The sequence below is a fragment of the Streptomyces marokkonensis genome (assembly GCF_008312835.1).
Taxonomy (GTDB): Bacteria; Actinomycetota; Actinomycetes; order Streptomycetales; family Streptomycetaceae; genus Streptomyces; species Streptomyces marokkonensis_A.
Genome location: NZ_VSKS01000011.1, coordinates 1 through 223,466, shown reverse-complemented (window position 1 = coordinate 223,466; position 223,466 = coordinate 1). Strand labels below are relative to the sequence as shown.

Sequence of the window (223,466 nt, the reverse complement as noted above, 5' to 3'; positions counted from 1 at the left end):
ACTCGAGGAGGAGCCATGACGCGGGTGGAGCGGGCGATCGTGATCGGCGGCGGAATCGGCGGCCTGACGGCGGCGGTCGCCCTGCACCGGCGCGGTGTCCGCGTCACGGTGCTGGAGCGCGCCGACTCCCTGGAACCGGTCGGCGCGGCCATCTCCCTGTCCCCGAACGCGCTGCGCGGGCTGGACGTCATCGGACTCGGCGACGACATCCGTGCCCTGTCCGCCTGGCAGGGCGACGGAGGGCTGCGCGCGCCCGGCGGACGGTGGCTGTCCCGGACCAGTGCCGCCGCCGCGGCCGAGCGCTTCGGCGGACCCCTCGTCCTGCTCCACCGCGCCACCCTCGTCGGCCACCTCGCCGCGCGGCTGCCGTCCGATGCCGTCCGCACGGCCGCCGATGCCCGTCTCCTGGATTCAGGGGCCGCGGGTGACGCGGGCCGGCCGGCCCGCGTCACCACCCCCGGCGGCGAACTGGAGGCCGACCTGGTGGTGGCGGCCGACGGCATCCGCTCCGCCGTGCGCGGCACGCTCTTCCCCGGCCACCCCGGGCCGGTGTACTCCGGGTTCACCACCTGGCGGGTGGTGATCCCGCTGCCCGGCGTGGAGTTCGCCTCGCACGAGACCTGGGGCCGGGGCCGCATCTGGGGCACGCACCCGCTCAAGGACGGCAGGATCTACGCCTACGCCGCCGCCGTCGCCCCCGCGGGAGAGCACGCCCCGGACGACGAGCGCTCCGAACTGCTGCGGCTCTACGGCGACTGGCACACCCCGGTCCCCGAGGTGCTGGCCGCCGCCCGCCCCGAGGACGTGCTGCGCCACGACGTCCACCACATCGCCGAGCCGCTGCCCGCCCTCCACCACGGCCGGGTGGCGCTGCTCGGCGACGCCGCGCACGCCATGCCGCCGACCCTCGGACAGGGCGGCAACCAGGCCGTCGAGGACGCGATCACCCTCGCCCACCACCTGGACGACCTGCCCGGTTACACCGCGGCCCGGCTGCCCCGCACCACCGCGATCGCCCGCCGGGCCGTGCGGGTGGCCCGCGTCAACCTGATGACCGGCCGGGTGGGCACCGCCGTACGCGACAACGCCCTGGTCGCGCTGTCGAAGGCCGCTCCGGCGCTGTTCCTGCGGGGATTCGACGGCATCGCCGACTGGCGGCCGCCCGGGGGCACCACCCGCTCGGGTGAGGGCGGGAGCGGGGGAGGCCGTATGCTCGCAGACCACGGCAGGCAAGGGCTAGAGGAGAACACCCCGTGAAGGTCGGCTGCATCGGACTCGGTGACATCGCGCGGAAGGCCTATCTCCCGGTGCTCGCCGCGCAGCCCGGGGTGGAACTGCACCTGCAGACCCGCACCCCCGCCACCTTGGAGCGGGTCGCCGACAGCCTGCACCTCCCGGCCGGCCGGCGCCACGCTGACCTCGCCTCCCTGCTTGCCCAGGACCTCGACGCGGCCTTCGTGCACGCGCCGACCCAGGTCCACCCCGAGATCGTGACGCGGCTCCTCGATGCGGGCGTACCGACGTACGTCGACAAGCCGCTCGCCTACGAACTCGCCGACTCCGAGCGGCTGGTGGCGCTCGCCGAGGAGCGGGGCACGAGCCTCGCCGTCGGCTTCAACCGCCGCTTCGCCCCGGGATACACGCAGTGCGCGGACCATCCGCGCGAGCTGATCCTCATGCAGAAGAACCGGATCGGGCTGCCGGAGGAACCGCGCACGATGGTCCTCGACGACTTCATCCACGTCGTGGACACCCTGCGCTTCCTGGTCCCCGGCCAGGTGGACGACGTGACCGTGCGCGCCCGCACCGTGGACGGGCTGCTGCACCACGTCGTGCTCCAGCTCTCCGGGGACGGCTTCACCGCGCTCGGCGTGATGAACCGGCTCAGCGGTTCGGCCGAGGAGATCCTGGAGGTCTCCGGGCAGGACACCAAGCGTCAGGTGGTCAACCTCGCCGAGGTGATCGACCACAAGGGCCAGCCGACCGTGCGGCGGAGGGGCGACTGGGTGCCGGTGGCGCGGCAGCGCGGCATCGAGCAGGCGGTGCTCGCCTTCCTCGACGCGGTGCGGGCGGGCAAGGTGCTCAGTGCCCGGGACGCGCTGGCGACCCATGAGCTGTGCGAACGGGTGGTACGCGCGATCCACGAGCGCCCCGCCTGACGCGCACCACCTCGGTGACGCCCCAGATCCCGAGGACCAGCAGCGCCGCGTGCAGCGGCCAGTCGCCGAAGCGGACGTAGGGCGTGGTGCCGTGCGCCAGCGGCACCTCGTAGACCTGTGCGGCGACGGTGTCCGTGCCGAGCCGCGGGCCGACGCGCGCGCCGTCCGGCCCGTACACGGCGGAGACGCCGGTCAGGGTCGCGTGGACCATCGGGCGGCCGGTCTCCGCGGCGCGCAGCGCGGCCAGCGAGGCATGCTGCCCGGGCGCCCAGCTCTGCTGGAACGTCGACGTGGAGGACTGGGCGAGCAGCACGTCGGCGCCGTCCTCGGCGAGATGCCGGCTCATGTCGGGGAAGGCGGACTCGAAGCACACCATGGGGCCGATCCGCAGCCCGTCCCCCGCGTCCATCACCACCTGCCGGGAGCCCTGGCGGCGGTCCTCGCCGGCCGCCTTGCCGACGGACGTCGCCCAGCCCAGCAGGGAACGGGCCGGGATGTACTCGCCGAACGGGACCAGCCGCATCTTGTCGTACCGGTCCCCGGTGGGGCCGTCCGGGCCGACCAGGACCGAGCTCTTGTAGATGCCCCGCTTGTCGGAGCGCCGGGCGTCCACGTTGACCAGGATGCTCGCGCCCGTCTCGCGGGACAGCGCGGCCAGCCGCCGCGCGAGGTCGGGGCGGTCCCCGAGGTCGAAGCCGACGCTGCTCTCGCCCCAGACGATCAGACCGACGTCCTGACCGGCCAGCTCGCGCGTGAGCCGTTCCTCGCGGTCGAAGCGGCGGTCGGCGCTGTCCGGCCCGGAGACGACCCCCGGCTGTACGAGCGCGATCCGGACCCGGTCCCCGGTGTCCGGGCGCGGCGACCACACCCAGGCGGCGGAGGTGGCCGCGGCCGTGGCGACCAGCCCGGCCACGGCCGGGACCCGGGCCCGGCGGACCGCGACGAGCACGGCCACGGCGACGTTCAGGGCCACCACCAGGAAGCTCGGCAGCCACACCCCGCCCACCGACGCCAGGCGCAGCGCCGCCTCGACCTCCCACTGGCTCGCGCCGAGCACGCCCCAGGGACCGCCGAGCCCCTGCCAGGAGCGGACCAGCTCGATCGCCAGCCACCCCGACGGCACCACGACGAGCGCGGCCGCGACCCGCCCGCGCGACGGCACCCCGCCCAGCAGCCGCCGCACCAGCCAGCCCCACGGCGCCCACAGCGCGCCGAGCAGGGCGGCGATGACGAACGTGAACACGTGCAGGTTCGGCAGCAGCCAGTGGTGCATGGCCAGCATGAAGCCGAACCCGCCCCACCAGCCGTCGAAGGCCGCCCGTTTCCCCGTCGGAGCGGTACGGGCCAGCAGGATCCAGGGGACCAGGGCGACGTAGGCGAACCACCACAGGGACGGGGCGGGAAACGCCAGGACGGGCAGGGCACCCACGACCGCGGCGGCGGTCGAGCGGCGCCACGGGGAGGCGAGCCAGTGGCCGAGCGTCTTCATAGGCGCCTCCCTACCCCGTGGTGCCTCCAGTGTGCGTCCCGGACGTGATCCGGAACAGTGCACGCCGGTTCAGTTGATCACAGGAGCGGCCCGCCGGTCGGGGGCGCGCCGCCACTTCTCCCGCACGACCACCCCGCTCAGCCGCCAGCCGTCGTCCGTACGCAGCACCGCGAAGGCGCACCGGCCGCCGGACACGAGGTCCGGCTCGGCGGACGCGCCGTCCTGCCCGGCACGGCCCAGCGGGCTCACGTAGTCGGCCTGCACCTCCGCCGTGTCGCCGGTGTCCTGTTCCCATACGCCGAACCGCACCCGCCGGTTGACGATCAGGTGCTGCCGCACGGGGAAGCCCCGGAGGCTCTCCGCGAGCCATCCGGCCACCGCCCCGGCGTCCCCCTCGATGCCGCCGGCCGAGCGGTAGTCCGCCCGCCCGTCCGGGGTGAACAGCCCCCGCCAGGCCTGCCAGTCACCGTCGTCCACGGCCACCGCGTACTCGGTGACGAGCCCGTCCACGGCCAGATGGTCCCTCACGGTCGCGAGCTCCACACGCTGCGTCATCGGCTCAGTGTTGACCATGGGACGGGCCGAGCCAAGGGGGCGTGCGCGGATAATCACCGGCCTGCGGCCCGGGCGGGGCCGAGGCCGTGCACCGTGATCTGACCCGAATGCCGGGCCCCTGCGCGCGTCGGCCCGGGGAAGCCCTGCGGGACGCGTCGACCGGGCTAGCGTCGACCGGCATGCGACCTGGGAGCACGGGAGGTGTCGCGATGCCGGCCGTTGGATCACGCACCGACGCGACACCCCTGCCGGTCATCATCGGACTCGCCCTCGCCTTCACGGTGACGGTCGTCGATCCGCTGGTGCTCAGCCTGAACATGCCCCAGGTGACCCGCGCCCTGAGCGTCCCGCCGCAGGTTGTCGGGCTACTGGGCGGAGCGGCGACGCTGGTGATGGCCGCCTCCGTCCTCGCCGCGGGCAGGATCGGGGATGCCGTCGGGCTCAAGCGGCTGCTGATGCTGGGGCTGGCCCTCGTCACGGTCGTCGACCTGCTTTCCGTACTGTCTCCCGCCTACGGCTTTCTGCTGGGAATGCGCTTCCTGGTCGGGCTGGGGATGACCGCGCTGCTGGGAGTGCCGCTGGCCCTGCTGAAAGTGTCCGTGGCGCCGGAGAGGCGGCCGGTGGCCATCGGTGTGCTGATGGCCGTCTACGTGGTGCTGTGCGGGGTGATCCCCCCCATCGCCGGCTGGGCGGTGGCAGCCGCCGGCTGGCGGGTCGTCTTCCTGATCGCCCCGATGCTGTGCCTGGTCTCGCTCTGGTTGGTCGCCCGGTACGTCCCTGAGCCACCCGTTCAGCGGGGCCGTCGCCTCGACGCGGTCGGTGTCACCCTGATCGGGGTGACCCTGCTGGCCCTCGTCGTGGGCCTCGCCGCGGCACAAAACGGCGTCACCCGACCCGGGACCTGGGTACCCCTGGTGACCGGCGCGGTCCTCGCCGTGCTCTTCGTGCTCCACGCACGCCGCGCTCCCGATCCCGCGCTGGACCTGGAGCTGTTCCGCAGCGCACCGTTCACCGTCGCCCTGGCGGCGACCCTCACGCTGAACTTCCTGATCGCCGGGCTCGGCATCGTCCTGGGGCAGTTCGGCACCGCGGTGCTGTCGTTGTCCCCCGAGGCCATCGGCCTGCTGTACCTGCCGGGCACCGTGCTGATCGCAGGTGCCGTGATCCTCGCCGGGCGCCTGGTCGGTACGTACACCCCGCGGCCGGTGATGGTCACCGGTCTGCTGGTGATGGCGGCCGGCGGACTGCTGATGGCGGCCACCGCCGGCCCCACGATGGCGGTATGGCTGCTCGTGCCGGCCGTCTGGCTGTGCAACCTGGGGGCGGTGGTCACGTCCGCGGCGGTGTCCGAGACGGTCCTCTCCCAGGCGCCGCCCGGGCGTTCGGGCACGGTGGCGTCCGTCCAGATGGCCTTCGCGGTGACCGGCGCCGCAATGGGGCCCACCGTCTTTCTCCTGTTGCTGGGCCTCTTCTTCCGGCGGCGGTGGCTGGCGGACGCGGAGTCACGTGGGCTGTCGGCGACCCGGGCCGAGCGGGCCGTGGACGCCGTGCGCAGCGGGATGGCGCAGAGCCCGGGCAGCTCCGTGTACGACCCGAACCTGCTCCGTCAGGCATCAGGGCTGGACCTCGGGCTGGACTTCGCCGACGGACTGCGGCTCACCATGCTGGCCGTCAGCATCCTGCCACTCGTCGTGGCGGTGGCGGCCTTCCTGCTGATGCCTCGTCGCAAGGAACCCCGGGCAGCATAGGGTTCCGCCCCCCGGAATCGTCCCTTTCCCGCACAGGCCGACCCGCAAGTGGTGAGCCGGCCACGGCACTCCTACAGTGAAAACTGAGCCCTTTGCCGGGGAAATCGAGCTTCCGGACCGAATCCAGATGCCCCGAGGAAGCCGCCGCGCGTCGAAAAGCACTTTCATGGTCATGAAACCACCTCCGTCACCTTCCGCCCCGAGCCGTACTCTGACCGCCCGGCCGGAACACGACGCGGTCGTGCGTGAATACACACTCACGGACACACCCGCCGCCCTGCACTATCGCTTGCATGTGGGCAGTCTCGCCTTTTCGTCCAGCATCTCCTACACGTCCATCCCGGGGTGGTCCGACGTCTTCGCCGCCATGCCCGCACGGCAGAACGTTCTGCGGCTGGTCAGCGCGTTGATCGCCTGGGACGCCATGCGGTTCCTCGCGCTGGGCGGTGAGCGTCTTGTTCTGCCACCCGGCCTGCCCTGCGACGCCGTCATCAGTGCGATGTGGCGCCGGTGTTTTCTGAACCAGTTCGGTGAGTGGCGTTACCGCAACGGCATCCGTTACCGCGGCAGCGCGCCGGAATTGGTGTCGCCACCGGGTTCCCCCGCGGACGAGGTGCGCGGGGGAGGCGGCACGTCGCACACCGCCGGCCGCGCCCTGTTGACCAACGGCGGCGGCAAGGACACCTTGGCCGGAATGATGATCCTCGGCAGGAGCGGCATCGATCATGACGTGTACGAGGCCTACCTGCCCGTCGGCGGTGACCACGCACTGCAGCGTCACCTGCTGGAGAACCTGCGGGTCGGTGCGGAGGCGCAGCGCACCGAGGTGGTCCGCGTGTACGTCCACGACGACTTCTACAGCAGGTCCGCAGCCGAGTTCACCGACGCCGGTGTGACGGTAGATCATTACCGGACCGACTTCGCGGTCGGGCACACGGCCAATTACATCGGTTACATTCCGGTCCTCCTGCACGGCGGCTATGACCGCGTATGGTTCAACATCGAGCGATCCGCGGATGACCCTCATGTGGTGTGGGGCGGTGAGGAGATCAGCCATCAGTGGTGCAAGAGCAGGGAATACCAGTCGATATCTTCGCTCCTCTTCTCGGAACTCACCGGCTGCGACTGGTTCATGGGCTTCGAATCCACGTTGCGCGGTCTCTACGACCACGCGATCTACCGCATAGTCGCTACCCGGCCGGATCTCCTCCTCCGTACGCATTCGTGCAACTACGGGAAACCCTGGTGCGGCCGATGCCCCAAGTGCTGCTTCTGCTACCTCATGACGACCGCTTTTCTGGGGGAGAATTACGCGCGGAGGCTGCTTGGTGCGGAAGAGAGTCCACTTGCGGATCCGCGGAACCTTCCGGTGTGGGAATCTCTCATGGATTCATCCCGGGTTGCCTGGGAATGTGTACCGTCCCATCAGGAGATCGTGACCGCGGCGGACCAGTGCCTCGCGCGAGGTGTCGATTACCCGGTACTGCGCCGTTACGCGCCCGAACGCGCGGCGGCGGACCGGCTCCGTCGACGCTTCCTCGACATCGACTGGCCGAACGTTTCCGCCCCGGTAGCGGCGGCCGTACGTGATCTGGCGGCACATCCGGTCCTCCCGCCACAGGTGCGGTGACGGCCGTCGAGTGTCTCCGCCGGCGTCCGCCCCGGGCACCTTCGGCAGCCGGTCATCGGTCCGCGGCGCGCACCCGGCCGGGCGCGGGCCCAACGCTGGACCGCGTCAACTCCGCTGGACGGGCCCGCCGAAGCGTGGATCATGGAGCGGTGGTGAAGTGGACGCAGAAGGCGGCCCCGGTCGGGCGGCCGAAGCGGGAGCCGGAGCTGCTGGCCTGTCAGCGGGCGATGAGGGACCGGCTCCTTGAGGCCCCCGCGGTGCCCGCGCCGGAACCCCTGGCGGTCCGTTGCCTTCGTCCCGGTCGGTGGGCTCCTCGGGGTCGGCTTCGCCACGCATCCCGACAGCGGCCACGATCTGGTGATGGCCGTCTCCCGCGACGGTCACGGACTCTTCGACGGCGTCACCGTGGAGAAGATCGCCAGGGACCGTGACCCCGATCCCGAGGACGGCGCCGAGGCGGCTGCCGACCTCTCCTGCCCCGGCTTGGGGCCGGTCATTGAAAGCCGCGTACACATCGCGGGGCTCTACGGCGGAGGGCTGCACACCACCACCGCGGACGGCTGGACGCTGGAGATCGTCACCCCGGACTGGCCGAACGACCGTGTCCTGCTGTCCCGCGACGGCGGGCTGCCCCACGCCGGTCCGCACGGAGAGCGGTGGTGACACATCTTCCGCTCCTACTGGTCCGAACTCCGGGCAGTCGGTTTCCAGCGACGAGCAGCGACATTTCCCTGTGGGCCCGCCGCCCGGCCCGCCGCCCGGCCGCCCGGGAGGAACTGGCGATGTCCGAGTGGTATCGGTCGTCGATCGACTGAGAGGGCCCCCGCACCCCTCACCGAGGTCGGACGAGGAGAGGCAGGCCCTCGGGCAGCGGGCGCGAGTGGCCTCGGCGACTGTGCGCCGGGAGCTGGACACGGGCTGGACCGCACGCGGCGAGAGCCTGCTCCGGGGGCAGCGGCGTTTCCGCCCGAGCAGTCCCGAGCAGTGACGGACCCGTGGCGAACGGTGTTCGTGAAGGAACGGCCGTGCCCCTCGACGGCAAAGAGGCTCGCGTATCTGGGAGCCTGAGGATCTTCGTCTCGTGCTCTTTGCCAGGAGGTATTCATGAAGCGTCTGGTCACGGTGGTCACCGGTGGGAGCCGGGGGATCGGGGCCGCGACCTGTCTGCGGCTCGCGGCTCAGGGGCACGACGTGGTGGTGGACTACGTCCGCGACCGCGCTGCCGCCGAGGCGGTGGCGGAGGGTGTGCGGGCGGCCGGGGCGCGGGCCGCGACCGTGCGCGCGGACACGTCCGTCGAGGCGGAGGTCGAGCGGCTCTTCGAAGTGGCGGAGCGGGAGCTCGGACCGGTGACGGGGCTGGTGAACAACGCGGCGGTGACGGGGCCGCTCGGGCGGTTCACCGAGGCCGACACCGGCACCCTGCGGCGGGTCGTCGACGTCAACCTCATGGGGACGCTGCTGTGTGCGCGGCGGGCCGCGCAGCTCATGGTCCCGCGGGGCGAGGGCGTGATCGTGAACATCTCGTCGGGCGCCGCCACGCTGGGCAGTCCGAACGAGTACGTGCACTACGCGGCGACCAAGGCCGCCGTCGACACGCTGACCCTGGGACTGGCCAAGGAGCTCGGTCCGGACGGCATCCGCGTCAACGCGGTCGCTCCCGGTGTGATCGACACGGAGATGCACGCCGCCATGGGCGCCCCGGACCGCGCCCGGCAGGTCGCAGGCGCCGTTCCGCTGCGGCGGGCGGGGCAGGCCGAGGAGATCGCGGCGGCCGTGGCGTGGCTGATGTCGCCGGACGCCTCGTACACCACGGGGGCGGTGCTGCGGGTCGCGGGCGGGCGCTGAGGCGTCGCGGGAGGGGCGGGGATGATCAGGCCGCTTCGACGACCCGGCCGCGGATCGCCGCCGCCCACTCGACCACCAGCAGTTCGTACTCCGCGCGTTCCTGGGCGGACAGGGAGCCGTTCGCGCGCAGCCACAGCGCGCGGATCTGCTCGTTGACCTCGGCGGCGGACCGCACGGAACCAGGGGTCGTTAAATCGGGGGACATGCCGACCAGCCTAGGGCCATGGACTGACGGTGCGCTACCGGACGGCTACGCATCCCCTATGTCCTCGGTCACGTGCCCCGGTCACGTCCCGAACGGAACTCAGCCGGCCGACTCCGCCGCGTGCGGGCTGAGCGCCCCCGTGGCGACCAGGACGATGATCACGACGCCGAGGGCGACGCGGTACCAGACGAACGGCATGAAGCTCTTGGTCGAGATGAACTTCATGAACCAGGCGATCACCGCGTACCCGGTCACGAAGGCGATGACCGTGGCGAAGAGCGTCGGGCCCCAGGAGACGTGCCCGCCCTCCGCCGCGTCCTTCAGCTCGAACAGGCCGGAGGCCAGGACCGCGGGGATGGCGAGCAGGAACGAGTAGCGGGCCGCGGCCTCGCGCCGGTAGCCCATGAACAGGCCGCCGCTGATGGTGGCGCCGGAGCGGGAGACGCCCGGGATGAGCGCCATGGCCTGGCAGACGCCGTAGATCAGACCGTCCCTGACGGTCAGGTCGCCGAGCTCCTTGCGCTGCTTGGCCACCCGGTGCCGGCCGCCGCTCTCGTCCCGCGCCGCGAGGCGGTCGGCGACGCCGAGCACGATGCCCATGCCGATCAGCATCGCCGCCGTGAGCCGCAGATCACGGAACGGCCCCTCGATCTGGTCCTTGAGGGTCACCCCGAGCACACCGATCGGGATCGAGCCGACGATGACCAGCCAGCCCATGCGCGCGTCCTGGTCCCGGCGCATCTCCTTGTCCGTCAGGGAGCGGCTCCAGGCCGACAGGATCCGCCCGATGTCCTTGCGGAAGTAGATCAGCACCGCGGCCTCCGTGCCGATCTGGGTGATCGCGGTGAAGGCCGCGCCCGGATCCTCCCAGCCGGAGAAGGCCGCGGTCAGCCGCAGATGCGCGCTGGAGGAGACGGGCAGGAACTCGGTCAGCCCCTGGACGAGTCCGAGGATGAGGGATTCAAACCAAGACATGAGGTAGCGGAGTCCAAGTGCCGATCGTGGGACGGACGAAGGGCACACCACACCGCCGTGTGCGGTGATCGATGATCAGGCGCGCCGAGGGGGAAGCGTAGCGCCCCAAGATGAACCCCCCGCACGGGGGCGTTGCGGCTCGCCGCCGAGGAGGGCTCAGGCCGCCGTCGGGCCGCCCACCGTCCACCCCGGGGCCTGCGGGTGCGGCGTCAGCTCCGCGTGCCGCGCCTCGTCGCCGCAGGCCCGGCAGGTGACGACCGGGACGAACTCGTTGCCGCAGCTGTGCTCGAGCACCATCGGCAGGCCGCCGTCCCGGCGCAGATGGCGGTCGCCCCACTCCTTGAGGGTCAGCAGCACGGGCTCCAGTTCCAGGCCCGCCCGGGTGGGCCGGTACTCGAAGCGCTGCGGGCGTTCGCTGTAGGGGACCTTGGTCAGGATCCCGGCGTCGACGAGCCGCCGCAGCCGCGTGGCCAGGATGTCGCGCGGCGCGCCGATGTTGCGCACGAGCTGGTCGAAACGGCCGTTGCCGAGGCACACCTCGCGCACGACGAGCAGCGAGTACTTCTCGCCGACGAGCGCGAGCGTGTCGGCGATCGAGCAGGGGCGCGGTTCTCCGGTGGCGGCCATACGGCCGAGTCTAGGTGAGGGTTTGCTTTTCCAACTCGCAGGGCTATGGTGAGTTCGGATTTCCTACTCACCGGTACGTCGTTCCTGAATCGCCCCCGGTACCGCCCGGGCGGCCAAGGAGGCCCGCACCATGCGTGACGCAGTCGTCGTCGAAGCCGTACGCACCCCCATCGGCAAGGGCAAGCCGCACGGCGCCCTCGCCCACGTCCATCCCGTCGAACTCCTCGCCCACACCCTGCGCACCCTCGTCGAGCGCTCCGGGGTGGACCCCGCGCTGATCGACGACGTCATCGGCGGCACCGTCGACCAGGTCGGCGAGCAGGCCATGAACACCACCCGCTACGCCGCCCTCTCCGCCGGTCTGCCGGAGTCCGTCCCGGCCACCACGGTCGACCGCCAGTGCGGCTCCTCGCAGCAGGCCGTGCACTTCGCGGCCCAGGGGGTCGTCGCGGGTGCGTACGACCTCGTCGTCGCCTGCGGGGTGGAGTCCATGAGCCGCGTACCGATGTGGTCCAACGTGCCCGAGGGCAAGGACCCCTTCGGCCCCGGAGTCGCCGGGCGCTACCCGGAGGGGCTCGTCCCGCAGGGCATCAGCGCCGAGCTCATCGCAGCCAAGTGGTCGATCACCCGCGAGCAGATGGACGCCTTCGCCGTGTCCTCGCACCGCAAGGCCGCCGCGGCCTGGGACGCCGGACTGTTCGACGCGGAGGTCGCGCCCCTGGACGGCGTCACCCGCGACGAGTGCGTGCGGCCGGACAGCACCGCCGACGTCCTGGCCGGCCTCCGCCCCGCCTACCACGACCCGGCCTTCGCCGAACGCTTCCCGCAGATCGAGTGGAACGTCACCGCCGGCAACGCCAGCCCCGTCAACGACGGCGCCTCCGCCGTCCTCATCGCCTCGGGCGAGACCGCCGCGCGGCTCGGCCTGCGTCCGCTGGCGCGGCTGCACAGCTTCGCCGTCACCGGCTCGGACCCGCTGCTGATGCTCACCGGTGTCGTCCCGGCCACCGAGAAGGTGCTGCGCCGGGCCGGTCTCGGACTCGACGACATCGACCTGTTCGAGGTCAACGAGGCGTTCTCCAGTGTGGTCCTGGCCTGGCAGCAGGAGACCGGCGCCGACCTCGGCAAGGTCAACGTGCACGGCGGCGCCGTCGCCCTCGGCCATCCGCTCGGTGCCAGCGGCACCCGGCTCACGACGACCCTGGTCCACGCGATGCGCGAACGCGGCGCCCGTTACGCCCTGCAGACCATGTGCGAGGCGGGCGGACTGGCCAACGCCATGGTGCTCGAGAGCGTCTGACACCCCGCCGGTCGCCCCGGCGGCCGGCTCACCGTCCGCGCAGCCCGTGCCGCTTGCGCCACGCCACCGCGGCGCCCGCCAGGCCCGGCACGGCGATACAGGCCAGCGCGATCAGGAAGGCCGGGGACGTCGGCGTCGAGGCGCGGGCGCCGGCCACCACGTAGGCGGCGGTGTTCGGGACCGAACCGAGCGCCGTCGCCAGCAGGAACGGCAGCAGGCCCATACGGGAGACGGCGGCGCAGTAGTTCGACGCGGCGAAGGGGATGCCGGGGAACAGCCGGGCCGCCAGCATCGAGCGGAAACCGTGCCGGCTGAGCTGGTCGTCCGCCGCCCTCAGCCAGCGCCCGCGCAGCAGCGGACGCAGCGCCTCCTGGCCGAGCGCCCGCCCCAGACAGAAGGCCAGCCCGGCGCCCAGCACCGTACCGCCCAGCGCGGCGGCCAGGCCCAGCTGGGAGCCGAATAGCGCCCCCGCGGCGAGATTCAGCAGCGGGCGCGGCACGAACGCGACCGTGCAGACCCCGTAGGCCACCGCGTACGCCAGGACCGCCGCGGCCCCGCCCAGCCGGTCCGGCCAGCCGTCCGTCAGCAGCCGCTGCGGCTCGAGGACCAGCATCGCCGCCGCCGCCGAGGCGAGCAGCACGACGAGCAGGGACAGCCGCGACCACGGTGACAGCAGGACTCTCGCGCACCGGGCGGCGAGGCCCGTGGCGGGCGCGAGAGCGGGCGCGGCCGTGGGGACGGCGACCGCGAGGTCGGCCGCCGCGGCCCGGGGAGAGGCCGCGGCGGTGCCCCCGGAGCGGGTGGTGGCATCGAGCATCCGGTGACACTAACCGACAAATATGTGTGATCGCCGTAGTGTTCGTCTCATGCGCGTCACAGGAGCCGCCGCAGCGGCCGGGACACCGCCTGCACCGGGCAGCCCGCTGGCCGACACGGTGCTCGAGCGGCTCACCGCCGCCTACGGGGCGGCGGCCGATCCGGAGCGGGCCGCGGCCATGCGGGCGTACATGAAGGACGTCGCCCCCTTCCTGGGCCTGGCCACGCCCGTCCGCCGTGCCCTGTCCCGCACCGTCGTGGCGGGGCTGCCCCGGCCCGGCGAGGCCGACTGCACCGCCGTCGCCCTGCGCTGCTGGGACCTGCCCGAGCGCGAGTACCAGTACTTCGCCGTCGACTACCTGCGCCGCCACGTACGGCACTGCTCGTCCGGCTTCCTGCCCGTCGTACGGCACCTCGTCACCACCGTCCCGTGGTGGGACACCGTCGACCTGCTCGCCGCGCACGTGGCCGGCGCCCTGGTCGCCGCCGACCCGGGGCTCACCGCCGACATGGACGAGTGGATCCGCGACGACGACATGTGGCTCGTGCGCACCGCCCTGCTCCACCAGCTGCGCTTCAAGGAACGCACCGACACCGAACGCCTCTTCGGCTACTGCCTGCGCCAGTCCGGCCACCCGGACTTCTTCGTCCGCAAGGCCATCGGCTGGTGCCTGCGCGAGTACGCCAAGACCGACCCGGACGCCGTACGGGCCCTCCTGGCGCGCGAGCAGGGACGGTTCGCGCCGCTGTCGGTGCGGGAGGCGCTGAGGAACATCGGCGCGTAGCGGCCGCCCGGCCCGCTCCCGAAACCACCCGCTCCCAAAACCGTTCGACGCGGCGCGGTCCTTCGGCGATGATCGACGCCATGTTCCGGTACGCCTTCCACCTCGCAGCATCCGCGGTCGCGGATGCCCCGAAGGCTGCCGTTCCCGCTCTCCTCGCCGCAGCCGACGGCGCCCGAAGCTGACCCTCCCCGGATCGTCCGGCGGACCCCCCAGGGGGAGGGTCGGCCGGGTTGCCGGGGTCCCCGTCCCGGACGCGCGCCCGATCCGCCGCGCCCGGGGCCGTCACGCGTCACCACCGAGAGACTTCGAGGTACCGCCATGTCCAAGACGGCGTACGTCCGCACCAAACCGCATCTGAACATCGGCACGATGGGCCACGTCGACCACGGCAAGACCACCCTGACCGCCGCCATCACCAAGGTCCTCGCCGAGCGCGGCTCCGCCGGCTACGTGCCGTTCGACCGCATCGACCGGGCCCCGGAGGAGGCCGCCCGCGGCATCACCATCAACATCGCGCACGTCGAGTACGAGACCGGCACCCGGCACTACGCGCACGTCGACATGCCCGGTCACGCCGACTACGTCAAGAACATGGTCACCGGCGCGGCGCAGCTCGACGGGGCGATCCTCGTCGTCTCCGCGCTGGACGGGATCATGCCGCAGACCGCCGAGCACGTCCTGCTCGCCCGCCAGGTGGGCGTCGACCACATCGTCGTCGCCCTCAACAAGGCCGACGCGGGGGACGAGGAGCTGACCGACCTGGTCGAGCTGGAGGTCCGCGACCTGCTCTCGTCGCACGGCTACGGCGGTGAGTCGGCGCCCGTCGTACGGGTGTCCGGGCTGAAGGCGCTGGAGGGCGACCCGCGCTGGTCGGCGTCGATCGACGCGCTGCTCGACGCGGTGGACACGTACGTGCCCATGCCCGAGCGGTATCTGGACGCGCCGTTCCTGCTGCCGGTGGAGAACGTGCTCACGATCACCGGCCGGGGAACCGTCGTGACCGGCGCGGTGGAGCGCGGCACGGTCCGCGTCGGCGACCGGGTCGAGGTGCTCGGCGCCGGGGTGGAGACCGTGGTGACCGGCCTGGAGACCTTCGGCAAGCCCATGGAGGAGGCGCAGGCGGGGGACAACGTGGCGCTGCTGCTGCGCGGTGTGCCGCGCGACGCGGTGCGGCGCGGGCACGTGGTGGCCGCGCCGGGCAGCGTGGTGCCGAGTCGCCGGTTCACGGCGCGGGTGTACGTGCTGTCCGCCCGTGAAGGCGGCCGGTCGACACCGGTGTCGACCGGCTACCGGCCGCAGTTCTACATCCGCACGGCGGATGTGGTGGGTGACGTCGACCTCGGCGAGGCGGGGATCGTCCGGCCCGGGGACACGGTCACCATGACCGTTGAACTGGGGCGCGAGGTGCCGCTGGAGCCCGGGCTCGGCTTCGCCGTCCGCGAGGGCGGCCGCACCGTGGGGGCGGGGACCGTGACCGCCGTCGGATGAGGACGGTGTCCGCGTGCGCGGGGGACCGCCGGCCGGCTCGGGCCGGCCGCGCGGTTCCCCGCGCCCACCGGAGGCCTTGGCCACCCGCACAATGAGGGGGTGAACGAAGCCATACCCGTCAGCCGCGTCACCGACCACGGCACGGCCAGGCTCATGCCGGACGTGGACCGGAAGCGGGCCTGGCTGCTGACCGTCGACGGGGCGCCGCAGTCGTACGTCGACCTGGACGAGCCGACGCACCTGGAGTTCGAGTACGCCCGGCGGCTCGGCCACGTCCTGGACGCCCTCGCCGAGCCGGGCACCCCGCTGGACGCCCTGCACCTCGGCGGCGGCGCGCTGACCCTGCCCCGGTATCTGGCCGCCACCCGGCCCGGCTCCCGGCAGCACGTCGTGGAGTTCGACGGGGGACTGCTGGAACTGGTCGCCGAGCACCTGCCGCTCCCCGCGGAAGCCGATGTCACCCTCCACGCGGCGGACGCCCGCGCGTGGCTGGAGGCGGCCCCCGACGACAGCGCGGACGTCCTGGTCGCCGACGTCTTCGGCGGCTCGCGGGTGCCGGCGCAGCTGACCTCCGTCGCCTACGTCCGTGAGGCCGCGCGCGTCCTGCGGCCCCACGGGGTCTACCTGGCCAACCTCGCGGACTCGGCCCCGTTCGACTTCCTGCGGTGCCAGCTCGCCACCCTCGCGACGCGGTTCCGGGAACTGGCGCTGATCGCCGAGCCGGGGGTGCTGCGCGGCCGCCGGTTCGGCAACGCGGTCCTTGCGGCCGCCCACCGCCCCCTGGACATCACGCGGCTGTCCCGCGCCACCGCCGCCGACGCCTTCCCGGCCCGGGTGGAACACGGAGAGGCACTGCGGGACTTCACGGACGGCGCGCGCCCGGTGCGGGACGAGGACGCCGTGCCGTCACCGGAGCCGCCCGCGGGGGCGTTCGGCATCGGCTGACGCGCGGTCCGCGCCGGCACGGCGGTTGCGGCGCAACGGCCCGCGGCTCAGTCCCGCGGCACCTTCCTGGGGTCCCCGACGGTGCTCCCGGCACCGGCCGGCGCGGGAGCCGTGCCGGTGACGTGGCGGGTACGGCGGCGCAGGTCGCGCACGTCCGGGACGCACAGGACCGCCGCCGTGACGACCACGACCAGCGCGGCGCAGCCCCACAGTGCCTCCGGGCGGCCGAACGCGGTCTCCGCCGGGCCCGCCAGCGCCATCGCCGCCGGCACCAGCGCGACCGAGCCGAACCAGTCGTACGCGGAGACCCGGGACAGCTTCTCCTCCGGGATCTCCTGGTGCAGAGCGGTCATCCAGGAGACACCGAACACCTCCACGGACACGCCGGTGACGAACATCACCGCGCAGAGCACCCAGACCGGCGCGGGAACGGCCAGTGCCGCGGACGGCAGCGCCAGCGGGAACACGCACAGGGTGCCGACGAACAGCAGCCGGCGCGGCTGCCAGCGGGTCATCAGCAGCGCGCCCACCACCGTGCCCCCGCCGAAGAAGGCCAGCGCCACGCCCCACGGCGCGGCACCGCCCAGGTGGTCGCGGGCGACGAGCGGCCCGTAGACCGCGTCGGCCGCGCCGACGACCGCGTTGGCGACGGAGAACTGCACGACGACGCCCCACAGCCACGGCCGGCCGGCGAACTCCCGCCAGCCGTCCTTCAGATCGGAGAGCAGGCCGCCCCCCGAGGCGCGCGGCGGTATGTGCTTCACGTCGAGGAACGCCCGCAGTGCCGCGGCGACCGCGAAGGCCGCCGCGTCCGCCGCCAGCACCCAGCCCGGTCCGATCACGGCGACCATCGCACCGCCGAGCGCGGCACCGCCGAGGGTCGCCCCGTGCATCGCCATCCGGAACACCGCGAACGCCCGGCCGGCCTGTTCGCCGTCGACCGAGGACAGCAGCATGCCCTCGGCGGCCGGATTGAAGAACGCCTGACCGGTACCCCCGAGCGCGCTGAGGAGCATCATCTGCCACAGCCGCGCCTCGCCCGCCAGCACGAGCGCCGCGAACGCGGCCTGCGAGACACAGTTCAGGACGTTGGCCGCGACCATCACCCGGTGCCGCGGCAGCCGGTCCGCGACGGCACCGCCGATCAGCAGGAACAACACCAGCGGCAGGGTGCGGGCGGCGGCCACCAGACCCACGTCGCCGCCGTCGCCGCCCGCGCCCAGCACGGCGAACGCGGCGGCGATCAGCGCGCCGTGGCTGCCCAGGTTGGTCACCACGGCGGCGGCGGTCAGCAGGGAGTAGTTGCGGCCGGCCCAGACGGGACGGCGACGGAGGACGGAGGTCGGCACCCCGTGACTATCCACGGGCGGGGGCCGACTTGCCAAATGGATTGCCGGCCCCCCGGCCTGCTACGACTCCGTGGGCGCTTCCTCGGTCAGGCGCACCGTGCTGAGGATCTTCTGCACGGTCGCCTCGGGGATCTCCTCGTCGACCTTCGCGGCGCCGTACAGGTTCCAGGTGACGAAGTCACCGGCGCCGTTCTTGAACGCGAAGGTGATCGCCTTGCCCTCGCTGTCGCACTTGCCCTTCTGCGGCGTGTTCTCCGAATGCGCCGTCGCCACGTGGCCCTTGATGCCCGACTTCGTGGTGTACGCCTTCGGCGCCTCGAACTTCACGCTCTTCTTGTCGGGCTGCGTGTAGCCGCCGAAGATCCACCACGGCACCCGGGTCTCGGCCGCCTCCTTGGTGGTCTTGGCGCCGTTCTCACCGCGCGTCCCGGCGGTGGCGAGGGCGGTGTCCTCCTCACGGCCGTCCTTGTTGTCGTCGCTGGTGCACCACTTGGACTTCAGATACGCCGGGGCGGTGACGGTGGTCCTGCCCATCTCACCGTCCTTCTCCTCCCACTCGAAGCCCACGCTGGTGCCGGGAGTCTCGATCTCCCAGTCGCCGGGGACGTCGAACTTGGTGCCGAAGCGCGTGTTGACGACGACCTGCCAGCCCGGAACGGTCGCCTTCTCCCCGTCGCCGCCGCGCGGGTTGCTCCCCGAGGCGGAGGCGCTCGGCTCCGCTGAGGTGTCCTTGGAGGCGGTCGCGCTCGGCTTGGCGTCCTTCTTGCCGTCGGCCTCGTCGTCCTTGTCACCGCCGAGCACCAGGAACCCGGTGACACCCGCCGCCACCACCACGGCCGTCGCCGCCACGATGGCCACCAGCTTGGTCCGGTTCCCGCCGCCCCCTCCCTGCGGCGGCTGGGGCATGCCGACCGTGGACGGATCGCCCCACTGCGGTTGCTGCTGATACGGGTTCGGCTGCTGGTAGCCGGGCTGCTGGTACGGATTCGGCTGTTGGTACCCCGGCTGCTGGTACGGATTGTTCGACTGCGGGTTCTGCTCGCCCCCGGGCGGCTGCTGTCCTGGCCACATGGGCAGCAACCCTAGCCGCGCCCGGGACACGATTGGGTCACCGCCCTTTGACGGGGACGTAGCAACTCCGGTGCCGCCCGCATGGGCGCCCGGAACTACTCGTGGGTAACATGCGGGCATGAGCGCAGATCGGATGTCCGTCGGCGAGATGCTCGCCGCCACGGTGCCCATGGCCCGTACCCTCAACCTCCGGTTCCTGGAGACCACGCCCGAGCGTGCCGTGGTGGCCCTGCCGGACCAGGGCGACTACCACAACCACGTGGGCGGTCCGCACGCCGGCGCCATGTTCACCCTCGGCGAGTCCGCGAGCGGCGCGATCGTGCTCTCCGCGTTCGGGGACCAGCTCGCCCGCGCCGTGCCGCTGGCGGTCCGGGCCGAAATCGCCTACAGGAAGCTGGCGATGGGCCCGGTCACGGCCACCGCGACCCTCGGCCGCCCGGCCGCCGAGGTCGTGGCCGAACTGGACGGGGGCCGCCGCCCCGAGTTCCCCGTCTCGGTCGCCATCCGCCGCGAGGACGGCGCGGTGACCGGCGAGATGACCGTGGTGTGGACCCTGCGCCCGGGCGGCTGACCGCCACCACCCCGTACCGGGTGGAAGCGGCATCCCCTCGTCACGGGGTGGCGCCCGCGCCGTACGGGCCGTAGAGGTCCAGCAGCCGGACCCGGGCGGCGTGCAGCCGGTGGGCCACCACCTCGCCGGCCCACCGGGTGAGGTCCCGGCCGATCCCGGGGTCGTCGCCGCACAGGGCGAGGACGGCCGAGGCGTCGAACTCGTACGCCCGCACCGGAGTGGCCGCCTCGGCGCCCAGGTGCCACACGTGCGGCGAGAACAGCCAGGACCAGCCGACGAGTTCGTTGTGGCCCAGGCGTTCGATGACGGCCGCCCGGCGTCCGGGCACCCGCATGTCGAGTTCGACGGTTCCGGTGCGGATCACCCAGAACCGCTCCGCGTGACCGCCCTCGTCGAACAGCCGGGCGCCTTGCGGGAAGGACACCTCACGGGCGGTCCGCAGGAGCCGTGCCCGGTGTTCGGCGGGCAGGGCGCGCGGCATGCCGGGGGACGGGAGAGCGGACACGGCGAGCCTCCCGGACGGCACGTTGGGGACCGATGTCGTCCGTCGAGCGTCGCCCGGCCCGTCGCCCCGCGCCATGGGCCGTACGGCCCGGGGCACGGGGCCTTCGGCCCGCGTCGGCCCCGGCGCCTCCCTCCGGCCGTCTCCCGTCCACGTCCGTGCCCGCGCGGGCCCTTCGGCGTCGGGCCGGGACCTGCGGCCCCTGTTGCCGGGACCGGTCGTGGGCGACACTCGTGGTGATCACCAGACACCAGGAGGTCTCCACCATGACCCGCACCATCACAGTCGGACTCGACGGTTCCGCCGAGAGCAGGGCCGCCGCCGAGTGGGCGGCCCGTGAGGCGGTGCTGCGCGAACTGCCGCTGAGGCTGCTCCACGTCCGGCGGCCCGACCCGGGGCCCGCGGGCGAGCCCTCGCCGCACGGCGCCGGTTCGCGGGTGGACTGGAGCGAACAGATGCTGCGCAAGACCGCCGAGGGTCTGCGCCAGCGCCACCCCGGTGTCGAGGTCACCCACGAGCGGATCGACGGCATGCCGTACGAGGTGCTGATCAAGGCGGCGGAGGACGCCGAGCTGCTGGTGCTCGGTTCCCGGGGCCTCGGCGGCCTCGGCGGGTTCCTGGTCGGCTCGGTCGGATTCGTCGTCGTCGCCCACGCCGAGCAGCCCGTCGTCCTCGTCCGGGCCGGCGCGCAGGCCGCCGACGAGCACGAACCGGACCCCGCGGGCATCCCGTCCGCCGCCACGCACTACCGGCCCGTGCTCCTCGGCCTGGACGCGGACCGGCCGCACGCGTCGGTCATCGAGTTCGCCTTCGCGGAGGCGGCGCGGCGGGACACCACCCTGCGCGTCGTCCACGGCTGGGCCCTGCCCCCGTACTACGTCTACGGTCTCGCGGCCGCCCCGGAGGCGTACCACGGCGTCGCCCAGGAGGAAGCCGGGAAGCTGACCCAGGTGCTCGCCCCCTGGCGCGAGAAGTTCCCGCAGGTGGAGGTCGTCGAGGAGTCCTTCGGCGGCAGCCCGTCCATCCGCCTGGTCGAGGCGTCCGCGGAGTCCTCGCTCGTGGTCGTGGGACGGCGGGCCCGCCGCAACCCGCTCGGCGCGCACATCGGTTCCATCGCGCACGCGGTGATGCACCACGGCACCGCACCGGTCGCCGTCGTCGCACACGACTGAGGGAGACGAAAGCGGGCCGGCCCCTCGGGCCGGCCCGCCCGCCCGCGACGGACCCCGAGCCCCGCCGCACCACGGACCGGCGCGCGCATTGCGCCACATGGCGTCGTCCGGCCGCGCGAGGGGCATCGAAGCCCGGGAAACTGGTACCCCGCTCCTGGTGCCCGCACGGAGCGCCGCCCTCGGCCCCTCCGCCCGCCGACACCGCCCGACCACCCGGGCCGACCACTCGACGGAGTCATCCATGCCTGAGGACCAGGACACCCGGACCGTACTGAGCGACGAGGAACTGCGCACCCTGGACGCCCACTGGCGGGCGGCCAACTACCTCGCGGCGGGCCAGATCTACCTGCTGGCGAACCCGCTGCTCACCGAGCCCCTCCGGCCCGAGCACATCAAGCCCCGGCTGCTCGGGCACTGGGGCACCTCACCCGGGCTGAACCTGGTGTACACCCACCTCAACCGGGTGATCACGGCCCGTGGGCTGGACGCGCTGTGCATCTGGGGGCCGGGCCACGGCGGCCCCTCCGTGCTGGCCAACTCCTGGCTGGAGGGCAGCTACAGCGCGACCTACCCGGACGTCGGCCGGGACGCGACGGGCATGGAACGGCTGTTCCGGCAGTTCTCGTTCCCCGGCGGTGTGCCCAGCCATGTCGCGCCCGAGGTGCCCGGCTCCATCCACGAGGGGGGCGAGCTCGGCTACTCCCTCGCCCACGCCTACGGTGCCGCCCTCGACAACCCCGGACTGCTGGTCGCCTGCGTGATCGGTGACGGAGAGGCGGAGACCGGGCCGCTGGCCGCGTCCTGGCACTCCAACAAGCTCCTCGACCCGGTCCACGACGGTGCCGTCCTGCCGATCCTGCACCTCAACGGCTACAAGATCGCCAACCCGGCCGTCCTGGCCCGCCTGCCGGAACCCGAACTCGACGCGCTGCTGCGCGGCTACGGCCACGAACCCCTCCATGTGAGCGGCGACGACCCGGCCGTCGTCCACCGCGCGCTGGCGCGGGCCATGGACACCGCCCTGGACCGCATCGCCGAGGCCCAGCGCGCCGCCCGCGACGACGGCGCGAGCGAGCGGGTGCGCTGGCCCGTGATCGTGCTGCGCACCCCGAAGGGCTGGACCGGCCCCGCCGAGGTGGACGGAAAGCCCGTCGAGGGCACCTGGCGCGCCCACCAGGTGCCGCTCTCCGGTGTCCGCGACAACCCCGAGCACCTGCGGCAGCTGGAGGCGTGGCTCAAGTCGTACCGGCCCGAGGAACTGTTCGACGGCTCCGGCCGGCCCGTCGCCGACGTCCTCGCCTGTGTCCCCGAGGGCGCCCGGCGCCTCGGCTCCACCCCGCGCGCCAACGGCGGGCTGCTGCTGCGTGGACTCCCCATGCCCTCGCTGGACGACTTCGCCGTGCCCGTCGACAAGCCCGGCACCACCCTCCACGAGCCCACCCGGATCCTCGGCGACCTCCTCGAACGGATCATGCGGGACACCGCGGACCGGCGGGACTTCCGGCTCGTGGGCCCCGACGAGACCGCCTCCAACCGGCTGCAGGCCGTCTACGACGCCAGCGGCAAGGCCTGGCAGGCCACCGTCCTCGATTCCGACGAACATCTCGACCGGCACGGCAGGGTGATGGAGATCCTCTCCGAACACCTCTGCCAGGGCTGGCTGGAGGGTTACCTCCTCACCGGCCGGCACGGACTGTTCTCCTGCTACGAGGCGTTCGTGCACATCGTCGACTCGATGGTCAACCAGCACATCAAGTGGCTCAGGACCTCGCGCGAACTGTCCTGGCGGGCGCCCATCGCCTCGTTCAACTACCTGCTCACCTCGCACGTCTGGCGCCAGGACCACAACGGCTTCTCCCACCAGGATCCCGGCTTCGTCGACCACGTGCTCAACAAGAGCACCGACGTCGTACGCGTCTACCTCCCGCCGGACGCCAACACCCTGCTGTCCGTGGCGGACCACGCCCTGCGCAGCCGCGACTACGTCAACGTGATCGTGGCCGGCAAGCAGCCCTGCTACGACTGGCTGTCGATCGACGAGGCGCGCGTGCACTGCGCACGGGGCGCCGGGATCTGGGAGTGGGCGGGCACCGAGAACGGCGGCGAACCCGACGTGGTGCTCGGCTGCGCCGGTGACGTGCCGACCCAGGAGGTGCTGGCCGCGGCGCAGCTGCTGCGCCGCCACCTGCCCGAGCTGGCGGTCCGCGTGGTGAACGTCGTCGACATCGCCCGGCTGCTGCCCCACGGGGAGCACCCGCACGGCATGACCGACTTCGAGTACGACGGCCTGTTCACCACCGACAAACCGGTGATCTTCGCCTACCACGGCTATCCGTGGCTGATCCACCGCCTCGCCTACCGCCGCAACGGCCACCCGCACCTGCACGTGCGCGGCTACAAGGAGTCCGGCACCACGACGACGCCGTTCGACATGGTCGTCCGCAACGATCTCGACCGCTACCGGCTGGTCATGGACGTCATCGACCGTGTCCCGGGCCTGGCCGTGCGGGCCGCCGCCGTACGGCAGCGGATGGCCGACGCGCGCAGCCGCCACCACGCCTGGATCCGCGAGTACGGCACCGACCTGCCCGAGGTGGCGGAGTGGAGCTGGAACGCGTGAGCACCGGTCACCGCCTCCCCGGCCTGTGGGCGTCTTCCCCTCCGTGCGCCGGGTCCGCGCGCACGGAGGGGAACGCGGGACCGGTGGACCGGGAGGAAGTGGCGTTGCACGTCCGGGCTAAAACGTCCGGGTGTCCCGCCGCCGGGCGAGATCATCCTGGGCCGTCGTCTTCGGCCGGTTCGTCGCCCAGCTGCGCATCTTCGCCGGGCCGCTCGCGGGTGTGCTGCGGATGCCGTACCGGAAGTTCCCGGTCCTGGCCGTGCTGATCGGCGTGACGTCGATGCCGGTCCTGAAGCGCAAGACGAACGAGGCGGCACCCGCGCCCGTGACCGCGGGCGACTGAGCGCCCCACCGACGCGGAGAGCGGCGCGAGCGGCCACGCACGCCCCGCGGACCGCCCGCGACCTCAACCCCCGTGCTGTTCCCGGTGCGCCCTCGCCAGTTCGGCGTACATCGTGCCGTTGAGCGTGAGCCCTTCCCTCTCCTCGGGGCCGAGCTCCCGCCGTACCTTCGCGGGCACCCCCGCGACGAGCGACCCGGGCGGCACCCGCATGCCCTGCGGCACCAGCGCCTGAGCGGCGACCAGCGACCCCGCGCCGATCACGGCGCCGTTCAGCACCGTCGCCCCCATGCCGATCAGACAGTCGTCCTCGACGGTCGCCCCGTGCACCACGGCGTTGTGCCCGATCGAGACCCGCTCGCCCACGCCGACCGGGAACCCGGGGTCGGCGTGCAGCGTGCAGTTGTCCTGCACGTTGCTGTGCGCGCCGACGGAGATCCGCTCCACGTCGCCGCGCAGCACCGCCCCGTACCAGACGCTCGCGCCGGCGTGCAGCGTCACGTCCCCGATCACGGTGGCCGTGGGCGCCACGAACGCGTCCGGGTCCACCTGCGGCTCCTTGCCGCCGATGCCGCTGATCAGCGCCTGGTGGGTCATCGTCGCCTCCTGGTCGGGTGATGGGGGAACGGTACGCCAACCCGGTGGGGTGAAGATCACAGGGGCACCGGCCCGTCGGCACGGCACCCGCCGACTACGGTGAGCGGGTGCCGAAGCGCAAGAACACGTTCTCGTCCTGGCAGCGCCGCCTCGCTCAGCGCGCGGTCCACGCGGGCTGGGCCTGGGTGCAGCGCACGGGCTCGGTGACCGCCGAGCACCCCGGCCGCTTCCGCTTCGCGGCGATGGGAACGGGTACCAGGCTCGCCTTCCCGCTCGGCACGGTGTTCGGCGAGCCGTGGATCCGGATCGGGGCGCACTGCATCGTCGGCGAACAGGTCACCCTCACCGCCGGTCTGATGCCCGGCCTCGACCTCGGTCCCGAGCCGATCCTGCGCATCGGCGACGGGGTCGTCCTGGGCCGCGGCAGCCATGTCATCGCCGACACGACGATCACCATCGGCAGCGACTGCTACTTCGGGCCGTACGTCTACGTCACCTCCACCAATCACTCCTACGACGATCCGCACGAGCCCATCGGCAAGCAGTGGCCGCGGATGGAACCGGTGGAGATCGGTCCCGGCTGCTGGATCGGCACCGGCGCGGTGATCCTGCCGGGGGCGCGCATCGGACGGAACGTGGTGGTGGCCGCGGGCGCCGTGGTCCGGGGCACGGTGCCCGACCACGCCGTGGTCGCGGGGGCCCCGGCCCGGGTGGTGCGCCGCTGGACCTCCGCCGACGGCTGGCAGCCGCCGCTGCGCACCCCGGCGCCCGTACCCATCCCGGAGGGCGTCACCCCGGAGCAGCTGCGGGCGCTGTCGTTGCTCGACGAGGAGAGCGTGGCCCGGCTCGCGGAACTGGACGAGGGAAACGGGCACCGGCTCGCGGACGGCACCGCCCGGCTCGCGGAACTGGAACCCGGGAGCTGACCGGGCCTCACCCCGCGGCCGACAGCACCGGACCCACCGTGGCGAGTCCCGCCCCGGCCGTCTGCACCACCGGGCCAAGGACGGCGTTCCCGCGCCGCACGGCAACGCGGAGCACGAGGCCGCCCGCCGCGACGTCGGTGACCCGCTGCGCAGCCCGGCGGCCGTCGCGGACCACAGCCTGCCGTCCGCCTCGTTCCACGCACCCGTGGCTACCACGATGACGCCGAGCACGGCCGCCGCGACGGACTGCGCCAGACCCCACAACAGGCTGGTGGCCAGGGCGAAGAGTGCTGTCACGGCGGACCTCGCAGTACAGTGCGGTGAACGATCGGGTGCACCACGCCGTAGTCGAATAAGCTGAACTGCGTCATCCAATATGTTGGACTCGACGCCACGGAACGGACGGAATGTGTCGGACCTCGACCTGCTGACCCAGTCCCTGGCGCGCAACGTCAAGCGCTGGCGCGCCGAGCGCGGCTTCACCCTGGACGCGCTCGCGGCACGGGCGGGCGTCAGCCGCGGCATGCTCATCCAGATCGAGCAGGCCCGCACCAACCCGAGCATCGGCACGGTCGTCAAGATCGGCGACGCGCTCGGCGTCAGCGTCACCACCCTGCTCGACTACGAGCGGGGCCCCCAGGTCCGGATCGTCCCCGCCGACCAGGCCGTGCGGCTGTGGCACACCGAGGGCGGCAGCTTCAACCGGCTGCTCGCCGGCGCCGAGGCCCCCGGCCCGCTGGAGATGTGGGACTGGCGGCTCATGCCGGGTGAGGGCAGCGACTCCGACCCGCACCCCGCCGGCACGGTCGAACTCGTCCACGTCACCACCGGAGAGCTGACGCTCACCGTCGACGGGGCCGAGCACCGGGTGCCGGCCGGCGCCAGCGCCTCCTTCGAGGCCAACGTGCCCCACACGTACGGCAATCAGGGAGACGTCCCGATGGAGATGATCATGACCGTCTCGGTGCCGCCCGTGCACTGAGACACCCCGCCTGCGGCCCTCGGACGGCTGTTACGGTGCGGCCATGCGCGCACCCGTCGGAGACTTCGACCACGCCACGCCCGCTCCGGACTGCCTCGACGAGCTCACCGCCCCGGTCGCCGCCGCCGTCCGCGCCTGGGGCGGCGGCGTCCCCGCCGAACAGATCCTCTACGTCGACACCGACCCGCGCCGGGCCGACACGGCAGTCTTCGTCGAGCACTACGGCCGGGACCTGCTGGAGCGGTCGGCGAACTGCGTGGTGGTCGCGGGCAAGCGCGGTGGCGGGACCACGCTCGCCGCCTGCGTCGTGCTGTCCACCACCCGGCTCGACGTCAACGGCGTGGTCCGCCGCCGTCTCGGTGCTCGCAAGGCCTCCTTCGCCCCGATGGACACGGCCACGGGGGAGACCGGCATGGAGTACGGCGGCATCACCCCGATCGGGCTGCCCGGCGACTGGCCGGTGCTGGTCGACGCGGCCGTCGTGGACCTGCCGTACGTGCTCGTGGGCAGCGGTCGGCGGCGCGGCAAACTGCTGGTCCCCGGCAAGGCGTTCGCGGTGCTTCCCGGAGCGGTCGTGCTCGAGGGCCTGGGCGTGGCCTGAGGTCACCCGGGACCGCCCGGCCGGGTCAGGCCGGGCCCGCCGCGTGGTGGGCCAGCGGCAGATGCGGGTCCGCCGCACCCGGCACCGGTTCCGGATCCGCGTGGACCAGGGCCGCGGTCAGCCGGGGGACGGCGTGCAGCAGTGCGTGCTCGGCGTCCACGGCGATGCGGTGGGCCTCGCGCACCGTGGCGTCGCCGTCCACCACGACCGCCACCTCCGCGCGCAGCCGGTGGCCGATCCAGCGCAGCCGCAGCTCGCCCACCCCGCGCACGCCGGGAACCCGCGTCAGCGCCCGCTCGGCCCGGTCCACCAGCGCCGGGTCCACGGCGTCCATCACCCGCCGGAACACCTCGCGTGCGGCGTCCCGCAGGACCAGGACGATCGCCGCCGTGATCGCCAGTCCGACCACCGGGTCCGCGTACCGCCACCCCAGGGCCGCGCCGCCCGCGCTCAGCAGCACCGCCAGTGAGGTGAACCCGTCCGTCCGGGCGTGCAGCCCGTCGGCGACCAGCGCCGCCGAGCCGATGGCACGCCCGACACGGATGCGGTAGCGGGCCACCCACTCGTTCCCCGCGAACCCGACGACGGCCGCGACGGCGACCACCGGGACGTGTTCCACGGGGCGGGGGTCCAGCAGCCGGCCGACCGCGGTCCAGCCCGCGAAGGCCGCGGACGCGGCGATCGTCAGCACGATCGCGATGCCGGCCAGATCCTCGGCCCGCCCGTAGCCGTAGGTGAACCGGCGGGTGGCGGCACGCCGCCCCAGGACGAAGGCGATGCCCAGCGGCACGGCGGTCAGCGCGTCCGCCGCGTTGTGCACCGTGTCGCCGAGCAGCGCCACCGAGCCCGAGAGGAGCACCACGACCGCCTGCGCCAGCGCGGTCGCCCCGAGCACCGCCAGGGAGATCCACAGGGCGCGCATGCCCGGGGCCGAGGACTCCAGGGCGGGGTCGACCTTGTCGGCGGTCTCGTGGGAGTGGGAGGCGAGGAGATGGGTGAGGCGGTGGAGCAGGGAGGTCCGACGGCGGTGCTCGTGGTGGGCGTGGTGGTGCCGGTCGGTCACGATCGTCCCCTTCCGGTGCGTGCGGCCGTCGAGGTGGACGCGGCGGCGTCCACGGAGCCATTATGTGCGTATGAGCGCACGCATGCACCTGTCATCTGCGCACGATGCGCACCCGCACACTCCGGGCGAGGAGCAGTTCGCGCTCGCGGCGGAGCTTCTCGCGCTGCTCGGCGACCGCACGAGGCTGACCCTGCTGCACGCCCTGAGCGGCGGCGAGGCCGATGTCACCACGCTCACCGAGGCGTGCGGGGCGGCGCGCCCGGCGGTCGGCCGGCACCTGGCACGGCTGCGTCTCGCGGGGCTGGTGGACACCCGCAAGGAGGGCCGCCGGGTGATCTGCTCCCCGCGCGACGGCCACCTGCGGCGGCTGGTGGACGAGGCACTGAACGTGGCCGACCACCGGATCGGCGACCGGCCACCGCACGACTGACGGGCCCGGCTAGTGCCGCGCGGCCGTGCCCAGGTACTGCTCCGCGAAGGCGGCTGCCGCGGCGGGGGAGGTGAACAGACGGCGCAGCCGGGCCTGCGTGGTGCCCGCGCGGAACGGGTCTCCCGCCGCGGTGCCGTGGTACAGCTCGGAGAGCCACTGGGAGAACTCCTGGTAGTCCCACACGCGCCGCAGACAGTCCCGGGAGTAGCCGGCCAGTCCGCTCTCGTCGTCCCGGGTGAGCCGGGCGACCAGGGAGTCGCCGAGCAGGAACGCGTCGTGCAGGGCGAGGTTCATGCCCTTCGCGGCGATCGGCGCGACCAGGTGCGCCGCGTCCCCGGCCAGGAAGAGCCGGCCGAACGACATCGGCTCGGTGACGTAGTCGTGCATGTCCAGCACGCGCTTCTCGATCAGCCGTCCCTCGGCCGGCGGAGCGGCCCCGGCCGCCCCGAGCCGGCGCCGCAGCTCCGTCCAGACGCGCTCGTGCGGCCAGTTGCCCGGGTCGTCGCCGGGCGTGCACTGGAGGTAGTAGCGGGTCACCTCGGGGCTGCGGGGCATCTGACCGGCGAATCCGTCCGGGTGGCAGCCGAACAGGACGCAGTCGGCGGACGGCGGCGCCTCGGCGAGCAGGGCCAGCCAGCCGATGCCGTAGTCGTGCCGTGCGACCCGGGCCCGGTCCGGCGCGACGGACGCGCGGGTCACCCCGCGGGCTCCGTCACAGCCCGCGACGAAGTCGCAGACCACGACCTCCCGCCGCCCGCTCTCCGGGCAGAGGTACGACACCGAGGGGCGGTCGCCGTCCAGGTCGCACAGCCGTACGTCGCGCACGCCGAACCGAATCGCCCCGCCGCGCACGTCGGCGTACTCGCGCACCAGGTCCGTCACCAGCAACGGCTGGGGATAGACCCAGTGGTGGCTGCCCGTCAGCTCCCGGTACGGGAACCGGTACCGCTCCCCGCCGAAACGGAACTCGCACGCGGTGTGCCGTTCGGCCCGCTCCAGCAGGTTTCCCGCGAGGCCCCGCCGCTCCAGCCCGCGTACCGCCCACTCCTCGATCACCCCGGCCCGGGGCCGGCGTTCGATGAATTCCCGGGTCCCGGTCTCCAGGACCAGGCAGTCCACACCGGCCGCCCGCAGGATGCCGCCGACGGTCAGCCCGGCCGGCCCGGCGCCCACGACGACGACCGGAAAGCGTTGCGGCGCACCGGAGTCGGCGTGGGGTGAGCTCGGTGTCATCGCGTCATTATGGGGGCACGGGACCCTCCCGGCGCCGTGCCGTCGCGGACCGCTGGGGAGCGGTCAGCCCAGCCGGGGGATCTCGATCGCCGGACAGCGGTCCATCACCATGTCCAGGCCCGCCGCGCGGGTCCGCCCGTAGGCCGCCTCGTCGATGACGTCGAGCTGGAACCACACCGCCTTGGCGCCCTTGGCCACCGCCTCGTCCGCGACGGCCCCGGCGAGATCACTGTTGACGAACACGTCCACCACGTCCACCTCGAAGGGGATGTCGGCGAGTGAGGCGTAACCCCGCTCGCCGTGCACCGTCTCGGCCTTCGGGTGCACCGGCACCACGCGCTTGCCGAACCGCTGGAGCACCTGGGCGACGCCGTACGCCGCGCGCTGCCGGTTCGACGACAGGCCCACCACGGCCCAGGTGTCACCGACCCCGGTGAGGATCTTGCGGACCGTTGCCTCGTCGCCGTACACCGTGGGCCTCCCGGAGGTCGTCACCAAGCTGTTGCTCCGGACAACGAAGCACGGCACACGGTGATTCCCGGCAGCCGCCGCGGCCCGGGCGCGGCCGACTCTAGCGGCCGCCGCGCCGCGCGGTGCCGGAACGGCGAACGGCGACCCGAAATGCGTGCGAGATACCTGCGTACGCCCGCTCGCGCGCCTACGCTCGCCTCGTGCTGCGCATCACCGACGCCCGAACCGGCGAGCCCGTGGACGCCGCCCCCGCCCGGCGGGGCCTGACCCGGGTCGAGGCCCACTCGCGGGGGCTCGACCCGACGAACCTGCGGGTGCTGCTCGTCGCCGACCTGCTCGTCCGCGCCCTGGAACTCGGCGGCACGCCCGTGTGGGCGCTGCTCACCGGCGAGCGGCAGCAGGCGGAGCTCCGCGCCGCGGGCGCTGCCCTCGGTGTCCGGCCCTTCGAGGACGGCCGGGACGCCGGTGCCGGTCTCGGTGAGGCGCAGGTGCTGCACGTGGTGGGCGAGGGCGGCGAGACCCCCGACGGGGTGCGCCTCGCCGTGGCACCCGTGCACTGGGAGGCGCCCGGCCCGCCGGGCGACACCGACCCCGCCGTCCTGCGCCTGACCCTCCTCGCGCATCCCCGGAGCGAACCCGTGACGGTCGGCCCGGCCGCCCTGGGCGACGCCGGCGACACCCTCGGCCGCTGGCGCCGCGCGGTCGCCGCCTGGGCGCACCGGCCCTCGCGCCCCGTCCCCGACCCGGTGCGCGCGGACCTGCGCGCCGCGTGGGAGGACGACCTGGACACGGCCGGTGTGCTGGGCGTGCTCCGCGCGGTGGAGACGGATCCGGACCTGGCGGACGGCGCCCGCTTCGAGACCTACGCCTACGCCGACCGCCTGCTCGGTCTCCACCTCACCCGCGACCTGGGGTCACCGGCATGATCGAACGCGCCGGCGCGGGGCCCCTGCGCCGCCTGGTCGTCCTGCGCCACGCCAAGTCCGCCCGGCCGGCGGGCGTGACCGACCACGAACGCCCCCTCGCCGCACGCGGCCGCCGGGACGCGGCCGCCGCCGGGCGGGCGCTCGCCGGGGCCGACCGCCTGCCCGGCCTCGCGCTGTGCTCCACCGCCGTGCGCGCCCGGCGCACCTGGGAGCTGGCCGCCGCGCAGTGGGGCACGCCCCCGCCCGTGCGCCACGACCCGCGCCTGTACGACGCCGACGTCCCCGAGCTGCTGGCCGTGATCCACGAGGTGCCGGCGGAGGTCGAGACACTGCTGCTGATCGGCCACAACCCGGGACTCGAGGACCTCGTCCTGACCCTGGCCGACGACGGCCTGGACGACACCCTGGACCGCGTCCGCGCCAAGTTCCCGACGTCCGCGATCGCCGAGCTGTCCTGGCGCGGCGCCCGGTGGCGGGACCTCGCTCCCGGCGGCGCCCTGCTCACGTCACTGACCGTGCCCCGGGGCGGGAAGCGGTAGCCGCGACGTCCCGCCCGCCCGGCGGCGCATAGGCTGGCCGGATGCAGGACGAGTACCGCACCGTCGCGCGCGCGGGTGTGCACGAGACCGAGATCAACCGCTCCCGCTTCCTGTGCGCCCTCGCCCCGGCGGCCACCGAGCAGGAGGCGCAGGACTTCATCGCCGCCGTCCGCAAGGAGCACGCCGGCGCCACCCACAACTGCTGGGCCTACGTCATCGGCGCCGACGCCTCGACCCAGAAGGCCAGTGACGACGGCGAGCCCGGCGGTACCGCCGGCGTCCCCATGCTCCAGATGCTCCTGCGCCGTGACATGCGGTACGTCGTCGCCGTCGTCACCCGCTACTACGGCGGCGTCAAGCTCGGCGCGGGCGGCCTCATCCGCGCCTACGGCGGCGTCGTCGGCGAGGCGCTGGACACGGTCGGCACCCGCACCCGGCGCCGCTTCCGGCTGGCCACGGTGACCGTCGACCACCAGCGGGCCGGCAAGGTGCAGAACGACCTGCGCGCCACCGGGCGCGAGGTGCGCGAGGTGCACTACGGCGAGGAGGTCACGATCGGGATCGGCCTCCCGGACGCCGACGTGCCCGCCTTCCGCGCCTGGCTCGCCGACGCGACCGCGGGAACGGCCGGTCTCGAACTCGGCGGGGAGGCGTACGGGGACGTGTGACCGGCCCCCCAATAGATCTCTTCCGGTCGATAACGGGCGAATACGGACCGGGTCATGACGGAGCGATACGGGAGTAACCGCCCGTGCTGTCGGACCCGCCGGTTACGCTGCGGCCATCATGAGACTGCTGCACACTTCCGACTGGCACCTCGGCCGGTCCTTCCACCGGGTCGGCATGCTCGATGCCCAGGCCGGGTTCATCGGCCACCTCGTCACCACCGTGCGCGAGCGCGACGTGGACGCGGTGGTCGTGTCGGGAGACGTGTACGACCGCGCGGTGCCGCCGCTCGCCGCGGTCGAACTGTTCGACGAGGCTCTGCACCGCCTCGCCGCCCTCGGCGTGCCCACGGTCATGATCTCCGGGAACCACGACTCGGCCCGCCGCCTGGGCGTCGGCGCCGGGCTCATCGAGCGGGCCGGCATCCATCTGCGGACCGAACCGTCCGCGTGCGGCACCCCCGTGGTGCTGTCCGACGCGCACGGGAACGTCGCCTTCTACGGGCTGCCCTATCTCGAACCCGCCCTCGTGAGGGACGAGTTCGCGGTGGAGAAGGCCGGCCACGAGGAGGTGCTCGCCGCAGCCATGGAACGCGTCCGCGCCGATCTCGCCGGCCGCGCGCCCGGCACCCGCTCCGTGGTCCTCGCCCACGCCTTCGTCACCGGCGGTGAACCCAGCGACAGCGAGCGGGACATCACCGTCGGCGGGGTGGCCGCCGTGCCCGCCGGGGTGTTCGACGGCGTCGACTACGCGGCGCTCGGCCATCTGCACGGCTGCCAGACCATCACCGACCGCGTCCGCTACTCCGGCTCCCCGCTGCCGTACTCCTTCTCGGAGGCCGCCCACCGCAAGACCATGTGGCTCGTCGACCTGGCCGCCGACGGAGCCGTCACCGCGGAGCGCGTCGACTGCCCGGTGCCGCGCGCGCTGGCCCGGATCCGGGGCACCCTGGAGGACCTGCTCGCCGACCCCGCGCTGGCGCGCCACGAGGAGGCGTGGGTGGAGGCGACGCTCACCGACCCGGTCCGCCCCGCCGACCCCATGGCCCGGCTCACCGAGCGCTTCCCGCACACCCTCAGCCTCGTCTTCGACCCGGCCCGCACCACGGACGACCCCGACGTCTCCTACGCCCGCCGCCTCGCCGGCCGCGACGACCGGCAGATCGCCGAGGACTTCGTGACCCACGTGCGCGGCACCGGCCCCGACGCGCGCGAACGGGCCGTCCTGCGCGACGCCTTCGACGCCGTCCGGGCGGACGACGCGGTGCGGGAGGTGGCGCGATGAGGCTGCACCGGCTGGACATCACCGCCTTCGGGCCCTTCGGGAGCACCCAGAGCGTCGACTTCGACGACCTGTCCGCCGCGGGGCTCTTCCTGCTGCACGGTCCCACCGGCGCCGGCAAGACCTCCGTCCTGGACGCCGTCTGCTACGCGCTGTACGGCTCCGTCCCCGGGGCCCGGCAGAGCGGCCAGGGCACGGCGCTGCGCAGCGACCACGCCGCCCCGGCCACCCGGACCTCGGTCACGCTCGAGCTCACCGTCGCCGGACGCCGCCTGGAGATCACCCGTCAGCCGCCCTGGGAACGCCCCAAGAAGCGCGGCACGGGCACCACCCTGGACAAGGCCCAGACCTGGCTGCGGGAACGCGACGCCGTCTCGGGCGCCTGGAAGGACCTCAGCCGTTCCCACCAGGAGATCGGCGAGGAGATCACCCAGCTTCTCGGGATGAGCCGGGAGCAGTTCTGCCAGGTCGTGCTGCTGCCCCAGGGCGACTTCGCCCGCTTCCTGCGCGCCGACGCCGAGGCCCGCGGCAAGCTGCTGGGCCGCCTCTTCGACACGCGCCGCTTCGCCGACGTGGAGAAGCGCCTCGCCGAACGCCGGCGGGCCACCGAGTCCCGGGTGCGCGACGGCGACGCCGACCTGCTGGCCGACGCCCACCGGATGCAGCAGGCCGCGGGCGGGACCATGGAACTGCCCGGGCTGACGCCCGGCGAACCGGGACTGGCCGAGGCCGTGCTGGCCGCGGCCGCCGTCGCCCGCAGCACCGCGCGGGAACAGCTCGCCGCCGCCCACTGCCGCCTCGCCGCCGCCGAGTCCGCCCTGGCCGACGCCGGCCGGGCCCTGGACGGGGAACGCGAACGGGACCGGCTGCAACGGCGGTTCGCCGAGGCGCGGGAGCGGGCGGCGCGGCTCGAGGAGGAGGCCGGCGCCCACCAGCGGGCGCAGACCCGCATGGAGCGGGCGCGCAAGGCCGAGACCGTCGCCCCCGCGCTGGAACTGCGGGACTCGGCCGAGACCGAGCACCGGCGGGCGGCCGCGGCCGAGCTGCGCGCGCGAGCCCTGCTCCCGGCGTCCCTGGCGGACGCGGGAGCGGCCGGACTCGCGGTCGCCGCCCGCAGGGCCGCCGAGGAACTGGGCGGGCTGGAGTCGGCCCGCCGCGCCGAGCGGCGCCTGACGGATCTCCTCGGCGAGCGCGCCGGCCTGGACCGCCAGGAACGCGCCGACGAGGAGGTCCTCCAGGACGCGGAGTCCTGGCTCGCGGACTGGGAGGAGACCAGGGCCGGTCTGCAGAGCCGCATCGAAGCCGCGCGGCAGGCCGCGACCCGGGCCGGTGAACTGGCCGTGCAGCGCGACCCCGCGCGGCAGCGGCTGAACGCCGCGCGGCTGCGGGACCGGCTCGCCGAGGACATGGAAACGGCCGCCGAGCAGGCCCGAGCCGCCCGGGAGCGCGCGCTCACGGCCAGGCAGCAGTGGCTCGATCTCAAGGAACAGCGGCTGAACGGCATCGCCGCCGAGCTGGCCGCCGGTCTCACCGACGGCGCACCCTGCGCGGTCTGCGGCGCGACCGAGCACCCCGCCCCCGCCCGCAAGGTCGACGGGCACGTCGACCGCGAGACGGAGGAACGCGCCCTCGCCGACTACCAGGGCGCGGACGACCGCCACGCGGAGGCCGAGCAGCGGCTCGGCGTCGTACGGGAGGCACTGGCCGCCGCGAGCGCCGAGGCCGGGGACGGCGCCACCGAACAACTCTCCCGCGCGGTCGACGAGCTGGAACAGGAACACGCACGGGCGCGGGAGGCCGCCTCCGTGCTGCACTCCGCGCAGGAACAGCTGCGCCGCGCGGAGCACGAGCACGAGCTGCGGGTCGCCGCCCAGCGCGAGGCGGCCGTCCGGGCCGCCTCCCGCGTGGGCCACCGTGAGCGGCTGGACCGGGAACGCGCGAGCCTGGAGGCGGAGTTGGCCCAGGCGCGGGGGGACGCCGCCAGCGTGACCGCGCGCGCCGCGCAGCTGGAACAGAGCGTCGCGCGGCTCACCGACGCCGCCGACACCGCCCGCGCCGCCGAGAACGCGGCCCAGCGGCTCAAGGAGGCCGACGCCCGGCTGGCCGACGCCGCCTTCCGTGCGGGCTTCGACACCCCGCAGGCCGCCGCCGACGCCCTCCTCGACGACGCCGCCCATCGTGCGCTGCAACGGCGCCTGGACGCCCGGCAGCAGGAGGAGGCGGCCGTACGGGCCGTCCTCGCCGAGCCGGAGACCGCGGCCGCCGCACAGCGGCCGCCCGCCGACCTCGCCTCCGCGCGGCGGACCGCCGAGGAAGCCGGCCGCAGGGCGCGCGAGGCGGCCTCCGCCCATGACGCCGCCGTCCGGCGCTGCGCCGAGCTCGACCGGCTCTCCGCGCGGGCCGCCGCCTCGGTACGCCGGCTGGGACCGCTGCGCGAGGAGTACGACCGAGTGGCCCGCATGGCCGGTCTCGCGGCCGGCACCTCGGCGGACAACGAGCGACGGATGCGCCTGGAGTCGTACGTCCTCGCCGCCCGGCTGGAGCAGGTCGCCGCCGCCGCGACCGTGCGACTGCACCGCATGTCGTCCGGGCGCTACACCCTCGTCCACTCCGACGACCGCACCGGCCGCGGCCGCAGCGGCCTCGGGCTGCACGTCGTCGACGCCTGGACCGGGCGGGAGCGCGACACCGCGACCCTCTCGGGCGGCGAGACCTTCTTCGCCTCGCTCGCCCTCGCGCTGGGCCTCGCCGACGTCGTCACGGACGAGGCCGGCGGGGTCCGGCTGGACACCCTCTTCATCGACGAGGGCTTCGGCAGCCTCGACGACCAGACCCTCGACGAGGTCCTGGACGTCCTGGACTCCCTGCGCGAACGCGACCGCAGCGTGGGCATCGTCAGCCACGTGGCCGATCTTCGCCGGCGGATACACGCCCAACTGGAGGTCGTGAAGGGCCGCTCGGGTTCGCAGCTGCGGCAGCGCGGGACGCGATAGGGGTGGTTCACCGCCCCAGCGGGCGGCGCGGCAGGGGCGAGGAGTACACGACGCTGGTGGTCACCGAGCCGAGCGTGCCGATCCGGCCCGACACCTCCTCCAGGTGCCGCATCGAACGGGCGGCGACCTTGATGACGAAGCAGTCGTCGCCCGTCACATGGTGTGCCTCCAGGATCTCGGGCGTCGCGGCGACGAGGTCGTGGAACGGCTTGTAGTTGCCGGTCGGATAGCGCAGCCGTACGAAGGCCAGGATCGGCAGCCCGATCCGCTCCGGGTCCACCACCGCCGCATAGCCCCGGATGACGCCGGCCTCCTCCATCCGGCGCACCCGCTCGGTGACCGCACTGGCGGACATCGAGACGGCACGGGCGAGTTCGGCGAAACTGGCCCGTCCCTCGCGCTGGAGGACGTCGAGAATGCGCCAGTCCGTGGCGTCCGGTGAATACGTGGTCATTCCCGAGAAGTAGCAGGCGATCCCCCGGCCGATCAAGACGAAGGCCGGGGATCTCCCCTTCAGGGCCGGACGTCGCGCCCGTAGTTTCTCTCCCATGACCACCACCGTGAACCCCGTCCTGCGTGTCGCCCCCGCCTCCCCGGCCGAGGCCGCCGCCCACTTCCGCGCGAGCCTCGCCCTCCACGCCGACGTCTCCGACGTGGCCGCCGCGCTCGCGGCGGACGCCGACCCCGGCTTCGTCCTGCTGGACTCCCGCTCCACCGAGGCCTGGGACCAGGGCCACGTCCCGGGCGCGGTGCACCTTCCCACCGCGCTCGTTCCCGAGCGGGCCGCGCGGCTCCTGGATCCTTCGGTGCCGGTCGTGACGTACTGCTGGGGCCCCGGCTGCGACGGCGCCGCCCGCGCCGCGCTCGCCCTCGCCGAACTCGGCTACCGGGTCAAGGAGATGCTCGGCGGCTTCGAGTACTGGGTGCGTGAGGGGCTGGAGTTCGAGACCCGGTGGGGCCGCGAGCGCCGAGCCCCCGACCCGCTGACCGCACCCGTGGGCGCCGACCACTGCGGATGCTGAACCCCCGGGCCAGGCAAGGGAGTCGACCCGGTAGGTTCTGCGTCATGGTGCGATACGCGGAGCCTGGCACGGCCGAGTGGGTGGAGTCGGGCGGCGGGCCGCTCATCGCGGTGCCGGAGACGGTGCTGCCGTTCTGGACGGGTGCCGACGGCGAGGAGACGGCGTCGGACTACGACCGGGCCTGCGAGGTGGACGGGCTCGTCGGGCTCCTCCCGGTCGGCGACGCGGCGGCCCTCGTCCTGGGCGGCGAACCCGCCGCCACCGCCTTCCTCCCCGAGCACGGCACCTTCGTCCGCTGGGTCGCCGGACACGCGGAGGCGGAGCTGCCGGCGAGCGTCCCGGCGGCGCTGCACACCGCCCGGTGGCGGACCGAGGTGCACTGGAAGGTGCCGGGTACGGTCGTGCTGTTCGACGCGGCCTGGCCCGGCGCCCGCTCCACGGGCACCGACCACGTGCGTCTGACCCTCACCCCCGGCCGCTACGCGGTCCGCGCCGCGCGGGTGCGGCCGGGCCCCGAGACCTGGCTGGTCCTCGTACAGCTCGGACCGCTGCCCTGAACCGTGCCGGACCGTTCCCCGGCGTGGTGACCGGCCGACCCGCGTCGCGCGACCGGAGCGCTCCCTCCGCCTCACGGGCGGTGCGGGCCGTGAGGCGGCGCGGCCCGGACGGACAGGGGCCGTCCCCGCGATGACGCGCGGCGTGCCGGCAGGGCCGACCCACCATATCCGTGTGCGCCGGACCGGCACCTGCCCCATGATGGGTGATCATGCCCAGGCTTCCGCACCCCGCCCCCGAAGCGCTTCGCCGTGACCCCCTGCCGCTGCGCGGCCGCACCGCGCTGGTCACCGGGGCCAGCAGACGCGGCGGCATCGGACACGCCGTGGCACGGCGGCTCGCCGCCTACGGAGCCAGTGTCTACCTGCACCACCATGTGCCGCACGACGCCGCCATGCCCTGGGGCGCCGACCGGATCGAGGACGTGACCGCCTCCGTGCGCGAGGCCCTCGGCGACCCGGACGCGACGGTGCTCGCCGGCCCGGGCGACCTCGCCGACCCCGCGGCACCCGCGGAGCTGCACGCCCGCGCGGCCGAGGCGCTCGGCGGACGGCTCGACGTCCTCGTCGCCAACCACGCCCTCAGCGGCTCCGACGGCGACCTCGACACGATCGACGCCGCCATGCTCGACGCGCACTGGGCCGTCGATGCACGCTCGGTGCTGCTGCTGATCCAGGCCCACGCCCGGCACCGCGCCGCCCTGCCGCCCCGCACCCCGGGCGGGCGCGTGGTGATGATGACCTCGGGGCAGGACATCGCCGGCGGCATGCCCGGCGAGATCGCCTACGCCCTCCAGAAGGGCGCGCTCGCCTCCGTCACCCGCTCCCTGTCGACCGCGCTGGCCGGGCACGCGGTCACCGTGAACACCGTCAATCCCGGCCCGGTGGACACCGATTACCTGAGCGGTGAGACCTACGACGCGATCGCCGCCCTCTTCCCCGCCGGCCGCTGGGGTATGCCCGACGACCCCGCCCGCCTCATCGCGTGGCTGGCCACGGACGAGGCGGACTGGATCACCGGTCAGGTCATCGACTCGGAGGGCGGCTTCCGGCGCTGACCGCGGCTCACAGGGCCGACAGTTCGTCCACCAGGTCGTCCAGCCCCAGCGACCCCTGGGACAGCGCGGCCATGTGCCAGGCCTTGAGGTCGAAGGCGTCGCCGTGCCGCTTGCGCGCGTTCTCCCGGCCCAGCAGCCACGCCCGCTCACCGAGCTTGTAGCCGATCGCCTGGCCCGGGATCGTCAGATAGCGGGTCAGCTCGCTCTCCACGAAGTCCGCCGGGCGGCTGCTGTGCGCCCCGAAGAACTCCTCGGCCAGCTCCGGCGTCCACCGCTCACCCGGGTGGAACGGCGAGTCCGCCGGGATCCGAAGCTCCAGGTGCATGCCGATGTCGACGACGACCCGGGCCGCCCGCATCATCTGCGCGTCCAGGTAGCCCAGCCGCTCCTCGGCGTCCGTGAGGAACCCGAGTTCGTCCATCAGCCGTTCCGCGTACAGCGCCCAGCCCTCGGCGTTGGCGCTCACCATGCCCACCGAGGCCTGGTAGCGGGAGAGGTCCTCGGCCACGTGCACCCACTGCGCCAGCTGGAGGTGATGCCCGGGGACGCCCTCGTGGTACCAGGTCGAGACCAGGTCGTAGACGGGGAAGCGGGTCAGCCCCATCGTGGGCAGCCAGGTGCAGCCCGGCCGGGAGAAGTCCTCCGACGGGGGCGTGTAGTACGGTGCCGCCGCGCTGCCGGCGGGCGCGATCCGCGACTCCACCCGGCGTACCCGCTCGGCGAGGTCGAAGTGCGTGCCGTCCAGGGCCTCGACGGCCCGGTCCATCACGCCCTGCAGCCACGCGCGGACCTCGTCGACGCCCTCGATGTGCCGGCCGTGCTCGTCGAGGTGCGCCAGCGCCACCCACGGCGTCGCGGCGCCGGGGAGGATCTTCTCGGCCTCCTTCCTCATCTCGCCGAGCAGCAGGTGGTACTCGGACCAGCCGTACGCGTACGCCTCGTCCAGATCCAGGTCCGTGCCGTTGTAGTAGCGGGACCAGCGGGCGTAGCGCTCGCGGCCCACCGTGTTCGGCGCGCCCTCGATCGCCGGCGCGTACACGTCGCGCATCCAGTCCCGCAGGTCCACGACGGCCGCGGTGGCCGCGCGGGCGCCCTCGTCCAGCTCGGTGCGCAGCGCGTCCGGTCCCGAGGCCGCGAAGTCCTCGAACCAGCCGCGGCCCCCGCCCGTGTCCGCCCATTCGGTGAGCTGTCCGATGAACGTCTCCGTCGGGCGGGGCGCCGCGTGCAGCCTGCGCTCGAGGCCCAGCGCGAGGGATTCCCGGTAGCCCGCCAGCGCGGCCGGGAACGCGCGCAACCGCTCGGCGATCGCCGCCCAGTCCTCCTCCGTCACGGCCGGCGTCACGGTGAACACCTCGCGCACCGAGTGGGCGACCGTGCCCAGGTTGCCGACCTCGCGCAGCCCCTCGCCGGCCTCGTGCACGGCCAGGTGCGCGGTGAGCCGTTCGCGGAGCAGGCGCGCACAGCGGCGCTCGACGTCGCTGTCCGCGCCGGGCAGCCGCTCGGCCTCGTCGAGCCGTGCGAGGGTCGCCCGCTGGAGCTCGGCGACGGCTTCCTGACCGGCGGGCGAGAGGTCGGGCAGCCGGGAGGAGCTCTCCTTCACGCCGAGGAACGTCCCGGTGACCGGATCGAGGGCGATGAGCTCGTCGACGTAGGCGTCGGCGACCTGACGGGGGAGCGCGTTGTTGGTCTGTGACATGCGGACCATCCTGGTACGCGGCCCGCCGCGCGTCACCCGGATTGAGCCGAGGGCGAAGACGGCAGCAGCGGCCCGCAGTCCCACTGCTGGAAGATCAGCCGCGTCTCCACCCGCGCCACCTCGCGCCGGGACGTGAACTCGTCGAGCACCAGCCGCTGGAGGTCCGTCATGTCGGCGACCGCGACATGCACCAGATAGTCGTCGGGACCGGTCAGATGGAACACGGTCAGTGACTCCGGCAGGGCCCTGATCCGCTCCACGAACGGCCCCACGAGCTCCCGCCGGTGCGGTCTGACCTGCACCGACAGCAGTGCCTGCAGGCCCCGGCCCAGTTTGGCCGGGTCCAGTTTCAGCCGGTGCCCGAGGATCACGCCGGAGCGGCGCAGCCGGGTCACCCGGTCCAGGCAGGTCGACGGTGCGACCCCGACCTGTGCGGCGAGGTCCCGGTACGTCGTCCGGGCGTCGTTCTGCAGCAGCCGCAGCAGATGGAGGTCCACCGGATCCAGTACGACAGATTCGGCCACCGGCCGAACGTAGCACGGGAAGCGACCCATAGTCCCCGGTCGGTGTTCAACCTTCCGTACATGGACCTGGGCATGGACACGCGACGCACCACCCGAGCACTCGCCACCGAGGCCGTGCACGCCGGCCGGGACGACCTCGCCGGACTCGGACTGCACGCCCCGCCGATCGACCTGTCCACCACCTACCCCTCGTACGACAGCCGCGCGGAGGCCGCCCGCATCGACGCCTTCGCCACCACCGGAGCCGAACCGGACGGCCCGCCCGTCTACGGGCGGCTCGGCAACCCCACCGTCGCCCGCTTCGAGACCGCCCTCGCGCGGCTGGAGGGCACCGAGTCGGCGGTCGCGTTCGCCAGCGGCATGGCCGCGCTCAGCGCCGTGCTCCTGGTCCGCGGCTCGATGGGACTGCGGCACGTCGTCGCGGTGCGCCCGCTGTACGGGTGCAGTGACCATCTGCTGACCGCCGGGCTGCTCGGCTCCGAGGTGACCTGGACCGACCCGGCCGGGGTCGCCGACGCGCTGCGCCCCGACACGGGTCTGGTGCTGGTGGAGTCCCCGGCCAACCCCACGCTCGCCGAGATCGACCTGCGGGCCGTCGCCCACGCCTGCGGCTCCGTGCCGCTGCTCGTCGACAACACCTTCGCCACGCCGGTCCTGCAGCGTCCGGCCGAGCAGGGGGCCCGGCTGGTGCTGCACAGCGCCACCAAGTACCTCGGCGGTCACGGGGACGTACTGGCGGGCGTGGTGGCCTGCGACGAGGAGTTCGCCGGGCGGCTGCGCCAGGTGCGGTTCGCCACCGGCGGGGTGCTGCATCCGCTGGCCGGCTACCTGCTGCTGCGGGGACTGTCGACCCTGCCGGTACGGGTGCGGGCCGCGTCCGCGAACGCCGCGGAACTCGTCGCCCGGCTCGCCGCCGACCCCCGCGTGGCCCGGGTGCACTACCCCGCCATCGGCGGGGCCATGGTCTCCTTCGAGGTGCACGGCGACCCGCACGAGGTGATCGCCGGCGTGCGGCTGATCACCCCGGCGGTGAGCCTCGGCAGCGTGGACTCGCTCATCCAGCACCCGGCGTCCATCAGCCACCGCATCGTCGACGCCGACGACCGCAGGGACGCCGGGGTCAGCGACCGGCTGCTGCGGCTCTCGGTCGGCCTGGAGGACGTCGAGGACCTGTGGGCCGACCTGGACTCGGCCCTGGGGGAGCGGGCCGGGACGCCCGCCCGCCGGGAGGAACTGGCCCGGGGCTGAGGCCCACCGGCCACACGGGGAAGGGCCCGGCGACTCCCGCCGGGCCCTTCCCCGTCGCCGGACACGGTGACCTAGGCCCGGCCGATGTGCTCGCCGAACTGCCGTACGCGGTGGGCCGGTACGGCGTCCAGACGGGCCGTGACGACCAGGGTGCCCTCCTCCACCTGGTAGTCGAGCGGCAGGCCCAGACCGCGCATGGCGGCGACCATGCCGGTGTTGGACGCCTGGGTCACGGCGTACACCTGGGCGCAGCCCGCCTCGGCCGCCATCGCCACCAGCCGGGTGAGCAGCCGGGCGCCGACCCCCCGGCGCTGCCACGCGTCCTCCACGATCAGCGCGAGCTCGGTCTCGTCCCCGTCCCACAGCAGGTGGCCGAGGGCGACGACGCGGCCCGAGGCGGTCTGCGCGGCGAGCGTCCGCCCGAAGCGCGGGCTCAGCAGATGGTTCAGGTAGCGGTCCGCGTCGCCGACCGGCCCGTGATAGCGCATGCGCAGGGTCTCGGCGGAGCACCGTTCGTGCATCGCCCGCGCGGCGGCCAGGTCACCGGTGTCCGCCCGGCGCACGGAGATGTCGCTGCCCTCCGGCAACGTGAGCACGTCACGGCCGCGCGGGATCCGCGGGCCCAGCCGGGCGTCCAGTTCCACCAGTGCCCGGGCCCGGGCGAACTCGGTGGGCGTGAACGGCAGATGCGGCCGCTCGACGGTGAGGACCCCGCCCTCCGGGTCGCGCAGCCGGATCACGGTCTCCTCCAGGGAGCCCTCCGCCGGCACGGTCACGGCCCCGGCCCGTCCGAAGAGCGGCGCGGCGGGCTGGGAGCGGATCGTGCACCGGCCCAGCAACTGGCGCAGGGCCAGCGGAAGTTCCGCGGCGTCCGTGGCGGTGCGGGCGGCCAGCCCCAGGACCCGGGTGGGTGCGTCCACCAGGTCGTGGGCGTCGGCCCGCTCGGTCCAGGTGTCCGAGCCCCCGGCGAGCGACACCGCGCCGGTGAGATCCGTTCCCGCCGGCGCCCGCAGCAGGAACTCGTCGACGGTGTCCTCGCCCAGCGGGTGCGTCTGCAGGCTCAGGATGTCGACCCGCCGCTCGGCCAGCGCCGTGCACACCGCGGCCAGCGCGCCCGGTTCGTCCTTCACCGTCGTCCGCATCCGCCACAGCACGCTCTCCCCGGCCGCGGCGGAGGGCGGCGGGGCGTCGCCGGTATCGTGTGCCGGCGGTGCGTGGCCGTGGCGGCGTACCCGCCATGCGCGGTACGCCGCCGTGCACCGCGCGGCGAGTCCCGCCGGGTTCCACCGGCGGTGTGCGGGACCTCCGTGCCGGGTGCTCATCGCGTCAGACATGTCTCGACTCATACAGCCACTGTGAAGGAATCGTGTTTCGTGATCACGAACGCACTGTGACTGATGGGTAAAGGCGTACTTCTGTCCTGTTTGCTGCGTTACTGACCGACGAGGCCCGGCTGGAGCGTCTTCGTGAACAGCACGGTGCCGTCCTGCTCCCGCATCCGCACCGTCAACTCGCCGCTGTCCCCGTCGATGTCGACCTCGCCGAAGAACTGGTGGCCGCCGGCGGGCGAGACGTTCGAAGCGGTCGGTGCCTTCACCCACACCCGCTCCGGGCCGAAGGTGGCGTCGAGCGCGACGGCCGGGAAGGCGCCCGCGTTGAGCGGGCCGGAGACGAACTCCCAGAACGGCTCGAAGTCGCCGAACGCGGCACGCGCGGGCTGGTAGTGCTGGGCCGAGGTGTGGTGCACATCCGCCGTCAGCCACACCGTGCCGGTGATCCGCCGGTGCTTGACGAACCGCAGCAGCTCCGCGATCTGCAGCTCCCGCCCCAGTGGCGCCCCCGGGTCGCCCTGGGCGACCGCCTCGACGTTCTTCCGCCCCTCGGTGGTGTCCGGCACGACCAGGCCGATCGGCATGTCGGCCGCGATCACCTTCCACACGGCCCGCGACCGCGCCAGTTCCCGCTTGAGCCAGTCCAGTTGCTCCCGCCCGAGGATGCCCTGGGGGTCCACGGTCTGGTCACCGGAGGAGTTGGCGCCCCGGTACGTCCGCATGTCCAGCACGAACACGTCCAGCAGCGGGCCCTGCCGCAGAACGCGGTACACCCGGCCCTCCCGGGCACCCGGCCGCAGCGTCGACATCGGGAAGTACTCACCGAACGCGCGCCGCGCCCTGGCCGCCAGGACGTCGACGCTCTTCTCCGTGTAGCGGGTGTCGGTGTCCGCGATCCGCTGGCCGGGATACCAGTTGTTGCGCACCTCGTGGTCGTCCCACTGCACGATGGACGGCACCCGGGCGTTGAACCGACGCAGGTTCTCGTCGAGCAGGTTGTAGCGGAAGTTGCCCCGGAACTCGGCGAGGGTCTCGGCGACCTTGGACTTCTCCTCGGTCGTGATGTTCCGCCAGGTGCCGCCGTCCGGGAGGGCGGCGGTCGCGGCGATGGGCCCGTCGGCGTAGACGGTGTCGCCGCTGAACAGGAAGAAGTCCGGGTCGAGCCGCGCCATGGCGTCGAAGATGCGGTAGCCGCCGAGGTCGGGGTTGATGCCCCAGCCCTGCCCGGCCAGATCGCCGGACCACAGGAAGCGCACTCCGTCCCGCCGCCGGGCCGGCACCGTGCGGAAGGTGCCGGTCACCGGTTCACCGGTGCGGCGCGGGTCGTCGGGGTCGGTGAGCAGCACCCGGTAGTGGATCTGCTCGCCCGGAGGCAGCCCGCGCAACCGGGTGGTGCCGGTGAAGTCGGTGCCCGGGCCGAGCAGCGGACCACGCCATCTGCGCGGGTGCCGGAACGACTCGGTCGCGGACGTCTCGACGATCATCCGGGCCGGACGGTCGGACCGCACCCACACCAGTCCGGAGTCACGGGTCACGTCACCGGTCTGCACGCCCCAGCCGGCCTCAGGCCGTCCGGAGCGGGCGAAGGCGGGCGCCGTGCCGAGCGCGGCGGGCAGGGTCAGGGCCGCCGAGGCCGCGAGCGAGCCGCGCAGAACGGCGCGACGGCCGGGGAACGGGCGGTGTGACATGGAGGCGCCTCCAGGGACGGGATCCGGCCGGTGTGCGCTGCCACAACTACTCGGGCGGCGCGGCTCGCACGCGAACCCCAAGTGAACAACTGATCGCGCCCGCGCGGGGGGAGGGGACGGACGGCGCGCCGCATCCGACCCCGGCGGCGGCCTCCGGCCGTCGGCCGCCCCTTCGAAGGATCCGCGCGTACGTGCCGCGAGCGGAGACGACGGGCAGTGTCACCGGGCGCAGGAGGCGCGCCCACGCCCTTCCACCGGCACCGGGCGGTCGAGCGCGCCGTCGCGGGCGAGGTGCGCCGCCCCGGCCCGTGCCGTTCAGCGGCTGCCGTCCAGGATGACGCGGGCGACCAGCGCGGGGTCGTCGTTCATCGGGACGTGGCCGCAGCCGGGCAGCCGGACCAGCCGCGCTCCGGGGATGGTCCGCTTGGCGCGCACTCCCTGGCGGGGGACGAGCAGCCGGTCCCGCGCGCCCCAGGCGACGGTCACGGGGATGCCGGGCACGTCGTCGGTGAACCGTACGGCGGCGCCCGCGCGGAGGGTCTCGGTGAAGCCGGTGGCCCGGGCGAGCGCGAGCGTCTCGGCGACGACGGCCTCCGGGGAACGGCGCCCGGGGCGGGCGTAGATGGCGCTCGTCAGCGCCGCCCGGCCGGCCGCGGAACGGGAGAGGCGCTCGACGAGCGGCAGCGGCATCCGCTCGGCGGTCCGCCGCATGCCGAGCAGCACGGCGAAGGCGTACCGCCGCTCCGCCTGCGTCCAGAAGCCCGCGGGGGAGAGGGCGGTGACGGACCGGACGCGCCGCTCGCGGCCGAGCTCCAGGGCCAGCAGACCGCCGAGCGAGTTGCCCGCGACGTGCGGCCGGTCCAGTTCCAGCGCCTCGCACAGGGCGCCGAGGGCGGCGTTCATGGTGGGCAGGTCGTGGACGAGGCCGTCGGGCAGCGAGGGGGAGGCGCCGAATCCGGGCAGGTCCACGGCGATCACCTCGCGCTCGGTCGCCAGGATGTCCACCACCGGGTCCCAGGCCTGGCGGTGATGACCGATGCCGTGCAGCAGGACCAGCGGTTCGCCGCGTCCCACGCGCGCGTGGGACAGGGTCACGGTCTGCGGGCCGAGGGGAGAGGGGACCTCGAAGGAGACGGTCGCGGGCATGGGGGTGCTCCTCGTCTGGGACTCGCGGAAACGGACGCCGCCCGGCGTCGTAGACAGCTTGTCAGCAATTGCTACCGACGGGTAGCCCCTTGTTCCCGGGCCGGGGCCCCGCGGCCCGGGACGCGGCGGTGCCTGGACACGACCGCGCGGGTCGGCTGGGATGGTGGCGTGACCACCGACACCCCGACCGACGTCTTCGAAGAGCACCGCCCCGTTCTCCTCGGCGTCGCCTACCGGATGCTGGGCCGGGTGGCCGACGCGGAGGACGTGGTTCAGGACGCGTGGCTGCGCTGGTCGGGCGGCGACCGGTCCGCGGTGCGCGAGCCGCGCGGCTACCTGGTGCGCGTCACCACCCGTCTCGCCATCGACCGGCTGCGCCAGATCAAGGCGCGCGGCGAGACCTACGTGGGCCCCTGGCTGCCCGAGCCGTACGCCACGGACTTCGGCGACACCGCCCCGGACACCGTCGAGCAGGCCGTGCTCGCCGACTCCGTCTCCCTCGCCGTCCTCGTCGTCATGGAGTCCCTGTCACCGCTGGAGCGCGCGGTCTTCGTGCTGCGGGAGGCGTTCGGCTACCCGTACGCCGACATCGCGGCCATGCTCGACCGCGGCGAACCGGCCGTACGCCAGCTCGCCGGACGCGCCCGCAAGCACGTCGAGGAGCGGCGCCCGCGCTACGACGTCGACCCCGCCCGGCGGCGCGACCTCACGGAGCGATTCCTCGCCGCGGCGGCCGGCGGGGACATGGCGGGGCTGATCGAACTGCTCGCACCGGACGTGCGTCTCGTCGGGGACAGCGGCGGCAAGTCGCGCGCCCCGCTGCGGGTCCTGGAGAGCGCCGACCACGTGGCGCGTTTCCTCGTCGGGGTGGTCGGCAAGGGGGTGCCGGACGCGGCCGTGCGCTTCCTGGAGCTCAACGGGGGCCCCGCGGTGCTCGTCCTGTCCGGCGGCAAGCCCGATTCCGTCTTCCAGCTCGACGTCGCCGACGGGCGCGTCCAGGCGGTGTACGTCATCCGCAACCCCGACAAGCTCCGCTCGCTCCCCGTGGTGCGGTAGCGACCCCCCCGCTCCGCTCCGAGGCCCCCGCCCCTCCGCCCCGAGGCCCCCGTCGCGCCGTGACGGGGGCCTCCTCGTCGTGCCGATTGGTATTGACCAAGGGTGAGGGCCGCCTTATCGTCGCAGACAAGTGAAACAACCTTTAATAAACAAGGGCGCTAAAACGCGACCGGACTCGGCGATCGTGGAGGACAGGGTGGGGACCACGCAGCTGGAAACGGTGCCGGAACCGAAGTACTGGCATCTCAGGACCGTGCTCAGCGAGGCGCTGGACTCGGAGTTCTCGGTGGGCGAGATCCTGCCCAACGAGCGCGATCTCGCCGCCCGCTTCGGTGTCGCCCGTGCCACGCTCCGGCAGGCCCTGGAACAGCTCGAACTGGAAGGCAGACTGCAGCGCCGCCGCGGGGTGGGCACCACCGTCGCCCCGCCGCGCATGGGCGTCGCCGTCGGCACCGCGCGGCACGCCTGGCCGGGCGGGCCGCTCGACGCCTGGCAGACGCTCGACTGCGCCCTCGAGGTGCCGCCCGCCGCCGTCGCCGAGGCCCTGGTCACCGGCCGCGACGAGCCCGTGCACATCGTGCGCCGCTCCCGCGTCTCCCACGGCCAGCCCGTCGCCGCGGAGTTGCTGTACGTCCCGGCCGACTCGGTGCCCGACCTGTCCGGCATCGACGCCCCCTCCGGCGCGGCACGCGCGCGTGCCGTGCTGCGGGAACTGCAGCGCCTGGAGCTGGAGCGCCAGGAGAACGCCGTGGAGCTCGGTTCCGCCCGCGCGGACGACGCCCGGGAACTGGACCGTCTGCCGGGCGCGCCCGTCCTCGTCGTCACCACGCGTTTCATCGCCCGCGGACGCACCGCGGCGCTCTCCGTGGCCACGTACCGGGCGGACACCTGCCGGCTGACGTTCGGCGACTCCGGCGGCGTGGAGATCCACCACGGGCCGGAGCGCCAGGCCTCCTGACAACGCGTCGCGCGCCCCGGCTGTGCCGCCCGGGTCCCTTTCACGGACCGTCGGCGCGGCGCCGGCGCGCGTACGGCGGGCCCACGGACCGGGACGGCGGGCGGCGGTCGACGCGCGGAGCGCCTGCCCCGGACGGCGCGGCGCCGCTAGCGGCGTGCCGTCACCGTGCCCTCCACCGCGAACAGTTGCTCCTCCACATGGTCGAGAGCGAGCCGTACGGCGCCGGTGGCGACCGCCGCCTCGCCCAGCAGGGACAGGGCGACCCTCGGCGGGCGCAGGCAGTAGCGGGCCAGCTCCCCGCGCAGCGGTTCCAGCACGCCGTCCAGGCCGGCCGCCCAGCCGCCGATCACGACCAGCTCCGGGTCGAGGGCCAGCACCAGCGCCGCCACGTCGTGGACCAGCCGGTGGATGAAACGGTCCATGGCCGCGAGCGCCCGCTGGTCGCCCTGCCGGGCCTGGGCGAAGACCTCCGCGACCGCCTGCTCGTCGAGCGGGTGCAACGGCTCGTCCGTGGTGGACAGCAGCGCCTCCGGGGTCGCCTCCCGGCCCAGCAGGTGCAGCGCCCCGATCTCCCCGGCCGCCCCGCCGTACCCCCGGTGCAGCCGTCCGCCGATCAGTGATCCGGCGCCCGGGCTCAGCCCGGCCAGCACGAACACCACGTCGTCGGTCTCCTTGGCGACACCCTTCCAGTGCTCGGCGACGACAGCCGCGTTGGCGTCGTTCTCCACCAGTACCGGACACCTGAAGGACCGGCTCAGCCGCTCGCCGAGCCCCAGTCCGGTCCAGCCGGGCAGCGCCGTGCCCAGCCGCACCGTGCCGTCCGCCTCGACGATCCCGGGGGTGCCCACGCCGACGGCCCGCAGGGAGCCGCGCGGGACACCGGCCCGGCGCAGCAGCTCCGCGACGGCCGCGCGGATCCGCTCCAGGCGCTCGTCGGCGTCGACCGTCTCGTCGACGTCCCTCACCTGGGCGCCGATCACCCGGCCGTCCAGGTCGGCCAGCAGCGCGGCCACCCGGTGCACGCCGATCTCCAGGCCGAGCAGATGCCCGGCCTCCGCCCGGAACCGGAACCGCCGCGCCGGCCGTCCCTGCCGCCGCGCCGCGCCCTCCTCGGCCGCCGTCTCCACGACGAGGCCCGCCTCGATGAGCCCCTCCACGACGCCTTCGACGGTCGGCCGGGACAGCCCCGTGACCCGGGTGACCTCGGTCAGCGTCGCGCAGTCCGTGGCCCGCAACGCGTGCAGCACCACCGCGGAGTTGATCCTTCGCAGCAGCGAGGGGTCCCCGCCGGTCAGCCGACCCACCGTCCGTCCTCCCAGCTCGTGCGCGTGTTGGGCGGATCGTACTCGGCGCCGTGGACCCGGGCGACCTCAGGGCGGGGGCCCCGGGCGCACCGTGCCGGCGCGGATCAGCCCGGCGCCACGAAGCCCGACTCGTAGGCCGCGATCACCGCCTGGGTCCGGTCGCGCGCCCCGAGCTTCGCCAGGACGGCGCTCACATGGGTCTTCACGGTCTCCGTCCCCACCACGAGCCGGGCGGCGATCTCCGCGTTGGTCAGGCCCCGCGCCATCAGCCGCAGCACCTCCCCCTCCCGCTCGGTCAGCCGCGCCCGCTCCAGCACGGCCCGCGCGGCACGGTTGCCTCCGTCGTCTCCGTACTCGGCCGCGAGCCGGCGCACCGAGGCGGGGAACAGCAGCGACTCGCCCTCGGCCACCAGCCGTACCGCGTGCACGATCTCCGCGGGCCGCGCACGCTTCAGCAGGAACCCGTCGGCCCCCGCGCGCAGCGCCCCGTACACGTACTCGTCGTTCTCGAACGTCGTCACCACGAGGATCTTCGGCGGCGCCCCGACCGTCCGCAGCAGCGCGCGCGTCGCCTCGATCCCGTCCAGCAGCGGCATGCGCACGTCCATGGCGACCACGTCGGGCCGCAACCGCCGCACCAGCGGGATCACCGCCGCGCCGTCGGCGGCCTCGCCGACGACCTCGATGTCCGGCTGCGCCTCCAACACGGCCCGCAGACCCGCGCGTACGAGAGGCTCGTCGTCGACGAGCAGGACGGTCACCGGCATCCGGCCAGCGTAGATCAGCCCAGCGGCAGTTCGGCGCGCACCCGCCAGTCGCCCTCGTCGGGACCCGTCCACGCCCGGCCGCCCAGCAGCGCGGCACGCTCGCGTATGCCGCGCAGTCCGCTTCCGCGCCCCGGGCCGGGCAGGCCGTCCGTGAGCGGGTTGCGGATCTCCAGCAGCAGCGTCGCGCCGGCCACGCCGACCCGGACCCGCACGGGGACACCCCCCGCGTGCCGCAGCGCGTTGGTCAGCGACTCCTGCAGGATGCGGTAGCCCTCGCGGGACACCGGGCCCGGCACGGTGTCCAGGGCGCCGCTCACCTCGGCGTCCACCGTCGCCCCGGAGGCCCGCGCGGACTCCAGCAGACGGCCGGCGTCCACGAGCGTCGGACGGCCGCCGACGGGCTTGTCGGGCTCGCGCAGGATGCCCAGGACCCGCTCCAGGTCCTCCAGCGCCGCCCGGCCGGTCTCCTCGATGGCGTCGAGCGCCCGGTCGGTGAAGGCGGGATCGCCCGCGGCGCGCGCGGCACCCGCCTGAACCACGGCCACGGTGAGGGCGTGGCCGATCGAGTCGTGCAACTCACGTGCGATGCGGTTGCGTTCGAGGAGCCGGTCGGTGCGCGCCTCGAGCGCGGCCAGGCGCTCGGCCGGGGAGGGACCGAGCAGCCGCCGGGCGAGGGCGGTGACCAGTTCCCCCGCCAGGACGACCACCGCGCCGAGGACGAGCAACGGGACCGGCACCAGCAGCGCATGCCACCAGTGCTGTCCGGGCACCCGCACGAACGTCGCGGGGTCCGCCCCGCCCCCGCGCGCCGTGTTCGCCAGGTCCACGGCGAGCATGGGGAGATGAACGGTCAGGAACGCGACGGCGCCGCCGAGGAACAGCCGGCACTCCAGCCAGACCACGGTCCGCCCGCGATCGGCCCACGTGGACGACGGCGCCGGCACGATCTCCGCGTCCCGCGCGTCGTACCGCCGCCCCAGCAGCAGCGCGGTGGCCTGCACCCCCTCCACCGTGCGCATCGCCGGCACGAGTCCGGCGAGCGCGAGCAGCACCGCGGCCAGGTACATCCGGGTGTGGTCGATGAGGTACCACATGACCGGCCACGCGACGGCGATGAACAGATGCAGCCACCGCGTGTACGTCACCGCCCGCCGGAACGGGCGCAGCAGGCGAACCATTCCGTCATCGTGCCAGCGCCCACCGGCAGCCCGCCTCCCCCGCACGGGGGAGGAGATCTCCCCGGCCGGGGGAGGACCGGGGCCCCGCCCGGCGGCCAGGCTGTGCCGCATGACCAGCATCGACGTGCAGGACCTCACCAAGGAGTACGGCACCCGGCGAGCCGTGGACCACCTCACCTTCCGCGTCCTCCCCGGCCGCGTCACGGGCTTCCTCGGCCCCAACGGCGCCGGCAAGTCCACCACCATGCGCCTGGTGCTCGGCCTCGACCACCCCACGTCCGGCTCCGCCACCGTCGCGGGCCGGGACTACGCCACCCTCCCCGAACCCCTGCGCGAGGTGGGCGCCCTGCTCGACGCGCACGCCGCGCACGGCTCCCGCACCGGCCGCGACCATCTGCGCGTCCTCGCCGCGAGCCACCGGATCCCGGACCGCCGGGTCGACAAGGTGCTGGAGGAGACAGGACTGGGGCCGGCCGGGCGCCGCCGGGTGCGGACCTACTCGCTGGGCATGCGCCAGCGGCTGGGCATCGCCGCCGCGCTGCTCGGCGACCCGCGGGTGATCATGCTCGACGAGCCCTCCAACGGCCTCGACCCGGAAGGCATCGTGTGGATCCGCACCCTGCTGCGCCGGCTCGCGGACGAGGGACGGACCGTCCTGGTCTCCAGCCATCTCATGAACGAGACCGCCTCCTTCGCCGACCACCTCGTGGTCCTCGGACGCGGCCGGCTGCTGGCCGACACCCCGATGCGGGAGTTCATCGACGCCCGCGTGCGCCCCGCGGTCCGCATCCGCACCTCCGACCCCGCCGTCCTCGTCAGCGCCCTCGCCGCGCACGGTCACGACGCCGTGGAACACCCGGACGGCCACTGGACCGTGGCGGACGCGCGCGTGGACGACATCGGACGCCTCGCCTCCGCCGCCGGGGTGCCGATCCTCGAACTCGCGGCGGACGAGGGCACGCTGGAACAGGCCTATCTGGACCTGACCGCCACCGAGACCGAGTTCGCCGCGCAGCCCCAGGAGGCCTGACCATGCCGTTCGCACCCGTGCTCAGCGCCGAGTGGCTGAAGATCCGCACCGTCCTGTCGCTCCCGGCGACTTTGCTCGCCCTGTTCGCCGTGACCACGGCGTTCTCCGCGATCGCCGGGGTCTCGAGCACGTCGGACCCGGAGTTCGACCCCCTCTTCATGGCCCTCTCCGGTGTCGGTCCCGGTCAGATCGCCGCCATCACCTTCGGCGCCATGGCCGTATCGGCGGAGTACCACAACGGCGCCCTGCGGCTCTCCCTGGCCGCGGTCCCGCGACGCGGAGTCTGGTACGCCGCGAAGCTCACGGCGATCGCCCTTCCGGTGCTGGTCACCGGCCTGTTGACCTCCCTGGCCGCCCTCCTCGTGGCGCGGGCCGGGCTCGGCCCGGCGGCGGCCGGCCTCACCCCGGCCGAGCAGACGCGCGGTGTCGTCGGCTGCGGCCTCTACCTCACGCTGATGGCCCTGTTCGCCGCGGGCCTGGCGACCCTGCTGCGCAGCGGAGTGGCCACCCTGTCCGGGCTGGTCCCGTTCATCCTCGTGGTGTCCTTCGTGATCGGCGACGCGGCCGGCACCGCCGTCGAGTTCCTGCCCGACCGGGCCGGACAGGTGATCCTGCAGGAGACCTCCGACGGAATCCTGGGGCCCTGGACGGGACTTGCGGTGACCGCGCTGTGGACGGCCGCCGCCCTCCTGGCGGGTGCGTGGAGCCTGCGCCGCAGGGACGCCTGACCGGTATTGGACTGACGCACCGCCAAGTGTCAGTGGCGGCGGGTTTACTGGACGCATGAACATCGCACAGCACATCGCCCTCATCGACGAGCTGTGCTTCCGCCCCTTTCCGGCGGAGCACGGCCCGTCGGACGTCGGCTTCGGCGGACCGGGCCACCATGTGGCGGTACTGGAGAGCGACACCGGTCCGCGCGGCGGCGACCCCGCCGGCTGGGCGGTCACGGTGGACCAGTTCGAGAAGGACCGCGACGCCGTCTACGAGGTGCTGGCCTCACGCTGGGGCGACGTCGCGCCCTGGAACCTGCAGACGGTCCTGCTGCGCACCGAACACGAGGAGATACCCGAGCCCTGGGCCTGGCTCGGCGCACGCGCGGCTGTGGCGTGGCTGTGGGAGGTCCGGGGCACCGGCCGCTGGGTCGCGGTGGCGGTCGCCGACCGGGACGCGGGCGACGAGATCCAGCTGCTGGCGGTGGTCACCGAGACCGCCCCGCCCTGACCGCCGGCCGTCACCGCTCCTCGGCGGCCTCCCGCAGCCGGGCGAACTCCTCGGCCAGCGTGGCCGGCGTCCAGTGCGCGTTCAGCCCGCTCGGGTTGGGCAGCACCCACACCCGCGTCCCGCCGATGGTCCGCACCTGCGGCCCCACCTGCGCCTTCCTGTCGTCGAACGCCGCCCGGTACGCGGTGACCCCCAGCACGGCCAGCCACCGCGGACGCAGCCGGGCCACCTTCACGGCGAGCAGCCGCCCGCCCTCCCGGTACTCCTCCGCGCCCAGTTCGTCGGCCCGCGCGGTCGCCCGCGCCACCACATTGGTGATGCCGATCCCGTACGACAGCAGCTCCTGCTGCCGGGACGGCGGCAGCAGCCGCGGTGTGAAGCCGGAGCGGTGCAGCGCGGGCCAGAAGCGGTTGCCGGGACGCGCGAAGTGGTGGCCGGTCGCCGCCGTCATCAGACCCGGGTTGATGCCGCAGAACAGCACGCGCAGGCCGTCCGCGACCACATCCGGCACGAGCCGGTCGCGGGCGGCCTCCAGCTCCTCCTGCGTGAAGCGCGTCAGAGGATCGCCCCGGGGGTGTAGCCGGCGGCCTCCGGGTGCTGCTTCACGATCTCCTCGATGCGGCCGGCCACGGTCGTGACCTGGTCGCTCGCGGCACCGGTGAAGGACAGCTTGTCCGCCATCAGTGCCTGGAGCTCGTCGCGGCCGAGCGGCAGCCGCTCGTCGGCCGCGAGCTTGTCGAGGAGGTCGTTGCGCTCGGCGCCCCGCTCGCGCATCGCCAGGGCGGTGGCGACGGCGTTCTCCTTGATCGCCTCGTGCGCGACCTCGCGGCCGACGCCGGCGCGCACCGCGCCCATCAGCACCTTGGTGGTGGCGAGGAACGGGAGGTAGCGGTCCAGCTCCCGGGCGACGACCGCCGGGAAGGCACCGAACTCGTCGAGCACCGTCAGGAACGTCTCCAGCAGGCCGTCGAGCGCGAAGAAGGCGTCCGGCAGCGCGACCCGGCGCACCACCGAGCAGGACACGTCGCCCTCGTTCCACTGGTCGCCGGCCAGCTCCCCGGTCATCGAGGCGTAACCGCGCAGGATCACCATCAGGCCGTTGACGCGCTCGCAGGAGCGGGTGTTCATCTTGTGCGGCATCGCCGAGGAGCCGACCTGGCCGGGCTTGAAGCCCTCGGTGACCAGTTCGTGCCCGGCCATCAGCCGGATCGTCTTCGCCAGCGACGACGGCGCGGCGGCCAGCTGCACCAGCGCGGTGACGACCTCGTAGTCGAGCGAGCGCGGGTACACCTGGCCGACCGAGGTGAAGGCCTCGGAGAAGCCCAGGTGGCCCGCGATCCGCCGCTCCAGCTCCGCCAGCTTGGCCGCGTCGCCGCCGAGCAGGTCCAGCATGTCCTGCGCCGTGCCGACCGGGCCCTTGATGCCGCGCAGCGGGTAGCGCCCCAGCAGCTCCTCCACCCGGCCGTACGCGACGAGCAGCTCGTCGGCGGCCGTGGCGAAGCGCTTGCCGAGGGTGGTGGCCTGCGCGGCCACGTTGTGGGAGCGGCCGGCCATGACCAGCTCGCCGTACTCGGCGGCCAGCCTGCCCAGGCGCGCCAGCACGGCCACCGTACGGTCGCGCATCAGCTCCAGCGACAGCCGGATCTGCAGCTGCTCGACGTTCTCGGTGAGGTCGCGGGAGGTCATGCCCTTGTGCACGTGCTCGTGCCCGGCGAGGTCGTTGAACTCCTCGATCCGTGCCTTCACGTCATGACGGGTGACCTTCTCGCGCTCGGCGATCGAGGCCAGGTCGACCTGGTCGAGGACACGCTCGTAGTCGGCGATCGCCGCGTCGGGCACCTCGATCCCGAGGTCCTTCTGGGCCCGCAGCACGGCGAGCCAGAGCCGGCGCTCCAGCCTCACCTTCTGCTCGGGGGACCAGAGCGTGGCGAGCTCGGCGGAGGCGTAGCGTCCGGCGAGGACGTTCGGGATACGGGGCTTGGCGGGCGCAGCAGTCACGTACAGGGATTCTACTGGCGATTCCTGCAGGCCGGCGCCACGGGGTGACCTGGAGGAAACCACAAGGCGCCGCTACAGGCCCTCGTACGGCAGCAGCTCGGGCCGCTTCGGCGGCATGCCGTCGCCCGAGGAACGGCCGGTGAGCCGGCGGCCGATCCACGGCAGGAGGTGCTGCCGGGCGAACCGCGCGTCGGCGACCCGCCGCGCCACCCAGTGCGGCGGCAGCGTCGCCTCCGGCGGCAGGTGCCACTCGGGGTCCTCCGGCGGGTGGCCGAGCGCCTGCCAGACCGCCTCCGCGACCCTGCGGTGTCCCTCGGCGGTCAGATGCAGCCGGTCCACGTCCCACAGACGGGGATCGCCGAGCGCGGGCGCCCCGTACAGGTCGACGACCAGTGCGCCGTGCCGCCCGGCCAGCTCGTCGACACAGGCGAACAGCTCCTCCATGCGCGGCCGGAAACGCTCCAGGACCGGCCCCTGGCGGCCGGGGCTGCGCATCAGCACCAGCTGCTTGCAGTGCGGGGCCAGCCGCTCCACGGCCTCCGTCAGCAGATCCCGCACCTGCCCCATGTCGCACTTGGGCCGCAGGGTGTCGTTGAGTCCGCCGACCAGGGTCACGACGTCGGCCCGCATGGCCGCCGCGACCTCGACCTGCTCGTCGACGATCTGCCGGATCAGCTTGCCGCGCACCGCGAGGTTGGCGTACCGGAAACCGGGAACGGCGGCCGCCATCCGTCCGGCGAGGAGGTCGGCCCAGCCGCGGTACGTGCCGTCGGGCAGCAGGTCCGACATGCCCTCGGTGAAGGAGTCGCCCAGGGCGACGAGGCTGTTGTGGGTGGGATTCGTCTGCATGGCGACAGAGATGGTATCCCGTGGCACATACCCAGCGGTCGGTCGGGCCTCACGTGTGCTCGGCACGCCGTCCGAACAGCTCCTGCAGGACGTCCTCCATGGTCACCAGCCCGGCCAGCCGTCCGTCGGCCCCGAGCACGGCCGCCAGATGTGTGCGGCTGCCGCGCATGGCGGTGAGGACGTCGTCCAGTGGCGTGCTCTCCCGCACGCGCGCGATGGGCCGCATGTCCGCCAGCCGGAACGGCATGTCGCGCGGTGAGGCGTCCAGGGCGTCCTTCACATGCAGGTAGCCGACGATCCGCCGCTGCCCGTCCACCACCGGGAACCGGGAGAACCCGAACTCGGCCGACAACTGCTCCAGGCCCTCCGGGGTGACGCCCACGCGTGCGTAGACGACGCGCTTCAACGGCATCACCACGTCCCGCACGGGGCGCCGGCCCAGCTCCAGCACGTCGTGCAGCCACTCCCGGGCGCGGTCGTCGATCAGGCCCGCCTCACCGGAGTCCTTCACGATCTGGGCCAGCTCGGAGTCCGAGAAGGACGCGACGACCTCGTCCCGGGTCTCGACCCGCAGCAGTCTCAGCAGCGTGTTGGCGAAGGCGTTGACCGTGAAGATCACCGGGCGCAGGGCGCGGGACAGTGCCACCAGCGGCGGACCCAGCGTCAGCGCGCTGCGCACCGGCTCGGCGAGCGCGACGTTCTTCGGCACCATCTCACCGAGCAGCATGTGCAGATACGTCGCGAGCGCCAGCGCGATCACGAAGGACACGGCGTGCCCCGCGCCCTCCGGGACACCCAGCGCGTGGAACACCGGTTCCAGCAGGTGCGCGATCGCCGGCTCGGCGACGATGCCCAGGACCAGCGTGCACAGGGTGATGCCGAGCTGCGCGGCCGCCATCAGCGCCGACACGTGCTCCAGGCCCCACAGCACGCTCCTGGCGCGCCGGTCGCCCCGGTCGGCGTACGGCTCGATCTGGCTGCGGCGGACCGAGATCAGGGCGAACTCGGCGCCCACGAAGAAGGCGTTCACGACCAGCGTCGCCAGACCTATCAGCAGTTGTACGGCAGTCATCGCCGCGCCTCCTCGTCGTCCACGGTCCCGGCGGTCCGCCGTCCCGTCGCGGGCCGGTCGCCGGGCGGCGCGTGCAGCAGGACGCGTGCCGCGCGGCGGCCGGTGGCGTCCACCACGTCCAGCCGCCAGCCCGCGACCTCCAAGGTGTCGCCGACGTCCGGGATCCGGCCGAGCGAGGCGGCCACGAGCCCGGCGAGCGTCTCGTACGGCCCCTCCGGCGCGCGCAGGCCGACCCGGGCGAGCTGGTCCATGCGCGCGGAGCCGTCCGCCGAGAACAGCGTCCGCCCGTCCTCGTCGGTGCCGGCCCGGTCCAGGTCCGGCGTCTCGTGCGGGTCGTGCTCGTCACGGACCTCGCCGACGACCTCCTCGACGATGTCCTCCAGGGTGGCCACTCCCGCGGTGCCGCCGTACTCGTCGATCACCACGGCCATGGTGCGCCGCCCGGACAGCCGGTCGAGGAGACGGTCGACCGTGAGCGACCCGGGGACCAGCAGCGGTTCGCGCATCAGCTCCGACACGGGCACCCTGGCGCGCCGCTCCGCGGGCAGGGCCAGTACGTCCTTGACGTGCGCGGTGCCGACGACGGCGTCGAGGGTCTCGCGGTAGACGGGGAACCGGGACAGGCCGGTCGCCCGGGTCACGTTGGCCACGTCCTCGCAGGTCGCCTGCACCTCCAGGGCGATGACCTGGACGCGCGGGGTCATCACGTTCTCCGCGGTGAGGTCCGCGAGGTTCAGCGTGCGGACGAACAGCTCGGCGGTGTCCGGCTCCAGCGCCCCCTGCTTGGCGGAGTGCCGGGCCAGCGCCGCGAGTTCCTGGGGCCCGCGCGCGGACTCCAGTTCCTCGGCCGGCTCCAGGCCGATGCGGCGCACGATGCGGTTGGCCGTGTTGTTCAGATGGGTGATGAACGGGCGGAAGGCGGCGCTGAACCAGCGCTGCGCGTTGCCGACCCGCTTGGCGACGGCCAGCGGGGACGAGATCGCCCAGTTCTTCGGCACCAGCTCGCCGACCACCATCAGGAACAGCGTCGACAGGGCCGTGCCGAGCACCAGCGCCAGCGACCGCGCCACCGAACGGGAGACGCCGATGTCCTCCAGCGGGCCCGAGATCAGCGCGGCGATCGACGGCTCGGCCAGCATGCCGACCACCAGGTTGGTGACCGTGATGCCGAGCTGCGCGCCGGAGAGCTGGAAGGTCAGGTTCCGTACGGCCTTGAGTGCGCCCGCGGCGCCCCGCTCGCCGCGTTCGACGGCCCGCTCCAGCTCGGCCCGCTCGACGGTGGTGAGGGAGAACTCGGCCGCGACGAACGCGCCGCAGGCGAGCGAGAGCAGGATCGCCGCCAGAAGGAGGAGCACTTCGGTCATCGGGTCACCTCTGTCCCATGGTCGGACAGGACGGGGACGGATGCGCGGTGTCGCGGACGGTGAGGTTCGCCCATGGGCGGACGCACACAACCTTTCATGGAGGACGGAGGGCCCTCCGAGGGTGAAGGACCGGCAAAGGACGGCCGCCGTGTCGTGGGATCAGCCGGTGAGGGGCTTCACCCAGCGCCGCCAGCGTTCCTCCGGCCCGTACCCCGCGGCGCCCCACGCATGCTGCGCAATCTCGTTGCGCACGAGCACCATCGCGTCCGCGCGGCGCCCGCCCAGCCGTACGAACCTCTCCTCCGCGGCGGTCAGCAGCGCGGAGCCGACGCCACGACGGCGGCCGGGGTGCACCGCCAGCCGGTAGAGGTGGCACCGCCAGCCGTCGAAGCCCGCGATCACCGTGCCGGCGAGCACGCCGCCGCTCTCCGCGAGGAGCAGCGCCCCGGGATCACGGGCGATCAGCCGCTCCACACCCGCCCGGTCGTCGCTGATGCTGGTGCCCTCGGCGGCCACCTTCCAGAAGGCCAGCACACCGTCGACATCCTCGGGCGCCGCGGCCCGTACACGCAGTTCCGTCATGCGCCGATCCCAGCACGCCGCACCCGCGACGACGCGCTATTCCACGATCCGGACCACCCGCCGTGCGGCTCACTCGTGCGCGATCGCCTCCAGGACGTTCATCCGGGACGCCCGCAGCGCCGGCAGCAGGGCCGCCGCGATGCCCACGACGGCCGAGCCGACGACGACCGCGACGACCGTCCCCCAGGGAATCGCGAGGGCGGTCATGCCCTGGAGCGCCAGGACCTGCTGGATGCACAGGCCCCACACCAGACCGAGCGCGAGTCCCAGGACCGCGCCGAACACCGCGATCACCACCGACTCCAGCCGGATCATCCGCCGCAGCTGCCGCCGGGACAGGCCGATCGCCCGCAGCAGACCGATCTCACGGGTGCGCTCCACCACCGACAGAGCCAGGGTGTTGACCACGCCCAGCACCGCGATGATGATCGCCAGCCCCAGCAGGGCGTAGACGAGGTACAGCAGGACGGCGATCTGGTCGCGCACCAGCTCCTTGTAGTCTGCCTGGTCACGGGCCTGCACCTGGGGGTACGGATCGAGCGCCGCGTCCAGCCGGTCGCGCAGGTCGTCCACGCCCGTGCCGTCGGCCGCGTTGACGTACAGCGCGGAGTCCTGCCCGCCCGGCACGTACTCCTCGACCGTCGCGATGCCGAAGACCAGCCCGCCCTGCATCCCGAAGCCCTCGCCGCCCTCGAGGTCGGTGAGGGCGGCCACCGTCAGCTCGGTGCTCCTGCCGCCGGGGAACTCGACCGGGACGGTGCTCCCCATGCGGACGCCGTGCTCCGCGGCGAAGCCGGCGTCCATGGAGATGTTGCCGTCCGCCAGGGCGGCCGCCGTGTCGCCGGCCGCGTACGTCACGCGCGCGACGTCGTCGACCCGGTCGTCGTACCCGGCCGCGGTGGTCTCGACCCGCTCGCCGTCCGGCAGCCGCACCGCCACCGGCGCGAACCGCTGCCGTACGACCAGCCCCACGCCCTCCGTGTCCCGCACCCGGTCGGTGACCTCCTGGGAGAACGGCAGGAAGTTGGCGTTCTGGATCACGAAGTCCGCGCCCAGCGTCCTGTCGATCTGCTCGTCGAAGGACCGGGACATCGACGCGCTGGCCACCGACATCCCGCCGACCAGGGCGAGCCCCACCATCAGCGCGGAGGCCGTGGCACCGGTACGGCGCGGATTGCGCAGGGCGTTGCGCTGGCTCATCCGGCCGACCGAGCCGAACAGCGCGGGGAAGGCCGAGCCCAGCACCCGGATCACCGGCCGCACCAGCAGCGGACCCGCGATGACGGTCGCGATCAGCGTGAGGACGACCCCGAGCCCCAGCAGCGAGGCGGCGGAGGCGGTCTCACCGGCGAGCACGCAGCCCACCAGCGAGGCCGTGCCGAGCGCGCCCACCACGGACCCCGTCACCGCGCGGGCCCGCAGCGGCCGCCCCGTACCGGCGGTGTCCGCGGCGGCCAGCGCGGCCATCGGGGACACGCCCGCCGCGCGGCGGGCCGGGAGGTACGCGGCGACGAAGGTGACGCCCACGCCGACGGCGTACGCCGTGACGGGCGTGGCCCAGCCGACGACCATCTCCGTGGTCTTCAGGTTCATGCCGAACGCGCTCATGAGCCGGATCAGGCCGAAGGCGAGCCCGATACCGGCGGCCAGGCCCAGCGTCGAACCGACCACACCCAGCAGCACCGCCTCGGTGAGCACCGACCGGCGCACCTGCCTGCGGTCGGCGCCCAGCGCCCGGAGCAGGCCGAGCTCGCGGGTGCGCTGGGCGATCAGCATCGAGAAGGTGTTGACGATCAGGAAGACGCCGACGAGCACGGCGATCCCGGCGAAGCCGAGCATCACGTACTTGATCACGTCGAGGAACCCGCCGAGCTCCTCGGCGGCCGTCTCCGCCGTCTCGCCGGCCGTCCGCACCTCGTAGGCGCCGGCGCCCAGCTCCGCGGTGACACGCCGCTTCAACTGCTCGTCGGAGACGCCCGGGCCGGCGGTGAGCGAGATGCCGGTCGCCCGGTCGGCTGAACCCAGCACCTCGGTGGCGGCGACCGCCGGGTCGAGGAAGACCAGTGCCGCGCCCGGGTTGGTGGTGGTGAACGTGGCGATGCCGACGACCTCCACCCGGAAGGTGCCCGGCTGGGCCTGCACCGACAGGGTGTCGCCGATCTCCACGCCCTTGGTGTCGGCGGTGTCCGCGTCCAGGACGGCCTCGCCCGCTCCGCGGGGGGCGCGGCCTGAGGTCAGCTCGACGACGCTGCGCTCGGTGACGTGCCAGTCCACCGCGAGGGTGGGCGCGCCGGTGGTCGGTCCCACCGACTCGTTCTCGCTGTCGACGACCGTGATGTTGCCGACCTCGACGTCCGGGTGTGCCGCCGCGACGCCTTCGACGCCGGCCAGCCGCCCGGCGAGCGAGGCCGGGACGGTCCGGACGGCTCCGGTGGGCACCGACGACTCCAGGTCCTCCCGGGGCGTCACGGTCACGTCGGCCGACGAGGAGGCGAACAGCCGGTCGAAGGTGCGGGAGACGGTGTCGGAGAAGATCAGGCTGCCGGCCACGAACGCCACCGACAGCACGACGGCCAGCGCGGACAGCAGCAGCCGTCCCTTGTGGGCGAGGAAGCTCCTCAGGGTCGCCTTCAGCACGGCTCAGTCCTCGCCGGACGTCGCCGGACCCGCCGGGCCGTCGCCGCCGTCGTCCCCGCCGCCGTCGTCCGAGGGCGCGCGGATCACGTCGAACCGCTTCATCCGCTCCAGCACCGACTCCGCCGTGGGCTGCCGCATCTCGTCCACGATCCGGCCGTCCGCGAGGAAGAGCACCAGGTCGGAGTGGGCGGCGGCGCCCGGGTCGTGCGTGACCATGACCACGGTCTGCTGGAGCGAGTCCACGGCCTCGCGCAGGAAGCCGAGTACCTCCAGACCCGCGCGGGAGTCGAGGTTGCCGGTCGGCTCGTCCGCGAAGATGAGCTCCGGCCGGGAGGCCAGCGCCCGCGCGCAGGCCACCCGCTGCTGCTGCCCGCCGGACAGCTGAGCGGGCCGGTGCCCCAGCCGGTCCCGCAGGCCCAGCGTGTCGATGACCCGGTCCAGCCACTGCTCATCGGGTTTCCGGCCCGCGATGTCCATGGGCAGGGTGATGTTCTCCCGCGCGTTCAGGGTCGGGACGAGGTTGAACGACTGGAACATGAACCCGATCCGGTCCCGGCGCAGCCGGGTCAGTTCACGGTCCTTCAGCCCCGTGATCTCGGTGTCACCCAGCCACACCTGCCCGGCGGAAACGGTGTCGAGCCCCGCCAGGCAGTGCATCAGCGTGGACTTCCCGGACCCCGACGGCCCCATGACCGCCGTGAACCGTCCCCGTGCGATGTCCACGTCCACCGAGTCCAGGGCCAGCACCGTCGTCTCGCCCGAGCCGTACGCCTTGGTCAGGCCGCGGGCGCGGGCCGCGATCCCGTCGGCCGACGTGAGGCCGGGGGCGTGCTCCGCAGCAGGTGTGGACAAGGCCGCCTCCTCCGTATGGACATCCGGTCGTGCCTGTCGCGCCGAGGGTAGTGTGATCCGGTCCACGGCCGGAATCCCCCGTGGGTGCGGGACCGTCTCCACCCCAGGTCGTGTCCCCGATACGGATGTAAGGGGCACATTCCTCGCGGCGGTACCCGTACTTGCCGCTGCTGGCGTCCCGGCGCCAGCTTCGAGGCATGGCGAAGACCCAGCTGAACGTACGCGTGGACGAGGGCACCACCCGCGCGGCGCGGGAGCGTGCCCTGGCGCGCGGGATGAGCGTCAACCGCTACATCGAGGAACTGGTCCGGCAGGACGCCGGCGAGGCGGGCCGCGCGTTCGTCGAGGCGGCCGCCGACTTCATGGAGCGGTACGAGAGCGTCTTCGCCGCGGAGTTCGACGGGGCGGAGCGCGAAGGCACCCGTGAAGGTGGCCGCTGAGCCGTTGGACAACCTGCGCATCGACCTCGCGTGGCTGCTCATGCTCGCCGAGCAGCAGACACCGGGGGACCCCCGGGTCACCGACTGGGGCGCCCTCGTCGCCGCCGTCGCACGCCATCAGGCCGAGATCTTCGGCGTCCCCGGCTACGACAGTCCGCACGCCCGTGCCGCGGCGCTCCTCCAGCTGCTGATCCACGTCCCGGCGCTGGAACGCTCCAACGCCCTGTTCGCCTCCGCCGGCGCGTACGCCTACCTCGTCGCCGACGGGCTGAAGGTCGTCACCTCGCCGGAGCAGGTGCGTGACCTGGCCCGGCTGGTCAAGAGCGGCGAGGCGACCGTGGACGACATCGCGGCCGAGCTGCGCCGCTGGTGCGAGTGAGTCAGCCCCCGGTGGTCACCGCGTCGCCCACCGGCCGCCACGCGGTACCGATGACGCAGTACGACGGGGGGAGTGCCGGCCCCTTCTCCGGCATCATCATCCGCCGGTAGGGGCCGAGGTCGAAGCCCGCCTCCCGCAGCGCGCCGACCGGGTCCCGCGCCACGTGGCAGCCGCCGGCCAGCGGCGGCCACACGGTGCGGTCCAGCGCCCGCTGGGTGAGACGCATGACGCGGCCCCCGCCCCGGCCGTGCTCGAAGAACCGCACCTCGCCGCCCGGCCGCAGCACCCGCCTGACCTCCGTGAGGGCCCGCGGCACGTCCCGGACACTGCACAGCACCAGGGACAGCACCACCGCGTCGAAGGCCTCGCTCTTGACCGGCAGCGCCTCCGCCACCCCCGGCGCGACGTCCACCGGCACCTGGGAGCGCAGGGCGGCCTCCACGGCCAGCGCCCGCAGCGCCCGCTCCGGTTCGATGGCGACGACCTCCGAGACGGCGCCCGGGTAGTGCGAGAAGTTCAGGCCGTTGCCCGCGCCGACCTCGATCACCCGGCCGGACAGCCCGCCGAGCAGCCTGTCACGCACGGTCGCCATCCCCGCCCGGGTCTCGGCGGCGACGCTGGCCCGGGCGTAGTAACGGGCGAACACCGGGTGGTGCACGGGATCCCGCGGGACCTTCGTGGAGCAGGCGGACCGCAGATGCATGAGGACCTCCCCCGGAACGGGCCTTACCGGGATTCTCCCCCGGACGGGCCGCCCGCACCCCCGCTTCCGTCAGGGAGCCTCGCGCACCCGGAACGCCTCTGCGTCCCAGGTGCCCTCCAGCCGGGGAGCCAGCCACTGGGGTGCCGACGTCCGGAAACCGGCGGGGTCCAGAGCACCCGCCCCGGCCGGCACGGCGCCCAGCAGCGGGACCCCGGTCACGTCCGGCAGGTCCAGCAGGTTGCAGCGCGCCGCCAGGTCGGGCTCGCCGGGCCAGCTGCCGATCACGACGCCCACCGGGTCCAGCCCCCGCCCGCGCAGTTCCCGTGCCGTCAGCTCGGTCGCGTTCAGGGTGCCGAGCCCCGCCGGCGCCACCACCAGGACCGGCGCGGAGAGCAGCGCCGCCGCGTCCGCCAGCGTGCCGCCCGCCGCGTCGAACCGTACGAGCAGCCCGCCCGCGCCCTCCACCAGCACCAGATCGTGGTCGATGGCGAGCTTGGCCGCCCGCTCCGCGACCTCGTGCGGACGCACGGCCGGCCGGCCGGCCCTGCGGGCCGCCGTGGCGGGGGCCAACGGATCGGGGTAGCGGGCGAGTTCCGCCGTCGTCACCGCCCCCGCGAGCCGCGCGACCTCCTCGGCGTCCCCGGGTTCGTCCGGCCGCACCCCCGTCTGCGCCGCCTTCAGCACGGCCACCGACCGGCCGGCGGCCAGCGCCGTCGCGGCGACCGCGGCCGTCACCACCGTCTTGCCGACCTCGGTGCCCGTGCCGGTGATCACCAGTACCGGCATGTCATCCCTCCTTCGCCGCCGCGCACACCGCGCGGGCGATGCGCTCCACGTCCGCGTCGCCCGTGACGTACGGCGGCATGGTGTAGATCAGATCGCGGAACGGCCGCAGCCACACGCCCTCACGCACCGCCGCCCGGGTGGCCGCCTCCACGTCGACGGCGTGATGGAGCTGCACGACCCCGATGGCGCCGAGCACCCGGACGTCCCTGACCCCGGGCAGCCCGGCCGCCGGGGCCAGTCCCTCCCGCAGGCCCGTCTCGATCCGCTTGACCTCCGCGAGCCAGTCCTGTCCGAGCAGCAGCCCGAGGGAGGCGCAGGCCACGGCCGCCGCCAGCGGATTGGCCATGAACGTCGGACCGTGCGCCAGCACGGGCACCTCACCGCGCGAGATGCCCTCGGCCACCCCCGCGGTGCACAGCGTCGCCGCCATCGTCAGATAACCGCCGGTCAGGGCTTTGCCCACGCACATGACATCCGGCGTGACCGCCGCGTGCTCCGCCGCGAACAACGCGCCCGTGCGGCCGAACCCCGTCGCGATCTCGTCGAACACCAGCAGCACGTCGTGCGCGTCGCACGCCTCGCGCAGCACCCGAAGGTACGCGGGGGAGTGGAACCGCATCCCGCCCGCGCCCTGCACCACCGGCTCCACGATCACCGCGGCCAGTTCTCCCGCGTGCCGTTCTACCGTCTCGCGCAGATGGTCCGCGTAGGACTCCTCGTACCGCTCGGGCGGAGCCTCGGCGAACACCTGGCGCGGCAGCACACCGGACCACAGCTCGTGCATCCCGCCCTCGGGGTCGCACACCGACATCGGCTGCCAGGTGTCACCGTGGTAACCGCCCCGCCAGGTCAGCAGCCGCCGCTTCTCCGGCCGGCCCAGCGAACGCCAGTACTGCAGGCACATCTTCACCGCGACCTCGACCGACACCGACCCGGAGTCGGCGAGGAACACGTGCTCCAGACCGTCCGGCGACATGTCGACAAGAAGCTTCGCCAGCCGCACGGCGGGCTCGTGCGTGAGCCCGCCGAACATCACATGGCTCATCCGTTCGAGCTGGTCGCGCGCGGCCTCGTTGAGCACCGGGTGGTTGTAGCCGTGGATCGCCGACCACCAGGACGACATCCCGTCGACCAGTTCCCCCGAGCCGTCGGCGAGCCGCAGCCGCACCCCGCTCGCCGACTCCACGACGAGCGGTTCCTGACGGCCCGGCATGGGCCCGTACGGATGCCAGACGTGCCGCCGGTCCAGCTCCAGCAGTTCGGCGACGGACCGCTCAGGCATTGGGCGCGAGGTCCGTTCCGGCGCCTCGCCGGCGCACGGCGACCAGATCCGGGCGCGCCTCCTCCGCCGCGCTCCCGCAGGAGTCCGCGGCCGCCGGACCGCACGCTCCGCCGCCCTCGTGGGACCCGCAGCCGCCGCCCGCGCGGTGCTCGGGCAGCGTCACCCGGTCGGTGCCCTCCACCTCGAAACCGGCGTCCGTGATCATCTCCAGGTCCGCCTTGCCGGCCTGGCCCTCGCTGGTCAGGTAGTCGCCGAGGAAGATCGAGTTGGCCAGGTGCAGCGCGAGCGGCTGCATGGTGCGCAGATGGACCTCACGGCCGCCGGCGATCCGCACCTCGACGTCCGGGCAGACGAACCGCACCATCGCCAGGATGCGCAGACACCGCTGCGGGGTCAGGTTCCACTCCTTCGCGAGCGGCGTCCCCTCGAACGGGATCAGGAAGTTGACCGGTACGGAGTCCGGGTCCAGCTCGCGCAGCGAGAAGACCACGTCGACCAGGTCCTCGTCGGACTCGCCCATGCCGGCGATCAGCCCCGAGCAGGCGGAGAGACCGGCCGCGTGCGCCTTGTGCACCGTGTCCACCCGGTCGGCGTACGTGTGCGTGGTCGTGATGTCCCCGTAGGTCGACTCGGACGTGTTGAGGTTGTGGTTGTAGGCGTCCGCACCCGCCTCGCGCAGCCGCTCCGCCTGGCCGTCGGAGAGCAGACCCAGACAGGCGCACACCTCGACGCCCTCGTGTCGCTCCTTGATCGCCTTGATGGTGTCGGAGACCCGGTCCACGTCACGGTCGGTCGGACCCCGGCCGCTGGCCACCAGGCACACCCGCTTGGCACCGCCCGCGAGACCGGCGGCGGCCGCCTGTGACGCCTCGTCCGGCTTGAGCCAGGTGTACTTCAGGATGTCGGCCTTGGAGCCGAGCCGCTGGGAGCAGTACGAGCAGTCCTCCGGGCACAGGCCGGACTTGAGGTTGACGAGATAGTTCAGTTTCACCCGCCGGCCGAACCAGTGCCGGCGCACCTTTCCGGCCGCGGCCACCACATCGAGCAGGTCGTCGTCGGACGTCGCGAGGACGGCCAGTGCTTCCGCGCGGGTCGGCGTCTCGCGCCGAAGCCCCTTGTCCACCAGCGTGTTCAGCAGGTCCATGAGAGCCGATCCTGTCGTACCCGACCCACTCGGGCCAAGGAGAGTTCGTACAACAGAGGCGCTCGGAGGTGTGGGTATCGCCACACAGTGGTCCGCCCGGCCTCCCGCTAGTGTCTGTGCACTGCCTACAAAATCCCCGGAGGACCCATGGCGTTCGGCTGGATCGACGAGCAGGCGGAACTGCGCCGCCGGGCCGGGCTGGTCCGCACCCTGCGCCCCCGGCCCGCCGGCACGCCGCTGCTCGATCTGGCGAGCAACGACTACCTGGGTCTGGCCCGGCACCCCAAGGTCACCGAGGGCGCCGCGCGGGCCGCGCGGACCTGGGGCGGAGGTGCGACCGGCTCCCGGCTCGTCACCGGTACCACCGAACTCCACGCGGAACTGGAACGCGAGCTGGCCGGATTCTGCGGCTTCGAGGCGGCCCTGGTCTTCTCCTCGGGCTACGCGGCCAACCTCGCCGCCGTCACCGCGCTGGCCCCGCACGGCTCCCTGATCGTCTCCGACGCGGGCAACCACGCCTCCCTGATCGACGGCTGCCGGCTGGCCCGCGGGACGACACAGGTCGTGGCGCACTCCGATCCCGACGCCGTGCGCAAGGCGCTCGGCGGCCACGACGGGCCCGCGGTGGCCGTCTCCGACACGGTCTTCTCGGTGGACGGCGACGCCGCCCCGCTCGCGGGACTGGCCGAGGCGTGCCGTGAGTACGGCGCGGGTCTGGTGCTCGACGACGCGCACGGCCTCGGCGTACTGGGCGACGGCGGCCGCGGGGCCCCGCACGCGGCGGGCGTCGCGGGCGCCGGGGACGTCGTGGTGACGGTGACCCTGTCCAAGTCGCTCGGCAGCCAGGGCGGAGCGGTGCTCGGCCCGGCCCGGGTGATCGAGCATCTGGTCAACGCGGCGCGGACGTTCATCTTCGACACGGGTCTCGCCCCGGCGGCGGCGGGTGCGGCCCTGGCGGCCCTCCGGCTGCTGCGCCGGGAGCCCGCCCGTGCGGCACGGGCGGGCGCGGTGGCGCGCGAACTGTACGGCCGGCTGACGGCCGCGGGTCTGGAGGCGGTGCGCCCGGACGCCGCGGTCGTCTCCGTGCGCGCCCCTTCCCCGGAGCAGGCCGTGCGATGGGCGGCCGACTGCCGGGCGGCCGGCCTGTCCGTGGGCTGTTTCCGTCCTCCTTCCGTGCCCGACGGCATCTCACGGCTCAGACTGACCGCCCGCGCGGACCTGTCCGGGGCAGAGATCGAACGCGCTGTACGGGTGATCGGCGAAACGCGGCCATGAGTCGGCGTGGCACGGCCGTGCGTCGCGCGAGGAACGGTTGACGGCGGGATCGGTGGACGTGGGGCCGGGTCAGCCGACCGCGGTCACGAACTCCGCCCAGCTCGCGGGGGAGAAGAGCAGCGCCGGCCCGTCCGGGGCCTTGGAGTCGCGCACGGCGAGGAGTCCGGCCAGGGGGCCTGCGGCCGGCCGGGCCGTCTCGACGCAGTTGTTGGCGCCCGTGCTGTAGCTGCTGCGCAGCCAGCGCACATCGCGCAGGTCGAGGCTGCAAGGGATGGTCCGAGGCGGTGCGGGCATCGTGCCTCCTTACGCGCCGGCTGCTGTACCGGCGATGAAATCCAACGAGTCCTCGGGTGAAAGGGCGTGATGCGAAAGGGCGTTGAAGGCCTCCACATAGGCCCGGAGGTCTTCTTTCCGCTCCAGGTGGAGGCTACTCGTCAAGTGGTCGAGAACAACCACATCGAGATCAGAAGTGCGCGAAAACGAAAAGATGACGAAAGGGCCGGTGACGCCGATGTGCGCCCCGGCGGAGAACGGCAGGACCTGCAACCGCACGTGCGGCAGCCGGGCCGCCTCGACCAGCCGGTTCAGCTGCCGGCTCATCACTCCGGGACCGCCGACCTCCCGGCGCAGCACCGCCTCGTCCAGGACCGCGCTGAGCTCCAGAGGAGGCTCGGCCCGCAGTACGTCCTGGCGGGCCAGCCGCACCTCCACCAGGGCGTCCAGGCGCTCCGCCGAGGTGCCCTCCAGGGCGGCCTCGGTCACCGCCCGCGCGTACTCCGGCGTCTGCAGCAGTCCCGGGATCACCGTGGTCTCCAGGGTGCGCATCGCGCTCGCCTGCGACTCCAGGCTGATGAAGTCCCGGTAGGTGGGCGGCAGTACACCGCGGTAGGCGTGCCACCAGTGGTGCCGGCCACCGTCGTCACCACTGCCCGACAGCACCAGCAGCAACTCCCGCAACTGCCGGTCGGCCACCCCGTAGACGTCGAGCAGCGACCGCACATCGGCCGGTTTCACCCCGCTCGTGCCCGTCTCGATCCGGCTCACCTTCGACTGGTGCCAGCCCGCCAGCCGGGCCGCCTCACCGCTGGTGAGTCCCGCCGAGGTGCGCAGCGCGCGCAGTTCGGCGCCCAGTTTCCGGCGGCGCACCGCGGGACCGTGCTGCATGGGCTTCTCCTTACTCCTTCCGAGTCGCCCGTATACGGTCTCGCGTCGCAGAGTTCACCGCTTTGAGCGACAGATATATGCATATCCTGGTGGATCGCCGCCCAGCGCCGTGCGGTGGTGGCAGTCTGGCGACGAAGCACCAGTGCGGGACCGTACTCGAACCAACCGCTCCGTGTCGGACTGCGGTCCCGTGGGAAAGGGACGACTCGCCATGGCAGACCATCTGGAAGCATCCATCACTCTGCCGAGCGATCCCGCCTCGGTCTCCGCCGCACGGGCCCACGTGGTGGGCACGCTGGTGGAATGGGGCATGCCGGCGGAGACGGAGCTGTCCGACACCGTGCGGCTGATCGTCTCCGAACTCGCCACGAACGCGGTGCAGCACACGTTCGGGCAGTCACCCACGTTCACGGTGGACGTCGCTCTGGTCCGCGATGAACGGGTGTACATCGGGGTGACGGACAGTCACCCCCGTTTCCCCAAGCGGCTGCCCGCCGCCGTCCAGCAGGACAACGGCCGCGGGCTCGTCATCATCCGCTGGCTGATGGCGGAGTGCGGCGGAAGGCTCAGGATCCGCCCCACGCGTGAGGGCGGCAAGACCGTCTCGGTCCACCTGCCCTGGACCTGGACCGTCCAGGCCGCCGCCGAAGCGGTCACGGCGGCGGGACAGCAGGAACCGTAGGGACCACGCGTGCTCGAGCCGGCGGGGGCGGCGGCACCTGCCGGGCGCCGCCGCCCCCCGCCGGCTCACCCCACCCGGCCGTACGAGACGCTCCGGGTCCAGATCTTCTGCAGACGCACCACGTCCCCGGTCTTCGGGGCGTGCCAGATCTTGCCCTTACCGGCGTAGATGCCGACGTGGTAGACGTAGCCGCCCGAGTGGAAGAACACCAGGTCTCCGGCCCTGCGGCTGCCGGCGGAGATGTGGCGCGCCTTGTTGTACTGCTGGGCGGCGGTGCGCGGCAGCTTCTTGCCCGCCTTCTTGAACGAGTACAGCGTCAGCCCCGAGCAGTCGAAGCGGTGCGGTCCTGTGGCGCCCCACTGGTACGGCGCGCCCTTCTTGGACGCGGCGACGCGCAGTGCCTTGGTGGCGGAGGTCGCGGCGGCTGCCTCCGAGGCGGTTCCGGGGACCACGATGGAGGCGCCCACGGCGGCCAGGGTGAGGGCCGAGGCCGTACCGGCGCGGGCCATGAGAGACGGGACACGATTGAGCGCAGTCATGCGCAACCCTTCGTCAGCCGCCTGTGAAGGATGACCTGTCGGATTCGGGCTGGCGAAGTGGCCCGGCCGCACGAGTGCGGCTTCACCCCAAGGGCTGCTCGGAACGGACGTCCCGGCGACCCGTCGTGCTTGGGTCCTCCACTCCTGCCGATCCACTCCTGTCGACCGGTCATCCGGGCGGCGGCAGGACTCGGCGTCCGCCCGGATCGCCCCGCCGCGGCGGCGGGGTCTTGTCGTCAGTCAGGGATCTTGGCTCATGACGCGATCGAAAACCCAACGGAACGGGGGGTTTGTGTTGTTACTCACCACTCACCCGTTCGGGTGGACACTGCCCTGTTCGATCCGCCGTCCAGGGGGCGGGGGAGCCCCGGACCAGCGGCGGAACACCTCATTCCGACCTCAGGGCGCGTGGGTTGTGCAACTCGAACCGCCCGAAAACAGGAGGTTCGTCTACGCCGGATGGGGGTACGCCGTTTGGTCCGTTTCACCTCCCGGCGTGGCGCACCGCCGTCCGGGCCGTCGTCCGCGGGCGTGCCGGCGTCAACTCCCGGACTCCGGCGGCAACGTGACCCGCGCCGTGCGCCGCTCGCCGTCCAGCACCCGCAGCGCCCGGGCCAGGGTGGCGGAGTGCAGGTCGGTCTCGCCGCGGCGGTGCATCACGGTCAGCGCGTCGCGCAGCGCGACGGCCTTGCCGACCAGGGCCTGGGCCGCGCGCAGCCCGCCGTAGGTGTCACCGGCCAGAGCCGGGTTGATCCGGCCGAGCAGGTCCACGACCTCGAGGTAACGGTCGATCAACTCGGCCTCCGCGCGGGTCAGCGCGGGCAGGGGAGGCAGTTCCGGGGGAAGCATCCGCGGCTCACCTCGCGCCGGTGCCCGGGTGCGTGGCCCTGCGGTGGGGCACGATCCGGTCCGCCAGGCCGTGGTCCACCGCCCCCTGCGCGTCGAGGACCGTGTCCCGCTCGACGTCGGCCCGGACCTGCTCCGCTGTGCGGCCCGTGTACCGGACGAGCATCTCCTCCATGCGGGCCCGGATCCGGGTCAGCTCCTGCGACCGGATCGCCAGATCGCTCGTCCGCCCCTCGACCGGCTCCGGGAGGGCCGGCTGGCGGAGCACCAGGCGGGAGCCGGGCAGCACGAACCGCTTGCCCGGGGTGCCGGCGGCCAGCAGCAGCGCGGCGGCTCCCTCCGCCCGGCCCAGGCAGACCGTCTCCACGTCGCAGGTGACGAAGCGCAGCGTGTCGTGGATCGCCGACATGGCGTGGAAGGAGCCGCCGGGGGAGTTGACGTAGAGCGAGATGTCCCGGTCGGAGGCGTGGTGCTCGAGGTACATGAACTGGGCCATCACGTCGTTCGCGGACGTCTCGTCGATCCGGGTCCCGAGAATGACGATCCGCTCCTGGAGCAGCTTCGCGTAGGGATCCATCGTCCGTTGTCCGGATGCCGTGCGTTCCGTGAACTCGGGCAGGACGTAATGGGCGGACGGTCGGGTCATGAGGCCCCTCCTGTCTGGTGGCGTCTGTAAAAAATGTACAGGACGTACATGACGTTATGATGGGCCCATGGCCTACGAGATTCCGGTGACCCGAGCGAGGGCCGAGCTGGCCGACCTGATCAACCGCGTGGTGTACGGCGGTGAACGTGTCGTCGTGACCCGGCACGGCAAGCCCTTGGTCGCCCTCGTGTCCGCCGATGACCTGCGACGACTCGAGGAGCTCCAGCAGCAGGAGTCCGCGGAGGAGCAGGTGATCAGCACGGTGGCCGGGGTGCGCGAGGTCGCGTCCGCTCCCCGCGAACACCGGCGGTTCGGCATCGCCGCCGAGCACCGGGGGACGGCCACCTCGTAGGCCCGGACGACACCGCCGCGCACCCCCGCCGTGGCGGACGGGGGTGCGCGGCGGTTCGCCTGCCGTCGGAGACCGGCCGTGGAGCGCCCGCGGTCAGCCGGCGGGGGTCAGGTCGCGCTCCGGGGCGGGTGCCGCGTTCCCCGTGCGCCCCTTCGGTGCGGCGCCGATGAGTACGGCGCCCAGGCCCAGCGCCGCCCACCAGGTCAGCGTCAGCAGGGGACCGGTGGCGGCCGCGCCGTCGAAGAAGGACACCGAGCGCAGCAGGGACACACCCGCGCCCGGGGGCAGCCACTGGCCGATCGCCCCGGCCGGCTCGGGCAGCATCTCCGGCGCGGAGGAGGCGCCCGAGAAGGGGTTGCCGAGCAGCATGATCACAAAGCCGCCGAGTGCGACACCGGGATGCCCGAGCAGTGCCGCGAGCCCGGCGACCGCCGCGCCCATGGCCAGCGCGGCCAGTGCGAACGTGCCGGCCACGGTCCACCAGTTGCCCGGTACGGCCTCCAGCCAGCTCTGCGACAGTCCCGCGGCCACCGCGCCGACCAGGGCGGCGGACCCGGTCAGCGCGGCCACCGCGCGGGCGCCGCGCAGCCCCAGCAGTGTCACCCCGGCGCCGGCCCCGATCCCGGCCAGGGCCAGCGGCAGCACGCTGGTGCTGAGGACCGCGCCCCGTGGATCCCGCTCGGCGGCCGCCACCACGTCCACCGTCGTGACGCGGCCGCCGGAGCCGTCCGCCACCGCCTGCTCCAGCAGCTGGGCCACCGCCGGGCCCGCGGCGGACGCGGTCAGCAGTGTCGGGCCCTGCGCCGACACGACGACCGCCCCGTACACCTCGCGGTCCTCGACGGCGGCGCGGGCGGCGGTCCCGTCGGCGTAGCGGTGGACGTCGAAGGCGCCCTTCTGCTGGGCCAGCCGCTGCTCCACCGGTGCGGTGGCGGCGGCGGGGCCGGCGACGCCGAGCGGCAGATCGCGCGGTGCCGTGCGGGCCGCCGGCCAGGCGAAGGCCCAGAGCGCCAGCGCCACCAGGGCGGGGACCAGGAGGACCACGGCGGTGACGCGGCGGTGCGGAGGCAGTGACGAAGGGGACATGAGGGCGCTCCGGCTAAAAAGAAGGATCGTTCGTTTTAGTTCATCACCACCGTCCTGCTCCGGCTCCTCCTTGTCAAGAAGGAATGTTCGTTTTAGATTGCGGACATGGCTCGCGTATCCCAGGAGCACCTCGACGCCCGCCGCCGGCAGATCCTCGACGGCGCCGCGTCCTGCTTCGCCCGCAACGGCTTCCACGCCACCTCGATGCAGGACGTGCTCAAGGAGGTGGACCTCTCCGCCGGTGCCGTCTACCGGTACTTCGGCGGCAAGGAGGAGCTGATCGCCGCGATCGTCGCCGAGGTGCTCGACACGGTGCGCGGCATTCTCGAGCAGGCCACCGAGGAAAGCCCGCCACCCACCCCCGACGTGCTCATCCCGCGCGCCCTGGCCCGGATGAGGGAGCAGCGGCCGGCGACACTGGACGGCGGGGAGTGGATGTTCCCGCGGCTGATGATCCAGGTGTGGACGGAGACCACGCGCAACCCGGAACTGGCGGTCGTGCTGGGCGAGGGGTACCGGAAGGTCCGTACCGCCTGGGGGAAGGTCGCCGAGAGCTACCGGGACGCCGGCCTGATGCCCGCCGGCACCGACACCGACGCCATGGCCCGGGCGATGATCGCGCTCGTACAGGGCTTCGCCGCCCAGATGGCCCTGTTCGGGGGAATCTCCGAGCAGACCCTGCGCGACGGACTGCGGGCGCTGATGGCCGTGCGGTGCGCACCGGGGACACCCGGCACCGGCTCACCGCACGGTTAACGTCCCGGAAACGCCGCCCGGCTACCCTCCGGGTCCACGCCACCGGGACCTGCCCCGGGGCCCGGGCCCGTCACGGCCCGGAGCGAGGACTGTGAGGTGGGACGGCCGTGCAACTGACCCCGCACGAGCAGGAGAGGCTGCTCATCCACGTCGCGGCCGACGTGGCGGACAAGCGCCGCGCCCGCGGGCTGAGGCTGAACCATCCCGAGGCGGTCGCCCTCCTCACCTCGCACATCCTCGAGGGCGCCCGGGACGGTCGTACCGTCGCCGAACTCATGGCGTCCGGACGTCGGTTGCTCACCCGCGACGACGTGATGGAGGGCGTGCCGGAGATGATCCACGACGTCCAGGTGGAGGCCACCTTCCCGGACGGCACCAAGCTCGTCACCGTCCACGACCCGATCGTCCGGGCGGGGGAGCGAGCGCCGTGATTCCCGGAGAGATCGTGTTCGCCGAGGACCCGATCGTCTACAACGAGGGCCGCGAGGTCACCCGGCTCACCGTCCTCAACGCCGCCGACCGGCCCGTCCAGGTCGGCTCCCACTACCACTTCGCCGAGGCCAACCCCGGCCTCGAGTTCGACCGCGCGGCCGCCCGCGGCAAGCGGCTGAACGTGGCCGCCGGCACCGCCGTACGGTTCGAACCCGGCATCCCCGCCGAGGTGGAACTCGTCCCGCTCACCGGAGCCCGCCTCGTGCCCGGGCTGCGCGGGGAGACCGGGGGCGCGCTCGATGCCTGAGCTCTCCCGTGCCGCCCACGCCGACCTGTTCGGCCCGACGACCGGTGACCGCATCCGGCTCGCCGACACCGACCTGCTGATCGAGATCGAGGAGGACCGCTGCGGCGGTCCCGGACTCGCCGGTGACGAGGCCGTGTTCGGCGGCGGCAAGGTCATCCGCGAGTCCATGGGCCAGGCCACCGCCACCCGCGCGGACGGCACCCCGGACACGGTCGTCACCGGTGCCGTCGTCGTCGATTACTGGGGCGTCGTCAAGGCCGACGTCGGTATCCGCGACGGCCGCATCACCGGCATCGGCAAGGCGGGCAACCCCGACACCATGGACGGTGTCCACCCGGATCTCGTCATCGGCCCGGAGACCGAGATCATCGCCGGCAACGGACGGATCCTGACCGCCGGAGCCATCGACGCGCACGTCCACTTCATCTGCCCGCAGATCGCCGACGAGGCGCTGGCCTCCGGCGTCACCACCCTGGTCGGCGGCGGCACCGGTCCCGCCGAGGGCTCCAAGGCGACCACCGTCACGCCCGGCCCCTGGCACCTGGCGCGGATGCTGGAGGCGATGGAGGCGTACCCGCTCAACATCGGGCTGCTGGGCAAAGGCAACACCGTCTCCCAGGAGGCGATGCTCTCGCAGATCCGGGGCGGCGCGGTCGGACTGAAGCTGCACGAGGACTGGGGATCCACCCCCGCCGCCATCGACGCCGCGCTCACCGTCGCCGGGCGGACCGGCGTCCAGGTCGCCATTCACACGGACACCCTCAACGAGGCCGGTTTCGTGGGCGACACCCTCGCCGCGATCGCCGGGCGCGGCATCCACGCCTACCACACGGAGGGCGCGGGGGGCGGTCACGCCCCGGACATCATGACCGTGGTCCGCGAACCGCACGTCCTGCCCAGCTCCACCAACCCGACCCGGCCGTTCACCGTCAACACCGTCGAGGAGCACCTCGACATGCTGATGGTGTGCCACCACCTGAACCCGGCGGTACCCGAGGACCTGGCCTTCGCCGAGTCCCGGATCCGGCCGTCCACCATCGGGGCCGAGGACGTCCTGCACGATCTGGGTGCCATCTCGATCATCTCCTCCGACGCGCAGGCCATGGGCCGGGTCGGCGAGGTGATCATGCGGACCTGGCAGACGGCCCATGTGATGAAGAGGCGGCGCGGCGCCCTGCCCGGCGACGGACGCGCCGACAACCGGCGGGTACGCCGCTATGTCGCCAAGTACACGATCAACCCGGCACTCGCCCAGGGCATGGCCCGCGAGATCGGCTCCGTTCAGAGCGGCAAGCTGGCCGATCTCGTGCTGTGGGAACCGGCGTTCTTCGGAGTGAAACCCCAACTCGTCATCAAGGGAGGACAGATCGCCTACGCGCAGATGGGCGACGCCAACGCCTCCATCCCGACCCCGCAGCCGGTCCTGCCGCGTCCGATGTACGGGGCGGTCGGGCGGGCGCCCGCCGCGGGCTCGGTCAACTTCGTGGCGGAAGCGGCTGTCGAGAGCGGCCTGCCGGAGCGGCTCGGGCTGGGCAAGCGGTTCGTGACCATCGACTCCACCCGCGGCGTGACCAAGGCGCACATGAGGGAGAACGACGCCATGCCGGACGTGCGGATCGACCCGGACAGCTTCGCCGTGCACATCGACGGGGTACTGGTGGAGGCGACTCCCGCCCGGGAACTGCCGCTGGCCCAGCGCTACTTCCTCTTCTGATGTCCAGGGCGGCGCTCCTCGTCCTGGCCGACGGCCGGTTCCCCGCCGGAGGGCACGCGCACTCCGGCGGGGCGGAGGCGGCCGTCGGGGCGGGGCGTGTCACGGGGGCCGCGAGCCTGGAGGACTTCTGCCGGGGGCGGCTGCATACGACGGGACTGGTGGCGGCGGCGGTCGCGGCGGCCGCGGCGCTGGGCGTCGATCCGGTGGAGCTGGACGCGGCGGCCGACGCGCGCACGCCCTCGCCCGCGCTGCGGACCGCCGCGCGCAAGCTGGGGCGGCAGTTGCTGCGGGCGGCGCGCGTGGCCTGGCCGTCCGGTGAACTCGACGCGCTCGCCGGGACATTCCCCAAGGGGGCCCACCAGCCGGTGGTTCTGGGAGTCACGGCGCTGGCGGCCGGACTGGGGCCCGCGGACGCGGCGTACTGCGCGGCATACGAGAGCGTCAGCGGGCCGGCGTCGGCGACCGTGCGGTTGCTGGGGCTCGATCCGTTCGACGCGACGGGGGTGCTGGCCCGGTTGGCGCCGGAGGTCGACGAGGTGGTGACGCGGGCGGTGGGGACGGCGCGGGAGGCCGTCGGTGCGGGGGTCGACGCGTTGCCCGCGGCGTCCGCGCCGTTGCTGGAGGTCTTCGCGCAGGCGCATGCGGGGTGGGCCGTGCGCCTGTTCGCCACGTGAGTGCCCGTCGCGCCCCCGCCACCCCTTCCCGTCCGCTCCCCGGGGTCGTCCTCGAACGCCGGACGGGCCGATCACTGGAGTCGATTCGTGCATCTTGACCCTTCCCCCTCCCACGGCGGACCGGCCGCCGTCAGTGCTGATGTCCGTCGGCCCGACGGGGGCCGGCGGGCCCTGCGGATCGGGCTCGGCGGGCCCGTCGGGTCGGGGAAGACCGCCACCGTCGCGGCCCTCTGCCGGGCCCTGCGGGACGAGGTGTCCCTGGCCGTCGTCACCAACGACATCTACACCCGGGAGGACGCCGAGTTCCTGCTCCGTGAGGCCGTCCTGCCTCCCGAGCGCATCACCGCCGTCGAGACCGGGGCCTGCCCGCACACCGCGATCCGGGACGACATCTCCGCGAACCTGGAAGCGGTGGAGGACCTCGAGGACGAGGCCGGCCCGCTGGACCTGATCCTCGTCGAGTCAGGCGGGGACAACCTCACCGCCACCTTCTCCAGAGGGCTCGTCGACGCCCAGATCTTCGTCATCGACGTGGCCGGCGGGGACGACATCCCGCGCAAGGGCGGACCCGGCGTGACCACCGCGGACCTCCTGGTCGTCAACAAGACCGACCTCGCCCCGTACGTCGGCTCGGACCTCGCCCGCATGGCCGCCGACGCCAGGGCCCAGCGGGCCCGTCTTCCCGTGGTGTTCCAGTCGCTGCGCGGCGAGGACGGGGCCCGGGACGTCGCCGACTGGGTGCGGGAGCGGCTCGCCGCGTGGGTGGCGTGAACACCGCCGGCGTACGGGCCGTCGCCCGCGTCCGCGCCTGCCCCGACGGCCGGGGCGGGACCTGCCTGCCCGTCCTGGAGAGCGACGGGCCACTGGCCCTGCGGCGGACCCGGGGGAGGGGCACCGAGGCGCAGGTCCTGCTCGTCGGCGCCATGAGCGGCCCCCTCGGCGGGGACCGTCTCGCGGTGCGGGCGGATGTCCGGCCGGGTGCCCGCCTCCGGGTCGGGTCGGCCGCCGCGACCCTCGCCCTCCCCGGCCAGCAGGCGGGCGAGGCGCGCTACGACGTACGCCTCACCGTCGCAGACGGAGGCGAACTTCACTGGCTGCCCGAGCAGTTGGTCTCCGTCAGGGGAAGCGAGCTGCTGGTCACCACGCGCGCCGACCTCGACCGCGGGGCCCGGCTCGTGCTCCGCGAGGAACAGGTGCTGGGGCGGGCCGGGGAGGAACCCGGACGGCTCACATCCCGTCTGACCGTGCGGATCGCGGGGCGAACCGTCCTCGATCAGCAACTGGCCTGCGGTCCTGGGGCGCCCGGTGGCTGGGACGGTCCGGCCGTGCTGGGCGGACTGCGAGCTGTCGGCCAGCTCGTCGTGGTGCGACCCGGGTTCGAGGACAAGCCGGTCACCGCGAGAGCGCTGGGAGAGGGCGCCGCCGTCCTGCCTCTCCCGGGTCCCGCCGCGCTGGTGACCGCCGTGGCACCGGACGCGCTGCGGCTGCGCCGCCTCCTCGACGGGGCATCGGCCCTCTTCGGCCCTGCGTCCGATTGATGGAACCTGCTTATCCGGTTATCGGATTGACAAAGAAGGCGCACCGCCCCTGTTCCCGGGAACCCCCGAGCGGCGAGGATCCCCCGTGTCCATCACAACCACGAACGGGGAGGCACCACTTGAGGGCCAGCAGACCGAAGAAGCGGGCGGGGGCGCTCGGTTCGGCCGGAGTGCTCGTCGTGGCCACACTCGTCGCCGGCGCCGTCGCGGCTCCCACGGCGAACGCCACGGCGCCCACGGCGACTGAGCACCACGGCAAGGACCGCGAGGCCAGGGGTGTCGCCGTCGCCGCGGCCCGGGCCGCCGGGCGCGGCATCGACTGGCAGGACTGCCCCGCCGACTGGAACCTGGCCAAGCCCATCCAGTGCGGCTGGGTCTCGGTACCCCTGGACTACGCCAAGCCGTACGGCAAGCAGATCAAGCTCGCCGTCGACCGCATAGGCAGCACCGGCACCAGCAGCGAGCGACAGGGCGCGCTGCTGTACAACCCCGGCGGCCCCGGCGGCTCGGGCCTGCGCTTCCCCGCCCGGGTCACCGGGAAGAACCCCGTCTGGGCCAACACGGCCAAGGCGTACGACTTCGTGGGCTTCGACCCGCGCGGCGTGGGCAAGTCGGCGCCCATCTCCTGTGCCGACCCGCAGGAGTTCGTCAAGGCGCCCAAGATGGACCCCGTGCCCCGCGACGAGGCCGACAAGCTGGCTCAGCGCAAGCTCGCCCGTGAGTACGCCGAGGGCTGCTACGAGCGCAGCGGCGAGATGCTGCCGCACATGACGACGCCGAACACCGCGCGCGACCTCGACGTCATCCGCGCCGCCCTCGGCGAGAAGAAGCTCAACTTCCTCGGCGTCTCCTACGGCACCTACCTCGGCGCCGTCTACGCCACCCTCTTCCCGGGCCATGTGCGCCGCATGGTCGTCGACAGCGTCGTCAACCCCTCCCGCGAGAAGATCTGGTACCAGGCCAACCTGGACCAGGACGTCGCCTTCGAGGGCCGCTGGAAGGACTGGCAGGACTGGGTCGCCGAGAACGACGCCACCTTCCACCTCGGAACCACCCGCGACGCGGTTCAGGCACAGTGGCTGAAGCTGCGCGCCACCGCCGCGAAGGACCCGATCGGCGGAGTCGTCGGACCCGCCGAGCTGATCGGCTTCTTCCAGAGCGCCCCGTACTACGACTCGGCGTGGATCCCCGTCGCGACCGTCTTCAGCAAGTACGTCGCCGGTGACACCCAGGCGCTCGTCGACGCCGCCGCCCCCGACCTCTCCGACACCGCGGGCAACGCGGCCGCGGAGAACGGCAACGCCGTCTACACGGCCGTGGAGTGCACCGACGCCAAGTGGCCCACCAACTGGCGCACCTGGGACCGGGACAACACGCGGCTGCACCGGGACCACCCGTTCATGACCTGGGCCAACGCCTGGATGAACCTGCCCTGCGCCACCTGGCCGGTCAAGCAGCGGACCCCCGTGGACGTCAGGTCCGGCAAGAACCTGCCCCCGGTGCTGATCGTCCAGTCCGAGCGCGACGCGGCCACCCCGTACACGGGCGCCGTCGAACTGCACCAGCGGCTCAAGGGCTCCCGCCTCGTCACCGAGCGGGACGCCGGATCCCACGGCGTCACCGGCCTGGTCAACCCCTGCGTCAACGACCGGGTGGACGCCTACCTGCTCAACGGACAGCTGGACCGGTCCGACGTGACCTGCGCACCGCACGCCACGCCGAAGCCGTAGCACCTTCCTCCCACGACGCGAGGGGCGGCCGGAGTTTCTCCGGCCGCCCCTCGCCCGTGTGTCCGGCCGGATCAGTTCCGCGGCAGACGCGGGAACCGGCGCTTCTCCTCCGCCCTGCGGTCGGCCTCCCCGGCCTTGGCGGCGGCGGCGTACTGGTCGACGTACTCCTGCCCGGACAGGGTGAGGATGGCGTACATGATCTCGTCGGTGACGGCGCGCAGCACCGCCTTCTCGTTCTCCATCCCCTCGTAGCGCGAGAAGTCCAGCGGTTCGCCGAAGCGGATCACCACGGGGTGGATCCGGGGGATCACCTTGCCGGGCGGCTGCGCCTCGAACGTGCCGATCATCGCGCAGGGAACCACCGGGACGCCCGCCCGGAGGGCCATCACCGCGACGCCCACCTTGCCCTTGTAGAGGCGTCCGTCGTGCGAGCGCGTGCCCTCCGGGTAGATGCCGAGCAGTTCCCCCTTGCTCAGCACCCCGAGTCCCTCGCGGATGGCGGCCTGCCCGGCCTCCTTGCCGGAGCGGTCGACGGGGATCTGTCCCGCGCTGCGGAAGAAGAACGCCGTCAGCCGGCCCTTGAGGCCGGGACCGGTGAAGTACTCGGCCTTGGCGAGGAAGGTGATGCGCCGTTTGAGGACGGCCGGCATCAGGAAGTGGTCCGAGAACGACAGGTGGTTGCCCGCCACGATGGCGGCGCCGGACGACGGAACACGCTCCAGGCCCTCTATCCGCGGCCGGAAGGTCAGTCTCAGCAGCGGGCCCAACAGCACGTATTTGAGCAAGTAGTAGAACAAAAGCACGCTCCTCGACTCTGACGAACGGGCAGTGCCGCCGCGTTCCAGCAGGTCGTCCGGCACGTCGTGAGGTGCCAGTCTAGGACCGCGCGGCACGGCCCGGCACCACGTCGGGCGCGACGGGAACGGACCGGCCGGACGGCCGGACCCGCCGGCGGGCGTACCGCGGGGAGTAGGCTCCACGGCATGCGGATCTCCGTCTCCTCCGACATGGACGAACCCGTGGCCCGCGCCCTCCTCACCGAACTGCGCGACCGCGGCCACGAGGTGAGCGCGCACGGCGCGCTGAGCCCCGGGGACGACCCGGGGTGGGCGGTCTGCTCCGCGGCGGCGGCGCGTGAGGTCGCCGACGGAACGGCCGACCAGGCGGTGGTGTGCTGCTGGACCGGCACGGGCGCCTCGATCGCCGCCAACAAGGTGCCCGGCGTGCGCGCCGCCCTGTGCACGGACGCCTACACGGCGGACGGCGCGCGCCGCTGGAACGACGCCAACGTCCTGGCGCTCAGCCTGCGGCTGACGTCCGCCCCGCTGCTCGGGGAGATCCTCGACGCCTGGTTCGCGGCCTCGCCCAGCGACGACCTCGAGGACCGGCGCAACGTGGAACGCACGGCAGGCCTCGACCGCACCCGCGCCGGTTCCTGACCGGCGACCGGCGCCGCCTCGTCGGCCACCGCCTCACTCCATCGGTGCGGCCAGTGACTGCTCCGCCCAGATGATCTTCCCGTCGGGGACGAACCGCGTACCCCACCGCTGGGCCAGCTGGGAGACCAGCAGAAGTCCGCGTCCGCCCTCGTCCATCGCGCGGGGATGACGCAGATGCGGCGCGGTGGCGCCACCGTCGAGGACCTCGCAGACCAGGGCGCGCTCACGGATCAGCCGCAGCGTGACCGGCCCGGTGGCGTGCCGGATGGCGTTGGTGACCAGTTCACTCACGAGCAGTTCCGTGGTGAAGGCCAGCTCGTCCAGCCCCCAGCGGGTCAGTTGCCGGGTGGTGGCCCTGCGCGCCTCGGCCACCAGGGCCGGATCCGCCGGCAGCTCGCGGACCGCGACCTGTTCCGGGGCGAGACGCCTGGTACGGGCCAGCAGCAGGGCCACGTCGTCGTACGGACGGGCCGGAACCAGCGCGTCGACGACGGCCCGGCACCCCCGCTCGAGGTCGGCCGGCGCCCCGGCCAGCGCACGCCGCAGCCGCTCCCGGTCCGCGTCGACGGACCAGGAGTCCCCACGGGCGAGCAGACCGTCCGTGTGCAGGGCGAGCGTGCTGCCCTCGGCCAGGGTCAGTTCCACCGCCTCGAACGGCGGGCCGCCCACACCGAGCGCCGGTCCCTGCGGAAGGTCGACGAAGGCCACCGTGCCGTCCGGTGCCACCACGGCGGGCGCCGGGTGACCGGCGGCGGCCATCGCGCACCGGCCGTCGACCGGGTCGTACACGACGTACAGGCAGCCGGCCCCCAGCGACCGGCCGGGGTCGTCCCCGGGCTCCGCCTCGCCCTCGCCCTCGTCCCGCGCCGACCGGGAGGCCAGGTCGTCCAGGTGGGCGAGCACCTCCTCGGGCGGCAGATCGATCGCGGCCAGCGTCCGTACGGCCGTGCGCAGCCGCCCCATGGCCGCGGCGGCGTCGATGCCGTGCCCCGGTACCTCGCCGACGACCAGGGCGACGCGGGCGCCCGACAGCGGGATGAGGTCGTACCAGTCGCCGCCGAGGCCGGTCAGCTCGTCGGCCGGGCGGTAGCACGCGGACACCTCGACGGCGTCCTGCGCGGGCAGCCGGCGGGGGAGCAGGCTGCGCTGGAGGGTGAGCGCGGCGTCCCGCTCGCGGGTGTAGCGCCGGGCGTTGTCCACACTGACGGCGGCGCGGGAGACGAGGTCCTCCGCGAGACTGAGGTCGTCCGCGTCGAACGGGTTCTCGCGGCGGCGCCGGAAGAACGTGGTGAGGCCCAGGGTGACGCCCCGGGCCCGGACCGGGACGATCATCACGCTCTGCAGACCCAGCTCCAGGAAGGTGTGCTCCCGGTCGCCCGGCGTGACGGCGGCCCACTCCAGGGCGAGCGGGTCGAGCTGCTCCTGACGCCAGGGCCGGCCCGTGGTCAGGCAGCGCACGGGCGGGGAATCCGCCCGGTAGGTCACGACCGCGCCGGTGTCGACGGCCGTCCGCGGCAGGTCCTCGTAGGCTGAGCGGTGGCCCGCCCGGCGCAGGGGCACCCGATCGCGGTCGCCGACGGGTCCCGGCGGGAGCTCGGCGGCGCGCAGCACCGTCTCCAGCAGGTCCACGGTGACGAAGTCCGCGAGGCCCGGCACGGCGACGTCCGCCAGTTCCTGCGCGGTGCTCGTGATGTCGAGGGAGCGGCCGATGTGCCCGCCGGCCCGGTCGAGCAGGGCGAGGCGCTGCCGGGCGCGGTGCCACTCGGTGACGTCCACGACCGTGTAGTACACGCCCATCGGGCGGCCCCGGTCGTCGTCGAGGCGGGTGAAGGACAGCATGTGCGCGGTCTCGCGCAGCGGCGCCGACCGTACGCGGCCGACGTGCTCGTAGCCGACCACCTGCTCGCCGGTCTCCAGCACGTGCCGCATCTGCGCCTCGACGGCCTCGGCGTCCATACCCGGCTGGACGTCGGCGTGCCGCAGACCCAGCCGCCGCTCCGCCGGGCCGCCGCCGAACTGCTCGAGCGCGGCGTTGGACCACACGAAGCGCAGGTCCGTGTCCATGATCGCGATGCCGATCGCCGACCCGGCGACCATCTGCTCCAGCACGGTGCGGCTCATGTCCCAGCCGGCCGTACCGGCCGCCCCGGACAGCAGCACCAGCAGCGACGTCCGGCCCCTCGGCTCCACGGCCGGCGTGACCCGCACCATCATCGCGACCGGGCGCCCGTCCCGGTGCAGCGCCGTCATCAGCCCCGTCCAGTCCCCTCCCGACCGGCACCGCTCGACCAGGTCCGGCACCCGCTCGGCGTCGTCGGAGGTCAGCAGCTCGGAGAACTTCCGCCCCACCACCTCCCGGGCGCCGTACCCCAGCATCCGTTCGGCGTGACCGGTCCAGCTGGTCACCATGCCGTGCGGGTCGAGCAACAGGGGAGCGGCGTCGGCCACGTCATACCCCTGCCGGGCAGCGTCCTGCTCGTTGTGTCCGCCCACGGCCGACCTCTCTGTCGCTGAGAGTGGTCTACCACCTCTTGTCCCCATCTTCACCCTTGACGGGGGCGGGGGCTTGCCGGGCGGGGCAGGACGGTGCCGTGCACGGCCGGCGGGCCGACCGGCCGGGCACGGCACCGGGTGTCTCAGGCGTGCGCGGTGAGCACCTTCTCCAGGGTGCGCAGGGCGCCCTGGAGTTCCTCCGCCGTGATGGTCAGGGGCGGGGCCAGCCGGATGGTGGAGCCGTGGGTGTCCTTGACCAGGACGCCCTCGCGCATGAGGCGCTCGCTGATCTCGCGGCCGGTCCCGATCGCCGGGTCCACGTCCACGCCCGCCCACAGGCCGCGGGAACGGAAGCCGACGACGCCCTTGCCGACCAGCGACTCCAGGCCCTCGCGCAGCACCTCGCCCAGGTCCGCGGCCCGGCGCTGGAACTCACCCGTCTCCAGCAGCTCCACCACCGCCGTGCCGACCGCAGCGGCCAGCGGATTGCCGCCGAAGGTCGACCCGTGCTCACCGGGGTGCAGCACCTGGAGCACCTCCCGCCGGGCCACCACCGCCGACACCGGGACGATGCCGCCGCCCAGCGCCTTGCCGAGCAGGACCACGTCCGGGACGACCGACTCGTGGTCGACGGCGAGCGTGCGGCCCGTGCGGCCGAGGCCCGACTGGATCTCGTCCGCGACGAACAGGCACCCCTCGCGGCGGGTCAGTTCCCGCACGCCGGCGAGGTAGCCGTCGTCCGGGACGATCACACCCGCCTCGCCCTGCACCGGCTCGATCAGCACCGCCGCCGTCGTCTCGTCGACCGCCGCCTCCAGCGCCGCGAGGTCGTTGTACGGCACCACGCGGAAGCCCGGGGTGAAGGGGCCGAACCCGGCGCGGGCCACCTCGTCCGTCGAGAAGCTCACGATCGTCGTCGTGCGGCCGTGGAAGTTGTCGGCGGCCACCACGATCGTCGCCCGGTCGGCCGGGACGCCCTTGACGTCGTAGGCCCACTTGCGGGCCACCTTCACCCCACTCTCCACCGCCTCCGCGCCGGTGTTCATCGGCAGCACCATGTCCAGCCCGGTCAGGGCGGCCAGCCGCTCCGCGAACTCCGCGAGCCGGTCGTTGTGGAACGCGCGCGAGGTCAGGGTGAGCCGGTCGAGCTGGCGGTGCGCCGCCTCGATCAGCGCGGGATGCCGGTGGCCGAAGTTGAGCGCCGAGTAGCCGGCCAGCATGTCGAGGTACCGCCGGCCCTCCACGTCCTCCACCCAGGTGCCCTCCGCGCGGGAGACGACCACGGGCAGCGGATGGTAGTTGTGCGCGAGGACCGGCTCCTCCGCGCCGATCAGCTCGGCGGACGTACGCGCGGGGACGACAGAGGTCATGAGCGGATCTCCTGAGTGCAGCACTTGATGCCCCCGCCCGCCTTGTGGAACTCGGACAGGTCGACGGGGACGGGAACATAACCGCGGTCGGCGAGCCGGCCGGCGAGGGCCGTCGCCTCCGGCGCGATGAAGACGTGGCGTCCGTCGGAGACGGAGTTCAGGCCGAACGCCATCGCGTCCTCACGGGTCGCGGTCACCGCGTCCGGATACAGCCGTTCGAGCACCTCGCGGCTGCCCGGCGAGAACGCGTCGGGGTAGTACGCGACGTTCTCGTCGTCCAGGACGAACAGCGCCGTGTCCAGGTGGTAGAAGTACGGGTCCACCAGCGTCAGGCCGATCACCGGTATGCCGAAGAACTCCTGCACCTCGCGGTGCGCCTCCCGGGTGGTGCGGAACCCGGTGCCCGCGAGGATCCAGCGCCCGGCGGGCACCAGGTCGCCCTCGCCCTCGCACACCGACTCGGGATGCTGGACGTCGAAGCCCTCGGACTTGAACCACGCCTCGTACGGCACGGACTCCGGGCGCCGCTCGGGCGCGCAGAAGAGGGAGCCGAAGACACGGCCCTCCACGACGACCGCCGCGTTCGCGGCGAACACCATGTCGGGCAGTCCGGGCTCCGGGTTCACGGTCTCCACGGTATGGCCGTGGTCGCGGTAGGTGGCGACCAGCGTCCGCCACTGGCGCTGGGCGAGGGAGACGTCGACGGGACGGTCGGGGTGCATCCAGGGGTTGATCGCGTACCGGACGGCGAAGTGTCTGGGTTCGCAGACGAGGTATCGCCGACGGCGCGCCACACGGGATCCGGGCACAGAGGGGTTCCTCCGCTTCCACGCGGTGCCGACAGGGGGTGCCTCCACGGTAGGAACCGACCCGGACGGACGACAAGGAACGAGAGCTGCGCGTTCACGCAGGATCACTGCGTGTTCACGCCGCTCAACGCACGTCTGATGCGCCGTCCGGCGCGGGCTGGGTCACTCCCGCCTCAGGACTGTCCGGCAGCAGATGGGACAGCACCATCACGCTGATCGTCTTGCGGATGAACGGCTCCTGGCGGATCCGCTCCAGCACCTCCTCGAAGTGCTCCACGTCCCGCGCCCGCACGTGCAGCAGCGCGTCCGCGCCACCGGTCACCGTCATCGCGGCGGCGATCTCCGGATGGTTGCGCACCACCTCCGCCAGCCGCCGGGGCGGCGCCGCCCCCTCGCAGTACACCTCGACGTACGCCTCCGTGCGCCAGCCCAGCGCCGACGGCCGCACCGTCGCCGTGAACCCGGTGATCACCCCGGTCTCGCGCAGCCGGTCCACCCGGCGCTTGACCGCCGTCGACGACAGCCCGATGGCCGCGCCGATCTCCGCGAAGGACGTCCTGGCGTTCGCCATCAGGGCGGTGACGATCTTCCGGTCGAGCTCGTCGAACGCCGTGGGCCTGCTGTTCATGCGGGCACTGTATCCAGCGGCGTCCGCTCGTCCCCGGCCCCGGCGGCCGGGCGGCGCACCGGCGGGTACGCCCGCGTCCGGCACGTGTCCAGACGCGGAAATCACCCCTACACTCCACCTTCATGCTGCGCGCCCTCGCCGTCGACGACGAACGTCCCTCCCTGGAGGAACTGCTGTACCTGCTGAACGCGGACCCGCGCATCGGCAGCGCCGAGGGCGCGGGGGACGCCACCGAGGCGCTGCGCCGCATCAACCGCGCCCTGGAATCGGGACCCGACGGGCCCGAGGCCATCGACGTGGTCTTCCTCGACATCCAGATGCCCGGACTCGACGGCCTCGACCTCGCCCGGCTGCTCAGCGGGTTCGCCCGGCCGCCGCTCATCGTGTTCGTCACCGCCCACGAGGACTTCGCCGTCCAGGCCTTCGACCTCAAGGCCGTCGACTACGTTCTCAAACCGGTCCGCAAGGAACGCCTGGCCGAGGCCGTCCGCCGTGCCGCCGCCCAGCGCGGCACGGCCCCGCGCGACACCGCCCCGCGCATCCCCGTGCACGAACCCGATCCCGACCACATAGCCGTCGAGCTCGGCGGCGTCACCCGCTTCGTCGCCGTCGACGACATCACCCACGTCGAGGCCCAGGGCGACTACGCCCGCCTGCACACGGACCGGGGCAGCCACCTCGTGCGGATCCCGCTGTCCACGCTGGAGGAACGCTGGCGCTCCCGCGGCTTCGTCCGCATCCACCGCCGCCATCTGGTCGCCCTGCGCCACATCGGCGAGCTCCGGCTCGACGCGGGCACCGTGAGCGTCCTGATCGGCGCCGAGGAACTCCAGGTCAGCCGGCGGCACGCCCGTGAGCTGCGGGACCTGCTGATGCGCCGGACCACGAGCTAGACAGGGGGAGCACGCATGCCCCAGGACCCGACCGAACGCCGCGTGGTCGTCACCGGCCCGCCCCGCCGCACCGGCCGCGCCTCCGGCCACTACCGCCCGCGCACCGAGATCGACGAGCAGACCACCCTCGGCCACACCTACGTGCGTTCCCTGATGCGCATCCAGCTCCGCGCCGGCCTCACCGTCTTCGCCGTGCTCGCGCTGCTCATCGGTCCGCTCCCGCTGGTCTTCGCCGCCGCCCCCGACGCCCGCCTGGAGTGGGCGGTGCTCGGCTTCGGCCTCTACCCGCCCCTGGTCCTGCTCGCCCGCTGGTACGTACGCCGCGCCGAACGCAACGAACGCGACTTCGTGCGGCTCGTCGAGGACCGCTGAGACCGGGGACCGGCACCACCGTGAACTCCGCCTACGCCGTCACCGCCGTCGTGCTCGTCGCCCTCGCGACCGTCCTCGTCGGCGCCTTCGGCCTGCGCATATCCCGCACCACCTCCGACTTCTACGTCGCGTCCCGCACCGTCGGCCCCCGCCTCAACGCCGCCGCCATCAGCGGCGAGTACCTCTCCGCCGCCTCCTTCCTGGGCATCGCCGGGCTCGTCCTGGTCCAGGGGCCGGACATGTTGTGGTACCCGGTCGGCTACACCGCGGGCTATCTGGTCCTGCTGCTGTTCGTCGCCGCCCCCCTGCGCCGCTCCGGCGCCTACACCCTGCCCGACTTCGCCGAGGCCCGGCTCGCCTCGCACGCCGTGCGGCGGCTCGCGGGCGGCCTCGTCGTCGGCGTCGGCTGGCTGTATCTGCTGCCCCAGCTCCAGGGCGCCGGGCTCACCCTGACGGTGCTCACCGGCGCGCCCGACTGGCTCGGTGCGGTCATCGTCGCCGTCGTGGTGACCGTCATCGTCGCCGCGGGCGGCATGCGCAGCATCACCTTCGTCCAGGCCTTCCAGTACTGGCTGAAACTGACCGCCCTGCTCGTCCCGGCCCTCTTCCTCGTCCTCGCCTGGCAGAGCGACGGCGCGCCCAGCCACGCCTTCGACGAACCGGCGGCCTTCCGCGAACAGCGGGTGGTCCGCGTCGACGACACCGTCGACCTCCGGCTCGCCGAGCCCCTCACCGTGACGGTGGACGGCACCGTCGACGGCCTCGCGCACGACGGCACCGACGTCAGCCTGCCCGCCGGCACCCACCGCATCGACGGCGGTACCCGCCTCACCTTCGCCGAGGGCGCCGCCGTCCCCGACGCCGGACGCGGCGCCGACGACGCCCTGTCGCCCTCCCGCGCCGAGTCGCGCGAGGAACGCCCGCTGTACGCCACGTACGGCCTGATCCTCGCCACCTTCTTCGGCACCATGGGCCTGCCGCACGTCGTCGTCCGCTTCTACACCAGCCCGCACGGCGTGGCCGCCCGCCGCACCACCGTCGCCGTCCTCGGCCTGATCGGCGCCTTCTACCTGCTCCCGCCGGTCTACGGCGCCCTCGGCCGGCTGTACGCCCCCGACCTGACCCTCACCGGTGACGCGGACGCCGCCGTCCTGCTGCTGCCCGGCCGGATGATCGGCGGAACGGGCGGCGACCTCCTCGGCGCGCTCGTCGCCGGCGGCGCCTTCGCGGCGTTCCTGTCGACGGCCTCCGGACTCACCATGGCCGTCGCGGGAGTGCTCACCCAGGACGTGCTCCCCTCCCGGGGCGTGCGGCACTTCCGGCTCGGCACCGTGCTCGCGATGGCCGTCCCGCTCGGCGCGAGCGCCCTGGTCGGCGGACTGCCGGTGGCCGACGCCGTGGGGCTCGCCTTCGCCGTGTCGGCGTCCTCGTTCTGCCCGCTGCTCGTCCTCGGCATCTGGTGGCGCCGGCTCACCCCGCCGGGCGCGGCCGCCGGGATGCTGGTAGGCGGCGGCTCCGCGTTCCTCGCCGTCGCCGCGACCATGGCCGGCTACCCGGGCGCGGGGCCCTGGCACGCCCTCCTCGCCTGGCCCGCGCTGTGGTCGGTGCCGCTGGGCTTCCTCACCATGATCCTGGTGTCCCTGGCCACGCCCGGCCGGGTGCCGCCCGGGACGGCGGCGGTGCTGGCCCGCTTCCACCTGCCCGAGGAACTGCGTACGGAGGTGTCCGCATGAGCGGCTTCCTCGCCGGTCTGCTGGTCGCCGTACTGCCGCTGCTGGCGGCCGGATTCTGGATCGGCCGGCGCACCGCACGGCCCGCCAGCCTCGCCGGACTCGGCACCCCCGTCGAGCACGCCACCTTCGAGACCCTGCACACCGCCTCGCTGGCCACACCCCCGCTCCGCGCGGGCCTGACCGAGGAGACCGCCGGGAAGTCCGCCCGCAAACTGCGCTCCCTGCTGGGCACGGACGCCCTGTGCCTCACCGACCGCGAACAGGTCCTCGTCTGGGACGGTGCCGGCGCCCACCACCGCACCGAGATCATGGAACGCCTGACCGGCCCTCTCGACACCGGCCGCGGCGAGGCCTTCCCGCTCACCTGCGACACCCCCGACTGCACCGTGCGCTGGGCCGTGGTCGCCCCGCTCACCGTCGACGACCGGGTGCACGGAGCGCTCGTCGCCTGTGCGCCCCGCGAGTCCGCCGTCCTGGTGCGGGCCGCCGGCGAGGTCGCCCGATGGGTGTCCGTCCAGCTCGAACTGGCCGACCTCGACCAGTCCCGCACCCGCCTCATCGAGGCCGAGATCAGGGCCCTGCGGGCGCAGATCTCGCCCCACTTCATCTTCAACTCGCTGGCCGTGATCGCCTCGTTCGTGCGCACCGACCCCGAGCGTGCCCGCGAACTGCTGCTGGAGTTCGCCGACTTCACCCGCTACTCGTTCCGCCGGCACGGCGACTTCACCACCCTCGCCGACGAACTCCACGCCATCGACCACTACCTGGCACTGGTCCGGGCACGCTTCGGCGACCGCCTCTCCGTCACCCTGCAGATCGCCCCGGAGGTGCTGCCGGTCGCGCTGCCCTTCCTCTGCCTCCAGCCGCTGGTGGAGAACGCCGTCAAGCACGGCCTGGAGGGCAAGGCCGACAAGTGCCACATCCAGATCACCGCGCAGGACGCCGGTGCCGAGGCCCTCGTCGTCATCGAGGACGACGGCGCCGGGATGGACCCGGGCCTGCTGCGCCGCATCCTTGCCCGCGAGGCCAGCCCCACCGGCGGCATCGGGCTGTCCAACGTCGACGACCGGCTCCGCCAGACCTACGGCGACGACCACGGCCTCGTCATCGAGACGGCCGTGGGCGCCGGCATGAAGATCACCGTCCGGCTGCCGAAGTACCAGCCGGGCGTCCACCTGACGGGGCGGCTCACCCCGAGGTGAGGCCCGCCGCCCCCAGCGCTCCTCAGGTGCTGCGGGTGGCCACCATCCCGAGCGTGATCAGGCCGAGGACGACCCAGCCGAACCACAGCCAGCCGTTGCTCCCGAGCGCCACCGTGTACGCCGTCACGGCGACCAGGGCGCCGACGGTGAGCACTCCCATGGTCTTCGTCGAGGTGGAACCGTTCGTGGTACCGGGCATCGCAACACCCTCCTCATGGTTCGGCTCCCTCCATGGTGCCCCCGTTCTGCCTCCGTACGGTGCAGACGACCAGATGTGTGCCCGATTTCCAGGGCCCCTCACTCGTCCACGCCCCGGCTTCGTGGTCCGACGGGTCGAAGCCGTAGTCGCGCGGCGGCACCTCGCGGGCACACGCGGTGTCCGCCTCGGCGCGCGCCCCGGCGAGCGTGACGTCCTCGCCCAGCCGGGTGAAGCCGAGCACCAGCTCGTCGTACGGTCCCTCGCACGACACCAGCCGTGCCTCCCGGCGGGACCGCACCTCCAGACAGTCCCGGCGCTGCATCGTCGCCGTGTCGGCGAACGCCGTTCCCGGGCGGCGCCGGTCCCCGAGCGGTCCGTACACCGGCCCGTGCGCTCCCAGCACCAGACACGCGGTACGCCGCCCGGCCGCCCCGAACCCGTCCGGCGCCGGTACGACGGCCAGCCCCCGGACGTCGGCCAGCCGGTCGCGCAGCTCCCGCGTCCGCTCCTCGCACAGGGCCGGGCCCCGCTCCCGTGCCTCCTCGTGCGAGGCGGCCGGCACGAACGCCACCACCTGCCCGTCGGGAGCCTCGTCCGCGCAGGTCGGGTCGACGGCCAGCCGGGGCGTGCCGGTGAACCGGGTGCCGCCGGGCCAGCCGGCCACCACGCAGTCGCCCTTCCGTAACGGCTCCACCAGCCCCACCGTCCCGCCGTACGGCGCCGCACTCCCGCCGCCCGCGGCCTCCCGGCCGGCCAGCGCGTACCAGGCCCCGCCCAGGGCGAGCACCGTGCCCAGACCGCCGGCGAGCACCGCGCGCAAGGCGCGGGGGCGGCGGTGGTGACCGGCGCCGGAGGGCCCAGGTGCGGCCGCCTCGGGCGCCGGAGGCGCGGGGACGTCCCACGGGGCCCGGGATCCGAGGTCCGTCCGCGTCCGCGGGTACGTCTCCGACCGGGGCGTCACGATCCGCGCCAGTTCGGCCTCCACTTCCCGCGCGGTCGTCCGCCGCTCCGGGTCCTTGGCGAGCAGGCCGCGCAGCACCGGCTCCAGGGCGCCCGCCCGCACCGGCGCCCGCGGATCCTCCGTGACCACGGCGGTGACCGACGCCAGCGGGGAGTCCCGCGCGAAGGGTGCGCGGCCCTCCACCGCGTGGTACAGCGTGCAGCCGAGCGAGAACAGGTCGGCCGCGGGGGTGGGCGGGCCGCCGGTGGCGCGCTCCGGCGCCAGATAACCGACGGTGCCGACCAGCGCGGACGCCATGGTGTACCGCGTCTCCCCGGTGTCCGGCTGCACGGAGATGCCGTAGTCGGTGAGCAGGACGCGCCCGTGCGGTGCCCCGGTGCGGTCCGGCGCGAGCAGGATGTTCGCCGGTTTCACGTCCCGGTGCAGGACGCCCCGCTCGTGCCCGGCCGTGAGCGCGTCCAGCACGGCCAGCCCGATCCGGGCGCACTCGGCAGGGGCGAGCGGACCGCTCCGGGCGAGCCGATCGCGCAGGTCGACGGCGCCCGCGAGGTACTCCATGACGATCCACGGCAGCCCTTCGTGCTCCAGCACGTCGTGCACGGTCACCACATGGGGGTGACCGCGCAGACCGGCCGCGTGCCGGGCCTCCGCGTGTGCCCGGGCGACCCGGGCCTCCCGCTCCTGTCCGGGCTCGGCCGGATCGCCGAACACGATCTCCTTCAGCGCGACCTCGCAGGCCAGCCGCTGGTCATGGGCGAGCCAGACATGTCCCATGCCACCGCCGCCCAGCCGGCGCAGCAGCAGATATCGGCCGGCGATCACCCGGCCCACTCCCGACGTCGGTGATCCCGAGGGCATCCGGTCACTCCCACGAGAACGATCGCCGGGCCGCAACGCGATTCCACACGCGATCGTGAATGCGTTCCACAGCGGCGGAGCAAAGGGAACAGGCATTCCCTTTGCGTAATGGTGTTGCTATTCCTGCCCCGTGCGTGAACGTGTGACGTCCCATTACCGCTCCCCCTCGGCGGTTCCCCCTGGCGCATCATGCTACTGGAGGAATTCGCCCGTTCAAGGGGACGGGGGAATCAGTGAATTCAGTTCCGGTGTGCGTGCAGTGAGGCCAGATAGGCGTTGTACGCCTCGAGTTCCTTGTCGCCGTCCCGGTCGGCGGCGCGGTCCTCGCGCTTCGCCTGCCGCTGGTCCGAGGCGTACCACTGGAACAGCAGCGCGATCAGCACCAGGACGGAGGGAACCTCGCTGAACGCCCAGGCGATTCCGCCGGCCGCGTTCTGGTCGGACAGCGCGTCGACGGCGAGTGAGGCGGGCGGATTCTCGAACGTCGTGACCATCGGCGTCGACGCCATCATCAGGGCGATGCCGAAGAACGCGTGGAACGGCATGCCCGCGAACAGTTCCAGCATTCGCATCAGATAGCCCGGCCGGTGCGGGCCCGGGTCCACGCCCATGATCGGCCAGAAGAACACCAGGCCGACGGCGAGGAAGTGCACCATCATCGCGATGTGCCCGACCCGGGAACCCATCAGGAAGTCGAACAGCGGGGTGAAGTACAGGCCGTACAGGCTCGCGATGAACATCGGAATGGTGAACACCGGGTGGGTGATGATCCGCATGTAGCGGCTGTGCAGCAGCATCAGCAGCAGTTCACGCGGGCCCTTGCGACCGCGCCCGGCCGGCGGCAGCGCCCGCAGGGCCAGGGTGATCGGGGCACCGAGGAGGATCAGGATCGGCGACACCATGCTGATCACCATGTGCTGCACCATGTGCACGCTGAACATGACCATGCCGTAGTCGTTCAGCTTGGTGCACATCATGAGCCCGATGCTCAGCACACCGGCGGCGAACGCGACGGTCCGCCCCACCGGCCACTTGTCACCGCGCCGCACCAGCCGGACCACGCCCCAGCCGTACAGCGCCAGCCCCAGCAGGCACGCGATGAGGAAGAAGGGATCCGCCGACCAGGCAAGGCCCCGCCCCAGCGTGAACGGCGGCAGATCCATGGTCATACCGTGCCCGCTGTGATCCATCCGCCGGCTCCAGTTTCGTGCAGGTTGTGCGCCATCTGTCCGCACCAGAGTAGAACCGCCCCCGGCGACCTCTGTCACCGGGGGCGGCAGGCACCCCGAAAGGGGCGCGGGGAACCGTGCGGTCGGCCACGGACGGCCCGGAGCCCGCCACGAACCGCGGCGATCCGGCCTCTTACCGGCGGCGCCGCGGGATCACAGCACGCACTCCGCCTCCGCGTACCGGGACTCCGGCACCGTCTTCAACGTCTCGACCGCATCCGCGAGGGAGACCATCACGATGTCGGTACCCCGCAGCGCGGTCATCCGCCCGAACTCACCCCGGTGCACCGCCTCCACCGCGTGCCACCCGAACCGCGTCGCCAGCACCCGGTCGTACGCCGTCGGCGTCCCGCCGCGCTGCACGTGCCCCAGGATCACCGGCCGCGCCTCCTTCCCGAGACGCGACTCCAGCTCGATGGAGAGCTGCCGGGCGATCCCGGCGAACCGCTCGTGGCCGTACACGTCCTTGCCGCCCTCGTCGAAGTCCATGGTGCCGGCCTTCGGCTTGGCCCCCTCCGCGGCGACCACGATCGCGAACCGCTTCCCGGCCGAGAACCGCTCGCCGACCTTCGCGGTCAGCTCGTCGATGTCGAAGGGCCGCTCGGGCACGACGATGGCGTGCGCGCCGGCCGCCATGCCGGAGTGCAGCGCGATCCAGCCCGTGTGCCGGCCCATGACCTCCACGATCAGCACGCGCTGATGGGACTCGGCGGTGGTCTTGAGCCGGTCCAGGGCCTCGGTCGCCACCCCTACGGCGGTGTCGAACCCGAAGGTGACGTCGGTGACCGCGATGTCGTTGTCGATGGTCTTCGGCACACCGACTATCGGCAGGCCGTTGTCGGAGAGCAGCCGGGCCGCCTTGAGCGTGCCCTCACCGCCGATCGGGATGATCGCGTCGAGGCCCAGGTCCCGGACGTGCCCCCTGGCCCGCTCCACACCGTCCCGCAGGTGCTCGGGGCGCACCCGGGAGGAGCCGAGGACGGTGCCGCCGCGGGCGAGGATGCCGCTCACCGCGTCGAGGTCGAGCTTGAGGTAGTCGCACTCCAGGAGGCCCTTCCACCCGTCCCGGAAGCCGATGACCTCGTCGCCGTGGTCGACGACGGCGCGGTGCACGACGGACCGGATGACGGCGTTCAGGCCGGGGCAGTCGCCGCCGGACGTGAGGACACCAATGCGCATAGCCCGAAACAACCTTCTCGATGAGGGCCGGGACCGGACCGCGCTGTCCGGCTCGATCCCCGCCACCCTAGCGGCATCGGGGGGCGGGGCCGCACCTCGCGTCCGCCTGCTGGACGACCCCGCTCACCTGTGCGGAGCAGCCGTCAGACGGGCCGGCAGGACCCGTCCGCGCCCGGGTCCGCGGCCGGTTCAGGCGGGCTGCTGCGCCGCCGCGATGCGCTCGTTCCGCAGCGCCTCGTACCAGTGGTCGTCGGTCGGCGGCAGCGCGTTGACGTCGAGCGCCAGCTTCAGCAGCAGGTCCGCGATCTGCGGGTTGCGGGCCAGCACGGGACCGTGCATGTACGTGCCGAAGACGGTCTCGTTGAACGCGCCCTCCGTGCCGTCCCCGGTGCCGTTGCCGTTGCCGAAGCGGACCTGGGCGAGCGGGCGGGCCGTGGGGCCCAGGTGGGTGACGCCCTGGTGGTTCTCGAACCCGGTCAGCGGGGGCAGCCCCAGCTGCGGGTGGATGTCCGCCAGGACGTCGCCCACGCAGCGGGCGCCCTCACCGCGGACCGAGACCACGTCGAGCAGTCCGAGGCCGGGCTCGCGCTGGCCGAGGTCGTTGATGAACTCGTGGCCGAGGATCTGGTAGCCGGCGCACACCGAGAACACGATCGCGCCGTTCTCGACCGCGCGGTGCAGACCGCCGTCCCGGCGCAGCCGCTCGGCGGCCAGCCGCTGCGGACGGTCCTCGCCGCCGCCGATCAGATAGATGTCGCCGGAGGTCGGGATCGGCTGGTCGCTGCGCACGTCGAGCCGCGCCACGTCCAGGCCGCGCTGCCGCGCCCGGCGCTCGACGACGAGAGCGTTGCCCTGGTCGCCGTACGTGCTGAGCAGGTCCGGGTAGATCCAGACGACCCGCAGCTGGTTGTCGCTCACTTCAAGTCCCCTGAGGTGTGGTGGTCAGTTGCCGACGCGGCGGCGCAGGTCCTGGAACGCGGTGTAGTTGGCGATGACCTCGATCCGGCCCGGCGGGCACAGCTGGACCGCCTGGTCGAGGTTCTCGCACACCTGGAACTGCTGGTTCGCGACCTCCAGCCGCACCGCGAGGTCCAGCTTCCGGTCGCCGACGACGCAGATCGGGTGGCCGGTCAGCCGCGTGTAGTCGACGTCCCACAGCCAGGAGGTGTCGGTGCCGTCGGCACCGCGCGCGTTCACCGAGAGGATCACCGGGGTCGGCGGCGGGTCGATCAGCGAGAACGTCTCGAGCCAGCCCGCGGGGTTCTTGGCGAGCAGCAGGCGCAGGTCCCGGCCCTCGAACTGGACCACGTCGTAGCGGCCCGCCACGGCCTGCACCTGGTACATGCGCTCCAGGGCGACCTGGGGCGGCACCCCGAAGACGGCCGCCACGGCCGCGGAGGACGCGGCGTTGGCCTTGTTGGCGCGGCCCGGCAGCTGCAGGTGGATCGGCCAGGCGGAGCCGTGCGGGTCGAGCACGTGGTCGCCGGAGAGCGCCCAGCTCGGGGTGGGCCGGCGGAAGCCGCACTCGCCGCAGAACCAGTCGTCGCCGGGGCGCTGCATCACACCGCCGCAGGACGGGCAGGACCAGGCGTCGTCCTTCCACATCTGTCCCGCGGCCACCCAGATCACGTTGGGGGAGGAGGACGCGGCCCACACCACCAGCGGGTCGTCGGCGTTCGCGACGATGACGGCCTTGGAGCCGGCCAGGCCCTCGCGCCAGTTCTCCGCGAGCATCCGCGTCTCGGCGGCGCGGTCGAGCTGGTCGCGGGAGAGGTTCAGCAGGGCGATGCACTTCGGGTCGGTGTCCCGTGCGACGCCCGCGAGGTACTTCTCGTCGACCTCGATGACGCCGAACTTCGCGTCCGAGCCGCCCGCCAGCGCCGAGGTGATGCCGGCCGGCATGTTGGCGCCGAGCGCGTTGGACACGACCGGCCCGGCGGCGCGCAGCGCCTCGGCGATGAGCCGGGTGGTGGTGGTCTTGCCGTTGGTCGCCGAGACCAGGACGCAGTCCAGGTTCTGCGCGAGCCGGGCCAGGAGATCGGGGTCGAGCTTGAGCGCCACCCGGCCGCCGATCACCGAACCGCTGCCGCGCCCGGCGGCGCGGGATGCCGCCGCGACCGCCTTGCCCGCGGTCACGGCCAGCTTGGCCCGCGGCGTGAGCGGGTCCGAGTTGCCTGCCATCAGTTCTCGATCCTCCTTGCGTACGCGCCGCGTCTGTGCCTGACGGCCACGTGGTGAGACCTCAGCCTATCGAGATCCATTCGCACTCCAGAACCGCGGCACCATCGTGAGACGGGCGTTGCTGCAAGGACCGTACTCTTGCCGCCATGCGACACGGCTCCATCCCCGGCGTCCACGGACGCGTACGGCCCCTCACCCTGCTCGGCGACCCGGTGCTGCACGGGCCCTGCCGGGAGGTCACCGGCTTCGGCCCGGAACTGGCCCGCCTGGTGGAGGACTTGTTCGCGACGATGTACGCGGCCCAGGGCGTGGGCCTGGCCGCCAACCAGATCGGCGAGCCCCTGCGGGTGTTCGTGTACGACTGCCCGGACGACGAGGACGTCCGGCACCGGGGTCACGTGGTGAACCCGCGGCTGGCCGAGGCGGACGGGCTGGTGCTGCGCGGCCCGGAGGGCTGTCTGTCGCTGCCCGGCCTGGAGGCGGGGACGGAGCGCTACGACCACGCGGTCGTCGAGGGCTTCACGGCGACCGGCGACCCGGTCACCGTCCACGGCACCGGATTCTTCGCCCGGTGCCTGCAGCACGAGTGCGACCACCTGGAGGGCCGGATCTACGCCGACCGCCTGACGGGGTGGCGGCACCGGCGGCTGATGCGGCAGGTGAGCCGGGCTTCCTGGAACCGGCCGGACTGAGGGACCGGGGAGGCGGCGGGCCGGCGGCTCAGAACCCCGGGCCGCCGACCTTGTCGCCCGCCGCCGCGAGACGCCCCCACAGCAGGTCCGCCAGGCTGCGCACCAACTCCGCCCGGGAGCAGGGCCGCTCGCCGAGCCACCAGTCGCCGGCCGCGTGCATCATCCCGACGATGCCGTGCCCCCACACCCGGGCCAGCTGCTGGCTGCCCGGCCCGAGGTCCAGCCGCTCCCCGATCACCTGGGCCAGCTCCTCGCCCATCCGCCGCAGCAGCGGCGCCGAGTGCTTGCCGACGTCGAAGCCCTGGTCGCTCTGCGAGCCCTCCGCCGGGTGCATCAGGAACCGGTACACCTGCGGGCGCGCCTCGATCGCCGACAGGTAGGTGTCCAGCGTGGCCTCCACCCGCTCGCGCCGGTCCGCCGGGGCGTCGAGCGCCGCCCGCAGCGAGTCCAGCAGCGCGTCGGTGTGCCGCTTGGCCAGAGCGGCGTAGAGTCCTCCCTTGTCACCGAAGTGCCGGTAGAGAATCGGTTTGGTGATGCCGGCCTCGGCGGCGATCGCGTTCATCGAGGCCCCCGGGCCGTCGCGCAGCACCACTCGGTCGGCGGCCTCCAGGAGCTCGCGCCGACGCCGGTCGGCGGCGCGCTGCTGATCGGTCCGCTGTGTGGTGTCCATGAGCTCTCCCCACCCGTGCTGATTCGGTGACGCCTGCGCAAACTAACACTGAAGGCCTCACGGCCATCGAACGGGATATGGACCGGCCTGAGGAGTTGACTTTTCCTACCGACCGGTAACAGACTCGGGGTTACCGCAAGTAACATGCACGTGCGCCGCCGCTGGAGGGGTCATGGCCGAGTTCACCATGGAGCTCAACGACGAACAGAAGGAGGTCCGCGACTGGCTGCACGGCTTCGCCGCCGATGTGATCCGCCCCGCGGCCGCCGAATGGGACGAGCGTGAGGAGACTCCCTGGCCGGTCATCCAGGAGGCCGCCAAGGTCGGCATCTACTCCCTGGACTTCTACGCCCAGCAGTACTTCGACGCAACCGGCCTCGGCATTCCCATGGCCATGGAGGAGCTGTTCTGGGGCGACGCGGGCATCGCCCTGTCGATCGTCGGCACCGGCCTCGCCGCCGTCGGCGTCCTCGCCAACGGCACCGAGGAGCAGATCGGCACCTGGATCCCCCAGATGTACGGCGACGCCAATGACGTCAAGGTCGCCGCCTTCTGCTCCTCCGAGCCCGACGCCGGCTCCGACGTGGCCTCCATGCGCACCCGCGCGGTGTACGACGAGGCCAAGGACGAGTGGGTCATCAACGGCACCAAGACCTGGGCCACGAACGGCGGCATCGCCAACGTCCACGTCGTCGTCGCGGTCGTCGACCCGGACCTCGGCTCCAAGGGCCACGCCTCCTTCATCATCCCGCCTGGCACCCCCGGCTGCTCCCAGGGGCAGAAGTTCAAGAAGCACGGCATCCGCGCCTCGCACACCGCCGAGGTCATCCTGGACAACGTGCGCGTCCCCGGCTCCTGCCTGCTCGGCGGCAAGGAGAAGCTGGACCAGCGTCTCGCCCGCGCCCGTGAGAAGGCGAAGAAGGGCGGCGAGCGCGTGAAGAACGCCGCCATGGCGACCTTCGAGGCGTCCCGCCCCGCCGTCGGCGCCATGGCGGTGGGCACCGCCCGCGCGGCGTACGAGGTCGCCCTGGAGTACGCCACCACGCGCGAGCAGTTCGGCCGCCCGATCATCGACAACCAGGGCGTCGCCTTCCAGCTCGCCGACATGCGCACCCAGATCGACGCCGCCCGCCTCCTGGTGTGGCGCGCCTCCTGGATGGCGGTCAACGGCAAGCCGTTCACGGCCGCCGAGGGCTCGATGTCCAAGCTGTTCGCCAGCGAGACGGCCAAGAAGGTCACCGCCCAGGCGATCCAGATCCTCGGCGGCAACGGCTACACGCGCGAGTACCCGGTCGAGCGGATGCACCGGGACGCAGCCATCTACACGATCTTCGAGGGGACGAGCGAGATCCAGCGCCTGGTGATCGCCCGCACCCTGTCGGGCATGCCCATCCGCTGACCCGGCCGCGCGGACCACCCGGCGGTGCGGGCGGCACCGCCGGGTTACCCCCGCCCCGTCGCGGGGGAACGATCGTGGGTGACCGACACGACGGAGGACGCGATGACCCGTACGGCCCGCGACCTGATGGAGACCACCACCCGCGACCTGGCACCGGACCCCCGCGCCAACCCCCTCGTGCCGCTGATCGCCCGCGGCGAGGCGGACCGGGGCGTGCTGGCCGCGCTCGCCCTGGAGCAGCGCCTGGTGATTCCCGCGGACCGCCGCGCGTTCCTGCACCTGGCGGACAGGTCCGCGGCCGAACCGGACTCCGCCGCGTTCTTCACCGCTCTCGCGGAGGGCGAGGCGCTCGCCGGGGAGTACCTCGAACCGTTCGCGGCCGCCTGCGGCGTCGACGCGGCCCGGGCGGACGCGTACGAGGCCCTGCCGGGCTGTCAGGCCTACCCGGCCTGTGTCGCCTGGCTGGCCCTCAACGCCGCTCCGGCCGACGCCGTCCTCGCCCTGACGGCCAACTTCTCCGCCTGGGGCGGCTACTGCGCCACGATCGCCGAGGCCCTGCGCGCCCACTACGGCTTCTCCGACGAGGCCTGCGCCTTCTTCGACTTCTTCGCCGAACCGGCCCCCGGCCTCGACCGCACGGCCCTGGCGGCGGTCCGGGCGGCCATGGCCGCGGGCAGCCTGGACGAGCACCGCGCACGCCGTCACGGACGTCTCCTGCAGAGCTACGAGGCCATGTTCTGGGAGGCCCTGCGGTCTTCGGCCTCCCCGGTCAGGCGGGAGTGAGCTCCTTCCAGACCTGCGCGCCGGTGCCGTTGCACTCGTGGATCTGGACCTGGACCCCGTTGGCGAAGTTCGCGTAGGGCACGTCCAGGCACTTGCCGGACCGGGGGTTGACGAAGCCGGTCGGGACGGTCTGGTTGTAGCGCCACTGCTGGGCGCCGGTGCCGTTGCACGTGTAGATCTGCACCTTGGTGCCGTCGGCGGTTCCCCCGCCGGCCACGTCCAGGCACTTGCCCGAGTTCGGGTTCACCAGGGTGCCCTCGGGTGTGGTCCTCCAGGTCTGGCCCAGGGAGCCGTTGCAGTCCCACAGCTGCACCCTCGCGGCGTCCTCCTTGCCGGCGCCGCTCACGTCCAGGCAGTGCTCGCCGCCGTCAGGGCTGTAGGTGAACTCCGTGGGCGTGGGCTCCGGGCCGGTCACGGTGAACGTGCACCAGGCGGACCAGTCGGACGGGCCGTCGGCGCCCTCGGCGCGGATCCGCCACTGGTAGTCACCCGGGCTGAACGTGCTGGTGGGAATTTGCAGGGCCCACACGTGGCCGGCCCCGGTGTCCGTCTGGAAGGTGCGGAACGGCTGCTCGCCGAGGCGTGCGAGCTCCATCCTCCCGTCCAGCCCGGGCTGGGGATCGAGGCCCTTGACCGAGGCGGCGAACAACGGCGCGGAACCGTTGGTGGTGCTGAACGTCGGCGGGGTCGCGGCGCCGCACTGCTGGAAGCCCGCGTAGGCACTGGTGGAGATCCGCAACGCCTCGGGGACGTCGGGTGTGGCGGCCCACGCGGTGGCGGGAAGGCCGAGGCCGAAACAGGCGGCGGCAAGGCCCGTGGCCGCGGCGGACGCGGAACGATTCCGTCTCATGACGTGTGACTGCTCCTCGCACGACGATCACTCGGTCGCTCAGGAGTTCACACCACCGGACGTCCCCCCGTCAGCCTTTCCGGTGCCGGCGTAAGGATTACGTCACATCCCCCCGTGCCGGCCGGGTGGGTGTGCAGGCGGCCCGCCGAAAGGCGGGGCCTACGGCGCGCTCCCGCTGCTGTGGGCGATGCACGCCACGTCGATCCGGTCGGCCAGCTTCGCCAGCTCGATCGTCAGCGCGGCGACCGTGTCCTCGTCGAGCCCGTCCTCCCCGGCCTCGACGAGCCGGACCCACCGCCCACCGACCGTGCGCAGCAGCTTGCTGACATCGGCGGCGGCAACCTGCAAGGTCCCGCGGTCGTCGACGATCAGAGGAAGAGTCACTTCGCGGTTCACAGTCGGGATCGTAGCCGCGCGGACATCACGCACCCTGCCAAACCGTGGTGATGTTGCAGAACTCGCGGATTCCGTGCCCGGACAGCTCACGCCCGTAACCGGACCGCTTGACCCCGCCGAAGGGGAACGCCGGGTGGGACGCCGTCATCCCGTTCACATACACACTGCCCGCCTCCAGGTCCCTCACGAACCGGTCGACCTCGGCCTCGTCCCGCGTCCAGACGTTGGAACTGAGCCCGAAGGAGGTGTCGTTGGCGATGAGAACCGCCTCGTCCAGGTCCGCCGCGCGGTACAGCGTGGCGACCGGGCCGAAGGCCTCCTCCCGGTGGATGCGCATCTCCCGGCCGATCCCGGCCAGCACGGTCGGCGGGTAGAACCAGCCGGGCCCCTCGGGGCGCTCACCGCCGCACAGCACGGTGGCACCGGCCCGAACGGCGTCGTCGACCAGCTCCTCCAGGTCGCTCAGGCCCTGTTCACTGGAGAGCGGACCGACGTCCGTCTCCTCGTCCATCGGGTCACCGACCTTCAGCGCCTTCATGCCGGCCGTGAACCGCTCGGCGAAGGCGTCGTAGACGTCCGTGTGCACGATGAACCGCTTCGCGGCGATGCAGGACTGCCCCGTGTTCTGCGTCCGCGCGGTCACCGCGACCTCGGCGGCCCGGTCCAGGTCGGCGGACGGCATGACGACGTACGGGTCGCTGCCGCCCAGTTCCAGCACCGTCTTCTTGATCATCTCTCCGGCGGTGGAGGCGACCGCGCGGCCCGCGGGCTCGCTCCCGGTGAGGGTGGCCGCCCTGACCCGCTCGTCGCGCAGCAGGTCGTCGACCGCGGCGGAGCCGATGAGCAGCGTCTGGAAGCAGCCCTCGGTGAAGCCCGCGCGGTGGAACAGGTCCTCCAGGTACAGGGCGGTCTGCGGCACGTTCGAGGCGTGCTTGAGCAGCCCCACGTTGCCCGCCATCAGCGCGGGCGCGGCGAACCGCACCACCTGCCACAGCGGGAAGTTCCACGGCATCACGGCGAGCACCGGACCCAGGGGCCGGTAGCGCACGAGAACCCGGGAGGCGCCGGAGTCCTTGACGTCGGAGGCGTCGGGTTCCTCGTCGGCGAGCAGCTCCGCCGCGTGATCGGCGTACCAGTGCATCGCCTTGGCGCACTTCGCGGCCTCCGCGCGGGCCTGCCTGACCGGCTTGCCCATCTCCGTGGTGATCACCTGGCCGATGGTCCGCTGGTCCTCGTCGAGGATCTCGGCGGCCCGGTGGAGCAGGCGGGCGCGCTCGTCGAAGCTCGTCGTCCGGTACGTGCGGAACGTGGCCTCTGCGAGCTGCAGCCGGCGCTCGAGCTCCTCCTCGTCCATGGGGTGGTACGTCTTGACGGTCTCGCCGGTCGCCGGATTCACCGTGGCGATGTGCATCGCTTGACCTCCCTGGGGACGGGCTGTGCCTTCCGACCTTCCCGCGCCGCGGTGGGCGGCGCAACGCGGGAGGGCTCCTCAGGACGAGTGCTCCGCCAAGCGGTCGAGAAACGCGGACTGCGCGGAGACGATCACTTCCCGGGCCCGGTCCAGGGTGAACCACGCGACCCGGTCCAGCTCCGGGAACTCCTGGATCCGTCCCGACTTCGGCGGCCACTCCATCTCGAACGTGCCGGGGACCACCGTCGCCGGGTCGAGGTCGGCCTCGACCGCCCAGGCCGTCACGGTCTTCCCGCCGGCCTGCCGGACCTCCCCGAGCGGTACGGCCTCCCCGTCCGGAGGCGGCAGCCCCAGCTCCTCCCGGAACTCGCGCCGCGCCGCCTCCCAGGCCTGCTCCCCGGGGTCGTACTCGCCCTTCGGCACCGTCCACGCCCCGGTCTCCCGCCGCCGGAAGAACGGCCCGCCCATATGTCCGAGCAATACCTCGAGACCCGGGCCGGTGTGTCGGAACAACAGCAGTCCGGCGCTCCGGGAGCCCTTCACGGCCGCACCTCGGGGTGCGCGGCGAGCAGGCTCTCCACCGAGTCCGCCTCCTCGGGGCGCTTGTCCTCGCGGTAGCGGATCACGCGGGCGAAGCGGAGGGTGACACCGGCCGGGTAGCGGGTCGAGCGCTGCAGCCCGTCGTAGGCGATCTCCACCACGAGTTCGGGGCGCACCGTCACGACGTACCCGCTCTCCTCGACCGCCAGCTCCCGCAGCCGCTCGGTCTGCCACGCCAGCATCGCGTCGGTCATGCCCTTGAAGGTCTTGCCGAGCATGGCGAAACCGCCGTCCGCGGTGCGCGCGCCGAGGTGCAGATTGGACAGCTTCCCGGTGCGGCGGCCGTGACCCCACTCGGCGGCCAGTACCACCAGGTCGAGCGTGTGCACGGGCTTGACCTTCAGCCACGAGGCACCACGGCGGCCCGCGCTGTAGGAGGCGTCCAGACCCTTGACCACGACGCCCTCGTGACCGCGTTTCAGCGTCTCGGCGAGGAACTCCTCCGCCGCGCCCAGGTCCCCGGGCCCGGACACCACGGCGCGCCGCACCCGCATCGGCTCCGGGACGAGCCGGGCCAGCTCCGCGTGCCGCCCGGAGAACGGAAGGTCCAGCAGGTCGCGCCCGCCGACGGAGAGCACGTCGAAGAACACGGGGGAGACCGGGACCTCCCGGGCGGCCGCCGCCACGTCCACCCGGGAGCCGACCCGTCCGGCGGTCTCCTGGAACGAGCGGGGGCGGCCGTCGTCGTCGAACGAGATGACCTCCCCGTCCAGGATGAACCGCTCACCCGGCAACTCCCGGGCCGCGGACGTCACTTCCGGCAGCCGCCCGGTGATGTCGTCGAGGGTCCGGGTGTGCACGCGCACCGTGTCGCCGTCGCGGTGGACCTGGACGCGGATGCCGTCGAGCTTCTCCTCGACCGCGCAGGCCCCCAGCTTCTCCACCGCCTCCGCGACCGAGGAGGCGCTGTGCGCCAGCATCGGCAGCACCGGACGGCCGACGGTGAGCCGGAACCGCTCCAGCGCCCCGGGGCCGTCCGAAAGCAGAGCCCCGGCCACCGACTGGAGGGAGCCGGCCAGCATCACCGCCCGCCGGACATCGGCCGACGGCGCCCCCGTCGCCTCCGCCAGCCCTTCCACCGCGACCGCGTCCAGGGCGCCCTGCCGCACCTCGCCGGTGAGCAGCCCGAACAGGAACCGCTGCTCGTCCTCGGTGGACGCCCCCAGCAACTCGCCGACCAGACGGGCCCGTTCGGCCTGGGAGCCCGGGCCTGACACCTTGCCCAGGGTGGTGAGCAGCGCGTCGACCTGGCGCACGGTCAGGGACGCCTCGGCGGCGGGGGCGACCGGACGGCTCAGCACCTTCCAGCCCACGCCGATCCGGCCCTGCGGCAGCCGGCCCGCCAGATACGGGATGACGATCGGCACGTCGTCCGCCTCCGCCTCCCGGAACAGCCCGGCGAGCAGAGCGATCTTCCGGGACCGCGCCGAGGTGGCGGCGACCTCCTGGGACACACGGGCCAGCCGGGACAGCAGCATGCAGCCATGGTGCTACGGACGCGGCCGCTCCACACCCCGGCCGTGCGCCGCCTATCCGTTCACGGCGGCGTCCAGGCGGCTCATCAGCAGGTCCCCGACGATCGCGGACGCCGCGCGGTAGCCGCCGCTCGCCGCGTGCACCACCTGCTCGGCGAAGCCGATCGCGTTGCCCGCCGCCCAGACGCCGGGCACCGTGGTCAGACCGGTCGGGTCGACCACCGGGTAGGCGCCGAACGGGGTCTCGTCCAGCTCGGCGCCCAGCCGCTCCAGCAGACCCGTCTGCGGCACCGGGCGGGGGGCGACGAAGAGCACCGAGCGCGCGTGCGTGCTGCCGTCGGCCAGCCGCACCCCGGTGAGCCGGTCGTCCTCGGCCACCAGCTCCGCGACCTCGCCGGGCACCACGTCGACGCCCGCGGCGGCCAGCCGGCGCAGGTCCTGGTCGGACAGTTCCTCCTCGGCGACCCGGTGCAGGAAGAAGGTGACGTTCTTCGACCACTGGGACACCATCAGCGCCTGGTGCACGCTCATCGCGCTGGACGCCAGCACACCGAAGGGCTCGTCGCGCACCTCCCAGCCGTGGCAGAACGGGCAGTGCAGCACGTCCCGCCCGAACCGCTCGGCGACCCCGGGGACCTCCGGCAGCTCGTCCCTCAGCCCGGTGGCGACGACCAGCCGCCGGGCCCGCACGGTCCCTCCCGCGTCGAGTACCACGGTGAAGTCCTCGCCCCCGGTGACGTCCGTGACCCGGTCCCGGACGAGCCCGACGCCGTAGCGTGCGATCTCCTCCCGTCCCCGTGCCAGGAACGCGGCCGGCGCCATCCCGTCCCGGGACAGATAGCCCTGCATGTGCGACGAGGGAGCGTTGCGCGGCTCTCCCGCGTCGACGACCAGCGTGCGCAGCCGGGCCCGGCCCAGCACCAGCGCGGCGGACAGCCCCGCCGCCCCGCCGCCGACGACGACCACGTCGTGGATCTCGTTGCGGTCCGTCTCGTTCATCGTGACCACCTCCACGACGACGGTCGCCCAGCGAGTGCCGCATTGACAAACAACTTTGCCGATCCTGCAATAGCGGCATGACGACCGACGACGTTCTCGCGGATGTGGGCCCCCGGCTGCGCCGGATCAGGAAGGAGCGGGAGGTGACGCTCGCGGCGCTGTCGGAGGCGACCGGCATATCCGTGAGCACCCTCTCGCGGCTGGAATCGGGGCTGCGCAAGCCCAGCCTCGAGCTGCTGCTGCCGATCGCGCAGGCCCATCAGGTGCCGCTGGACGAACTGGTCGGGGCCCCGCCGGTCGGCGATCCGCGGATCCGCGCGTCCGAGCCGATCCGGCGCCACGGACGCACCCACTGGCCGCTCACCCGGCAGCCCGGCGGACTGCAGGCGTACAAGGTGCTCGAACCGAAGCGGAGTCCCGAGCCCGAGCCGCGCACCCACGAGGGCTACGAGTGGCTGTACGTGCTGTCCGGCAGGCTGCGGCTGGTGCTCGGCGAGCACGACGTGGTGCTGGCGGCGGGGGAGGCCGCCGAGTTCGACACGCGTGTGCCGCACTGGTTCGGATCCACGGGCGAGGGGCCCGTGGAGTTCCTCAGTCTGTTCGGTCCCCAGGGGGAGCGGATGCACGTACGGGCGCGGCCCCGGCGGGGGTGACGGGCGAGACTGTTCCCTGATGGGCAAGCGACCGCTTAGTATGCGGTGGACCCGGTCAGGCGAACACGACGTTCACAGCCCCGTGGAGGCCCCGCATGCAGGCATGGCAAGTGCACGAGCTCGGCGAGCCGGGGGAGGTGATGCGCCTCGCGGAGGCGGAGCGGCCGACGCCCGGTGAGGGGCAGGTCCTGCTCAGGGTGCGCGCCGCCAACATCAACTTCCCGGACGCGCTGATGTGCCGCGGCCACTACCAGGTCAGGCCCCCGCTGCCGTTCACCCCGGGCGTGGAGATCTGCGGCGAGACCGAGGACGGACGCCGGGTGATCGCCAACCCCGCGCTGCCGCACGGCGGCTTCGCCGAGTACGCCGTCGCGGACGCCGCCGCGCTGCTGCCCGCGCCCGAGGCCCTGGACGACGCCGAGGCCGCCGCCCTGCACATCGGCTACCAGACGGGCTGGTTCGGCCTGCACCGCCGGGCCGGTCTGGAGGCCGGCGAGACCCTGCTCGTCCACGCCGCCGCGGGCGGGGTGGGCAGCGCGGCCGTGCAGCTCGGCAAGGCGGCGGGCGCCACCGTGATCGGTGTGGTCGGCGGCGCCGCCAAGGCGGCCGTCGCCCGAGAACTGGGCTGCGACGTGGTGATCGACCGGCGCGAGCAGGACGTCGTCGCCGCCGTGAAGGAGGCCACCGGCGGCCGGGGCGCCGACGTGATCTACGACCCCGTCGGCGGCCAGGCCTACGCCCAGTCCGCCAAGACCGTCGCCTTCGAGGGCCGGATCGTCGTCGTCGGCTTCGCGAGCGGGTCCATCCCGAGCCCCGCCCTGAACCACGCGCTCGTCAAGAACTACTCGATCCTCGGCCTGCACTGGGGCCTGTACAACACCAAGAACCCCAAGCTGGTCCAGCACTGCCACGAACAGCTCACCGGCCTCGCCGCCCGGGGCGCGATCAAACCGCTGGTGAGTGAGCGCGTCCCGCTCGCCGGGGCCGCCGACGCCGTGCAGCGGGTCGCCGACGGCGTCACCACCGGGCGCGTCGCCGTCCTGCCCGCGCCGGAGAACGGAGCCGCTTCATGACCGACGCCGCCGAACTGCGCCGCCGCACTCAGGAGTTCCTGTCCGCGTACCCGCCGGCCGACACCGTGCGCCCCGACTTCCTGCGCGCCCGCTTCGACGCCGGACTCGCCTGGGTGCACTTCCCCGAAGGGCTCGGCGGACTCGGCCTCCCGCGCTCCCTCCAGGCCGTCGTGGACGCCGAACTCGAGGCCGCCGGGGCCCCCGACAACGACCCGCGCCGCATCGGCATCGGCCTGGGCATGGCCGCGCCGACGATCCTCCAGTACGGCACCGAGGAGCAGAAGCGGCGGTTCCTGCGGCCCCTGTGGACCGGCGAGGAGGTCTGGTGCCAGCTGTTCAGCGAGCCGGGCGCCGGATCCGACCTGGCGGCGCTCGGCACGCGCGCCGTCAGGGACGGTGAGCACTGGGTGGTCGACGGGCAGAAGGTCTGGACGTCCAGCGCCCATCTGGCACGCTGGGCCATCCTCATCGCCCGCACCGACCCGGGGGTGCCCAAGCACCGGGGCATCACCTACTTCGTCTGCGACATGACCGACCCCGGTGTCGAGGTCCGGCCACTGCGCCAGATCACCGGCGAGGCCGAGTTCAACGAGGTGTTCCTCACCGGCGTCCGCATCCCCGACGCCCACCGGCTCGGCGGGATCGGAGACGGCTGGCGGGTCGCGCAGACCACGCTCAACAACGAGCGCGTCGCCATCGGCGGCATGCGCCTGCCCCGCGAGGGCGGCATGATCGGCCCGGTCTCGAAGACCTGGCGCGAACGCCCCGAACTGCGCACCCACGACCTGCACCAGCGGCTGCTGAAGCTCTGGGTCGACGCCGAGGTCGCCCGGCTCACCGGCGAACGCCTGCGCCAGCAGCTCGTCGCCGGACAGCCCGGCCCCGAGGGTGCCGGCATGAAGCTCGCCTTCGCCCGTCTCAACCAGGAGATCAGCGGCCTGGAGGTGGAACTCCGCGGTGCGGAGGGCCTGTTGTACGACGACTGGACCATGCGCCGGCCCGAGCTGGTCGACTTCACCGGGCGCGACGCGGGCTACCGGTACCTCCGCTCGAAGGGCAACAGCATCGAGGGCGGGACCAGCGAGGTCCTGCTGAACATCGTCGCCGAGCGCGTCCTGGGCCTGCCGGCCGAGCCGCGCACCGACAAGGACGTCGCGTGGAAGGACCTGGCCCGATGAGCACACAGCCCGACCTGCTGTACTCGGAGGAGGAAGAGGCGCTGCGCGCCGCCGTCCGGGACCTGCTCACCGACCACTGCGACGCGGCGGGCGTGATCGCCCGTACGGAATCGGACGCCCCGCACGACCTGTCCCTGTGGAAGGCGCTCGCCGACGGCATGGGCCTCGCCGGCCTGCTCGTTCCCGAGGACCAGGGCGGCCAGGGCGCCACCCACCGCGAAGCGGCGGTGGTCCTGGAGGAGTTGGGGCGGGCGGTCGCTCCGGTGCCGTATCTCACCAGCGCCGTGGTGGCCACCGAGGCGCTGCTGGCGTGCGGCGAGGAGGGCGAGCTGCTCTCCGGGCTGGCGTCCGGGCGCCGGATCGGGGCCCTCGCCGTGGGACTGCACACCGCTCCCGGCGCCGCGTTCACCACCGTGCGGCTGGAGGGCGGCGCACTGCACGGGGAGCTGACCGGCATCGCGGACGCCGCCGTCGCCGACGTGCTGCTCGTGCCGGCGGACGACGGCGGTCTGTACGCGGTGGAGGCCGACGCGGTCACCGTCACTCCGCAGATCTCCCTGGACCTCACCCGGCCGCTCGCCCGGATCGCCCTCGACGGTGCCGCGGGACGTCGCCTCGGCGACGCCGGACCCGCCGTGCGCCGTGCCCTGCGGACCGGAGCCGGACTGCTCGCCTCGGAGCAACTGGGCCTCGCCGACTGGTCGCTGACCGAGACCGTCCGCTACCTGAAGGAGCGCAAGCAGTTCAACCGCCCGGTCGGCGGCTTCCAGGCCCTCAAGCACCGGCTCGCCCAGCTGTGGCTGGAAGTCGTCAGCCTGCGCGCGGCGGCACGGGGCGCCGCCGATGCCCTGGCCACCGGCGAGGACACCGAGGTGGCGGTCGCCGTCGCCCAGGCCTACGCCGCGCCCGTCGCGGTCCGCGCCGCCGAGGAGGCGCTGCAACTGCACGGCGGCATCGGCATGACCTGGGAACACCCGGTGCACCTCCACCTCAAGCGAGCCAAGGCGGACTCCCTCACCCACGGCACGGCGGGCGCCCACCGCGAGGCGCTCGCCGAACTGGTCGACCTGCGCGCGCCCTGAGCGGCCGAACCACAGGGAAAGCCCGTCCCCTTCGGGGGCGGGCTTCCTCGTGCGCCCGGCACGGGTGAGGTGAACACACGACGGCGGATCGGCCAACTCACCGCACAGCACTGCTCCTTGACCGCAGGGCGACCTCATACTCGCTGGGGTCACCTACGGCACTTCCAGGGAGGCAGAGCATGGCCCTCACCACCCGTCGCAGAGCCCTCACCACCCTAGGCGCCGCCCTCGCCGGTTCGGTCGCGCTACCCGCGACCCAGGCGCTGGCCGGCGAACGGACGCACCGTCCACGCCCGTTGTGGCGCGCCCACGCCCACAACGACTACGAGCACCCCCGCCCCCTTCTCGACGCCCTCGACCACCGCTTCGGCAGCGTGGAGGCGGACATCTTCCTGGTCGACGGCCAGCTCCTCGTGGCCCACGACCCCGAGGACCTCGACCCCTCCCGCACTCTCGAGTCCCTGTACCTGAACCCGCTCGCCGCCCGGGTCCGCGCGAACCGCGGTGCGGTGTACCGCGGACACCACAGGCCGCTCCAGTTACTGATCGACATCAAGACCGAGGGCTCTTCCACCTACCTCGAACTCGACCGAAGTCTGCGGCGCCACCGGCACCTGTTCACCACCTACGTGCACGGCAGGGTGTTCCCCGGGCCCGTCACGGCCGTCGTCTCCGGCGACCGCGCGGCCCGCGTGCCCATGGAGGCCCAACGGGTGCGCCGCGCCTTCTACGACGGCCGGCTCACCGACCTCGGCGGCCCCGCGCCGGCCTCCTTCATCCCGCTGATCAGCGACAACTGGACGCTCAACTTCACCTGGCGGGGCGTCGGCGCCTTCCCCGACGCCGAGCGCCGGAAACTGCGCGGCATCGTGCGCGCCGCGCACGCGAGCGGCCGGCGGGTGCGCTTCTGGGCCACCCCTGACCTGCCGGGCCCCGCCCGCGACGCCCTGTGGGGCGAACTGGTCGCGGCGGACGTCGACCACCTCAACACCGACGACCTCGCGGGGCTGGCATCCTTCCTCGACGCCCGCCGGAGGGCGTGACACCACACGTTCGGAGGACAGCTCAGCGCCCCGGACGAACCCTCCGCTACGCCACACTTGCGGCCGAACGCCGCGAATCGGATGTGGCGGAGGAGGTTGACGATGGCCGTTTCCATCTCTGTGGTGCTGCTGCTCTCGGTCCTGGCGGTGATCTTCCTGCGCAACAGTGGGCTGAAGGTCTCCCACGCGCTGGTCTGTCTGCTGCTGGGCTTCTACCTGGCCGGCACGAGCGTCGCGCCCACCATCCACAGCGGCCTCACGGCGACCGCCGACATCGTCGGCGGTCTGCGGCCGTGAGGCCCCGCCGGAGACCGCGGCTCAGCGGCCGGCCGACGCGTCGCGCGGCAGCACGGTGACGCGGTGGTAGTTGCACCCGGCCGGTGAAGGCGGCGCGGACGGGGGACGGTTCTGGTGTGCCTTGAGGGCGACGCTCACCAGACTCAGCAGCAGGTCCACGTCCGTCGCGCAGTCCAGGTGCACCGTGACCCAGCACGAGCCCGGGACCAGCTGGAGCGCGCTCGACCCGCTCAGGTCGTAGTGGAAACGCTGGATCGCGCGGTGCGTGAGGTGGAGATCCACGTCCCGCGCGGAATGGAAGTGGACGATCTCGTCGCGGACGGTGCGGAGCGCCGCCCCCGTACCGCAACCGGCCGGACAGGCCGAGAGATCGGTCCATGAGAGCAGTCGCTCCATGGCTCGCTGCGCCGGTGTCATGCTCTCATCGTTGCCTGCTCAACCTCCGGCCACCAGTAGTTGGGCGATTCGTAATCGACCGGTGAGGTGGCCGGTCCACCGCCGAAGCCCCCGCAATCCGGGCGCCCTTGACATAGGCTCAGGCCATGGCAGCCAACGATCTCCTGACCACCCACGGCGTCGCCGTCCTCGTCTGCGGCGAGGACGGACGGAAGCTGAGCGGCGGCGACACCGCGCTCGATCTGATCGGCGACGCCATGGGCTGTCACGCGGAGGTGGTGGCCGTCCCGGTGGAGCGGGTGGCCGACGAGTTCTTCACCCTGCGCTCGGGCGTCGCCGGGGACGTGGTGCAGAAGTTCGTGACCTACCGTATCCGTCTGGTGATCGTCGGCGACATCGCCTCCCGGGTCGCGGACAGCGACGCCCTGCGCGACTTCGTGCGCGAGGCCAACCGCGGCACCCAGGTGTGGTTCGTGACCGACCGCGCCGCGCTCGAGGAGCGGCTGGCGCCGGCCTGACGCGGCGCCTGCCCCGGGGTCCGTGCGTCAGACCCGCCCGGCCACGGCCGCCGGGTCGTCCAGGACCCCCCGGACCACCGAGTGCGCCGCGCCCAGCAGCGGGCCCTCGGGGCCCAGCGCGGACACGGTGACCGGGCAGGCCGGCCCCGTCGTGCGCCGGGCCAGTTCGGACCGCAGCGAGGGCAGCAGCCAGGGCGCGACCCCGGACAGGGCCCCGCCGAGCACCACGCTCTGCGGGTCCAGCAGATTCACGGCGCCGGTCAGGGCGATCCCGAGTGCCGTTCCCGCGTCGTGCAGGGCGCGCCGTACCTCGGCGTCGCCCTGCTCGGCGCGGCCCGCGAGGAGGCCGACGCGGTCCTCGCCGGGTTCCAGTCCGGCCGCGCGCAGCACCGCCTCCTCGCCGGCGTACTGCTCCAGACAGCCGCGTCCGCCGCAGGCGCACGCCGGTCCGTCGGGCCACACCGGTACGTGGCCCAACTCGCCCGCGAAGCCCCGGTTCCCGTGCAGCAGCCGCCCGTCGACCACGACCGCGGCGCCGATACCGATCTCGGCCGACACGTGCAGGAAGTCGCGCGGCGTTTCCTCGCCCAGCCACAGTTCGGCCAGCGCGCCGAAGTTGGCCTCGTTGGCCACGGTGAGCGGCGGTCCCGGGGGCAGCAGGCCGCCGAGGTCCGTGTCGAGCCAGCCGAGGTTCGGGGCGCGTACGACGGTCCGGGCGTCGCGGGCCACCAGACCCGGCACGGCCACGGCGAGTCCCGCCGGCCACAGGCCCTCGCCCTCCGCCTCGGCGAGGACCCGGTGTATCAGCGCGGTGAGCTCCCCGAGTACCGGCTCGGGGGAGCGGTCCCGGTTCGGGACGTGCCGCACCGCCCGCGCCCGTACCCGGCCGCGCAGGTCGACCGCGCAGACCGCGAGATGGTCGACGCCCACCTCGGCGCCGATCCCGGCGGGCCCGTTCCCGCTGACGGCCAGTGCCGAACCGGGACGGCCCACACGCCCGGGCCGCTCCGGACCCAGTTCCTCCAGCAGGCCGGAGCGGATGAGCTCGTCGACCAGCGTCGACACCGCCGCGCGGGTCAGGCCGATGCGTGAGGCGACGGCGGCCCGGGACAGCGGTCCCTCGGCGCCGACGGTGTGCATCACCCGCGAGAGGTTGCGGCGGCGCATGCCCTGCTGGGTGTCGGGCAGCGCCCGCCCCTGGCCGGCCGGGCGGGTCCTGTGCAGCGGTGCGCTCATTCCTCCGTCATTCCTCGGTTCTGTGCCGTCCTCGCCGGCCGTCAGTCGGTGTCCGTACCGCGGCTGAGCAGCGGGGCCGCGTCGGAGAGTACCCCGGCCAGCCTGGAGAGGGTCTCCTCGTCCCGCTCCACCGCGTCCAGCACCGGGCCCGCGGCCGTGTTCCAGCGCCGGGCGACCGCGGCCGGGTCCTCCCCGGTGAGCAGTCCGGCCGCCTGCGCCGCGGCGCCGAGCGCGACCAGTTCCTTCGCCTCGGGGACCTGCACGGGCCGCCCCGACAGCCGGCGCACGGTCTGCTGCCAGGCCGTGCCCCGGGCGCCGCCGCCGATCAGCAGCAGGGGCGCCGAGGGGTCGGCGTCCTCGTCGAGGACGAGATCGAGCGCGGCCAGCAGGGAGTACACGGCACCGTCGTAGGCGGCCTGGAGCAGCTGGCCCCCGCTGGTGTCGTGGCGCAGCCCGTGCAGCAGACCGGACGCGCCCGGGAGGTTGGGGGTGCGCTCGCCGTCCAGGAAGGGCAGCAGGGTGACGCCCCGGCCCCTTTCGACGGCCTCGCGGTCCAGGCCCAGCAGGGCCGCGACCCGGTCCACGGCGAGCGTGCAGTTGAGGGTGCAGGCCAGCGGCAGCCAGTCGCCGCGCGCGTCGGCGAAGCCCGCGACCGTGCCGGTCGGGTCGGCCGGCCGGTGCCGCGACACGGCGTACACGGTGCCCGAGGTGCCGAGGCTCATCACCGGGGTGCCGGGGCGCACCCCGAGGCCCAGCGCGGCGGCGGCGTTGTCGCCGGTGCCGCACGCCACCAGGGTGCCCTTGGAGAACGGCAGGTCATGGCTGTCACGTACGGTCCCGGCCACCTCACCGGGCCGCACCACGCGCGGCAGCAGCGCCCGGTCGAGGCCCACATGCGCGAGGATCTCCTCGTCGTACGCCTCCGTCGCGGACGCCCACCATCCGGTGCCCGAGGCGTCGCCGCGGTCGGTCGTGCCCTGCCCGGTGAGCCGCTCGGTGAGGTAGTCGTGGGGGAGCCGTACGGCCCTGGTGGCCCGGACCGCGTCCGGCTCGTGCTCCGCCAGCCACGCCCACTTGGTGACCGTGAAGGAGGCGGCGGGCACGCTTCCCGTGCGCTCGGCCCAGACCTTCGCGCCGCCCAGCTCCTCGATCAGCCGGCGGCCCTGCGGCGCCGAACGCACGTCGTTCCACAGCAGCGCCGGACGGACCGGCTCGCCGTGCCGGTCAAGGGTGACCAGGCCGTGCTGCTGCCCGCCGATGGACACCGCGGCGGCCTCGTGCGCCGCATCGCCGCACTGGCGCAGTGCCTCGGACAGGGCCTCCCACCACTGGCGCGGGTCGCTCTCGCGGCCCGCTCCCGAGGTCACCGTGTGCGGGGCCTGGCCGCTTGCGACGATCCTGCCGGTGGCCGCGTCGACGACCAGGGCCTTGGTGGACTGGGTGGATGTGTCCACGCCGACGACGAGCGGACCCTCGGCTGCTGACATCGGTCTCTCCCTCTTCCGCGCCCCGGCGGGGTGCGTCTCTTCCCAGAAATGTTCCTGCATACTAATTTGTAAACCGCCATGACGAAATAGCCTCACCGAGCAAGGAGCCGCGGCATGAACTACCAGCCCACCCCCGAGGACAAGTTCACGTTCGGCCTGTGGACCGTCGGCTGGCAGGGACGGGACCCCTTCGGCGACGCCACCCGGCGTGCCCTCGACCCGGTCGAGTCCGTCCGGCGCCTCGCCGAGCTGGGCGCCCACGGCGTGACCTTCCACGACGACGACCTCATCCCCTTCGGCGCCGGCGACAGCGAGCGCGAGGAGCACGTCAAGCGGTTCCGGCAGGCGCTGGACGACACCGGCATGAAGGTGCCGATGGCCACCACCAACCTGTTCACCCACCCGGTGTTCAAGGACGGCGGCTTCACCGCCAACGACCGCGACGTGCGCCGCTACGCGCTGCGCAAGACCATGCGCAACATCGACCTCGCGGCCGAGCTCGGCGCGCAGACCTACGTCGCCTGGGGCGGCCGTGAGGGTGCCGAGTCCGGTGCCGCCAAGGACGTCCGTGTCGCCCTCGACCGGATGAAGGAGGCCTTCGACCTCCTCGGCGAGTACGTCACCACCCAGGGCTACGACATCCGCTTCGCCATCGAGCCCAAGCCGAACGAGCCGCGCGGCGACATCCTGCTGCCCACCATCGGCCACGCCCTGGCGTTCATCGAGCGCCTGGAGCGGCCGGAGCTGTACGGGGTCAACCCGGAGGTCGGCCACGAGCAGATGGCCGGGCTGAACTTCCCGCACGGCATCGCGCAGGCGCTGTGGGCGGGCAAGCTGTTCCACATCGACCTCAACGGCCAGTCCGGCATCAAGTACGACCAGGACCTCCGCTTCGGCGCGGGCGATCTGCGCGCCGCCTTCTGGCTGGTGGACCTGCTGGAGTCGGCCGGGTACGAGGGCCCGCGGCACTTCGACTTCAAGCCGCCGCGGACCGAGGACCTCGACGGCGTGTGGGCCTCGGCGGCCGGCTGCATGCGCAACTACCTGATCCTCAAGGAGCGCGCGGCGGCCTTCCGCGCGGACCCGGAGGTGCAGGAGGCGCTGCGCGCGGCCCGTCTGGACGAGCTGGCCCAGGCCACGGCGGCCGACGGTCTCCAGGCCCTGCTCGACGACCGGTCCGCCTTCGAGGACTTCGACCCCGACGCCGCCGCCGCGCGCGGCATGGCCTTCGAGCGCCTCGACCAGCTGGCGATGGACCACCTGCTGGGCGTCCGGGGCTGACGCCCCGCCGCGTGGGGGCGCGGTCGCCCTCGCCTCCGCGACGGGACGGCCGCGCCCCTGCGCGAGGGCGGGCGGACCGGTCCGGGCTCCGTGTGCGCGGGACGGGCCAGCCCTCGGCTCCGGCCCGTCCCCTCCCTCGCGCTGAGGCGGCGTGCGCGGCACCCGGGTGCGTCACTCACCCCACGTGACCGTCATGTACCGAGCGGCGTACCGGCCGGGAAGCCCTCGCCGGCGCGCCTTTCCCGAGCGGTGCACCGACCGGGAAAGCCCCCGCGGACGTGCCTTCGTGTACGGCCGCTCCCGCCCGCGCGTCCCGGCGCGCCCGGTGCGCCGCCCCAGCCCTCCGCCCGTTGCGCGCTCTCCGCGCGGAGTACGCCGGAATCATGGCGCCGCTGCCCCGCATCCGTGTCGACTTCCGTGCGGTGACCTCGCGCACGCCCGGTGTCCGAGGCGACGATGGTGCGTATGGCCATGCCTCCGGTACCGCCCCAGCAGCCGCCCGGCCCGCCCCTGGGCGGCGGCTTCGGACCGCCGTCCCACGGGGGAGCGCCACCGCCCCGGCCGCCCGGGGACCACGGCGGCGGTCCGGGACGCGGCCCCGGCGGGCGGAGGGTCCTGCTCGTCCTGCTCGCCGTGATCGTGGCGGTCGTGGCCGTCTCCCTCATCGTGCTCATGGCCTCGGGGGACGACGACTCGCCGGACAAGGAGCCCGGCGAGAGCGCCACGGTCACCGGCGGCCCTCCCGAACCGTCGCCGGGCATCCCCTCCTGGCTGCCCAGCGATCTGCCGTCCGGCCTGCCCACCGAGCTGCCCTCCGGCTTCCCCACCGAGCTGCCGAGCGGGCTGCCCAGCAACCTCCCGAGCGGTCTGGAGTCGCTGCTGCCGTCCCTGGGGGACGTCCGACTGCCCTGACGGGACGGCGCGGGACGCGGTCACGCCCCGGCGGCACCCTCCGCCGAGGCCAGGGCGGTCGCCGGGTCCCGCGCGGGACCCCCCGCCGGGACCCAGCGGCCGCGTTCCTCGCGGTACGGCCACCAGCGGCCGTCGCGGCTCAGCCGCAGCTGCACCGGCGCGTCGACGACCGTCCAGCGGTTGGCCCGGGCCCGCAGAGCCGGCCGTTCGTCCTCCTCCCAGGCCGAATCCAGGGCGGCACGCGCGCGTGCGAGGGTGTCGCCCCGCACCGTCCACTCCTCGTCGAGCACGGCCAGTGCCGCCGCACCGCCCTGCCGCCAGGCCCGTACCGCCACGGCCAGCCCCTCCCCGCCCCGGCCCGACCCCTCGGCGAGCCGGTCCGTCACCGCGGGGTCGGGCTCGCCGGCGGCCAGCCGCACCGCGTCCCGCGCCACCGACGGCTCCACGGCATGCGCGTCGGCCTCTCCCCGCAGCGCCTCCTCCAGCAGACGGTGGGCCCGCGCGGCGGTCCGGGCGGCCAGGAACTCCAGCGCGGGCGGGTCGATCCCGGCCACCGGCGCGGCCTCCGTGTCCAGCGACGGCGGCACCCCCGGCCCGGCGGGGAGCGAGGGAGGGCCGGGGAGCGACGGCAGGATGTCCCCGGCCGCGTAGGCCTCGGCCGCGTCCGTCCCCTCCGGACCTCGCGTGGACCGCCCCGCGGAGGCGTCGCCGTGCGACTGCAGTGCGTCGAGCAGGGCCCGCTCACTCCGTCCCCGCATCAGCAGCAGGACGAACGGGTCCTGGTCCAGCAGCCGGGCCAGCTGGTAGCACAGTGCCGCCGTGTGACCGCAGTGGTCCCAGGCGCCGCAGTCGCACTCCGGCTCCAGGTCCCCCGGCCCGGGCAGCAGGTCGACGCCGGCCAGCTCCGCGTCCTCGACCAGGTGGGTGGGCATCTCCCGGTCGAGCAGTGCCGCGACATGACCGGCCCGCGCGACGGTCATGGCCAGGAAGCGGTCCCACTGCTCCCCGGACAGCTCCTGCAGCAGGACGTCCGCGCGGTGCGCCGTACGGTCCCGGTCCTGGACGACCGCCGTGATGCGGCCGGGCCGTACGGACACCGCGCCGACCGCGCCCGCACGGGCGAGCCTGCGGCCCGCCTTCAGCTGCGCCAGGTCCAGTGCCGTGCCCTCCAGCGCCGTCAGCCAGGCCAGGCCCCACCAGGTCCGCGCGAAACCCCGGCCCCGCGCGGGCGGCAGCGCGGGGAAGGTGCGTTCCGTGCCGCCGGCCCCCGTGTCGTACGCGTTCATCGCGGCTCCCCTCGCAGTTCGACCAGATCCGTCAGCTCGGCGTCCGTCAGTTCGGTGAGCGCCGCCTCGCCGCCGCCGAGCACCGCGTCGGCCAGCTCCCGTTTGCGCGCCAGCAGTTCGGCGATGCGGTCCTCGACGGTCCCCTCGGCGACGATCCGGTGCACCTGCACGGGCCGGGTCTGGCCGATGCGGTACGCGCGGTCCGTCGCCTGCGCCTCGACGGCGGGGTTCCACCAGCGGTCGTAGTGCACGACGTGCTCCGCCCTGGTGAGATTCAGTCCGGTGCCCGCCGCCTTCAACGACAGCAGGAACACCGGAACCCCGCCGTCCTGGAAACGGCGGACCATCGCCTCACGTTCGGCGACCGGTGTACCGCCGTGCAGGAACTGCGTCGGTACTCCCCGCGCGGCCAGATGCCGCTCCAGCAGCCGGGCCATCCGCACGTACTGCGTGAACACCAGGACACCGGCCCCCTCGGCGAGGACGGTGCCGAGGAGCTCGTCCAGCAGCTCCAGCTTCCCGGACCGGCCGGCGACCACCGGGCGCTCCTCCTTGAGGAACTGCGCCGGGTGGTTGCAGATCTGCTTCAGGCCGGTCAGGAGCTTCACGATCATGCCGCGCCGCGTCATGCTGTCGGCGCCGGAGATCTCGGCCAGCGCCTCGCGCACCACGGCCTCGTACAGGGCCGTCTGCTCCTGGGTGAGCGACACGGCGTGATCGGTCTCCGTCTTCGGCGGCAGCTCGGGCGCGATGCCCGGGTCCGACTTGCGGCGGCGCAGCAGGAACGGCCGTACCAGCCGGGCCAGCCGGTCCGCCGCGGCCGGGTCCCGTCCGCCCTCGACCGCGTCCGCGTACCGCGCCCGGAAGGTGCCGAGCCGGCCCAGCAGACCGGGAGTCGTCCAGTCGAGGATCGCCCACAGTTCGGACAGGTTGTTCTCCACCGGAGTGCCGGTGAGCGCCACGCGCGCGCGTGCGCCGATGGAACGCAGCTGCCGGGCGGTCGACGAGTAGGGGTTCTTCACGTGCTGCGCCTCGTCGGCGACGACCATGCCCCACGCGGCCCCGGCCAGCCGGCCGGCGTCCAGCCGCATGGTGCCGTACGTGGTGAGCACGACCTCGCCGTCGGCGAGGTCGTCCAGCGCTCGTCGCGCACCGTGGTAGCGGCGCACCGGAGTGCCGGGCGCGAACCGCTCGATCTCCCGCTGCCAGTTGCTCATCAGCGAGGTCGGACACACCACGAGGGTGGGTCCCGCGGACGCCGGATCGGTCTGGCGGTGCAGGTGCAGCGCGATCAGGGTGACGGTCTTGCCCAGGCCCATGTCGTCGGCGAGACAGCAGCCCAGGCCCAGTGAGGTCATCCGGGCCAGCCAGTTCAGACCGCGCCGCTGGTAGTCCCTGAGGGTGGCGGCGAGCGCGGCGGGCTGCTCGACGGGCTCCTGCGTCTCAGGGTCCGCGAGCCGGTCCCGCAGGGCCGCCAGCCACCCGGTGGGCCGCACCTCGATCCGGCCGCCCTCGACTTCTGCGGAGCCCGTCAGCGCCGCGCCGAGCGCGTCGGCGGGCGTGATCCTGTGGTCCTGGCGCGCACGGGCCCGGGCCAGTTCCCGGGGGTCGATCAGGACCCACTGGTCGCGCAGCCGTACGAGCGGCCGGTTCAGCTCGGCCAGCCGGTCCAGTTCCTCGCGCGTGAGGTGCCGGTCGCCCAGGGCGAACCACCAGTCGAAGGCGAGCAGCGCGTCGGCGGACAGGGTCGAGGGACCTTCCGCGAAGCCGTTCCGCGCGGGCACCGGTTCGGTGCCGGCGGGACCGACCTCCGCGCGGGTGGTGAGTTCGCGGACCAGCTCCCTGGGCCAGTGCACGTCGACGCCCGCGCCGGCGAGCGCCCGGCCGCCCTCGCCGAGGAGGTCGGTGATCTCCTCCTCCGCGAGTTCGACCGCGTCCGGCACCGTCGCCGACAGCAGGGGGGTGAGCGGCGCCCAGGCGCGTGCCGCGCGGCGCAGCGCGAGCAGGGCGTCCATGCGCGCACGCGCCCCGAAGGCCGCGTCCGAGGTTCCTGCCCACACGTCGGCGGCGTCCGCGACGAGGGCGGGATCGCTCAGCCCGTGCATCTGCAGGACGGCCCGGAACGACACGTCCGCGCCGTCGTCCGCCGCGTCCGTCAGCCCGCGCACCTCGACGCGCAACGACAGCCGCACCCCCGCGTCGTGGCCGGCGGCGATGTCCGCGGCCCAGGCCCGCAGTCCGGGCAGCCGCTGCGGGCGGGGTACCGCGAAGGCCGCGGTGCCCGTCACGAGGCGGGCGGCGGGTGAGCGGGGGAGGGTGTCGGCGACGGCGTCGAGGAAGGCGCGCACCAGCTCCTCGGGGTCGGGCAGACGCGGCGCCCCGGTGCCGTCCAGCGGCACGGCGTGCGCCTCGGGCGGCATCGCGGCCGCGAGCCGGCGGATCGCCTCGATGTCCTCCGCGTCCAGCGGGCCGACGCGCCAGGCGTCGTGGTCGGCGGGGGACAGGCCCGGCAGCAGCAGACCGCGCGCCACCAGATGCAGGGCGTGCACGGCCGCCGCGCCCCAGAACACGGTGGCCCGGTGCCCCTCACCGGTGGCGCGCGCCCGCGTGAGGACGGGCAGCGCGGCGTCCACCGGCAGCAGGGTGGCCGGCACGCGCACCGTCTCGACGCCGTCGTCGCCGGGCACGACGACGGTCAGGTACTCGGCCGGGGCGGCGTCCACGGACGGGGGAGCGGAACCGTCGGGCCGCCAGAACGCGATGCGTCCGGTGCGGGCGGGATCACCGGGGACGAAGACGGCAGGACAGCGGGCCGGTGCGAAGGGCGCGGAGGCGAAGGCCGGGGGAGTCTTCTGCGCAGCGATGACAGGAGTCCTCAAACTTGACTAGTGGAGCCGGAGTCGCCGAGGGTACAGGATGAGCGGGTCGACCGGGTGTGCCTGCGCTGTGAGCCGAGTCACCATGGAGGAGCGCCGAGGGCCGGGCGTCGAGAGGCCCCCGCGGGCTCCCGGAGACCCTAGGGGGCGCACCTCAGGGACGGCTCAGGGTCGCGGTCCGGAACCGCCGGAGGCGCGGGCCCGTTTTCAGAGCAGAGAGCGGCAGTGGCCGCGAAGGAGGCGACACTCATGTCGAACAACGCCAAGATCGCCGCGGGGGGTGTGGCGGCCGGACTCATCCTGCTCATCTGGCTGCCCTGGTGGGCCGCCCTGCTGATAGTCCTGGGAGTTCCGGCCGCCGCGTACCTCGCCCTGGATCCCGCGCAGCGGCGCAGGCTGCGCCGCGTCTCGCGCAAGGAGCTGGGCCGCTGAGGCGGCGCTACCGCGTCGCCCCGCCGCCCCCCAGCGCGCAGGAGTCGACCACGTCGCCGTCCGCGGGCCTGCCGATGGTCCGGTCCGCGGGCGGTGTGACCCCGCGTTCCACCCAAGCGACCAGAGCGTCGAACGCCGAGCGGTAGCAGGGCAGGATCGGCCGCAGCCGGTCCGGATGGGAGTCGTACAGGCCGTCGACGTGCGTGCCGTCCTGCACCGTGTAGTAGCGGTGCAGGCGTCCACGCCCGTTCGACTCGATCAGGCCGGCGTACACATCGGAGTCGACGGCCTTGGGCAGCAGCGCGTCCAGATCACCGTGCAGGGTGATCATCGGCCGGCCGATCCGCCCGGTGAGCGCCACCCGGTTCACGGCACGGTGCACGGACGCGGGACGGGAGGCGTAGTCGTAGGCGGCGTCCGAGGGACACGGCGCCAGGATCTGCTCCGCCGTCGACCCCGCGGAGGGGCCCGGGCAGCCGGGGTCGTAGGCCGGGTCGAACTCCGCGCGGTAGATCTTCTGGGTGACTCCCCAGTAGGCCTTCTCGTGGTACGGCCACAGGAACTCGGACCCGCGTGCGAAGCCCGCCGCGTACATGTCCTCGTCGGTTGCCGTGCCGTACATCCTGGCCACCGCCACGGGGAGGGAGCGCAGCGGATGGCGCCCCTCACCGGCCCACAGGGTGCCCTCCCAGTCCACCCCTCCGTCGTACAGCTCCGGGTGGTTCTCCAGCTGCCACCGCGTCAGATAACCGCCGTTGGAGACGCCGGTCACGTACGTGCGGCGCGGGGCGTGCCCGTAGCGCTGGGCCACCGCGTGCCGGGCGGCCCGGGTGAGCTGCGTCGTCCGCGCGTTCCACTCGGCGACGGCGTCACCGGGCCGCTTCCCGTCGCGGTAGAAGTCGACACCGTTGTTGCCCTTGTCGGTCGCGGCATAGGCGTAGCCCTGCGCCAGCACCCGGTCGGAGATCGCCTTGTCGGTCGCGTACTGCTTGCGGTTGCCGGGCGCGCCGGTGACGACAAGACCGCCGTTCCAGCGGTCGGGCAGCCGGATCACGAACTGCGCGTCGTGCGCCCAGCCGTGGGTGTTGTTGAAGCGGGAGGAGTCCGGGAAGTAGCCGTCGATCTGCACCCCCGGCACACCGGACGGCGACCGCGTGGCCGCGGCTGTCAGTCCGGCCTGGTCGGCCATGTCGGTGTACGGGGTCCCGGCCAGACCCGTGGTGGTCAGATCGGCGAGACAGGTGCTGCGCTGGTGGGCCGCGCCGGGCACCCGCACCCGCTCCTGGCGTGCGCAGTGCCCGTCCCCGGCCGCACCGGCCGGAGTCGGGGCGGAGAGGGTGACGGCGGCGAGGACGGCGGCGAGCAACGGAACGCCGGGGGAGGGGCGCATGACGGCCTCCGAAAGGACGGGCAGCGGACATCGGGCACAGGGCTGATCACGGAACTGCCCCATGGTGAGGGCCCGACCTCGCCGGCATCGATGGGTTGGCGCCATACGGCACGGCGCCCGCACGTGGGGTCGCAGCACACGCTAACGTCCCTCGCCCGGCCCCCCGCCGAAGGCCGCGCCTGTTCAGAGCGGTCGTACGGCCATCTGGTCGAGCGCTTCGAGCAGGCCCGGCAGCTCCGGTCCCCGGCCGACCGGGAGGACTTCGCCGGGTTCGTCGTCGAGCAGGACGAAGGCGATGTCGTCCGTCCTGGCCACCAGGGACCAGCCGGGTCCGTCGGCGCGCAGCGTGCGCGCGCCGCCCGGTGCGAAGGACGAGCGGACCCGGCCGAGCGGCGGCGGCGAGTCGACGTAGGCGCGCGCCTCCGCCAGGACGCGCCGGATCCCGCTGTGACCGCCCGACGGCACGTGCCGGCCGTCGTCGTCCTGGTCCGTCCGGTCGTCGCCCGCCTCCTTGCGGCCGTCCTCCGAGGAGCCCTCGGGGCCTTCGGCCGGCTCCGCCGAGCCGCCCGGCACCTGGAACGCCGTGTCGTCGACCTGCTCCCGCCAGACCGCCCACTGCAGCGCGATCTCGTCGGCACCCAGCCGGCGCTGGGCCGGCCCCCAGACGCCGGCGTCCGGCGGCGTCAGCGCGGGCCCGTCCGCGGCGTCGGGGCCGGGGTCGTGCGGCGCGGGCACGTTCGGCGCCGCCACGGCCACCGCCAGGGGCCAGCCGGGCAGCGCGGTGACGACCGTGCGCTCGTCCGGCGACAGATCGTGCTCCATGCCGCAGTCCCAGGACGCGATCGCGACGGCGACCAGGGAGACGTCGTCGACGACGACGGTCCACCGGGCGCCCTCGCCGTCCTGGCCGAGCACCAGCCCGTACCCGTCGGCGACGGGCGGAAGGCCGAGCGCCGCGCACGCCTCCGGATAGTCGTCGCCCAGCACGCTCGGGAACTTCGCGGGCGTCAGCAGCGCCGCCGTCAGCACATAGAGCGCGTCGTCCGCGGCGGCGGCCTCGTCCGTCCCGGCCATCCCAGCCTCCCCATAGGTTCGTCCATCGGCGCGCACCCTATGCCGACCCCGAGCCCCTTGTCACGACCCCCACCGCCGCGCCCGGAGCTGCAGGTTTCCGGCCGGACGGGGCGAATCGACCACGCACCGGCGGGCGGTTCAGGCGGCCGGGAGCCCCAGCAGCGCCCGCGCGACCGTCCCCGGGGACTCGTCCCGCTCCCGCGCGAGCGCGATGACCGCACGGCACGCCAGCTCGTTCACCCCGAACGACAGCGCTTCCGGCGACACCCAGCCGGCCGCCTCGTCGATCCGGTCCTGATCGTCCTCCGCGCAGGCCGAGACGTAGGCCGCGGCGGCTTCGAACAGGTTGTGCGGACGTTCCTCGCGCCCGGCCCGTTCCACCGACCGCGCACTGCCGGCCGCTCTGCTCCCGATCCCACGAACCTTTCGCCACACGCGGCTCACCTTCCCCCTGCCCGATTGTCCTCACCGACCGTTCATCTCCTGCTGCCCAACGTAGAGTTGCGGCGTCGGCGGCAGAAGGGGGCGGCACGGTGCGACGCTACGAACGGCTGGAACGGATCCGGCGGATGGACCCCCACCGGGAGGCAACGGAGATCTACCGGCTCAGCGTGGCGTACGAGTTCCCCTGGGACTTCACCCGGTCCCTGGAACTGGCCCTCTACCGCACCTACGCCGTGCCCGGCATCGGCCGCCTGCTCGCCGCGACGGCGGAACTCACCGACCGGCCCCAGAAACGCTACGACGACACCTCGCTGCTCCTGGACGCCGTGGTCGAGCACGGCTTCGGCAGCGTGCAGGGCCGTACCGCGATCGGCCGCATCAACCGGATGCACCGCGCCTACGACATCCCCGACGACGACATGCGCTACGTCCTGTGCACGTTCGTGGTGATGCCCAGGCGGTGGATCGACGCCTACGGATGGCGCCGGCTGTCGCGGCACGAGATCGTCGCCAGTGCCGTCCACTACCGGACCCTCGGCCGGCACATGGGCATCAAGGACGTCCCCCGGTCCTACGAGGAGTTCGAAAGCTTCCTGGACGCCTACGAGGAGGCCCACTTCGACTGGGACGCGGACGCACGACGGGTCTCGGACGCCACCCTCGACCTCATGATCTCCTGGTACCCGCGCCCGCTCGCCCCCGTGCTGCGCACCGCCACGCTCGCCCTGCTGGACGAACCTCTCCTGCGTGCCTTCCGCTACACCCCGCCGAGCGCGGCAACGCGCGCGTGGGTGCGCCGCGCGGTACGGCTGCGGGGCCGTGCCGTCCGGCTGCTGCCGCCCCGCAGGGCCCCGCACTTCGCCCGGCAGAACCGGGAGATCAAGAGCTACCCGGACGGCTACCGGCTGGCGGACCTGGGGACCAGCCCCGTGCCGGGACTGCGGGGCTGCCCGGTGCGGCACCCGGACTGACCCCGGCGCACGGCCGGGAGTTCAGTCCGCGCGCACGGCCAGCGCCAGGAACCGGTCGTCCTCGTCGGCGTACGACGTCATGCGCCAGCCCGAACGCGTCAGCAGTGCGCGCAGGTTCGGCTCCGCGCGGAGGTCGTCCGGTGTGATCGTGCGGCCCTGGCGCGCGGCGAGTGCCGCCCGGCCGATCGGGTGGAACAGCGCCAGCACACCGCCGGGACGCACCACCCGCGCGATCTCCCGGAGGTCGCCGGCCGGGTCGGGCAGATGCGCGATCAGCCCGGCCGCGAACACGGCGTCCAGCGAGGAGGAACGCAGCGGCAGCGCGGCCACGTCGGTCAGCAGCAGCACTCCGTCGCGGTCCCGCCCGGCCCGCGCCGCCTCCCGCAGCATGGCCGGGGTGAGGTCCGCGCCGAGCACCACGCCCGAGGGCCCCACGGCCGCGCGCAGCGCGGGCAGCGCCCGCCCGGTGCCGCAGCCCGCGTCGAGAACCCGGCCGCCCTCCCGCAGGCCGAGCTCGGCGACCGCGGCCGCGTAGGCCGGGGCGTCGTCGGGGAAGCGGCGGTCCCAGTCCGCGGCACGCGCGGTGAAGAACTCCTGGACGTGTGTGTGGTCGTCGCTCATGCCCCGCATGATTCCGCACCGGTGGGAGCGACGGCACGACCCTCACCGGGACGGGCGGCACCGCCGTGCGCACGCCGAGGCGTGGCGCGGTCGCTCCGGCGCGGCGCCGCCTCGGATCCGGACCGCTTCCGGCCCGGCGTCAGCCCGCGACGTCCGCCTCCGCCACGACCTTCTCGACCGTGACCCGGACGAGGAGCTCGCCGGGCACCGCGTTGCGCGCCCCGAACTCCTCGGCGCGGTCCTCGCCCATGTACCGCGCGCCGATCCGGGTGGCCCAGTGCCGGAGCTCCTCGGGGTCCTCCGAGAGCCTCGCCCGGCCCTGCAGCACCACGAAGCCGAACGGCGGACGGTCGTCGTCCACGCACAGCGCGACCCGCCCGTCGCGGGCCACGTTGCGTCCCTTCACGGTCCGCGCGCCGGTGGTGAAGACCACGTCGTCCCCGTCGGCCACGAACCAGATCGGCGCCACATGCGGGCCGCCGTCGGCACGGACGGTGGCGAGCTTGGCGGTGCGGGTCCCGTACGAGACGAACTCCCGCCACTCTTCCTCGGTCATCTTGTGTCCCATGGCCTCCATCCTCCTTGCCCGGCGCCCGGTCGTGGGGAAGGCTGGCGCGGGGGACCCTCCCGCGGGGAGGGACGGCACACGGGGCAGACCGCGGGGAAGAGCAGGGGGAGATTCACGACATGGGGCAGAACCAGGGACTGGACTGGCTGCTGGACGACCTGACCCAACGCGTCGAACACGTACGGCACGCGCTCGTCCTGTCCAACGACGGGCTGGTGACGGGCGCGAGTACGGGGCTGCGCCGGGAGGACGCGGAGCACCTCGCCGCCGTGTCGTCCGGCCTGCACAGCCTCGCCAGGGGTTCGGGACGGCACTTCGGCGCGGGCGGGGTGCGCCAGACGATGGTCGAGTTCGACGACGCGGTGCTCTTCGTCACCGCGGCCGGCACCGGCAGCTGTCTCTGCGTGCTCAGCGGTGCGGAGGCCGACATCGGCCAGATCGGCTACGAGATGACGCTGCTGGTCAACCGGGTCGGCGAGCATCTGGACGTGGACACCCGCCGACCGGAACCGGGCACAGACCTCTGACCTGGGGTCCGTCCCTTTCCCACGCGAGTTGTCCACAGGCCCGTCACGGAAGGTGACGGAGCGGCTACTTTGTGTGCGAGCGGCGCATCCGGCGCCGGCCGCCCACACTCCACGGGGGAGACGAGCATGCCCGGTCACCACATCCGCACGCACGACGCGACGGCCACCGTCACCGCGGAGCGGACCTCGGCGGACCGCGACACCTGGGTCACGACGGGCCGCGCGGCGCGGGAGCTCTGCCTGAAGCGCTCCGAGTTCGACCTCGCCGTGCGCCTCGGACGGATCCGCACGGCCCGCGACGACTGCGGTGGAGGCCGACGGGTCGCGCGGGCCGAGATCGAGCGGCTGCGTGCCGGGCCGGGATTCCCCGAGACCCTGCGCCGGAGCGTGCGGGCGGTGGGCACCACGGAGGGCGCGGCCCTCATGGAGGTGCCGAAGACCCGGTTCACCCGCCTGGCGAGGCTGGGACTGCTGGTGCCGGTGAGTTTCCGTCTCAACCGGTACCGCGCCGTGGTCTGGCTGTATCCGGCCGAGGAACTGGGGCTGTTCCGGGCCGACGGCAGAAACGCGCAGTTGCTGACGGGACGCACGCCGGAGAGCCTCAGGAGCCGGCTCGACGCCGGCCTCGACCTGCGTCCCCGCAACTGGCGCGCCCGGCACCTGGGTCACCTGCTCCGTCAGGCCGACGACCCCTGGGCGCGGGCCGGGGCCGTGGCGTCACTGCTCGACCCGCTGCATGCGTCGCAGGTCGTCGAGGACCTCTGCGACCGGTCACACCTGGGCAGGTTCCGCGAGCAGCCGCCCGCCCACGGCGCCCCCGGCTCACCGGCCGCCCACCTCGCTCGGGACCTCATGACGGCCCGGGATCCCGACGAGATCGCCTGGCTGCAGGCCGATCTGGCCCGGCTGACACAAGAGGCGCGGGACCACCGGCCGGCGCCCCGCCCGGCGCCCCGCCGCCCCGGCCCCGCCCCGCGGACGCCCCGCGCCGCGGAACCGGCCCGCGGGAAACTCCGTGGCCTGCTGGGCCGCTGGCGCCGCTGAGGCCGGTGCGCTACACCGCCCGGAACAACCCCTCCTGCACGACGGACACCAGCATCCGCCCCTCCAGGTCGTAGATCCGCCCGCGGGCCAGGCCCCGTCCGCCCGTGGCGATCGGCGACTCCTGGTCGTACAGGAACCACTCGTCCGCCCGGAAGGGGCGGTGGAACCACATGGCGTGGTCCAGCGACGCCATGTCGAAGCCGCGCGGGCCCCACAGCGGCTCCACCGGGATCCGCACGGCGTCCAGCAGGGTCATGTCACTGGCGTAGGTGAGGGCGCAGGTGTGCACCAGCGGATCGTCGCCGAGCGGGCCGACCGCACGCATCCACACCGCGCTGCGCGGCTCGGCGCCCCGGACGTCCTCCGGCGCCCAGCGCAGCCGGTCCACGTAGCGGATGTCGAAGGGCTGCCGGCGCGCCATCCGCTCCAACTGCTCCGGAAGCGCGCCCAGATGCTCACGGATCTCGTCGGTGACCGTCGGCAGCGACTCCGGGTCCGGGACCTTGCGGGCCGGCGGCAACTGGTGCTCGAAACTCCCCTGTTCAGGCTTGTGGAAGGAGGCGGTGAGGTTGAAGATCGTACGGCCCTGCTGCACCGCGGTGACCCGGCGGGTGGTGAACGACCTGCCGTCCCGCACCCGTTCGACCTGGTACACGATCGGCACCCCGGGCCGGCCCGGACGCAGGAAGTACGCGTGCAGCGAGTGCACCGGACGGTCGCCCTCCGTGGTGCGGCCGGCCGCGACCAGGGCCTGGCCGGCCACCTGGCCGCCGAAGACCCGCTGCAGCGACTCCTGCGGGCTGCGGCCACGGAAGATGTTGACCTCGATCTGCTCCAGGTCGAGCAGGGCGACGAGGCTCTCGGCCGGGTTCGTCATGGGTGGGATTCTCCTCTGCTCACAACTGGCCGACATCGGTGACGCGGACGACCGCACGGCCCTCCGCGTCGGAGGCGGTGAGGTCGACCTCGGCACTGATGCCCCAGTCGTGGTCGCCGTTCGGGTCGTCGAAGATCTGCCTCACCCGCCACAGCCCGTTCTCCGGCTCCTCCTCGATCAGCAGCAGCTTCGGTCCGCGGGCGTCGGGGCCGGTGCCCAGCTCCTCGTACTCGTCCCAGTACGTGTCCATGGCCTCGCCCCAGGCGCCGGCGTCCCAGCCCGACTCGGCGTCCAGTTCACCCAGCTCCGCCACCTGGTCCAGGGCGGCGAGCTCGACCCGGCGGAACATGGCGTTGCGGACCAGGACGCGGAAGGCGCGCGCGTTGGCGGTGACCGGCTTGACCTGGTCGGCCTTCTCCTGGGCCTCCTCGGCGGTCATTTCCTCCGGATTGGCCAGCTGCTCCCACTCGTCCAGCAGGCTCGAGTCGACCTGGCGCACCATCTCGCCCAGCCAGGCGATCAGATCCTCCAGGTCCTCCGACTTCAGGTCGTCGGGCACGGTGTGCTCCAGCGCCTTGTAGGCGCCGGCGAGGTAGCGCAGCACGATGCCCTCGGTGCGGGCCAGCTCGTAGTGGGACACCAGCTCCGTGAAGGACAGTGCCCGCTCGTACATGTCCCGGATCACGGACTTCGGCGACAGCGGATGGTCACCGACCCAGGGATGGCTCTTGCGGTAGGTGTTGTACGCGTGGAAGAGGAGCTCTTCCAGCGGCTTCGGGTAGGTGACGTCCTGGAGGCGCTCCATGCGCTCCTCGTACTCCACCCCGTCGGCCTTCATCGCGGCGACCGCCTCGCCGCGCGCCTTGTTCTGCTGGGCGGCGAGGATCTGGCGCGGATCGTCCAGGGTGGACTCCACCACCGACACCATGTCCAGCGCGTACGACGGCGACTCGGGGTCCAGCAGTTCGAACGCGGCCAGCGCGAACGTGGACAGCGGCTGGTTCAGCGCGAAGTCCTGCTGCAGATCCACGGTGAGGCGGACGATGCGGCCCTCGGCGTCCGGCCGGTCGAGCTTCTCGACGATGCCGCCGTCCAGCAGCGAGCGGTAGATGGCGATCGCCCGCCGGATGTGCCGCAACTGCTGCTTGCGCGGCTCGTGGTTGTCCTCCAGCAGCCGGCGCATCGCCTCGAAGGCGTTGCCGGGCCGGGCGATCACCGACAGCAGCATCGTGTGCGTGACCCGGAAGCGCGAGGTCAGCGGTTCCGGCTCGGAGACGATGAGCTTGTCGAAGGTCTGCTCGCTCCAGGCGACGAAACCCTCGGGCGCCTTCTTGCGCACGACCTTGCGGCGCTTCTTCGGATCGTCACCGGCCTTCGCCAGGGCCTTCTCGTTCTCGATCACGTGCTCGGGGGCCTGGGCCACCACGAAGCCCTCGGTGTCGAAGCCGGCGCGTCCGGCACGGCCCGCGATCTGGTGGAACTCGCGGGCCCGCAGGGTGCGCACGCGATTGCCGTCGTACTTGGTCAGCGCCGTGAACAGCACGGTGCGAATGGGGACGTTGACGCCCACACCGAGCGTGTCCGTGCCGCAGATGACCTTCAGCAGACCCGCCTGCGCGAGCTTCTCCACCAGCCGCCGGTACTTGGGCAGCATGCCGGCGTGGTGCACACCGATGCCGTGCCGGACGTAACGGGACAGATTGCGGCCGAACTTGGTGGTGAAGCGGAAGTTGCCGATGAGTTCGGCGATCCGGTCCTTCTCCTCGCGCGTGCACATGTTGATGCTCATCAGCGCCTGCGCCCGCTCCACCGCCTGCGCCTGCGTGAAGTGCACGATGTAGACCGGCGCCTGCCGTGCCGCCAGCAGATCGGTGAGCGTCTCGGTGAGCGGCGTGTACCGGTACTCGTAGGACAGCGGCACCGGCCGGGTCGCCGAGCGGACCACCGAAGTGGGGCGGTCCGTGCGGCGGGTCAGGTCCTTCTCGAAGAAGGAGACGTCGCCGAGCGTCGCCGACATCAGCACGAACTGCGCCTGCGGCAGCTCCAGCAGGGGGATCTGCCAGGCCCAGCCCCGGTCCGGTTCCGCGTAGAAGTGGAACTCGTCCATCACGACCTGGCCCACGTCGGCGTTCCGGCCGTCGCGCAGCGCGATCGACGCCAGCACCTCGGCGGTGCAGCAGATGACCGGGGCGTCCGCGTTGACCGACGCGTCACCGGTGAGCATCCCCACGTTCTCCGTGCCGAAGATCTTGCACAGCTCGAAGAACTTCTCGGACACCAGCGCCTTGATCGGCGCGGTGTAGAAGGTGACCTCGTCGCGTGCGAGTGCGGCGAAGTGGGCGCCCGCCGCGATCATGCTCTTGCCGGACCCGGTGGGCGTCGACACGATCACGTTCGCGCCGGAGACCACCTCGATCAGCGCCTCCTCCTGGTGGGGATAGAGCGTGAGACCGCGCTCCTGGGCCCACGACTCGAAGGCTTCGTACAAGGCGTCGGGGTCGGCGGTCGGCGGCAGCTGATCGATGAGGGTCACGTCCCCATCTTGCCTGCCCGGCGGTCCGATGCGGGAATCGGCTACGGGCCCGAAGATCGCGACCGCTACGCTGTGTCGCCGGCGGAGCGTCGACGCGGCCGGTCAACCGGACAGCGGCGAAAGAGGAATGGGGCGGGCAACGGGGATGATGGGACCAGCACACTCACTGTCGGGCGCCGCGGCCTGGCTCGGGGTCGGTGCGGCCACGGCCGCCGCCGGACACCCGATGCCCTGGCCGGTGCTCCTGGCCGGCGCCCTGATCTGCGCCGGTGCCGCGCTCGCCCCGGACCTGGACCACAAGGCGGCCACCATCTCGCGGTCCTTCGGGCCCCTGTCCCGATGGCTGTGCGAGGTCGTCGACAAACTCTCCTACGCCGTCTACAAGGCCACCAGGAAGCAGGGCGACCCGCGCCGCTCCGGCGGGCACCGCACGCTCACGCACACCTGGCTGTGGGCCGTCCTGATCGGCGGCGGCACCGCGGCCCTGGCGGTCAACGGCGGCCGCTGGGCGGTACTGGCCATCCTCTTCGTGCACATGGTGCTCGCCATAGAGGGCCTGCTGTGGCGCGCGACCCGCGGCTCCAGCAGCGACGTCCTGGTGTGGCTGCTGGCGGCGGCCACCGCCTGGATCATCGCGGACATCCTGGACCAGCCCGGCAACGGCTCCGACTGGCTGTTCACCGCGCCGGGCCAGGAGTACCTGTGGCTGGGGCTGCCGATCGTGCTGGGGGCGCTGGTGCACGACATCGGGGACGCCCTGACCGTCTCCGGCTGCCCGATCCTGTGGCCCATACCGGTGGGCCGCAAGCGCTGGTACCCGATCGGTCCGCCCAGGTTCATGCGGTTCCGGGCGGGCAGCTGGGTGGAGCTGAAGGTGCTGATGCCCGCGTTCATGCTGCTGGGCGGGGTGGGCTGCGCGGCGGCGCTGAACGTGATCTGACGGCCCGGCCCCCGCGGGACTCACCCGGCGCCCTCACCGCCGTACCGGCGCTCGAAGCGGGCGACCCGGCCCTCCGTGTCCACGGTCCGGGCCTTGCCCGTGTAGAACGGGTGGCTCTCCGAGGAGATCTCCACGTCCACCACCGGGTAGGTCTCACCGTCGTCCCACTCGATGGTCTGCTCGCTGGTCGCGGTGGACCGGGTGAGGAAGGCGTATCCGGCGGCGCGGTCGCGGAAGACGACCGGGCGGTAGTCGGGGTGCTTGTCCTGCTGCATGAATGCTCCTCGGGCGACTCGGGACCGCGCTGCGGCGGGGGAGCGGCGGGGTCAGCCGGGCAGGGTGTCCTCGTCGACGACGTGCATGGCGGCCTCCTCGGCGGAGGCGGCCGCGCCGTCGATGCCGACGTCCGTGGCGACCAGCGCCTCCTCCTCGTCCTCGTGCGCCCCTTCGTCCGGCGCCACGAGCCGGCCGGAGCGTGCGGCGCCGACCTCGTTGTCCAGGAGTTCCCCGTCGGTGCCCGAGGAATCCCCGAGCCCGTCGCCGTCGAAGGCGGCGGGATCCGGAACCTCCTCGGCGAGCCGCTGGTCCAGCGTCTCGCCCTCGTGGCGCTCGGCCGCCGTCACGCCGTAGTGCTCCACGGCCCAGGGCCGCTCCGGAGGGGACCAGCCCCGGTCGAGGGGGTCGGCGACGCCGTCGTTCTCCAGGGTGTCCTCGGCGTCGAGCAGTCCGGCGTCGTCCTGGATCTCGGACGCGTCGGGCTGGTAGACGTCGTCTCCCCAACCGTCGGCGCTGTTCACGGGTACCTCCAGAGGGTGGGGACGGGCCCGTTCCCGCCGCGGCCGGCGCCGGGCCGGCCGCACGGGGCACTGGCGCCACCCGCTCCCCGGTCCGCCGGGATCCGGGTGCTCCCCGAGCCGGTGCCTGACTCCAGCCTTCCACCGGAGCTCCCCACCGCGCAACGCCACGCCCCGCGGGGGCGGCGCGCGCCGGTCCCCGTCGCCCGGCCCCACGGGAGCGGCGAGCGCACGCCGCGCGACGGCGCGGGGTCAGCCGTGCCAGGACCGCCACAGTGCCGCGTACGCGCCGTCCGCCGCGACCAGCTCGTCGTGGCTGCCCAGCTCGCTGATGCGGCCGTTCTCCACGACGGCGATGACGTCCGCGTCGTGGGCGGTGTGCAGACGGTGGGCGATGGCGACCACCGTCCGGCCGTCCAGGACCCGGGCCAGGGAGCGCTCCAGATGACGTGCCGCGCGCGGGTCGAGCAGCGAGGTCGCCTCGTCCAGGACCAGCGTGTGCGGATCGGCCAGCACCAGCCGGGCCAGCGCGATCTGCTGGGCCTGGGCCGGGGTGAGCGCGAACCCGCCCGAGCCGACCTCGGTGTCGAGTCCCTCGTCCAGCGCACGGGCCCAGCCGTCCGCGTCCACCGCACCGAGCGCCGCCCACAGCTCGGCGTCCTCGGCGCCGGTCCGGGCGAGCCGCAGATTGTCGCGCAGGGAGCCCACGAAGACGTGGTGCTCCTGGTTGACCAGGGCCACGTGGGCCCGGACCCGTTCGGCGGTCATGCGCGACAGCTCGGCGTCGCCGAGAGTGACCCGCCCGTCGCGGGGCGCGTAGATGCCGGCGAGCAGCCGGCCCAGCGTGGACTTGCCGGCGCCCGAGGGGCCGACCAGCGCCAGCCTGGTCCCGGGGGCGACCTGCAGGGACACCTCGCGCAGGACGTCCACGCCCTCCCGGTAGCCGAAGTGCACCCGGTCCGCGTGCACCCGGCGTCCCTCGGGGACAAGACCGGCGTCCCCGGCGTCGGGCTCGATGTCCCGGACCCCGACGAGCCGGGCCAGCGACACCTGCGCCACCTGCAGCTCGTCGTACCACCGAAGGATCAGCCCCACCGGGTCGACGAGCATCTGCGCGATCAGCGCGCCGGTGGTCAGCTGGCCGACACCGATCCAGCCCTGCAGGACGAACACCCCGCCGATCATCAGCACCGAGCCGAGCACGGTCACGTGGGTGATGTTGACGACGGGGAAGAGCACCGACCGCAGCCAGAGGGTGTAGCGCTCCCAGGCCGTCCACTCCCCGACCCGCTGGTCGGTCAGTGCCACGCGACGCTGGCCGAGGCGGTGCGCCTCCACGGTCCGTCCCGCGTCCACGGTCTCCGCCAGCGCGCCGGCCACGGCGGCGTAGCCGGCCGCCTCCGAGCGGTAGGCGGCCGGGGCCCGCCGGAAGTACCAGCGGCACCCGGCCACCAGCAGTGGCACCGCGACCAGCACGGCCGGCGCCAGCTCGGGCGCCGTGACGACCAGTCCGCTCAGCAGCAGCACCGCCCACACCACGCCGATGGCCAGCTGAGGCACGGCCTCCCGCATCGCGTTGCCGAGCCGGTCGATGTCGGTCGTGATGCGCGACAGCAGATCACCCGTGCCCGCCCGCTCCAGCACCCCCGGCGGCAGCCCGACCGACCGCACGAGGAAGTCCTCGCGCAGATCGGCCAGCATCCGTTCACCGAGCATCGCCCCGCGCAGCCGGACCTGCTGGACGAACACCGCCTGGACGGCCAGCGCGAGCAGGAAGAACCCCGCCGTGAGCCCCAGATGCAGCTCCCGCTCCCGGTCCGGGACCCGCTCCACCAGTCCCCCCAGCAGATACGGGCCCACCATGGAGGCGATCACGGCGACCGTGTTCACGGCGATCAGCAGCAGGAAGGCCCGGCGGTGCCGGCGCAGCAGCTCCGTCACATAGGCGCGCACGGTCGCGGGCGCGCCCACGGGCAGCGTGCCGGCCGTGGTCGGGGCCGCCGGGTCGTAGGCCGGTGGCGCCACGCCGATCATGCCGTCTCCTCGATCTCTCGCAGCTGTTCCCGCTCTTGCAGCTCTTCCAGTTCGCGCAGGCGCCGGCCGTCGCGCGGCACGCCGTCACCGACCAGGGCCTCGGCCGGCGCGGCCTCGTCCTCGGTCTCGCGGGTCACCACGGCCCGGTACCGGGGCTCGGTGCGCACCAGCTCGCGATGGCTGCCGACCGCGGCGACGGTGCCGTCGTGCAGGAACACCACCCGGTCGGCCCGGTCCAGCAGCAGCGGGGACGAGGTGAACACGACGGTGGTGCGGCCCGTCCGCAGGGCGCGCACGCCCTGGGCGATCCGGGCCTCGGTGTGCGAGTCGACGGCCGAGGTGGGCTCGTCCAGGACGAGCACCTCCGGGTCCGTGACCAGCGACCGGGCCAGCGAGAGCCGCTGGCGCTGCCCGCCCGACAGGGACCGCCCGCGTTCGGTGATCCGGGAGTCCATCGGGTCGTCGGCGCACAGTGAGCCCTGTACCAGCGCCGCCAGCACGTCCCCGCACTGCGCGGCGTCCAGCGCGGCGTCCGGGGCGACCGCACCGGAGCCGGGTACGTCGAGCAGCTCGCGCAGGGTGCCGGAGAGCAGCACCGGATCCTTGTCCTGCACCAGGACGGCCCCCCGCGCGCATTCCAGCGGCAGTTCGTCGAGGGGCACCCCGCCGAGCAGCACCGAGGTGCCCTGTTGCGAGGCGTGCCCACCGAGCCGTTCGGCCAGCCGTCCCGCCGCGTCGGGGTCCCCGCAGACCACTGCGGTGAGCCGCCCGGCGGTGGCGAGCAGGCCGGTCGCCGGGTCGTACAGGTCACCGGCCGGGGTCTCGGCGGCGCGTGATCCCGCGGTGTCCGTGGCCCGTTCGAGGGACAGCACGCGCGCGACCCGCCTGGCCGAGGGACGCGAGAAGGAGTACGCCATCGCGATCTCCTCGAAGTGCCGGATCGGGTAGGTGAGCAGCATGACCGAGCTGTAGACGGTGACCAGTTCCCCGACGGCGATCCGGCCGTCGCGGGCCAGATGGACGCCGTACCAGACCACCGTGATCAGCAGCAGCCCCGGAAGGAGTACCTGGATCGCGGCGATCAGCGACCACATCCGCGCACTGCGCACGGCGGCGTGGCGGACCTCCTGGGAGGCGCGGCGGTAGCGGTCGAGGAACAGGTCCTCGCCGCCGATGCCGCGCAGCACACGCAGCCCGGCGACGGTGTCGGAGGCGAGTTCGGTGGCCCGTCCGGCCTTTTCGCGCTGGACGTCCGCCCGCCGGGTCGCGCGGGGCAGCAGCGGCAGCACGGCGATGGCCAGCACGGGCAGTCCCACCGCGACGACGACTCCGAGCGCCGGCTGGTAGGCGACCAGCCCGGCGCACACCAGCGCGATGGTGACCGCGGCCGCGGTGAACCGTGACAGGGCCTCGACGAACCAGCCCACCTTCTCGACGTCACCGGTGGAGACGGCCACGACCTCGCCGGCGGCGACCCGCCGGGTCAGCGTGGAGCCCAGCGTCGCGGCCTTGCGGCCCAGGAGCTGCTGCACGCGGGCGGCGGCGGTGATCCAGTTGGTGACGGCGGCGCGGTGCAGGAAGGTGTCGCCGACCGCGTTGCCCACGCAGGCCAGTGCCAGCAGGCCCCCGGCCAGCGCGAGCCGCCCGCCGGAGCGGTCGACCGCGGCCTGGACGGCGACACCGACGCAGAACGGCAGCGAGGCGACGGAGACGAAGTGCAGCAGGCCCCAGGCCAACGCCGTGAGCTGCCCGGACAGCTGGTTCCGGAAGAGCCACCACAGGAATCGGGGACCCGAGCGTGCGTCGGGCACCCCGGGGTCGGGATACGGAAGGTCTTGAATCTGCATGACGTCCCAGTGGCTCGGTCAGCGGGCGGCGGAAGGGGAAGCGGAGGGGGCGGCACCGGGTCGGGGCGGCGCCGGTGAGGGGGAGCGGGCATGCCTGCGCGCCGTCCGCGGACGGAAGCAGCAAACCGTGACAGGTTGACGCCGCCGCGTACGGTGGGGCAACCGGTTTTCCACGCCGTCGCGCGGAACCGGCGATCCGGCCGGCGGCCGTCACCTCACGGGCATCAGGCGGACGCGTCACGGCACGGCGGCGAGACCGTCCCGTCGACCAGGGTGTTCAGCAACTCGCCCAGCGTTTCGCGCTGTTCGTCCCCCAGCGGGGCCAGGATCTCCTCCGCCGCGCTCCGGCGCGCCACGCGCAGTTCACGCAGCGCCGCGCGCCCGTCGTCGGTGAGCTCGATCCGGATCACCCGCCGGTTGGCCGGATCCGGCACCCGCCGCACCTTGCCGTGCGCCTCCAGCCCGTCGACGAGGGTCGTCACCGCCCGGGGGACCACCTCCAGCCGCTCGGCCAGGTCGGCCATGCGGGGCGGTGAGCCGTAGTGTGCGAGCGTGCGCAGCAGCCGTGACTGGGCAGGGGTGATACCGAGCCCGCGCCGCTCCAGATGGCGCTTCTGGATGCGATGCACCCGGCGGGTGAGCCGAAGCAGCTGCTCGGCCAGCAGGCCGTCGGGATCGGGGGCGGTCATGCGGGAACAATATCAGGATGCCGTTCATTGTGAGTATAGGTAACAATGAGCTGGGCTCCACCCCGCCCGGGAGCCTCCCCGGCGCCCGTCCCGAAGGAGACGCGCCCGTCCCGAAGGAGACCATGCACCCCGATCACCGGCCCGACTGGACCCCGCCCGCCGACGCCGAGGAGCAACCCCGGCAGGTGCGGCGCATCCTCGAGCTCTTCCGCCCCTACCGGGGTCGCCTCGCGGTCGTCGGCCTGCTCGTCGGCGCCGCGTCGCTGGTCTCGGTCGCCACACCGTTCCTGCTGAAGGCGATCCTCGACGTCGCGATCCCCGAGGGCCGCACCGGGCTGCTGAGCCTGCTGGCGCTCGGCATGATCCTCAGCGCGGTCCTCACCAGCGTCTTCGGCGTGCTGCAGACCCTGATCTCCACGACCGTCGGCCAGCGCGTGATGCACGATCTGCGCACGGCCGTCTACGGGCGGCTCCAGCGCATGTCGCTCGCCTTCTTCACCCGCACCCGCACCGGTGAGGTCCAGTCCCGCATCGCCAACGACATCGGCGGCATGCAGGCCACCGTGACGTCCACGGCGACCTCCCTGGTCTCCAACCTCACCAGTGTGGTCGCCACCGTCGTCGCGATGCTCGTGCTCGACTGGCGGCTGACCGTCGTGTCGCTGGTGCTGCTGCCGGTGTTCGTCTGGATCAGCCGCCGCGTCGGCAACGAACGCAAGAAGATCACCACCCAGCGCCAGAAGCAGATGGCCGCGATGGCCGCCACGGTGACCGAGTCGCTCTCGGTCAGCGGCATCCTGCTGGGCCGGACCATGGGCCGCTCCGACTCCCTGACCGGCGCGTTCTCGGACGAGTCGGAGCGCCTGGTCGACCTGGAGGTGCGGTCGAACATGGCCGGCCGCTGGCGGATGGCCGTCATCACGATCGTCATGGCCGCCATGCCGGCCGTCATCTACTGGACGGCCGGCATCGCGCTGCGGACGGGCGGCCCGGAGGTCTCCATCGGCACGATCGTCGCCTTCGTCTCGCTCCAGCAGGGCCTGTTCCGCCCGGCCGTGAGCCTGCTGTCCACCGGCGTCCAGATCCAGACCTCGCTCGCCCTCTTCCAGCGCATCTTCGAGTACCTCGACCTCCCGGTCGACATCACCGAACGCGAGGACCCGGTGCACCTCGACCGGATCAAGGGCGAGGTCCGCTTCGAGAACGTCACCTTCGGTTACGACGACAAGAGCGGCCCCGTCCTCGACGGCATCGACGTCACCGTCCCCCCGGGTGGCAGTCTCGCCGTCGTCGGCCCGACCGGAGCCGGCAAGTCCACGCTGGGCCATCTCGTGCCGCGGCTGTACGACGTCACGGGCGGCCGGGTCACCCTCGACGGGGTCGACGTCCGCGACCTCGACTTCGACACGCTGGCCCGCGCGGTCGGCGTCGTCTCCCAGGAGACCTACCTCTTCCACGCCTCGGTGGCGGACAACCTGCGCTTCGCCAAGCCCGGCGCCACCGACGAGGAGCTGCACGCGGCGGCGAGGGCCGCCCAGATCCACGACCACATCGCGTCCCTGCCCGACGGGTACGACACCGTGGTCGGCGAGCGCGGTCACCGGTTCTCCGGCGGTGAGAAGCAGCGCCTGGCGATCGCCAGGACGATCCTGCGGGACCCGCCCGTCCTGGTGCTCGACGAGGCCACCAGTGCCCTGGACACCCGGACCGAGGCCGCCGTCCAGCAGGCTCTCGACGCGCTGTCGGCCGACCGGACCACACTCACCATCGCCCATCGGCTGTCCACCGTCCGCGGTGCCGACCAGATCGTGGTCCTCGACTCCGGCCGCGCGGTCGAACGCGGTACGCACGAGGAACTGCTGGAGCGGGACGGGCGCTATGCGGCCCTCGTACGCCGGGATGCCCAACTGGAGCCGACAAAATGAAGATATGCCAGGTTTATGGGGGTATGCGGGTTACCGTGCCCGCATGCAGACGAACACTCCGTCACGGAGCACGATCCGACTGACGCGCCGGGGCCGCCTCGCCCTCGCCGCGCTCGGGGCCGTCGTGGCCGGCACCGCCGTGGCGGTGCCGCTGCTGATCATGGGCGGCGACGACGAGGCCCGTCCCGCCACCCTGGTGGTCCCGGAGGGCTGGCGGGCGAGCCAGGTGTACGCCGCCATCGACAAGACCCTCGAGCTGCCCGCGGGCACCACGAAGAAGTCCCTGGCCAAGGCGGCCCTGAAGCTGCCGAACGAGGCCGAGGGGAATCCGGAGGGCTACCTCTTCCCGGCCACCTATCCGCTCCAGGAGGAGGCGACCCCGCAGAAGCTGCTCGCGCGGATGGTCGACACGGCCAACAAGAAGTTCAACGGAGCCCCGATCGCCGCCGGTGCGCAGCGCAACGCGATGAACGTCTATCAGGCGGTCACCGTCGCGAGCATCGTCCAGGCGGAGGCCGCGACCAGGGACGACATGGGCAAGGTGGCCCGGGTGATCTTCAACCGGCTCGAGCGGGGAATGCCCCTCCAGATGGACTCGACCGTCCACTACGCCCTGGGCCGCTCCGCACCGGGCACGACGGAGGCCGACACCAAGGTCGACAGCCCCTACAACTCCTACCAGCGCATGGGCCTGCCGCCGACCCCGATCGACAACCCGGGTGAGGACGCCGTACGTGCCGCGATCAACCCGACCCCGGGCGACTGGCTGTACTTCGTCACGGTCAAGCCCGGCGACACCCGCTTCACCGCCGACTTCGCGGAACACCAGCGCAACGTCGCCGAGTTCGACGCCCAGCGGACGAAGTCCGGCGAACCGGCGGAGAAGTGACCCGGCCCGCCCCGGACGTCATGCCGCGACCTGTCCCTCCTCCTCCGCCAGCAGCCGCCTGATGTCCCGTACCGCCGCGCGTCCCGCCCGGTTGGCGCCGACGGTGCTCGCCGAGGGGCCGTAACCGACCAGGTGGATCCGCGGGTCGGCGACCGCCCGGGTCCCCTCCACCCGGATCCCGCCGCCGGGCTCCCGCAGCCGCAGCGGGGCGAGATGGCCGACGGCGGGCCGGAAGCCGGTGGCCCACAGGATGACGTCGGCCGCCACCCGCCGCCCGTCCGCCCACTCCACACCGTCCGGCCTGATCCGGTCGAACATGGGCTGCCGGTCGAGCACGCCGTCGGCGAGGCCCTGCCGGATCGCGTCGTTGAGCGGCAACCCCGTCACCGAGACGACACTGCGCGGCGGCAGCCCCTGCCGCACCCGCTCCTCCACGAGCGCCACGGCCGCCCGCCCCGCCTCCTCGTCGAAGGGACCCTCACGGAAGACCGGGGGCCGCCGGGTCACCCACGTCGTGGCCGCCGCGTACGGGGCGATCTCCAGCAGATGCTGGGTGCCCGAGGCCCCGCCGCCCACCACGACCACCCGCTGCCCGGCGAACGCCCCGGGCCCCGGGTACTGCGCGGTGTGCAGCTGCCGCCCCCGGAAAGTCTCCTGACCCGGATGGCGCGGCCAGAACGGCCGGTCCCAGGTGCCCGTGGCGTTGATCAGCGCCCGCGTCGCCCAGGTGCCGTCCGAGGTCTCCACCAGCAGCCGCCCGCCGGGCCCCTCCCGTACCGCCCGCACGTCCACCGGCCGCCGCACCCGCAGGTCGAACGTCCGCTCGTAACGGTCGAAGTACTCGCCGATCACCTCGGAGGACGCCCGCGCCGGGTCGGCGTCCGTGAGCTCCATGCCGGGCAGCGCGTGCATCCCGTGCACCTTGCCGTACGTCAGGGAGGGCCACCGGAACTGCCAGGCGCCGCCGGGGCCGGGGGAGTGGTCCAGCACCACGAAGTCGCGGTCCGGCTCGAACCCGGCCCGCCGCAGGTGGTGGGCGCCGGCCAGTCCCGCCTGCCCGGCGCCCACGACGACCACCTCGACCTCGCGCATGTCGTTCACATTTCCACCAACAGCGCGGCGGTCGTGGATCTTCCCTCCGGCGCTCCCGCGCGAAGCCGGCCGCGTCGGCCAGGATGGAGGGCATGTCCGATGCCTTCACCACCCGAGTCCTGACCATCGCCACCGGCTCCGACGAGCGGGTCGTCGACCTCACCGGGGACTGCGAGTCCTTCCTGCGGGAGGCGGCGGCCGGCCGCGACGGCCTGCTCAACATCTTCGTGCCGCACGCCACGGCCGGTGTCGCCGTCATCGAGACCGGCGCCGGGAGCGACGACGACCTCCTGGCGGCCCTGCACACCCTGCTGCCCGCCGACGACCGCTGGCAGCACCGGCACGGCAGCCCCGGCCACGGCCGCGACCACGTCCTGCCCGCCTTCGTGCCGCCCCACGCGACGCTCCCGGTGGTCGGCGGCCGGCTGGAACTGGGCACCTGGCAGTCGGTCTGCCTGGTCGACACCAACAGGGACAACCCCGACCGCCGGGTGCGGCTGAGCTTCCTCGGCTGACATCCCGGACCGGGCGGACGCCGCCGTTCCCGCCCTCGCCGGGCGGGATCGGCGGACACGCGATCAATCCGAAGCCGGCCCGAGGGCCCGGGAGAGCTGCTGGCGCGAGTGCACACCGGTCTTCTGCAGGGCCCGTGCGACATGCTGTTCCACGGTGCGCGGTGAGAGGTGCAGCGTGGTGGCGATCTCCCGGTTGGACATGCCCGCCGCGGCGAGTTCCGCGACCTCCTCCTCCCGCGGCGAGAGCACGTCGCCGTACCGGGGGCGGCCGGGTGGCCGGCGTTCCGCCGCCGGCTGGTGACGGCGCAGCTCGGCGCGGGTGCGGGCGGCGTCCCAGGTCGCGCCCAGGGCGTCGAAGGCCGAGGCGCAGTCGGCGAGGGCGGTGACGGCCCGTCCGCCGTCCCCGCCTAGGGCGAGGGCGCAGCGGGCGGCGCCCGCCGCGGTGAGGGCCGCGTGATAGGGCCGGGGCAGCTTCCGGTAGGCGGCGGAGCTCTCCTCGTAGCGGGCGGCGGCCTCCGCCGTCCTCCCCGTGTGCTCGGCGAGGACCCCGCGGGTCCACGTGAGGGCCGCATCGGCCGAGGGCGCGTCGCGGCCTTCCAGGCCTGCGGCGAACTCCTCGGTCATCGCGGCCGCGGTGGACGTGTCCCCGGCCCGCAGGGTGGCCTCCACCGCCCACGGGGCGAGTTCGGCGCCCCAGGCCCAGATCCCCTTGGCGCGCAGCCGCCGCCACGCGGCGGCGGCCTCGCCGGCCGCGCCGGAGACGTCGTCGTGGGCGAGGGCGAGCCTGACGAGAGCCCCGGACGCGGTCGCCGAAATGGGCACCGGGCCGGTGTCCAGGTCGGCCGCGTCGGGGCCGGTCAGATGGTCGAGGGTGTCGGCCCATTCACCACGGGCCAGGGCCAGCAGACCGAGGACCATCCGGGCGTCGGAGGCGAGGTAGGGCATGTCGCCGGACTCGTCGACGAAGTCCCGGCACCGCTCGGCCAGTCCCGGCCAGCGACCGGTGGCCCAGTCGACGACGAGCGCGCAGCCCCGGCCGGTCTGCTCGGCGTAGGCGGCGCCGCTGCGCGCGGCCAGGGCGACGCCCTCGGCGAGCAGCGCGCGGGAGGTGTCGTAGTGACCGAGCCACACCACCGCGTCCGCCGCGTTGCACAGCCCCCGGGAGGTCTGCTGGCGGCAGCCGACGAGATCACTGTCCCGGGGCAGCCGCTCGATGAGCGGCCAGGCCGCCGGGTCGCCGCCGTTGAGCAGGACGCTCACCCGGTTCGCGGCCACGGCAGCCTGGACCACCGGGTCGCCCGACTCCTCGGCCACCGTCACCGCCCGCTCGATCCAGGCGACGTTGTCGGCGAACGACGCGTCCGGTCCGTACGGCATCGCCAGCGCCGACATCGCCCGGGCCAGCGGAACCGGCTCACCGCTCAGGTCGTCCACCGCGCGGGCGAGTTCGTCCCGGCCCTCCATGACCTCGCCCACCTGGTTGCACAGCAGCAGCCCGAGGTCCAGGCGGATCTCACCGCGCACCGCCGGGGCCAGACCCGGGTCGGCCACGATGTGCCGGAGGACCGCCAACGTCTCGTCGGAGCGCAGGCCCACCACCGCGCAACGGGCCAGCAGCCTGGCCAGCCGGGACCGGGCCTGATCGGGAACCGGCCCGGTGGCGAGCGCCGACTCCAGCAGGCCCACGGCGCGCTGCTGTTCACCTGCGTCCTCGAACTGCAGGGCCGCCCGTTCCACCGCGTGCAGCCAGCCCCGCGCGTCACCGCAGGCGCGGCGGTGGCCGGCCACGCGTTCCCACGGAACTGGCTGGCGTCCGGCGAGCAGGGCCGCGGCCCGCCGGTGCAGCGCGTCACGGGCCGGGCCGCCCGCCGCACGGCGCACGGCCGCCGCGGCGAGCGGCGAGCCGAAGCCGTAGCGGCCGTCATCGCGGTCCACGAGCACGGCGGCCCGCAGGGCGGCGGACAGGGCGTCGTCACCCGTCCATCCCGGCAGCCCGGCCACGACGGCGAGGTCGCGGGACGTTGCGGGCTCGTCCAGAACCGCGGCGGCGAAGACGACCGGCCGGTGTTCCTCCGGCACGGCGGCCGTACGCCGCAGGACGAGGGTGTCGAGCCGGGGCGGCACGCCGAGCCGGTCGAGCTCCGAGGAGAGCGGCCGCCCGGCGGCAGGAGGAAGGGCGGCCAGCAGGTCGAGCAGATCCACGACCGTCTGGGCGACACCACCGGAAGCGCGGTGCAGGGCGGCGGCCAGGCCCGGCGTGCAGCGGTCCGCTCCCAGGACCGAGACCGCCGTCCGCTGCACCTCGGCCAGGTCCAGCGGCCCCAGAACATGCCGTACGACCGTGAGGGCGGCCGGGAAGTCGGTGTCGGGCCCGAGGACCAGCCCCGGTACGGGGAGCTCCTCGGGGCGGTAGCTCAGCACGCACGCGAAGTGGGCGGGCGGGCCGGCGAGCAGAGCGCGCAGCCGGGCGGTGTCGTCGGCCGACGCCCGGTGCACGTCCTCGGCGACGAGCAGCTCCGGTCCGGCGCCGGCCGGCGGCTCGCCGGGTGCCGTCCGACGGGCCGAACCCGCGACCGCCGCCGCGAGCCGGTCCACCAGACGGCTCTTGCCGGTGCCCGCCGCGCCCTCGACCAGCAGCAGCACCGGCCGGCCGGCTCCCTGCGGGTCGAGCGCCGAAGCGAGTCGTCCGCGCAGCGCCGTCTCGGCTTCGTCCGCCGTCCCAGCGCCGTCCGGCATGGTTCGTCACCCCGTTCCACGCGAGTCCCCGGTTGTTTGCGTATCCGTACTCAGTCTGCCCTGATTGCCGGGCACCGCGGACGCCGGGCAGCGTGGGACGGGTAAGGCCTCGCGATCCCGACGGATCGGCGGGCCCCGCCGCCGACGAGGTCGGCTGCGCAGGTAGGAGTCCGGCGTGAGAAACGTGACTGATCCGAGCCCGGCCGGGGCGGCCCTCGGGGCGGTCGGGCCGACGGGACGCGAACGGCCGCACCAGACGGTGCCCCCGTGCACCGGAGGCTTCCTCGTCGCCGCCGTCCTGCCGGCCTGTCCCCGAGCCGTGCCGCGGCTGCGGCGGCTGGCACGGGCCGTGGTCCGCAGCCACCGGCTGTCCGAAGCGGCGGAGGAGGCCCTCACCGTGATCGTCAGCGAACTGGGGACCAACGCCGTCCTGCACAGCGGCAGCCCCGACCTCGAGGTGATGTTCGAGGTCGACGACACCTCCCTGACCGTGGGGGTGCGCGACGGCGGGCGCTGGCGGCAACGCCCCGCGCCCCGCTGCGAGCCGGCCGACATGGACGCGCCCTTCGGCCGCGGACTCGCCCTGGTCGACGCGTACTCCGTGGACACCTCGGTGCTGTGCTCCGCCGAGGGCACCCTGGTGCGCGCCGTGATCGCCCTGTGAACCTGCCCTGACCGGACGCGGAGGGCCCCGCTGTCAGCCACGTACCCGGGGAGACGCGCCGGCCCCGCCTTGCCGGCGGCGGGCACCGCATCGGGGGGCGTCCCCAGGGACCACCGTCACATCCGTGCCGTCCCCGGCGCCGGGGAGCGTGGGGGCATGGTCGTCGTGCCGCGCGGGGCGGGGGTCCGGGGCAGGGCGCCCCTCAGCCGCCGCCCTCCGCACGGACGACGGTGACGGGGCAGTCGGCGTGGTACAGCAGGGCCTGGCTGACCGAGCCGAGCAGCATCCCGGTGAAGCCGCCGTGCCCGCGTGCCCCGGTCACCACCAGCTGGGCCTCCCGGGCCGCGTCCAGCAGCGCGTGACGTACCCGGGCCCGCTCCAGGCGAAGCTCCACGGCCACCTCCGGATGAGCGGCCCGCCACGGCGCCACCGCCTCTTCCGTCAGCCGCCGGTGCCGCTCCTCGAGCCGGTCGAGATCCACCACCACGCCCAGCGGATCGGCCGGGCCCTCGTACGGCGTCGGCTCGCTCCAGGTGTTCCACACGTGCATCGCGACGAGCGGGGCCCCGCGCAGCGCGGCCTCGGCGAAGGCGAAGGACGCCGCCGCGTTCCCGGCCGGCGAGCCGTCCACGGCCAGCAGGACGGGCCCCCGCGGATCCTCCCGGCCCCGGACCACCATCAGCGGACCGTGCCCGTGCGCGGCGAGCTGGACGACCGTCGAGCCCAGCAGCAGCCCTCCGAACCCGGTGCGGCCCCGCTCGCCGACCACCGTCAGCACCGCGTGCCCGGACTCGCTCCGCAGCACCGTCAGCGTCTCACCGGACGCCACGGTCCGGGCGATCTCCAGCCCCGGTGTGCGGTCACGGGCGCGCTGTTCGGCCTGCGCCAGCACCCCGTGGACCATCGGATCCAGGTCGGCGGGGCGGCTGAAGGCGTGCACGATCCGCAGCCGGGCGCCGCGCAGCCGCGCCTCGTGGGCCGCGACGTCGACCGCGGCGAGACTGGACGGCGAACCGTCCACTCCGACGATCACCGTGTCGTCCACAGCACACTCCCGTCCCCGGTGGCGACTCCGAGTACCCACGGCGGACGGCACGTACCCGCGGTCGCCCGGCCCGGTCGTGAAAACGCCGCTGTCCTGCGGCGACACGGTCTCCCCGGACATCATCGCCCCGTTTCGGGGCCCCGTCCATCCGTGACAGCACCCATGTTCCGGCCGATTGGCGGGATGGCACCATTACCCCCGTGGGGGTGGATCACCCGTGTCGTGCCACGACCGGTCGGGCACCCCGCGCCGGACGACGTACGGAAAGAATCGGGAAGGGGACGGGCTGTGCCTGCTCCACGGATGAGCGCGACGCCGCTGCCGGGCATCGGCGTCAAGTACGACCTCACCACGCGTGAGCACGAGCACCTGTCCGTGATCGCGCACCGCGACGGTGCCCGCACGGTCAACGTCTACCGTTCCGACGACCCGGACGCCTGCGCCCGGTCCCTGCGCCTGACGGTCGCCGAGTCGGCCGCGCTCATCGACGCGCTGATGCCCGCCCACCACAGTCCCAACCTGCTGCACACCACCGACCTGGGACTGGTCGCCGAGCGCGTCGAACTGTCCTCCGTCTCCCACTGGAACGGGCGGCTGCTGGGGGAGACCCGCATGCGCACCGACACCGGCGCGTCCATCGTGGCCGTGCTGCGCCGTGCGGAGGCGATCCCGTCCCCCGCACCGGACTTCCGGCTGGCCGGCGGAGACACCCTGATCCTGATCGGCACCCGCGAGGGCATCGAGGCCGCCGCCGAGATTCTCGGGCGGGAGTGAGCGCGTGCACTCTTCCGCGATCTTCCTGATCGAGTTCGGCGCGATCATCCTCGGCCTCGGCCTGCTGGGACGGCTCGCCGGACGCCTTCAGTTCTCCCCGATCCCCCTCTATCTGCTGGCCGGCCTCGCGTTCGGCGAGGGCGGGCTGCTGCCGCTCGGCGCGAGCGAGGAGTTCGTCGCGATCGGCGCCGAGATCGGCGTGATCCTCCTGCTGCTGATGCTGGGCCTGGAGTACACGGCGAGCGACCTCGTCTCCAACCTCAAGACCCAGTACCCGGCCGGTCTCGTGGACATGGCGCTGAACGCCCTGCCCGGCGCCGCCCTGGCCCTGCTCCTGGGCTGGGGACCGGTCGCCGCCGTGGTCCTGGCCGGCGTCACCTGGATCTCCTCCTCCGGCGTCATCGCCAAGGTCCTGGGTGATCTCGGACGGCTCGGCAACCGGGAGACCCCCGTCATCCTCAGCATCCTGGTCCTCGAGGACCTGGCGATGGCCGTCTACCTGCCGATCATCACCGCCCTGCTGGCCGGCGTCGGTCTCGCCGCGGGCAGCGTCACCCTCGCCATCGCGCTGGGCGTCGCCGGGCTCGTGCTGTTCGTCGCCGTCCGCTACGGCCGGGTGATCTCCCGCTTCGTCTCCAGCGACGACCCGGAGAAGCTGCTGCTGGTCGTCCTCGGGCTCACCCTGCTGGTCGCGGGACTGGCCCAGCAACTGCAGGTGTCGGCGGCCGTGGGCGCGTTCCTGGTGGGCATCGCCCTGTCCGGTGAGGTCGCCGAGGGCGCGCACAACCTGCTGGCGCCGCTGCGGGACCTGTTCGCCGCGGTGTTCTTCGTCTTCTTCGGCCTGCACACCGACCCGCACTCGATCCCGCCGGTGATCCTGCCCGCCCTCGCGCTCGCCGTCGTCACCGCGCTGACGAAGATCGCCACCGGGTACTGGGCGGCCCGCCGGGCCGGGATCTCCCCCAAGGGCCGCTGGCGCGCGGGCGGCGCGCTCGTGGCCCGCGGCGAGTTCTCCATCGTCATCGCCGGACTCGCGGTCACCGCCGGCATCGAACCGGAACTCGGCCCGCTGGCCACGGCGTACGTCCTGGTCCTGGTCGTCCTCGGCCCCCTCACGGCGCGATACACCGAGCCCCTCGCCCTGCGGCTGACGGCACGTCGTACAACGGCGCCCGACGCCGTGCCCGCCCAGGGCGCGACGCCGGCCGCGGAGACGCTGGAACCGGTGCAGGACAGGGACTAGTTCTCCAGCCGCACCGGCATCAGCAGGGAGAACGTGTGCGGGTCGTCCGGCCGGCGGATCGCGAGGGGCGCGGTGGGAGCGCCGAACTCGAGGACGAGCCGGTCGCCGGACCCCGCCGCGAGCGCGTCCAGCAGGAACGCGCGGCCGACGGCGACGAGATCCGGGCCGTCGGCACGGTCCCCGGCCAAGGTGACCGATCCGTCGTCCGACACCTCCAGCACGGTGAGGTCGCGGCACACGGCGTCCCGGTCCTCGTTCGCGCGGACCGGACCCGTGCGCACCGCCTCCACGAAGGCCGGCACGTCCACGACGGCGCGCCGTCCCTCCGGGAGCCGGACGAGGCGCCGGTAGTCGGGGAAGCCCTGGCCGAGGCACTGGCCGGCCGTCTGCCGGTTCCCGGCCTCCAGGGTCACGCGGCCACCGTCCACGGTGAGCCGCACGTCCTCCCCGCCGTCCAGCAGCGCCCGCATCGCGTCGGCCAGCGGGAGCGGCACGGTCACCTGGACACGGGGCCCGCCGTACCCGTCGGCCGCCGTGCGGGCCACGGCCATCCGGTAGCGGTCGGTGGCCACGACGTGCACCGCGTCGTCCTCGAGGTCGAAGTGGATCCCGCCGAGGACCGGCAGTCCGGGGTCGGTGCCGGCCGCGAACCGTACCGCGTCCAGCGCGGCGGCCAGTCCGGGGCCGGAGAGGGTCAGCCGGGCGGCGGTGTCGGTGCGGAGCGAGGTCATGGGGTTCTCCCTGTGGTCCAGTAGGGCTCGGAGCGCGGAGAACTCGTCGCGCGCGACGGACAGACCCTGTTCCAGACGGCGCAGATGCGCCTCCAGAAGCTGCCGCACCAGGTCGCTGTCGGCGCCCGTCCAGCCCGCCAGCACCAGCCGGACGTCCGCCAGCGGCATGCCGGCCCGGCGCAGCCGGGCCAGCAGCCGGGCCTCGTCCAGCTGCCCGGGGGCGTACCAGCGGTAGCCGCTGACCGGGTCCACCCGGTCGGGGACCAGGACACCGGCACGGTCGTAGAACCGCAGGGCACTCACGCCCAGCCCGCTGTCCCGGGCCATCTCGCCAATGCTGCGCATCTCGCTCTCCACACCCGCGACCCTGGTCCCTCGACAAGGTCGAGGGTCAACCCCCGGCCCCGTCGTGCGCGGTTCCGGCCGCGGGTGCCGGTCCGCGACACGGCCGGCCCCGCCGGGCCGACGCGGCCGCCCACCGGGGGCACCCGCGCGGACCTCACCAGCAGTCCGGCCCCACGGGTTCCGCGCTCACGGGCGCCAGAACGGCGAGCGTGCCCGTCGCCCGCCGCAGGGCGAGTTCGAGCGGGACGGGGGCGTGCAGGGTGCCCGTGCCGTCCGGGGGTACGAGCCACTCCAGCCGCCCGGCGGGCCGGTACGGCGGCGGTACCGCGACCCAGGACCCCCGGCCGACGTGCCGTACCCCGAACCCCACCCACTCGCTGACCGGATCGGGCGGCAGGAAGAACCCCACCCGCCGGGCCGTGACGTCCACCAGCGTGGGCCCGGGCACCTTCAGCGGATCGCGCCACAGGATGTCCAGGGCGAGCAGCCCGAGCCGGTCGGGCACGCTGAGCACGTCCCAGTACCGGCCCGCCGCGAGCAGCGCCGTCCCCTTGCCGTGGTCCCACTCGCGCTTGCACTCCTGCGGGTCCGTGGCGGCCGCGGCCAGCCACTCGACGGCCTGCTTCCACATGGCGCTGTGCATGTCCCACCCCGGGCACGGTCGGCTGCGCCGCTGCCGGCGCGTGCGGTACGGCCATGCTGATAGATATTTCCATCCCCCGGAAGGGGTGGCGCGGGCTGGCGATTTCGGCGGCCGAGGCCGCCGTCGTCCGCCGGGCGAACGACGGCACCCCCGGACCGGGAGAACCCGGCCGGGGGTGGGCGAACGCCGTGCGCCCGGGCGAGCCCGGTCCCGCGCGTGTCAGCCGCCGCTGCGCGCGCGCTCCTCGTTCCGCTTCTTGATGCGTGCCGCCTCCTTGCGGACCTCGGCCTGGGTGGCACGCTCCCGCTCCAGCCACTCGGGGCGCTCCTGCTTCAGCGCCTCGATCTGCTCGGTGGTGAGGGCCTCGGTGACTCCGCCGCGCGCGAGACCGGCGATGGACACGCCCAGCCTCGCCGCGACCACCGGGCGGGGATGCGGTCCGTCACGCCGCAGGTCCCGCAGCCACTGCGGGGGATCCGCCTGGAGCGCGTCGAGCTCGGCACGCGAGACGACACCCTCCCGGAACTCGGCGGGGGTGGCCTCGAGGTACACACCCAGCTTCTTCGCCGCGGTCGCGGGCTTCATCGTCTGGGTGCTCTGGTGCTGCGTCATGGCGTCCAGGGTATCGAGCGTGTGCGCGACCGCCGACCACGGCCGGTAACCTGGCCGGGTGACAGGCTCGGAAGTGTCCCCCTCGTTCCGCCTCGTGTACGTACCCGGGGTGATGCCCGGCAAATGGGTGCGCATCTGGAACGAGCGGCTGCCCGACGTCCCGCTGACCCTCACCCAGGTGCCCGCCGCGGCGGCGCGGGGACTGCTGCTGGGCGGGGAGGCCGACGCGGGCCTCGTCCGGCTGCCCGTCGACCGTACGGTCCTCAGCGCGATCCCCCTCTACACCGAGCAGACGGTCGTCGTCGTGCCGAAGGACCACCTCGTCACCGCGGCCGACACGGTGTCACCCGAGGACCTCGCCGACGACATCGTGCTGCACCCCCTCGACGACGTCCTCGCCTGGGAGGACCTGCCCGGACGGCCCGCCCTGGAACGTCCCGCCACCACCGCCGACGCGATCGAGCTCGTCGCTGCCGGGATCGGCGTGCTCGTCGTCCCGCTCTCGCTCGCCCGGCTGCACCACCGCAAGGACCTCACCCACCGGCCGCTCGAAGACGCCCCCGAGTCGAGCGTCGCGCTGGCCTGGCCCGAGGCGGCGACCACGGACCAGGTGGAGGACTTCATCGGGATCGTCCGCGGCCGGACCGTCAACAGCACCCGCGGCCGCGCCCGGCCGGCGCAGGAGACGAAGCGCGAGCGCGCCGACACGGGCGGCGCCCGGCGCCGGCGGCAGGCCGGCGGGCCGGGTGGCGGCCGGGGCCGCCGCTCGGGCACCGGCGGCACGACGAAGAACCCGCGGCGGGGCGGGCCCCGCCGCGGGTCGTGACCGTACGGGCCCGCCGCCTACTTGATCGTCGAGGACGGTGACGGCGCCGGGGAGGCCGTGTTGAGGTCCTCCAACTCCTTGGGGATCTCCAGCGCGAGGACCTGAGCACCCGGTTGCGGCGCCGGCGGGGTCACCGCCTCGAGCGGCATCTTGGGCGGGCTGGTCTGCTGGAAGTTGACCTGCTCGTGATTGACCAGTCCCGTCTTCTCCAGCACCGTGATGTGGTCGAGCACCGTGTCGTTGGCCTGGTCGGCCAGCTGCCGGATCAGGGTGTTCCTGGTGTTGGCCCGGATGTTGGCGATGGCCGGGAAGATCTGCCCGTGCGTCACGCGCATGATGTTCACCGCCGTGGAGTCGAACTCCTTGCCGCTGGTGGCCTTCACGGTCTCCACGAATCCCTGCTGCTGCGGAGACGCCACGTTCGGCAGTGTGATGCCGAGCTCGACGGAGATCTTGCGGCAGCTGGCGTCGAGCCGGCCGTGACCGACGACCAGGTGCTCGCCCGCCTCCTTCATCTCCGGCGTCGTCCCCCGCTCCATCGCCAGCAGACCCAGCGGGTGCTCCCACAGACCGGCCGCGCGCACCTTCACCACGAAGTCGCGGTCCGCCTCGGTCAGCGGGCCGTAGTTGGTGTTGGCCACCACCCGGTCCGGCTTGGTCGAGGTGTTCTGAACGCCCAGCATGGTGGGATAGGCGAGCGCGGTGAGGGTGAGGATCATGGCTCCGCCCACGAACGCGGTTCCTGCCGTGCTGCGCGAGATGCGCATCGTGCCTCCTGGGATATGAACGGCCCAACAGCAGGAAGTACGGACGGGAGGCGCGAGTCAATCACCGTTCGGGAAAGAATTTCCGGTCGCTTCCCGAGGACCGCACGTCCTTCCCGTCGAGGAGGCGCCGGCGGCGGGCGCCGTCAGGAACGCCGGGCGGAGTCCGTCAGCCACGCGTGCGCGGCCCGCGCCGTGAAGGCCGCCTGTCCGCCGCGCACCAGCAGGCCGGCGGTGGCGAACCCGGGGGCGTCGGCCTGCGCGGCGACGTAGGGGACGGCGATGCAGCGCATCCCGGCCGCGTGGGCGGCGGCGGCGCCCGGTGCCGCGTCCTCGACGACCACACAGGCCGCCGGGTCCGCGCCGAGCCTGCGCGCCGCCTCCAGGAAGACGTCGGGGGCCGGCTTGCCGTGCGCCACCTCGTCGGCCGAGACGACCGTGCGCAGATGCGCGTCCAGCCCCGTGCCGGCCAGGATCGCCACGATCGCCTCGGACGAGGAACCGGAGGCCACGGCCATCGGCACGCCCTCGGCCGCCAGCAGCTCGACGAACGCGCGCATTTCCGGGTACACCCGTGTCGAGGCGGCGGCCAGTTCGAGGTAGTGACGGTTCTTGACCGCGAGCAGCTCCTCGACCGCGGCGGACAGGCCGTACCGCTGCCGCCAGTCGGCGATCGTCTCCCGGGTGCTGATCCCGACGTAGCGCTCGTGCTCCGCCCAGGAGAAGTCCGGGACCCCGTACGCGGCGAGGGTGCGCCGGCCCGCCTCGTAGTAGTGGGGCTCGCTGTCCACGAGCGTTCCGTCGAGATCGAAGATGACCGAGAGGGTGCCGAGCGTGCTCATGGGGTCCAGGATGGCAGGGATCACCTCCGCGCCGTCCGGCCGATCGACTCCACCAGCGGCAGCAGCCGGTGCGGAACGCGCTCGCGCAGCGCCACCTCGCTGCGGGTGCGCACCACCCCGGGCAGGCTGATCAGCTTCTGGATCACGTCCTCCAGATGCGCGTTGTCGCGCGCGACGACCCGGGTCAGCAGGTCACCGCCGCCGGTGATGGAGAAGGCCTCGACAATCTCCGGTACGGCGGCCAGCGCCTCGCCCACCTCGTCCAGGTGCCCCTGGGTGACCTCGATGTGCACGAAGGCCAGTACGGGGTGGCCCAGCGCGGCGGGGGAGAGGGCGGGTCCCGTGCCGGTGATGACGCCCTCCCGCTCCATGCGGTCCAGACGGGCCTGCAAGGTGCCGCGGGCGACCCCGAGGATCCGCGCGTACTCCCGCACGCTGGTGCGCGGCTGCTCCAGCAGCAGCCGCAGGATGCGGGCGTCCAGCTCGTCCACGGCCATGAGGCGTCAGGTCCCGGTGTCGGCCATTGGCACGTCGATGGCCTTAGGTGTGCCATCAGAACTGTACCAATGGCTCACTCCGGCGAGCGCCGGTTGAGCCACTGGCGGGGAAGATGCTGATATGGATCCGTCGATGGCGCTGCGGACCCCGCGGCGCCTTTTTCGTGCCACGGCACACCAACCAATCCCAGGGGGCGGTAAGCGGTGCTGAAGAGGGTGTTCATGGCTCCGGACCCGGGCCGGATCCGGCTGCGTTTCGCGGCGCGGGCCGTGCTCGGCATCGGGCTGGCCGTCATCGTCTGCGGCCTGGCCGGCACCTCGCTCACCGGTGTCGTCACCGGTGGGCTCGCCGCCCTGCTCGCCCTGTTCACCGTCACCGACGCCACGGTCCGCGGCCAGGCCGTCACGACGGCGCTGCTGCCCGCCGTCGGCCTGCCGGTGCTCGCCGCCGCGGCCCTGCTGCACGACCATCCGGTGGCGCGCGACCTCACCTTCCTCGCCGTCGTCGGGCTGGGTGTGTACGCGCGGCGCTGGGGTCCCCGCGGTCACAGCCTCGGGGTCTTCGCGTTCATGACGTACTTCGTGGCGCAGTTCCTGCAGGCGGCAACGGCCCAGCTCCCCGAGCTGTACGCCTCCGTCCTGCTGTCCGTGCTCGCCGCGGCCTCGGTGCGCTTCGGGCTGTGGTGCTACGAGCGCCGGCTGCCCCCGGCGGTCGTGCCGGCGCCGCCCGCCGGCACCGGGCTGGCCCGGGTGACCACCCGCCAGGCGGTCCAGGCGACCGCCGGCGCGGGCTTCGCCCTGGTCGTGGGCCAGCTGGTGTCCGGGCAGCGCTGGTACTGGGCCGTCGGAGCCACCTGGTGGGTCTTCGTCAACACCACCTCGCGCGGCGAGACCCTGGTGCGCGGCTTCCGGCGGGTGCTGGGGACGGTCATCGGCATCGGGCTCGCGCTGTTCGTCGCCGTTCCCGCGCACGGGGAAGGACTGCTCACGGCTCTGGTCGTCGGCGTCTGCGTGTTCGGCATCTTCTACACCGCCGCCGTGTCCTACACCTGGATGATGCTCTGGGTGACGGTGCTCGCGGCCATGCTCTACGGCCTGCTGGGCGTGCTGTCCCCCGCACTGCTGGCCCTGCGGCTGGTGGAGACCGGCGTCGGCGCGCTCGGCGCCGTGCTGGCGGTGGCGTTCGTCCTGCCCGTGACCACGCACAGCATCACCGACACCTGGATCCAGCGGGCCCTGCGCTGTGTCCACGCGTGCACCGCCGAGGCGGCCGCGCGGCTGGCCGGGACGGCGGACGCCGACCCGGCGCCGATGGTGGCGGAGCTGGAGCAGCTGCTCGCCCGGGTGCGCCTCTCGGTCGCACCGCTGGTGCACCCGCTGAACCCCATGCTCGGCCGCAAGCGGCGCGCCCGCCGGGTGCTCGCCCTGCTCGACGACTGCGCCCGGGAGGTCCGCGGCCTCGTGGCGGTCGCCGCCGACCCGGAGGCCTCGCACGACGCCCGGCTGGCCGCCGCCTGCTGGCGGGTGGAGGCCGCGGTCGAGGCGCTCACCGGCGGCCGGGACATCGCGGTACGGACGGCCCCCGCGGCCTCGGAACCCGCCCTGGCCCACCTCCACGGCCTGGAGCGCGCCCTCGCGGAACTCGCCGCACCCTTGCGGACACCCCCCGGCTCCCCGCCGGTGGGCGCCTGACGCCGGACGCGGGGCACGACCGTACGACCTTGGTCCAGACCTTGCTCGGTCGACTGCTACCGTCACCCCGGTCGGCATCGGACGAGAGGGGACAGCCGTGGCGGACGGCGGGCGGCGGGCGTTCATCGGGTCGTTCACGGCGGCGGGAGGCCCGGGCATCGTCACCGCGGCCATTACCCCGGGCAGCGGCGCGCTGACCGTCCTGGGCACCGTGAACGCCGTACCCGATCCCTCCTGGCTGGCCCTGTCGCCGGACGGCCGCATGCTCTACGCGGTCAGCGAGACGGCCGAGGGCGCGGTGGCCGCGTTCCGCGTGAGCGGCAGCGGACCGGAACCGGCCGGGCGCGCGGTCCCGGTGGACGGGAGCGGGCCGACCCACCTGAGTCTCTTCGCCGGGCACCTCCTCACCGCGAACTACGGTTGCGGCAGCGTCAGCGCCGTACCGGTCCGTCCGGACGGCAGTCTCGCCCGCGCAGTCTCCGGGGTGCTCCGGCACACCGGTTCCGGCCCCCATCCGCAGCGCCAGCGGGGCCCGCACGCCCACCAGGTGCAGCCGGACCCGAGCGGCCGCTGGGCGGTCGGTGTCGACCTCGGCACGGACTCGGTGCGGGTGTGCACCCTGACGGACGGCACCCCCGTGCCGCACCGGGAGATCGCCCTGCGCCCGGGCTCGGGGCCGCGCCACCTGGCCTTCCACCCGCACGGTCCGTACGCGTACGTCCTCAACGAGCTCAGCCCCTCCCTCGTCGTCTGCCGCTGGGAGGCCGCCGACGGCGGCTTGAGACCGCTCGCCGAGATCCCGGTCCTGCCCGGCACCCCGGCCGGCGACGCCTACCCCTCCGCAGTGGCCGTCTCGCCCGACGGCCGCTTCGTGTGGACCGCGACCCGCGGCGAGGACGTCCTGTCCGTGTTCGCGGTCGAGGGGGAGGGCGAGGCCCTGACCCCGCTCGCCACCGTGTCCTGCGGCGGGCGCTGGCCCCGCGCGATCACCGCCTGCGACGGCGTCCTGTACGTCGCGAACGAGCGTTCCGGGGACGTGACCTGGTTCTCGCTCGACCCGGACACGGGCGTGCCGCGGCGCGGCGGCTCGATACCGGTGCCCGCCGCGACCTGCGTGGTCGCCGGCGGACCCGCGTCCCGGTCATGACGAAGGGCCCGGTCCGGAGTCCGGACCGGGCCCTTTCGGCGTCCTGCGGGAGTCCGTCGCCTCAGTGGGCGGGCGTGCTCTGCGCCTGCTGCGGGGCGATGCCCAGGGCGGTCGTGTACTTGGCCAGGGCCAGCTTGCCGATCGCCGGGTAGGGGCCGAGCGCCTCGGCGGCGGAGCAGCCCGCCTCCTTCGCGGCCTCCTCGATCAGGCTCGCGTCGATCTCCGGGCCGATCAGGTACGGCGCCAGCGCCAGCTGCTGCGAACCCGAGCCGCGCAGCTGCTCGGCCACGGAGGCGATGGAACCCTCCTGGTCCAGGGCCGCCGCCATGACCGGCACGGCGAGGCGCGCGGCGAGCAGCATGCCGGTGATCCCGGCCGCCTGCACGGCCTCGTCACCGCCCACGGAGGCCAGGATGATGCCGTCCGCGGCGGTCGCCACGGTGAACAGACGGGCACGGTCGGCACGGGCCAGACCGGCCTCGGACAGCCGCACGTGCAGCGCCTCGGCGAGCAGCGGGTGCGGGCCCAGCACATCGGTCAGCTCGGCGGCGACACGGCTGTCCATCACGGCCTGGCGGACCTGGCGGAGCAGGGAGCTGTCCGGGCCGGCGAGCAGCGGCACGACGACGGCCACGGGGCCGTCGGGCTCCCTGACGTCCATGCCGGCGGCCCGGGCCTGCTCGAAGCGGGCCGTGCGCTCCCCGGCCGCGTGCGCGAGGACGGACGTCAGGGTGGAGAACTCCTGGTCGTCGCCGTCGAGGTAGCCGATCCGGGCGTCCAGACCGGGCAGTTCGGAACGGGCGATGCTCACGACCTCGTCGGCGAGCGAACGGGTGGCACTACTGGGCGTACCCGGCACGGCGAGGACGAGCGCGGGCGCGTCCTCGGGAGCCACCAGGGGTTCGGGACGGCGGTGCCGTCCGGGCTGGCGGGGGCGCGGCATTCGTACGGGCAGGCCGGACGCGGGCCCAGTGGGGGTGCTCATGTTGCGGCATGTTAGTGGCTTGCTGGGCTCCCCTGTTCGGGGAGGGGCCAGGTGAGCGGTATCCGTCCGGTTTTGTCTGATGAGTTACGTAAGGGCGTCGGCCGCGCGAGTGGCGTCGTCACCTGCCGGGCTCGTCAGGCTCAGCATCTTCTCGTCACCCGGAAGGCTGAACGAACCGGTGGTGAGGTCCTCCGCGATACGCACCGCCCCGTGCAGCGGATCCCCCTCCGCCGCGATCCGCCGGGCCCGCGGCAGCCGCTTCGACAGCTCCTCGTCCACGAGGCCAGTCAGGGCGGGGCCCATGTGGAACAGGCCCCCGGTCAGACCGACGGCCGGTGTGCCCTCCGCCGGGCACACCGCCGCCGCGGAGTCGGCCATGTGCCGGGCCGCCGCCCGCAGGACGTGCGCGGCGACCGGATCGCCGCCGGCCGCGCACTCGCCCACCCGGGGCGCGAACGACGCGAGCACGGCCGGCCGGTCGGCACGCGGATACAGCCGGCCGGGCAGTCCGGCCGCGGGACCGAACATGTCCACGGCGCTCGCCAGCAGCCGCGCGGAGCCGCCCTCCCGCCCGTCATGGGCGCGCAGCGCCGCTTCCAGGCCCGCGCGCCCGATCCAGGCACCGCCGCCGCAGTCACCGAGCAGATGCCCCCAGCCGTCCGCCCGGCGCCAGCTCGTCAGATCGGTGCCGACCGCGATGAGGCCCGTGCCCGCGGCGATCACCGCGCCGGGCCGGGGCCCGAGGGCACCGACGTACGCGGTGACCGCGTCGGCGGCCAACGCCACCCTGCGCACGCCCAGTTCCCGGGCCAGCGAGGCCGGCAGCTCCGCGCGCAGGGCGTCCCCCAGACTGGCCATCCCGGCCGCGCCGACGACCGCCGTGTCCAACTGCCCGAGGCCCGCCTCGGAGCGCAAGGCCCGTGCCACCGGCAGCAGTTGCTCCATGAAATGCCCCGGGTCGATGCCCCGTGCCCCGGTCCGCACCGGTTCCCCCGACGCGGCCCGGGCCAGCGGCCCACGCCCGCCGGCACCGACGACGACCCGCAGACCGGAACCCCCGGAGTCCACGGCGAGATAGCCGGGCCCCGTCACGGCAGCCGCCGGTCCGCGTCTTCGCCGGCCGCGGGTTCTCCGTGGTCCGGGCGTCCAGGACGAGGGGTGGAACGGTCTTGGCAGCGGTCGTCGAGCGGACCGGTGACGGGACGCATCGGGCTCTCCCCTCCCCTCCTGCGGCGGGCCGCACGGATGCGCGGGACCGCCGATCGTGACGAGGAGGAACACTAGCGCCCCCGCGCCGTCCCGCACGGCGGGGACTCGGGTGTGAGCCGGACCCACGAAGTCGCTAGAGTCCGTGCGTGGCACCGAGACCTTTGCATGAACTGGTGGAAGCGGGCTGGGCGAAAGCCCTCGAGCCGGTGGCCGGCCGAGTCGCCGCGATGGGCGACTTCCTGCGCGCGGAGATAGCCGCCGGGCGCACCTACCTGCCCGCCGGCCCCCACGTCCTGCGAGCCTTCCAGCAGCCGTTCGACGACGTCCGCGTCCTGATCGTCGGCCAGGACCCCTACCCGACGCCGGGCATGGCGATCGGGCTCAGCTTCGCGGTGGCGCCCGAAGTGCGCTCCCTGCCGGGAAGCCTGGAGAACATCTTCCGGGAGATGCACTCCGACCTGGGACTGCCCCGACCGTCGAACGGGGACCTGACCCCGTGGACCGAGCAGGGCGTGCTGTTGCTGAACAGGGCGCTGACGACGGCCCCGCGCAAGCCGGCCGCCCATCGGGGCAAGGGCTGGGAGGAGGTCACCGAGCAGGCGATCCGCGCGCTGGCGGGACGGGGCAAGCCCCTGGTCTCCATCCTGTGGGGGCGGGACGCCCGCAACTGCCGCCCGCTGCTCGGGGACCTCCCGGCGATCGAGTCGGCCCATCCGTCACCGATGTCGGCCGACCGCGGCTTCTTCGGCTCGCGTCCGTTCAGCCGGGCCAACGACCTGCTGATCCGCCAGGGCGCGCAGCCGGTGGAGTGGCGGCTGCCCTAGACCCCCGACGGCGAAGTGGCCGGCCGCCAGGGCGGCCGGCCACTCACTCACAGGGGCGGGGTCAGGAGATGCGCCTGATCGTCTGCCAGCCACCGGTCCCGACCACGGCCGGCGGGCCGACCAGGCCGGTGCGCCGGCCCGGCACGAACTCCAGGCCCGCCGTGGTGCTGGACGTCGTGGTCCACAGGTCCGGTACGCCGTCGGCGTCGCTGTCCCCCGAGGCCGTGAACAGCGGGCGGGCGGCCGTGGTCCAGCCCGTCGCGTACAGCGTGCGGTTGGCACCCGCCCCCAGGGAATGCGGGGCGGTACCGCCGTCGGGGACGCCGTCCCCGTCCGCGTCGCCCGCGCTCTTGCCGCGGTACACCCAGAGGTCGCCGCTGGTGGAATTACGGGCGATCAGGTCGGCGAAGCCGTCACCGTCCACGTCGCCCGACGAGGCGAGGTGCATGACGCCCCAGCCCGAATTGCCGATCAGGTAACCGGAGTCGACCGTGCCGTAGGCGTAACCCGGCAGAAACCACAGCTGGTCGCCGATGACCGCGACGAAGTCGGGGCGGGACGACTCGCTGTCCGGGGTGATGTCACCGACCGAGACGATCTGCTTGATCGTCGCCGGATCGATCGCCACCTCCGTCTCCGGGTCCGGGAAGAAGTACACCTCCTGCTTGGTCTCGTCGGTGAACTCGCCCTGGCCGTTGTTCGGGTACAGCCACAGCTTGCCGTCGGAGCGACGGGCCACCAGGTCCTCGTAGAAGTCGTCCGTCCAGTCACCGCGGTGGGTGAGCAGGGCGTCGTTCCAGCCACCGGACGAGGAGAGCGGGACCGACGCCGCCACGCGGCCGGCTCCCGTGCCGCTGTACAGGCGCAGGTCGTTGGCCCCGTCGACGGCGAGCATGTCCGGCAGACCGTCGCCGTTGACGTCACCGGGCTTGTCCGTGACGCCGGGGCTCTTCACGTAGAAGCGGTAGGGGTAGACCGGGCCGGGGTTGCCGCCCGCGTCGACCATGCGCACGTACAGGGTGTGCGGTCCCGGGGTGAGCGGGGTGACCGGCGCGGTGGCCGAACCGCCCGTGGCGGCGGGCCTGGCCTCCTTGCTCGGCGGGGTGCGGTCCAGGTCGTACAGGTACCGCGTGGTGTCCGCCACCCCGTTGGCACCGAACTCGAACAGGCCCTCGGTGCGGGCCAGCGCGCCCTCGACGGGCTGGGCGTCGGGCCCCGTCTCGGGGTACAGACCGTCCGCCGTGGCCACCGTCGGCATCACCGTCGGCGCGTCGGGGTCGAAGCCGAAGCGGCACCCGGGGGCCCCCTTCGTCGGGGTCCAGTCGGAGGCGAAGGAGTCGTCGGCGACGTCCTCGGCCTGCGCCTTCCAGGAGAACTGGCCGTTGCTGGCGCCCTTGTACTGGGTGAGCAGGGCCTTGGGCACGGTGATCCGCGCCTGTGCGCCCTTGGGGTCGTCCGCCCTGACGGTGACCTGTTTGCGCTGGTTGAAGATGATGCCGGGCGAGACGTCGTGCTTGCCTGTGGGCCACAGGTGGAACTGGACGTTGACGTTGCCGCCGTCCGGGTCCCACACCTGCGCGGTGAGGACCACGTCGGTGTTGCCCACCGTGACGTAGGTGCCGTCGTTGCCGCAACTGGTCGTGCTCGACTTGGTGCTGGGCACGGTGTCGAGGGCCCACGGGGCCTTCGGCGGCCGGTTGAACTCGACGATCAGCTTGGCGTCCGGCTTGAACTTCTTCCAGCTGTAGGCGTCCTTGTTGTCCTCGGCACTCTGCGGGGCACGCAGACCGAAGGTGACGTTCGACCACTTGTTGGCCGCCGCCTTGACCGCGGCGTCCTTGGCGGTGAAGTCGACCGCCTTGTCCGGGCAGCCGTAGGCGTCGTTGCCGTGCGCGTAGTCGCGCCTGTCCTGGCGCGTGGACCACGAGGGCTGCTTGTTCCACGTGGTGGACGAGCTGATCGAACCGGTCAGGTAGAGCTCGACCGGCTTGGGCGTGCACGACCACGAGTGGGTCTCGGTGATCTGGAACTGGGCGTCGACGACCTTCACGCCCGCCAGGAACTTGGACCCCACGCGGAAGAAGGAGCGGGCGGTGCCGCCCGTGGACGACTCGTAGCCGACGCGCGCCTCGCTCGTGGTGCCGCCGCCCCAGCCGGTGCCGTTCCAGTAGCTGTTGTTCGGATGCGGCTTGTAGGCGATGGTCCACGCCTCGCGCGTACCGGTCATCCGCGGGTCGATGTAGACCGGGAACTCGGTGTCCGGCGCGCCCAGCAGCTCCTGGTCGGGGGTGAGCACGAGCCGGTCGCCGGTGACCTCGACGCCGACCTCGCTGCTCTTGGTGCCCGGGGTGAGCGGGGTGGGTTCGGGCGGGGCCGCCGGAGCCGGGGCGGAGGCGGCCGTGGACCGGGCGGACCTGGAGGCGGCGGCCGGGGCCTGCTCCTCCTCGCCCGATGAGTCCCACATCCGGGCCGTGGAGGAGGCGAACACGGTCTGGCCGGCGGCGTTCACCGCGCGCAGGGTGCCCGTTCCGGCGTCCTGCGTCACGTCGAGGCCCTCGGTGTGCAGACCGAAGCCGACCTTCCTCAGCTCCGGACGGTCCGCCGCCTCGGGCGTCTTGACGATCAGCGCCTGGCTGAAACCGTCCACCGAGGCCCGCACCGCGAGGTCCACGCCCGGGAAGACCTCCGGATAGGTGGCGGTGACGTCCTCGAGCACCGGTTCGGGCAGCGGCTTCGACCAGGTCAGCGACAACTCGCCGCCCTGGTCGGCGAGAGACACCAGCTCGGTGTCCCCGCCGGCGGAGAAGGTGACGTCACCGGGGACGGCTCTGGGCCGGACCCGGCCGGCCACCTCGGTGAGCGTGGTGTCCACGGGCAGCCAGGCACCCTCGCGCTTCACCCGTACCGGCAGCGTGTGCTGCGTGGTGCGGAGGTTGCCGTTGGGCAGGGCGTGCGTCTCACTGGTCTCGGTCCGCGCGGACGGCACCTCCACGGGCTCGCCGGTCTTGGCGGCCCGCTCCCTCGCGCGCTCCTCGTCGGTCACGGACGCCGGCGCGGAGCCGGACGCCGCTGCGGCCGTGCCGGAGGCCGGCGAGGCAGGTGGCGTCAGGCCCAGTGTCCCGCCGGCGAGCACCGCGACGAGCGCCGTCCGGCCCCAGCGCCTGGCCCGGCGCTGTCTTCGGAATGTTTCTGGCATGGGCGAATCCCCCCGGAATCGTTGCCGTGCGAACTCCTTTCGAAGTCCGCCGCGGCCCCTTTGGCGCGAGGCCGCAGCGCCGAACAGTACACGCCAACTGGGGCTTTCTTTGCGGTGAGATGACCGAAGTGGGGATTGTCGCATTACCCCGCCTTTGCTTGTCGGAGCGATCTTCACCGTTTACTGTGCGACCGTTCACCGCTCGATCACACAGGGTGAGTTAGGGGGAGGTCAGGTAGTGGACCAGCTGATCAGACAGCTGCGCTACCTCGGTCACTGGCACAGATCCGTGTCCCTTTTCGTGGGACTCGTACTCTTCGTTGGGCTGATACCCAACGATGCCAGTGCCGCGGACGGCAGTTCCCGCCGTGGGAACGTGCAGCGTGAGAAGTCCGTTCCAGGTAAGGATTTCCGCAAGGAACGCCCAAAGGCGCGCGACGACGCCAAGGGCAATTTCCAGCCGACGGCCGGAAAGATTTCGGCCAATTCATTCACGACTCTGGTCACCGGCCGCGACGGCAAACCGTCCGAGCGGCCCCCGCTGGCCGGTGGCACCCTCGACGGAGTGGGGCCGGAGCGGAGCGCGGTGCCGGCCCGTATGGTGACGGTCCGCCAGGCCAAGCGCCCCGACGCGGGCTCCGCCAAGGGCCTGCGCGCTCCGGGCGCGGCCCCGAAGCGCCCGGCCGCCGACACCGGAACGGCCGTCGAGATCCAGGTCAAGGACGCGGCCGCGGCCCGCAGGGCCGGCGTCCCGGGCGTGCTGTTCACCGCGGCGCCCGCACCGGACGGCCTGGTGCCTCCGGCCTCCGGCTCGGTCGAACTCGAGCTGGACTACTCGTCGTTCAAGGACACCTACGGGGGTGACTGGGCCTCCCGGCTCCGTCTCGTCCGGCTCCCGGCCTGTGCGCTGACCACGCCCGACCGGGCCGGCTGCCGTGACCGCACGGAACTGGCCGGCGCCAACGACCCGGCAGCGCACAAGGTGACGGCCGCCGTCGACCTGTCCGCCGGGGCGGCGCCCACCGTGCTCGCCGCGACCGCCGCCGCCTCCGGCCCGGGAGGCAGCCACGAGGCCACCTCGCTGTCGCCGTCCGGTTCCTGGATGGCGGGCTCGTCCTCGGGAGGCTTCTCCTGGACCTACCCGATCGAGGCCCCCGAGGTGCCCGGCGGCCCGCAGCCCGAGGTCGCGCTCTCCTACTCGTCCCAGGCCGTGGACGGCCGCACCGCCTCCACCAACGCCCAGTCGTCCTGGATCGCCGAGGGCTGGGACTACGAGCCCGGGTTCATCGAGCGCCGCTACCGCTCCTGCTCCGACGACAAGGGCGAGGTCGACGGCAAGAAGCCCAACAACACCGGTGACAGCGGCGACCTGTGCTGGGGCTCCGACCACGTCGTGATGTCGCTGGGGGGCAACACCACCGAACTCGTCAAGAAGGACGGCACCGACGAGTGGCGCCCGGCCGACGACGACGGCTCCCGCCTGGAGCGCAGGACCGGCGCCGCCAACGGCACGAAGGACGGCGAGCACTGGGTCCTCACCAGCACCGACGGCACCCGGTACCACTTCGGCCTGAACAAGCTGCCCGGCGCCCCGGACGGCACGGTCACCAACTCGGCCCTCACCGTGCCGGTGTTCGGCAACCACCCCGGTGAGCCCTGCCACGCGACCGCGTTCACCGACTCCGACTGCACGCAGGCCTACCGCTGGAACCTGGACTACGTGGTCGACCCGCTCGGCGACGCCATGACCCTGTGGTGGGCCAAGGAGACCAACTTCTACGGCCAGAACATGAAGGCCGACCAGCAGGTCTCCTACGTCCGCTCGGCCCAGCTCGACCGCATCGACTACGGCCTGCGCTCGGACAAGCTGTTCGGCGTCCAGCCCGCCGGCCGGGTCGACTTCACCACGGCCGAGCGCTGCATCCCCGGCGCCACGTTCGACTGCGCGGTCTCCAAGCGGACGGCCGCCAACGCCAAGTACTGGCCGGACACCCCGCTGGACCAGGAGTGCGTCTCGGGCGCCAAGTGCACCGACAAGTACTCCCCGACGTTCTGGACCACCAAGCGCCTGACGAAGATCACCACCCATGTGCTCTCCGGCAGCGCCCTGAAGCCGGTCGATTCCTGGGCCCTCGAGCAGTCCTACCCCGACACGGGTGACGGCACCTCACCGGCCCTGTGGCTGGACTCCGTCGCCCGCACCGGTCACGGAGCGGGCGGCACCGCCGCCATGCCGAAGGTCACCTTCGCCGGCCTCCAGATGGACAACCGCGTCGACGGCGTCGAGGGCCTGCCGCCCTTCTCCCGCCTGCGCGTCCACGCCATCGACACCGAGACCGGCGGACGCATCGGTGTCACGTACTCGCCGCGCGAGTGCCAGGCGCTGACGCCGAGGAACATGCCGGCGTCCCCCGAGTCCAACACCATGCGCTGCTACCCGCAGTACTGGACTCCCAAGGGCGCGCTGAAGCCGGTCCAGGACTGGTTCCACAAGTACGTCGTCACCCAGGTGACCGAGCAGGACCTGGTCACCGACAGCCCTTCGAAGGTGACGAGCTACCAGTTCGCCGGCAGCCCCGGCTGGGCCTACGACGACAGCGAGTTCACCGAGAACAAGCACCGCACCTGGTCGCAGTACCGCGGCTACGAGCGGGTCCTGACCCGGATCGGCTCCGGCAGCGACGTCAAGCAGCTCACCGAGCACCGCTACTTCCGCGGCCTGCACGGCGACAAGCTGTCCTTGGGCACCCGCACCTCGGCGGTGACCGACAGCTCGGGCACCGCGCATCCGGATCTGCCCCACCACCAGGGGCAGTTGCTGGAGCAGATCACCTACGAGTCCGACGGCGGGCCGGTCGACTCCACGACCCTCACCACCTCCTGGGCGGTGAAGACGGCCACCCGCACCCGCGCCGGCACCACACCTCTCGAGGCGTGGATGACGAGGCCCGAGAAGGTCGTCACCCGCGAGCGGGTCAAGGGCGACACCTGGCGCACCACCACCGAGACCACCAAGTACGACGGCTACGGCCTGCCGTACCAGGTCGAGGAGACGAGCCCCGGCGGCACAACGCGCTGCTCCACCGTCACCTACGCCCGCAACACCGCGCTGCACCTGGTCGAGCTGGAGTCGCGGGAGAAGACCGTGCTCGGCGCCTGCGGCAGCACGGGCGGCGAGGTCGTCGAGGACACGCGGACGCTGTACGACGGACTGGCCTTCGGCGCGACCCCCACCAAGGGCCTGCCCACCGAGGTCCAGGAGCTGAACGGCGACGGCGACGGCTACGTCACCATCGACCGCACCGAGTACGACATCCACGGGCGGGAGACGGCCACGTGGGACGCGGACGACCGCAAGACGTCTGTGACGTACACGCCGGCGACGGTGGCACGCCCGACGAAGCAGGTCTCCACCGACCCCCTCGGTCACACCGAGACCACCGTCTTCGACGACGTGCGCGGCATGACGCTGACCGAGACGGACGCCAACGACCGGACGGCCACGATGGAGTACGACCCGCTGGGCCGGCTCCTGAAGGTCTGGGAGATCGACCGCGACCCGGCGACCCAGACGCCCACGGCCACCTACGACTACACCGTCCGCCGCGACGGCCCGACGGTCGTCACCGCGCGGACACTGAAGGACGACGGCGGGTACGCCGTGTCGTACGAGATCCTCGACGGCCTGCTGCGCGAGCGGCAGACGCAGGACAAGGCCGTCGGCGCGGGCCGCATCGTCAACGACACCTTCTACGACAGCGCCGGACGCGTCTGGAAGGAGAACGACGGCTACTACAACGCCGCCGATCCCGAGCCGAAGCTCCTCCAGGTCGGTGACCAGGACGTCCCGTCGCAGAACCGCACCACCTTCGACGGCCTGGGCCAGCCCACCGCCGAGGTCACCTACTACCGCGGCACGGAGAAGCTGCGCACCACGACCGAGCGCGACGGTGACGTCTCCACGACGATCCCGCCGAAGGGCGACACCGTCACGGCCTCGTTCGAGGACGCCGAGGGCCGCGTGGAGCGGCTGCGCGAGTACACCGACGAGGCCCGCACCAAGTGGCGGGACACCCTCTACGAGTACGACGACCTCGACAACCTGCGCAAGGTGACCGCCCCCGGCGGCGCCGTCACCACGTTCGAGTACGACAAGCGGGGGCGCCAGACCGCGGTCACCGACCCCGACGGCGGCCGTACCGAGATGCGGTACGACAACGCCGACAACGTGGTGCAGACGACCGACCCGATGGGCCGGTCCCTGTTCACCAGCTACGACGACGGCGGTCGCCCGACCGCCGTGCGCGAGGGCAGCGCCACCGGCCCCAAGCGCCTGGAGTGGACGTACGACACCCTCGCCAAGGGCCTGCCGACCGCGCAGATCCGCCACGAGGACGGCCGCGAGTACCGGGAGGAGATCACCGCCTACGACAACGCCTACCGGGTGAAGACGACGCAGACGGTGATCCCGGCCGAGGAGACGGGCCTGGCCGGCACGTACGCGTACGAGTACTCCTACACGCCGACCGGCAACCTCGCCTGGGTCTCCCTGCCGGGCGTGGGCGGCCTGGTCACCGAGCGGGTCGTCTTCCGGTACAACTCCGACGGCCTGCCCATCTTCATCGGCGGCGCGTCCACGTACCTGGCGAACGCGCAGTACTCGGCGTTCGGCGAGATCCTGCGCACCGACGCGGGCCCGGCCGGCAAGCAGGTGTACGGCAGCTACGTCTACGACGAGTTCACCCGGCGCCTGCAGACGGCCACCTTCGACCGCTCGGTCGGCCCGGGCCGCATCAGCGAGACGCGGTACGGGTACGACGAGGCCGGCAACGTCACCAGGATCACCGACGCGCCCGGCGCCGCGACCGAGGGCACCGGCGAGACCGACACGCAGTGCTTCGTCTACGACAAGCTCCGGCAGATGACCTCCGCCTGGACGTCGAAGACGGCGGGCGAGTGCGCGGCGGCCCCGTCGAAGGACACCGTCGGCGGGCCCGAGGCGTACTGGCAGTCGTTCCGGTACGACGCCGCGGGCAACCGCACCCGGCTCGTCGAGCACGACACCACGGGCGACACCACCAAGGACGTCACCCGCGACTACGTCTACGGAAAGGAGGGCGTCGGCGGTCCGAACGCGCTGGCCGAGGTCAGGTCGACCGGTCCGCAGGGGCAGACCCTGGCCACCTTCGCCTACGACAAGGCGGGCAACACCACCGGGCGCCAGCACGGCGGCACGGACCAGAGCCTCGAGTACGACATCGAGGGCCAGCTGCGCAAGGTGACCCGGCCCGTGGAGGGCGGCGGCAGCGAGACCACGTCGTACCTGTACGGCGCGGACGGCGAACGCCTCATCCGCACCGACGAGGACGGCAGCCGCACGCTCTACCTCAGCGAGGCGGAACTGACGGTCAGCGCCAACCACGCGACGAAGACGGCGGAGCGCTTCTACCCGCTCCCGGACGGCTCCACGACCGTCCGCGCCACCGGTGGCGTGCGGCAGATGATGCTGGCCGACCACCACGGCACGTCCCACACCGTCGTGGACATGGCGGACGCGGCGATGCGGGTGACCCGGCGCAAGTCGATGCCGTTCGGCGAGGCACGCGGGCAGCAGCCCACGTCATGGCCCGGACACCGGGGCTTCGTCGGCGGAACCGTCGACGAGGACACCGGCCTGACCCGGCTGGGCGCCCGTGACTACGACCCGGCCACCGGGCGCTTCATCCAGGTCGACCCCATGGTCGACTACGGCCAGCCGGCCACGATGAACCCGTACGCCTACAGCAACAACGCACCCGCCACCTTCTCCGACCCGACGGGCGAGTTCTTCCCCGTCCTGATCGGAATCGCGGCCCGTATCGCCATCCAGGCGGCGATCCGCGCGGCGGCCCGTCGCGCGGCGCAGATCGCGGCGCGCAAGGCGGCCCAGGCGGCGGCGCGGCGTGCCGCGGCCCTCGCCCGCAAGCGCGCGATCGAGGCCGCCAAGCGTGCCGCGGCCAAGGCCCGCCGTGAGGCGGCCCGGAAGGCGGCGGCGGCCCGTCGCGCGGCGGCCAAGCGGGCAGCGGCCCGTGCGGCGGCCAAGCGTGCGGCGGCCAGGAGAGCGGCGGCCCAGGCCAGGGCCCGCGCGGCCCGCGCGGCGGCCAAGAAGGCGGCGGCACGCCGTGCCGCGGCCCGCAAGGCGGCGGCGCGCCCGAAGCCCCGCGCCAAGCCCCGCTCCCAGCCCAAGCCCCGCCCCAAGCCGCGCCAGGTCAAGCGAGCGGTGAAGAAGGTCGCCAAGGAGGTACGGGAGGAGGCAAGGGAAACCGTCAAGGAAGAGGCACAGGGCGCGGCCTGCGAGTCCGCCGCAGGTGCCGCCAACAGCTTCGTACCCGGTACCAGGGTGCTGATGGCCGACGGCTCCACCAGGCCGATCGAGAAGGTCAGACCCGGGGACAAGGTGCTGGCCACCGACCCGAAGACGGGCCGGACCTCCGTCCAGACGGCCGCGGCGACGATCGTCGGCAAGGGCAGCAAGAACCTGGTACGGATCACGCTGAAGATCCACGACGGCTCCAGCGCGAAGACCGGGACCACCACGGTCACCGCCACGGCCGGCCACCCGTTCTGGGTGCCGACCCTGCGGGAGTGGGTGGACGCGGGCGAGCTGAAGCCGGGCCAGTGGGTCCAGACGTCCTCGGGCACCTGGATCCAGGTCGGCGCGGTCGAGGCCTGGACGGCGAAGAAGGCGACGGTTCACAACCTGACCGTCACCGACATCCACACCTACTACGTGCTGGCGGGTGACGCGCCGGTCCTGGTCCACAACTGCGGCGTCAGCATCAAGCAGGTGAAGATGGCGCTGGGACGAGCCGGTATGAGCGTCTCCAAGTACGACATCGTCTACAAGCCGCAGATCGTCACCTCCGAAGGTATCCCTGCCTACGGCAACAGCCCCCACGACGGCGCTGGAAAGCCGAACAAGGGACCGCGTGGGCGCCCGGTGATCCAGATATCCGACATGGGGCTGGCTGACATGGATACGGCTGTGGCCACGATCTTCCACGAGATCTACCACCACCGCATGTACCGCATTTGGCCACGGTCCATGGGTGGAAAGGAAGGCGCTGCGGAGGCATACGGGCAGGCTATGCTGAGGGTCTTCAAACGAAGGACGCGTTCATGAGCCAAATGAAGCGCTTCATGCCTTCGGAGATCGAGACCCTCGGGCGGGAGCGGAAGTTCCTCCAGGACCAGTCGGAGTGGCTCTGCCCGGCGTGCGGGGAAGTCGCGGTCCGCTCCTACCTCAGAGCCACGCAGCACGCGAACCGTCCCGCCGTGATCAGCTACACCTGGTGTGCGGCTTGCCGCCGGATGGCTGGGGCGACCAGCCCTCTGCCGCCGGGCCTGGTCATCTCTGATCCATGGCGAGACGTGGACCCGGTGGCCTGGGAAGAGTTCGACAGGAGCCTGCCGAGACTCTTCGTCAGACTCGACGAGCTGTGGGAGAGCGGTGTGCTGCCGCAGAGCCTCGTGTGGAAGCGGCGGCGGTAGAGCACCGGTGACACCACCTTGACGAGGTGACGCAGCGGAAACCCCGCCGGGCCCTGGCGGGGTTTCTGCGTCTCTGTCGCCTGTCTCGCTGACGGGGACCCCCTTCCGGGTTCGGGAGGAACAGGTCGTCGACTGCCGTGACGGATACGGAGGATCGTCGTACGAGTACGAGGACGAGGACGAGCTCTCGGTGTGGCGTTTCCTTCAGGCGGCTCTCGACGGCCCCGTCGTCCGGGAGACACCGGAGATCGAGTGGTTCTCCTGGCCGGCGGATGCGAGCTGCCGAGCGGTTCGGCCTGGTGAGATCGTCGCCTTCCCCGTTTCGCCGACGAGGAAATGGTCCAGATCGTGCGGGAGCCCTTCGGCATCGAGAGGGAAGTCGTCCGATGCCGGAATCGGTGGCTGACGCACCGTGACACAGGAACCGGGTCCCCGGCCGACATCCAGTCGGCCGGGGACCCGGCGTCTGCAGCGGAGCCGGCCGGCGGATCAGCCGACGACCGCCGCCCGCACGCACAGCACGTCCGGCAGGTGCGACGCCAGTAGCCGCCAGCTGTCGCCGTCGTCGGCCGACGCGTACACCTCGCCGTTGCGGTTGCCGAAGTAGACGCCGGCTGGGTCCGCGCCGTCGTGGCACATCGCGTCGCGCAGCACCGTGCCGTAGTGATCGCCCTGCGGCAGCCCCGCCGAGAGCGGCTCCCAGCTCTTGCCCGCGTCCGCCGTCCGGTAGACCCGGCAGCGCCGGCCGGCCGGCACCCGGTCCGAGTCGGCGTTGATCGGGAACACGTACGCCGTGTCACCACGGCGGGGATGGGCCACCACCGCGAAGCCGAACGTCGACGGCAGGCCCTCACCGATGTCCGTCCAGTGCCCGCCGGCGTCGTCACTGCGGTACACACCCCAGTGGTTCTGCAGATACAGCCGGTCCGGGTTCGCCGCGTCCCTGGCCACCTTGTGCACGCACTGCCCGAACTCCGGGTTCGGGTCCGGCAGGAACACCGCGGACACCCCGGAGTTGGACGGGGCCCAGGTCGCGCCCCCGTCCAGGGTGCGGAACACGCCCGCCGTGGAGACGGCGACCGTCACCGCCCGCGGATCGCGCCCGTCGGTGAGCACGGTGTGCAGGCCCTCACCGCCGCCGCCGGGCACCCACTTCGATCGCGTGGGGTGCTCCCACAGCGGCCGGACCAGCTCGAAGGACTCCCCGCGGTCCTCCGACCGGTAGAGCGCGGCCGGCTCCGTCCCCGCGTACACCACGCCGGGTTCGGCCGCGGCCGGGTGCAGCTGCCAGACCCGCTCCAGCGAGGCCCCCGTGTCCTGGGGGAACTTGACGGCGGGCCGGGCCGGCTCCGTCCAGCTGCGGCCCAGGTCGTCGGAGTGGAACACCGACGGGCCCCAGTGCGCGCTGTCACCGCCGGCCAGCAGCCGTGGTGTCGCCTCCCGCGTGTCGATCGCGACCGAGTACACGGCCTGCGCGTTGAAACAGGGGCTTTCGTCGAACTCCCAGGCGCCACCCCGCCGGCGCCCGATGAACAGACCCTTGCGGGTGCCCACGGCGAGCAGTACTTCGGTCATGCCGATCACCTCCGCGACGTCATCCTCGACGTCCTGATTCCGGACTCCGGCCAGTCTGCACCCCACCACTGACAGTCACCCCAGGATCGGCCCGCGTCGCAGGTCGGGCCGGTGCGGCGGTCGGACGACGGTCCATGGCGCACGGGTTCCCGGCCGGGGCCGTCAGTCCCCGCCCGGCAGCGCGCGCTCCACGATCGCGTCCAGCCCGGCCGTCGCGGGCAGCGTGCCGAAGGCGTGCCCCCAGTCGCCGCCCAGCCGGGTGGCGCAGAAGGCGTCGGCGACCGCCGCCGGGGCGTGCCGGACGAGGAGGGAACCCTGCAGCGTCAGCGCCATCCGCTCCACCAGCCGCCGGGCGTTCGCCTGCGAGCCCCGGGCCGACCAGCCCTTCAGCCCGGCGACGGCCGCGTCCAGCCGGGCGTCCGCGCCACGCGTCAGGGCGAGTTCGTCGAACAGCGCCTGCGCGGTGGCCGTGTCCCGGCCCAGGGCCCGCAGCACGTCGAGGGCATTGACGTTCCCCGAGCCCTCCCAGATCGACAGCAGCGGGGCCTCGCGGTAGTGCCGGGGCATCCCCGACTCCTCGACGTAGCCGTTGCCGCCCAGGCACTCCAGGGCCTCGGCGGTGAAGGCGGGGCCCCGCTTGGTGACCCAGTACTTGCCGGCCGCGGTCGCGATCCTCCGGAACGCGGCCTCCCCGGCGTCCCCGCGCACCGCGCGGTCGGCCGCCCCGGCCAGCCGCAGGGTGAGGGCCGTGGCGGCCTCGGACTCCAGGGCGAGGTCGGCCAGGACGTTGCGCATCAGGGGCTGGTCCACCAGCCGCGCCCCGAACGCGCTGCGGTGACGCACGTGGTGGCCCGCCTCCACGAGCGTCTTGCGCATCAGCGCCGCCGACATCATCACGCAGTCCAGCCGGGTGCAGTTGACCATCTCGATGATGGTCTTCACGCCCTGTCCCTCCGGGCCGACCAGCCAGGCGACCGTCCCGTCGAACTCGGGCTCGGACGAGGCGTTGGAGCGGTTGCCCAGCTTCTCCTTCAGCCGCTGGATCCGGAACGTGTTGCGGGTGCCGTCGGGCAGCACGCGCGGCACCAGGAAGCACGACAGCCCGTCCGGGGCCTGCGCCAGCACCAGGAACACGTCGCACATCGGCGCCGAGGTGAACCACTTGTGCCCGCGCAGGGTGTACACCCCGGGCTCGGCGGTCGGCGTCGCCGCGGTGGTGTTGGTCCGGACGTCGGAGCCGCCCTGCTTCTCGGTCATCCCCATGCCGGCCAGCAGCCCGCGTTTCCCGGCCGGCACGCTCAGGCCCGGCTCGTACTCACGGCTGGTCAGCAGCGGCTCGTACGCCTCCGCCAGCTCCGGCTGCCGGCGCAGGACGGGCACCGCCGCGTACGTCATGGACGTCGGGCAGCCGTGTCCCGCGTCGGTGTGCCCCCACACGAGTCCTCCCGCGGTGCGGGCGACGTGCGCGCCGGGCCGGTCGTCCGCCCAGGGCGCGGCGGCCAGACCCTCGGCGACGGCCGTGCGCATCAGGTGGTGCCAGCTCGGGTGGAACTCGACCTCGTCGATCCGGTGCCCGTACCGGTCGTGGGTGCGCAGCACGGGCTCGTGACGGTTGGCCTGATCGCTCCACTCCTGCGCCCGCGCGCTGCCGGCCAGTCTGCCGAGCCGCCGCAGGTCGTCCTCGGCCCAGCCGGCGCCCTCGCGCCGCAGACCCTCCAGCAGGGCGGCGTCCTCGGAGGCGTCGTACGGCGTCAGCGGAGGGGGCTGATTGGTGACGTCGTGCGTGACGTCGTGGCCGGCGTGGTGTGCGCCGGGACTCTGCAGCGGCTCGTCGGCGAGTGTGGTGACCATGCCGCGAGTGTTGCACCATGTCTACGGTCGCAGCAATCATGCAACATGATCGGCGACGTAGAGTACGGCCTCATGCGGAGGAACGAAGCGGCGGCGGCACCGGACGACCCGCTGCTGCGTCCTCTCTCCGCGCGGTCGGTCGTCCTGAGCCTGCTGCTCGGCACCCACCCGCCGGAGCTCCCGGCGAAGGAACTCGGACGGCTCGTGGGAGGTTTCGACGTCGGAGGGTCCACGCTTCGCGCGGCGCTCAGCCGGATGGTGGCCGCCGGTGATCTGCGTCGCACGGACGCCGGCTACCGCCTGAGTGAGCGGCTGCTGGAACGCCAGCGCCGCCAGGACGAGTCCGTACGGCCGCGCACGCGCGCGTGGGACGGCGACTGGGAACTGGTGGTGATCACGGCGACGGGCCGGGGTCCCGCGGAACGGGCCGGCCTGCGCGCCCGGCTCGCGGCCCTCCGGCTGGCCGAACTCCGCGAGGGGGTGTGGCTGCGGCCCGCCAATCTGGAGCGCCGCCTGCCCGCGGGTCTCGACGAGGTGGCCGAGTGCTGCGCGGCCCGCCCCGGCCGCCCCGGCCGGCCCGCCGCTGAGCTCGCCGCGAGCCTGTGGCCGCTGGACGCCTGGTCGGGCACGGCCCGCGAACTCCTCGGCCACATCGGGCGCGCCGCCCGTCCCGCCGACCGGCTGACCGTGTTCGCCGCCGTCGTGCGCCATCTGCTCGCCGACCCGGTCCTGCCCCCCGGCCTGCTGCCCGACGACTGGCCGGGCGGGGAACTGCGTGCCGCGTACGCGGGCTACCGGCGGGAGCTGACCGGGGAGGTGCGCTCGCGTGTGGGCGGTGCGTGAGCGCGCGCCCGGAGCGGCCGGCCGTACGGGACGCCGCGCGGGGCGCCTCGTACGGCGGCCGCCCGTGGGGGGCTACCGGTAGGTGATGTCGGATGACGCGTACTTGCAGTGGGTGCCGTCGGGACCCGAGCCGTTGGTGTCCGGCTCGTCGCCGTCGTCATTGCCGATGTACTTCTGGCACGGGACGATCTTCTTGCTGCTGTCCCCGATGATCGTGATGTTCCGCAGGGTCGCGCTGTCGCCGTAGTTGGTGTTGATGCCGGCGAGCCTGCTGCCCTTCCAGTTCACCTCGATGGTGTTGAGGTTGATCGTCCGCTTGTACTGCGTGGAGCAGTTGCCGCAGGAGCGGACGAAGGTGCCGAAGTTCTTGACCGCGAAGTTCGACACGTTCAGCGTTCCGGCGCCGTTGAACTGGAACACCTTGTCGCTTGCCTCCTTGGCGCCGCCGCCGCTGACGGTGTAGACCGACCCCGACGACTTGCCCTTGAACGTGGCCGCGTCCTCGCCGACGTCCTCCCACCAGACGTTCTGCAGCGTGCAGGAGCCCTTGCAGTGGATGCCGTCGGCGGCGGGGGCGCCCAGGATGACGTTCTTCAGGACCGCGCCGTCGGCCAGTTCGAGGATCGGGCCCTGGTCCTCGTCCTGGCCGCCCGAGCCCAGGTCGCCGGTGCCGTAGAGGCGCTTCATCCCGTAGTCCTTGGTGCCGGACACGGAGATGGTGGAGGAGACGCCCTGGCTGCCGTTGGGGGTCGGCCAGGTGGCCGCGCCCGCCGTGGTCCCGGTGGCCATGACCATGCCAATCGAGATACCCAGGGTGGCGAGTGCGCCCGTGAGTGCGCGCCTGCGGGCGCGTGGTCGTGTCGCGGAAGTCATGTCGTTCCTTCTGTCGTGGTGTGGGGGTGAGAGCCATATAGGTGAACGACGTTCATGATGGTGCCGCGAACGCGGCCGGTAGCGGGGTACCGGTCACGCTGCTGAACGGAACGTAGAGGGTAAGCGCTTTCTAGTCAACGCCGTGCGTGCATCACATTCGGCCAGGAATCACGAAGGCCGGAGGCCCGGGGCGCGACAGGCGCCCCGGGCCACCGGCGAGACGCCCGGCGGAGGGGTCAGACGGAGCGGTGGTACTGGTCGGGCACGTGGACCGTGCCGCCGAGCTCGCGGGCCGCGTGCCGGGCCCAGGAGGGGTTGCGGAGCAGCTCGCGGCCGAGGAGCACCGCGTCCGCCTCGCCGTTGGCCAGGATCTTCTCCGCCTGCTCGACCTCGGTGATCAGTCCGACGGCGGCGACCGGCATCGGTGTCTCGCTGCGCACCCGCGCGGCGAAGGGGACCTGGTAGCCGGGCCGGGTCGGGACGCGGGCGCCGGGGGCGTTGCCGCCGGTGGAGACGTCGAGCAGGTCGATGCCGCGGGCGTGCAGCTCGGAGGCGAAGCGGACGGTGTCGTCCGCGGTCCAGCCGCCGTCCTCCAGCCAGTCCGTGGCCGAGATGCGGAAGAACAGCGGCTTGTCGTCCGGCCACTCCTCGCGCACGGCGTCGACCACCTCGAGCGCGAAACGGGTCCGGTTCTCGTACGAGCCGCCGTAGGCGTCGGTGCGGTGGTTGGAGTGCGGGGAGAGGAACTCGTTGATCAGATAGCCGTGGGCGCCGTGGATCTCGGCGATCTCGAACCCCGCGGCGAGCGCACGGCGGGCGGCGGCGCGGAAGCCGGCGACGATCTCCCGGATCCCGTCCACGGTCAGCTCGTCGGGGACCTGATGCCCTTCGGAGAACGCGCGCGGGCTCGGCGCCACCGGCTGCCAGCCGTGGGCCTCCGGTCCGACGGGCGCGCCGCCCTTCCAGGGGCGGTCGGTCGACGCCTTGCGGCCGGCGTGTGCGAGCTGGACGGCGGGGACGGTGCCCTGTGCGGCGAGGAATCCGGTGATCCGGCGGAAGGCCTCGGTCTGGGTGTCGTTCCAGAGGCCGAGGTCGTACGGCGAGATGCGGCCCTCCGGCGCCACGGCGGTGGCCTCGACGACGATCAGGCCCGTTCCGCCGGCCGCTCGGGCCGCGTAGTGCGCGAAGTGCCAGTCACCGGGGGCACCGGCCTCGGCTCCCTCGGGAGCGGCCGAGTACTGGCACATGGGCGGCATCCACACGCGGTTGGGGATCGTCACGTCGCGCAGGGTGTACGGCTCGAACAGCGTGCTCACGGTGGGCTCCATTCGGCGGGACCGGGGGAGGGTGCGGGTCGTACGATAGGCATCGTAGTACGGCAGATGTCAAACTACGAAGCCTCTCGTACAATGGAGGCTCCTCCCGCGACGACATGTGGAGCCGCCGCAGTGACGACCGCCGCCCCCGTCCCGAGCAGCCGTGATCTGCCGCACCCCGCGCGCGGGGAGATCCGGCTGGAGGGCGTGCTGCACGCGCTCTCCGACCCCGTACGGATGCGGATCGTCCGCGAGCTCGCCGCCGCGGGCGTCGCGCTGTCCTGCTCGCAGTTCGACGTACCGGTCACCAAGTCCACCAGCACGCACCACTTCCGGGTGCTCCGCGAGAACGGCGTGATCAGGCAGGTCTACGAGGGCACCGCGAAGATGAACGTCCTGCGCCGCGACGACCTGGACGAACTGTTCCCCGGCCTGCTCGATTCCCTGCTCGCCGCGGCCGCCCACCAGGCCGACCGCCGGAACGAGACCTGACCGACCCGCGCCCCCTCCGCGCCGGGCTCCGCCGGGGTGTGCCCCACGGCCGGCGCCCGCCACCGGCCCACCTCGCGGAAGGGCCGGCGCCCGGTCACCAGTCGCAGGGCCCTGCCCGGCGCTGCGCACCCGTCCGGCGACGCGGGCCGCCGGCCCGCCCCGGGCGCGGGAGGGGCACCGGTGCCGCAGGCGCGCGGGGGCGGGTGCGTTATGGCCGGATTCCGGGTGGCTCCGCCGGGCGGCGCTAGGGGCGGGCGGCGATGACCGGCTGGTGGCGCCTGCTCCCGGACACTCCGCCCGCCGGGGCCCGGCTGCGGGCGGGTGGCGTGGGCAGGCGTCGCCGCACCGTCCGTCCGCCAGTGGTCCGTGCCGGGTCGTTCCGGCCGTCGGAGGCCTGGTCGCGGGCGGGGCCGGTGGCCGGGCGCCGGTGCACCGACCGCCTGTCAGCCGTCCGGCCCCGGGTGCTCCGCCCGTCGGGGCCCGTACGCCTGTGTCCGTGCCTGCCGCTGTTCTCTCCGGACGCGGGCCGGCGGACGCGTGCTGCTCCGGCCGGTCCCTCGGGCGGGGCGCGCACCTCGGCGTTCACGGGCGGCGGAGGCGGTGTGCAGCCCGGTGCCGTACGCGCCGGACATGTCCGCTCCCCTTCCGGCGCCGGGTCATCCGTCGGCCCCGCGGGCCGCCGACAGCAGGGACTCCCAGTCGGGCAGTTTGACGACGCTCCGGCCGAGGGAGGCGCCCAGTCGCGCCTCGGCCCGTTCGATCGCCTGCCAGCCCTTCCACCCGACCGGTTCGACTCCCTCGGCCCGCAGCGCCGTCAGCGGGTCGCCGGGCAGCTCGCGGGCCGTGAGGAGGGCCGCGTCCTGCAGCAGGGACGTCACCGTCTCCTTCGCGCAGGACCGGTTCGTGCCGATGACGCCGGTCGGGCCCCGCTTTATCCAGCCCGCCACGTACTCGCCCGGCGCGACGGCGCCCCCGCGCAGCACCCGCCCCGCGAGATGCGGCACGGTTCCGCCCGCGGCGTCGAACGGCAGCCCCTCCAGCGGAACCCCGCGGTACCCCACCGACCGCAGCACCAACTGCGCCTCGATGTCCTCGAACCGCCCGGTGCCCGTGACGCCCCCGCGCCCGTCCGGCACCGTCCGCTCGAAGCGCACCGCGCCGACCCTGCCCTCCCGGGCGACCAGTTCGGCCGGGCGGAGGAAGAAGCGCAGGCGGATCAGACGCCGGACGTCCGGCTCGGCCGCCCCGCCCGCCCAGCCGCGCAGCACCTCGACGTTGCGGCGCTGGGCCGCGGGCAGGGCGGACGGGTCGGTGCAGGCCGGATCCAGCGCGGACTCGGCCGCGTCCACGGCGATGCCGGTGTCCGGAAGCGTCCCCAGTTCGCGCAGCTCCTTGGTGGTGAAGCGGGCCTGCGACGGACCCCGGCGGCCCACCATGTGGAGGTGTGTCACCCGGCTCGCCGCGAGGGCGGTCAGGGCCGCGTGCGGCATGTCGGTCCGGCTCAGTTCCGCCACGCCCCGGGCGAGCATGCGCGTGACGTCGACGGCGACGTTCCCCATGCCGATGACCACCGCCGACCGCACGTCGCGCAGGAAACCGCCCCCGGCCGTGTCCGGGTGCGCGCTGTACCAGGCCACGAACTCGGTCGCCGAGAAGCTGCCCGGCAGGTCCTCACCCGGGATGCCCAGCCGCCGGTCCGTGGCGGCACCCACGCAGTAGACCACCGCGTGGTACAGCTCCCGCAGTCGCGCGACCGGCACCCCGCCCGGCCCGACAGGCACCCCGCCGAGGAAGCGCACGCGCTCGTGCTCCAGCACCGCGCGGAGGTTGTTCTGCAGGGACTTGATCTTCTCGTGGTCCGGCGCCACGCCGTAGCGGACCAGACCGTAGGGGCACGGCAGCCGGTCCAGGACGTCGACGCGCGCCCTCGGGTCCTGCTGGACGAGGCTCTGGGCGGTGTAGCACCCGCTCGGTCCGGATCCGATCACGGCGACACGCAGCACGGCGGAACTCCTCACCCCGGGGGACCGACAGGAGATCGCTGGTGTCTTCCAGCATGGCACCGTCCGCGCTCCGCTGACAGGGTGCCGTCCGCCGCTCGGGGTGCGTGTTCCTACCGAGGGAAACTGATCACACGGTTACGTTGCGTGTGTGCTTGAGGCATCTTTTCTCCATCTTTCCGATCGCTCTCCTGCGGAGGGTGCGGTGTCCGTGTGGCCCGCGTGGGAGGTGCGGGAGGGGGAGCGGGCGACCCGGTGGCTCCATGTGCGGCTGGCCTTCGGTGACGGAGCGAGCATCGACGCGCTCGCGACGGTGGGCGAGGGAGGGGTCTGTGTCGAGGACGTACAGGCCCGGCCCGGGCTCGCCCTCGAGGACCTGGCCGTGCTCGCCGACTGGATCGAGGGCCCGCTCGCGCGGGCCTGCGGCGCCGCGGCCGGTGCGGATCCCGGCGACGGGGCCGGTACGGGCGTGCACCGCGACGGCTCCGCCCTGCCGCGAGGTCCTCAGGAGTGGCGGCTGGTCGCGCGGACGTACCGCGCGGCGCGGGAGCGGGGCGCCGATCCGGTCCTCGCGGTGATGGACGAGACGGGGCACAGCCGGCGGGGTGCGCTCCGGCTCATCGGCCGGACGCGCGACGCGGGTCTGCTGCCCCCGAGGCACGCCCGCCGCTGAGCCGCCGCCGGCCGGGCGGGCCCGGTGGGGACAGGCGCACCGTCACATGAGGTCCCGCATCCGGTTGATCTCGCTCGTCTGCTGGGCCACCACGTCGTCCGCCATCTCCTCGATCCGGATGTTGTTGCCCTGGCCCTTCACCTCGGTGGCCATGGTGATCGCCCCCTGGTGATGGGTGATCATCAGCGTGAGGAAGAGCTGGTCGAAGGCCTCGCCGTCGGCCGCGCGCAGCTGCCCCAGCTGGGCCTGTGTGGCCATCCCGGGCATCGCCGCGTGGTCGTGCCCGTGCCCGTCGTCCCGCTCCGCCTTGTCATGGCTCTTCAGCCAGCCCCTCATCGCCTTGATCTCCGGCTCCTGGGCGGCGGCGATGCGCTCGGCCAGCTTCACGATCCTCGGCGACTCGGCGCGGTCCGGTACGAGTTCGGTCATCTCCAGGGCCTGTGCGTGGTGCTCGATCATCATCCGCGCGTACGTCACGTCGGCGGAGTTGGGGGAGTCGTCCTCCGCGCGCTCCCGCGCGGCGTCCTCGGCCGACAGGGTCCTGTTCGCCTCCCCGGGCTCGCCGGGTGCGATGACCGAAGGACCGCCCGAGGAGGCCGACTTGGCGTCGTCGGCGCCGGAGTCGCAGCCCACGAGCCCGAGGACGGCCCACGCGGTCAGCCCGGCGGCGACGACGGACAGGCGTGGCACACGGCGGTGGTGCACAAGGACCTCCTGTGGCTGGGAGTACCCCTCGCGGGGGAGGGCTGCGGGACACCTCGTGAGTGTCGACGACCGTCCTAGCACGCTTCCGCGCAACTTTGATCGGAAAACTTCGTTGCGATCGCGTTGCCCTCTATTGGTATGTGCATGTCGAAGCCGATACTGCCGGTGCGAACACCGTTCCGACGGGAACGGAACCAGGGAGGAAAACAGTGATCCTGTTGAGAGTTCCCCGAACCCGGCGCAGACGGCTGGGAGTTGCCGCGGCGGCCGGTGGCCTGCTGGCCGCCCTGCTCACCGCCGCGCCGGCCGCGGCGATCCCCGACCCCGGGGACGCGCCGGCCGGGCAGAAGGAGGTCTCGCGCAGCGCCCAGGCCGAGGCGCGCGAGGCCATCGAGAGCGGCGAGATACCCGGCCAGGACGAGGTCGTCCACTCCGACAACATCAAGCACGTGGCCAACATCCCCAAGGACGTGCTGTCCGGGACCAATTCGGACCTGGCCTTCCAGGGCCGTTACGCCTTCGCGGGCAACTACGACGGCTTCCGCATCTTCGACATCAGCGACCCCAGGGCGCCCAGGACGGTGGCCCAGGTGCTGTGCCCCGGCTCGCAGAACGACATCTCCGTCTCCGGCGACCTGCTGTTCCTGTCCACCGACTCCTCGCGCAGCGACAACAGCTGCAACAGCACCACGCAGCCGGCGACCGAGAAGTCGTCGTGGGAGGGCATGAAGATCTTCGACATCAGCGACAAGCGCAACCCGCGCTACGTCGCGGCCGTCGAGACCGCCTGCGGTTCGCACACCCACACGCTGGTGCCCGAGCGCAGAAACGTCTACGTCTACGTCTCCTCGTACTCGCCGAACGCCGCCTACCCCGACTGCCAGCCGCCGCACGACGGCATCTCCGTCATCAAGGTGCCGCGCAAGGCCCCGCACAAGGCGGCGGTCGTCGGCTTCCCGGTGCTGTTCCCGGGTGAGGGTCCGGACGGCGGCGGCAACCCGGGTGCGCCCACCAACCCGGGCGTCTCCAAGACCACCGGCTGCCACGACATCACCGTGCTCCCGTCGAAGGACCTGGCCGCCGGTGCCTGCATGGGCGACGGCATCCTGTTCTCCATCAAGGATCCGGAGCGTCCCCGGGTGATCGACCGGGTCCAGGACAACGTCAACTTCGCGTTCTGGCACTCTGCGACCTTCAACCTGAGGGCCGACAAGGTCGTCTTCACCGACGAGCTGGGCGGCGGTGGCGGAGCCACCTGCAACGCGGAGATCGGCCCGAACCGCGGCGCGGACGGCATCTACGACATCGTCGGCAAGGGCGAGCGGAGCAAGCTGGTCTTCCGCAGCTACTTCAAGATCCCGCGCCACCAGGCGGACACCGAGAACTGCGTGGCCCACAACGGCTCGCTGATCCCGGTCCGGGGCCGGGACCTGATGGTCCAGGCGTGGTACCAGGGCGGCGTCTCGGTCTGGGACTTCACCAACTCCTCGAAGCCGAAGGAGATCGCGTACTTCGAGCGCGGCCCGCTGTCCACCGACCGCCTCGCCACCGGCGGTTCCTGGTCGGCCTACTACTACAACGGCTACATCTACTCCAACGACATGGCCAAGGGCTTCGACGTCCTGAAGATCGACGACCGGCGCACGGACCCGGCCCGCTTCGTCCACATGCGTGAGCTCAACGTGCAGACGCAGCCGGACTACTTCGACTGAGCCTCCGGCTCCGTCGCGAAGAACCGGGCCATGTCCGTCCGGTCCTTCTGATCCGTCCCGCCGGACGCCGCGGCGTCCGGCGGGACACCCATGGCCCAGTCGAGCCGGTAGCGCTTGAACAGCTCCGCGCGCAGCACCGGCACCGGCATCGGCGCGCCGGGCATCAGGGCCGCGTAGACGGCACCCATCAGCAGGGCGCGCAGCATCGGGTAGTCGGCCTCGACGTCGTGGGAGCCGTGCCGGGCGACGGTGTCGCTCAGCAGCTCGGCCAGCCGCCGCTGTTCGGGGCAGGGCAGGAAACCCTCGGCCTGCAGCAGCCCGGCCATGTGCTGGCGCATCAGTACCGGCCGGTCCCGCGCCAGGCCCAGGATCGCGTCGATGGCCCGCGCCATCCGCTCCCGGCCGTCGTCGGTGCGCGGCTCGCGCTCCAGGGCCTCCTCCAGCGTCCGGTGCATCAGCCGGTGCACGGCGGACTGCACGAGCTGGCGTTTCCCGGGGAAGTAGTACGAGACCAGGCCCCGCGCGGAACCCGCCCGGTCGGCGATGTCGCCGAGCGTCGTCGCCTCGTACCCGTGCTCGCCGACCAACTCGACGGCGGCGTGCAGAAGCCGCTCCTTCGAACGCCTCCGCAACTCTTCATTGACCAGGGCGCTGCGCGGGGACATGCTGGACTCCTGCGTTGACTGGCTGCCAGCCAACTATACTCAACGCGTTCGGCCGGGCCCCTGGTGGGCCCGTTCCGGGCTGCCGTCCACCTCGGGCGACGCGGGGGATCGTCCGAGGTGGCCGGCTTGGCCGGCCACGGGAAGTGAGCGGTGCCGCTTTGGGCTCGGCCGCCCCGGGGGTGCCTGCCAGACCTTCGACGCCGGGGGAGGCGCTACCGCCCGCCGTGGGCGTGGCGCGGGTGCCGGTGCCGGTGGATGCCCACGGCCGCCGCCACGACCAGGGCGCCGAACAGCCAGCCGCCGAGGACGTCCGTGGGCCAGTGAACGCCCAGCCAGACGCGGGTGAGGCCGACGCCGGTGACCGAGACGACCGCCACGGTCAGCGCCGTGCGCCACAGGACGCCGCCCGCCCCGCGACGGTGCAGGAGCCACAGCAGCAGGCCGCACACGACCGTCGCGGTCATGGCGTGGCCCGACGGGAAGGCCGCGTAGTGCGCGGAGTCGACCGGGTCGGGCCAGACCGGGCGGGCACGGTCCAGCGCGGCCTTCAGCCCCTGCTGCACGGCCGTCGCGACGGCCACCGTCAGCACCAGCCACAGCGCGGTCCACCGGTCCGCGTACCGCCACACCAGCAGCCCCGCCGCCGCACCGCACAGCACACGCATCGTCCACGGGTCCCAGACCCAGTCCGTCAGGACGCGGGCGGTCTGGGTCAGTCCCGGTTCCGCCAGCGCCCAGCGGTGGGTGGTGCGGGAGATGTCGCCGTCCAGGCCGAGCAGCGGTCTCCACTTGGCGGCGACCAGCGCCAGCAGCAGCGCCGAGCACAGTGCCAGCACGCCGGCGGAGAGGGGGACGGGACGGTGCTGCGGGGGCTCGGGAGGGGCATCGGTGTGGGGGGTGTGCATGGGACGATCCTTGCGGACCGGCGGCGTCCGGGGCCAGTCCTGTCACCGCCGCCGGGCCCTTGTCGGCCCGCGGACTATCCCAGTGCCCGCAATCCCGGCACGAACGCCACCAGGACGGGCATCACCGGCACCAGCGAGACCACGGCGGTCAGCCGCAGCCGCCGACCCGGGGTCAGCCGGTCCGCGGGAGTGAGCAGCCGGTGGACACGGGCCGGGACCTGGGCCTGCGGGTCCGGACCGGGGCCGAACACTCCGCGGTGCTCGTTGAGTTCCACCAGGGCGAGGGCCGTGGTCAGCCGGCCGAAGCGGCGGGACGCCACGTCGTCGGCGGCGAGTTCGACCAGCCGGTGCATCTCCTCGCGGAACGCCGCGAACACGGGCACCTGCGGGAACCCGCCCGCCAGCGCGGAGGAGCAGTGCAGCAGCCAGTCGTGCCGGGCCCGGGCGTGTCCCCGCTCGTGGGCGAGGACGGCGTCCAGCTGCCTGCCCTTCAGGCGGCGCAACGCGGCCGTGGTGACCACCAGTCGGGGCGGGGTGCCGGGCAGCCACCAGGCGTCGGGCCGCTCGCCCTCCAGGACCATCAGCCGCTCGGAGCCCGGCTCCTCCCCGGGCAGCTGCGGGGCGCGCAGACGCAGTTGGGCGCGGAGCGTCCGACGCCGTGCGCGGGCCCGTACGACCTCCCGGACCAGCATCGCCGCGCTCCACAGCCCGCCGCACGCCAGTGCCACCGCGGTGGTCTGTGCCCAGAGCCCCGACGTGCCGAGGGAATACGCCCCCACGACGGCACGGGGTGCGGTGGCGAACACCTGGCCGCCCACCGCGTGCCAGGCGGCCGCCGCGCTGAACGTCATCGACAGGGCGCAGCACAGCAGCACGGCCGCGATCACGCACTGCCACGCCCACAGCGCCACCACCGGTTCACGGTCCGGCCAGTCGGCCCGGGCGAGCAGCCGGGGACCCACGACGGCGGTCAGGACGCCGAGCATCAGCAGGACCGCGGGGAGGATCATGCCCGCAGCCTATGAGCGCGGGCCGCTCGGCGGTACGGACCTGTGGCCCGAAGTGACGCAGACAACGGTCCCGGAGAGGGCGCCGCCGGGCCGCGCCGCGCACCGTCACACGGCCGGCAGCATGGCCACCATCGCGATGCCCATGGACAGCCGGCAGGCCCGCGCCAGCTCCGGCCGGTCGCCCCAGCCGGTGCCCGGGGCGCCTCCCGCGGCGGCGGCCGCGGGCACCAGGCGTACGCCCGTCACGAGCACGTACGCGATGAAGTAGAGCAGCAGGGTCCCGGTCAGCAGGGGGGTGCCCGAGCCGTCGTGCCCGGGTCCGTGTCCCTGCCCGTGTCCGGGGGAGGCGGCCATGGTCACCGCCATGTACACCATCGCCGCGGCACCCACCAGATGGTGCAGATGGCGTGGCCCGGTGCGGGCCGTCCACAGCGCGTGCAGCCCGGCCGCGCCGAACACCGCCGCGTGGGCCTGCCAGGCCCAGGACGGTGGGGTGAACACCGCCGCGGGCACGGCCATCACCGCCATGCCGAAGCCCATGAGCGCCTCGCCGCCCGCGGAGCGGCGCTGCTCCTCCACGCTGCTGCGCATCCGCAGCAGACAGTAGACGCCGGTCGCCGCGCAGAGCGCGACCAGCAGCCAGCCGGACGACGCCGGTCCGTGCACGCGAACCTCCCCCTCGACCCGTTCGCCGGTCGGTCAGGGGATGCCCGGCCCGGGCGGCGGGCACGCGGGCGCACAGGGGTGCTTGGGGAGCGTTCGGGGGAGTACCGCAGGTCAGCGCGATAATTTACAGGTAAATTATCTGCTGACCTCATACTCCATGAGCAGTGCCCCCTCCTCCACCCGCTCCGCCCGGCGTCTCCCCCTCGCCGGTGCGCTGCGCCTCGGGCGGCCCTCCGGCATCTGGTTCAAGCCCGCCCTCGGCGTGGTCGCCGCGGTGGCCCCGCCCAGCCTTCTCCTGGCCGCGCTCGGCCGGCTCGACCGCGCGATGTACACGACGGCCGGTTCCCCGTGTCCCTCGTCACCGCCTCCCTGACCGGGTTCGCGCCGCCTCCCTGGAGACCGCCCGCCGCGACATCGCCGCCGCCCTCGCGGACCTGCGGACCGCCGCCGCCGACGCCGCGGCCGGCGAGTGGTGGCAGCGGGCCCCGGCCCGGGAGCGGGTCGTGCTCGCCGAACAGGCCGGACACCGTACGCTCGCGGCGACGGTACGAAGCCGGGGACTGCTCCCGGACCCCGGCACGCGCACGCACACGGAGGACGTACGGCCATGACGGCGACCGAAGGACCATCGGCGACCGGCGACGAGGAACTCCCCGCCGGCGGCGGGTACCCGCCCGGACGGCGGGGCGACACCGTCGCCGCGGTCGTCCGGCAGTGGCAGGCCGTCCACCCCGGCCTGGACACCGGCCCCATGGAGGTCATCGGCCGCATCAACCGGTGCGCCGCCCTGCTCCAGCAGGCGGAGGACGCCCCGCTGCGCCGGGCCGGACTGTCCCGCGCGGAGTTCGACCTGCTCGGCGCGCTGCGCCGCACCGGCCACGAGCTGACCCCGAGCGAGCTGGCCCGCGAGACCTTCTCCTCGGGAGCCGCCGTCACCAAGCGCCTCAAGCAGCTCACCGAACGCGGGCTGGTCGAACGCCGCGGCGACACCCGCGACCGCAGGGTCGCGCACGTCCGCCTCACCGACGCCGGACGCGACACGGTCGACGGCATCCTGCCCGCCCAGCTCGCCTACGAGACCGCGGTGCTCTCCGGTCTGGACAGCCCGGAGCTCGGCGAGCTCGCCGCCCTGCTCGGCGCCCTGCTCGGGCAGCTCGAGGGCCGCCTGGGCGCGCTGCGCGCGTGACGGCACGCCGCGCCGCCGGTGCTCACCGTTCGCCGGCCGCCCGGTACACACCGAACGTCGCGCCCTGCGGGTCCCGGAGCACCGCGATGCGCGGACCCTCCGAGTGCGAGACGGGCTCCATCAGCACCGTGCCCTCCACCGTGGGCATCTCGTGCGGGAGCTTCTCGTCCATCGTCACCATGCCGCCGAAATCCGCGCCGCCGACGCCCCACCGGGGGTAGCGCCGGGACGGGTCGACACTCCAGCCGGACACGGTGGTGCAAAAGGACACGGCCTGCTGCGGCGCGCGGGTCAGCAGTTCCACCCAGCCCGGTGACCCGGGCACGTCGAACGCTCCGGCGCCGGTGAAGGCACCCTGGTGTCGTTCACCGCGAACGACACGTTCCGGGCGACCGGCTGGGACTCCTGGTACAGCGGCGCCAGGGCGGCCATCGGGGCGTCACCGAGGTGTACGCGACCGTGTGACCGCCCGGCTGCCGCCGCTGATCCTTCTCGGGGCGCCAGCCGAACAACCGTGTGCGGAAGCGCTTCGCGGACTCCAGGCCGGTGGTCCCCGCCTCGGCCCAGCAGGGCCCGCCGGTCACCGGCGCGCTGAGACCCGGCCCCCGGCCCCGGCCATCCGGCGCGAAAGCGGCTGGCGCGGGGTGGCGGCCCGGCCGTACCCTCGCCCCGTACCGCACCGCGTGGCGGCCACCGGCTCCTTCCCCCTGCCCGGAGGTACCCCGTGTCCGCGCCCGCCGTACGTCCCTTCCGCCGCACCGATCGCGACCAGCTCACCGACCTGGTCAACACGCACGTCGCGGCCGTCGTCCCCGGCGTCTCGGTCTCCGTGAACACCGTCCTCGGCGACCTGGAGCGCCAGCCCGGCGAGTTCATCACGGACCCCTGGGTCTCCGAGCGGGTGACGCTCGTCGCCGAGCGGCGCGGACACGTCGTCGCCGGGGCCCATCTGCTGCGCTACCGCGCCGACGCGGAGGTCGGCGGGAGTTACCGGGACGCGGGTGAGATCGACTGGTTCGTCTGCCGGCCGCCCACGTCCTTCCTCCCGGACGCCGCGGACGCCGGGCACCTCCTGATGCGGGCCTGCCTGGCCCTGCTCGCCCGCTGGAACGTCCGGGTCGCCTACGCCGACGGGTCCCTGCCGGCCCCCGTCGTGTACGGCCTGCCCCGGAACTGGCCGCACATCCGCGCGGTCTACGAGGCCGCGGGCTTCCGGCACGTGGGGGACACCGAGGTGATCCTCCTGGCCCGTGTGGCGGACCTGCCGCGCGACGAGCCGGGTGAGGGGGTCACCGTCGGGCGCACCGTGGGGGAGTGCGGCACCCGCTTCACGGCCTACGCGGACGGCGTCGCCCGCGGCTTCATCGAGGTCGACACGGCACTGGCCCGCCCCGAACGCCTCACGCGGGCCTGCGGCCTCGCGGACATCGGCAATCTGCACGTCGAGCCCTCCGCCCACGGCACAGGTCTCGAGCAGCGGCTCCTCGCCCACGCCGCCGACTGGCTCCGGCTGTGCGGCGTCGACCGGCTGGTCGCCTACGAACCGGAGACCGACGGGAGCGCGCTCGGCCGTCTCACCGGCGCGGGCTTCCGTGAACTGACCCGCACCGACCGGGGCTGGGAGCACCGCCCCGGCTGAACGGCCGCCGTCAGATGCCCGGCCGGTACCGCAGCGGATGCCCGGCCGGGACCTCGACGAGGACGACGGGCGTCCCGTCAGGATCCGCGATCCACATCTCGACCAGTCCCCACGGCTCCTCCACCGGGGGACGGACGATCTCGACGCCCTCGGCCACCAGCTCCTCGTGCGCCGCCGCGACGTCCTCGACCTGGAGCCACAGCCGTACATCCGGCGACGCCGCCGCGGAGGAGCCCGAGCGGCCCGACAGCTCCAGGAACCCGCCGCCGAGGAAGTAGACGGTGCCGCGCTCCGGGCCCGTACCGAACTCGCGGAAGACGGCGAGGCCCAGCTGCTCGCCGTAGAAGGCGCGGGAGCGGTCGGGATCGGTGGGGCGGAGCAGGATGCGGCTGCCCAGTACATGCACCATGCGGCCGAGCGTAACGCCCGGGTTAGTCTCGTCCCCGTCCGCACCACGCCGAAGCCGGCGACACGAACCGGGAGACGTGCCCATGGAATCCGCCACCGACGCCGCACTGACCTTCCGCGACGCCACCGACGCCGACGTGGACACCCTCGTCGCGCTGATCGAGTCGGCGTACCGGGGGGAGTCCAGCCGGGCCGGGTGGACCACCGAGGCGGACATCCTCCAGGGGCAGCGGACCGACCCCGAGGGCGTGCTGGAGGTCATCAAGTCGCCGGACAGCCGGCTGCTGACGGTGGAGCGCGAGGGCCGGATCGTCGCCTGCTGCCAGCTCGAACACCGCGGCGCGTACGCCTACTTCGGGATGTTCGCGGTCAGCCCCGCCCTCCAGGGTGCCGGACTCGGCAAGGCGATCATCGCGGAGGCGGAGCGGCAGGCACGCGGGACCTGGGGCGTGGACGAGATGCACATGACGGTCATCTCCGTGCGGGAGGACCTGATCGCCTGGTACGAGCGGCGCGGCTACCGCCGTACGGGGAGGACGACGCCCTTCCCGTACGGCGACGAGCGCTTCGGCATCCCGCAGCGCGACGACCTGCGGTTCGAGCTGCTGGTCAAGGAACTGACCCGGCCGTCGTGAGGCGCCGGGCCCCTCACGCGGTGAAGCGGCCGGTGCGCTTGATCTCCGGGTAGTCGGTGGTCGCCCCGTCGAGTTCCAGCGCCCGGACCAGCCTGAGGTGGTCCTGGGTGTTGACCACCCAGCCGTGGACGGCCAGATCCGCCTTCCGCGCCCGCTCCACGATCTCCAGGGTGAGCCGGCGGATGTTGAGGCAGACGGTCGAGGCGCCGGCGGCGACCGCGCGGTCCACCACGTCGGTGCCGTACCGGCTGGCGACGAGCGCCGTCCGCACCCCGGGCACCAGCCGGGCGATCTCGGTGACCGCCTCGTCGTGGAACGACGAGACCTCCACGCGCCCGGCCAGGCCGCGCTCGTTCATCACCTCGGCCAGCGCACGCGCCGCCCGTACGTCCTTGATCTCGGCCTGGAGCGGGGACCGGACGGCGTCCAGGACCTCTTCGAAGAGGGGGACGCGCTCGCCGCGCCCGGCGTCCAGGGCGCGCAGTTCGGCGAGTGTCTTGTCGGCGATGGCGCCCGTGCCGTCCGTCGTACGGTCCACTTCCGCGTCGTGCATGACGACGAGCGCGCCGTCCTTGCTCAGATGCAGATCGAGCTCGATGACGTCGAGGCCCGCCTCCTGGGCGGCGACGAAGGACCGGAGGGTGTTCTCGGGCTCGACACCCATGACTCCGCGGTGACCGATGGTGAGGAAGTTCAAGACTCGACTCGCTTCCGTCGACGGCGGCGGGGGGCCGCGTCCCTGCGGCCCTCCTGGACCGTATCGCCTGTGCCCGCCGCGTCCAGAGGCTGAACATCGATCGCATACAGCGTCGCCCACTCAGGTGTTCAACAGGAAAAAATGCGGTGAAGCCCGGGGTGAGGCAGGATAATTTCCTGAGGTCCCCCTTGCTGGGAGAAACCGCCTGTGTATACGGTCTCCTTACGCGAGGTTTTTTGTGGAGGATGGGACATGACGGAGATTCTTGTGCAGGTGGGTTCGGAGGGGCAGGTTCCTTCGGTGTCGAGGGTGGTTGAGCACCCGGCATGGCCCGTGCTCAAGGATGCCGTGGAGCGGATCCGGCCCTGGCAGTCCAAGGACGGCTCGATCGACTTCGACGCCGACGGAGCCCCGGACCGTGCCGACGCCGAGAGCGCGGTGCGGACCGTGACCGGTGCCGTCGAGGAGCTCTCCCCGCTGCTCCCGCACGACCGCGCCTACCACGAGGCGCTGGCCAAGGACCTGGGCCGCTGGGCCGACGGCGGCTTCGAGGTGCCCGACTTCCTCGACTCGCTGCTGGCCTTCCAGCCGGCCGCGAACCGCGAGGACGGCCTCCAGCACCTGGTCGTCTTCCCGATGTACACGCAGAACGGCAACCCCGACCGCAATCTCGAGGCGGTCGTGCTGCGCATGGTCTGGCCCGACTGGCTGGCCGAACTGGAGCGCACCCGCTACGACAACCCGCTGTTCTGCGGCATCACCTTCGAGGACTTCACCGCGGGCTACGACACCAACTCGGCGGTCCTCTTCCCCGAGACCATCGCCGTGCGGGAGGCCCCCGAGCGCTTCACCTGGGGCGGCATCTTCTGCGACCGCGAGGCCGCGCGCTTCCGCCGTGTCACCGAGGCCGCCGTCGACATCCTGGGCCTTCGGCTGCCCGAGGACGTCGCCGCCATGGTGCACGACCAGAAGCGCTGCGAAGAGGCGTTCGTGCTCTGGGACATGGTCCACGACCGCACCCACAGCCACGGCGACCTGCCGTTCGACCCGTTCATGATCAAGCAGCGGCAGCCGTTCTGGATGTACGGCCTGGAGGAGCTCCGCTGCGACCTCACCGCCTTCAAGGAGGCCGTGAAGCTCGCCGGTGAGGGTGTTCCGCAGGCACGTGACGTGCAGGTCGCGGTGCTCTTCGACCGGATGTTCCGCTTCCCCGTCACCGGCGAGCGGACGCGGAACTACGACGGCCTCGGCGGCCAGCTGCTCTTCGCCTACCTGCACAAGCACGACGTCGTCCGGTGGACCGACAACAAGCTCTCGATCGACTGGGAGCGCGCGCCCGAGGTCACCAACCAGCTGTGCGCCGAGATCGAGACGCTGTACCGGGACGGCATCGACCGCCCCAAGCTCGTGCACTGGTTCGCCGGGTACGAGCTGGTCTCCACGTACCTCTCCCCGCACCCGGGCTCCAAGTGGGCCAAGGGCCCCGACGCCCTCGACCTGACGCTGCCGCCGCGCAAACTCGTCGATGACGTGCTTCCGGACGAGTTTCCGCTGAGCATGTTCTATGAGGCACTGTCCAAGAAGCTGAAGAACGTGATCGCCTCCACCAGGGGCATCACGGCGGACAGCGCCGAGCGGGTCGCCGCGTGAGCGATCTCGTCCACAACACTGCTCAGGAGGCGAGGATCATGGGGAACGGGGCGCTCGACGGTGCGGTGATCGCGGTGGCCGGCGCGGGAGGACCCGCGGGACGTGCGGCACTGCTCAGGCTGGCCGAGGCGGGGGCGACGGTCGTCGGCTCCGACAACGACCCGGAGCGGCTGGCGGAGGCGGTCGACGCGGCGCGCTACGCGCACGGCGGCGCCACCGTCACCGGTGACACGGTCGACCTGCTCGACCTGGACTCCACCCGCGACTGGGCCGCCCGGGTCGAGAAGGAGTTCGGCCGCGTCGACGGACTGGTCCACCTCGTCGGCGGCTGGCGCGGCAGCGAGACCTTCACCAAGACCAGCCTGGACGACTGGGACTTCCTCGAGCTGCTGCTGGTGCGCACGGTGCAGCACACCACCCTCGCCTTCCACGAGGCGCTCCAGCGCAGCGACCGGGGCCGGTACCTGCTGATCAGCGCGGCCGGCGCGAGCAAGCCCACCGCGGGCAACGCCGCGTACGCCGCCGCCAAGGCCGCCGCCGAGGCGTGGACGCTCGCCATGGCCGACTACTTCCGCAAGGCCGGGGGCGAGCAGGGGCCGACGTCGGCGGCTGCGATCCTGGTGGTGAAGGCGTTGGTGCACGACGCGATGCGCGCCGACCGCCCCAACGCGAAGTTCGCGGGCTTCACGGACGTCGAGGACCTGGCCGAGGCCATTGCCGGAGTCTGGGAGAAGCCCGCCGCGGAAGTGAACGGAAACCGTCTGTGGCTGACCGAGAAGCCGTGAACCCACCGAGGACCGACGCGCGTCGTCATCACGACCCGGATGTCCGCGGTTTCGCCAGCGACAACTACGCCGGGGCCCACCCGGAGGTGCTCGCCGCCCTGGCCGTGGCCAACGGCGGGCACCAGGTCGCGTACGGCGAGGACGCGTACACCGAGAACCTCCAGCAGGTGATCCGCAGCCACTTCGGCCCCACGGCCGAGGCCTTCCCGGTCTTCAACGGCACCGGCGCCAACGTCGTCGCGCTCCAGGCGGTCACCGACCGCTGGGGCGCGGTGATCTGCGCCGAGAGCGCCCACATCAACGTGGACGAGGGCGGAGCGCCGGAGCGGGTCGGCGGTATCAAGCTGCTCACCGTGCCCACCCCGGACGGCAAGCTCACCCCCGAGCTGATCGACCGGCAGGCCCACGGCTGGGACGACGAGCACCGCGCGATGCCGCAGGTGGTCTCGCTGGCCCAGGCCACCGAGCTGGGCACGGTCTACACGCCCGACGAGATCCGCGCCATCTGCGAGCACGCCCACGCCCGCGGCATGAAGGTGCACGTCGACGGCTCCCGGCTGGCCAACGCCGCCGCCACGCTGAACGTGCCGCTGCGCACCTTCACCAACGCGGCCGGCGTCGACCTGCTCTCGCTGGGCGGCACGAAGAACGGCGCCCTGTTCGGCGAGGCGGTCGTGGTGCTGAACCCGGACGGCATCCGGCACATGAAGCATCTGCGCAAGCTGTCCATGCAGCTCGCGTCCAAGATGCGCTTCGTCTCGGTGCAACTGGAGGCGCTGCTGGCCCGGGACCTGTGGCTGCGCAACGCCCGGCACGCCAACGAGATGGCCCAGCGCCTGGCCGAGGGCGTGCGCGCGGTGCACGGTGTGGAGATCCTCTACCCGGTGCAGGCCAACGCCGTCTTCGCACGGCTGCCGCACGAGGTGAGCGAGCGCCTGCAGAAGCGGTTCCGCTTCTACTTCTGGGACGAGGCGGCGGGCGACGTCCGCTGGATGTGCGCCTTCGACACCACCGAGGACGACGTGGACACGTTCGTGGCGGCACTCAAGGAGGAGATGGCCCGCTAGGAGTGTTCGCATAGGTATGCGGTCGATCGGAAATGCATTGACTGCCGGTCGGCCGCCTTCCTATGCTCTGGCGCCATGCAGCTGATCCAGGAAACCCCGGACCTCTCCGCGTATGTGGCCGCCGACGAGGTGATCGACCATCACCATCCGCTGGTCCGGCGGACGGCCGCGCATCTCGCCGCAGGGGTGGCGGACTCGTATGAGTATGCGCGGGCGGCGTTCGAGTTCGTGCGCGACGCCATCCCGCACTCCCAGGACTCCGGCGATCTCCGTGTCACCTGGCGGGCCTCCGACGTCCTGGAGCAGCGCACCGGCATCTGCTACGCCAAGGCCCACGCGCTCGCCGCGCTGCTGCGCGCCGAGGACATCCCGACCGCGCTCTGCTACCAGAACCTCGGTGTCGTCCACGGCCTGGTCGCCGTGCGGTTCCACGGTGCCTGGCACCGTCAGGACCCCCGGGGCAACAAGCCCGGAGTGGACGCACGGTTCTCCCTGGACGGTGAGCGGCTGGCCTTCACGCCCGACCCGGCGTCCAACGAGATGGACTATCCGGTCCTGTATGCTGCACCGCATCCGGTCGTGCTGAGCGCCCTCAGGGCCGCGTCCGACCGGCCGCACCTGTGGCGGACGCTCCCCACCGCACTCCGAACCCAAGGCGGGTCATGACTTTCACACCGACCGTGTCCGACGAGGTGCGCGCCCTCGCACCCGGGTTCACCCATGTCACCGTCGAGGCGCACGACCTGGTCAACGGAGCGAGCACGGAGGCGAGTTCCGCACTGCTCGACGACGCGACCCGCCGGCTCGCCGGGCGCCTGCGGGGGAGGGCCCCGCACGAGGACCCGCACATGGCGGCCTGGCGCGAGATCTACATGGCGTTCGGCTCCAAGCCGTCCCGCACCCGCAACTCGGCGGAGGCCCTGGCCAAGCGGGCCCTGTCGGAGGCGGGACTGCCCCGGATCAACCTCCTCGTCGACCTCTACAACGCCATCAGCGTCGCCCACCTCGTCCCCGTGGGCGGCGAGGACATCGACCGCATCCGGGGCGGCATGCGGCTCGTCCGGGCCACCGGCGAGGAGGACTTCGTGACCGTCGCCGGGGGAGAGGAGACCGTCGAACACCCCGACCCCGGAGAGGTGGTGTGGCGCGACGACACCGGCGTGACCTGCCGCCGCTGGAACTGGCGCCAGGGCCCGCGCACCCGGCTCACCGAGGAGACCACCTCGGGCATCTTCCTGCTGGAGAGCATGGCCCCGATGCCGGTCCCCGAGGTGGAGGCGGCCGCCGCCGAACTCGCCGGCCTGCTCGAGAAGTTCAGCCCCGGGGCAGGCGTCACCGTCCACCCCGCCGCCTGAGCGGCCCCGGACGATCGCCGGTCTGCCCGCCACGCGTGACGGGGGGTGACGGAGCGGGAGCGGACGGACGGGACGTACGGCGCCCTACGGCTCGCCGGCCCGAGCCCGCTTCCGGGCCGTGCGCGGGTGCCGACGCGGCCGCACCGGGGCGGGCGGACGTCCCCGACGGCATGGAGCCCGGTATCGCCCGGATGCCGGCCGGCCGCGCCGCGGACGAAGCCCGAGCCCCCGGGCAGGCGCAACCCGGCGAGGTGTCAGAGCGCCTCGGCCTGGCGGACCTGTTCCGGGGTCGGGGCCGTGCCGCCGAGGTGGGCGGGCATCCACCACGTGTCGTCCGGGCCCTTGGGCCGCACCGGGTACGCCCGCTGCGCCGCCTCCAGCAGCTCCTGCACGCGCTCGCGCAGCTGACGGGTGATCGCACCGGCGTACTTGTCCCTGGACGCCTCGATCGCCTCGCCCACCCGGAGGGTGATGGGCGTGTGGCTGCGCTTGAAGTTGCGCGGGTGGCCCTTGGTCCACAGCCGCTGCGTGCCCCACACCGCCATCGGGATCAGCGGCACGCCCGCTTCCTGCGCCATGCGCGCGGCCCCCGACTTGAAGCTCTTCAGCGTGAACGACTGCGAGATCGTCGCCTCCGGGAAGACACCCACGATCTCCCCCGACCGCAGCGACCGCAGCGCGTGCTCGTAGGCCGCCTCGCCCCGCTCGCGGTCCACCGGGATGTGCTTCATACCGCGCATCAGCGGACCGGAGACGCGGTGCCGGAAGACCGACTCCTTCGCCATGAACCGTACGAGCCGCTTCTGGGGGAGCGCCGCCAGGCCGTTGAAGACGAAGTCCAGGTAGCTGATGTGGTTGCTCACCAGCACGGCGCCGCCCGAGCGCGGGATGTTCTCCGAACCCTGGCAGTCGATCTTGAGGTCCCACGCCTTGAACAGGGTGCGGGCGAAGCCGACGACGGGCCGGTAGACGAGTTCTGCCATGGGCGGATAGGAACCCTTCCTTCTCTGTCTGGGTGGAGGCTCCCAGTCGAAGTTACGCAGCCGTAGGTTTTACGGCTTGTCGCAGATGGTGCCCGAAGAACGGCCGGTGAACCAGCCCTGACGCCCGTCGGCGGCGAGATTCTTGTCACGTCGCCCCCTGATCCACCTCGGTCTTTGCCCGGACGCCGGGGAATTTCCGGGGCCGCCGGGACGCTTGGGGCAGGTGACGGCGGACCGTGGCGGGAGAGGTCGAGTGCGGGATCGGGACGGATTGGCAGAGTCCGGGGCGAAGGCGCCGTGGGCGGGGCTGGAGGCCGAACTGGGGGAGCGGGCCACCCTCCTGCAGTTCTCCAGCGCCTTCTGCGCGCCCTGCCGGGCGACCCGGCGGGTGCTCGGCGAGGTGGCCCGCCTGGTGCCCGGCGTGGCGCATGTCGAGATCGACGCCGAGGCCCGTCTGGACCTCGTACGCCGGCTCGAGATCGTCAGAACCCCGACGGTGCTGGTCCTCGACGCGGCCGGACGGATCGTGCGGCGCGCGACCGGACAGCCGCGCAAGGCGGACGTGATCGCCGCCCTCGGGGAGGTGCTGTGAGGGCCGCCGGGACCGCGGTGAGGCATCTCCCACATCACGGGACCGACTTGACTGTGCATGCCACCCGTCGTCAGCCTGACTCCATGTCTTCGGAACTCCTTCGCCTCCGGCGGGTACCCGGCCGCCCGGCGGCCGCCCGCGCCGCGCGCGTGCGCCGACCGGGCCGGTGAGCAGCCGCGAACCCGCTCGTCACCTCTCGCAGAAGGACAGTTTCATGACGGCCCCGTCCGACCTCGGCACCGCCCGGCCCGCCTCGCCCGACCTGTTGCGCTCCGTCTTCCGCAGGCATGCCGCGGGCGTCGCGGTGATCACGGCGCGCGGCAGCCGGGGCCCGGTCGGCTTCACCGCCACCTCGCTCGCCTCCGTCTCCGCCGAGCCCCCGATGCTGTCCTTCGGGGTCGGCACGGGCGGTTCCAGCTGGCCCGTGATCGCGACGAGCGACCACGTCGGCGTGCACGTCCTCGGAGAGCACCAGCAGGCACTGGCGGCGACCTTCGCGCGCAGCGGCGCGGACCGCTTCGGCCCGGCCACCGCCTGGCAGGATGGGCCCGAGGGGGTTCCCGTACTGGACGACGTGCCCGCCTGGATGGTGTGCAAGGTGGTGGCGCGGGTGCCCGCGGGCGACCACCGGATCGTGGTCGCCGAGGTCCTGCTGGGCGACCCGACCGGACACGGCCGTCCGCTCCTCTACCACCAGGGACGCTTCAACGGTCTGCGCGACTGACCGGGGTCCTTCCTGGTCGCGGACCCGTCGAGTTCCGGTTACGCTGCGTTGCGAAGGTCACAGTTCAAAGCGCTTGCTTAGCGGGAAGGAACTGGGTGTACTGACGAGTAATATTTCGTTCGGAGCGTGGGTCGCCCCGACCGGGATCGCCCGCTTCAGGCGCCTATGCTGCCTGCAGGCAGGCAGCCAGAAATGACGATGCAGTAGGAGAGCCGGCGTGAGCTTGAGGATCGTTGTCACTGTGAAGTACGTGCCCGACGCCACTGGCGACCGGCACTTCGCCGATGACCTGACCGTCGACCGTGACGATGTGGACGGTCTGCTCTCCGAGCTGGACGAGTACGCGGTCGAACAGGCGCTGCAGATCTCGGAGAACTCCGACGACGACGTGGAGATCACCGTGCTGACGGTGGGCCCCGAGGACGCCAAGGACGCGCTGCGCAAGGCGCTGTCCATGGGCGCCGACAAGGCCATCCACGTCGAGGACGACGACCTGCACGGCACCGACGCCATCGGCACCTCCCTGGTCCTGGCCAAGGCGGTCGAGAAGGCCGGCTACGACCTGGTCATCTCCGGCATGGCCTCCACCGACGGCACCATGGGCGTCGTGCCGGCGCTGCTCGCGGAGCGTCTGGGCGTGCCGCAGGTGACCCTGCTGTCCGAGGTGTCCGTCGAGGACGGCACGGTCAAGGGCCGCCGTGACGGCGACGCCGCCTCCGAGCAGCTCGAGGCCTCCCTCCCCGCGGTCGTGTCGGTCACCGACCAGTCGGGCGAGGCCCGTTACCCGTCCTTCAAGGGCATCATGGCGGCGAAGAAGAAGCCGGTTCAGTCCTGGGACCTGTCCGACCTCGACATCGACGAGGACGAGGTCGGTCTGGACAACGCCTGGACCGCGGTCGACGCCGCGGCCGAGCGTCCGGCCCGCACCGCGGGCACGATCGTCAAGGACGAGGGCGAGGGCGGCAAGCAGCTCGCCGCCTTCCTCGCGGAGCGGAAGTTCGTCTGACACAGCCTCGCGAGCCGGAAGTTCGTCCGAGCCGAGGCTCACCTCGCGTTCCGCCCCCTCACACTTCGCAAGCAGGAGAGAAGAAGTCCCATGGCTGAAGTTCTCGTCTACGTCGACCACGTGGACGGTGCCGTCCGCAAGCCGACCCTGGAGCTGCTGACCCTGGCCCGACGCATCGGCGAACCCGTCGCCGTCGCGCTGGGCAACGGCGCCGCCGACACCGCCGCCACGCTCGCCGAGCACGGCGCGGTGAAGGTCCTCACCCACGAGGCCGCCGAGTACGCCGACTACCTCGTCGTGCCCAAGGTGGACGCCCTCCAGGCCGCCCACGAGGCCGTGTCCCCGGCCGCCGTTCTGGTGCCCTCCTCCGCCGAGGGCAAGGAGATCGCCGCGCGTCTGGCGCTGCGCATCGGCTCCGGCATCATCACCGACGCCGTCGACCTGGAGGCCGGCGACGAGGGCCCGGTGGCCACGCAGTCGGTGTTCGCCGCCTCCTACACCACCAAGTCCCGTGTCTCCAAGGGCACCCCGGTCATCACGGTGAAGCCGAACTCGGCCGCCGTCGAGGCCGCCCCGGCCGCAGGCAGCGTCGAGGCCCTGTCGGTGACCTTCTCCGCCGCGGCGACCGGCACCAAGGTCACCGGCCGTACGCCGCGTCAGTCGACCGGCCGTCCGGAGCTGACCGAGGCCGCGATCGTCGTCTCCGGCGGCCGTGGTGTCAACGGCGCGGAGAACTTCGCGATCATCGAGGCGCTCGCCGACTCGCTCGGCGCGGCCGTCGGTGCCTCGCGTGCCGCCGTCGACGCCGGCTGGTACCCGCACACCAACCAGGTCGGCCAGACCGGCAAGTCGGTCTCGCCGCAGCTGTACATCGCCTCCGGCATCTCCGGCGCGATCCAGCACCGGGCCGGTATGCAGACCTCGAAGACCATCGTGGCCGTCAACAAGGACGCCGAGGCCCCGATCTTCGACCTGGTCGACTACGGCGTCGTCGGCGACCTGTTCGACGTCGTCCCGCAGCTGACCGAGGAGATCAAGACCCGCAAGGGCTGATCACCCCCCGGCTTGTCCGAGGCCCCCGCGACCGCGCCGGTCGCGGGGGCCTCGACGTGTCACCGGGCCGGCACCGCGCCCGCACCGCGAAGGTGTCGACTCGACAGTGTTGACCGGCCGGAAGCCGCCGGATAGCGTCGTTGCACGAAATGTTGATTTCGTATCGCGGAAGTGCGGGAGAGTGCGGAATGGGTCAGGGGCAGCAGGAGCGGGTGGTGACGAGTCTGGCGGACGCCGTCACCGAGGAGATCGGGGCCCGTCTCGCGCCGGTCGACGCCGAACTGGAGCGCCGCTACCCCGGAGACCCCGGCACCCGCCAGCCCGTCCACACCGTCTACGTCCCCGCCGACGTCTTCGCCGCCGACACCCTGCGCACCTGGGGCGACCAGGCCCTCGCCGCACTCGACGAGCACGCCCCGGACGCCGCGTCCTTCGCCGCCGTCCTCGGTCTGGACGGCACACTGGCCGAGGACGTGTACGGCCGCGTCCGCGCCAAACTGGAACGCGAACCGGTCGAGGACCTGCGCGTCGACTTCGAGGACGGCTACGGCGACCGTTCCGACGCCGAGGAGGACGCCGCCGCGGCCCGCGCGGCACGGCTCGTCGCCGAGGCGTACGCGGCAGGCGCCGCGGCCCCGTACACGGGCATCCGCATGAAATGCATGGAAGCCGCCGTGCGCGACCGGGGCATCCGCACCCTCGACATCTTCCTCACCGGCCTGACGGAGGCCGGGAGCCTGCCCGACGGGCTGGTCCTCACCCTGCCCAAGGTCACGTATCCCGAGCAGGTCACCGCCATGGTCCGGCTCCTGGACGCCTTCGAGGAGGCGCGCGGTCTCGCGTCCGGCCGGATCGGTTTCGAGATCCAGATCGAGACCAGCCAGGCCATCCTCGCCGCCGACGGCACCGCGACCGTCGCCCGTATGATCCGGGCCGCCGACGGCCGTGCCACCGGCCTGCACTACGGAACCTTCGACTACAGCGCGTGCCTCGGTGTCTCCGCCGCCCACCAGGCGAGCGACCACCCGGCCGCCGATCACGCCAAGGCCGTCATGCAGGTGGCCGCCGCGGGCACCGGCGTACGCGTCTCGGACGGCTCCACCAACGTCCTGCCCGTCGGCCCCACCGAGAAGGTCCACGACGCCTGGCGCCTGCACTACGGCCTCACCCGCCGCGCCCTCGCCCGCGCCTACTACCAGGGCTGGGACATGCATCCCGGGCACCTCCCCACCCGGTACGCGGCCGTCTTCGCCTTCTACCGCGAGGGCTTCGAACAGGCCGCCGCCCGGCTGGCCCGGTACGCCGGCCGCGTCGGCGGCGACGTCATGGACGAGCCGGCCACCGCCAAGGCCCTCGCCGGCTACCTGCTCCGGGGGCTGGACTGCGGCGCCCTGGACGCCTCCGAGGTCGCCCGGGCCACCGGTCTGACCCGGGCCGGCCTGGAGGGCTTCGCCTCCCCCCGGCGGGGCGGGCCGACGGCCTCCGCCCAGTAGCCCGGATATGACTCGCCCATTTGCCTCACCTATCGAATCTCGATAGATTCCCATCGTGGTTCGAGTGAAGGAGGGGCGATGGGACGACTGACCGTGCTCGCGCTGCGCGCCGTGATCGTGGCGCTGCTGGCGGGTTCGCTGGGGGTGCAGGCGGTCATGGTGCCGCTGCTGGCGGGCGACCTGGAAGGGCTCGACGCGGAGTACGCGTACCTGCGCACCCCGCTCCTCCTGGTCGTGGTCCTCGTCGTGCTGGCGGCACAGACCGTCCTCGTCTGCGTCTGGCGCCTGGTGACGATGGCGCGGCGGGGGACCGTCTTCTCCCACGCCGCCTTCCGCTACGTGCACATCGTCATCGGCGCCTTCGTCGCCGCGGCCCTGCTGGTGTTCGCGCTCGGGGCGCTCCTGGCGCCCGGCGAGGCCGTGGCCCCGGGCATCGTGCTCCTGGTCGGCGGGGCCGCTCTGGCGGTCCTGGGCATCGCGCTCATCGTCCTCGTCCTGCGGATGCTGCTGGCGCAGGCCGTCGCGCGCGACGTCGAGGCGTCGCGGATGCGGGCCGAGCTGGCCGAGGTGATCTGATGCCGATCGCCGTCGACATCGACGTGATGCTGGCCAGACGGAAGATGTCCGTGGGCGAACTCGCCGAACGCGTCGGCATCACCCCGGCCAATCTGGCGGTGCTCAAGAACGGCCGCGCCAAGGCGGTGCGTTTCACGACCCTGGCCGCCCTCTGCGAGGTGCTCGAATGCCAGCCCGGCGACCTGCTGCGCTGGGTGCCCGAGGAAGTCCAGGCCGCGCAGGTGGTCCGCTCCCCCTAGGCTGTACGCCACGCACGGTCGGTGGCGTCACGGAACGGGGCAGCGGTGTCAACGGGGGAGTACGGACAGGCGGACGGAACCGGGCGGCTGCTGGCCGGCCGTTACCGGGTCACCGCGCGGCTCGGCCGCGGCGGCATGGGCGTGGTCTGGAAGGCGGTCGACGAGGTCCTCGGCCGCGAGGTGGCGGTCAAGGAACTGCGGACCTACACCGACGCGGCCGGCCCCGAACTGGCGGACCTGGGACTGCGCATGCGGCGCGAGGCGCGGGCCGCGGCCCGGGTGCGCCATCGCGGTGTCGTCGCCGTCCACGACATCGCCGAGACCGACGGCCGCCCGCTGATCGTCATGGAACTCGTCGACGGACCGTCCCTGGACGACGTGCTCCGCGACCGCGGCACCCTCGATCCGCGCGAGGCCGCCGGAATCGGCGCCGAGGTGATGGACGCGCTGGCCGCGGCGCACCGGGCCGGCGTGCTGCACCGCGATGTCAAGCCCGGCAACATCCTGCTCGACCGCTCGGGCCGGGTCGTGCTCACCGACTTCGGCATCGCCGCCATGGACGACCCCGGCGACGGCTCGGCGACCCGGCTCACCCGCAGCGGCGAGATCGTCGGCTCCCTCGACTACCTGGCGCCGGAACGCGCCCAGGGGGGCGTCCCGGGGCCGGCCTCCGACGTCTGGGCCCTGGGCGCCACGCTGTACGCGGCCGTGGAGGGCGCCTCGCCCTTCCGCCGCACCTCGACGTTCTCGACCCTCACCGCCATCGTCACCGAGCCGGTCCCCGAGTCGCCCCGGGCCGGTGCGCTCGCGCCCGTCCTCCGGCGGCTGCTGGACAAGCGGCCCGAGTCCCGCCCGGAGGCGGCGGAGGCGTGCGACCTCCTGAAGGCCGTCGCCACCGGCACGGACACCCCGACGGCCGCGCTGCGCCTTCCCGCACCCGGACGGACCGGGACGGTGCCCGGCGTCCCCGCGGTGCCGCCGGAGGCCGCGGGCCCGGGATCAGGCGCCGTGGATGCCGCCGGGCGCACGGTCCCCGACGCCGCCTCCCCGTCCACGGCCTCTCCGTCCACCGGCGCCCCGGGCACCCCCTCGGCATCCCGCCGCAGGCGCCGCGCACTGCTCGCCACGGGGGCCGTCATCGTCGTCCTCGTCACGGCCGGGGTCACGGCCGCCGTACTGGGCTCCCCGGACGACAGGCGGGCGGACGCCCGCGCCGGCGCCCCGGCCTCCCTCTCCACGGCGGGCGACGGGGACACCGGCCGTCTCCCGGGCCCCGGAGCCGGCACGGAGAAGCCCGGCGGGAAGGACGGGACCGGCGACGCCGCGACCGACGGTCCCGCCGCGAGCGCCCCGGCGAAGACCCCGGACGACGGCGCGTCCGGGGAGGCCCCGGTCTGCCACCCCATCGGCGGCGGCAGGTACAACTGCGACGTCTGGCGCACCGCCACGTCCCACACCGCCTCCGGCACCGAGGTCGGCACCCTCGAAGCGGGCACCAACTACTTCTACTGCCAGCAGAACCTGGGCCGCCGTGAGACCCGGGGCGAGTGGACCAACATCTGGTGGGCCAGGACCGACGACGACAGCGGCAACACCGATGTCTGGGTCAGCGACGTCTACATCAGGGGCGGCGCCAACGACGCACCGGTGCCCGGGCTTCCCTACTGCTGAGACCCGACGTACCGCTCCAGGCCGCAGACGGTCACCATCTTCTCCTCGGCGAACAGCCGTGTGCCCCGCGCGCACAGCCCCCGGTCGGCGCGGGCCCGCGCGCAGAACTCCTCGGGCGAGGCGCCGAACAGCTCCCGCATACCGGGTACGTTCGCGAGCAGGTCGGTGAGCAGCGGCCGCTGGCCCGGATGGCCGCGCGGGGCGCCGGCACCGTCGTGCAGCACGCCGTGACGGTTGACGTACGCGTACGCGCCGGGCAGCACCGAGCCGTCGGCGAGCTCGATCCGCACGTCGGGCGCGGGCAGCCAGGCGCGCCGGAAGTTGCCGTCCGGGCGCGGCACGCCCTCGCTCGCGTCGATCACCGCGACCTGCCGGGCGTCCAGCCAGAGGACGAACAGCTCCCGCACCGCTCCCGGGGCGGCGACCGGCGAGTGGGACACGTAGCCCATGCGGCTGACGTGCGCCGAGACGCCGATGCCGACGCCCGTCACCCGGGCCCGCACCATCGGCAGCGCCGTGATGATCCCGGATTCGGCCATCTTGTGCCGCAGCTGCCCCGGGCAGGCGTTGGAACCGACCGCGAGCACCGGTACGCGGTCCTCGTACACCAGGCGGTCCAGCGGCAGCAGCCGGTGCCCGTCGAGCAGCCCCGACTCCCTCGGCCAGGCTCCCGGATACAGCAGCGGATGCGTGCGCGGCGCCTCGTCCAGCCCCAGGGCCCGCAGCGAGCGGTCCTCCTCCACCGGCACCGCCCGCTCAGTCCGCCGGCGGCAGTTCCCCGGAGCCGCGGGTGATCAGCCGGGTCGGCAGCTCGATGCGCTCCGGGGCGAGCAGGGTGCCGTCCAGCTGACGGAACAGCCGCTCGGCCGCGGTCCGGCCGAGCGCCGCCGCGTCCTGGGCGACGACGGTGACGCCCGGCTGGAGCAGATCGGCGAGTTCGATGTCGTCGAAACCGACCAGGGCGACCGGGCGGGTGTGCTCGGCCAGCACCCGGATCACGGTGACCGTCACCCGGTTGTTGCCCGTGAAGATCGCGGTGACCGGCTCGGGCCCGGAGAGCATCTCCCGGGCCGCCCGGCGGACCCGCTCGGGGTCGGTGACGCCCAGCGACATCCATGAGTCCGCCACCGGTATGCCCGCGTCCTCCATGGCCGTCCGGTACCCGCGCAGCCGCTCGGCGGCGGTGTGGATACGGGGCATGTCACCGATGAAGCCGATCCGGCGGTGTCCGTGCGCGATCAGGTGGCTGACGCCGTCGTGGGCCCCGCCGTAGTTGTCCGACACGACGACGTCCGCGTCGATGTGCCCGGCAGGGCGGTCCACGAACACGGTGGCCACGCCCGCCTTGATCTCCGGTTCCAGATAGCGGTGGTCGTCGCCGGCCGGGATCACCACCAGCCCGTCCACCCGCCGGGCGCACAGCGCCAGCACAAGTTCCTGCTCACGGTCGGCGTCCTCCGCGCTCGAGCCGTTGATCAGCAGCGCGCCGTGCGCGCGCGCCACCTCCTCCACCGCCCGGCTCAGCGGCCCGTAGAAGGGGTCCGCGAGATCCTCCAGGACCAGGCCGATGCTGGCGGTGCGGCCCTTGCGCAGCACCCGGGCGCTGTCGTTGCGGCGGAAGCCGAGCGCCTCGATCGCCTCCTGGACGCGGCGCTCCGTCTCGGCGGTGACCCCGGGTTCGCCGTTGACCACCCGGGAGACCGTCTTGAGCCCCACCCCGGCGCGGGCCGCCACGTCCTTCATGGTGGGACGGTTGCCGTAACGGGTCCCTGGGAAGCGGTCGGTGCGGCGGGTCGTCTCCGGCACGGTGCGGTGTCCTGTCCTGTCGGCCACGGGGGATGCGTGGGTCCATGGGGTTGTATGAGGATGTGGCGTCGAGCATAGAGCCTGGACAACGTTGTCAGCCTCGTAGACACTGTCCCTCGCACACTCCGGCCCGCACATCGCCGCACGACGGGGCCGCCGCTCGTGCTCCATGTGTCGCCTCCTGGTCGCGCATGGTCGTTCTCAGCGCTTTCAGATGTTTTTCCATGTTTGACGGGGAGATCCGACACTGATGCACACCGACCTCGTGGCCGCGCTCGACATCGGCGGCACCAAGATCGCCGGCGCTCTGGTGGACCGCCGGGGACGGATCCTTCTCCGTGCCCAGCGGCCGACGCCCGCGCGTGAGGACGGTGAGACCGTGATGTGTGCGGTCGAGGCGGTGATCGGCGAGCTCACCGTGTCCCCGCTGTGGCGGCGCGCGGGCGCCGTGGGCATCGGCAGCGCCGGCCCGGTGGACGCCTCCGCCGGCACGGTGAGCCCGGTGAACGTACCGGGCTGGCGCGACTACCCGCTGGTCGCCCGGGTCCGGGACGCGGCCGGGGGGCTGCCCGTGGAACTGATCGGCGACGGTGTGGCGATCACGGCCGCCGAACACTGGCAGGGCGCGGCCCGCGGCCACGACAACGCCCTGTGCATGGTCGTCTCCACCGGGGTCGGCGGCGGCCTGGTGCTCGGGGGCCGGCTTCACCCCGGGCCCACCGGCAACGCCGGCCACATCGGCCACATCAGCGTGGACCTCGACGGAGACCTGTGCCCGTGCGGCTCGCGCGGTTGCGTGGAGCGGATCGCGAGCGGGCCCAACATCGCCCGCCGTGCCCTGGAGAACGGCTGGCGGCCCGGCGTGGACGGCGACACCTCCGCCGCCGCGGTGGCGGAGGCCGCCCGCGCCGGGGACCCGGTGGCCGTGGCGTCCTTCGAGCGGGCGGCCAGGGCGCTGGCCGCCGGCATCGCGGCCACCGCGACCCTCGTGGAGATCGACATAGCCGTGATCGGCGGCGGCGTGGGCAAGGCGGGTGAGGTCCTCTTCGCCCCCCTGCGCAGGGCCCTCACCGAGTACGCCACCCTGTCCTTCGTCCAGCGCCTCGCGGTGGCCCCCGCGCAGATGGGCACCGACGCGGGCCTGGTGGGCGCCGCCGCGGCGGCGCTGGTCAGCCGGACGGACCCGGCGGTCGCCGGGGTGTGAGAGCGCGGCCCGGCCGGCGGGGAGCCGCGTCCGGGAGCTTCCGGCACCCTTTCCGAAAAGGGCGTGACCCCGGGGCGGTCCGAGTAGTTGAGCCGGATATGAAGAAGCGCAGCATGCTGGCCATCGCCTCCCTCGCCACCGGGTTCGTCGTCGCGGCCGTCACCCCGTCGCACGCGCTCGGTGAGAGCATCGGCGGGCTCGAGATCGACGACACCCTCAGCACCCTCGACCGGACCGTCGCCGAGGACAACACCCTGGCCCTGGACGTCGACCGGGACAACGGCTGACGCGTCCCACGACGGAGCCGTACGGCGCCGGTGCCCCTCGACGGGAGGGGCACCGGCGCCGCTCCCATGCGGTCTCAACGGGAGCCGGTTTCCGTGGCAGGGTGGAGCGGGCAAGCCACAGGGGGCCAACAGAAGAGGGGGAACCGTGATCGTCTGGATCAACGGCGCGTTCGGTGCGGGGAAGACCACCACCGCGCGTGAACTGATCGAGCTGATCCCGAACAGCACGCTCTTCGACCCCGAGGTCATCGGCGGAGCGCTGGAGAAGCTGCTACCGCCCAAGCGCCTCGCCGAGGTCGGCGACTTCCAGGACGTCCCGATCTGGCGACGACTCGTGATCGACACGGCGGCCGCGATGCTCGCCGAGCTCGGCGGGACCCTCGTGGTCCCCATGACCCTGCTGCGCCAGGAGTACCGCGACGAGATCTTCGGAGGGCTCGCCGCCCGCCGGATTCCGGTCAGGCACGTCCTCCTCGCTCCGGCGGAAACGATCCTGCGGCAGCGAATAGCCGCCCGTGAGGTCCCCGCGGACCTCCCCGACGGGGAGATACGCGTCAGGCAGTGGGCGTACGACCACATCGAGCCGTACAAGGCGGCCCTCGCCGCGTGGCTCACCGCGGACGCCTACCCGGTCGACAGCACGGCCCTCACCCCGTACGACGCCGCCCTGCGGATCGCGGAGGCCGTGGGCAGCGGGGCGCTTCCCGCCTGTGACATCGTGCAGACGCCCGAGCCCACCGCCGAGACGGTCGCCGCCGGGGTCCTGCTCTTCGACGAGCAGGACCGCGTGCTGCTCGTCGACCCGACCTACAAGGCGGGCTGGGAGTTCCCGGGCGGAGTCGTCGAACGCGGTGAGGCCCCCGCGCGTGCGGGGATGCGCGAGGTGGCCGAGGAGACCGGGATCCGCCTCGACGACGTACCGGCGCTGCTCGTCGTCGACTGGGAGCCGCCCGCGCCGCCCGGGTTCGGGGGACTGCGGCTGCTCTTCGACGGCGGGCGGCTCGACTCCGCGGAGGCCGGAGCACTGCTGCTGCCCGGACCGGAACTGCGCGACTGGCGTTTCGTCTCCGAGGCCGAGGCCGCCGAACTGCTGCCACCGGTCCGCTACGAACGGCTGCGCAGGGCGCTGCGGGCACGGGAACGCGGCAAGGCCATGTACCTGGAGGCCGGAGTGCCGGTCGGGTGAGCCCGCGGATCAGTCGCCCGGGGCCCGGCCCGCTCCGTCGGCCTCCGCCGCGGCCGCGCCCGCCCGTTCGGCCGCCGCACGCAGCGCCCGGGCCGCGCGCCCGGTCACCGGCTCGCCGTGGCCGAAGCAGGCCACCTCCGCGTCGAGAGCGGCCAGCCGGTGGCAGGCGGCGAGAACCCGGCGCCCGTCGAGGTTGAACACACCCGGCATCACGGTGCCGTCCACGGGTGAGGCGGCCACCGTGTCACCGGTGAACAGCACGCCGTACCGGGGCAGATGCAGCGCGACACTGCCCCGCGTGTGTCCCGGTACGTGCACGACGCGCGCCCCGCCACCCACGTCGAGGACGTCCCCGTCGGACAACTCCGTGACCCGCGCCGGACGTTCGAAGTCCCCCGGAGGCAGCAGCCGCGCCGCCCGCTCGTGCAGGGGCCGCTCCCAGTCCTCGAACACCGGGGGCGGTCCCGGCACTTCACCGCGCACGTGCGGCGCGTCCAGCCGGTGGGCCAGGACCTCGGCACCGGTCAGCGCCGCCACCTCGGCCGCCCCGCCCGCGTGATCCTCGTGGAAGTGGGTGAGCACGACCCGGCGTACGTCCCGGGGGTGCCGGCCGAGCGCGATCACGGCCTCGGCGATCGCCGCCCCGGAACCAGCCGGCCCGGCATCGATCAGCGTCAGCTCCTCCTCGTGCCCCTCCCGGCCGTCCCGCCAGAGGTAGGCCTGGCCGACCGGGAAGCGCAGGAGGTGGAGGCGGGGGAGGAGTTCGACGACGTCCATGGGACGACCGTAGGGCGAAGTCCCCGCCCGGGGACGGGGACTCTGCCCTCGGCAGAGCGGGGAACCGTCCGCGGTCAGTTCGCGCCGGACGCGTAATTGCGCAGGAACAGCGCCTCGGCGACCGACAGCCGCTCCAGTTCGTCCGGGGACACGCTCTCGTTCACCGCGTGGATCCGGGCCTCCGGCTCGCTCAGGCCGATGAGCAGGATCTCCGCCTTCGGGTAGAGGGCGGCGAGGGTGTTGCACAGCGGGATCGAGCCGCCCTGGCCGGCGTAACTCATCTCCTGCCCCGGGTAGGCGGCCGCCATCGCGTCGGCCATGGCCCGGTAGGCCGGGCTGGTCGTGTCCGCACGGAACGCCTGTCCCTGACCGATCTGCTCGGTGCTCACCCGCGCGCCCCACGGCGTGCGGGACTCCAGGTGCGCCCGCAGCAGTCCGGTCGCCTCGGCCGCGTCGACGCCCGGCGGCACCCGCAGGCTGATCAGCGCGCGGGCGCTCGCGTGGACGGACGGCGTGGCGCCGGCCACCGGCGGGCAGTCGATCCCGAGCACGGTGACCGCCGGGCGCGCCCAGATACGGTCGGCGACCGTGCCGGAACCGATCAGCTCCACCCCGTCGAGCACCTTCGCGTCCTTGCGGAACTGCTCGTCGTCGTACCGCAGTCCGTCCCAGGCACCGTCACCGGTCAGCCCGTCGACGGTCGTGCTGCCGTCCTCGGCGCGCAGCGAGTCCAGTACGCGCACGAGTGCGGCCAGCGAGTCCGGCGCGGCCCCGCCGAACTGGCCGGAGTGGAGGTTGCCCTCCAGGGTGTCGATCTGCACCCGGACGAGCGTCATGCCGCGGAGCGTGGAGGTGACCGTCGGCAGACCGGCACGGAAGTTGCCCGCGTCGCCGATCACGACGGCGTCGGCCGTCAGCAGGTCGGGGTGCTCCTCGGCGTACCGCTCCAGGCCGCCGGTGCCCTGCTCCTCGGAGCCCTCGACGATCACCTTCACGTGCACCGGGACGCCGCCGTCGGCCTTCAGCGCGCGCAGCGCCAGCAGGTGCATGATCACGCCGCCCTTGCAGTCCGCGGTCCCGCGTCCGTACCAGCGGCCGTCCCGCTCGGTCAGCTCGAAGGGCGGCGTGGTCCAGCCGGACTCGTCCAGCGGCGGCTGCACGTCGTAGTGCGCGTAGAGCAGTACCGTCCTGGCGCCCTCGGGGCCGGGCAGGTAGCCGTACACCGACTGCGTGCCGTCCGGGGTGTCCAGCAGGGCCACGTCCTGGAAGCCCTCGGCGGTCAGCGCGCCGGCGATCCAGCGGGCGGCGCCCTCGCTCTCGCTGCGCGGGAACTGGCCGAAGTCCGCCACCGACTTGAAGGCCACCAGCTCGGTGAGCTCCTCCTTCGCCCTGGGCATCAGCGAGGCGACGGTCGCGGCGACAGGATTCGACGACATGGGCACGCTCCTTGTGGGTGCGACGTTGTACTTCTGCGTACTTCTCCGTACGAGAAGATCGTGCGGTGTGCGTGAGGACCCGTGTACGGGGCACTTACGCCGCCGATCCTCCCACAGTGGCCCCAGTCGATCGCCGCCGTAGGATGCGGGAGGACAGAGTGGCAGGCGGCTGGATCGGGAGCAGTAGACCATCGTGAGCAGCGAGAACTCTTCGGCGGACGACGTGCGGCAGGTGTGGGACGTCGTCGTGGTGGGCGCGGGACCCGCGGGGGCCTCGGCCGCCTACGCGGCGGCGGTCGCGGGGCGGCGCGTGCTGTTGCTGGAGAAGGCGGAGCTGCCCCGCTACAAAACGTGCGGCGGCGGCATCATCGGCCCCTCGCGCGACTCGCTCCCGCCGGGCTTCGAGCTTCCGCTGAAGGACCGGGTGCACGCGGTGACGTTCTCCAGCAACGGCCGCTTCAGCCGCACCCGTCGTTCCCGCCAGATGCTGTTCGGGCTGATCAACCGGCCCGAGTTCGACCAGCAACTCGTGGAGCACGCGCAGAAGGCGGGCGCCGAACTGCGCACCTCGGTCGCGGTGCAGCGGGTCGAGCAGCACGGATCGGCCGTTCCGGACCGGCGCACGGTCGCCGTCGTCCTGCAGGGCGGCGAGACGGTCCTGGCGCGGGCCGTGGTCGGTGCGGACGGCAGCGCGGGCCGCATAGGAGCGCACGTCGGGGTCAAGGTCGACCAGGTCGACCTGGGACTGGAGGCGGAGATCCCGGTGCCGGAGACGGTCGCGGAGGACTGGAAGGGACGGGTGCTCATCGACTGGGGTCCCATGCCGGGCAGTTACGGCTGGGTCTTCCCCAAGGGCGACACGCTGACCGTCGGCGTGATCTCACGGCGGGGTGAAGGCGCCGCGACCAAGCGGTACTTGGAGGACTTCATCGGGCGGCTGGGCCTCGCCGGCTTCGAACCGAGCATCTCCTCCGGCCACCTGACCCGCTGCCGCGCCGACGACTCGCCGCTGTCGCGCGGCCGGGTGCTGGTCTGCGGGGACGCGGCCGGGCTGCTGGAGCCGTGGACCCGCGAGGGCATCTCCTTCGCACTGCGGTCGGGACGGCTGGCGGGGGAGTGGGCGGTGCGCATCGCCGAGGCCCACGACGCCGTGGACACGCGCCGGCAGGCGCTGAACTACGCCTTCGCCGTCAAGGCGGGACTCGGCGTGGAGATGAGCGTCGGCAAGCGGATGCTGGCGGCGTTCGAGCGGCGTCCCGGGGTGTTCCACGCGGTTCTCACCGGTTTCCGCCCGGCCTGGAAGGCGTTCAAGGACATCACTCAGGGCTCGACGTCGCTCGGCGAACTGGTCCGCACCCACCCGATGGCCCACCGCGCCCTGCTGGCGCTGGACCGGCGCCCCGCGGGGGACGACGTCAGCTCCTGACGGTGATCCGGAAGACCGGGTGGTCGGGGGCGATGCGGCGCAGTTCGTCGTCGGAGGAGGCGGGGCCGACTCCGTTGAAGAAGACCCCGACCTCCGCCTTCCACCGCTTGAGGTAGGCGCGCAGCAGCGGCGGCTTGTCGTCGTCGGCGACCTCGGCTGCGGTGAAGACCTCGACGTTCTTGCCGAGACGCAGTTCGCCGCCGCCGGCCGCGCGCATGTTCTGGGTCCACTGGACGTGGCCGCGCGGCGCCACGAGGTACCGCTCGCCGTCGACGGTGAGGAGATTGACCGGGGTCGTCCGCCACTGGCCGCTCTTGCGGCCGCGGACGGCGAGGACGCGGGAGCCCCAGACGCTCACTCCCCGGCGGGTCAGCCATGCGACGAGTCGGTTGAGGACGTTGACGGTGAACCAGCCGGGTTTCCGGACGTGCGTGGACATGGGGACCCCCATGGGTGTGGGTGGACGGTGCTCGCTGGTGTGAGCACCGACCCGTTTCTAGATCGACGCTCACTTTTGTGAGCGGTGCTCTCGCTCATCGGTGCCAGTCTGCCCGAGACGGGTGCTCTAAAGCAAGAGCGGTGCTCGCGTTTGCGGACAGTGCTTGCGTTTGTGTGCAGTGCTCTGTTTCGTGGAACACTCCTCCCATGAGCAGCACACACGGCGCCCGCGCCCGGGCCAGGATCGAAGTGACCGCGGCCATCAAGGAAGAGGCCCGCAGACAGCTGGCGGAGGAAGGTGCCGCCAAGCTCTCCCTGCGGGCCGTCGCCCGCGAGCTCGGCATGGCCTCCTCCGCGCTCTACCGTTACTTCCCTAGCCGCGACGACCTGCTCACCGCCCTCATCATCGACTCCTACGAGTCCCTCGGCGAGGCGGCCGAAGCGGCCCGTGACGCGGCAGCCGGCGTGGGGCCCGTCCAGCGCTGGACCGCCGTGTGCGAGGGCGTGCGCGCCTGGGCGCTCGGGCATCCGCACGAGTACGCGCTCATCTACGGCACGCCGGTGCCCGGCTACACCGCGCCCGCCACGACCGTCCCGGCCGCCGAACGCGCCGTCGCCGTCTTCATCGGCATCCTGCGCGACGCGCAGCGGGGTCCCGGCCTCGCCGAACCCACGCTGCCGCCCGAGCTGAAGCCCGAGGCCGTGCGCATGGCCGCCGACATCGCCCCCGATCTGCCTCCCGAGGTGGTGGCGACCCTGGTCGCCACCTGGGCCCAGTTGTTCGGGCTGATCGGGTTCGAGCTCTTCGGGCAGTTCAACCGGGTCGTGGAGGACCGCGACACGTTCTTCCGCCACATGGCGGGGCAACTGGGGCACACGGTGGGTCTGGTCCACCCGCAGCAGGGTCCGGCGCCCCGCCCGGGCACGCCCGCGGCCCGGACGTCGTAGGGGACCGGGCGGCCGGGCGTACTCCACGGGGAGTACGTGTGATCACCACGCCCGGCTGACGCCGCCCGGGGCGCGCGGCGTCTGGCGTGGCGGACATGGACGAGCAGCGGGGACGCGCCGGCGGTCCGCCGGGGCGGTGGTGCCGCGGGCGGCCGCCCCGGTGGTGGCGGCACGGCCCGCCCGGGTGGAGCCGCTGGGCCGACGGACGCGACGGCGCCCGCACGGGCGACGACGGGGGTGCCGGGAGCCCGCGATCCGCGTACTGCTCGCCGACGACCAGTCACTGGTCCGGGCGGGCTTCCGCGCGCTGCTGGACGCGCAGCCGGACATCGAGGTGGCGGGGGAGGCGCCCGACGGCGAGGAGGCCGTGCGCCTGATCCGCGAACTGCGGCCCGACGTGGTGCTGATGGACATCCGCATGCCCGCGCTCGACGGCCTCGCCGCCACCCGCCGCGTGACGCGGGACGCGGAGCTGGGGGAGGTGAAGGTGGTCATGCTCACCACCTTCGAGCTGGACGAGTACGTCTTCGAGGCGATCCGCTCGGGCGCCTCGGGCTTCCTGGTCAAGGACACCGAGCCGGAGGAACTGCTGCGCGCGGTGCGGGCGGAGGCCGACGGTGACGCGCTGCTGTCGCCCGGGGTGACCCGCCGGCTGGTCGCCGAGTTCGCGGCCTGTTCCAGGGAACCGGCCGCCGCCCGCGCCCTGGCCGGGCTCACCGAGCGGGAGCGGGAGGTCATGGCGCTGGTCGGGATCGGCCCGTCCAACGAGGAGATCGCCCGCCGCCTGGTCGTCAGCCCGCTCACGGCCAAGCCCCACGTCAGCCGCACCATGGTGAAGCTGGGTGCCCGTGACCAAGCCCTGGTCGTCCTGGCCTATGAGTCGGGGCTGGTACGGCCCGGCCGGCTCGGCTGAGCCCGTCGGAAGCGAACCAGCACGGCGACCGTGCGGACGACGAACAGGGCCGCGGCGAGCGCCAGTCCGCCGCGGACCGATGACGCCTCGACGACGTCCGGCAGTTCGAAGAGCAGCGCCGGCCCCGCCACGGCGCCCAGCACGACCACCGCCGCGAAGAACGCGCTGCAGAGCGCGTACCCGATCTCGACGGTGACCGCGTCCCGCTCGGCCTGAGTCCGGCGTCCCCCGCGTCCCGTCACACTCGCCCCCCGAGGTCACTTCAAGCCATTGCCTCCTGGAGTCAAACAGGCGTGCGCCCGGCAGGCAAGCAACCCGCCGGGCGCACGAGGGAGACGGTCCCCCTAGTCGCGGGCGCCGACGCGCTCCGCCTCCGTCTCCCGGACGGTGGACTTGGCCACGACCACGGACCCGCCCCCGCGGCGGCCGCCGCGCAGTCCCGTGAGCGTGATGAGCAGACCCGACAGGGCGACGACCGCCACCACGGCCAGGCCGGGCCGGTAGCTGTCGAGGACCTCCTGCGGGGTGCCGTTCCCGGGGGAGTTCGCGGTCACCACCGCCGTCACCACCGCCAGGAAGATCGCCCCGCCCACCTGCACCGAGGTGTTGAGCAGACCGGAGACCATGCCCTGTTCGTGTTCGCCGACGCCGTTGGTCGCCTGGACGTTGAGCGAGGGGAAGGTCAGGGCGAAGCCGGAGCCGACGAGCAGCATGGTCGGCAGGATGACCGCGGCGTAGACCGGGTCGAGGTCGATGCGCAGGAACAGCACGTACCCGGCGACCATCAGGACGAAGCCGACCACGATCAGCCGCGCGGTGCCGAACCGGTCGATGACGGTGCCGACCTTGGTCGCCGACAGCGCCACCAGTGCGCCCGCCGGCAGGAAGGCCAGCGCGGTGTGCAGCGCCGACCAGCCGAGCAGTTGCTGCATGTACAGGGTGACCAGGAACTGGAAGCCCATGTAGCTGCCGACGAAGGTCAGCGCCCCGAGCTGGGCGCGCACCTGGGGACCCGAGCGCAGGACGCCCAGCCGGATCAGCGGGCTCGGGCTGCGTCGTTCGACGGCCACGAAGCCGGCGAGCAGGACGGCGACGGCCACGAAGGACAGGATCGTCCGGGCCGAGGACCAGCCCGCCTCGGGCGCCTGCACCACGGTGAACACGAGCAGCAGCATCGAGGCCGTGCCGAGCACCGCGCCGGGGATGTCGTAACCGCCGTGGCCGCGTTCGCGTGCGCTGCGCGGCAGCAGCTTCAGGCCGGCCACCAGGGCGATCAGCGCGATGGGCGCGGGCAGCAGCATGGTGAGCCGCCAACTGGCCTCGGTGAGCAGCCCGGAGAAGACCAGGCCCATCGAGTAGCCGGTGGCGCCGCAGGTGGTGTAGATCGACAGGGCCCGGTTGCGCAGCGGACCCTCGGGGAACGTGGTGGTGATGATGGACAGGCCGGCGGGGGCGGTGAAGGCCGCGCTCAGGCCCTTCACGAACCGGCTGGCGATCAGCAGCGGGCCCGAGTCCACGATTCCGCCGAGCAGCGAGGCGACCGCGAAGACGCCCAGGGCCACCAGGAAGACCCGGCGCCGGCCCAGCAGATCGGCCGCTCGTCCGCCGAGCAGCAGCAGTCCGCCGTAGCCCAGGATGTAGCCGCTGACGATCCACTGCAGCGACGAGGTGGACAGGCCGAGGTCGGCACCGATCGACGGCAGGGCGACACCGACCATGGACACGTCCAGGGCGTCCAGGAACATCGCGGCGCAGAGCACCAGCAGAGTGCCCCACAACCGGGGGGTCCAGCGCCCGTCGGGCACAGGGGTGGTGAGCGGAGAGGTCATGCCCGGGAGACTTGCATGTGCATGCATCGAATGCAAGCGCATTTAATTCTGGTGCAATGAAGTGCCTACTCTGCTACGGTGCGCCCATGGCGGCGAAGCAGGCCGAACAGGCGCTCGTGGAACGGTGGCGGGATGTACTCGCGCTGCATGCGCGCACCCAGTGCGAGATCGATCGCGCACTGCAGGAACACGGCCTGTGCGCCAGCGACTTCGAGGTCCTGGACATCCTCGCGCGACGTTCCGGGACGGGTGGCTGCTCCTACCGCGTCCAGGAGATCTCCGAGCGTGTCCATCTGAGTCAGAGCGCGCTGTCCCGGCTGATCGCCCGGCTGGAGAAGGAGGGCCTGCTCGAGCGCGGGATGTGCCCGGAGGACCGGCGGGGGGTGCGGGTGTCGCTCACGGCGAAGGGGCGCGCGCTGCACGGCGAGGCGCTGCCGGTGCAGCGCGCGGTGCTGGCCCGGATGCTCTCCGAGGACTGAGCGTCGGGGCCAGCGTCAGACGACGGCGGACGTGTCGCGCCAGAGCGCCGCGAGTTCCTGATCGCCCGACACCGCCGGAACCGGCAGCCGGTTCCACAGGGCGAGATACAACTCCCCGGCCGGTCCCGCCAGTTCGCACTCCGCCTCCCCGGCCGCGTCCCGCGTCGTCACGGGCGGCTGCTGGGACAGCCGCACGGTCCACACCGCGTCCGTGTCGGTGGTGCGCACCCGCAGGACCCGCGGCGTCCCGCTGCGCACCCGGCTCCTGCGCCGCGCGTGGAAGCCGCGCAGCAGTTCGTCGATGCCGTCGACCGCGAAATCCGTGGCGACGGGCGCCGGGGTGCCACCACGGGCCGACTCCGCGTCGAACCGGTGGACGGCCGTCTCGTGCGCCTGGCGGCGGGCCCAGAAGGCGAGGGCGGAGGGCGGGCCCGGCAGGAAGGTGAAGCATTCCACGCCGGGCGCGGCACCGGCCAGCGTGTCCACCAGCAAGCGGTGACCGGCGCGGTACCAGGCCACGAGCCCGGGGCCGTCCAGCTCCGGAAGTTCACCCATCGGACGGGGCGCCAGGTGCCCGTCGGAGACGAAGGCGGCGGCCCACCGGTGCACCACTCCGGTGTGCCGGAGCAGGTCGCGCACCCGCCACCCCGGGCAGGACGGGACGGAGGCGGTCGTCCCCGCCTCCTCCGCCGCGTCGGCCAGCAACCGGCCTTCCGTCTCCAGGATGTCCACGAACCGGGAGGTGTCCACGAGGAGGATTCTGCCGTACGGGCGGCCCGCCACGGGACCCGCCGGACCTACGGCAGCGGGGTTCCGCCCGTCGCGTTGACGATCTCGGCGGTGATGTACGACGCCTCCTGGGAGGCGAGGAAGACGTACGCCGGGGCCATCTCGGAGGGCTGGGCCGGCCGGCCGATGGGCGCCTGCTTGCCGAACTCCGCGGTGTCCGGCAGCGTGGCCGGGATCAGCGGTGTCCACACGGGGCCCGGCGCGACGGCGTTGACGCGGATGCCACGCTCGATGACCATCTGCGCAAGCCCCTGGGTGAACGTGACGATGGCACCCTTCGTGGTCGCGTAGTCCAGCAGGTGCGGGCTCGGCTTGTACGCCTGCACGGAAGCCGAGTTGATGATGCTGCCGCCCTCCCGCATGTGCGGCAGGGCCATCTTGCACAGCCAGAACATGCCGTACAGGTTGGTCCGCAGCACGCGGTCGAACTGCTCGGTGGAGATCGCCTCGATGCCGTCGGGCTGCGACATCTGGTACGCCGCGTTGTTCACCAGGATGTCGATCCGGCCGAACTCCGACACCGCGCGGTCGATCAGCGCCCGGCAGTTCTCCTCGTCCCGTACGTCGCACGCGACGGGCACCGCGCGCCGGCCGGCCTCCTCCACCCACCGCGCCGTCTCGGCGGCGTCGTCCTTCTCGCTGTCCAGGTACGTGAACACCACGTCGGCACCCTCACGGGCGAACGCCAGGGCGACCGCCCGGCCGATCCCCGAGTCCCCGCCGGTGATCACGGCCGTGCGGTCCGTCAGCCGGCCGCTGCCCCGGTAGGAGTCCTCGCCGTGGTCCGGCGGCGGGTCCATGGGGCCGGTCCAGCCGGGATGCGGCTGGTCCTGGGAGGGGAAGTCGGGGGTCGGATGCTGCTCGACGGGATTGCGCTGTTCGGTCACGGTCTCTCCCATTTCCGTGGTGGGGCGGTCACGCGGTCGGCGCCCGCCGACGGAAGGGCAGGCCGACGCCGACGCCCGGGTACCCCGACACGGCACGTCCGATCCGGTCCGCCGCGCAGCCCCCGGACGGCAGGGGCGCCGTACGGAGTCAGCCCGCGCGCGCGTGGCGGGTCGCGAAGCCGATGACGGTCGCCACCGCGGCCAGCACCGCCACGCTGGTCAGCGCTGCCGGGAGGCTGAACCAGTCCGCCATGAAGCCGATCGCGGGCGGGCCGAGGAGCATGCCGCCGTAGCCCAGGGTGGAAGCGGTCGCCACGCCGCTGGGGCCCGCGAGGGCGCCCGCCCGTTCGATGGCCACGGGGAAGAGGTTCGCGAGACCGAGGCCGGTGACCGCGTAGCCGAGCAGGGCCGCCCACAGGGACGGGGCGAGTGCGCCGAGCAGCATTCCGGCCGCCGCGGTGGAGCCGCCCGCGAGGACGGTACGGGTCCGGCCCAGCCGTTCGAGGAGCGTCGTACCGCTGAGCCGCCCGATCGTCATGGCGAGCGCGAAGAGGGTGTAACCGACCGCGGCCGCGCCCGGCGAGGCGTCGAGGTCCTCCTCGAGATGGAGCGCCCCCCAGTCGGCCAGTGCCCCTTCGCCGTACGCGGTGCACAGCGCGATGAGACCGAAGACGATCACCAGGGCGCGGGTGCGCCGGTCCAGCCGGCGCGGGGCCGGCCGCTCGGGCCGTCCGCCGTCCGCCGGGGTGAGCGGCTCGCACCGCATCAGGGCCCGCCCCGCGACCGCGGTCACCAGCAGGCCGAGGACGGCGAGTCCCCACAGGTGCCGGGTCGGCGACAGCGACCCGGCGACCAGCGCGCCCAGCCCGGCCCCGATCATGCCTCCCAGACTGAACGCGGCGTGGAAGCTGGGCATGATGGGCCGCCCCAGCGCGGCCACCAGATCGACGGCGGCGCTGTTGAAGGCGACGTTGATCCCGCCGTAGGCCGCGCCGAACAGCAGGAGTACGGTGCCGAGCGCGGCGGCGGAATGGGTCAGCGGAGGCAGGCCCACGCTGAGACAGAGGACCACCGCGCAGACGACGGTGACGAGGTGGCTGCCGTACCGGCGGCACAGCCGGCCGGTGAGCACCATGGTGACGACGGCCCCGGCGGAGACGCCGAGCAGGGCCAGGCCCAGGGTGCTCGAGGAGGCGCCGGTCTGCTCCTTGATGGCCGGGATGCGCACGACCCAGCCGGCGAAGACGAAGCCGTCGAGGGCGAAGAAGGCGGTCAGGGCGAGACGGAGGCGGACGAGGTCGGTACCCGGCACAGCGCTGTGCGTTCGGGTTTTGTTTATCTGCGGCACAAAGTCAGGCTAGGTGGCGATCGGACCAGGGGCAAGGGAGCCCCGAGGAGGGGCGGGGGTGGTGGGCACACGGCCCGGTGCCGCCGCAGGGGTGGTGGGGTTAACCCGTGTGAACGTCCCGGATGGTGGGACCGGGTGGCATGACTGAGCGTGGATCATGCCGGAGATCGGGACGTCCGTGCTGACGAGGAGTCAGCTGCCCGGGCTCCAGCGGAAGGACTCTCAAATGCGCTCTGCCCGCATGGTGCTCGCCACCGCGACGGCCACGGCGGCCCTCGCCATCGCCGCGCCCGTGGCCTACGCCGACCACGCCGGGGACGGTAACGACACCTCTTCCTACAGCAAGGAGCAGGACAAGGAGAGCAAGGACGACAAGAAGGAAGACAAGTACGGCAAGCCGCACGGCGGGATGCACACGGGCGGTGGCGCCCTGGCCGCCGTGGGCGAGAAGGACTGGGAGAAGGAGGGCAAGGACGACAAGAAGGAGGAGGAGTACGGCAAGCCG

Annotated in this window: 215 protein-coding genes, 5 pseudogenes and 1 riboswitch; of the genes and pseudogenes, 108 read left to right on the top strand and 112 right to left on the bottom strand. The window is 73.2% G+C overall.

Going from position 1 to position 223,466, the window contains the following annotated elements; genetic code table 11:
* Nucleotides 1–15: 15 nt before the first annotated feature.
* Nucleotides 16–1,257: an FAD-dependent monooxygenase gene (locus tag F1615_RS20785; RefSeq protein ID WP_149550526.1), complete on the top strand. Its 1,242-nt coding sequence runs from the start codon at nt 16–18 to the stop codon at nt 1,255–1,257.
* Nucleotides 1,254–2,159, top strand: coding sequence for a Gfo/Idh/MocA family protein (locus F1615_RS20780; protein ID WP_149550525.1), 906 nt, complete (start codon nt 1,254–1,256; stop codon nt 2,157–2,159). Before F1615_RS20785 ends, F1615_RS20780 begins: the two co-directional genes overlap by 4 nt.
* On the opposite strand, the gene lnt is transcribed toward F1615_RS20780, so the two are convergent.
* Nucleotides 2,083–3,648, bottom strand: coding sequence for an apolipoprotein N-acyltransferase (gene lnt, locus F1615_RS20775; RefSeq protein WP_149550524.1), 1,566 nt, complete (start codon nt 3,646–3,648; stop codon nt 2,083–2,085). The genes F1615_RS20780 and lnt overlap by 77 nt on opposite strands.
* 69 nt (nt 3,649–3,717) lie before the next feature.
* Nucleotides 3,718–4,203: a nuclear transport factor 2 family protein gene (locus F1615_RS20770; RefSeq protein WP_149550523.1), complete on the bottom strand. Its 486-nt coding sequence runs from the start codon at nt 4,201–4,203 to the stop codon at nt 3,718–3,720.
* A gap of 209 nt (nt 4,204–4,412) precedes the next feature.
* On the opposite strand from F1615_RS20770, the gene F1615_RS20765 reads away from it, so the two are divergent.
* From F1615_RS20765 to F1615_RS20750, 4 genes and pseudogenes are all read left to right on the top strand, one after another.
* A complete protein-coding gene (locus F1615_RS20765; protein WP_149550522.1) occupies nt 4,413–5,951 on the top strand; it encodes an MFS transporter in 1,539 nt (512 codons plus the stop codon).
* A 241-nt stretch (nt 5,952–6,192) separates the two neighbouring features.
* Entirely contained in the window at nt 6,193–7,581 is a 1,389-nt protein-coding gene (locus tag F1615_RS20760; RefSeq protein WP_149550521.1) for a hypothetical protein, read from the top strand.
* Nucleotides 7,582–7,808: 227 nt separating this feature from the next.
* A pseudogene (locus F1615_RS20755) lies at nt 7,809–8,396 on the top strand (hypothetical protein).
* Between the two features lie 289 nt (nt 8,397–8,685).
* Complete coding sequence (locus F1615_RS20750; RefSeq protein WP_149550520.1) at nt 8,686–9,426, top strand: SDR family NAD(P)-dependent oxidoreductase; 741 nt, start codon at nt 8,686–8,688, stop codon at nt 9,424–9,426.
* A 25-nt stretch (nt 9,427–9,451) separates the two neighbouring features.
* On the opposite strand, the gene F1615_RS20745 is transcribed toward F1615_RS20750, so the two are convergent.
* The 3 genes from F1615_RS20745 to F1615_RS20735 form a co-directional block, all read right to left on the bottom strand.
* Nucleotides 9,452–9,631, bottom strand: coding sequence for a hypothetical protein (locus F1615_RS20745; RefSeq protein WP_149550519.1), 180 nt, complete (start codon nt 9,629–9,631; stop codon nt 9,452–9,454).
* A gap of 99 nt (nt 9,632–9,730) precedes the next feature.
* Nucleotides 9,731–10,606: an undecaprenyl-diphosphate phosphatase gene (locus F1615_RS20740; protein WP_149550518.1), complete on the bottom strand. Its 876-nt coding sequence runs from the start codon at nt 10,604–10,606 to the stop codon at nt 9,731–9,733.
* 156 nt (nt 10,607–10,762) lie between these two features.
* Nucleotides 10,763–11,233, bottom strand: coding sequence for a winged helix-turn-helix transcriptional regulator (locus tag F1615_RS20735; RefSeq protein WP_149550517.1), 471 nt, complete (start codon nt 11,231–11,233; stop codon nt 10,763–10,765).
* Nucleotides 11,234–11,363: 130 nt separating this feature from the next.
* Between F1615_RS20735 and F1615_RS20730 the strand changes: the two genes are divergently transcribed.
* Entirely contained in the window at nt 11,364–12,533 is a 1,170-nt protein-coding gene (locus F1615_RS20730) for a thiolase family protein (protein WP_149550516.1), read from the top strand.
* Nucleotides 12,534–12,561: 28 nt separating this feature from the next.
* On the opposite strand, the gene F1615_RS20725 is transcribed toward F1615_RS20730, so the two are convergent.
* Nucleotides 12,562–13,350 (bottom strand): TVP38/TMEM64 family protein, encoded by a 789-nt coding sequence (locus F1615_RS20725; protein ID WP_149550515.1) that lies wholly within the window; start codon nt 13,348–13,350, stop codon nt 12,562–12,564.
* 49 nt (nt 13,351–13,399) lie between these two features.
* On the opposite strand from F1615_RS20725, the gene F1615_RS20720 reads away from it, so the two are divergent.
* From F1615_RS20720 to F1615_RS20710, 3 genes are all read left to right on the top strand, one after another.
* Complete coding sequence (locus F1615_RS20720) at nt 13,400–14,134, top strand: DNA alkylation repair protein (RefSeq protein ID WP_149550514.1); 735 nt, start codon at nt 13,400–13,402, stop codon at nt 14,132–14,134.
* A gap of 318 nt (nt 14,135–14,452) precedes the next feature.
* On the top strand, nt 14,453–15,622 hold the full coding sequence (tuf, locus tag F1615_RS20715) for an elongation factor Tu (protein ID WP_149550513.1): 1,170 nt from the start codon (nt 14,453–14,455) through the stop codon (nt 15,620–15,622).
* A 99-nt stretch (nt 15,623–15,721) separates the two neighbouring features.
* Nucleotides 15,722–16,567, top strand: coding sequence for a spermidine synthase (locus F1615_RS20710; RefSeq protein WP_149550512.1), 846 nt, complete (start codon nt 15,722–15,724; stop codon nt 16,565–16,567).
* A gap of 47 nt (nt 16,568–16,614) precedes the next feature.
* Here the strand turns inward: F1615_RS20710 and F1615_RS20705 are convergent, their stop codons facing one another.
* On the bottom strand, nt 16,615–17,916 hold the full coding sequence (locus F1615_RS20705) for an MFS transporter (protein WP_149550511.1): 1,302 nt from the start codon (nt 17,914–17,916) through the stop codon (nt 16,615–16,617).
* Between the two features lie 60 nt (nt 17,917–17,976).
* The gene (locus F1615_RS20700) at nt 17,977–18,987 is read right to left on the bottom strand and encodes a hypothetical protein (RefSeq protein ID WP_149550510.1); all 1,011 of its coding nucleotides are present in this window, start codon (nt 18,985–18,987) and stop codon (nt 17,977–17,979) included.
* A 133-nt stretch (nt 18,988–19,120) separates the two neighbouring features.
* Here F1615_RS20700 and F1615_RS20695 point away from each other — a divergent pair, with 133 nt between their 5' ends.
* Complete coding sequence (locus F1615_RS20695; protein ID WP_149550578.1) at nt 19,121–19,558, top strand: DUF4442 domain-containing protein; 438 nt, start codon at nt 19,121–19,123, stop codon at nt 19,556–19,558.
* 40 nt (nt 19,559–19,598) lie between these two features.
* On the opposite strand, the gene F1615_RS20690 is transcribed toward F1615_RS20695, so the two are convergent.
* Complete coding sequence (locus tag F1615_RS20690; protein WP_208818369.1) at nt 19,599–20,039, bottom strand: cyclic nucleotide-binding domain-containing protein; 441 nt, start codon at nt 20,037–20,039, stop codon at nt 19,599–19,601.
* 287 nt (nt 20,040–20,326) lie between these two features.
* Between F1615_RS20690 and F1615_RS20685 the strand changes: the two genes are divergently transcribed.
* The 3 genes and pseudogenes from F1615_RS20685 to F1615_RS20675 all read left to right on the top strand — a co-directional run.
* Nucleotides 20,327–21,232 (top strand): universal stress protein, encoded by a 906-nt coding sequence (locus tag F1615_RS20685; RefSeq protein ID WP_149550508.1) that lies wholly within the window; start codon nt 20,327–20,329, stop codon nt 21,230–21,232.
* Nucleotides 21,233–21,473: 241 nt separating this feature from the next.
* Entirely contained in the window at nt 21,474–23,852 is a 2,379-nt protein-coding gene (locus tag F1615_RS20680; RefSeq protein WP_149550507.1) for a phosphoketolase family protein, read from the top strand.
* Nucleotides 23,853–24,009: 157 nt separating this feature from the next.
* Nucleotides 24,010–24,195: pseudogene (locus F1615_RS20675) on the top strand (DedA family protein); the annotation flags it as partial.
* A 63-nt stretch (nt 24,196–24,258) separates the two neighbouring features.
* On the opposite strand, the gene F1615_RS20670 reads toward F1615_RS20675, so the two are convergent.
* The gene (locus F1615_RS20670; RefSeq protein WP_149550506.1) at nt 24,259–24,789 is read right to left on the bottom strand and encodes a gamma carbonic anhydrase family protein; all 531 of its coding nucleotides are present in this window, start codon (nt 24,787–24,789) and stop codon (nt 24,259–24,261) included.
* Nucleotides 24,790–24,896: 107 nt separating this feature from the next.
* Here F1615_RS20670 and F1615_RS36865 point away from each other — a divergent pair, with 107 nt between their 5' ends.
* A complete protein-coding gene (locus F1615_RS36865; RefSeq protein ID WP_149550505.1) occupies nt 24,897–25,715 on the top strand; it encodes an acyltransferase in 819 nt (272 codons plus the stop codon).
* Between the two features lie 7 nt (nt 25,716–25,722).
* Here F1615_RS36865 and F1615_RS20660 read toward each other — a convergent pair whose 3' ends face one another.
* Complete coding sequence (locus tag F1615_RS20660; RefSeq protein ID WP_149550504.1) at nt 25,723–25,914, bottom strand: hypothetical protein; 192 nt, start codon at nt 25,912–25,914, stop codon at nt 25,723–25,725.
* A 210-nt stretch (nt 25,915–26,124) separates the two neighbouring features.
* Here F1615_RS20660 and F1615_RS20655 point away from each other — a divergent pair, with 210 nt between their 5' ends.
* Together F1615_RS20655 and F1615_RS20650 are read left to right on the top strand one after the other, a co-directional pair.
* On the top strand, nt 26,125–26,697 hold the full coding sequence (locus F1615_RS20655; protein WP_149550503.1) for a helix-turn-helix domain-containing protein: 573 nt from the start codon (nt 26,125–26,127) through the stop codon (nt 26,695–26,697).
* A 43-nt stretch (nt 26,698–26,740) separates the two neighbouring features.
* Nucleotides 26,741–27,298, top strand: coding sequence for a YbaK/EbsC family protein (locus F1615_RS20650; protein WP_149550502.1), 558 nt, complete (start codon nt 26,741–26,743; stop codon nt 27,296–27,298).
* Nucleotides 27,299–27,323: 25 nt separating this feature from the next.
* On the opposite strand, the gene F1615_RS20645 is transcribed toward F1615_RS20650, so the two are convergent.
* Complete coding sequence (locus F1615_RS20645; protein WP_149550501.1) at nt 27,324–28,361, bottom strand: cation diffusion facilitator family transporter; 1,038 nt, start codon at nt 28,359–28,361, stop codon at nt 27,324–27,326.
* Nucleotides 28,362–28,431: 70 nt separating this feature from the next.
* On the opposite strand from F1615_RS20645, the gene F1615_RS20640 reads away from it, so the two are divergent.
* Complete coding sequence (locus F1615_RS20640) at nt 28,432–28,791, top strand: ArsR/SmtB family transcription factor (RefSeq protein WP_167533809.1); 360 nt, start codon at nt 28,432–28,434, stop codon at nt 28,789–28,791.
* Between the two features lie 9 nt (nt 28,792–28,800).
* Here the strand turns inward: F1615_RS20640 and F1615_RS20635 are convergent, their stop codons facing one another.
* Together F1615_RS20635 and F1615_RS20630 are read right to left on the bottom strand one after the other, a co-directional pair.
* Complete coding sequence (locus F1615_RS20635; RefSeq protein WP_149550500.1) at nt 28,801–30,024, bottom strand: 4-hydroxybenzoate 3-monooxygenase; 1,224 nt, start codon at nt 30,022–30,024, stop codon at nt 28,801–28,803.
* A gap of 63 nt (nt 30,025–30,087) precedes the next feature.
* Nucleotides 30,088–30,495, bottom strand: coding sequence for a CoA-binding protein (locus F1615_RS20630; protein WP_149550576.1), 408 nt, complete (start codon nt 30,493–30,495; stop codon nt 30,088–30,090).
* 161 nt (nt 30,496–30,656) lie between these two features.
* Between F1615_RS20630 and F1615_RS20625 the strand changes: the two genes are divergently transcribed.
* The 5 genes from F1615_RS20625 (at nt 30,657) to F1615_RS20605 (ending at nt 36,900) form a co-directional block, all read left to right on the top strand.
* A complete protein-coding gene (locus F1615_RS20625) occupies nt 30,657–31,421 on the top strand; it encodes a hypothetical protein (RefSeq protein WP_149550575.1) in 765 nt (254 codons plus the stop codon).
* Nucleotides 31,418–31,960, top strand: a complete 543-nt coding sequence (locus tag F1615_RS20620; RefSeq protein ID WP_149550499.1) for a SixA phosphatase family protein — start codon at nt 31,418–31,420, stop codon at nt 31,958–31,960. The genes F1615_RS20625 and F1615_RS20620 overlap by 4 nt, the downstream gene beginning before the upstream one ends.
* Nucleotides 31,961–32,001: 41 nt before the next feature.
* A complete protein-coding gene (locus F1615_RS20615) occupies nt 32,002–32,628 on the top strand; it encodes a YigZ family protein (RefSeq protein WP_149550498.1) in 627 nt (208 codons plus the stop codon).
* 118 nt (nt 32,629–32,746) lie between these two features.
* Nucleotides 32,747–33,910, top strand: coding sequence for an exonuclease SbcCD subunit D (locus F1615_RS20610; RefSeq protein ID WP_149550497.1), 1,164 nt, complete (start codon nt 32,747–32,749; stop codon nt 33,908–33,910).
* Nucleotides 33,907–36,900, top strand: coding sequence for an AAA family ATPase (locus tag F1615_RS20605; protein ID WP_149550496.1), 2,994 nt, complete (start codon nt 33,907–33,909; stop codon nt 36,898–36,900). Before F1615_RS20610 ends, F1615_RS20605 begins: the two co-directional genes overlap by 4 nt.
* Nucleotides 36,901–36,907: 7 nt before the next feature.
* Here the strand turns inward: F1615_RS20605 and F1615_RS20600 are convergent, their stop codons facing one another.
* A complete protein-coding gene (locus F1615_RS20600) occupies nt 36,908–37,354 on the bottom strand; it encodes an Lrp/AsnC family transcriptional regulator (protein ID WP_149550495.1) in 447 nt (148 codons plus the stop codon).
* Between the two features lie 94 nt (nt 37,355–37,448).
* On the opposite strand from F1615_RS20600, the gene F1615_RS20595 reads away from it, so the two are divergent.
* The 3 genes from F1615_RS20595 to F1615_RS20585 all read left to right on the top strand — a co-directional run bounded on the left by F1615_RS20595 (nt 37,449) and on the right by F1615_RS20585 (nt 39,534).
* Nucleotides 37,449–37,922, top strand: a complete 474-nt coding sequence (locus F1615_RS20595) for a rhodanese-like domain-containing protein (protein WP_149550494.1) — start codon at nt 37,449–37,451, stop codon at nt 37,920–37,922.
* Nucleotides 37,923–37,966: 44 nt separating this feature from the next.
* Entirely contained in the window at nt 37,967–38,479 is a 513-nt protein-coding gene (locus F1615_RS20590) for an immunity 21 family protein (protein WP_149550493.1), read from the top strand.
* A 209-nt stretch (nt 38,480–38,688) separates the two neighbouring features.
* Entirely contained in the window at nt 38,689–39,534 is an 846-nt protein-coding gene (locus F1615_RS20585; protein WP_149550492.1) for an SDR family oxidoreductase, read from the top strand.
* Between the two features lie 7 nt (nt 39,535–39,541).
* Here F1615_RS20585 and F1615_RS20580 read toward each other — a convergent pair whose 3' ends face one another.
* Nucleotides 39,542–41,230: a DUF885 domain-containing protein gene (locus tag F1615_RS20580; RefSeq protein WP_149550491.1), complete on the bottom strand. Its 1,689-nt coding sequence runs from the start codon at nt 41,228–41,230 to the stop codon at nt 39,542–39,544.
* A 32-nt stretch (nt 41,231–41,262) separates the two neighbouring features.
* Nucleotides 41,263–41,754, bottom strand: a complete 492-nt coding sequence (locus F1615_RS20575) for an Lrp/AsnC family transcriptional regulator (RefSeq protein ID WP_149550490.1) — start codon at nt 41,752–41,754, stop codon at nt 41,263–41,265.
* A gap of 72 nt (nt 41,755–41,826) precedes the next feature.
* On the opposite strand from F1615_RS20575, the gene F1615_RS20570 reads away from it, so the two are divergent.
* On the top strand, nt 41,827–43,002 hold the full coding sequence (locus F1615_RS20570) for a trans-sulfuration enzyme family protein (protein WP_244328801.1): 1,176 nt from the start codon (nt 41,827–41,829) through the stop codon (nt 43,000–43,002).
* A 71-nt stretch (nt 43,003–43,073) separates the two neighbouring features.
* On the opposite strand, the gene F1615_RS20565 is transcribed toward F1615_RS20570, so the two are convergent.
* The 3 genes from F1615_RS20565 to F1615_RS20555 all read right to left on the bottom strand — a co-directional run bounded on the left by F1615_RS20565 (nt 43,074) and on the right by F1615_RS20555 (nt 47,167).
* A complete protein-coding gene (locus tag F1615_RS20565) occupies nt 43,074–44,336 on the bottom strand; it encodes a GNAT family N-acetyltransferase (protein ID WP_149550489.1) in 1,263 nt (420 codons plus the stop codon).
* Nucleotides 44,337–44,434: 98 nt separating this feature from the next.
* A complete protein-coding gene (locus tag F1615_RS20560) occupies nt 44,435–46,021 on the bottom strand; it encodes an alkaline phosphatase D family protein (protein ID WP_149550488.1) in 1,587 nt (528 codons plus the stop codon).
* Nucleotides 46,022–46,336: 315 nt separating this feature from the next.
* Nucleotides 46,337–47,167, bottom strand: coding sequence for an alpha/beta fold hydrolase (locus tag F1615_RS20555; protein WP_149550487.1), 831 nt, complete (start codon nt 47,165–47,167; stop codon nt 46,337–46,339).
* A gap of 168 nt (nt 47,168–47,335) precedes the next feature.
* Between F1615_RS20555 and F1615_RS20550 the strand changes: the two genes are divergently transcribed.
* A complete protein-coding gene (locus F1615_RS20550; RefSeq protein ID WP_149550486.1) occupies nt 47,336–48,223 on the top strand; it encodes an RNA polymerase sigma-70 factor in 888 nt (295 codons plus the stop codon).
* A gap of 196 nt (nt 48,224–48,419) precedes the next feature.
* Nucleotides 48,420–49,181, top strand: coding sequence for a GntR family transcriptional regulator (locus F1615_RS20545; RefSeq protein ID WP_149550485.1), 762 nt, complete (start codon nt 48,420–48,422; stop codon nt 49,179–49,181).
* Between the two features lie 146 nt (nt 49,182–49,327).
* On the opposite strand, the gene F1615_RS20540 is transcribed toward F1615_RS20545, so the two are convergent.
* The 3 genes from F1615_RS20540 to F1615_RS20530 all read right to left on the bottom strand — a co-directional run bounded on the left by F1615_RS20540 (nt 49,328) and on the right by F1615_RS20530 (nt 52,430).
* Nucleotides 49,328–50,485 carry an ROK family transcriptional regulator gene (locus F1615_RS20540; protein ID WP_149550484.1) on the bottom strand — a complete coding sequence of 386 codons (1,158 nt, stop codon included), beginning with the start codon at nt 50,483–50,485 and terminating at the stop codon, nt 49,328–49,330.
* Between the two features lie 104 nt (nt 50,486–50,589).
* A complete protein-coding gene (locus F1615_RS20535; RefSeq protein WP_149550483.1) occupies nt 50,590–51,252 on the bottom strand; it encodes a response regulator transcription factor in 663 nt (220 codons plus the stop codon).
* A gap of 14 nt (nt 51,253–51,266) precedes the next feature.
* Complete coding sequence (locus F1615_RS20530) at nt 51,267–52,430, bottom strand: sensor histidine kinase (protein ID WP_149550482.1); 1,164 nt, start codon at nt 52,428–52,430, stop codon at nt 51,267–51,269.
* 109 nt (nt 52,431–52,539) lie between these two features.
* On the opposite strand from F1615_RS20530, the gene F1615_RS20525 reads away from it, so the two are divergent.
* From F1615_RS20525 to F1615_RS20515, 3 genes are read left to right on the top strand one after another with little or no spacing between them, the layout of a single operon-like run.
* Nucleotides 52,540–53,460, top strand: coding sequence for an ABC transporter ATP-binding protein (locus F1615_RS20525; RefSeq protein WP_149550481.1), 921 nt, complete (start codon nt 52,540–52,542; stop codon nt 53,458–53,460).
* A 2-nt stretch (nt 53,461–53,462) separates the two neighbouring features.
* The gene (locus F1615_RS20520) at nt 53,463–54,188 is read left to right on the top strand and encodes an ABC transporter permease (RefSeq protein WP_149550480.1); all 726 of its coding nucleotides are present in this window, start codon (nt 53,463–53,465) and stop codon (nt 54,186–54,188) included.
* A gap of 55 nt (nt 54,189–54,243) precedes the next feature.
* Nucleotides 54,244–54,684: a hypothetical protein gene (locus F1615_RS20515; protein ID WP_149550479.1), complete on the top strand. Its 441-nt coding sequence runs from the start codon at nt 54,244–54,246 to the stop codon at nt 54,682–54,684.
* A gap of 10 nt (nt 54,685–54,694) precedes the next feature.
* On the opposite strand, the gene mug is transcribed toward F1615_RS20515, so the two are convergent.
* The 8 genes from mug to F1615_RS20475 all read right to left on the bottom strand — a co-directional run bounded on the left by mug (nt 54,695) and on the right by F1615_RS20475 (nt 64,038).
* Complete coding sequence (gene mug, locus F1615_RS20510) at nt 54,695–55,195, bottom strand: G/U mismatch-specific DNA glycosylase (protein WP_149550478.1); 501 nt, start codon at nt 55,193–55,195, stop codon at nt 54,695–54,697.
* A gap of 44 nt (nt 55,196–55,239) precedes the next feature.
* The gene (gene purB, locus F1615_RS20505; protein WP_149550477.1) at nt 55,240–56,682 is read right to left on the bottom strand and encodes an adenylosuccinate lyase; all 1,443 of its coding nucleotides are present in this window, start codon (nt 56,680–56,682) and stop codon (nt 55,240–55,242) included.
* A gap of 72 nt (nt 56,683–56,754) precedes the next feature.
* Nucleotides 56,755–57,531 carry an SGNH/GDSL hydrolase family protein gene (locus tag F1615_RS20500; RefSeq protein ID WP_149550476.1) on the bottom strand — a complete coding sequence of 259 codons (777 nt, stop codon included), beginning with the start codon at nt 57,529–57,531 and terminating at the stop codon, nt 56,755–56,757.
* Nucleotides 57,532–57,580: 49 nt separating this feature from the next.
* Nucleotides 57,581–58,603 carry a hemolysin family protein gene (locus F1615_RS20495; protein ID WP_149550475.1) on the bottom strand — a complete coding sequence of 341 codons (1,023 nt, stop codon included), beginning with the start codon at nt 58,601–58,603 and terminating at the stop codon, nt 57,581–57,583.
* The gene (locus F1615_RS20490) at nt 58,600–59,967 is read right to left on the bottom strand and encodes a hemolysin family protein (RefSeq protein WP_149550474.1); all 1,368 of its coding nucleotides are present in this window, start codon (nt 59,965–59,967) and stop codon (nt 58,600–58,602) included. The genes F1615_RS20495 and F1615_RS20490 overlap by 4 nt, the downstream gene beginning before the upstream one ends.
* Before the next feature lie 159 nt (nt 59,968–60,126).
* Nucleotides 60,127–60,549: a GNAT family N-acetyltransferase gene (locus tag F1615_RS20485; RefSeq protein WP_149550473.1), complete on the bottom strand. Its 423-nt coding sequence runs from the start codon at nt 60,547–60,549 to the stop codon at nt 60,127–60,129.
* A 69-nt stretch (nt 60,550–60,618) separates the two neighbouring features.
* A complete protein-coding gene (locus tag F1615_RS20480; RefSeq protein WP_149550472.1) occupies nt 60,619–63,186 on the bottom strand; it encodes an ABC transporter permease in 2,568 nt (855 codons plus the stop codon).
* A gap of 3 nt (nt 63,187–63,189) precedes the next feature.
* Entirely contained in the window at nt 63,190–64,038 is an 849-nt protein-coding gene (locus tag F1615_RS20475; protein ID WP_244328800.1) for an ABC transporter ATP-binding protein, read from the bottom strand.
* Between the two features lie 197 nt (nt 64,039–64,235).
* Between F1615_RS20475 and F1615_RS20470 the strand changes: the two genes are divergently transcribed.
* Both F1615_RS20470 and F1615_RS20465 read left to right on the top strand, forming a co-directional pair.
* Nucleotides 64,236–64,478 (top strand): toxin-antitoxin system HicB family antitoxin, encoded by a 243-nt coding sequence (locus F1615_RS20470; RefSeq protein WP_149550471.1) that lies wholly within the window; start codon nt 64,236–64,238, stop codon nt 64,476–64,478.
* A gap of 4 nt (nt 64,479–64,482) precedes the next feature.
* Nucleotides 64,483–64,857 carry a fic family toxin-antitoxin system, toxin component gene (locus tag F1615_RS20465; protein ID WP_149550470.1) on the top strand — a complete coding sequence of 125 codons (375 nt, stop codon included), beginning with the start codon at nt 64,483–64,485 and terminating at the stop codon, nt 64,855–64,857.
* A 1-nt stretch (nt 64,858) separates the two neighbouring features.
* Here the strand turns inward: F1615_RS20465 and F1615_RS20460 are convergent, their stop codons facing one another.
* The 4 genes from F1615_RS20460 to bioB all read right to left on the bottom strand — a co-directional run bounded on the left by F1615_RS20460 (nt 64,859) and on the right by bioB (nt 68,772).
* Nucleotides 64,859–65,560: a class I SAM-dependent methyltransferase gene (locus F1615_RS20460; RefSeq protein ID WP_149550469.1), complete on the bottom strand. Its 702-nt coding sequence runs from the start codon at nt 65,558–65,560 to the stop codon at nt 64,859–64,861.
* 69 nt (nt 65,561–65,629) lie between these two features.
* Nucleotides 65,630–66,346: a dethiobiotin synthase gene (gene bioD / locus F1615_RS20455; protein WP_149550468.1), complete on the bottom strand. Its 717-nt coding sequence runs from the start codon at nt 66,344–66,346 to the stop codon at nt 65,630–65,632.
* A 1-nt stretch (nt 66,347) separates the two neighbouring features.
* Complete coding sequence (locus tag F1615_RS20450; RefSeq protein WP_149550467.1) at nt 66,348–67,628, bottom strand: adenosylmethionine--8-amino-7-oxononanoate transaminase; 1,281 nt, start codon at nt 67,626–67,628, stop codon at nt 66,348–66,350.
* Nucleotides 67,621–68,772, bottom strand: coding sequence for a biotin synthase BioB (gene bioB, locus F1615_RS20445; protein WP_149550466.1), 1,152 nt, complete (start codon nt 68,770–68,772; stop codon nt 67,621–67,623). Before bioB ends, F1615_RS20450 begins: the two co-directional genes overlap by 8 nt.
* Nucleotides 68,773–68,919: 147 nt before the next feature.
* On the opposite strand from bioB, the gene F1615_RS20440 reads away from it, so the two are divergent.
* Nucleotides 68,920–70,047 (top strand): 8-amino-7-oxononanoate synthase, encoded by a 1,128-nt coding sequence (locus tag F1615_RS20440; protein ID WP_149550465.1) that lies wholly within the window; start codon nt 68,920–68,922, stop codon nt 70,045–70,047.
* Between the two features lie 69 nt (nt 70,048–70,116).
* On the opposite strand, the gene F1615_RS20435 is transcribed toward F1615_RS20440, so the two are convergent.
* Nucleotides 70,117–70,341: a DUF397 domain-containing protein gene (locus F1615_RS20435; protein WP_149550464.1), complete on the bottom strand. Its 225-nt coding sequence runs from the start codon at nt 70,339–70,341 to the stop codon at nt 70,117–70,119.
* Between the two features lie 9 nt (nt 70,342–70,350).
* The gene (locus F1615_RS20430; RefSeq protein ID WP_149550463.1) at nt 70,351–71,211 is read right to left on the bottom strand and encodes a helix-turn-helix domain-containing protein; all 861 of its coding nucleotides are present in this window, start codon (nt 71,209–71,211) and stop codon (nt 70,351–70,353) included.
* A 211-nt stretch (nt 71,212–71,422) separates the two neighbouring features.
* Between F1615_RS20430 and F1615_RS20425 the strand changes: the two genes are divergently transcribed.
* The gene (locus F1615_RS20425) at nt 71,423–71,893 is read left to right on the top strand and encodes an ATP-binding protein (RefSeq protein WP_149550462.1); all 471 of its coding nucleotides are present in this window, start codon (nt 71,423–71,425) and stop codon (nt 71,891–71,893) included.
* A gap of 65 nt (nt 71,894–71,958) precedes the next feature.
* On the opposite strand, the gene F1615_RS20420 is transcribed toward F1615_RS20425, so the two are convergent.
* The 3 genes from F1615_RS20420 to F1615_RS20410 form a co-directional block, all read right to left on the bottom strand.
* The gene (locus tag F1615_RS20420; protein WP_149550461.1) at nt 71,959–72,432 is read right to left on the bottom strand and encodes a C40 family peptidase; all 474 of its coding nucleotides are present in this window, start codon (nt 72,430–72,432) and stop codon (nt 71,959–71,961) included.
* Between the two features lie 3 nt (nt 72,433–72,435).
* Nucleotides 72,436–72,625, bottom strand: a riboswitch (cyclic di-AMP (ydaO/yuaA leader).
* 347 nt (nt 72,626–72,972) lie between these two features.
* Nucleotides 72,973–73,281, bottom strand: coding sequence for a hypothetical protein (locus F1615_RS20415; RefSeq protein ID WP_149550460.1), 309 nt, complete (start codon nt 73,279–73,281; stop codon nt 72,973–72,975).
* Between the two features lie 7 nt (nt 73,282–73,288).
* Nucleotides 73,289–73,924: an ATP-dependent Clp protease proteolytic subunit gene (locus F1615_RS20410; protein WP_149550459.1), complete on the bottom strand. Its 636-nt coding sequence runs from the start codon at nt 73,922–73,924 to the stop codon at nt 73,289–73,291.
* A gap of 67 nt (nt 73,925–73,991) precedes the next feature.
* Here F1615_RS20410 and F1615_RS20405 point away from each other — a divergent pair, with 67 nt between their 5' ends.
* Nucleotides 73,992–74,276 carry a type II toxin-antitoxin system Phd/YefM family antitoxin gene (locus tag F1615_RS20405; RefSeq protein ID WP_149550458.1) on the top strand — a complete coding sequence of 95 codons (285 nt, stop codon included), beginning with the start codon at nt 73,992–73,994 and terminating at the stop codon, nt 74,274–74,276.
* Between the two features lie 93 nt (nt 74,277–74,369).
* Here F1615_RS20405 and F1615_RS20400 read toward each other — a convergent pair whose 3' ends face one another.
* Nucleotides 74,370–75,362, bottom strand: a complete 993-nt coding sequence (locus F1615_RS20400) for an ABC transporter permease (protein ID WP_149550457.1) — start codon at nt 75,360–75,362, stop codon at nt 74,370–74,372.
* A 105-nt stretch (nt 75,363–75,467) separates the two neighbouring features.
* On the opposite strand from F1615_RS20400, the gene F1615_RS20395 reads away from it, so the two are divergent.
* From F1615_RS20395 to F1615_RS20360, 8 genes are all read left to right on the top strand, one after another.
* Entirely contained in the window at nt 75,468–76,118 is a 651-nt protein-coding gene (locus F1615_RS20395) for a TetR/AcrR family transcriptional regulator (protein ID WP_149550456.1), read from the top strand.
* Nucleotides 76,119–76,225: 107 nt separating this feature from the next.
* Complete coding sequence (locus F1615_RS20390) at nt 76,226–76,549, top strand: urease subunit gamma (RefSeq protein ID WP_149550455.1); 324 nt, start codon at nt 76,226–76,228, stop codon at nt 76,547–76,549.
* Complete coding sequence (locus F1615_RS20385; protein ID WP_149550454.1) at nt 76,546–76,857, top strand: urease subunit beta; 312 nt, start codon at nt 76,546–76,548, stop codon at nt 76,855–76,857. The genes F1615_RS20390 and F1615_RS20385 overlap by 4 nt, the downstream gene beginning before the upstream one ends.
* Complete coding sequence (locus F1615_RS20380) at nt 76,850–78,571, top strand: urease subunit alpha (RefSeq protein WP_149550453.1); 1,722 nt, start codon at nt 76,850–76,852, stop codon at nt 78,569–78,571. The genes F1615_RS20385 and F1615_RS20380 overlap by 8 nt, the downstream gene beginning before the upstream one ends.
* Nucleotides 78,571–79,245: an urease accessory protein UreF gene (locus F1615_RS20375; RefSeq protein WP_149550452.1), complete on the top strand. Its 675-nt coding sequence runs from the start codon at nt 78,571–78,573 to the stop codon at nt 79,243–79,245. The genes F1615_RS20380 and F1615_RS20375 overlap by 1 nt, the downstream gene beginning before the upstream one ends.
* 87 nt (nt 79,246–79,332) lie before the next feature.
* Nucleotides 79,333–80,016 (top strand): urease accessory protein UreG, encoded by a 684-nt coding sequence (ureG, locus tag F1615_RS20370; protein ID WP_149550451.1) that lies wholly within the window; start codon nt 79,333–79,335, stop codon nt 80,014–80,016.
* On the top strand, nt 80,013–80,783 hold the full coding sequence (locus tag F1615_RS20365) for an urease accessory protein UreD (RefSeq protein ID WP_149550573.1): 771 nt from the start codon (nt 80,013–80,015) through the stop codon (nt 80,781–80,783). The genes ureG and F1615_RS20365 overlap by 4 nt, the downstream gene beginning before the upstream one ends.
* 119 nt (nt 80,784–80,902) lie before the next feature.
* Nucleotides 80,903–82,513 (top strand): alpha/beta hydrolase, encoded by a 1,611-nt coding sequence (locus tag F1615_RS20360; RefSeq protein ID WP_149550450.1) that lies wholly within the window; start codon nt 80,903–80,905, stop codon nt 82,511–82,513.
* A gap of 71 nt (nt 82,514–82,584) precedes the next feature.
* On the opposite strand, the gene F1615_RS20355 is transcribed toward F1615_RS20360, so the two are convergent.
* Nucleotides 82,585–83,310 carry a lysophospholipid acyltransferase family protein gene (locus F1615_RS20355; RefSeq protein ID WP_149550449.1) on the bottom strand — a complete coding sequence of 242 codons (726 nt, stop codon included), beginning with the start codon at nt 83,308–83,310 and terminating at the stop codon, nt 82,585–82,587.
* Nucleotides 83,311–83,496: 186 nt separating this feature from the next.
* On the opposite strand from F1615_RS20355, the gene F1615_RS20350 reads away from it, so the two are divergent.
* The gene (locus F1615_RS20350) at nt 83,497–83,952 is read left to right on the top strand and encodes an RpiB/LacA/LacB family sugar-phosphate isomerase (RefSeq protein ID WP_149550448.1); all 456 of its coding nucleotides are present in this window, start codon (nt 83,497–83,499) and stop codon (nt 83,950–83,952) included.
* Nucleotides 83,953–83,985: 33 nt separating this feature from the next.
* On the opposite strand, the gene F1615_RS20345 is transcribed toward F1615_RS20350, so the two are convergent.
* From F1615_RS20345 to F1615_RS20330, 4 genes are all read right to left on the bottom strand, one after another.
* Entirely contained in the window at nt 83,986–86,445 is a 2,460-nt protein-coding gene (locus tag F1615_RS20345; protein WP_244328799.1) for a SpoIIE family protein phosphatase, read from the bottom strand.
* Nucleotides 86,446–86,588: 143 nt separating this feature from the next.
* Entirely contained in the window at nt 86,589–87,815 is a 1,227-nt protein-coding gene (gene rocD, locus F1615_RS20340) for an ornithine--oxo-acid transaminase (RefSeq protein ID WP_149550446.1), read from the bottom strand.
* Nucleotides 87,812–88,624, bottom strand: coding sequence for a dimethylargininase (gene ddaH, locus F1615_RS20335; protein ID WP_149550445.1), 813 nt, complete (start codon nt 88,622–88,624; stop codon nt 87,812–87,814). The genes rocD and ddaH overlap by 4 nt, the downstream gene beginning before the upstream one ends.
* 124 nt (nt 88,625–88,748) lie before the next feature.
* Nucleotides 88,749–89,252 (bottom strand): Lrp/AsnC family transcriptional regulator, encoded by a 504-nt coding sequence (locus F1615_RS20330; RefSeq protein ID WP_037934878.1) that lies wholly within the window; start codon nt 89,250–89,252, stop codon nt 88,749–88,751.
* Nucleotides 89,253–89,374: 122 nt separating this feature from the next.
* Between F1615_RS20330 and F1615_RS20325 the strand changes: the two genes are divergently transcribed.
* From F1615_RS20325 to F1615_RS20310, 4 genes are read left to right on the top strand one after another with little or no spacing between them, the layout of a single operon-like run.
* Nucleotides 89,375–90,145 carry a LytR/AlgR family response regulator transcription factor gene (locus tag F1615_RS20325; protein WP_149550444.1) on the top strand — a complete coding sequence of 257 codons (771 nt, stop codon included), beginning with the start codon at nt 89,375–89,377 and terminating at the stop codon, nt 90,143–90,145.
* Between the two features lie 15 nt (nt 90,146–90,160).
* Nucleotides 90,161–90,517 (top strand): hypothetical protein, encoded by a 357-nt coding sequence (locus F1615_RS20320; protein ID WP_149550443.1) that lies wholly within the window; start codon nt 90,161–90,163, stop codon nt 90,515–90,517.
* 20 nt (nt 90,518–90,537) lie between these two features.
* Nucleotides 90,538–92,250 (top strand): cation acetate symporter, encoded by a 1,713-nt coding sequence (locus F1615_RS20315; RefSeq protein ID WP_149550442.1) that lies wholly within the window; start codon nt 90,538–90,540, stop codon nt 92,248–92,250.
* Nucleotides 92,247–93,452: a sensor histidine kinase gene (locus tag F1615_RS20310; RefSeq protein WP_149550441.1), complete on the top strand. Its 1,206-nt coding sequence runs from the start codon at nt 92,247–92,249 to the stop codon at nt 93,450–93,452. Before F1615_RS20315 ends, F1615_RS20310 begins: the two co-directional genes overlap by 4 nt.
* Before the next feature lie 22 nt (nt 93,453–93,474).
* On the opposite strand, the gene F1615_RS20305 is transcribed toward F1615_RS20310, so the two are convergent.
* From F1615_RS20305 to F1615_RS20280, 6 genes are all read right to left on the bottom strand, one after another.
* Nucleotides 93,475–93,651 carry a membrane protein gene (locus F1615_RS20305; protein ID WP_037934856.1) on the bottom strand — a complete coding sequence of 59 codons (177 nt, stop codon included), beginning with the start codon at nt 93,649–93,651 and terminating at the stop codon, nt 93,475–93,477.
* A gap of 13 nt (nt 93,652–93,664) precedes the next feature.
* Nucleotides 93,665–95,470, bottom strand: a complete 1,806-nt coding sequence (locus F1615_RS20300) for a serine/threonine-protein kinase (protein ID WP_149550440.1) — start codon at nt 95,468–95,470, stop codon at nt 93,665–93,667.
* A 239-nt stretch (nt 95,471–95,709) separates the two neighbouring features.
* On the bottom strand, nt 95,710–96,660 hold the full coding sequence (locus F1615_RS20295; protein ID WP_149550439.1) for a cytochrome c oxidase assembly protein: 951 nt from the start codon (nt 96,658–96,660) through the stop codon (nt 95,710–95,712).
* Nucleotides 96,661–96,852: 192 nt separating this feature from the next.
* Entirely contained in the window at nt 96,853–97,878 is a 1,026-nt protein-coding gene (locus F1615_RS20290) for a 6-phosphofructokinase (protein WP_149550438.1), read from the bottom strand.
* A 189-nt stretch (nt 97,879–98,067) separates the two neighbouring features.
* On the bottom strand, nt 98,068–98,796 hold the full coding sequence (locus tag F1615_RS20285) for a type 1 glutamine amidotransferase (RefSeq protein WP_149550437.1): 729 nt from the start codon (nt 98,794–98,796) through the stop codon (nt 98,068–98,070).
* A 24-nt stretch (nt 98,797–98,820) separates the two neighbouring features.
* Complete coding sequence (locus F1615_RS20280; protein WP_149550436.1) at nt 98,821–100,059, bottom strand: Mur ligase family protein; 1,239 nt, start codon at nt 100,057–100,059, stop codon at nt 98,821–98,823.
* 146 nt (nt 100,060–100,205) lie between these two features.
* Here F1615_RS20280 and def point away from each other — a divergent pair, with 146 nt between their 5' ends.
* On the top strand, nt 100,206–100,751 hold the full coding sequence (def, locus tag F1615_RS20275) for a peptide deformylase (RefSeq protein WP_149550435.1): 546 nt from the start codon (nt 100,206–100,208) through the stop codon (nt 100,749–100,751).
* Nucleotides 100,752–100,779: 28 nt separating this feature from the next.
* Here the strand turns inward: def and F1615_RS20270 are convergent, their stop codons facing one another.
* Entirely contained in the window at nt 100,780–101,421 is a 642-nt protein-coding gene (locus F1615_RS20270; RefSeq protein WP_149550434.1) for a TetR family transcriptional regulator, read from the bottom strand.
* 172 nt (nt 101,422–101,593) lie between these two features.
* Here F1615_RS20270 and F1615_RS20265 point away from each other — a divergent pair, with 172 nt between their 5' ends.
* Together F1615_RS20265 and F1615_RS20260 are read left to right on the top strand one after the other, a co-directional pair.
* The gene (locus F1615_RS20265) at nt 101,594–102,820 is read left to right on the top strand and encodes an acyl-CoA dehydrogenase family protein (RefSeq protein ID WP_149550433.1); all 1,227 of its coding nucleotides are present in this window, start codon (nt 101,594–101,596) and stop codon (nt 102,818–102,820) included.
* Between the two features lie 102 nt (nt 102,821–102,922).
* Nucleotides 102,923–103,603, top strand: a complete 681-nt coding sequence (locus F1615_RS20260; protein ID WP_149550572.1) for a transcriptional regulator — start codon at nt 102,923–102,925, stop codon at nt 103,601–103,603.
* Here the strand turns inward: F1615_RS20260 and F1615_RS20255 are convergent.
* The 6 genes from F1615_RS20255 to F1615_RS20230 all read right to left on the bottom strand — a co-directional run bounded on the left by F1615_RS20255 (nt 103,590) and on the right by F1615_RS20230 (nt 109,334).
* Complete coding sequence (locus F1615_RS20255; protein WP_149550432.1) at nt 103,590–104,453, bottom strand: RICIN domain-containing protein; 864 nt, start codon at nt 104,451–104,453, stop codon at nt 103,590–103,592. The genes F1615_RS20260 and F1615_RS20255 overlap by 14 nt on opposite strands.
* 159 nt (nt 104,454–104,612) lie before the next feature.
* Nucleotides 104,613–104,849, bottom strand: coding sequence for a DUF6213 family protein (locus F1615_RS20250; protein ID WP_149550431.1), 237 nt, complete (start codon nt 104,847–104,849; stop codon nt 104,613–104,615).
* A gap of 25 nt (nt 104,850–104,874) precedes the next feature.
* Nucleotides 104,875–106,260 (bottom strand): NADP-dependent succinic semialdehyde dehydrogenase, encoded by a 1,386-nt coding sequence (locus F1615_RS20245; RefSeq protein WP_149550430.1) that lies wholly within the window; start codon nt 106,258–106,260, stop codon nt 104,875–104,877.
* A gap of 78 nt (nt 106,261–106,338) precedes the next feature.
* Complete coding sequence (locus F1615_RS20240; protein WP_149550429.1) at nt 106,339–106,803, bottom strand: NUDIX domain-containing protein; 465 nt, start codon at nt 106,801–106,803, stop codon at nt 106,339–106,341.
* Nucleotides 106,800–108,338 carry an ATP-dependent DNA ligase gene (locus F1615_RS20235; protein ID WP_149550428.1) on the bottom strand — a complete coding sequence of 513 codons (1,539 nt, stop codon included), beginning with the start codon at nt 108,336–108,338 and terminating at the stop codon, nt 106,800–106,802. Before F1615_RS20235 ends, F1615_RS20240 begins: the two co-directional genes overlap by 4 nt.
* Before the next feature lie 51 nt (nt 108,339–108,389).
* Nucleotides 108,390–109,334, bottom strand: a complete 945-nt coding sequence (locus F1615_RS20230; protein ID WP_149550427.1) for an NAD(P)/FAD-dependent oxidoreductase — start codon at nt 109,332–109,334, stop codon at nt 108,390–108,392.
* Nucleotides 109,335–109,411: 77 nt separating this feature from the next.
* On the opposite strand from F1615_RS20230, the gene F1615_RS20225 reads away from it, so the two are divergent.
* From F1615_RS20225 to F1615_RS20200, 6 genes are all read left to right on the top strand, one after another.
* Nucleotides 109,412–109,987 (top strand): helix-turn-helix domain-containing protein, encoded by a 576-nt coding sequence (locus tag F1615_RS20225; RefSeq protein WP_149550426.1) that lies wholly within the window; start codon nt 109,412–109,414, stop codon nt 109,985–109,987.
* A gap of 95 nt (nt 109,988–110,082) precedes the next feature.
* The gene (locus tag F1615_RS20220; RefSeq protein WP_149550425.1) at nt 110,083–111,060 is read left to right on the top strand and encodes an NADPH:quinone oxidoreductase family protein; all 978 of its coding nucleotides are present in this window, start codon (nt 110,083–110,085) and stop codon (nt 111,058–111,060) included.
* Complete coding sequence (locus tag F1615_RS20215) at nt 111,057–112,238, top strand: acyl-CoA dehydrogenase family protein (RefSeq protein WP_149550424.1); 1,182 nt, start codon at nt 111,057–111,059, stop codon at nt 112,236–112,238. Before F1615_RS20220 ends, F1615_RS20215 begins: the two co-directional genes overlap by 4 nt.
* On the top strand, nt 112,235–113,320 hold the full coding sequence (locus F1615_RS20210; protein ID WP_149550423.1) for an acyl-CoA dehydrogenase family protein: 1,086 nt from the start codon (nt 112,235–112,237) through the stop codon (nt 113,318–113,320). Before F1615_RS20215 ends, F1615_RS20210 begins: the two co-directional genes overlap by 4 nt.
* Before the next feature lie 179 nt (nt 113,321–113,499).
* Entirely contained in the window at nt 113,500–114,363 is an 864-nt protein-coding gene (locus tag F1615_RS20205; protein WP_149550422.1) for a phosphatidylinositol-specific phospholipase C/glycerophosphodiester phosphodiesterase family protein, read from the top strand.
* A gap of 102 nt (nt 114,364–114,465) precedes the next feature.
* Nucleotides 114,466–114,660, top strand: coding sequence for a hypothetical protein (locus F1615_RS20200; protein WP_149550421.1), 195 nt, complete (start codon nt 114,466–114,468; stop codon nt 114,658–114,660).
* 21 nt (nt 114,661–114,681) lie between these two features.
* On the opposite strand, the gene F1615_RS20195 is transcribed toward F1615_RS20200, so the two are convergent.
* Nucleotides 114,682–115,077, bottom strand: coding sequence for a luciferase family protein (locus tag F1615_RS20195; RefSeq protein WP_149550420.1), 396 nt, complete (start codon nt 115,075–115,077; stop codon nt 114,682–114,684).
* A 125-nt stretch (nt 115,078–115,202) separates the two neighbouring features.
* Between F1615_RS20195 and F1615_RS20190 the strand changes: the two genes are divergently transcribed.
* Complete coding sequence (locus tag F1615_RS20190; protein WP_149550419.1) at nt 115,203–115,574, top strand: DUF4180 domain-containing protein; 372 nt, start codon at nt 115,203–115,205, stop codon at nt 115,572–115,574.
* Between the two features lie 27 nt (nt 115,575–115,601).
* On the opposite strand, the gene F1615_RS20185 is transcribed toward F1615_RS20190, so the two are convergent.
* The gene (locus tag F1615_RS20185) at nt 115,602–116,810 is read right to left on the bottom strand and encodes an ROK family transcriptional regulator (RefSeq protein ID WP_149550418.1); all 1,209 of its coding nucleotides are present in this window, start codon (nt 116,808–116,810) and stop codon (nt 115,602–115,604) included.
* A 41-nt stretch (nt 116,811–116,851) separates the two neighbouring features.
* Nucleotides 116,852–118,297, bottom strand: coding sequence for a xylulokinase (gene xylB, locus F1615_RS20180; protein WP_149550417.1), 1,446 nt, complete (start codon nt 118,295–118,297; stop codon nt 116,852–116,854).
* Between the two features lie 114 nt (nt 118,298–118,411).
* Between xylB and xylA the strand changes: the two genes are divergently transcribed.
* A complete protein-coding gene (gene xylA / locus F1615_RS20175) occupies nt 118,412–119,578 on the top strand; it encodes a xylose isomerase (protein WP_149550416.1) in 1,167 nt (388 codons plus the stop codon).
* 465 nt (nt 119,579–120,043) lie between these two features.
* Nucleotides 120,044–120,490, top strand: a complete 447-nt coding sequence (locus F1615_RS20170) for a hypothetical protein (RefSeq protein ID WP_149550415.1) — start codon at nt 120,044–120,046, stop codon at nt 120,488–120,490.
* Nucleotides 120,491–120,510: 20 nt separating this feature from the next.
* Here the strand turns inward: F1615_RS20170 and F1615_RS20165 are convergent, their stop codons facing one another.
* Nucleotides 120,511–121,776, bottom strand: a complete 1,266-nt coding sequence (locus F1615_RS20165) for an SWF or SNF family helicase (protein WP_149550414.1) — start codon at nt 121,774–121,776, stop codon at nt 120,511–120,513.
* Nucleotides 121,773–124,640 carry a DEAD/DEAH box helicase gene (locus tag F1615_RS20160; RefSeq protein WP_149550571.1) on the bottom strand — a complete coding sequence of 956 codons (2,868 nt, stop codon included), beginning with the start codon at nt 124,638–124,640 and terminating at the stop codon, nt 121,773–121,775. Before F1615_RS20160 ends, F1615_RS20165 begins: the two co-directional genes overlap by 4 nt.
* A 261-nt stretch (nt 124,641–124,901) precedes the next feature.
* Between F1615_RS20160 and F1615_RS20155 the strand changes: the two genes are divergently transcribed.
* A complete protein-coding gene (locus tag F1615_RS20155; RefSeq protein ID WP_149550413.1) occupies nt 124,902–125,084 on the top strand; it encodes a hypothetical protein in 183 nt (60 codons plus the stop codon).
* Between the two features lie 7 nt (nt 125,085–125,091).
* Here F1615_RS20155 and F1615_RS20150 read toward each other — a convergent pair whose 3' ends face one another.
* The 3 genes from F1615_RS20150 to F1615_RS20140 all read right to left on the bottom strand — a co-directional run bounded on the left by F1615_RS20150 (nt 125,092) and on the right by F1615_RS20140 (nt 127,962).
* Nucleotides 125,092–126,474 carry a tannase/feruloyl esterase family alpha/beta hydrolase gene (locus F1615_RS20150; protein WP_149550412.1) on the bottom strand — a complete coding sequence of 461 codons (1,383 nt, stop codon included), beginning with the start codon at nt 126,472–126,474 and terminating at the stop codon, nt 125,092–125,094.
* A gap of 183 nt (nt 126,475–126,657) precedes the next feature.
* A complete protein-coding gene (locus F1615_RS20145; protein WP_149550411.1) occupies nt 126,658–127,548 on the bottom strand; it encodes a hypothetical protein in 891 nt (296 codons plus the stop codon).
* Between the two features lie 138 nt (nt 127,549–127,686).
* A complete protein-coding gene (locus tag F1615_RS20140) occupies nt 127,687–127,962 on the bottom strand; it encodes a hypothetical protein (RefSeq protein WP_244328806.1) in 276 nt (91 codons plus the stop codon).
* Nucleotides 127,963–128,081: 119 nt separating this feature from the next.
* On the opposite strand from F1615_RS20140, the gene F1615_RS20135 reads away from it, so the two are divergent.
* Complete coding sequence (locus F1615_RS20135) at nt 128,082–128,963, top strand: oxygenase MpaB family protein (RefSeq protein ID WP_167533807.1); 882 nt, start codon at nt 128,082–128,084, stop codon at nt 128,961–128,963.
* A 21-nt stretch (nt 128,964–128,984) separates the two neighbouring features.
* On the opposite strand, the gene F1615_RS20130 is transcribed toward F1615_RS20135, so the two are convergent.
* The gene (locus F1615_RS20130; RefSeq protein ID WP_149550409.1) at nt 128,985–129,584 is read right to left on the bottom strand and encodes a class I SAM-dependent methyltransferase; all 600 of its coding nucleotides are present in this window, start codon (nt 129,582–129,584) and stop codon (nt 128,985–128,987) included.
* Between the two features lie 139 nt (nt 129,585–129,723).
* Complete coding sequence (locus F1615_RS20125) at nt 129,724–130,152, bottom strand: PPOX class F420-dependent oxidoreductase (protein ID WP_149550408.1); 429 nt, start codon at nt 130,150–130,152, stop codon at nt 129,724–129,726.
* 119 nt (nt 130,153–130,271) lie between these two features.
* Here F1615_RS20125 and F1615_RS20120 point away from each other — a divergent pair, with 119 nt between their 5' ends.
* Together F1615_RS20120 and F1615_RS20115 are read left to right on the top strand one after the other, a co-directional pair.
* Entirely contained in the window at nt 130,272–130,679 is a 408-nt protein-coding gene (locus F1615_RS20120; protein ID WP_149550407.1) for a roadblock/LC7 domain-containing protein, read from the top strand.
* A 126-nt stretch (nt 130,680–130,805) separates the two neighbouring features.
* Complete coding sequence (locus F1615_RS20115) at nt 130,806–131,723, top strand: DUF6397 family protein (RefSeq protein ID WP_149550406.1); 918 nt, start codon at nt 130,806–130,808, stop codon at nt 131,721–131,723.
* Between the two features lie 10 nt (nt 131,724–131,733).
* Here the strand turns inward: F1615_RS20115 and F1615_RS20110 are convergent, their stop codons facing one another.
* Nucleotides 131,734–132,600, bottom strand: a complete 867-nt coding sequence (locus tag F1615_RS20110) for an acyl-CoA thioesterase (RefSeq protein WP_149550405.1) — start codon at nt 132,598–132,600, stop codon at nt 131,734–131,736.
* A gap of 19 nt (nt 132,601–132,619) precedes the next feature.
* Entirely contained in the window at nt 132,620–135,163 is a 2,544-nt protein-coding gene (locus F1615_RS20105) for a DEAD/DEAH box helicase (protein WP_149550404.1), read from the bottom strand.
* Between the two features lie 115 nt (nt 135,164–135,278).
* Between F1615_RS20105 and F1615_RS20100 the strand changes: the two genes are divergently transcribed.
* Nucleotides 135,279–136,073 (top strand): metal-dependent hydrolase, encoded by a 795-nt coding sequence (locus F1615_RS20100; RefSeq protein WP_149550403.1) that lies wholly within the window; start codon nt 135,279–135,281, stop codon nt 136,071–136,073.
* A gap of 20 nt (nt 136,074–136,093) precedes the next feature.
* Here F1615_RS20100 and F1615_RS20095 read toward each other — a convergent pair whose 3' ends face one another.
* From F1615_RS20095 to F1615_RS20075, 5 genes are all read right to left on the bottom strand, one after another.
* Nucleotides 136,094–136,348: a type B 50S ribosomal protein L31 gene (locus F1615_RS20095; protein ID WP_149550402.1), complete on the bottom strand. Its 255-nt coding sequence runs from the start codon at nt 136,346–136,348 to the stop codon at nt 136,094–136,096.
* A gap of 51 nt (nt 136,349–136,399) precedes the next feature.
* The gene (locus tag F1615_RS20090) at nt 136,400–136,870 is read right to left on the bottom strand and encodes a DUF5709 domain-containing protein (RefSeq protein ID WP_149550401.1); all 471 of its coding nucleotides are present in this window, start codon (nt 136,868–136,870) and stop codon (nt 136,400–136,402) included.
* A 249-nt stretch (nt 136,871–137,119) separates the two neighbouring features.
* Nucleotides 137,120–138,901 (bottom strand): ABC transporter ATP-binding protein, encoded by a 1,782-nt coding sequence (locus tag F1615_RS20085; protein WP_149550400.1) that lies wholly within the window; start codon nt 138,899–138,901, stop codon nt 137,120–137,122.
* A complete protein-coding gene (locus tag F1615_RS20080) occupies nt 138,898–140,748 on the bottom strand; it encodes an ABC transporter ATP-binding protein (protein ID WP_149550399.1) in 1,851 nt (616 codons plus the stop codon). The genes F1615_RS20085 and F1615_RS20080 overlap by 4 nt, the downstream gene beginning before the upstream one ends.
* Before the next feature lie 224 nt (nt 140,749–140,972).
* On the bottom strand, nt 140,973–141,437 hold the full coding sequence (locus tag F1615_RS20075; RefSeq protein WP_149550398.1) for a MarR family winged helix-turn-helix transcriptional regulator: 465 nt from the start codon (nt 141,435–141,437) through the stop codon (nt 140,973–140,975).
* Between the two features lie 122 nt (nt 141,438–141,559).
* Between F1615_RS20075 and F1615_RS20070 the strand changes: the two genes are divergently transcribed.
* Together F1615_RS20070 and mltG are read left to right on the top strand one after the other, a co-directional pair.
* Complete coding sequence (locus tag F1615_RS20070) at nt 141,560–143,362, top strand: ABC transporter ATP-binding protein (RefSeq protein ID WP_149550397.1); 1,803 nt, start codon at nt 141,560–141,562, stop codon at nt 143,360–143,362.
* Nucleotides 143,363–143,405: 43 nt separating this feature from the next.
* The gene (mltG, locus tag F1615_RS20065) at nt 143,406–144,251 is read left to right on the top strand and encodes an endolytic transglycosylase MltG (protein WP_149550396.1); all 846 of its coding nucleotides are present in this window, start codon (nt 143,406–143,408) and stop codon (nt 144,249–144,251) included.
* An 18-nt stretch (nt 144,252–144,269) separates the two neighbouring features.
* On the opposite strand, the gene F1615_RS20060 is transcribed toward mltG, so the two are convergent.
* Complete coding sequence (locus F1615_RS20060) at nt 144,270–145,343, bottom strand: NAD(P)-binding domain-containing protein (protein WP_149550395.1); 1,074 nt, start codon at nt 145,341–145,343, stop codon at nt 144,270–144,272.
* A 92-nt stretch (nt 145,344–145,435) separates the two neighbouring features.
* Here F1615_RS20060 and F1615_RS20055 point away from each other — a divergent pair, with 92 nt between their 5' ends.
* Complete coding sequence (locus tag F1615_RS20055) at nt 145,436–145,858, top strand: YjbQ family protein (RefSeq protein WP_149550394.1); 423 nt, start codon at nt 145,436–145,438, stop codon at nt 145,856–145,858.
* A gap of 63 nt (nt 145,859–145,921) precedes the next feature.
* Here F1615_RS20055 and F1615_RS20050 read toward each other — a convergent pair whose 3' ends face one another.
* Nucleotides 145,922–148,594 carry a LuxR C-terminal-related transcriptional regulator gene (locus tag F1615_RS20050; protein ID WP_149550393.1) on the bottom strand — a complete coding sequence of 891 codons (2,673 nt, stop codon included), beginning with the start codon at nt 148,592–148,594 and terminating at the stop codon, nt 145,922–145,924.
* Between the two features lie 175 nt (nt 148,595–148,769).
* Here F1615_RS20050 and F1615_RS20045 point away from each other — a divergent pair, with 175 nt between their 5' ends.
* Complete coding sequence (locus tag F1615_RS20045; protein WP_244328798.1) at nt 148,770–149,258, top strand: ATP-binding protein; 489 nt, start codon at nt 148,770–148,772, stop codon at nt 149,256–149,258.
* 202 nt (nt 149,259–149,460) lie between these two features.
* Here the strand turns inward: F1615_RS20045 and F1615_RS20040 are convergent, their stop codons facing one another.
* A complete protein-coding gene (locus F1615_RS20040) occupies nt 149,461–150,303 on the bottom strand; it encodes a universal stress protein (RefSeq protein WP_208818366.1) in 843 nt (280 codons plus the stop codon).
* A 303-nt stretch (nt 150,304–150,606) separates the two neighbouring features.
* Between F1615_RS20040 and F1615_RS20035 the strand changes: the two genes are divergently transcribed.
* Nucleotides 150,607–151,077, top strand: a complete 471-nt coding sequence (locus tag F1615_RS20035; protein ID WP_167533805.1) for a cation:proton antiporter regulatory subunit — start codon at nt 150,607–150,609, stop codon at nt 151,075–151,077.
* Nucleotides 151,078–151,081: 4 nt separating this feature from the next.
* A complete protein-coding gene (locus F1615_RS20030) occupies nt 151,082–152,320 on the top strand; it encodes a cation:proton antiporter (RefSeq protein WP_149550391.1) in 1,239 nt (412 codons plus the stop codon).
* Here the strand turns inward: F1615_RS20030 and F1615_RS20025 are convergent.
* The 3 genes from F1615_RS20025 to F1615_RS20015 form a co-directional block, all read right to left on the bottom strand.
* Nucleotides 152,317–153,396, bottom strand: coding sequence for a MerR family transcriptional regulator (locus tag F1615_RS20025; RefSeq protein ID WP_149550390.1), 1,080 nt, complete (start codon nt 153,394–153,396; stop codon nt 152,317–152,319). The two genes, F1615_RS20030 and F1615_RS20025, sit on opposite strands and share 4 nt — an antisense overlap.
* A 154-nt stretch (nt 153,397–153,550) precedes the next feature.
* Nucleotides 153,551–154,039: a hypothetical protein gene (locus F1615_RS20020; protein WP_149550389.1), complete on the bottom strand. Its 489-nt coding sequence runs from the start codon at nt 154,037–154,039 to the stop codon at nt 153,551–153,553.
* Between the two features lie 219 nt (nt 154,040–154,258).
* On the bottom strand, nt 154,259–154,651 hold the full coding sequence (locus tag F1615_RS20015; protein ID WP_149550388.1) for a DUF5997 family protein: 393 nt from the start codon (nt 154,649–154,651) through the stop codon (nt 154,259–154,261).
* Nucleotides 154,652–154,709: 58 nt separating this feature from the next.
* Between F1615_RS20015 and F1615_RS20010 the strand changes: the two genes are divergently transcribed.
* Nucleotides 154,710–155,477 carry a LysR family transcriptional regulator substrate-binding protein gene (locus F1615_RS20010; protein WP_149550387.1) on the top strand — a complete coding sequence of 256 codons (768 nt, stop codon included), beginning with the start codon at nt 154,710–154,712 and terminating at the stop codon, nt 155,475–155,477.
* A gap of 17 nt (nt 155,478–155,494) precedes the next feature.
* On the opposite strand, the gene F1615_RS20005 is transcribed toward F1615_RS20010, so the two are convergent.
* The 3 genes from F1615_RS20005 to F1615_RS19995 all read right to left on the bottom strand — a co-directional run bounded on the left by F1615_RS20005 (nt 155,495) and on the right by F1615_RS19995 (nt 157,580).
* Nucleotides 155,495–156,244 carry a DUF4142 domain-containing protein gene (locus F1615_RS20005; RefSeq protein ID WP_149550386.1) on the bottom strand — a complete coding sequence of 250 codons (750 nt, stop codon included), beginning with the start codon at nt 156,242–156,244 and terminating at the stop codon, nt 155,495–155,497.
* A 143-nt stretch (nt 156,245–156,387) separates the two neighbouring features.
* Nucleotides 156,388–157,083, bottom strand: a complete 696-nt coding sequence (locus F1615_RS20000) for an HAD family hydrolase (protein WP_149550385.1) — start codon at nt 157,081–157,083, stop codon at nt 156,388–156,390.
* Nucleotides 157,084–157,103: 20 nt separating this feature from the next.
* Nucleotides 157,104–157,580, bottom strand: a complete 477-nt coding sequence (locus tag F1615_RS19995) for an Lrp/AsnC family transcriptional regulator (RefSeq protein WP_149550384.1) — start codon at nt 157,578–157,580, stop codon at nt 157,104–157,106.
* Between the two features lie 204 nt (nt 157,581–157,784).
* Here F1615_RS19995 and F1615_RS19990 point away from each other — a divergent pair, with 204 nt between their 5' ends.
* Both F1615_RS19990 and F1615_RS19985 read left to right on the top strand, forming a co-directional pair.
* On the top strand, nt 157,785–159,272 hold the full coding sequence (locus F1615_RS19990; RefSeq protein ID WP_149550383.1) for an FUSC family protein: 1,488 nt from the start codon (nt 157,785–157,787) through the stop codon (nt 159,270–159,272).
* 97 nt (nt 159,273–159,369) lie between these two features.
* Nucleotides 159,370–160,419 (top strand): lactonase family protein, encoded by a 1,050-nt coding sequence (locus F1615_RS19985; RefSeq protein ID WP_167533804.1) that lies wholly within the window; start codon nt 159,370–159,372, stop codon nt 160,417–160,419.
* Nucleotides 160,420–160,480: 61 nt separating this feature from the next.
* Here the strand turns inward: F1615_RS19985 and F1615_RS19980 are convergent, their stop codons facing one another.
* Complete coding sequence (locus F1615_RS19980) at nt 160,481–161,404, bottom strand: sirohydrochlorin chelatase (RefSeq protein ID WP_149550381.1); 924 nt, start codon at nt 161,402–161,404, stop codon at nt 160,481–160,483.
* Nucleotides 161,405–161,488: 84 nt separating this feature from the next.
* A complete protein-coding gene (locus F1615_RS19975) occupies nt 161,489–162,496 on the bottom strand; it encodes an N-acetylglucosamine kinase (protein WP_149550380.1) in 1,008 nt (335 codons plus the stop codon).
* A gap of 263 nt (nt 162,497–162,759) precedes the next feature.
* Between F1615_RS19975 and F1615_RS19970 the strand changes: the two genes are divergently transcribed.
* The gene (locus F1615_RS19970; protein WP_149550379.1) at nt 162,760–163,437 is read left to right on the top strand and encodes a uracil-DNA glycosylase; all 678 of its coding nucleotides are present in this window, start codon (nt 162,760–162,762) and stop codon (nt 163,435–163,437) included.
* A gap of 61 nt (nt 163,438–163,498) precedes the next feature.
* Here the strand turns inward: F1615_RS19970 and F1615_RS19965 are convergent, their stop codons facing one another.
* Nucleotides 163,499–166,633, bottom strand: coding sequence for an FG-GAP repeat domain-containing protein (locus F1615_RS19965; RefSeq protein ID WP_149550378.1), 3,135 nt, complete (start codon nt 166,631–166,633; stop codon nt 163,499–163,501).
* Nucleotides 166,634–167,009: 376 nt separating this feature from the next.
* Here F1615_RS19965 and F1615_RS19960 point away from each other — a divergent pair, with 376 nt between their 5' ends.
* Nucleotides 167,010–173,795 carry an RHS repeat-associated core domain-containing protein gene (locus tag F1615_RS19960; RefSeq protein ID WP_244328797.1) on the top strand — a complete coding sequence of 2,262 codons (6,786 nt, stop codon included), beginning with the start codon at nt 167,010–167,012 and terminating at the stop codon, nt 173,793–173,795.
* Entirely contained in the window at nt 173,792–174,163 is a 372-nt protein-coding gene (locus F1615_RS19955) for a hypothetical protein (RefSeq protein WP_149550376.1), read from the top strand. Before F1615_RS19960 ends, F1615_RS19955 begins: the two co-directional genes overlap by 4 nt.
* Before the next feature lie 489 nt (nt 174,164–174,652).
* On the opposite strand, the gene F1615_RS19950 is transcribed toward F1615_RS19955, so the two are convergent.
* Complete coding sequence (locus F1615_RS19950) at nt 174,653–175,807, bottom strand: WD40/YVTN/BNR-like repeat-containing protein (RefSeq protein ID WP_149550375.1); 1,155 nt, start codon at nt 175,805–175,807, stop codon at nt 174,653–174,655.
* 93 nt (nt 175,808–175,900) lie between these two features.
* Complete coding sequence (locus F1615_RS19945; RefSeq protein WP_149550374.1) at nt 175,901–177,589, bottom strand: acyl-CoA dehydrogenase family protein; 1,689 nt, start codon at nt 177,587–177,589, stop codon at nt 175,901–175,903.
* A 72-nt stretch (nt 177,590–177,661) separates the two neighbouring features.
* Here F1615_RS19945 and F1615_RS19940 point away from each other — a divergent pair, with 72 nt between their 5' ends.
* A complete protein-coding gene (locus tag F1615_RS19940) occupies nt 177,662–178,432 on the top strand; it encodes a PaaX family transcriptional regulator C-terminal domain-containing protein (protein ID WP_167533803.1) in 771 nt (256 codons plus the stop codon).
* A 72-nt stretch (nt 178,433–178,504) separates the two neighbouring features.
* Here the strand turns inward: F1615_RS19940 and F1615_RS19935 are convergent, their stop codons facing one another.
* Both F1615_RS19935 and F1615_RS19930 read right to left on the bottom strand, forming a co-directional pair.
* Nucleotides 178,505–179,305: a pectate lyase gene (locus F1615_RS19935; protein ID WP_149550372.1), complete on the bottom strand. Its 801-nt coding sequence runs from the start codon at nt 179,303–179,305 to the stop codon at nt 178,505–178,507.
* A 236-nt stretch (nt 179,306–179,541) separates the two neighbouring features.
* Nucleotides 179,542–180,621, bottom strand: a complete 1,080-nt coding sequence (locus F1615_RS19930) for an NADH:flavin oxidoreductase/NADH oxidase (protein ID WP_149550371.1) — start codon at nt 180,619–180,621, stop codon at nt 179,542–179,544.
* A 132-nt stretch (nt 180,622–180,753) separates the two neighbouring features.
* Between F1615_RS19930 and F1615_RS19925 the strand changes: the two genes are divergently transcribed.
* Nucleotides 180,754–181,113, top strand: coding sequence for an ArsR/SmtB family transcription factor (locus F1615_RS19925; RefSeq protein WP_149550370.1), 360 nt, complete (start codon nt 180,754–180,756; stop codon nt 181,111–181,113).
* 656 nt (nt 181,114–181,769) lie between these two features.
* Here F1615_RS19925 and F1615_RS19920 read toward each other — a convergent pair.
* Complete coding sequence (locus tag F1615_RS19920) at nt 181,770–183,116, bottom strand: FAD-dependent oxidoreductase (RefSeq protein ID WP_149550369.1); 1,347 nt, start codon at nt 183,114–183,116, stop codon at nt 181,770–181,772.
* 202 nt (nt 183,117–183,318) lie between these two features.
* Between F1615_RS19920 and F1615_RS19915 the strand changes: the two genes are divergently transcribed.
* Complete coding sequence (locus F1615_RS19915) at nt 183,319–183,786, top strand: DUF6214 family protein (protein WP_149550368.1); 468 nt, start codon at nt 183,319–183,321, stop codon at nt 183,784–183,786.
* Nucleotides 183,787–183,828: 42 nt separating this feature from the next.
* On the opposite strand, the gene F1615_RS19910 is transcribed toward F1615_RS19915, so the two are convergent.
* On the bottom strand, nt 183,829–184,491 hold the full coding sequence (locus F1615_RS19910) for a DUF305 domain-containing protein (RefSeq protein WP_149550367.1): 663 nt from the start codon (nt 184,489–184,491) through the stop codon (nt 183,829–183,831).
* Between the two features lie 209 nt (nt 184,492–184,700).
* Between F1615_RS19910 and F1615_RS19905 the strand changes: the two genes are divergently transcribed.
* Entirely contained in the window at nt 184,701–186,203 is a 1,503-nt protein-coding gene (locus F1615_RS19905; RefSeq protein ID WP_149550366.1) for an LVIVD repeat-containing protein, read from the top strand.
* On the opposite strand, the gene F1615_RS19900 is transcribed toward F1615_RS19905, so the two are convergent.
* The 4 genes from F1615_RS19900 to F1615_RS19885 form a co-directional block, all read right to left on the bottom strand.
* Nucleotides 186,191–186,868, bottom strand: coding sequence for a TetR/AcrR family transcriptional regulator (locus tag F1615_RS19900; RefSeq protein WP_149550365.1), 678 nt, complete (start codon nt 186,866–186,868; stop codon nt 186,191–186,193). The two genes, F1615_RS19905 and F1615_RS19900, sit on opposite strands and share 13 nt — an antisense overlap.
* 212 nt (nt 186,869–187,080) lie before the next feature.
* Entirely contained in the window at nt 187,081–187,773 is a 693-nt protein-coding gene (locus F1615_RS19895; protein ID WP_149550364.1) for a phosphatase PAP2 family protein, read from the bottom strand.
* A gap of 74 nt (nt 187,774–187,847) precedes the next feature.
* Complete coding sequence (locus F1615_RS19890) at nt 187,848–188,783, bottom strand: M56 family metallopeptidase (protein WP_149550363.1); 936 nt, start codon at nt 188,781–188,783, stop codon at nt 187,848–187,850.
* 105 nt (nt 188,784–188,888) lie between these two features.
* A complete protein-coding gene (locus tag F1615_RS19885) occupies nt 188,889–189,449 on the bottom strand; it encodes a DUF5134 domain-containing protein (protein WP_149550362.1) in 561 nt (186 codons plus the stop codon).
* A gap of 157 nt (nt 189,450–189,606) precedes the next feature.
* On the opposite strand from F1615_RS19885, the pseudogene F1615_RS19880 reads away from it, so the two are divergent.
* A pseudogene (locus tag F1615_RS19880) lies at nt 189,607–189,801 on the top strand (FUSC family protein); the annotation flags it as partial.
* A 255-nt stretch (nt 189,802–190,056) separates the two neighbouring features.
* On the top strand, nt 190,057–190,635 hold the full coding sequence (locus tag F1615_RS19870; RefSeq protein ID WP_149550361.1) for a MarR family winged helix-turn-helix transcriptional regulator: 579 nt from the start codon (nt 190,057–190,059) through the stop codon (nt 190,633–190,635).
* Between the two features lie 22 nt (nt 190,636–190,657).
* On the opposite strand, the pseudogene F1615_RS19865 reads toward F1615_RS19870, so the two are convergent.
* Nucleotides 190,658–191,219, bottom strand: a pseudogene (locus tag F1615_RS19865) (VOC family protein).
* 140 nt (nt 191,220–191,359) lie between these two features.
* On the opposite strand from F1615_RS19865, the gene F1615_RS19860 reads away from it, so the two are divergent.
* Nucleotides 191,360–192,274, top strand: a complete 915-nt coding sequence (locus tag F1615_RS19860; RefSeq protein WP_149550360.1) for an N-acetyltransferase — start codon at nt 191,360–191,362, stop codon at nt 192,272–192,274.
* A 10-nt stretch (nt 192,275–192,284) separates the two neighbouring features.
* Here the strand turns inward: F1615_RS19860 and F1615_RS19855 are convergent, their stop codons facing one another.
* Complete coding sequence (locus F1615_RS19855; protein ID WP_149550359.1) at nt 192,285–192,683, bottom strand: VOC family protein; 399 nt, start codon at nt 192,681–192,683, stop codon at nt 192,285–192,287.
* Between the two features lie 82 nt (nt 192,684–192,765).
* Here F1615_RS19855 and F1615_RS19850 point away from each other — a divergent pair, with 82 nt between their 5' ends.
* Entirely contained in the window at nt 192,766–193,317 is a 552-nt protein-coding gene (locus tag F1615_RS19850; protein WP_149550358.1) for a GNAT family N-acetyltransferase, read from the top strand.
* A 13-nt stretch (nt 193,318–193,330) separates the two neighbouring features.
* Here the strand turns inward: F1615_RS19850 and F1615_RS19845 are convergent, their stop codons facing one another.
* Entirely contained in the window at nt 193,331–194,014 is a 684-nt protein-coding gene (locus F1615_RS19845) for a glycerophosphodiester phosphodiesterase (RefSeq protein WP_149550357.1), read from the bottom strand.
* Between the two features lie 252 nt (nt 194,015–194,266).
* Here F1615_RS19845 and F1615_RS19840 point away from each other — a divergent pair, with 252 nt between their 5' ends.
* From F1615_RS19840 to F1615_RS19820, 5 genes are all read left to right on the top strand, one after another.
* Nucleotides 194,267–195,664: a DUF6421 family protein gene (locus tag F1615_RS19840; protein ID WP_149550356.1), complete on the top strand. Its 1,398-nt coding sequence runs from the start codon at nt 194,267–194,269 to the stop codon at nt 195,662–195,664.
* Between the two features lie 38 nt (nt 195,665–195,702).
* A complete protein-coding gene (locus F1615_RS19835; RefSeq protein ID WP_149550567.1) occupies nt 195,703–196,449 on the top strand; it encodes an SDR family NAD(P)-dependent oxidoreductase in 747 nt (248 codons plus the stop codon).
* The gene (locus F1615_RS19830; RefSeq protein ID WP_149550355.1) at nt 196,446–197,516 is read left to right on the top strand and encodes a threonine aldolase family protein; all 1,071 of its coding nucleotides are present in this window, start codon (nt 196,446–196,448) and stop codon (nt 197,514–197,516) included. The genes F1615_RS19835 and F1615_RS19830 overlap by 4 nt, the downstream gene beginning before the upstream one ends.
* 75 nt (nt 197,517–197,591) lie before the next feature.
* Nucleotides 197,592–198,182 carry a transglutaminase domain-containing protein gene (locus F1615_RS19825; protein WP_149550354.1) on the top strand — a complete coding sequence of 197 codons (591 nt, stop codon included), beginning with the start codon at nt 197,592–197,594 and terminating at the stop codon, nt 198,180–198,182.
* Nucleotides 198,179–198,871 carry a B3/B4 domain-containing protein gene (locus F1615_RS19820; RefSeq protein ID WP_149550353.1) on the top strand — a complete coding sequence of 231 codons (693 nt, stop codon included), beginning with the start codon at nt 198,179–198,181 and terminating at the stop codon, nt 198,869–198,871. Before F1615_RS19825 ends, F1615_RS19820 begins: the two co-directional genes overlap by 4 nt.
* 254 nt (nt 198,872–199,125) lie before the next feature.
* Here the strand turns inward: F1615_RS19820 and F1615_RS19815 are convergent, their stop codons facing one another.
* On the bottom strand, nt 199,126–199,854 hold the full coding sequence (locus F1615_RS19815; protein WP_149550352.1) for a lysophospholipid acyltransferase family protein: 729 nt from the start codon (nt 199,852–199,854) through the stop codon (nt 199,126–199,128).
* Between the two features lie 214 nt (nt 199,855–200,068).
* Between F1615_RS19815 and F1615_RS19810 the strand changes: the two genes are divergently transcribed.
* The 8 genes from F1615_RS19810 (at nt 200,069) to F1615_RS19775 (ending at nt 207,208) form a co-directional block, all read left to right on the top strand.
* A complete protein-coding gene (locus F1615_RS19810) occupies nt 200,069–200,446 on the top strand; it encodes a thioredoxin family protein (RefSeq protein ID WP_208818365.1) in 378 nt (125 codons plus the stop codon).
* A gap of 214 nt (nt 200,447–200,660) precedes the next feature.
* Nucleotides 200,661–201,170 (top strand): flavin reductase family protein, encoded by a 510-nt coding sequence (locus F1615_RS19805; RefSeq protein WP_149550350.1) that lies wholly within the window; start codon nt 200,661–200,663, stop codon nt 201,168–201,170.
* A 217-nt stretch (nt 201,171–201,387) separates the two neighbouring features.
* Nucleotides 201,388–202,176 (top strand): electron transfer flavoprotein subunit beta/FixA family protein, encoded by a 789-nt coding sequence (locus F1615_RS19800; RefSeq protein WP_149550349.1) that lies wholly within the window; start codon nt 201,388–201,390, stop codon nt 202,174–202,176.
* Between the two features lie 90 nt (nt 202,177–202,266).
* On the top strand, nt 202,267–203,229 hold the full coding sequence (locus F1615_RS19795) for an electron transfer flavoprotein subunit alpha/FixB family protein (protein ID WP_149550348.1): 963 nt from the start codon (nt 202,267–202,269) through the stop codon (nt 203,227–203,229).
* 188 nt (nt 203,230–203,417) lie between these two features.
* Complete coding sequence (locus tag F1615_RS19790) at nt 203,418–204,722, top strand: DUF6986 family protein (protein ID WP_149550347.1); 1,305 nt, start codon at nt 203,418–203,420, stop codon at nt 204,720–204,722.
* Between the two features lie 78 nt (nt 204,723–204,800).
* Nucleotides 204,801–205,298 (top strand): DUF2975 domain-containing protein, encoded by a 498-nt coding sequence (locus F1615_RS19785; protein ID WP_149550346.1) that lies wholly within the window; start codon nt 204,801–204,803, stop codon nt 205,296–205,298.
* Nucleotides 205,298–205,537 (top strand): helix-turn-helix domain-containing protein, encoded by a 240-nt coding sequence (locus F1615_RS19780; protein ID WP_149550345.1) that lies wholly within the window; start codon nt 205,298–205,300, stop codon nt 205,535–205,537. Before F1615_RS19785 ends, F1615_RS19780 begins: the two co-directional genes overlap by 1 nt.
* Nucleotides 205,538–205,582: 45 nt before the next feature.
* Nucleotides 205,583–207,208: a serine/threonine-protein kinase gene (locus tag F1615_RS19775; protein ID WP_149550344.1), complete on the top strand. Its 1,626-nt coding sequence runs from the start codon at nt 205,583–205,585 to the stop codon at nt 207,206–207,208.
* Here F1615_RS19775 and F1615_RS19770 read toward each other — a convergent pair.
* The gene (locus tag F1615_RS19770; RefSeq protein ID WP_149550343.1) at nt 207,199–207,957 is read right to left on the bottom strand and encodes a hypothetical protein; all 759 of its coding nucleotides are present in this window, start codon (nt 207,955–207,957) and stop codon (nt 207,199–207,201) included. The two genes, F1615_RS19775 and F1615_RS19770, sit on opposite strands and share 10 nt — an antisense overlap.
* A 7-nt stretch (nt 207,958–207,964) precedes the next feature.
* Nucleotides 207,965–209,041, bottom strand: coding sequence for a LacI family DNA-binding transcriptional regulator (locus tag F1615_RS19765; RefSeq protein ID WP_167533801.1), 1,077 nt, complete (start codon nt 209,039–209,041; stop codon nt 207,965–207,967).
* A gap of 223 nt (nt 209,042–209,264) precedes the next feature.
* Here F1615_RS19765 and F1615_RS19760 point away from each other — a divergent pair, with 223 nt between their 5' ends.
* The 3 genes from F1615_RS19760 (at nt 209,265) to F1615_RS19750 (ending at nt 211,691) form a co-directional block, all read left to right on the top strand.
* Entirely contained in the window at nt 209,265–210,218 is a 954-nt protein-coding gene (locus F1615_RS19760; protein ID WP_149550342.1) for an ROK family protein, read from the top strand.
* 98 nt (nt 210,219–210,316) lie between these two features.
* Complete coding sequence (locus F1615_RS19755) at nt 210,317–210,505, top strand: hypothetical protein (protein WP_149550341.1); 189 nt, start codon at nt 210,317–210,319, stop codon at nt 210,503–210,505.
* A gap of 145 nt (nt 210,506–210,650) precedes the next feature.
* Complete coding sequence (locus F1615_RS19750) at nt 210,651–211,691, top strand: NUDIX hydrolase (protein WP_149550340.1); 1,041 nt, start codon at nt 210,651–210,653, stop codon at nt 211,689–211,691.
* A gap of 9 nt (nt 211,692–211,700) precedes the next feature.
* Here the strand turns inward: F1615_RS19750 and F1615_RS19745 are convergent, their stop codons facing one another.
* Both F1615_RS19745 and F1615_RS19740 read right to left on the bottom strand, forming a co-directional pair.
* A complete protein-coding gene (locus tag F1615_RS19745) occupies nt 211,701–212,468 on the bottom strand; it encodes an MBL fold metallo-hydrolase (protein ID WP_149550339.1) in 768 nt (255 codons plus the stop codon).
* A gap of 74 nt (nt 212,469–212,542) precedes the next feature.
* Nucleotides 212,543–213,904, bottom strand: a complete 1,362-nt coding sequence (locus tag F1615_RS19740) for a dipeptidase (RefSeq protein ID WP_149550338.1) — start codon at nt 213,902–213,904, stop codon at nt 212,543–212,545.
* A 193-nt stretch (nt 213,905–214,097) separates the two neighbouring features.
* Between F1615_RS19740 and F1615_RS19735 the strand changes: the two genes are divergently transcribed.
* Nucleotides 214,098–215,330, top strand: a complete 1,233-nt coding sequence (locus F1615_RS19735) for a geranylgeranyl reductase family protein (protein WP_149550337.1) — start codon at nt 214,098–214,100, stop codon at nt 215,328–215,330.
* On the opposite strand, the gene F1615_RS19730 is transcribed toward F1615_RS19735, so the two are convergent.
* A complete protein-coding gene (locus F1615_RS19730) occupies nt 215,320–215,769 on the bottom strand; it encodes a nitroreductase family deazaflavin-dependent oxidoreductase (RefSeq protein ID WP_149550336.1) in 450 nt (149 codons plus the stop codon). The genes F1615_RS19735 and F1615_RS19730 overlap by 11 nt on opposite strands.
* A 206-nt stretch (nt 215,770–215,975) precedes the next feature.
* On the opposite strand from F1615_RS19730, the gene F1615_RS19725 reads away from it, so the two are divergent.
* The gene (locus F1615_RS19725) at nt 215,976–216,716 is read left to right on the top strand and encodes a TetR/AcrR family transcriptional regulator (protein WP_149550335.1); all 741 of its coding nucleotides are present in this window, start codon (nt 215,976–215,978) and stop codon (nt 216,714–216,716) included.
* Between the two features lie 253 nt (nt 216,717–216,969).
* A complete protein-coding gene (locus F1615_RS19720) occupies nt 216,970–217,629 on the top strand; it encodes a response regulator (RefSeq protein WP_149550565.1) in 660 nt (219 codons plus the stop codon).
* Here the strand turns inward: F1615_RS19720 and F1615_RS19715 are convergent.
* Both F1615_RS19715 and F1615_RS19710 read right to left on the bottom strand, forming a co-directional pair.
* Nucleotides 217,590–217,871: a DUF6332 family protein gene (locus F1615_RS19715; RefSeq protein ID WP_149550334.1), complete on the bottom strand. Its 282-nt coding sequence runs from the start codon at nt 217,869–217,871 to the stop codon at nt 217,590–217,592. The two genes, F1615_RS19720 and F1615_RS19715, sit on opposite strands and share 40 nt — an antisense overlap.
* A 102-nt stretch (nt 217,872–217,973) precedes the next feature.
* Nucleotides 217,974–219,458 carry an MFS transporter gene (locus F1615_RS19710; RefSeq protein ID WP_149550333.1) on the bottom strand — a complete coding sequence of 495 codons (1,485 nt, stop codon included), beginning with the start codon at nt 219,456–219,458 and terminating at the stop codon, nt 217,974–217,976.
* A gap of 86 nt (nt 219,459–219,544) precedes the next feature.
* Between F1615_RS19710 and F1615_RS19705 the strand changes: the two genes are divergently transcribed.
* Nucleotides 219,545–219,937 carry a MarR family winged helix-turn-helix transcriptional regulator gene (locus tag F1615_RS19705; RefSeq protein ID WP_149550332.1) on the top strand — a complete coding sequence of 131 codons (393 nt, stop codon included), beginning with the start codon at nt 219,545–219,547 and terminating at the stop codon, nt 219,935–219,937.
* Nucleotides 219,938–219,952: 15 nt separating this feature from the next.
* Here the strand turns inward: F1615_RS19705 and F1615_RS19700 are convergent, their stop codons facing one another.
* From F1615_RS19700 to F1615_RS19690, 3 genes are all read right to left on the bottom strand, one after another.
* Nucleotides 219,953–220,687, bottom strand: a complete 735-nt coding sequence (locus F1615_RS19700) for a maleylpyruvate isomerase family mycothiol-dependent enzyme (RefSeq protein WP_149550331.1) — start codon at nt 220,685–220,687, stop codon at nt 219,953–219,955.
* 47 nt (nt 220,688–220,734) lie between these two features.
* Nucleotides 220,735–221,625: an SDR family oxidoreductase gene (locus F1615_RS19695; protein WP_149550330.1), complete on the bottom strand. Its 891-nt coding sequence runs from the start codon at nt 221,623–221,625 to the stop codon at nt 220,735–220,737.
* 136 nt (nt 221,626–221,761) lie between these two features.
* Nucleotides 221,762–222,925, bottom strand: a complete 1,164-nt coding sequence (locus F1615_RS19690) for an MFS transporter (RefSeq protein ID WP_149550329.1) — start codon at nt 222,923–222,925, stop codon at nt 221,762–221,764.
* 262 nt (nt 222,926–223,187) lie between these two features.
* Here F1615_RS19690 and F1615_RS19685 point away from each other — a divergent pair.
* A pseudogene (locus F1615_RS19685) lies at nt 223,188–223,466 on the top strand (hypothetical protein); the annotation flags it as partial.

Coding starts and splice junctions, on each gene's coding strand:
- bioD (WP_149550468.1), bottom strand. CDS start 66,346: ATGCCGGTACTGGTGATCACCGGCACGGGCACCGAGGTCGGCAAGACG.
- F1615_RS20280 (WP_149550436.1), bottom strand. CDS start 100,059: ATGGCAGGCAACTCGGACCCGCTCACGCCGCGGGCCAAGCTGGCCGTG.
- F1615_RS20495 (WP_149550475.1), bottom strand. CDS start 58,603: ATGACTGCCGTACAACTGCTGATAGGTCTGGCGACGCTGGTCGTGAAC.
- F1615_RS20450 (WP_149550467.1), bottom strand. CDS start 67,628: ATGCCTGAGCGGTCCGTCGCCGAACTGCTGGAGCTGGACCGGCGGCAC.
- F1615_RS20640 (WP_167533809.1), top strand. CDS start 28,432: ATGAGCGCACGCATGCACCTGTCATCTGCGCACGATGCGCACCCGCAC.
- mltG (WP_149550396.1), top strand. CDS start 143,406: ATGCAGACGAACACTCCGTCACGGAGCACGATCCGACTGACGCGCCGG.
- F1615_RS20785 (WP_149550526.1), top strand. CDS start 16: ATGACGCGGGTGGAGCGGGCGATCGTGATCGGCGGCGGAATCGGCGGC.
- F1615_RS19840 (WP_149550356.1), top strand. CDS start 194,267: ATGACGGAGATTCTTGTGCAGGTGGGTTCGGAGGGGCAGGTTCCTTCG.
- F1615_RS20650 (WP_149550502.1), top strand. CDS start 26,741: ATGCGCGCACCCGTCGGAGACTTCGACCACGCCACGCCCGCTCCGGAC.
- F1615_RS20095 (WP_149550402.1), bottom strand. CDS start 136,348: ATGCAGCAGGACAAGCACCCCGACTACCGCCCGGTCGTCTTCCGCGAC.
- F1615_RS20320 (WP_149550443.1), top strand. CDS start 90,161: ATGCCCCAGGACCCGACCGAACGCCGCGTGGTCGTCACCGGCCCGCCC.
- F1615_RS20400 (WP_149550457.1), bottom strand. CDS start 75,362: ATGTCCCCTTCGTCACTGCCTCCGCACCGCCGCGTCACCGCCGTGGTC.
- F1615_RS20330 (WP_037934878.1), bottom strand. CDS start 89,252: ATGAACAGCAGGCCCACGGCGTTCGACGAGCTCGACCGGAAGATCGTC.
- F1615_RS20125 (WP_149550408.1), bottom strand. CDS start 130,152: ATGGGACACAAGATGACCGAGGAAGAGTGGCGGGAGTTCGTCTCGTAC.
- F1615_RS20235 (WP_149550428.1), bottom strand. CDS start 108,338: ATGCTGCTGTCCCGGCTGGCCCGTGTGTCCCAGGAGGTCGCCGCCACC.
- F1615_RS20490 (WP_149550474.1), bottom strand. CDS start 59,967: ATGACCGAAGTGCTCCTCCTTCTGGCGGCGATCCTGCTCTCGCTCGCC.
- F1615_RS19995 (WP_149550384.1), bottom strand. CDS start 157,580: ATGGCCGTGGACGAGCTGGACGCCCGCATCCTGCGGCTGCTGCTGGAG.
- F1615_RS19745 (WP_149550339.1), bottom strand. CDS start 212,468: ATGGACGTCGTCGAACTCCTCCCCCGCCTCCACCTCCTGCGCTTCCCG.
- F1615_RS20470 (WP_149550471.1), top strand. CDS start 64,236: ATGGCGAAGACCCAGCTGAACGTACGCGTGGACGAGGGCACCACCCGC.
- F1615_RS19835 (WP_149550567.1), top strand. CDS start 195,703: ATGGGGAACGGGGCGCTCGACGGTGCGGTGATCGCGGTGGCCGGCGCG.
- F1615_RS20060 (WP_149550395.1), bottom strand. CDS start 145,343: ATGCGCGAGGTCGAGGTGGTCGTCGTGGGCGCCGGGCAGGCGGGACTG.
- F1615_RS20735 (WP_149550517.1), bottom strand. CDS start 11,233: ATGGCCGCCACCGGAGAACCGCGCCCCTGCTCGATCGCCGACACGCTC.
- F1615_RS20560 (WP_149550488.1), bottom strand. CDS start 46,021: ATGTCACACCGCCCGTTCCCCGGCCGTCGCGCCGTTCTGCGCGGCTCG.
- F1615_RS20515 (WP_149550479.1), top strand. CDS start 54,244: ATGAACATCGCACAGCACATCGCCCTCATCGACGAGCTGTGCTTCCGC.
- F1615_RS20565 (WP_149550489.1), bottom strand. CDS start 44,336: ATGTCTGACGCGATGAGCACCCGGCACGGAGGTCCCGCACACCGCCGG.
- F1615_RS20685 (WP_149550508.1), top strand. CDS start 20,327: ATGACCCGCACCATCACAGTCGGACTCGACGGTTCCGCCGAGAGCAGG.
- rocD (WP_149550446.1), bottom strand. CDS start 87,815: ATGACCTCTGTCGTCCCCGCGCGTACGTCCGCCGAGCTGATCGGCGCG.
- F1615_RS20585 (WP_149550492.1), top strand. CDS start 38,689: ATGCCCAGGCTTCCGCACCCCGCCCCCGAAGCGCTTCGCCGTGACCCC.
- F1615_RS20605 (WP_149550496.1), top strand. CDS start 33,907: ATGAGGCTGCACCGGCTGGACATCACCGCCTTCGGGCCCTTCGGGAGC.
- F1615_RS20115 (WP_149550406.1), top strand. CDS start 130,806: ATGCCCGGTCACCACATCCGCACGCACGACGCGACGGCCACCGTCACC.
- def (WP_149550435.1), top strand. CDS start 100,206: ATGCGACACGGCTCCATCCCCGGCGTCCACGGACGCGTACGGCCCCTC.
- F1615_RS19855 (WP_149550359.1), bottom strand. CDS start 192,683: ATGGTGCATGTACTGGGCAGCCGCATCCTGCTCCGCCCCACCGATCCC.
- F1615_RS19785 (WP_149550346.1), top strand. CDS start 204,801: ATGGGACGACTGACCGTGCTCGCGCTGCGCGCCGTGATCGTGGCGCTG.
- F1615_RS20745 (WP_149550519.1), bottom strand. CDS start 9,631: ATGTCCCCCGATTTAACGACCCCTGGTTCCGTGCGGTCCGCCGCCGAG.
- F1615_RS19935 (WP_149550372.1), bottom strand. CDS start 179,305: ATGACTTCCGCGACACGACCACGCGCCCGCAGGCGCGCACTCACGGGC.
- F1615_RS20690 (WP_208818369.1), bottom strand. CDS start 20,039: ATGCCGCGCGCCCTGCCCGCCGAACACCGGGCACGGCTCCTGCGGACC.
- F1615_RS20750 (WP_149550520.1), top strand. CDS start 8,686: ATGAAGCGTCTGGTCACGGTGGTCACCGGTGGGAGCCGGGGGATCGGG.
- F1615_RS20380 (WP_149550453.1), top strand. CDS start 76,850: ATGCCTGAGCTCTCCCGTGCCGCCCACGCCGACCTGTTCGGCCCGACG.
- F1615_RS19780 (WP_149550345.1), top strand. CDS start 205,298: ATGCCGATCGCCGTCGACATCGACGTGATGCTGGCCAGACGGAAGATG.
- F1615_RS20185 (WP_149550418.1), bottom strand. CDS start 116,810: ATGAGCGCACCGCTGCACAGGACCCGCCCGGCCGGCCAGGGGCGGGCG.
- F1615_RS20260 (WP_149550572.1), top strand. CDS start 102,923: ATGACCCGTACGGCCCGCGACCTGATGGAGACCACCACCCGCGACCTG.
- lnt (WP_149550524.1), bottom strand. CDS start 3,648: ATGAAGACGCTCGGCCACTGGCTCGCCTCCCCGTGGCGCCGCTCGACC.
- F1615_RS20610 (WP_149550497.1), top strand. CDS start 32,747: ATGAGACTGCTGCACACTTCCGACTGGCACCTCGGCCGGTCCTTCCAC.
- F1615_RS20215 (WP_149550424.1), top strand. CDS start 111,057: ATGACCGACGCCGCCGAACTGCGCCGCCGCACTCAGGAGTTCCTGTCC.
- F1615_RS20245 (WP_149550430.1), bottom strand. CDS start 106,260: ATGCACATCGCCACGGTGAATCCGGCGACCGGCGAGACCGTCAAGACG.
- F1615_RS20555 (WP_149550487.1), bottom strand. CDS start 47,167: ATGCCCGCGACCGTCTCCTTCGAGGTCCCCTCTCCCCTCGGCCCGCAG.
- F1615_RS20110 (WP_149550405.1), bottom strand. CDS start 132,600: ATGACGAACCCGGCCGAGAGCCTCGTCGCCCTGCTCGACCTGGAGCAG.
- F1615_RS20100 (WP_149550403.1), top strand. CDS start 135,279: ATGATGGGACCAGCACACTCACTGTCGGGCGCCGCGGCCTGGCTCGGG.
- F1615_RS20430 (WP_149550463.1), bottom strand. CDS start 71,211: ATGCAGCACGGTCCCGCGGTGCGCCGCCGGAAACTGGGCGCCGAACTG.
- F1615_RS20205 (WP_149550422.1), top strand. CDS start 113,500: ATGGCCCTCACCACCCGTCGCAGAGCCCTCACCACCCTAGGCGCCGCC.
- F1615_RS20730 (WP_149550516.1), top strand. CDS start 11,364: ATGCGTGACGCAGTCGTCGTCGAAGCCGTACGCACCCCCATCGGCAAG.
- F1615_RS20305 (WP_037934856.1), bottom strand. CDS start 93,651: ATGCCCGGTACCACGAACGGTTCCACCTCGACGAAGACCATGGGAGTG.
- F1615_RS20290 (WP_149550438.1), bottom strand. CDS start 97,878: ATGCGCATTGGTGTCCTCACGTCCGGCGGCGACTGCCCCGGCCTGAAC.
- F1615_RS20670 (WP_149550506.1), bottom strand. CDS start 24,789: ATGACCCACCAGGCGCTGATCAGCGGCATCGGCGGCAAGGAGCCGCAG.
- F1615_RS20410 (WP_149550459.1), bottom strand. CDS start 73,924: ATGACCCGACCGTCCGCCCATTACGTCCTGCCCGAGTTCACGGAACGC.
- F1615_RS20500 (WP_149550476.1), bottom strand. CDS start 57,531: ATGCAGACGAATCCCACCCACAACAGCCTCGTCGCCCTGGGCGACTCC.
- F1615_RS19980 (WP_149550381.1), bottom strand. CDS start 161,404: ATGAGCACCCCCACTGGGCCCGCGTCCGGCCTGCCCGTACGAATGCCG.
- F1615_RS19955 (WP_149550376.1), top strand. CDS start 173,792: ATGAGCCAAATGAAGCGCTTCATGCCTTCGGAGATCGAGACCCTCGGG.
- F1615_RS20085 (WP_149550400.1), bottom strand. CDS start 138,901: ATGATCGGCGTGGCGCCACCGGCCTACGACCCGGCGGCCCCGACCACG.
- F1615_RS20395 (WP_149550456.1), top strand. CDS start 75,468: ATGGCTCGCGTATCCCAGGAGCACCTCGACGCCCGCCGCCGGCAGATC.
- F1615_RS20530 (WP_149550482.1), bottom strand. CDS start 52,430: ATGGTTCGCCTGCTGCGCCCGTTCCGGCGGGCGGTGACGTACACGCGG.
- F1615_RS20035 (WP_167533805.1), top strand. CDS start 150,607: ATGAGCGCGACGCCGCTGCCGGGCATCGGCGTCAAGTACGACCTCACC.
- F1615_RS19740 (WP_149550338.1), bottom strand. CDS start 213,904: ATGTCGTCGAATCCTGTCGCCGCGACCGTCGCCTCGCTGATGCCCAGG.
- F1615_RS20165 (WP_149550414.1), bottom strand. CDS start 121,776: ATGAACGCGTACGACACGGGGGCCGGCGGCACGGAACGCACCTTCCCC.
- F1615_RS20220 (WP_149550425.1), top strand. CDS start 110,083: ATGCAGGCATGGCAAGTGCACGAGCTCGGCGAGCCGGGGGAGGTGATG.
- F1615_RS20075 (WP_149550398.1), bottom strand. CDS start 141,437: ATGACCGCCCCCGATCCCGACGGCCTGCTGGCCGAGCAGCTGCTTCGG.
- F1615_RS20580 (WP_149550491.1), bottom strand. CDS start 41,230: ATGTCACAGACCAACAACGCGCTCCCCCGTCAGGTCGCCGACGCCTAC.
- F1615_RS19805 (WP_149550350.1), top strand. CDS start 200,661: ATGACGGCCCCGTCCGACCTCGGCACCGCCCGGCCCGCCTCGCCCGAC.
- F1615_RS20225 (WP_149550426.1), top strand. CDS start 109,412: ATGACGACCGACGACGTTCTCGCGGATGTGGGCCCCCGGCTGCGCCGG.
- F1615_RS19940 (WP_167533803.1), top strand. CDS start 177,662: ATGCGGAGGAACGAAGCGGCGGCGGCACCGGACGACCCGCTGCTGCGT.
- F1615_RS20080 (WP_149550399.1), bottom strand. CDS start 140,748: ATGCAGATTCAAGACCTTCCGTATCCCGACCCCGGGGTGCCCGACGCA.
- F1615_RS19790 (WP_149550347.1), top strand. CDS start 203,418: ATGGGTCAGGGGCAGCAGGAGCGGGTGGTGACGAGTCTGGCGGACGCC.
- F1615_RS19725 (WP_149550335.1), top strand. CDS start 215,976: ATGAGCAGCACACACGGCGCCCGCGCCCGGGCCAGGATCGAAGTGACC.
- F1615_RS20210 (WP_149550423.1), top strand. CDS start 112,235: ATGAGCACACAGCCCGACCTGCTGTACTCGGAGGAGGAAGAGGCGCTG.
- F1615_RS20155 (WP_149550413.1), top strand. CDS start 124,902: ATGTCGAACAACGCCAAGATCGCCGCGGGGGGTGTGGCGGCCGGACTC.
- F1615_RS19760 (WP_149550342.1), top strand. CDS start 209,265: ATGCACACCGACCTCGTGGCCGCGCTCGACATCGGCGGCACCAAGATC.
- F1615_RS19730 (WP_149550336.1), bottom strand. CDS start 215,769: ATGTCCACGCACGTCCGGAAACCCGGCTGGTTCACCGTCAACGTCCTC.
- F1615_RS20590 (WP_149550493.1), top strand. CDS start 37,967: ATGGTGCGATACGCGGAGCCTGGCACGGCCGAGTGGGTGGAGTCGGGC.
- F1615_RS20620 (WP_149550499.1), top strand. CDS start 31,418: ATGATCGAACGCGCCGGCGCGGGGCCCCTGCGCCGCCTGGTCGTCCTG.
- F1615_RS20725 (WP_149550515.1), bottom strand. CDS start 13,350: ATGCTCGATGCCACCACCCGCTCCGGGGGCACCGCCGCGGCCTCTCCC.
- xylB (WP_149550417.1), bottom strand. CDS start 118,297: ATGTCAGCAGCCGAGGGTCCGCTCGTCGTCGGCGTGGACACATCCACC.
- F1615_RS20485 (WP_149550473.1), bottom strand. CDS start 60,549: ATGACGGAACTGCGTGTACGGGCCGCGGCGCCCGAGGATGTCGACGGT.
- F1615_RS20720 (WP_149550514.1), top strand. CDS start 13,400: ATGCGCGTCACAGGAGCCGCCGCAGCGGCCGGGACACCGCCTGCACCG.
- F1615_RS19695 (WP_149550330.1), bottom strand. CDS start 221,625: ATGGGAGAGACCGTGACCGAACAGCGCAATCCCGTCGAGCAGCATCCG.
- F1615_RS20375 (WP_149550452.1), top strand. CDS start 78,571: ATGTCCAGGGCGGCGCTCCTCGTCCTGGCCGACGGCCGGTTCCCCGCC.
- F1615_RS20265 (WP_149550433.1), top strand. CDS start 101,594: ATGGCCGAGTTCACCATGGAGCTCAACGACGAACAGAAGGAGGTCCGC.
- F1615_RS20255 (WP_149550432.1), bottom strand. CDS start 104,453: ATGAGACGGAATCGTTCCGCGTCCGCCGCGGCCACGGGCCTTGCCGCC.
- F1615_RS19820 (WP_149550353.1), top strand. CDS start 198,179: ATGACTTTCACACCGACCGTGTCCGACGAGGTGCGCGCCCTCGCACCC.
- F1615_RS19710 (WP_149550333.1), bottom strand. CDS start 219,458: ATGACCTCTCCGCTCACCACCCCTGTGCCCGACGGGCGCTGGACCCCC.
- F1615_RS20415 (WP_149550460.1), bottom strand. CDS start 73,281: ATGCTTCCCCCGGAACTGCCTCCCCTGCCCGCGCTGACCCGCGCGGAG.
- F1615_RS20635 (WP_149550500.1), bottom strand. CDS start 30,024: ATGACACCGAGCTCACCCCACGCCGACTCCGGTGCGCCGCAACGCTTT.
- F1615_RS20570 (WP_244328801.1), top strand. CDS start 41,827: ATGGACACGCGACGCACCACCCGAGCACTCGCCACCGAGGCCGTGCAC.
- F1615_RS20295 (WP_149550439.1), bottom strand. CDS start 96,660: ATGGATCACAGCGGGCACGGTATGACCATGGATCTGCCGCCGTTCACG.
- F1615_RS19825 (WP_149550354.1), top strand. CDS start 197,592: ATGCAGCTGATCCAGGAAACCCCGGACCTCTCCGCGTATGTGGCCGCC.
- F1615_RS20000 (WP_149550385.1), bottom strand. CDS start 157,083: ATGAGCACGCTCGGCACCCTCTCGGTCATCTTCGATCTCGACGGAACG.
- F1615_RS20350 (WP_149550448.1), top strand. CDS start 83,497: ATGCGGATCTCCGTCTCCTCCGACATGGACGAACCCGTGGCCCGCGCC.
- F1615_RS19850 (WP_149550358.1), top strand. CDS start 192,766: ATGGAATCCGCCACCGACGCCGCACTGACCTTCCGCGACGCCACCGAC.
- F1615_RS20015 (WP_149550388.1), bottom strand. CDS start 154,651: ATGACGCAGCACCAGAGCACCCAGACGATGAAGCCCGCGACCGCGGCG.
- F1615_RS19755 (WP_149550341.1), top strand. CDS start 210,317: ATGAAGAAGCGCAGCATGCTGGCCATCGCCTCCCTCGCCACCGGGTTC.
- F1615_RS20680 (WP_149550507.1), top strand. CDS start 21,474: ATGCCTGAGGACCAGGACACCCGGACCGTACTGAGCGACGAGGAACTG.
- F1615_RS19900 (WP_149550365.1), bottom strand. CDS start 186,868: ATGTCCCCGCGCAGCGCCCTGGTCAATGAAGAGTTGCGGAGGCGTTCG.
- F1615_RS20050 (WP_149550393.1), bottom strand. CDS start 148,594: ATGCCGGACGGCGCTGGGACGGCGGACGAAGCCGAGACGGCGCTGCGC.
- F1615_RS20005 (WP_149550386.1), bottom strand. CDS start 156,244: ATGCGCATCTCGCGCAGCACGGCAGGAACCGCGTTCGTGGGCGGAGCC.
- F1615_RS19870 (WP_149550361.1), top strand. CDS start 190,057: ATGACGGCGACCGAAGGACCATCGGCGACCGGCGACGAGGAACTCCCC.
- F1615_RS20595 (WP_149550494.1), top strand. CDS start 37,449: ATGACCACCACCGTGAACCCCGTCCTGCGTGTCGCCCCCGCCTCCCCG.
- F1615_RS20055 (WP_149550394.1), top strand. CDS start 145,436: ATGTCCGATGCCTTCACCACCCGAGTCCTGACCATCGCCACCGGCTCC.
- F1615_RS20195 (WP_149550420.1), bottom strand. CDS start 115,077: ATGACACCGGCGCAGCGAGCCATGGAGCGACTGCTCTCATGGACCGAT.
- bioB (WP_149550466.1), bottom strand. CDS start 68,772: ATGGACCTGCTGAACACGCTGGTGGACAAGGGGCTTCGGCGCGAGACG.
- F1615_RS20120 (WP_149550407.1), top strand. CDS start 130,272: ATGGGGCAGAACCAGGGACTGGACTGGCTGCTGGACGACCTGACCCAA.
- F1615_RS19945 (WP_149550374.1), bottom strand. CDS start 177,589: ATGGTCACCACACTCGCCGACGAGCCGCTGCAGAGTCCCGGCGCACAC.
- F1615_RS20020 (WP_149550389.1), bottom strand. CDS start 154,039: ATGCACAGCGCCATGTGGAAGCAGGCCGTCGAGTGGCTGGCCGCGGCC.
- F1615_RS20170 (WP_149550415.1), top strand. CDS start 120,044: ATGGCCATGCCTCCGGTACCGCCCCAGCAGCCGCCCGGCCCGCCCCTG.
- F1615_RS20520 (WP_149550480.1), top strand. CDS start 53,463: ATGCCGTTCGCACCCGTGCTCAGCGCCGAGTGGCTGAAGATCCGCACC.
- F1615_RS20695 (WP_149550578.1), top strand. CDS start 19,121: ATGTCCGTCGGCGAGATGCTCGCCGCCACGGTGCCCATGGCCCGTACC.
- F1615_RS20025 (WP_149550390.1), bottom strand. CDS start 153,396: ATGCGCAGCATTGGCGAGATGGCCCGGGACAGCGGGCTGGGCGTGAGT.
- F1615_RS19895 (WP_149550364.1), bottom strand. CDS start 187,773: ATGCACACCCCCCACACCGATGCCCCTCCCGAGCCCCCGCAGCACCGT.
- F1615_RS20765 (WP_149550522.1), top strand. CDS start 4,413: ATGCCGGCCGTTGGATCACGCACCGACGCGACACCCCTGCCGGTCATC.
- F1615_RS20270 (WP_149550434.1), bottom strand. CDS start 101,421: ATGGACACCACACAGCGGACCGATCAGCAGCGCGCCGCCGACCGGCGT.
- F1615_RS20460 (WP_149550469.1), bottom strand. CDS start 65,560: ATGCATCTGCGGTCCGCCTGCTCCACGAAGGTCCCGCGGGATCCCGTG.
- F1615_RS19705 (WP_149550332.1), top strand. CDS start 219,545: ATGGCGGCGAAGCAGGCCGAACAGGCGCTCGTGGAACGGTGGCGGGAT.
- F1615_RS20615 (WP_149550498.1), top strand. CDS start 32,002: ATGCAGGACGAGTACCGCACCGTCGCGCGCGCGGGTGTGCACGAGACC.
- F1615_RS20740 (WP_149550518.1), bottom strand. CDS start 10,606: ATGTCTTGGTTTGAATCCCTCATCCTCGGACTCGTCCAGGGGCTGACC.
- F1615_RS20325 (WP_149550444.1), top strand. CDS start 89,375: ATGCTGCGCGCCCTCGCCGTCGACGACGAACGTCCCTCCCTGGAGGAA.
- F1615_RS20700 (WP_149550510.1), bottom strand. CDS start 18,987: ATGTGGCCAGGACAGCAGCCGCCCGGGGGCGAGCAGAACCCGCAGTCG.
- xylA (WP_149550416.1), top strand. CDS start 118,412: ATGAACTACCAGCCCACCCCCGAGGACAAGTTCACGTTCGGCCTGTGG.
- F1615_RS20310 (WP_149550441.1), top strand. CDS start 92,247: ATGAGCGGCTTCCTCGCCGGTCTGCTGGTCGCCGTACTGCCGCTGCTG.
- F1615_RS20525 (WP_149550481.1), top strand. CDS start 52,540: ATGACCAGCATCGACGTGCAGGACCTCACCAAGGAGTACGGCACCCGG.
- F1615_RS19815 (WP_149550352.1), bottom strand. CDS start 199,854: ATGGCAGAACTCGTCTACCGGCCCGTCGTCGGCTTCGCCCGCACCCTG.
- tuf (WP_149550513.1), top strand. CDS start 14,453: ATGTCCAAGACGGCGTACGTCCGCACCAAACCGCATCTGAACATCGGC.
- F1615_RS20770 (WP_149550523.1), bottom strand. CDS start 4,203: ATGACGCAGCGTGTGGAGCTCGCGACCGTGAGGGACCATCTGGCCGTG.
- F1615_RS20190 (WP_149550419.1), top strand. CDS start 115,203: ATGGCAGCCAACGATCTCCTGACCACCCACGGCGTCGCCGTCCTCGTC.
- F1615_RS19795 (WP_149550348.1), top strand. CDS start 202,267: ATGGCTGAAGTTCTCGTCTACGTCGACCACGTGGACGGTGCCGTCCGC.
- F1615_RS20600 (WP_149550495.1), bottom strand. CDS start 37,354: ATGACCACGTATTCACCGGACGCCACGGACTGGCGCATTCTCGACGTC.
- F1615_RS20405 (WP_149550458.1), top strand. CDS start 73,992: ATGGCCTACGAGATTCCGGTGACCCGAGCGAGGGCCGAGCTGGCCGAC.
- F1615_RS20145 (WP_149550411.1), bottom strand. CDS start 127,548: ATGGCCGGGACGGACGAGGCCGCCGCCGCGGACGACGCGCTCTATGTG.
- F1615_RS20130 (WP_149550409.1), bottom strand. CDS start 129,584: ATGAGCGACGACCACACACACGTCCAGGAGTTCTTCACCGCGCGTGCC.
- F1615_RS20200 (WP_149550421.1), top strand. CDS start 114,466: ATGGCCGTTTCCATCTCTGTGGTGCTGCTGCTCTCGGTCCTGGCGGTG.
- F1615_RS20300 (WP_149550440.1), bottom strand. CDS start 95,470: ATGCCCTCGGGATCACCGACGTCGGGAGTGGGCCGGGTGATCGCCGGC.
- F1615_RS20230 (WP_149550427.1), bottom strand. CDS start 109,334: ATGAACGAGACGGACCGCAACGAGATCCACGACGTGGTCGTCGTCGGC.
- F1615_RS20420 (WP_149550461.1), bottom strand. CDS start 72,432: ATGACTGCGCTCAATCGTGTCCCGTCTCTCATGGCCCGCGCCGGTACG.
- F1615_RS20425 (WP_149550462.1), top strand. CDS start 71,423: ATGGCAGACCATCTGGAAGCATCCATCACTCTGCCGAGCGATCCCGCC.
- F1615_RS20150 (WP_149550412.1), bottom strand. CDS start 126,474: ATGCGCCCCTCCCCCGGCGTTCCGTTGCTCGCCGCCGTCCTCGCCGCC.
- F1615_RS20440 (WP_149550465.1), top strand. CDS start 68,920: ATGGCGTTCGGCTGGATCGACGAGCAGGCGGAACTGCGCCGCCGGGCC.
- F1615_RS19965 (WP_149550378.1), bottom strand. CDS start 166,633: ATGCCAGAAACATTCCGAAGACAGCGCCGGGCCAGGCGCTGGGGCCGG.
- F1615_RS20070 (WP_149550397.1), top strand. CDS start 141,560: ATGCACCCCGATCACCGGCCCGACTGGACCCCGCCCGCCGACGCCGAG.
- F1615_RS20535 (WP_149550483.1), bottom strand. CDS start 51,252: ATGCCGGTGACCGTCCTGCTCGTCGACGACGAGCCTCTCGTACGCGCG.
- F1615_RS20435 (WP_149550464.1), bottom strand. CDS start 70,341: ATGCCCGCACCGCCTCGGACCATCCCTTGCAGCCTCGACCTGCGCGAT.
- F1615_RS19890 (WP_149550363.1), bottom strand. CDS start 188,783: ATGATCCTCCCCGCGGTCCTGCTGATGCTCGGCGTCCTGACCGCCGTC.